The following is a 230,686-nucleotide window of genomic DNA, read 5'->3' as shown; positions in this document are numbered from 1 at the left end:
TTAGATGATAAGACGTTAATCGAAATGATTGAAAATAACGTCGGTAAAGATTTACAGTGGATCCGAGTGAACGGGGCGGTTTGCGGATTTATGATTGGATTAGTGTTAGAAGGAATTAAAGCGATTATATGAGAAAAACCTTCCGCAATTGCGGAAGGTTTTTTATTTTTCGAGAACACTCATATTCAAATTATAAGCTTTCTCAATATTTAACTTGTACGTCCCATTTCCAGTTTTAATCGAATTTTTATACCAATGTTCTTGGTTGTTTAATTCTGGATGTTCTTCTGAAGAAGTATTTTCGTTTTTCGTTAAATCTTCTACTTGTTCCCAAGGTGTACTTCCATGGGTTTCTTTTTGATTCGTTACTGCTGTTAAAGATACATCACTTTCTTTTGCAAGATGGACAGACACTCTTGAGCTTTCCTGTACAAACCAATTATTTTGTAATTGACCTGGATAAAGAGATAGTTCGTTATTTGAAGCACGGATTTCCACATTTTTATTTTGCGGAAGAACAAGCGTTGGTTTCACCTGTGGTGCTGAATTAAATAATGTATGCTGAACAGGTAAAGATTTTAAAGTGATATACATCGTTTCTCCAGTCGTTTGAACTGAAAGGAAATCATCTCGTTTTAAATTGAGTTTTTCATTTGCTTTCGTTGTCATTTCATAAGTTCCCAAAAGATGAATTTGATTTGTATTATTTCCCTCTATCGTTAGAGGCTGATGTCCTGCATCTACTACGATTTTTTTGATAGATTCAGGTATATCAAATTGTCCGTCTGGAATATTACTCGTTTGCCTCGTTGTGTTAATAGAGTGACGAACTTCTTCTAGTAATCCAGTTGATAATAAACAGTAAAAAGCAATTCCGACGCTTCCTAAAACGCCGATAAAGAAAATACTAAAAATATCATATTTAATAAATGATTGTTCCTTCTTAGAAAATAGAAGGTATAGTAAAACTTCGGCTCCAAGTATGATGAGTAAAACTGGCCACCATGCAGTTAGTGTATCTAATACTTGAATTCCTTTTACGACTGAAAATAGTAAAAAGCATCCTAACGATATAATAGAAAGCCCCATTGAGAATGTTCCAACACGCCAAGTCCTCATTCGCTTGTCCCACCTTTGTTTTCTTTATTTCCAAGTAACAATTTAAAGCCGCCGCCAATTAAAAGGAGCGCAACGATAGATGTTTGGAAATAGCGATAATATAGTTCACTAAGATGAATATTAAATATAGTTACAAAATAATCATTCAAAATAGGAAGGACTGTTTGATTTAATAAATAATAACCACCGAGTGTAATTAATCCGATACCGATCCATCTTTGATGATTTATAAAATAATCGATAATGGGTTCGTCTTGAACTCGTTCTTTTCCGTATTTTGCTGTTTGCTGTAACGCATCAAAAAAGCTATAGAACCAAATGATTGGTACTAAAAATAAAAACGCAGAAAGTCTTAATAAGTCGAGTAAATAAATAGATAGTAAGAAGGCTGCCATAAGCTGAAGACCACGGCGTTGTAAGCCTAAATACATATGACCTGCTCCAGGGAACATCGCTAAAATAGAAGCAAATGTTTTACTTTTCTTTCCCTGCTCTCGATGTTCTTCAAAATCTTCGAAAATAGTACGGTCAATTAATTGCTCGCCACGTTCTTTTTTCTGTAGTTGCTGAACAACGTCAAAGAAATTATAAATCCATAAAACAGGTAACGTAATAAGGAAGATAAGAAAACTTTCTTGCGATGTTAAAAGTGCAACGAAAATGATCATACTTCCGATTCCTGTGCAAGCTACTAAAAATGTAAGTCCGCGTTGCATAAGTCCTAATTGGAAATGGCCAAGTCCAGGGATGATGGATAAGAGAATGATATAAAATCGTTCGCTCTCTTTAGAGGAATTTATCACTTCTCCAGCTTCTTGCTTTTTCGTTTGGTTTATAATGGTGATAACTAAATCTAGTAAGTTAATTACCCATAGAACAGCTAGTAAAAATAGAGAAAGAAAAGCAATATCACGTTCTCTTACTACTATGGTACAAAATACTGCAAAGGAGAATAGAAATAGTGATCCTCCGCTATATAAAATAAACCGTCCTAGCTTTTTTAAGTATAAATGTCCAAGCCCAGGAATTAGCCCTAATACAAGTGCTAAAAAGGGATTTTTATTCATGCTTTGAACCTCCGTCCTTTTTCGATGTGTCTACCGATTTGTTTACAATTTGTTGTGAAATAGAAGACTCGTTATGTTTTGAAGATTTCTCTAAATTTGATGTCGCTGTAAAAATATACTGAAATAAACCACTTACCATAAAAATAATTGTAGCCGCAGTCGCAATTATGTAATGAATGATCGTGCGCTTTAGTGAGGTTGTTTTTATATTTTCATTAGACTGTAGTGTTTCAAAATTAATTTGCGTCATAACTTCGTTCGTAAATGAATCATCATTTATCATTGGAAGGTTTTCATGTTGTTCATCAATACTTTCCATATAAAGTGCTAAACAATGATCACATTCATAAAGATGTTCTTCCATAGATTCACGTTCATTGCTTTCTATAAAATCTAATGTATAATTGCGCCAATCTTCTTTTGAATAATGCATCATAGAAACTCTTCCTCCTTCCAATGTTTTTTAATCCATTTTCGTGCTCGATACAGTTTCATTTCGACTGTTTTTACTTCGATGTTTTCCTGTAAAGCAATTTCTTGATAGCTCTTTTCTTCTAAGTAATGTGCGAGAACGACGTCACGGTAATTTTCGGGAAGTTCTCTCAGTTTTTGAGCAATGAGTAATTTTTGCTCTTTCGTCAATAATAAAGCCTCAATATTATGAGAGGACTGTATATTTTCCTCAGCTTCTTTACATAAGGAGAGTTCTTCACTTTCTCTAGCTTTCTTTCTCTTATAATCAATAGCGTGATTGGTGGCAATACGTGCCATCCACGTTTTTAATCCGCGAAATTGATAATTTGGGAGAGAGGTGTGAATTTTTACGAATACTTCTTGTGTAACATCTTTCGAATCTTCTTCATGTCTTAAAATAGAAAAGATAACTTGAAAAATATAATGACGATATGTTTGTACAAGGATACGAAAAGCATGCTCGCTTCCTTGCTGTGCTTTTTCAATTAATTGTTTTTCCTCAATCGGTCTCTCCCTCCTTTTTGACGCATTCTATTATATAGACGTAAAGAATGATAAGTCACCCTACACATTTTGTAAAAAAAGAATAATATATTTTTTGCGGGAGAGCTAGATGAAAAAAGGTGTGAAAAAATGGTAAAGAGAAGTATATAATGAGCAAGTAGGAAATGTTACACGGAGAAAGGATGTGAATGTTAGTAGGGAAAGGTCCATACTAACAAACATGAAAATTAAAATATTAATAGCAGATGATAACTCTTTTATTAGAGAAGGCATGAAAATTATTTTAAATACATACGAAGAGTTTGAGGTAGTAGATACTGTAAATGATGGGGAAGAAGCTGTAGCGTATTGTAAAAAGCATGAAGTTGATATTGCTCTTTTAGATGTTCGTATGCCAAATATGAACGGTGTAGAGGCGACGAAGTTCATTTGTGAAGAGACGAAAACAAAACCGCTTATTTTAACGACGTTTGATGATGATGAATATATTTTGGATGCAGTAAAAAATGGAGCGAAAGGTTATTTATTAAAAAATAACGATCCGGAGCGTATTCGTGATGCGATAAAAGGGGTTTATAACGGTCAAACTGTTATGCAAGATGTTATTCTCGATAAAATTAAGTCTAATTTAATGGAAAATAAAGAGGAAGAATGTAAAATTGATAAGAGCCTTTTCACAGAAAGGGAGCTTAGTATTATTGCATTAATTGCAAAAGGTTTCTCAAATAAAGAAATTTCGAAACAGCTTTTTATATCTGAGGGAACAATTGCAAATTATATTACGTCAGTTTTAGGGAAAACTGGACTTGAACATCGCACACAAATTGCGATTTATTACTTAACAGGGAAAGTAGATTAATGATATGGAATTTTGGTTAACTGTAAGTAAATTAATTGTCTTTTTATATATTGTGTTTAGTTATATTTACGCAAATATAGCAAATTTACCGTGGGTTATATTTACTTTACTTATTTACCTCTCTGTAAACGTAATGATTTCTATATTTAAAAAAGATACGTATAAAAAAATATTAATCTGTATGTCCATTGGCGTAGTTATGTTATTTACATGGAGGGTTCATCCATTTTTTATTTTGTTTTTACCTTTGAACTTATACGAAATTACATTCTATTACATAGAAAAGAATTGGCCACGCTTTGTCGTTATGATGCTCCCAATTACGATTGCAGATGAAAGTATTCGAATGACTTATGGATTGATTGTTGCATTTTCTTTTCTCGTTTTAACAATTGCAGATCGATATATATCGCGTGTAGTAAAGCTTGAATCGCAAAATGATAAGATGCGAAAAGATATGCAACGACTTACGAAAAGCTTACATGAAAATAAAGAGTACATAAGACAATCTGAATACACATTTAAGCTAGAAGAGAGAAATCGGTTATCACAAGAAATTCATGATAAAATTGGCCACTCAATGACGGGTGCACTAATTCAAATGGAGGCAGCAAAGAGGTTAATGGAAATAGATAAAGAAAAATCTGCGGAGTTATTACAAAATGCAATTCACATTTCAAAAGATGGAATTGAAAGTATTCGCATTACATTGAAAAATATGAAGCCACCAACTGAGCAAATTGGTATTCATCGTATGAAATTATTCATAGAGGAATTTGCCGGTAAGAATGATGTGAATATTCCTTTCGTTTATAAAGGGAACTTAGATATGATTTCTCCGATACAGTGGAAAATTATTGGTGAAAATGTTATGGAGGCATTAACGAACGCGATGAAGTATGCTGATGCGACAGTCATCTCAATTGATATTCATGTACTTAACAAGATGGTGAAAGTACAAGTGAAGGATAACGGAAAAGGTGCGGTTCTCGTTAAGAAAGGTCTCGGGATTATGGGGATGGAGGAGCGAACAGCGTCAGTAAACGGAAAAATTATTGTAGATGGAACAAGTGGTTTTGCAGTAACAATGTTGTTGCCGATATGAGGATGAATCATCTCATATGAAAAAAGTGAATAATCTCATGTGAAAAGAATGAACTTCTGCACTGAGCAGGTTCATTCTTTTTGTTTATACTAAAAGCAGAGAAACCGAAATAGGGGTGAAATGATGAATACATTAGAAATTAAAAATTTAACGAAAAAATTTGGTGATTTCATCGCAGTTGATAATATGTCTTTATCTATTAAAGAAGGAGAAATATTTGGCTTTTTAGGATCGAATGGTGCTGGTAAGAGTACAACGATTAATATGATTGCTGGTTTGTTAAGAAGTAATGAAGGCGAAATTAGCATACTAGGAAAAAATATAAAGAAACATAACCGATTTGCGAAGATGAATATCGGTATCGTTCCGCAAGATATTGCGATTTATGAAGAGTTAACTGCCTATGAAAATGTGAAATTCTTTGCTGGGTTGTACGGATTAAGAGGAGTTGAGCTAAAAGCGAGAGTGGAGGAAGCACTGCAATTTGTGGGGCTTAGCGATAAACATAAAAGTTATCCGAAAAACTTTTCTGGCGGGATGAAACGAAGACTGAATATCGCTTGTGCGATCGCTCATAGACCGAAGTTAATTATTATGGATGAGCCGACAGTGGGAATTGATCCACAGTCAAGAAATTATATTCTCCAGTCTGTTCGAAAATTAAATGAAATGGGGAGTACCATTATTTACACGAGCCACTACATGGAAGAAGTAGAAGAGATTTGTACGAAAATAGCAATTGTAGATCACGGTAAAGTGATTGCAGAAGGTACGAAAGAACAGTTAAAAGCGATTATTACTGATACGAAAGATATTTGGGTTGAAGTGAAGTCAGTGGAAAATTTAGATGTAGAACAGTTAAAAGAGATAAACGGTGTGAAAGCTGTTCAAATTGAAGAGAACGTAATTAAAGTAAACTCGGATGCAGGAGTAAACAATTTAAATAAAATTATTCAGCACTTCATTAATCATGATATTGAAATCCGCTCGTTAGAGGAGCAGGCTCCGAACTTAGAAACAGTATTCCTTACGTTGACTGGACGAAACTTACGCGATAAATAAAATGAAAATGAAGAAAAGGTAAAGGGAGGTTCATCAATTGAACATCTTCAATATTGCAGTTATGCATATTAAAAGAGATTTCAGAGACGTAAGAACTTTAGTTTTTATGTTAGCATTTCCGATTGTTCTTATGCTTGTATTAGGAACAGCGTTAACGAATGCATTTAATAGTGATAGTCAATCGATTAAGGATATACAAGTGCTATATAAAGATGAAGCGAGTAGTACACTTTCTCAATCGTTTGCAGCATTTACGAAAGAAGTTGATAAATCGGGTATTCATTTTAAAAAAGCTTCCGGCAGTATAGATGGGAAAGAAGAAGTGAAGCAAAATAAATATGCTGCTTATGTAGAGTTAAATAAAGATGGTGCAAAATTTTACGGAAGTGACAAAAGTAGTATTGAGGGAAGTATTGTGGAAGGCATGCTTACAACATTTGTTGATAAGTACAATGTAGCGGTCGAAGTTGCAAAAGTTGATCCTAGTAAGGTGAGCGCAGTTATTTCAAATGGAAATCATAATGATTATATAAAAGAAACATCTTTACAAGCTGCGAAAAAACCAGGTTCTATGGATTACTATGCGGTTGTAATGACAACGATGATTGCACTGTATGCTGCGATGGGAGCGAGTTCTTTAATTCGAGGAGAACGAATACGTAAAACAGGAGATCGTCTCATTGCTGCACCTATAAGTAAAGCTGAAATATTCATTGGAAAAGTACTTGGTAGCCTAGTAGCAAATGCCCTCTGTATATTACTCGTCATGTTATTTAGTAAATTTGTTTTTCAAGCGAATTGGGGCGACCATCTTGGAATCATATTTCTTATTTTATTAACACAAGTCTTTCTAGCAATTAGCTTCGGTTTAGGAATCGGATATATCACGAAAACAGCTGAAGCGTCTAGGGCAATTATTATGGTTGTTGTGCAATTAGCTTCTATTTTTGGAGGTGCATATTTCGTAGTAGAAGAAAATTTCGTTACGAATTTATCGCCATTAACTTGGGCAAATACAGCTGTTATGAAAATTATTTATGCAAATGATGTAGGGGCAGCACTACCAGTCATTTCTTTAAACCTTGGAATTTCAGCACTCTTTTTATTAATTGCAATTATTGCATTACGTAGACGGGAGGGGCTATAGTATGAAGGATATTTTATGGCTCATACAAAAAACGTTATCTGTGCTTTTGAAAAATAAAAAAAGTTTACTCATTATAATTAGCTTGCCGATAATAGGGACGCTCATTTCCTTCTCGATATACGGAAATGCAGGGCAAGGAACGTTAAATATCGGGATTGTAAATAAAGAAAATGAGCCAATAGCAAATGATACGATAAAGTTTTTAGAAGGATTAAATCATGTGAATGTGAGTAAGGTTAAGGAGTCTGAAGTAGAAGATAAACTCACTTCCAAAAAACTTGATGGAGTTATTACATTAGATTCTGGTTTTTCAAAAAGTGTTCGAGAAGGGAAACCAGAGCATATTGAAATTTCATCGATTAAAGGTGATCAAGTAACAGGATTTATAAAAACATATTTATATAATTATATTGATAATATAGCAGCTATTAGTAAAATAGCAGGAACAGATCAAAGCACATTCGACAATATGTACGCAGGGTATCAAAAAAGTTCATTTAAAATGAAAACTGAGACGCTAGAAGATACTTCGAAAAATAAAGATATGACAAATCAAACGATGGGTTACCTTATTATGTTTATGCTGTTTTCAGCAGCGAACTTATCAGGTCATATTTTAAAAGAAAAAGAGAATAGAACGTACTTTAGACTATTATCAACGCCGATAGATGGGAAGAAGTTTATATTATCTAATGTCGGAGTAAATATGATAATACTAACAGTACAAATTTTGATTACAATCCTATTCCTAACGAATGTTTTTCATACGAATATCAATATGCCTTTCATAGTGATGATGGGCGTACTAATGCTATTTGCATTAATCGCAATTGGAATATCATTAGTCCTTGTAGCTTTTTCGAAAAACTCAGCATCGGCAAATGCGATGCAAAATATGATCATTGTACCAACATGCTTACTTGCTGGATGTTATTTCCCATATGACATTATGCCAAGTGCAGTACAAAAAGTAGCTAATTTTCTTCCGCAGCGCTGGTTGTTAGATACGATATCAAAACTACAGCAGGGAATACCATTCTCGGAGTTGTATTTAAACATTTTAATTTTATTCGCTTTCGCAATTGCATTCTTCTTAATTGCTATTTATAAGTTTGGAAGAAATAATGATGCGAGAAATTTTGTTTAATGTGAAAAGGTGTGGCTTAATGCCATACCTTTTTTGTTTGAAATTTAGAGTATCTTTTGTAGTATAGGAATGCTTTTGTAGAGCACTTCGTTATGTGAAGCATGCAAAACATATTTATTTCCCTCTAGAAGAAAAACGCTATGTAGAACAGCGTTACCGTCACCATGTTTTGTAAGTAAATCACCGACGACTTTGCCGTCTGTCCATTTCAGTTTGGAATGTGAAGGGACGACTTGTAAATATTGAGTTGTTTCCTCTCCATCTCCGGCAATGAGTGTCGTTTCAATATTTCTTTTTTGTATAATAAATCTATTTGTATTTAATATATCGAGGAAAGGGTTTTTCGTTTTCATCTTACTATAAGGAAGAAATGTAATAGAAGAGTCGGATTTTATAAATAAATAATTTCCGTAATCTTTACAAGGAATAACATCTTGTAATCCTGGAAAGTAAATGTGTATCGCCTCAACTTTATTCATTTTATGTAAGATGCTTAAGTAACAAATATATTGTTCCATATAAAAATGAACGATATTTATTTTAGAAGAGGCATGGATAGGGAGACTGCCTCCAGTCCAATAACTATAATTTGGTGGAGATCCAGCGTTTGGTGTGCAGAGTATTATAAGTTGATTCACATCATTTTTATATTCGTCACTTTGAACGTAAGAACGTCCAAGAAGGCCGCCCATACTATGACAAATTAAATTTAGTTTATCGCAACCTGTAATCTTTTTAGCATAAGCAATCGTTTGTAATAAATATTTTTGTGTAGAAAAAACAATACGCTGCCGCCAGTCATAAAAACAGATGAACAAGTTTTTATTTCGTTCGTAGCCCATACTTTCTAGCATCATGATGAATGGTTCGTAAACAAATGCAGAAAGTCCAAAACTCCAATTACCAGTGCCGGGAATAATAATATTGCTCATTGAACCGAAAAGACCTGGGATAAAAACAATAGGAGTTTTTCTTTTTCTCATATTCATATCTCCTTTAACTGTTTAGTATCAATAAAAATAAGAAATACATTTCGTATGAAAACATATTTAAATGAAACACTACGAAATAGTAAGGAATATGATTGGAAGGAAACCAAAATGATTAAAAAAATATTAAGAGTTACTTCTATTATTATTGCTATTTTCGTTTTTATTGTAATTTGTATGCATATCGATGTTACCTTAGGTAGGAAAATGGAAGCTGGAAAAAACAAGCCGACAGAGTATGCGCCTCATTATAGTGACTTTCAATTATATGTAGAAGGGAAGTCTTTTTATAAACAATTATTTACTGATATAAGAGAAGCCAAAAGCTCCATCTACACTTACTTCTTCATTTTGTCGGATGATAAAAGTAGTCATACTTTTTTAAACTTATTAAAAGAGAAAGCAAAAGAAGGAGTAAACGTCTATTTATCAGTTGATCGCATTAATGATTTATCATTTGAAAGAAAGATGATAAATGAATTGCGGGAAAGTGGTGTGCATTTTACATATAGTAGAAAACCTGCATTGCCATTCGGATTTTATTCACTTCACCATCGTAATCATCGCCGTATTACGACGATTGATGGGGATATTGGCTATACAGGCGGATTTAATATAGGAGATGAGTACTTAGGGAAAGATAAGCGATTTGGATATTGGCGTGATTATCATGTACGGCTTAAAGGAGAAGGAGCAAAAGATTTAGAACAGCAATTCGCTTTAGATTGGAAACGAGATACGAAAGAAGAGATAAAGAGGAGTACGAATAAAGCTAGTAAAGGGAATACATTACATACTATGACTAGTTACAATGGGCATTACGTTGCTGAAAAATATATAGAGCTCATAAAACAAGCTCAGCACTCCATTGTAATTGCAACGCCGTATTTTATAGCAAAAAATAAAGAGTCCATGAATGCTTTAATCGCAGCACAAAAGCGTGGTGTTACAGTAAAAATACTTTGGTCATATAAACCAGATCTACCTCTTATAAAAGAAGCGGCGTATCCATACATACGTCAAGCTGTTAATAATGGGATTACTGTATATGGGTATAAAAAAGGAATGTTCCATGGCAAATTAATGCTTATTGATAATGAATTAACCGTTATTGGTACAACAAACTTTACTTCGCGTAGCTTCAATATAAATGATGAAATGAATTTTTATATTTATGGTGGTCCTATTGTAGGACAAGTTAATAAGGCGTTAACAGAGGATTTTCATGATTCGAAAGAAATGACGAAAGAGTTTTTTGAAAAGTTATCTTTTTGGGAGCGTTGTAAGGAGAAAGTGGCGGGATTGGTTGAGTTCTATTTGTGATGATGGATTAGGAAAGGGTGCCTACAAAAGGCACCCTTTTTGGTGGGAAATCATTATTTTTCATGCACCAGCATCGTAACATCATCATTAATCAACGTCCCCACATGTTCACCTAAACATATTTTTTTCATCACTCCAGGCTCATCAAAGTTAAAGACATGTGCTGGTAAATTGTAGTCCCGGGCAAGCAGTAATGCCGCTTGATCCATGACTTGTATATTTTGTCTAACGACATCATTATAGTTTAGTTTGCTGTACATTTTTGCTGATTTGTTATGCTTTGGATCACTTGTAAAAACACCGTCGACACCTTGTTTTGCGACTAATATGGCATCACTATTCATTTCGATGGCTCTTTGTACACTTGGATAATCTGTTGTCACGAACGGTTGCCCGTTTCCGCCTCCAAAGATAACGATATAGCCGTTATCTAAATGGTGGGCTGCACGTAAGCGAATGTATGGTTCAGCTACTGCATTAAATGGAATGGACGTCATAACGCGTACTTCTCTATTTGTTTTACTTGTTAAAACACCGCGAAGCATTAAGCTGTTAATGATTGTACCTAGTGTACCGATATTATCAGCTTCTACGCGATCAATTCCCCACTCTTCAGCTAGATGCCCCCTAAAAATGTTACCGCCACCGATGACGATGGATACTTCGATACCTAAATCAACAATGGATAAAATTTCGTTTGCGATATGTTCTAATCGTTTGGAGTTAAAGCTATTTCCAGTTTGATCGGCAAGTGCACCGCCGCTTAATTTAATTAAGACACGTTTATATGGCCTCATAACAATTCCCCCTATATAGATCGCAATAAAAAAGGAACAAAGGCGAATGCCTTTGTTCCTTTTTAAGAAAATGAAAAAGAAAAGAAGAAGATAGGACGAATTGCTTTGTATAGTTTTTCATAACATCCACTCCTTTTCATTTTGATTTGTTTTAAGTATATATCTTTTTGATTATACGAAACAATCTGATTACTTATCAAGTTTATTTTATCGTTTTTTAACAAAATGGTGTCAATGAAAAAAAGAAGAAAAATATTTGAATTTTTTGTGACGAACTTGTAGGTTTTTGTATGATTTTGTAGGTTCGCTTATAAGATGTGTGAGTAGCTTTTATAAATTCAAATTGAAAGCGTTCGCATGAAGGGGATGAACATAAATGAAAAAATTCGGATTGGCAACACAAATTTTTGTCGCGCTTGTTTTAGGGATTGTAGTAGGGGCAGTCTTTTATGGCAATAAAACGGCGATTTCTTATATCACACCAATTGGGGATATATTTATTCACTTAATTAAGATGATTGTAGTACCAATTGTTATTTCAGCATTAATTGTTGCAGTAGCTGGTGTAGGAGATATGAAGAAGCTTGGGAAACTGGGTGGTAAGACAATTCTTTATTTCGAAATTATTACGACGATTGCTATTTTAATGGGATTACTTGCAGCGAATATATTCCAACCAGGTACTGGTGTTGATATGAGTAATTTACAGCAAAGTGATATTTCTTCTTATAAACAAACTGCAGATGCAACAGAGAAGAAAGGTTTTGCTGAGACAATTGTTCACATTGTACCGAAAAACGTATTTGAATCGATTGCACAAGGTGACCTATTACCGATTATATTCTTCTCAGTATTATTCGGCTTAGGAGTTGCGGCAATTGGGGAAAAAGGAAAGCCTGTCTTTAACTTTTTTGAAGGCGTACTCGAAGCCATGTTTTGGGTTACAAATCAAGTTATGAAATTTGCACCATTTGGTGTATTCGCATTAATTGCCGTTACGGTTGCAAAATTTGGTGTAGCAACACTACTTCCGCTAGGAAAACTAGTGCTAGCTGTATACGTAACTGTTATACTATTCGTTGTGATTGTATTAGGTATTAATGCACGAATGGTTGGAGTAAACATTTTTACATTAATAAAAATTTTAAAAGAAGAATTGATTCTTTCATTTACGACAGCAAGTTCAGAAGCTGTTTTACCTAATATAATGAGAAAAATGGAAGAGTTCGGTTGTCCAAAGGCAGTTGCCTCTTTCGTAATTCCGACAGGTTATACATTTAACTTGACTGGATCAGCTATTTATCAAGCGTTAGCGGCATTGTTTGTTGCACAAATGTACGGTGTGCACATGTCACTAACGGAGCAAATAACGTTATTATTCGTTCTCATGTTAACATCCAAAGGTATGGCGGGAGTTCCAGGTGCATCGTTCGTTGTTGTATTAGCAACGTTAGGTTCAATGGGGTTACCACTAGAAGGTATCGCATTAATTGCGGGAATTGACCGCATTTTAGATATGATTCGCTCATCTGTCAATGTATTAGGAAATGCATTAGCGGCCATTGTTATGTCGAAGTGGGAAGGCGAATTCGATAATGAGAAAGCAAAACAATATGTAGAAACAGTCAAAGAAACAAAAGCAGCATAAGAAATCGTTAAGGAGTGAATAATCATGGCAACATTAACTGAAGTTAAAAATGGTGTTCGAATTGAAAAAGATTTTTTAGGTGAAAAAGAAGTACCAAACTATGCATACTACGGCGTACAAACAATGCGTGCAGTTGAAAACTTCCCAATTACAGGATACAAAATCCATGAAGGTTTAATTAAAGCGTTCGCAATTGTAAAAAAAGCTGCAGCGCTTGCGAATACAGATGTAGGAAGATTGGAATTAAACAAGGGCGGTGCGATCGCAGAAGCTGCTCAAGAAATTCTTGATGGAAAATGGCATGATCATTTCATCGTAGATCCAATCCAAGGCGGAGCGGGTACTTCAATGAACATGAATGCAAATGAAGTCATTGCCAATCGTGCTCTTGAATTATTAGGAATGGAAAAGGGAGACTATCATTATATTAGTCCAAATAGTCATGTAAATATGGCCCAATCAACAAATGATGCATTCCCAACGGCGATTCATATCGCAACGTTAAATGCATTAGAAGGCTTATTACAAACGATGGGTTATATGCATGATGTATTTGAATTAAAAGCAGAACAGTTTGACCATGTTATTAAAATGGGTCGTACACATTTACAAGATGCGGTGCCAATTCGTCTTGGACAAGAGTTTAAAGCATACTCTCGTGTACTTGAACGTGATATGAAACGAATTCAACAATCGCGTCAACATTTATATGAAGTAAATATGGGGGCAACTGCAGTTGGTACAGGCTTAAATGCAGATCCAGAATATATTGAAGCAGTTGTAAAACATTTAGCTGCAATTAGTGAATTACCGCTTGTTGGTGCAGAAGATTTAGTAGATGCGACGCAAAATACGGATGCTTATACTGAAGTATCTGCAGCGCTTAAAGTATGTATGATGAATATGTCTAAAATTGCGAATGACCTTCGCTTAATGGCATCAGGTCCACGTGTTGGCTTAGCGGAAATTATGTTACCAGCTCGTCAACCAGGTTCATCTATTATGCCAGGGAAAGTAAACCCTGTTATGCCAGAAGTTATTAATCAAATTGCGTTCCAAGTAATAGGTAATGATCATACAATTTGCCTTGCTTCAGAAGCAGGACAATTAGAATTAAACGTTATGGAACCAGTACTTGTTTTCAACTTACTGCAATCGATTAGCATTATGAATAACGGTTTCCGTGCTTTTACAGATAATTGCTTAAAAGGAATTGAAGCGAATGAAGATCGCTTAAAAGAGTATGTTGAGAAAAGTGTAGGAATTATTACAGCCGTGAACCCTCATATCGGTTATGAAGCAGCAGCTCGCGTTGCGAAAGAAGCAATTGCAACAGGCCAATCCGTTCGAGAACTTTGTGTGAAAAATGGTGTATTGTCACAAGAAGACTTAGAGTTAATTCTAGATCCATTCGAAATGACACACCCAGGGATTGCAGGAGCAACTCTTTTAAAGAAAAATTAAAAGAAGAGGGGGACAATCCCCTCTTTTTTGTTTACAATATAGAAATGCTATATATGAATAGAGGTAGGGATGTTATGAGCAAGTTTACAGTAGCTTCTAATGGTGCATTAGAAACAACATTAAGAGGAGCAGAAGTATTATCAACACCACTTTTAAATAAAGGGGTAGCTTTCACACAAAATGAAAGAGAAGAGTTAGGTTTAAAAGGGTTATTACCGCCAGCGGTTTTAACGTTAGAAGAACAGGCACGCCGAGCATACGAACAATTTAGTTCTCAGCCGGATGATTTATTAAAGAATGTATACTTAACTGCGTTACATGATCGAAATGAAGTATTATTTTATCGTATATTAACAGATCATTTACGTGAAATGTTACCGATTGTATATACACCAACTGTCGGTGTAGCAATTCAAAGATATAGTCATGAATATCGTAAACCACGTGGTGTTTATTTATCAATTAACGATCCATCAGGTATTGAAGAAGCATTCACGAATATCGGTGCAACAGCTGAGAACATTGATTTAGTCGTTGTAACAGATGGAGAAGGCATATTAGGAATTGGTGACTGGGGCGTTGGTGGTATTAACATCGCAATCGGAAAATTAGCTGTTTACACTGCTGCAGTTGGAATCGATCCTAGTCGTGTATTACCGGTAATTTTAGATGTAGGTACAAACCGTGAGGAGTTATTAAACAATCCATTTTATATTGGAAATCGTCACCCTCGTATAACAGGTGAAGCTTACGATGAATTTATTGATACGTTTGTACAAGCGGTAAACAAACAATTCCCGAAAGCACTTTTACATTGGGAAGACTTTAGCTCTCGTAACGCACGAAAAATTTTAGATAAATATCGTCATGATGTTTGTACGTTTAATGATGATATTCAAGGTACAGGTGCAGTTTCACTTGCGGCAGTATTATCGGCAGTGAAAGCTTCTGGTGTACCGCTAAGTGAACACCGCGTTGTTGTATTTGGTGCTGGTACGGCTGGAATCGGTATCGCAGATCAAGTTAGAGATGCGATGGTCCGCGTAGGCGTATCTGAAGAAGAATCATATAAGCGTTTCTGGTGTATTGATCGTAACGGGTTAGTTACAGATAATATGGAAGATCTTCTTGATTTCCAAATTCCGTACGCAAGAAAAGAAGCAGAAGTAAGTGAGTGGAAAGAAAATGATGTGATCGGACTTGCTGAAGTTGTGAAACATGTAAAACCGACAATTTTAATTGGTACATCTACTGTTGCAGGTGCATTTAAAGAAGAGATTATTAAAGAAATGGCTTCTCACGTAGAAAGACCAATTATTTTACCAATGTCGAATCCGACGCCACTTGCTGAAGCAAAACCAGCAGATTTAATCGAGTGGACAGAAGGAAGAGCGTTAGTTGCAACAGGAAGTCCATTTGAACCAGTTACATATAACGGTGTAACGTATGTGATTGGACAATCAAATAATGCACTTATTTTCCCAGGTCTTGGTCTTGGAACAATTGTAGTACGAGCAAGTGTCATGACGGATGGAATGTTCGCAGCAGCTGCTGAGGCAGTTGCAAGTATGGTAGATACAAGTCAGCCAGGAGCACCTATTTTACCAGAGGTCGAAGAATTACGTAATATCTCAGAAATGGTTGCAATTGAAGTAGCTAAAGTTGCAGTTGCAGAAGGTGTTGCAAGAGTGAACTTAAGTGATAACGATATCAAGATGGCAGTGAAAGAAGCAATGTGGAAGCCAGAGTATCGCCAAATAAAAGCGGTAGAAAAGGTTAGAATATAGAAAAAAAGCCCGTTTATAACAATAAGCGGGCTTTCGCTTTTACTACTGAAAAAAAGTATAGGAAGTGTCACCTTTGAATTGGAATCAATTATGGAAGAAAGATATGTCCCTTTTAATTATATTAATGGTCGTTGTTCCGATTGCTGGGGAGCTGAACTTTCATCCCTTTAATGATACGTTTCGAGTTAGCTTCGGTACACCGCTATTCTTCTTTTTATTATTATTTTTAAGAAGAGTACCAGCAGGAGTTGCAGGTATTCTTGTTGGTATATCTGTAGTCTTATTCCGAGTATGTCTTGACTGGATCATGCAAGGTTCATTTCATATGACAGAATCATTTTATTTGCGTTATCCTGTGTTCTTCTATTATTTTATTTATGGCAGTTTTTTTTCGCTTTGCAGGGTAAATAAGTTCCATCAGAAACCAATCATTATTGGATGCCTTGGGATTTCAATTGAAATTGTTGCAAGTATGTCAGAACTTGCGTTTTATCACATGTTAGTACTAGGTACAACAATAACGATTTCTGAAGTAAATAAACTCATCATTATTGCTATTTTTCGTAGTTTCTTTGCACTTGGTTTTTTAAATATGATGAATTTATATGAAACGAAATTAAAAGAATCGCAAGTTCGAAAAGAAAATGAAAATATGTTAATGCATCTTTCTAATTTATATGTGGAATCTGTTCATTTGAAAAAGACGTTACAAAATGCGGAGTTAATTACACAAGAAGCATATCAACTATATCGAAATTTACAAGTAAGCGCTGATTCAAGTAGTAAAACAGCATTGAAAATAGCGGGGGAAGTGCATGAAATAAAAAAGGATAATCAAAGGATATTTGCAGGATTATCTAAACTGTTATTAGATAAAAATGTGGCTGAATATGTAGAAGGACATGAGTTAGCAGAAATGATTGTTAGAATAAACGAGAAGTATGCTGAAATGCTAGAAAAGGATATACGTTTTTCTAAACATATAGAAGGTGAGCATGCTGCATACCACGTGTATACAGTTCTATCAATTTTTAATAACCTCGCTGCAAATGCAGTTGAAGCAATTGAAGATAAAGGTGTCATTATTATTAAGCTATATAAAAGAGATCAACATATATTTTTTGAAGTAATTGACGATGGACCTGGTATTGCACAAAAATATAAGAAATTAGTATTTAAGCCAGGATTTACTTCTAAGTATGATCAAACGGGAACACCGTCAACTGGTATTGGGCTTTCTTACATAAATGAAATGGTAACAGAGCTAGGCGGAGAAGTGAGATTAGAAGGCCGAGAAAATAAAAGAGGATGTAAGTTTATCGTTTGTTTACCAGAGGGTAGTTTAAAGCGGGAAGGGGAATAGATTTGTTTTATTATATCGTAGACGATGATGAAGTTTTCCGTTCGATGCTTTCGCAAATTATTGAAGATGGAGATCTTGGAGAAGTAATTGGTGAGGCGGATGACGGAGCTTTTATTGAGGCGGATCAACTAAATTTTAAAAAAGTAGATATTTTATTTATTGATTTGTTGATGCCGATGAGGGACGGAATTGAAACAGTTCGTCACATTGCGTCAACTTTCACGGGGAAAATCATTATGATTTCTCAAGTGGAATCGAAGCAGCTTATAGGTGAGGCATATACACTTGGTGTAGAATATTATATTACAAAACCATTAAATAAAATCGAAGTTGTATCTGTTGTACGCAAAGTGATGGAGCGTATTAGATTGGAGCGTTCTATACACGATATTCAAAAATCATTGAATAACGTGTTTCAGTGGGAAAAACCGCAATTGCGTACTGAACCAGTGCAAGAAGGAAAAAAGATAGGGGATTTAGGGCGCTTTTTACTATCAGAACTCGGTATTGCGGGAGAGAATGGAAGTAAAGATTTACTTAGTATGCTGGAATATTTATATGGTCAAGAAAAGGCACAGACATTTGAGTTTGGCTTTCCTGCGTTAAAAGAAATTTTCCATCATATTACGATAAGAAAATTAGGGGATTTAGCTTTAGAGGCGGATATTGATAAAGAGAAAAAAGCGTCTGAACAAAGAGTACGTCGAGCTATTTATCAGTCGTTAAATCATTTGGCTTCTTTAGGATTAACAGACTTTTCAAATCCAAAATTTGAAAGCTATGCTCCAAAATTTTTCGATTTTACCGTAGTTAGAAAACGGATGACAGAAATGACGAAAGATGAACTCGCATCTTCTGGTCATACGCGAATTAATACGAAAAAGTTTATTCAAGTGTTGTATTTTGAGGCGAAGAGGTTGATGGAGATAGAGTGAAGAAGATGCTTATAAACAAGCATCTTCTTTTGTTAAATCAACATTTTATATTTTCTCGTGGAGCATGTAAAATGTTAAGTAAGAGAAAATGGTTTTATATTAAGGAAGTGTCAAAGCAATGAGTTTCACATTGAATAAATCGATTATTAAAGAAGTGTGCGGAGAGACCTCATATAAAAGAGGTGAAGCCTATTATAAATCAAATAAAGTGATAATAGATCAGTACGATGAAAATAAAGAAATTTGTGAGGCGACAGTAAAAGGGAACGAGGATTTCCATGTTACAGTAGCAAAAGCCAAAAAGGGTGATGTTGTTGCAAAATGTAGTTGTCCTTCATTAGCGTCTTTTCAAACGTACTGTCAACATGTTGCAGCAGTATTAATACAAATAAACTATAATCAACAAACAGGTAGAATGAGCTCCACTAGTAGCAGAAATGATCAATTGACAAGTGGTATGTTTCAGCTGTTTGCAGACAAACCACTGAGGCCAAAAAGTAAACAACACCGTTTTGATACACGTGAAATATTAGATATTGAGTTTATATGTACACCAGTAGCTACGAGAAGTGGTGGGGCTCTTCTTGGAATTCAATTGAAACTTGCCAAAGTGTATTTCATAAATCATATTAGAGAATTTCTTTCTAAGGTGGAGAAAAGGGAATCTTTTCATTGTTCAAATGAATTTACATATACACCAGATGTACATAGTTTTAAACAAGAAACGGATGCGATTATTCAGCAGCTCATTAAAATGTATCATAACGAAAAAATGTATGAAGATACGCTAGAAGTACATGCGAAACAAGATGAAAGTATGATATTTATACCACCAGCTTCATGGAAAGATATGCTCTCTTCACTTTCTAAAGTTGAATATGTACAGCTGAAACAAAATGAACAACTGTTTCAGGGATTACAAGTTTCAAAAGGGTTGTTGCCGTTACACTTTGAATTTACGAAGGGAAATAATGGCGGATTTACACTTCATATAGATGGTTTAAATCGTGTACAAGTTATGGATATGTATAACAATGCACTTTACGATGGGAAATTATATCACTTACACATTGAAGATTGTATGCGACTTATTGAATTACAAAAGATGATGAGTCGCTCAAATAGTAATCAGTTTTATATTCCAGAAAGTAAGATGGAACATTTCGTCGCGAAAGTTGTACCAGGATTAATGAAGCTCGGAACTGTACACATTGATGAAGTAATATCGGATCGTGTTGAAACACCTTCGCTAAAAGCGAAATTGTATTTAGACCGCGTGAAAAGTCGCTTATTAGCAGGGCTTGAATTTCACTATGGGAACGTCATGATTAATCCGCTAGAAGAGGATGGACAGCCGTCTGTTTTTAATCGTGATGAGAAAAAGGAAAAAGAGATTTTAGACATTATGAGTGAAAGTGCCTTTGCAAAAACAGAAGGCGGTTACTTTATGCATAATGAAGAAGCTGAGTATAACTTTTTATATCACGTCGTGCCAACATTAAAAGGTTTAGTTGATATTTATGCGACGACAGCAATCAAATTGCGAATTAGTAAAGGGGATGCAGTTCCTCTTATTACAGTGAGAAGAAAAGAAAGAATTGATTGGTTGTCATTTCGTTTTGATATAAAAGGAATACCAGAAGCAGAAATTAAAGGTGTATTAGCGGCCCTTGAAGAGAAACGTAAATATTATCGATTGGCGAACGGTTCGTTTTTATCGCTAGAGAGTAAAGAGTTTAATGAAATTAATCAGTTTATAAAAGAATCAGGTATTCGGAAAGAATTTTTACATGGAGAAGAGGTAAATGTTCCACTTATTCGGAGTGTAAAATGGATGAACGGACTTCATGAAGGCAATGTTTTAAGTTTAGATGATTCTGTTCAAGAGTTAGTAGAAAACATTCAAAACCCGAAAAAATTAAAGTTTGCTGTGCCAAATACTTTAAATGCAGAAATGAGAAAGTATCAAGTATATGGGTTCGAATGGATGAAAACACTTGCTCATTACCGTTTTGGCGGTATTTTAGCAGATGATATGGGACTTGGAAAAACGTTGCAAAGCATTGCTTTTATAGATTCTGTTTTGCCTGAGATTCGAGAAAAGAAACTACCTATATTAGTCGTTTCACCATCATCTCTTGTTTATAATTGGTTTAGTGAATTGAAAAAATTCGCCCCGCATATTAGAGCAGTTATTGCAGATGGAAACCAAGCAGAGCGCCGGAAAATTTTGAAAGATATAACGGAATTTGATGTCGTAATTACGTCATATCCATTACTGAGAAGAGATATAAGATTATATGCAAGACCATTTCATACACTATTCCTTGATGAAGCGCAGGCGTTTAAAAACCCTACAACGCAAACGGCAAGAGCTGTGAAAACAATTCAAGCTGAATACCGTTTTGGGCTAACGGGTACACCTGTAGAAAATTCATTAGAAGAGCTATGGTCTATCTTCCATGTCGTCTTCCCAGAATTATTACCAGGAAGAAAAGAGTTCGGTGATTTAAGGCGTGAAGATATAGCGAAGCGAGTGAAACCATTCGTATTAAGACGATTAAAAGGGGACGTATTAAATGAGTTGCCAGAGAAAATAGAGCACTTACAATCATCGGAGTTATTACCCGATCAAAAGAGTCTCTATGCTGCTTATTTAGCGAAGCTAAGGGAAGAAACGTTAAAGCATTTAGACAAAGATACGTTACGTAAAAATAAAATTAGAATTTTAGCTGGTTTAACGAGATTGCGACAAATTTGTTGTCATCCTGCTTTATTTGTTGATGATTACAAAGGAAGTTCAGCTAAATTTGAACAACTGTTAGAGATTTTAGAGGAATGTAGAAGTACAGGGAAGAGAATATTAATTTTTTCTCAATTTACGAAGATGCTTTCCATTATTGGTCGTGAGTTAAATCGACAAGCAATTCCATACTTTTATTTAGACGGGAGTACACCAGTGCAGGAACGTGTAGAGCTGTGCGATCGGTTTAACGAAGGAGAAGGAGATCTATTTCTCATTTCTTTAAAAGCTGGTGGTACCGGACTTAATTTAACTGGTGCAGATACAGTAATATTATACGATTTATGGTGGAATCCAGCTGTTGAACAACAAGCGGCCGATAGAGCGTATCGAATGGGACAAAAAAATACAGTGCAAGTTATAAAGCTAGTAGCTCAGGGAACAATTGAGGAGAAAATGCATGAACTGCAAGAAAGTAAGAAAAATTTAATTGCTGAAGTGATTGAGCCGGGAGAAGAAAAATTAGCATCCATCACGGAGGAAGAAATACGAGATATTTTAATGATTTAATATGAAAAAGCTATGCTTTCACATGTGAAAGCATAGCTTTTTGTTGTAATAATTATATTTTGTTTTGTACAAAGTAAAGAAATCAAATGTTATTTAAATTACTTCTTTGTACCTTTACTTTTGTATGGCTTTGCAGCTGCCTTTTTCTTTGCACTTGATTGCCAACGGTTCCATCCTTTACTTCCTGTACCTTGTCCTACACCTTTTTTCGGTTTTGCCTTCGTTTTACTCATATGATCACTCCGTTATTTAAAAATCTTATTTGATAATAGTCAATGATTTAGAAAATACTCTTTATAAATGACTATGATTGCTTTAAGTAAAAATAAACTGCTTGAATGCTATAGTATATCATGAAATTGCAAGTAAACTGAAAGGAATTATAAAGAAAATGAAAATAATAAGAAATACTGCGGATTCTATATTCCGAACGATCACATTAATTATTGTGTATACGTTAGTTTCGGTCAGTGAAACATTTTTTGGATTGACGAGGCAGAAAAAGTAAAGATGTTAAATTAACAACAATCAATAAAGCCGTAAAATAAAGAATTGAAAAATATTTTAAAACTTTTTGTTGACTTTCTTTATTTTTTGTATAGAATAATCATTAATAAAATGTTTCAGAGATGTGACAACAAAACGACTATGAAAGGACGAGTAGTAGTAGGACGTAGTTTAAGCGAGTCAGGGGTGGTGTGAGCCTGATACGAAGCCTATTATGAAGAACCTCCTGGAGTTGCTAACCGAAATCCTTTATAGGAAAGTAGACTTAGCCGGGAACTTCGCCGTTACAAGAAGAACAGTATCGAGATATTTCATCTCCGTATTGTATAAGTGAGCAACCTCTGTTGCTAATTTGGGTGGTACCGCGGAACCAAAGCCTTTCGTCCCAGTTTTTTGGGAAAGAAGGGCTTTTTTTGTTGGCTTCTTTTCACAACATCCAAACATTTTAGGAGGAAACCACCATGTATCAATCATTAATGACAGTAAGAGAGACTCAAATTGCAATTAAGGAAGTTAAAACATTTTTCGAGGACCAATTAGCAAAACGCCTTGAACTATTCCGCGTATCTGCACCATTATTCGTAACGAAAAAATCAGGATTAAACGATCACCTAAACGGTGTAGAACGTCCAATTGAATTTGATATGTTACATTCAGGAGAAGAATTAGAAATTGTTCATTCACTAGCGAAATGGAAACGATTTGCATTACATGAATATGGATATGAAGCTGGTGAAGGTTTATATACAAACATGAACGCGATTCGTCGTGATGAAGAACTTGATGCAACGCATTCCATTTACGTTGACCAATGGGATTGGGAAAAAATCGTTCAAAAAGAATGGCGTACTGTCGATTACTTACAAAAAACAGTACAAACAATTTATGGAATATTCAAAGATTTAGAAGATCACTTATTTGAAAAATATCCGTTCCTTGGAAAGTATTTACCGGAAGAAATTGTTTTCGTTACTTCTCAAGAATTAGAAGATAAATATCCAGAATTAACACCGAAAGATCGTGAACATGCAATTGCGAAAGAACATGGTGCAGTCTTCATTATCGGAATTGGTGATGCACTTCGTTCAGGTGAAAAGCACGACGGACGCGCAGCTGATTATGACGATTGGAAATTAAACGGTGACATTTTATTCTGGCACCCAGTACTACAATCTTCATTTGAATTATCATCAATGGGAATTCGTGTTGATAGTAAATCACTTGATGAGCAGTTAACGAAAACTGGTGAAGACTTCAAACGTGAGTATGATTTCCATAAAGGTATACTAGAAGACGTACTACCATTAACAATCGGCGGTGGTATTGGACAATCAAGAATGTGCATGTACTTCTTACGTAAAGCTCATATCGGTGAAGTTCAATCTTCTGTATGGCCTGACGATTTACGTGCAGCTTGTAAAAAAGAAAACATTCATCTGTTTTAATAGAAGTGAGGGAATAGCTTAAATATAGAGCTATTCCCTCTTTTTTATAAAACATTACTTATTTATTACCGAGTTCTTCCGCTAAACCGATTAAAATTCCTTCGACTCCACGAATGTAGCAGAGACGATACGAGTTCTCATACTGAACTACTTCACCAACGAGCTCTGCACCATGCTTAGTGAGTCTCGATACCATTTCGTCAATGTCTTCAACGGTGAACATGACGCGTAGATAACCGAGGGCGTTTACAGGAGCATTTCGGTGATCTGATATAGTAGGTGGGGTGAGAAATCGCGAAAGTTCAATTCGGCTGTGGCCATCTGGAGTGACCATCATAGCGATCTCTACGCACTGAGAACCGAGTCCAGTTACGCGACCAGCCCATTCACCTTCGACATTGGCTCGACCTTCGAGATTCAAGCCAATCTCCTCAAAGAAAGAGATTGCGTTATCAAGGGATTCTACAACGATGCTGACATTGTCCATTCGTAGTAATTTGTTTTTTGCCATAGTCTTATCTCCTTATGTATAAAAGTCTATTATTTAATTATCCTCATAATTATACTACTAAGTAGTTACAAATTCCTTTCAGTCAAAAACACCTTGTCACAGTATAGGAAAATGTGACAAGGTGTTTTTTAATATGTCATATAGCATCGTGTTAACGAACAGCTTTTTATTTAATAGGAAGGTAATACATTAATCTGATTTTTTTAGCATTACTAAATATATCAGATTAGCTCATTTGCACGAAAGGCTCAATTTTCGCCATAAATGATTGATGCAGCGCCTCAACGCCTGTTACTAAATGAAGGCGGTCAATAACGACAGACACTTTAATTTCTGATGTACTTACCATTTTAATATGAATATCTTCTTCTTTTAAAGTAGTGAACATATTTGCAGCGACACCTGGGTTAGATACCATGCCAGATCCTACGATTGATACTTTTGCTAAGTGATTTTCATGTTCTACAGATTCATAGTGAAGAGTTTCTTGATTTTGTTCCAAAACTTCTAAAGTTTCTCTTAAATCATTCGAATGAATGGAGAAGGAGAGGTGTACAGTTCCTTCATTTGTAATACTTTGAATGATGATATCTACATTAATGTGTGCTGCTGCTAATGTAGAGAAAACTGTTGAAAGCGAGCCTTGTTCTAATCCTTTAATTGTGACACGTGTAATGTTATCCTCAAATGCAATACCTTTAACGATTGATTGTTGTTCCATGTTACATTCTCCTTTTACAATTGTTCCGTTTTTTTGTTCCATACTTGAGCGAACTTCTAAAACTACATTATGATTTTTAGCAAACTCAACAGCGCGCGGGTGTAATACGCCAGCACCGAGATTAGCAAGCTCTAACATTTCGTCATAAGAAATTTCGTCTAATTTGTAAGCATCTTTTACAACTCGTGGGTCCGTCGTATATACACCTGTCACATCCGTATAAATATCACATTTTTTTGCTTTAAGTGCAGCAGCTAATGCGACAGCAGTCGTATCAGAGCCACCACGGCCAAGCGTTGTAATTTCATTTTCTACACTTATACCTTGGAAACCAGCTACGATAACAATCGTACCTTCAGCAAGATAAGATTGAATACGATCTGTATGAATGTCAGTAATCCGTGCACTACTATGTACAGATTCTGTCGTAATACCTGCTTGCCACCCTGTTAATGAAATTGCATGATAGCCTTTTGCTTGCAGTGCCATTGTTAATAATGAAATAGTTACTTGTTCTCCTGTAGATAGAAGCATATCCATTTCACGTTTACTTGGATTTTCTGTGATAGCGTTAGCGAGTGCGACAAGTTCATCTGTGCTTTTTCCCATTGCTGAAACGACAGAGACAATGCTATGACCTCGTTCATATTCTTCAATAATTAAATTTGCTACATGTTGAATGCGTTCGACGCTTCCGACAGAAGTGCCACCAAATTTTTGAACAATTGTTTCCATTACAAATTCCTTCTTTCGTCTATTTTTAAGAATAGATTAGGAAATATATAAATCCCAATACTCCTGTAGTTACCAGAAAGACAAACAAAAAACACCATCTCAAATAAGTGAGGATGGTGCTGTTACAGGAAAAGGGAAACAGAAAACGGAGCTAATAAAAAAAACCGCCAAAAAAGGAATATCATAAAAAAATGATATCTCTTTTTTGTAGATAGCTCTTCATACGTACACGTCTGTACATATGACAGTTCTGTTTCTATTCGAAAACAGCCCCAATTGATAAATGCAGAGAAATTTATCAATTTCGGCAATACTTCCTTTCATCTAAGTTCATAGACATCTCTGTGTCTCCATTAGAATACTCATAAGTATCGCAACCTCTATCTCACGTTTTAGGCGAGAGTGTTTGATTTATGAAGTTGTTGGTAACATTTGTTTTATAATAATTTAAATTTTTCGTGGAATCAAGTGTTTTATATATATTTTAAAAATTCTTTCTTTTTTCTGAGGAAGTTTGTGAAAAATGTAGCAAAATAAATTCATTGCATGTACATTAAAGTTATAGTGCATAGGAGGTGGGGAGAATGAAAAGGAAACAGCCTATTTATGTTGCGACAAAAATGAACACGACGATGGAAAAATTATGGGAATATACGCAAGAACCAGATATACATACAGAGTGGGATGCTCGCTTTACTGAAATTTCGTATTTAGAGAAAAAAGAAGGGGAACCACAGAAGTTTTTGTATAAAACAAAGATTGGATTTGGGCTTGAAATAGTTGGAGAAGGGGAATCAATAGGTGAAATAAGAAAAGAAACTGGTGAAAGAATTTCTTCTTTAAAATTTTGGACGGATAATACATTATCTCTTATTCAAATAGGACGTGGTTATTGGAAGTATACGCCCAATAAAGAATACATCCATTTTGAGACACAATATGATTATGATACAAGATTTGGTCGTATAGGAAATGTGATAGATTCCTATATTTTTCGTCCGTTATTAGGTTGGGCGACTGCTTGGAGTTTTGATGCCTTAAAATTATGGTTAGAAAAGGGGCTTCATCCTAGGTTACTAATTAGAAGAACAATGACGTATTGGCTCGTATGTTCTTTATTTGCTTTTGTATGGATATATCAAGGGATAGTGCCAAAACTACTGTTTACTCATTCAGAAGAAGTAAAGATGCTTTCTTTATTAATCGGTTCAAATGAAAGTAGTGTATGTATACTTAAAATAATTGGGGGGTTAGAAATAATTTTCGGTGTCGTATGGCTGTTGCCACTAACAAAACGAAAATTATTTATACTGCATATTATTGTATTACTAGTTTTAACGTTAGCGGCAGGATTTACGAATATCGCAAGCTTTACAGGACCGTTTAATCCGATTACATTAAATGTTCTTTTAATGGGGTTATCAATTGTCGGTTATATAAATAGTTTCGATTTACCAAGCGCGAAAAATTGCAAGAGGGCGAGAAAGGGATAAGTATATGGCTAATATGTATGAACGATTATTAGGGGATACCTATAAAAATCTTCATCCTGAATTGCAGAAGCGTTATGCGATTACAGAAGAGAATAGTTTTACAGGGGAAGGAAAGATGGATGAAATTTACGGTGGCTCTTTTTTCGTGAAATTTATATTGAAAATTGCATCGAAGTTTCGAATGTTTTTCTCGGAACGAGGAGAGGAAATTCCATTTACGATACAAAACATAGCTGAGCGAGATGAATATGGACAAGAATTAGTAAGGTGGAACCGTACTTTTTATTTTCATAATAAGAAAAGATATTTTAATGCAGTTATGCAGTTTGATGAAAACGAAAATGAAATTGTAGATTATTTTGGTGAACCACATTTACTCGTTTCTACACTGCATTTTCATATCGATGAGTTAGGGGCAATGCATATTTCTTCAAAGAAACAATGGTTTTATATGTTTGGAAGAAAAATGCCGTTACCAAAATTTTTGTATGGTGAGGCAAAAATTGTTGAAAGTTATGATGAAACACTACAATGTTTTCGAATTCATGTACAAGTACGAAACCCGTTAATTGGTTCGCTTTTTTCATATAAGGGAACATTTGTGGAAAGGGAATAGACGATATGAAAAATATAATATTTGGGCTTGCTTGTTATGTTGTTTTTCTAATATGTGAGTGGTCGAATATAAATCCTGTTGAAGCAATTATATTATTATCTGTTTTATTATTTATACCAATGTCATTTTGTATTATTGATAAAAGAAAAAGAGATGGATCGCAATTATTATTTTATAAATCCGTATCATTTTTATATCCAATCGCAGCAATTTGTGCAATGCTAGCTTTCGTCACAAATCACTATTTATTTGCGCTAGTTTGGTTTGTATATACAGGAATTGTTGCGTTATTTGGTGTAAGTAGATTGCTAGAAAGAGGATGGAAGCCGTTAGAAGAGATCGCCATAGATAGTGCGTTTATTTATTTGTTTTTAGGTGGTTTTTGGTTTTCTGCTTCAGTAGCAAAACTTTCAATTATGCATTTTAGCTCTGACATTGTTTTACTCACAGCTGCACATTTTCATTATTCGGCGTTTCTATTGCCATTATCAGCTGGTTTAATAGGGAGAAAAAGAGAAAAGAGAAGTAAAGTGTATGATGCTATTATGTTTATCATCATGATTTCACCTATGACAGTTGCAATAGGAATTACATACTCAAGAATATTTGAATTTTTTGCAGTGTTCCTATATTTATGTGCAATTTATGGGTATGGATTTTACGTTTGGAGAGCAAAATTTAATGCTATCAGTGCAAAGATTCTTCTAATCGTTTCGTCTAGTACACTCATGGTTACAATTATGTTCTCACTTATATATTCATATGGAAATTTGAAGCATGTAATGACGATTACAATTGCTCAAATGGTTTGGATTCATGGTGTTGTCAACGGAATTGGAGTAGCTTTACCGGCATTTATCGGCTGGGTGATTGAAAAGAGTGTTCCGAATTATAAATACTATGGGAAACCAATGAGTAAGTTAAGAGGAAATGTGGCAATTGGTGAGGCTTATTTATATAGCAGCAATTTAGTAGACAGTAAGGAATACAACGGTTTAGTCGATAAAGTAAATGACTTTCATAGTGAGGCATTTGATTTGACGAAGGTTCCTTTAAGTATGATTCATTTTTATGAAAATACAGCAGAGTATGAATTGCAATCGAATATTAAATGGGCTCGTTGGTTCCGTCCGTTCGCACTTTGCTATGAGAAAATGAGTAAGCGTGTAGAACAAATACATTTAGGAATGGGCGGCAATTGGGAAACGATGCATGGCTCTATCATTAGTGTCATAGATGAGAAAGATGGAAGAGAGAATGTAAGGGCTTGGCTAAGAAAAAATGAAGCAGGTAAATCTATTTTTGTAGCTCTTTATTCAAAGCATACAAATAAGAATGAGACATATATGAATATCGCCTTACCTTTACCTTATTCGAATATGACTGGTATTTTGAAACTATATAATGATAGTCATGATTTAATTATTACTAGTAAGTTAAGAGAAAATGGTCAGGGAGATGAGGGGATTTATTTACATACTCGGTTCTTGACAATCCGTTTACCGTTAGCAGAGACTTTTATTATAAAAGAGCGCACGAATCACATACTAGAAGCTAATCATAGAATGTGGATATTTGGAGTTAAGTTTTTAGAAATTGATTATAAGATTAAGAAAGTACAGGAGAAGTAAGAAAAGCTTGGAGAGATTCCAAGCTTTTTTACGTATGTGTAATTGTTATAGCAACTTGTTTATCTAGCTCATTATCCCAAACACGTTGAATTTCAAAGGTGCCTTTTTCAAAAAATAATGGGAATCTTTCTTTAAACCAATCTTGCATAGGAAGCTTTAGTGCTGTATCGATTGGTATCCATAATAATTTGCCCTCAGGTGGGTTTAAAAGAAGTTCACCTTCAAATGAGTCTGTCCAGTAGTTAAATACCATGTACCGAACATTCCCTTTCGGATTTACATATTCATCTAATCCCTTAAAATTTAAATCCGAAACAAGTAATCCGGTTTCTTCTTTTACTTCCCTTATAGCGGCTTGAACGATACTTTCGGGAAAATCTACTTTGCCGCCAGGAGCTATGTAGCCAGGGAAACCTCGATGATTGGGTCGTTTTACGAGTAAAACTTCATTGTTGCGCTGGATCATACACATTGTATAGATTTGGTGTTCGATGTTATGTGAATTTGGAGGCATAATGATGCATTCTCCTTTATATTTTTTTGATAATTTTACCATAACATAATGGTTTCTTATATAATTGGGAATATAATATTATGAATTTTCAGTCGTATATTATGTATTCTATAGTCATTTGAAAAGAGGAGAGAGACATGCAAGGGGAAATACAAAAGGAGAAAAGTTTAAGTTATATTGGAAAATTATTATTACCAGTTAAAGTATCAACGCACTTTAAGTTTTTATGGATTGGACAATTACTCTCGGCCTTAGGTAGTTCGATAACTATGGTCATACTTCCAGTTGTTGTGTATTCATTAACTGGCTCAACAGTTGTAATGGGGATGACGATGGCAATGTACATGCTACCTAATATTCTTGCTTTACCGTTTGCAGGTTTAGTTGTAGACCGAATTGATCGGGTTAAATTAATGTTATTTACGGATATAATCCGCTGTATATTAATGCTATTACTTGCATCGCTTATATTTATGGATTTATTAACAATTACGATTTTATATATTCTCGTAGCCATATACGGACTTATGGAAGGGATATTCCAACCAGCATATTCTGCTGTAAGGGCGAAAGTATTCGTTCCTGAAATTCGTAATGCAGCTAACGCACTCACTCAAATGAGTAATCAAGGTATACGATTGATTGGGCCAGCACTTGGTGGATTAATCGTATCGGTTGCATCTGCAGGGATAGGTTTCGGACTAGATGCAGCAACGTACTTATTATCATTTTTATGTTTATTATTTTTAAAAGAAATTAAGTTTAAAAAAGTAAAACCCATTGAAAAGAGTAAGCTTACTTACAAACAAGAGTTTATGGAAGGTGTTTTAGTTTTAAAAAGTCATCCGTGGCTGTGGATTACAATTTTAGTTTTTTCTTTTATAAATATTTGTTATGCCGGCATTATCGTCGTATTAATTCCATGGTTATTTAATGTTCATCATCATTTTGAAGCTTACGTGTATGGGCTTGGCATGGCCTTTTCTGGTGGTGGGGCTATAATTGCCGCAGTAATATTTGGTGGGAAAGAGCGGTGGCATAAGAGAGGATTATTGGCTTATGGAGGTGTTTTAATGAGTGGCATTGCTTTATTAATTATGCCATTCATTTCTTGGGCACCCGCTTTAATATTCTTAATGGCAATTGAAGGATTTGGCATGATGATATTTGGACTCATTTGGGAAACGAGTTTACAGGAGCTTGTACCAGAAGAAGCATTCGGAAGAGTGGCAAGCCTTGATATGTTGGGTTCTTTTGCTTTATTGCCATTAGGGTATGTAGTTGTAGGCTGGTTAGCTACTGTCATAGGTGGCGAAATAACTATTATAACACTAGCTAGTTTAGTAATTTTAACAATTGGAATAGCATTGTCTGTACCGAGTATTCGTCGATTTAATTGATTATATGGGAAAAGAGGGCTAGACCTATATAGAAAATAACTTAGCATATAATCAACTAGTATTAATAAAACACCTTTGTAATGAAAAACTGTCCGTACATATTTGGCACAACAAAATTAGAAATCACAAAAGAAGTGACGGAAGCGATACAAGCAGGTTTCAAAAAAGAAGACTAAGCCCTAAAGAAATTAGGACTTAGTCTTCATTAAATACAAATGTTTGTTTCATTTTTTTACCTTCATTTACCGGATGGCCATTGTAAGAGAAATTCTTTTCTTCCCAAGTGATTACAACTTTAAAATTATGACTATTAAAGTCTAATGGGAATACCATGTAGTCAAAGCTTGTATGACTTTTAGAAATATTTTCATTAGGTGTAGTAGGTTTAAAGGTAGCTTTAGAGGTAGGGTTGTTATCAAGTATTTCCACAGATACGTTTGATACATCATGACCGATGTTTTTTACGAGTAAACTATACGTATCAAATACACCTTGCTTTGGCTGGATTGCTTGCTTGTTTGAGTTATGAGATTTATCAATTTCGACATACCATTGTTTAGACTTTGACGCAATCGGTAGTGACTGAAATGTGTAAGCACTAGCTTGTATTGGTAGTGCTAAGCATAAAAGTGTAAAGAGAGTTAATATTTTTCGTTTCATTTTTTTAGAGCTCCCATTCTTTAATGGATTTACTTGTTATTATCTTCTTTTTACGAGTAAATATACCATATAATGTAAAGTGGCTATAAGAGTAGTGAATCAATATCTTATTCAATACTCTTATAGCCGGCATAATTACGTATGTAGTAAAAAAGAATAAATTTGTTTTTCTATACTTAGATTGCTGCCCTTTTTAAAAGGACTATTTTTACGTTTTAATAAAAAGAATATACTAAGAATTCAGTATAAATTATTTATTTTAATGTAGTTAAATGTGCTTATATATGTGAAATTAGAGAAGGAAGCTGTGTAGAGATGTTTCTACACAGTTTTTTTAGGATATGAAAAAATTACCAAAAATATGTTAAAATAACATTGTCATACAACAAGGGGGATTTGTTTTATGGAAAATGGACATCTTGCTAAAGTAGACTTAACGAAAAAAATTGAATCAAAATCTAAGTACAATAAGAAATTAGAAAAATATCAAAGGCGCTTATTAGCATTACAGCAAATTTTGAAAGAAGAAAAAATCGCGGTTATGCTTGTTATGGAAGGATGGGATGCGGCTGGTAAAGGTGGGGCAATTAAGCGGGTGACGGAACATCTTGACCCGCGTGGGTTCCAAGTAAATCCAATTGGAGCGCCTGCACCTCATGAGAAACGTTACCATTATTTGCAACGTTTCTGGCGCAAAATTCCACAGTACGGGCAAATCACCATTTTTGATCGCTCATGGTACGGTCGTGTGTTAGTTGAGCGTGTTGAAGGATTTGCTACAAAGGAAGAGTGGATGAGAGCATATGATGAGATTAATGATTTTGAAAAACTACTAACAGATGACCATTACATAATAGGGAAGTTCTTCTACCATATAAGTAAAGAGGAACAGTTAAAGAGATTTAAAGATAGAGAGAAAAATCCTTTGAAAAGATGGAAAATTACAGACGAAGATTGGCGTAATCGTGAAAAATGGGATGAGTATGTTGAAGCAATGGAAGACATGTTTGAAAAAACAAGTAAGCCAAATGCAAAGTGGCATATTATTGAAAGTAACGATAAATTGTATGCTCGTGTGAAAACGTTAAAAATTATTATTTCATTCATTGAGGATTATTTCTTAGAACATGGTATAGAATTGCCTTCTTATTATTATGAAATGAAAGAGGATATTGAAGTTTTGCAAGGTGTAGGTGTTAAAGAGTAAATAAGAAAATGGCCCTGTGAATTGGTGAAACCAAATTATGGGGCTTTTTTAGTTAGAAACATTTTACAATTAACAGAATAAGGTATATAATCAATAATCATATTAACAATGTTAATATGATTATTGATTATATACTATGTGGGGGTTTTACTTTGAAGGGAAGAGATGTTGTTTTAGGTTTATTAATGGAAAAGGAATTGTCTGGTTACGATATTAAAATTGTGTTTGAAGACGTATTTACTCATTTTTTTGATGGAAGTTTTGGAATGATTTATCCAACATTACGGCAATTGGAGAATGAAGGGAAAATAAAAAAAGAGGTTGTCATGCAAGAGGGAAAACCGAATAAGAAAATGTACTTTATTACAGATGAGGGGCGTGAAGAATTTTATCAATACATGCAGACGCCTATAGAGAAGGATGTTTTACGTTCGGATTTTTTAATGAGAATGTATTTTGGCAACTATAGTGATGATGTAACAATAAAAAAATGGATTAAAGATGAAATTGAAAGAAAAGAAGCGTACATTGCAGATCTTCGATTGAAATATGAAAAGTGGAGAATAGGTATTACTTTCGTCGAAGAAATTTCACTAGATGTAGGTATTGCATCGTATAGTGCACAAGTGGAGACTTTGAAGAAAAAATTAGAAGAGTTAGAGGCGAAAGAAAACAATAAAACAGAAGAATGAAAAACGCATTCACAATAAATAAAGGGGTATATAAAGATGGAGCAATCAAAGGGTATTAAGATTGTCTTTTTAATGTGTCTAGGTATCTTTCTTTGTATGATTGATACGACAATTATGAATATAGCTTTACCGGCAATACAATCGAGTGTAAATACTTCATTAGAAAAGATGTCTTGGGTATTAAATGTTTATACAATGACGATTGCAGTACTTGCCATTCCGTTAGGGCGGATAGCTGATATCTTTGGAAAAGCAAAGATGTATATTCTTGGTCTGGTGATTTTTGGGGGTGGATCGGTACTTTGCGCTTTTGCTAATACAGGTGATTTTCTTATTTTTTCTCGTTTTATACAAAGTATTGGGGCAGCAATTTTATTTCCAACAAGTATGGTAATTGGTGTATCAGCTATGCCGTTAGCTAAAAGGCATGTTGCACTTGCAATTTTAGGAGTAACACAAGGATTGTCAGCTGCTATGGGGCCAGTAATAGGTGGAATTATTACGCAAAATTTAGGATGGAGATGGGTGTTCTTCGTTAATGTTCCGGTTTGTATAATAGGAATCGTGTTATGTTGCATCATGCTACAAATAAAAAATGAAGAACGTATTATCTCAAAAATAGATTGGATAGGACTACTATTAAGTAGCACAGCAATTTTTTCATTTACTCTCATATTAGTAAAAGGTAATACATGGGGATGGCAAAGTAATATTGCTTTGTCTTGTTATGCAATTAGCACTATTTCTCTTATTCTATTTATTTTAGTAGAACGAAAGATTCATAACCCAATGGTGAATTTAAAGTTATTTCAAGATCGAATGTTTGTCGGAGCGTCAAGCGTTGTTATATTGAGTAATTTATTTTTAATTGGAGTTACTGTATTGCTTCCAACGTTCTTGACGAAACTACAAGGTCGAACGGAAATTGAAGCGGCTTTTTTAGTGACACCTATTTCAGCGATGATATTTTTTATCTCACCAGTTGCAGCAACTTTAATTAAAAAACTCGGAAAAGTAACTATTATTTTGTCAGGATTTCTTGTTATGGGGCTTTCCTACTATTGGTTGCAAATGATTGATGTTCATTCAACAAATATAGAAATTATTATTCCATGTATGATATTAGGTGTCGGATATGGCTTAGTAGTGGGGCCAATTACAGTTTTAAGTGCGTCTTCGTTTGAAGGAGAATTATTAACTGCTTCTCAAAGTGTTGTATCAATGTTACGACAGGTTGGAATTGTATTGGCGGTCGCAATATTTGTCTCTAACTTAACTCATAATTTAACTATAAATAAAGAAAAAGTATATCATTATGCAGAAGAAAAGGTGCGGAATATTCATGTGAATAGTACTGAGCAAACTGAAATTTTACAAATGACTAAAGAAAAAATAGAGAATCAAAGTTTAGAGTCGAATATAAATAAGAAACAAAATGCAATGACAATGGGATTAAGTAAAGAGAAAAAGGAAGAATTGATTCGCGACAAGACGGATGAAATATTAAGAAAAGTTCCAGTAGAATATAGGGATGTAAAAAGAGAAGAAGTTATGAGGCAAGTGACAAAAGAAGTTGAAAAACAAGAGGAAAGTATAAAGAAAGAGGTACTCACATTCTCGAATGATGTGAATCATTATGCCAAGAATCAGATGGCTATGAGTTTTACAGATTTATATAAAGCAAGTGTGCCAATTATTTTAATTTGTGCTTTCGTAAGTTTGTTGTTTTGGGAAGGAAAAGCTTTAAGTAAAAAGAGAAGGGGAAGATTAGTAGAAGATGCGTAAAGAAAAACAGGCTGCTATTAGCCTGTTTTTTTCATTGTTTTCTCCTTGCATATTGTGAATAGTAGTATTTTTAATATAGCATGGGATAAGTCGAGTATGATTAGAAAGTTTTTTAGAATGAAAGGGATGAATGGAAAATGCCATTGAATATGTAACGTTATACATAGTACATTAACAAGAGGGATTAATTTTAAAAGGAGGATGGGGAATTGCTAGATAAGGCAGGGGCTTTAATAGATAATCATGTGTACACAGAAGAAGAGCAACAAAAACTATACAAACGAACGTTAATAATCGTCAGCATTTCACAAATGTTTGGCGGTGCAGGACTAGCTGCTGGTATTACAGTGGGAGCACTTCTTGCGCAGCAAATGCTTGGAACAGATGCATTTGCAGGATTACCAACTGCTATGTTTACATTGGGATCAGCATTAGCAGCTTTCATAGTAGGGAAGCTTTCGCAACGATATGGACGCCGGATAGGTCTTGCAACAGGGTTTATAGTAGGTGGATTTGGAGCAATTGGTGTTGTAATGGCAGCTTTAACGAATAGCATTATTCTTTTACTTATTTCTTTACTCATATATGGTGCCGGTACAGCCACGAATCTACAAGCTCGTTATGCAGGTACAGATTTAGCAGATAAGAAGCAGAGAGCAACGGCTGTTAGTATTACGATGGTAATGACGACTTTCGGTGCAGTTGCAGGACCAAATTTAGTAGGAGTAATGGGTAGTTTTGCGCATTCAATTGGAGTTCCTAAACTTGCAGGTCCGTTCATACTATCGGCAGCAGCATTTATACTGGCGGGTCTAGTTCTTTTTGTTATGCTTCGTCCAGATCCGTTAATTATTGCTAATATAATAGAAAGATATAAACAGGAACATACATATAAAGGACAACCAATAACAGACGAAGCGAAAGAAAATAAACAAGGTATTACAGTTGGAGCAATCGTAATGATACTTACGCAAATCGTGATGGTTGCGATTATGACGATGACGCCAGTTCATATGGGACACCACGGTCACGGTTTAAGTGCAGTAGGACTTGTGATAGGTTTTCATGTAGGTGCAATGTATCTTCCATCTCTCGTTACAGGAATGTTAATTGATAAAATTGGCCGAACTACAATGAGCATAGCTGGTGGAGTGATTTTACTTGCAGCGGGTGTCATAGCTGCGATAGCGCCAAGTGATTCTTTATTACTATTAATCGTTGCTTTGTCTTTACTTGGGCTAGGATGGAACCTCGGATTGATTAGTGGTACAGCACAAATCGTTGATTCCACAACACCGTCTACACGTGCTAAAACACAAGGGAAAATAGATGTTTTTATTGCGCTAGCTGGAGCTTCTGGTGGAGCGATGTCAGGTATGGTAGTAGTGAATTCAAGTTATGCGGCATTGTCATTGGCTGGAGGCGTGTTAGCGTTATTACTTATTCCTGTTGTGATATGGTCTCGAAAAGGGGCAAGAAATTAAATGAAAAAGAGGTTCTAGTTACTGACTAGAGCCTCTTTTTATACACTTAAATTAAATTCCACTCTACAATAAGCCCTAAATGTGTAAGACCACCACCGAATCCGTATAGTAAAAGTGTGTCTCCATTATTTAACTTTCCTTCTTTTATAGCTAAATCTAGAGCGAGTGGAATGGTGACTGAAGAGGTATTCCCCATATATTCCACGCTCGTTAATGTTTTTTGTATTGGAATTTGAGATTTTTCGCAAATAGATTCAATCATTCGTAAGTTAGCGCTGTGGGGTATGAACCAGTCTATATCATCCCCTTGCATATTTGCGTTATGTAATAAATTTTTTATGCCTTTTGGCACTGTTCGTGTTGCCCATTTATATACTTCTCTTCCATTTTGAACGATTTTTTCATTTGTTTGCAGTGGTGTGCCATTCATAGTAGTAGATAAGTTTGTTCTATATAGATGAATGCCGCCATCACCGTTTGTTCCCATGTGAGCAGCGATAAAGCTTGGGGTGTCTTCATCTCTTTCTAATAAAATAGCTCCAGCACCATCACCGAATAAAATACAGGTCGTTCTATCGGTATAATCAGTAACTTTAGATAATGTCTCTGTCGCTACGACAAGTATTTTTTCATGTGATCCAGAAGTGATTAAGCTATTACCGACGTGTAGTCCATATGTAAAACCAGCACAAGTTGCATTTAAATCAAAAGCTAGTGTATGAGGTATGTTGAAGTATTGTTGTATTTGGCAAGCAACACTAGGGAAAACGTAATCAGCAGTAGTAGTAGCGACAATGATACAGTCGACATCTTCTAAGTTTTTCTTATATGTTGTACATAAATTTTTAATTGCTTTAATGGCTAAGTTTGAGGAATATTCTTCTTCGCTAGCGATTCTTCTTTCCTTCATTCCTGTTCTTTGTACAATCCATTCATCATTCGTATGGACCATCTTTTCTAAATCGTTATTAGACAATATTTGATCTGGAACATAAGTACCAATTGCAGTAATACGAGATTTAGAATGCATAGGAACATCTCCTAATTTTTATTTTTATAACCTGATACTAATATTAGGTTATAAAAATGTCAATATAGATTTTTGTTGTATTAAAACGATAATACTTAACTTACTATGAAGGAATTTGGCGAGTGCTGTAAAAATAATATACGAGAAGTTTCTAAAATTGATAATTGCTTTTGTTATTTTTATTGTGAGAAAAACTCGCAAAAAATGATGATTAAAGTAAAAAAATAACGATTTTCTTTAGTGTGATATAGGTTGTTAAACCTTGTGAAAGCGAATTACTTATGCTACACTTTATGTAACTTAAAATGAACGGAGGGGCTTCCTTTGATCTTAATCAGATTACGTCTCAATACTTTGTGCCAATAATTGAATAGCGCTCAAAGGCTCTGTCTGTGTACAGAGTGAACGGGATTGGTCTGCCTATTTTAAAGGAACCCTTTATTAAGCTTATATGTGAAAAAGAGGGAGGGACGAATACGCCCTCTTTTTGTTTTGCCTTTATAAATAGAATGGGATTGTATAGGTGAACGCTTATTGTGTATACGTATACGATCTTGGGACTTTTTGACTATAAAATAGGATGAAAGCATAGCTTTCTTCTATTTCTTTGGTGAACCCTTATCCGTTTACGAAAACACAGGCAGCGACCTGTGTTTTTTATTTTACGTAATCGAAATGGAGGAATAAATATATGGAAGAAGTATTACAAAGAGCAGTTTTAGTTGGAGTAAATGTAGGTAATGAAGATGATTTTGCATATTCGATGGAAGAGTTAACAAATCTTGCGGAAGCCTGTGATGTAGAGGTAATTGGGCAAGTAACGCAAAATTTACAACGAGTAAATCCATCGCATTATATCGGAAAAGGAAAGATTGAAGAAGTAGCAGCGTATGTACAAGAAATAGATGCGAATATGGTCATCTTTAATGATGAATTATCTCCTTCACAAATTCGAAATTTAGAAGAGGATTTAGATTGTAAGGTAATTGATCGTACCATTTTAATTTTAGATATTTTTGCGCAACGTGCGAAAACGAAAGAAGCACAGCTACAAGTAGAAGTAGCACACCTTCAGTACATGATGCCTCGTTTAATCGGTCTTCGTGAATCGTTAGGGAGACAGAGTGGCGGCGTTGGTACGAAAAATAAAGGTGTCGGTGAGAAGAAGTTAGAGTTAGACCGTCGTAAAATTGAAGAACAAATTTCAGTTTTGAATAAAGATTTAGAAGCGCTCGTTGCCCAGCGTCAAACGCAGCGAAAGCAACGTAAGAAAAATGAAATACCTGTTGTAGCATTAGTAGGTTATACGAATGCAGGAAAGTCAACGACGATGAATGCAATGCTTGAAATTTATAATGGTACAGAAGAAAAACAAGTATTTGAAAAAGATATGTTATTTGCGACGTTAGAAACATCTGTACGAAATATTGATTTGCCAGATAATAAATCATTTTTATTAACAGATACAGTTGGATTTGTAAGTAAATTACCACATCATCTTGTGAAGGCGTTCCGTTCAACGTTAGAAGAAGTAGCGGAAGCAGATTTACTTATTCACGTCGTAGATTACGCAAATCCAAATTATGAACAATTAATTGATATTACAAATGAAACGTTAAAGAAAATTGGAGTAGAAAATATTCCAACGATCTATGCTTATAACAAATCAGATATGGTGGATGTTGAAATTCCGAAAGTACAAGAAGACCGCGTGTATTTATCTGCGAAGAAACATGTTGGAATTGAAGAGCTTGTAGAAATGATTCGTTCCCATATTTATAAAGAATATACGAAATGTGAAATGTTAATTCCGTATGATCACGGACAGGTAGTTTCGTATTTCAATAATCATGCGCACGTTTTATCAACGAGTTATGAAAATGAAGGTACGAAACTAGAAGTGGAATGTAAGACGAGCGATTATGAGAAGTATAAGCGTTTTGCAATTTAATGTAAGAGGCAACCCAGTTTGTGATTGGGTTGCCTTTTTCTATAATGTTTTACTGCTGAAAGTTACAAGGATGCAAGTCAATGATGGGAGTTAAGTTATATTTCTGGAAAAAGAAATGAAAGCAGTATAGAATAGAAATGTTTCAAAAGTCAGAATTTATTACACCTACTGTAATAAATATATATTTTGTACAGAAAGGAGCGATTCACATATGCAGGCAGTTTCACAAAAAAACACAGTAGAAACACCGACAATATATCGAATATTATTTGCGATTAGTTTCGGACATTTTTTAAATGATTCGATGCAAGCAGTTGTGCCGGCGTTGTTTCCTATTTTGGAAAAAACGATGAATTTATCCTATATGCAAGTAGGGTGGATTGCGTTTGCGTTAAATATGACGTCATCGATTATGCAACCGGTGTTTGGTATGTATTCAGATAAGAAGCCGTCACCATTTTTATTACCACTCGGTATGTTTTCAAGTATGCTTGGAATGATTGGACTCGCGTTTGCACCAAACTTTATTATTGTTATTATTTCTGTTTTATTTATTGGCTTAGGTTCCGCAGTCTTTCATCCAGAAGGCGCTCGTGTTGCGTATATGGCGGCAGGTGCAAAACGAGGGTTAGCGCAAGCGATTTATCAAGTTGGGGGAAACACGGGGAATTCTTTAGCTCCTATTTTTACAGCGCTAATTTTCGTTCCACTCGGTCAAATTGGTTCATTAGGTTTTACAGCATTTGCAGCAGTAGGAATTGCATTATTAATTTTCGTATCGAATTGGTACAAAAATGAATTAGCAACCGGCGCTGTAAGAAGGAAGAAGAGAGCTGCGCTTGAGGCGGAAAATGCAATTGTAAGTACACACATTAAATTTGTTATTATACTTCTTGTTTTTCTTACTTTTGTGCGCTCTTGGTACGGTGCCGGTATCGGGAATTTCTATCAATTTTACTTAATTGAGCATTATGGTTTATCTATAAAAAATGCCCAGTATTTCGTATTCGCATTTATGATTGCTGGTGTGTTAGGCACTTTCTTCGGGGGACCGTTAGCAGATCGATTTGGTAAGAAAAACATCATCGTATTTTCAATGTTAGGTTCAGCGCCACTTGCGCTGTTATTACCACATGTCTCACTTGTGTGGGTCGTACCTTTATTTTTATGTATCGGTTTTATTAGTTCAAGTAGTTTTAGTGTAATTGTTGTATACGCGCAAGAGCTTGTTCCGGGAAAAGTAGGGATGGTATCAGGTCTAATTGTAGGTCTTGCGTTCGGCCTTGGTGCTCTAGGTGCTGTAGTACTAGGAAAGTTAGCTGATATATATAGCCTTCAGTTCATTATGATATTATGTAGTTGTTTACCGTTAATTGGACTTACTTCATGGTTATTACCAAGTGATAAGAAAACGATAGAATAGGGGATGCACTATGAAATTATGTGAAAACGTAACAGAATTAATAGGAGATACACCTGTCGTCCGATTATCTAAATTTATTCCGGAAGACGCAGCGGACGTGTATGTGAAACTAGAAATGTTTAATCCATCACGTAGTGTGAAAGACCGTGCTGCTTATAATTTACTTCACGTTGCAGAAGAAAATGGTCTCATTAAACCAGGGGATACAATTATTGAACCGACAAGCGGGAATACAGGAATTGGTTTAGCGATGAACGCAGCAGCTAAAGGGTATAAAGCGATTTTAATTATGCCAGACAATATGTCAAAAGAGCGTATTAATTTATTGAAAGCATACGGGGCAGAAGTAGTTTTAACACCAGCAGAACAAAGAATGCCAGGAGCAATTGCGAAGGCGTTAGAACTGCAAAAACAAATACAGAATAGTTTTATCCCGCAACAATTTGAAAATCCAGCTAATCCGAATATTCACCGTTATACGACTGCACTTGAAATTTACGAACAAATGGAGGGAGAGCTTGATGCTTTTGTTGCAACGGCAGGAACAGGCGGAACGATTACAGGGACTGGTGAAACGTTAAAAGAGAAATTGCCAAACTTATATATTGCAGTAGTGGAACCGAAAGGATCTCCCGTTTTATCCGGTGGTGTACCAGGTCCTCATAAACTAGTAGGAACAAGCCCAGGATTTATTCCGAAAAACTTAAATACAGAAGTGTATAACGAAATTATTCAAATTGCAGACGAAGAGGCTTTAACGACAATGAGAAACTTAGCTAGACAAGAAGGATTATTAGTTGGGCCATCTTCTGGAGCATCTGTTTACGCTGCAATCATGATAGCGAAACGTCTAGGCGTTGGTAAAAAAGTTTTATGTATTGCGCCTGATACAGGTGAACGTTATTTGAGCATGGGGTTATTTGAATAAAAAGGATAGAAACACCTTAATAGTGAATAGCTGCTATTAAGGTGTTTGTTTTATGGAATGAAGAGGGGGAGAAGAACAATGAAACTATTAAAACCAATCCATGAATATAGTGAGCGTATTACGGCGTATAGACAAGCGTTTTTACACTCAGGGGAACAACCACATGGAAGTAGTTCTTTACAAAACTTTGATTCTCTTGATGAATGGTTTGAAAAAGTGAGTAAACAAGAACTAGGAGAAAATTTACTAGCTAATCGAGTGCCATCTAGTCAGTTTTTAAGTTTTGAAAAAGGGGAACTTATAGGTTTTGTGAATATTAGACATAGATTAAATCCAGAATTATTACGGGAAAGCGGTCATATTGGATATAGTGTCCATCCGAATAAACGTCGCCACGGTTACGCTACGAAACAACTACAACTTGCATTAGCTGAAGCGCAAAAATTAGGATTGCAGAAAGTATTAATAACTTGCGATAAATCCAATATCGGTTCTGCTAAAACGATTCAAAAGGTTGGAGGTGTGTTAGAAAATGAAGTAGTTTCTTCTCGTACTGGTGAAGTTATTCAGCGCTATTGGATAGAAATATGATTAAGTAGGAATTTGAAAAGGTAATGCAAGCTGTAATATCGAAATAGATAAATGAAATATAGGGGATTACTGCAATTTTAGGGGGAAATGAAATGGGATTAAAAGAGAGAGCGATAGAGATGTCAGAGATTTATAGGCAAAATCCGAAAGTAGAAGCTATTATTTTAGCGGGTTCAGTAGCTAGAAAGCTTGAAGATGAACATTCAGATATAGAATTACATATTTTATGGTCAACACCGCCGGAAGATGAGGATCGTAGGGCCCCTATTTATCATATTGATGGGAAAATATTATCGTATCATCCGTATGAGGAAGAAGAATGGTCGGAAACGTATTTAACGAAAGAGGGAATTAAATTAGAGATTAGTAACTTTTTAACAGAGACAGTAGAGACAGTAATTTCGGATGTGGTGGATCAATATGATATAAATTATGAAAAACAATGTATTGTATCATCCATTCATGATGGTGTTAGTTTGTATGGAGAAGGGAAAGTGAATGAATTAAAAGAAAAAGTAGCGGCATATCCAGATGAACTAGCAAAACTGATGATTTCAGAAAATCTATGGTTAAGTAATCGTTGGCACAATCGAAAGGCGCTTTTAAAACGGAAAGATTGGCTTATGCTTTATGACGTTATTTGCGAAGTACAAAGGAACGTATTCGGTGTTTTATTTGGTTTGAATAAAATGTACGTACATCATCCAGCGTTTAAATGGATGCCTAATAATGTGGAACGAATGACTATTAAACCTGAAAAATTATATGAACGTATGGCGGACACATTAATAGGGAATCCAGAAAAAAGTGTGCAGGAGTTAGAGTTGCTAATAGAAGAAGTGTTGCAACAAGTTCATACATACGCGCCAGGAGTAAATGTGGATGAGCAAGAAAAATCTATTTTTTATTTTGTGAAATAGAAAATAGTAATAAGGGGGAAGTTATGGGTTTTTTTAATAGGTTTTTTAAAAAAGTTGAAAAAGTAAATGAGCAAGAAGCTACTCTTCATGAATTAAGTGAAGAATTGTATGTTGAATCACCGGTAGAGGAAGCGACTAGTTACTGGGTATCAATGGCACAAAATATAATTGTTAATGCTGTAAAAGCGGCTGACAATGATGTGGAACGTGCCTTCGTGTTATTGAATTTGAAGAAAGGTGAGGCTTCATTTGATATTTTTTATCAAATAAATGGGCAATTGTATTTCTGGGATCAGCTAGAAAATGAGACGATAAGAAATAGAATTCAGAACGAGTTGTTACCGCAAGCTCCAGAAGTTTCAAATGCAGTAAATGAGCAATTTCGTGGAGCTGATCACCCTATAATTTCGTTCGCACAATTGCAGTTTGAATGGGAAACGAAAGCCTGGTTCTCACATATAATTTGGGAAGATAGCCTTGCTGCTCAATTGCCCAAAACTCAAATTCTAAATGAATGGTTTCGTGTAATTAAAGAAGAAACAAAAAATAGACCACTGGATAGTGATGCGAAATTTTCTTGGTATCCATCAAACTCTTAAAAAATGAATACAGAGAGACAGGTTATGTTTCTAGATGATTTGTATTATTGAATAAGTATCAATAATACGTAATTCTTTTTCTATTGCCTGTTAGAATTCGTTATGTACTAAGCTACTTGTTTTCTAAACTAAAACTTATATTTCGAATTTTTAAATAGATTGTAATACATAAAAATTCGAAATATAAGTTGACACTATTTTTAATGTGTGATAAAAATGATAGTAATCAATTCGGAAAATAATATTTGGGCAATGAAAGGGTATAGTAGTGAATATCTCCCTATTTCAGAGAGCTGATGGTTGGTGTGAATCAGTATATAGATTATTCATGAAGTTCGTCCTGGAGCATCTTTCATAAATCTCATATTTTGAGGAAATGAAAGACGGTAGTTTATACCGTTATCAAATAAAGTGGTGAAGATTTTTTCACAACTAGGGTGGTACCGCGATATTTATCGTCCCTACGTATTTACGTAGGGACGTTTTTTATTTAGGTCCTAACTTTGGTGTGGCTTCATAACTAGGGTGGTACCGCGATATTTTATCGTCCCTACGTTTTTGCGTAGGGGCGTTTTTATTTAGGTGGTTTCTTAGTGTTCTTCACAACTAGGGTGGTACCGCGATATTTTTGTCGTCCCTACGTATTTACGTAGGGGCGTTTTTTTATTATTAGGGAGGAAGTGAACGTATTAGAAAAGAGTATTGATAGAACAATATAAATACCGAATTGTAACAAAGAAAAAGAGATAGAGAGGAGATTAACAAATGAATTCACAGCAATGGACATCGAAATTAGGTTTCGTATTAGCTGCAGCAGGTTCGGCAATTGGTCTTGGGGCGATTTGGAAATTCCCATATATGGCCGGCATTGGAGGAGGCGGCGCGTTCTTCCTAATTTTCATCGGTTTCACATTATTAATTGGTTTACCACTATTATTAGCTGAATTCGTTATCGGAAGAAGTACACAAAAAGAGGCCGTTGATGCATATAGAGAAATCGCACCAAAAACATTATGGCCATGGTTAGGGAAATTAGGAATTGTAACTTGTTTCATACTACTTTCTTTCTACAGTGTTGTAGGAGGCTGGATTTTATTATACTTATGGAATGCAATTACAGGTAGACTATGGGAAGGAAATGGGGCATACGAAGCTACGTTTGGTGAAATCATTTCCAATCCATATTTAGCAGTTGGGTCACAGCTATTATTCATCCTAATTACTATTTTCATCGTAAGTAAAGGTGTACAAAATGGTGTTGAAAAAGTAAATAAATATTTCATGCCAGCATTATTCGTTTTATTCTTTGTTTTAATCGTTCGTGCACTTACGTTAGATGGTGCTGGAGAAGGAGTTCGTTTCTTCTTACAACCTGACTTCTCACATGTAACATCAGAAGTTATATTATACGCAATGGGGCAATCGTTCTTCTCATTATCTGTCGGGGTAGCCGTTATGGTAACGTATAGCTCATACTTACCGAAAGAAGAAAGCTTACCACGTTCAGCATTTTCTATCGTAGCCTTAACTCTTGTTATTACATTACTTGCAGGACTTGCAATTTTCCCAGTAGTGTTCGCATTTGGAATGGAACCATCTCAAGGACCTGGGCTATTATTTATCGTACTGCCAGCTATTTTCAGTAAAATGGCATTCGGAAAATTATTCTTCATCGTTTTCTTATTACTATTCTTCTTTGCTACTATTACATCAGCAATTTCGATGTTAGAAATTAGTGTTGCATCGTTAACATCAAAAGGTAAAGGGAAACGTGAAAAAATGGCCTTAATCGTAGGGTTATTAATCTTCGTTGTTGGGGTACCATCAGCATTATCATTCGGTATATTAAGTGATCTGAAGATTTTCGGGAAGACAGTCTTTGATTTAGCGGACTATGCAGTAAGTAACGTATTAATGCCACTTGGTGTATTATTAGTTTCTATCTTTGTTCCTTTAAAAATGAAGAAAGATGTATTAATGAAAGAGCTAGGTGTAAGTAAAAATAAAGGATACAAAGTATTTGTGTTATGGTTATTCTTACTTCGCTTTATCGCACCAATTGCGATTATTATCGTATTCTTAAATGTACTTGGCATTATATAAATAGAAAGGTAGCGTATCATACAAAGATACGCTACCTTTTTATTTTGCTCTTTTTTGCAGTTCGTTTACCGTTACGAACTGATATCCCTTCTTAGATAAAGAATCTAAAATACCTTCAATCGTTTGTAAATTTTCATTAGACTCATCATACATAGAGTGCAGTAAAATGATAGAACCTGGTTTTACATTTTTATTAACGTATTTAATTTTATCAGCCGCAGATTTATAAAAAGTATCGGGCTCAAGATCCCATGTGATTGTTTCGATATTGTTTTTATTTAAATAATATGGCAGCCCTATTAACTTCTTACCGTTAGGGGGCCTAAAATCAATTTCGCCTGTAAATCCTGTTTGGCGGATTAATGAATTCGTTTTTTCTATTTCACCTTTAATAAAAGAAGGTGTTTTGAAAACCATTCTATTATGAGAATATGTATGGTTTCCAAGTTGGTGCCCAGATTGCGCGATAGCTTCTCCTAACGATAAATTTTTCTCTAATTCATTTCCAATTAAAAAGAAAGTAGCTTTAGCGTTGTATTTATCTAGTAACGGTAATATTTGTTTTACATTGTTAGTAGGGCCATCATCAAAAGTTAAAGCGATCACTTTTTCATTTGTTTCTACACATTGTGTTAAATTTCCAAATAATTGAAAGCTTCTTGCGTTCATCAATTTGTATGTTCCGAATAATGCCGTGATAATAAAAAATAGTGTAACGATCGTAATGATAATTTTTTTCTTCATAATGTAACCTCACAATGATTTTTGATTCAATTAAAAAGTATTATATCAAACTAAGTAATTTCGTGCTTTAAGAAGGGCGTGGATGCAAGGAGAAGGAATTTATCATATAATAAAATACAAAAGGTATATTAGGAGGTGTTTATATGGCGATTATAATTCAATTGCCAGACACTGCAACGTCTCATGCAAAGCCAAGTATGGAAATGGCGATACTTTGCGTGAGGTAGACAAGTAATATACAATCGCCTATATGAGCTCGTATCATTTTTTATATTTGGCTTTGCACCTTATTGAAATGAACCATAAAAAATAAGGGGCGAGCAGAAATGAAATACGTAAAAGCTAATGCTGTTTTACCGGAGAGTTTAATTACTGAAATTCAAAAGTATATACAAGGTGAAACAATTTACATTCCGAAACAAGAAACGAAACATTATAAATGGGGTACACGATCTGGCGGAAGAAAACAATTAGATGAAAGAAATAAAGCAATTAAAGAAGCGTTTAAAAGTGGGATTGCTATTCATCAACTTGCAGAAGAATATTTTCTTTCTGGGGAAACGATTAAAAAGATTGTGTATTCTAAATAAGAGGAAAAGAGTCTGATTCATATATTACTTTGAATCAGACTCTTTTTGTTTTATATGTATTGGATATATGAAGTGTGAACGGGCATGATAATAGAAAAAATGTGCCGTTTTTTTATTAAATGCTATACAGAACATTTGAAGAGTAGAAAGGTGAACATATATGAATCATATTGGACAAATAACGATAGAGCTTTTAATTGGTTTTTTTGTTCTATTAATTGCTACAAAAATATTAGGGAAAACACAAATATCTCAGCTAACGCCCTTTGATTTTATTTCTGCAATCGTCCTAGGTGAGCTCGTTGGAAATTCAATATATGATCCTAAAATTAAAGTATGGTCTATTTTATATTCAGTATTTGTTTGGGTAATTTTAATTTATACTATTGAAGTGATAACACAAAAAGTAAGAGGGACAAGAAGGTTTTTTGAAGGATATCCTTCAATTATTATTCGTAATGGAAAGATTGATCGTGAACAATTAAGCGTAAATCATTTGGATATAAACCAATTACAACAAATGCTTAGGCAACAAAAAGATATATTTTCAATCCGAGAAGTTGAATATATGATATTGGAACCTAACGGAAACATAAGCGTTTTGAAAAAAAGTAAATACGAATCTCCTACTGTAAATGATTTAAGTTTAAAACATAAGCCTGTATACTTACCAATTTCATTAATTAGTGATGGAAAAGTAGTTAAGGATAATTTGAGGGAAGCGGGATTTGATGAAGGGTGGCTTTATAAACAAATAAAGCAAAAAGGAATTACTAAATTTGAAGACGTATTATATGCGGAATGGAAAACAGATGATGGCTTCTTTTGTCAGGAAATGCAGCGGTAGAGAATAAGTGATATATGTAATGTTTGTTTCTAAGTTATCTTTTACATATCAAAAAACGTAATCATTGTATACAATAAAACTAGATCAACAATTTGTATGGAGTGATAAAGATGGAAGCGTTTATTAGAAGTGATCAATATAATTTTATAAAATCACAAGCTTATATTTTAGCAAACGGGCATGCAACGGCAAATGATAGAGGTGTAATTCAAGCGTTAAAATCGCTTGCGATTGAAAAGATAATACATGTATTTGAGAATTTAACGGATGAACAGAAAGAGTTAATTGATACGGTATTAACAGTTCAAAATAGAGAAGATGCAGAATCATTTTTAATGAAAATAAATCCGTATGTAATTCCGTTTCAAGAAGTTACAGCACAAACATTAAAAAAGTTATTTCCTAAGGCGAAAAAGTTAAAACTTCCTGATATGGAAGAAATAGATATGAAAGAAATATCTTATTTAAGCTGGATTGATAAGGGATCAAGCAGGAAATTTATTATAGCGAAAAATGATAAAAATAAATTTGTTGGTCTGCAAGGAACGTTCCAAAGTTTAAATAAAAAAAGCATTTGTTCATTATGTCATGGGCATGAAGAAGTAGGAATGTTTTTAGTTGAAATTAAAGGCGATGTACCAGGAACTTTCGTTAAAAAGGGAAACTACATTTGCAAAGATGGTGTAGCTTGCAATCAGAATATGAAATCGCTAGATAAATTGAACGATTTTATTGACCGCTTGAAGAAATAACGAGAAAACCTCTAGTATTTAAACTGGAGGTTTTTATTTTTTAAAGAAGTAAAATAAGCTTTCTTTGTAAATGTAGATTTATAATGAAATTTGATAAAAATATCTATTATGATACAGTTGCTTATATGCAAGGAGGTAAAACATGGATTACCTTTTATCGAAAGAAAAAGTGAAGCGATGGCCCAAAGATATGATAGCGGCGGGGCGTTGTCATACTGTTGGCCTTAAATCGGATGGCACGGTAGTCGCGGTAGGTAATAATGAATTTGGCCAATGCGATGTAGGTAGCTGGCGCGACATTCGGTTGCCTGGCAAATAGTCAATTTACAATAAATGATTAGTAATATTATTCTATTTTAGGAGTAATTATGGAATAGGATATGTAGAAAATAATTAAACTTAAATCTACTGAATAAGAATCTCTTTTGAAAAGGGATTCTTATTATTTTTCATAAAATGAGGGTCTAAATGGAATTTTTGAACAAACTATATTTCAAAATTACAGTAGAAGATATAAATAAAGTATAGAGGAGATAAAGAAATGCTTAAAAAGTTTTTGCTTTTTTTACCGGATGTTTTACTTATATGTATCGTTCTCTACATAACGTACACAAATTCTTTTAGTTTTGGACAGATGTTAGTAATTTCAATTGCAATCGGAATTATTGGTGGTCTTGCTATTAGAATTTGTAAGGATGTATTCGCGTATATAAGGTGGACAATTAAACAAAGAAAAACTTGAATATGTTTAATAGTTATTAGGAGGAAATGAAATGACTAAGAAAAAGAATAGAGTAAAAAACGAGATAGTACTTTGGTCACTAACAGCAATTGTTCTGTTAATTGTATGGTACTTTTATCAAAAATAAAAACGCAACGTACTAAAAAAGCACGATGCGTTTTTATTATTTTTTTTGCCAATTTTCTTTTATAAAGTCTTCACGCCCAGATTCTTTTTGTTCAGTAGCATATTTTTCTGGATTCTTTTTATAGAAATGTTGGTGGTATTCCTCTGCTTCGTAAAAAGGTGCAGCAGGACGAATTTCAGTCACGATTGGATCTTTAAACATACCGCTTTCAGCAAGAGCTTGTTTTGATTTTTCAGCAAGCCCTTTTTGTGTTTCGTTATGGTAAAAAATAGCGGTACGATAAGATGGACCACGGTCAAAAAATTGTCCGCCATCGTCAGTTGGATCGATTTGTGGCCAATATAAGTCTAGTAATTTCTGATAAGGAAAAATAGAAGGATCGAATGTAATTTGAACAACTTCTAAATGTCCAGATGTTCCAGCTTTTACTTGTTCATATGTTGGATTTTCTACATGACCTCCTGCATAGCCAGAAAGTACTTTATGAATACCAGGAAGTTCATCAAATGGTTTTACCATGCACCAAAAGCAACCGCCTGCGAAGGTTGCGAGTTCGTATGTTTTTTCGGACATTGCTGTAATCCTCCTAAATGTATATGTTTTATATAGTATTATATAAATTGTTTTATTGCGCAATAAAAAAGATTTGAAAATATATGTTTTTTATAAACAAGATCCTCCGCTCACATCAATTAATTGTCCAGTAACCCAGCGGCTGTCTGGAGAAGCAAGAAATGCAGCAGTATCGGCAATGTCTTCTACTTCACCTAAGCGATTGAAAGCGGAAATAGTAGTAGCGTACTGCTTCATCATTGGGTCGCTCAAGAGTTCTGCATTCATATCTGTTTTAATAAATCCTGGAAGTATTGCATTCACCGTTATTCCTCGTGTTCCAAGCTGTTTTGCTAGCGTAAAAGTCATTGTATTAATAGCGCCTTTCGTCATACTATATGCAACAAAATCAGGTAAAGAAATGCGGGTGGCAGCGGATGAAATATTAATAATTCGGCTATTGTCACGTAAACGTGGTAGTGCTAGTTGAATGATAAAGAATGGAGCTTTTGCATTTACTGAAACCATTCTATCAAAAAACTGTTCAGTCGTTTCTTCAATAAAAGCACCAGGACCAATGCCAGCATTGTTTATTAAAATATCAAATTGTGTTTCACCAGTGCGCTTTTGTAATTCAGTATCTAAAGCTTTATAAAGGTTTTCTACACCGTGTAAGGATTCTAAATTTGCGCCGATAGAAAAAGCTTGGCCACCATCTGATCGAATTTCCTGAACAGTTTCTTCAGCGTCATCTTTTCGATTACCGTAATGAACAGCAACCAATGCACCGTCATTTGCTAAACGTTTAGCGATCGCTCGTCCAATTCCTCGGCTTGCTCCTGTAACTAACGCTACTTTCCCTTTTAACATAGTTTCCTCATCTCCTCATAAACTTTATAAGTTTTTCTTTATGTAGTAATGCAAACATACTTAAGTAATATATGAGTGTATGTAAGTAATGCATTCCAATTTTGATTTGAGAAAAAATAAATAGAATGAATTTTGATTTTTTTGAGAAAACATGTTGACAACGAAAAGAACAACGTCCTATAATACGTGTAACAAATAAAAGTTAATTAAGAATTTTCTAACTTTATATGTTGTATATGCAAAGAAGAGGAAAGTAGATGATTATGATCGTTTCAGAGAGCTACTCCAAGGCTGTGAGGGTAGTAACAATCGAATCATTGAAGATCACCTCGGAGCATCGCTTGCGAAAGGGAAACTGAGTAGAGGGCGGCGGCATCGTCTCCGGTAAAAGGACGGAGGTCTGATTGGACCTACAAAGCTTATATTTCGTGAGAAGTATAAGGAAGCTGAGTGGTAACGCGAAACTCTCGCCTCAGCAATCAAAGCTACTAAATTGTAGTAGTTGATTGCTGAGGCGAGAGTTTTTATTTTTAAAAATAGAAGAAGAGAATGCGTAGAAGAGGAGAGTAAATGATAAAGATTGTTTCAGAGAGCTGCCCCGAGGCTGTGAGGGTGGTAACAATTCACTCATTGAAAATCACCTTGGAGCACTACTTTTGAAAACTAGTAAAAAGTAGCGGGGTTGTTCCCGATAGAAAAACAAAAGTCTAATTGGACTTGCAGAGCTTATGTTTCGTGAGAAGTATAAGGAAGCTGAGTGGTACCACGATTCCCTCGTCTCAGCAATGGATTGCTACAAGTATGTAAGTAATCGATTGTTGAGACGAGTATATTTTTAAGGTTTATATACTGAATATTCTGTTAAAATTACTCATCTCAGCAATCGATGTAGAAATAGATTGCAAAAATAGAGAAAAAAGAGGAGCGATGTGAGATGGGAAACCAGTACATTTACATGAATGGGGAATTTGTAGAAAAAGAAAAGGCAGTTGTTTCAGTGTATGATCACGGTTTTTTATACGGAGACGGTGTATTTGAAGGGATTCGTAGTTACGGAGGAAATGTATTTTGTTTAAAAGAACATGTGAAACGATTGTATGAATCAGCGAAATCTATTTTACTAACAATTCCAATGACGGTAGAAGAAATGGAAGAAGCAGTTTTACATACACTCCAAAAAAATGAATACGCTGATGCTTATATTCGCTTAATTGTCTCAAGAGGAAAAGGTGACTTAGGACTCGATCCGAGAAGTTGTGTGAAGCCGAGCGTAATTATCATTGCAGAACAATTAAAGTTATTCCCACAAGAATTTTATGATAATGGGCTAAGCGTTGTATCTGTTGCATCAAGACGTAATACGCCAGACGCGTTAGATCCACGTATTAAGTCAATGAATTATTTAAATAACGTACTTGTAAAAATTGAGGCGGCACAAGCAGGAGTGTTAGAGGCTCTTATGTTAAATCAACAAGGATATGTTTGTGAAGGTTCTGGCGATAATGTTTTCGTTGTGAAAGATGGAAAAGTATTAACCCCGCCATCCTATTTAGGGGCATTAGAAGGTATTACGAGAAATAGTGTTATCGAGCTATGTGAACGACTGAGTATTCCGTGTGAGGAAAGACCATTCACTCGCCATGACGTATATGTAGCGGATGAAGTATTTTTAACAGGAACAGCAGCGGAGTTAATTCCAGTTGTAAAAGTTGATTCGAGAGAAATTGGAGATGGGAAACCAGGAAGTGTAACGAAACAATTGACCGAAGAATTTAAAAAATTAACGAGAGAAAGAGGAGTACGTGTTCCCGGGCTGACGGAAAGCTTAGCATAAATAAGGAGAGGAGTTAATTGAAATGAAGCAGCAGTATACAGCGTATGAGAAGTTACAGTGTGAAGAAATGACAGGCGCTGGGCACGTGATTCAAGGTTTGAAGAAATTGGGTGTAACGACCGTTTTCGGCTATCCAGGCGGAGCGATTTTACCAGTATACGATGCGTTATACGAAAGTGGTTTGAAACATGTTTTAACTCGTCATGAACAAGCTGCCATTCATGCGGCTGAAGGATATGCGAGAGCTTCTGGGAAGGTCGGGGTAGTCTTTGCTACCTCTGGCCCAGGGGCGACAAATTTAGTTACGGGCTTAGCAGACGCTTATATGGATTCGATTCCTTTAGTTGTCATTACCGGCCAAGTTGCAACGCCTTTAATTGGTAAAGATGGATTTCAAGAAGCGGATGTTGTCGGAATTACAGTACCTGTTACGAAGCATAATTACCAAGTTCGTGATGTAAATCATGTATCACGAATTGTGCAAGAAGCTTTTTACATCGCCAAAAGCGGACGACCGGGACCAGTATTAATCGATATTCCAAAAGATGTTCAAAATGCAAAAGTCACCAGTTTCTTTAATGAAGAAGTTGATATTCCGGGGTACAAACCAGAACTTGTACCAGACAGCATGAAACTTAGAGAGGTGGCTAAAGCAATTTCAAAATCAAAGCGTCCACTTCTTTATATTGGAGGAGGTGTCATTCATTCAGGTGGATCCGATGAACTCTTCGAATTCGCAAGGGAGAACCGTATTCCAGTCGTTTCAACTTTAATGGGACTTGGTGCATATCCACCGGGAGATCCATTGTTTCTAGGGATGCTTGGTATGCATGGGACATACGCTGCTAATATGGCGGTAACAGAATGTGATTTACTACTTGCATTAGGTGTTCGCTTCGATGATCGTGTAACAGGGAAATTAGAACTTTTTTCTCCGCACTCGAAAAAAGTACATATTGATATTGATCCTTCTGAGTTTCATAAAAATGTAACTGTAGAGCATCCGATTGTTGGTGATGTGAAAAAAGCGTTACACATGTTGTTACATATGTCTATTTATACACAAACAGATGAATGGCTTCAGAAAGTAAAGGCATGGAAAGAAGAATATCCACTTTCTTATAAGCAAAAAGAATCTGAGTTAAAACCACAGCATGTGATCAACTTAGTAAGTGAATTAACGAATGGTGAAGCGATTGTCACAACAGAAGTAGGACAGCATCAAATGTGGGCTGCTCACTTCTATAAAGCAAGAAAACCTCGGACGTTCCTTACCTCTGGAGGATTAGGAACAATGGGGTTTGGGTTCCCAGCGGCAATTGGTGCTCAGCTTGCAAAAGAAGAAGAACTCGTCGTTTGTATTGCAGGTGATGCTTCTTTTCAAATGAACATTCAAGAACTACAAACAATTGCTGAAAATAACATCCCTGTAAAAGTATTTATTATAAATAACAAATTTTTAGGGATGGTAAGGCAATGGCAAGAAATGTTTTATGAAAATCGTTTATCAGAGTCAAAAATTGGCTCACCAGATTTTGTGAAAGTGGCAGAAGCTTATGGAGTGAAGGGATTAAGGGCGACAAATTCAACAGAGGCGAAACAAGTGGTGTTAGAAGCATTTGCTCACGAAGGTCCTGTCGTAGTTGATTTTTGTGTAGAAGAAGGTGAAAACGTATTTCCGATGGTTCCGCCAAACAAAGGGAATAACGAAATGATTATGAAGAGGTGGGAAGAATGAGTCATACTTTTTCACTCGTTATTCATAACGAGCCAAGTGTCTTATTACGTATAAGTGGAATTTTTGCTCGGCGTGGCTATTATATTTCTTCTTTACATTTAAACGAAAGAGATACGAGTGGCGTTTCTGAAATGAAACTCACAGCAGTTTGTACTGAAAATGAAGCGACATTACTTGTTAGTCAGTTGAAAAAATTAATTGATGTACTGCAAGTAAATAAATTATAAGGGGTGTATGGAGTATGAAAACGTATTATGAGAAAGATGCAAATGTAGAGTTATTACAAGGGAAAACAGTTGCGGTAATTGGTTATGGATCTCAAGGGCATGCGCAGGCACAAAATTTACGTGATTCAGGTGTGGAAGTTGTAGTTGGTGTTAGACCTGGTAAATCGTATGAAGTAGCAAAAGCAGATGGATTTGAAGTAATGTCTGTTTCAGAAGCGGTTCGAACCGCACAAGTTGTACAAATGTTATTGCCAGATGAACAGCAAGCACATGTATATAAATCAGAAGTAGAAGAGAATCTCCGTGAAGGACAAATGTTACTTTTCTCACATGGATTTAACATTCACTTCGGCCAAATTAATCCGCCAAGTTACGTAGATGTAGCAATGGTTGCGCCAAAAAGTCCAGGTCATCTCGTTCGCCGTGTATATCAAGAAGGAAATGGTGTTCCGGCATTAGTCGCAGTGCATCAAGATGCGACGGGAACAGCGCTACATGTAGCATTAGCGTATGCAAAAGGTGTAGGTTGTACACGTGCGGGTGTAATTGAAACGACATTCCAAGAAGAAACCGAAACGGATTTATTCGGTGAGCAAGCTGTACTTTGCGGCGGGGTAACTGCACTTGTGAAGGCCGGGTTCGAAACGTTAACGGAAGGTGGATATCGTCCTGAAATTGCATACTTTGAATGTTTGCATGAATTAAAGCTAATTGTTGACTTAATGTACGAAGGTGGATTAACGAATATGCGCCATTCTATTTCAGATACGGCAGAATTTGGAGATTATGTAACAGGATCGAGAATTGTTACAGATGAAACGAAGAAGGAAATGAAGCGTGTTCTGACAGAAATTCAGCAAGGTGAATTTGCGAAGAAATGGATTTTAGAAAATCAAGCAGGGCGTCCGACGTATAACGCAATGAAAAAAGCAGAACAAAATCATCAATTAGAAAAAGTGGGGGCAGAGCTTCGTGAAATGATGAGTTGGATTCATGCACCGAAAGAATTAGTAAAGAAATAGAGTGAGAGAGTATAAATGAAAAATATGTAAGAGGGGATTTGACAAGATGAGAAGTGACATGATTAAAAAAGGTTTTGATAAAGCGCCGCACCGTAGTTTATTAAAAGCAACTGGTTTGAAAGATGAAGATTTTGATAAACCTTTCATAGCGATTTGTAATTCTTTTATTGAAATTATTCCAGGGCATAAACACTTGAACGAGTTTGGGAAACTTGTAAAAGAGGCAGTTCGTGCGGCGGGTATGGTACCATTTGAATTCAATACAATTGGAGTTGACGATGGTATTGCGATGGGACATATCGGTATGCGTTATTCTCTTCCGAGTCGTGAAATAATTGCAGATTCAGTAGAAACGGTTGTAAATGCACACTGGTTTGACGGCATGATTTGTATTCCAAACTGTGACAAAATTACACCAGGTATGATGATGGCTGCACTACGTATTAATATTCCGACTGTGTTTGTTTCAGGCGGCCCAATGGCAGCAGGAAAAACATCTAAAGGAGAAGTTGTTGATCTGAGTTCCGTTTTTGAAGGAGTAGGAGCTTATCAATCTGGGAAAATTTCAGAAGAAGAATTAAAAGATATTGAAGATCATGGCTGTCCATCTTGTGGCTCTTGTTCGGGTATGTTTACCGCGAACTCTATGAATTGTTTATGTGAAGTGTTAGGTTTAGCTCTTCCTGGTAACGGGAGTATTTTAGCAATTGATCCAAGACGTGAAGGGTTAATTAAACAAGCAGCAGAGAAATTGAAAATTTTAATTGAAAGAGATATTAAACCAAGAGACATTGTAACGGAAGAAGCAATTGATGATGCGTTTGCGCTTGATATGGCGATGGGCGGTTCAACAAATACAGTGTTGCATACATTGGCGCTCGCGCAAGAGGCTGGATTAGATTACGATATGAACCGTATTGATGCCGTTTCAAGACGTGTACCACATTTATGTAAAGTAAGCCCTGCTTCCAATTGGCATATGGAAGATATTGATCGTGCGGGCGGGATTAGTGCAATTTTGAAAGAGATGAGCCGGAAAGAAGGAGTACTTCATCTTGATCGAATAACTGCTACGGGGCAAACATTAAGAGAAAATATTGCTGAGGCAGAGATTAAAGATAAGGAAGTTATTCACTCTCTTGAAAACCCTCATAGTGAGGAAGGAGGATTGCGTATATTAAAAGGCAACCTTGCGAAAGATGGAGCGGTTATTAAAAGCGGTGCAACAGAGGTAAAGCGTTTTGAAGGACCTTGCGTTATTTTTAATTCACAAGATGAGGCACTTGCTGGCATTATGCTTGGGAAAGTGAAAAAAGGAGATGTAGTTGTCATTCGTTATGAAGGACCAAGAGGTGGCCCTGGTATGCCAGAAATGTTAGCACCAACATCAGCAATTGCTGGAATGGGATTAGGTGCTGAGGTTGCATTATTAACGGATGGACGTTTCTCTGGAGCTTCACGTGGAATTTCAGTAGGACATATTTCACCAGAAGCAGCAGCTGGTGGAACGATCGCACTTCTTGAACAAGGGGATATTGTATGTATTGATGTTGAAGAACGCTTGCTAGAAGTAAGAGTGAGTGATGAGGAATTAGATAAGCGTAAAAAAGAATGGAAACGACCAGAACCGAAAGTGAAAACTGGCTGGCTTGGACGTTATGCACAAATGGTAACATCGGCGAATACAGGGGCTGTTCTGAAAATCCCACATTTTGATTGAGCCAATTTAAAAAAGATAAGGATGATATATAATGGTGCAAAAGGTAAAGGAGAGAGTGAAAATTGAAGATATCTTAATGGCTCATAATTGCATGAAAGATATCGTTATTAAAACACCGTTACAACGTGATACAGTTTTATCTGAGAAATATGATTGTGACGTTTATGTAAAACGAGAAGATTTACAATTAATTCGCTCTTTCAAAATTCGTGGTGCATACAATTTGATTCAAAGTTTACCGAAAGAAAAGTTACAAAACGGTGTTGTTTGTGCAAGTGCTGGTAATCATGCGCAAGGAGTTGCTTATACATGTAATTTATTGAAGATTCCGTCGAAAATATTTATGCCCACAACAACACCGAAACAAAAAGTATCACAAGTACAATTTTTCGGTGGTGATTTCGCAGAGATTGTATTAGTTGGTGATACATTCGATAGCTCTTTCCAAGAAGCACAGTGTTATTGTGAAGAAAATAGAATGACATTTGTTCATCCGTTTGATGATCCGTATGTAGTTGCTGGTCAAGGGACAGTGGCAGTTGAAATTATGCATGATATGGAGAAACCGGTTGATTATATCTTTACGGCAATCGGCGGTGGTGGATTAGCATCAGGTGTTGGTACATATGTAAAAGGTGTTAGTCCTACTACAAAGGTTATTGGTGTAGAACCGATGGGAGCTGCCTCTATGAAAGAGGCTTTTCTTCAAAATGATAATGTCGCATTAGAGAAAATAGATAGTTTTGTTGATGGGGCAGCGGTTAAAAAGGTAGGAAAGTTAACTTTTGAAACTTGTAAAGATGTAATTGATGACATCGTTTTAGTACCAGAGGGGAAAGTTTGTACGACGATTTTAGAACTGTATAAGAAAAATGCGATTGTAGCTGAACCGGCTGGTGCACTCTCTATTGCAGCACTTGATTTATACAGTGATGAAATAAAAGGTAAAACAGTTGTATGTACGCTAAGTGGTGGAAATAATGACATTGATAGAATGCAAGAAATGAAAGAACGATCTCTCATTTATGAAGGGTTAAAGCATTATTTCATCATTGAATTCCCACAGCGTTCAGGCGCGTTAAGAGAATTTCTTGATAAAGGATTAGGGCCAGAAGATGATATTACTCGTTTTGAGTATATTAAGAAACATAATAAGGAAAATGGTCCAGCATTAGTCGGAGTAGAGTTAAAACATAAAGAAGATTATGAGCAATTAATTACTCGCTTTAAAGAAAATAATATTCAATTTATGGAGCTTAATAAAAACCCTGTTTTGTTTGATTTGCTTATTTAATAGAAGGGAAGAATAAGCATCTAAATAAAAAAGATAGATACAAGCGAGGAAATATAGTGCTTGTTCTATCTTTTTTATAGTTAAACTAGATACTCATTAAATTCAAGAAGAATAAAGCTAGTTAACCAAAAAAATATCGCAATGCGAATAATTACATACATAGTAAATTCAAAGGTAGTAAGTTTTCGTTCGCGTTTTATTTTTTTTAGAAATCTAACAGAAAAAACTGAACATAAAAGTAGAACGGCTATAGACATTTTATAAATATTTTCTAACAAACTTACATTTTCTAATAAGTTTTTCAGCATGTTTATCACCTATTCTGTAAAGTAGATTACAGAGAAATAGATCTTGAGCTGTCTAGTTTCGTTTATTTTTTATTTTCCCTGTATCATCAATTTCTACATCAGTTGAAATTGTTTGTAAATATTGAAGAGCTTTTTTCTTTTCTTCCTCATTTACAGGGGAAACTTGGTTGTTGCGAATGATATAAGGATTGAATGACATTTGGACATCCTTTCCTTTAAAAGTTAAAGTTAATACGCCAGTTTCGGCGCTTTTTCCATTCACATAACTTGGGAATAAAAAGTTACCTAATGAGTAAGCGATAGGAACTTTATTATAATACTCAAACCCTTGTAACCAATGTGGATGGCTTCCGACAATCGCGTTAGCTCCTGCTTCAACCATTTTAGGTACATATTGCTTTTGGTATTCTACCGGACGGTTTGATTTTTCAACGCCCCAATGCATATAGACGATTAAATAGTCTGCATCTTGTTTTTGTTCTTTAATTGTTTTTGTTACAAGATTTAAATCATAGCCATTCGCAACGCCAGGTTTATTCTCACGAGCTACCCAATTAGAATCAGGCATAAATCGAACGAAGGAAAGAAATTTAAACTTTTTCCCTTTTACGGTCATTTCTCGTGCTGTATATGCATCTTTTGCATTTTTTCCGGCTCCAATGTAAGGGAACTTTAATTTTTCTACGTGAGAAATCGTATCTAATAATCCATCTTGCCCATAATCAAGTGTGTGGTTATTCCCAATATTTACGATGTCATATCCAGTGTTTTTAATAGCTTGTAGTGTAGATGGATCACTTTTAATCCAAAACAATTGCCCAGGTGCTTTCTTTTCTTTCGTTGTAAATGCCGATTCTAAATTCACAAAAGAAATATCAGCTTTTTTTATTTCTTCTTTTACATGTTGGAATGGATAATCAGCCCCATTCTTTTCAATTATAGGACGTAATTGCCAATCAAACATTGTATCACCAGAGAAGGTGAGTGTGATTTCTTTGTCTTCTATTTTCTTTTCGCTTTTTGAAGCGGTTTTACTAGATTTGTTTTGTAAATCGTGTTTGTCTTTTGCTTTTGAAATAAAAGAGTAATTGATTAATAAAACAATCGGTGTAATGAAAAAGGCTATTAACAAAAATCGTTTTAGTAAAGTTTTCATATATACCTTCCCTTTTAATATTATCCCGCAATTAAATTAACACTGAATCTATTAAAGGTAATTAAAGTTACAAAAAAACAGCGGGTTATGTAGCGGAAAACATTTGTTAATATTCTCAATATTAAGTTAACATATAGATAACCTGTAAATCAATGTACAAACCAAAATATAGAAATAAAGAATTCGAAGGGTGAAGAATGAGAAATGGTTATATTAGGAGCAGTTGTAAATGGGATTTGTATTATATTTGGTACTTTACTTGGTAAATTATTTAGTAGGATTCCAGAAAGTATGAAAGGGACGATAATGCACGCAATCGGTTTAGCGGTTACTGTGCTTGGGCTTCAAATGGCATTAAAAAGTGAAAACTTTCTTGTTGTCATACTGAGTTTAGTGATTGGTACGGTAATTGGAGAATGGTTACAATTAGAAGAAAAGTTAAAACATTTAGGGGATTGGCTAGAAAATAAAGTTGGATCGAAGGGGAAAGGAAGCATATCAGAAGGTTTTGTAACAGCTACTTTAATTTTTGCAATTGGTGCGATGGGGATACTTGGTGCACTTGACAGTGGGATTCGCGGAAATCATAATATTTTATTTACCAAGGCAATTATCGATGGATTTATTTCTATTATATTAACGACAACTCTAGGAATTGGCGTAGTATTTTCGGCGATTCCAGTTGTTTTATATGAAGGTGGTATTGCAGTTTTTGCAACACAAATTAATAGTTTTGTCCCAAAAGAATTAATGAACCAATTTATAGTGGAGATGACGGCTACGGGCGGCATTATGATATCTGCTATCGGATTAAACTTACTCGGATTTATTAAAATTAAAGTGGCAAATTTACTTCCAGGTATATTAGTAGTGGGTGTAATTGTTTCAATTATTTATGGTTACGGTTTGTTAGTAAATTAGTAGAGGGTGGAAACACATATGGAGGAATTTCAATTTACAAAACGTGTGCATAAAATATTGGAGATTGCAGCAGAAGAGAGTGAGTATAACATAATTCACCCGGTCCATCTGTTTATAGGTATGTGTAAAGAAGGTACAGAAGTTTGCGCTGAGTTATATATGTATTTGTTTCATAAAGTCGGTCCAGATTTTTCAGAAAAACTTTCGTTACGAAAACGATTCGATTTACATAATCAAGAGTATAAAAAAATAGGGCAATATAAACTATCTTATAAGGCGATAGAAATTTTACAAATAGCGAAGAAACGTATGGAACGCTTTCAGCAAGTAGTAATCAATGAAGGACATATTATGTATGCGTTATTTCGTGTAGATACAGATATTGGCGAATTTATACATACACAAATGCAAGAAGATATATTACGTATTACAGCTGCACCGAGAGACTTAGCGGTTGATTTAAATAGTTTTAAACCTACTTATAACACATTATTTTGTCATGTAAGAAGAGCTAGTCCTTCTGATTTTGATAAGTTATCACGATTTGTGGCGGCTGAATTTTGTAAACGGTGGTTACAGTCGGTTGATTACGGATTTCGGACATATAATGAAAAGTTACCTATCTATATTGCACAGCAGGAGGAAGTAATAGTTGGTTTCGCCTGTTACGATGTAGTGAGAGGAAAGAAAGGATTGTTTGGTCCAATGGGCATAGCGAAACAAAATCGTGTGAAAGGTGTAGGAAAAGAATTATTGTATCATTGTTTATATAATATGAAGCAAGATGGATATGAATATGCGATTATTGGACAAGCAGGTCCCATTGAGTTTTACGAGAGAAATTGTAATGCTCGTTTAATACCGATAGATAATAAGTAACCAACTTCATATAGAGGAGTTGGTTTTATTATGAAAATGATGTAGAGATGTAGTGGTTTTTACTAGAAAATAGCGGGTTTTGTAGTAAATCTTGCATAAAAAGCAAATTACTAAACTTTTTACAAGAAAGGGTGTAGAATGGGTATCTAAAGAAAGAAGGTGTGAAAATGGCCAGCTGGAAACGAAATTTAATGATTTGTTGGCTAGGTTGTTTTACCACTGCAGCCGGTATGAGTTTAGTAATTCCTTTCTTATCTTTTTATATTGAGGAATTAGGAGTAACTGGCACTTCAAGTATTGCACAGTGGTCGGGACTTGCATTTGGTGTAACATTTTTAATGGGTGCGATCGTATCGCCAATATGGGGAAAGCTTGGTGATATACATGGACGGAAACTGATGCTTATTCGTGCTAGCCTCGGTATGGCAATTATTATGACGCTTATGGGGTTTGTAACGGATGTATATCAATTAGTCGCACTAAGATTTTTAATGGGAGCAGTATCTGGTTTCCTTTCAACCGCAATGACATTTATTGCAGCAGAAACTCCGAAAGAACATTCAGGTTGGGCAATTTCTACAATTTCAACTGGTGGCGTGAGCGGTTCTTTACTTGGTCCATTACTTGGTGGATATTTGTCTGAGTTAATTGGAATGCGTCATGTCTTTCTTGTTACAGGAGCTTTTTTATTCCTTTCCTTTCTCATCGTTTTTTTCTTCTTGCATGAAGAAAATCACTCTGCTCAAGCAAAAAAAACACAGCCGAAAAAAGTATGGACGATGGTCCCAGCGAAGCATTTAATTATTAGTTTATTTGTAACAACATTTATTATTCAACTTGCTAATATGTCAGTTCAACCAATTGTTACATTGTACGTGAAAAATTTAGTAGGTCCTCATACTGCACATATTGAAACAATTGCGGGAGCAGTTATGTCAGCAACAGGATTAGCCGTTATTTTGGCAGCACCAAGACTAGGAAGATTATCAGATCATATCGGTCCTCAAAAAACGTTAGTTGTAGCGTTATTTGCTGCAGGAATTATTTTTATCCCGCAAGCATTTGTAACCTCAGCTTGGCAACTATTAATTCTTCGATTTTTATTAGGTATCGCACAAGCAGGATTATTACCTTCCGTACAAACTCTACTAAAACAACATACACCAACCCATGTTACGGGACGGATATTTGGATATAATCAATCATTTCAGTTTTTAGGAAATATGATTGGTCCAGTGCTCGGGGGACAAATTGCAGCGCATGCAGGCTTCCAATATGTTTTCCTCTCTACATCATCACTATTATTTATTGCGTGTATCTGGGTTTATTTTCATAATAAGAACGAAGAGGTATCAGAGAAACGACATTTGGAAGTTAGTTAACTAAGTGAATGAAAAAGAAAAAGGATGAAGCAGCATGTGCTTCATCCTTTTCTTTAAAATCGAAGACAAAGATAACTTAATGTACCAAGCTCGTAACTACGGTGAATGACTTCACCGCTATTTTCACCACTTCCCATAGCGATAAATAAAGGAACAAAATGTTCTGCTCTTGGTACTGCTAATTGTGCATGAGGAGCATTTTTCTCCCAATTAAACAATGCATCTTTATCGTTATGCTGCATATGTTTAATAATCCAATCATCAAATTCAATTGCCCATTTTTCAGGTGTAGTTTGATTCCATTTCAAAGCTCGTAAGTTATGGACGGTAACACCACTCCCGATTACTAAAATATCTTCTTGTCCGAGTCCTTTAAGTGCTTCTCCAATTTTAAATTGTTCTTTTGCAGAAAGGAATGGATTGACTGATATTTGCACGACAGGAATATTTGCTTCTGGATATATGCGGTGCAGGAGTGTCCATGAACCATGATCTAAACCTCTCGTCATATTATGATGGACTGAAATACCTTTGTTCTTAAATTTTGTTTCTAACATAGATGCAATGCTAGAAGAGCCTTTCGCACGATATTTGATTTCGTATAACTCAGGGGGAAAACCTCCAAAATCATAAATTGTTTCATACTCGTTATCTGATGAGGAAATCGTTAATACTTCACTTTCCCAGTGAGCAGTGAAAATAACAATTGCTTTCGGTTTATATGTTTTTCCAAGTGTTTTTAAAAATCGTGTATAGTCTGTATCTTGAATAGCGAGCATAGGCGAACCATGTGCTAAAAATAATGATGGCATCATAATAGTAGAAACCTCCTAAAAATTATATAGTTACTTTATGTAAGTAACTATATAATTTTATTTTAGGTTCGTCAAGAGATCAGTTTGAAAGCAAGTCTGAAAAATACATCATTTGTCATAATGAAAGCAATTACATATAATATAAAATAAGAAAAGTGAATGGATATTCATTTCTCTTAAAGGTATACATAATAGAGTTGGGAGCTGACGAAATGAATGTACAGGAAAGTTTCGTTACGGCATTGGATGGATCGGAAATTTATTTGCGTAAGTGGTTACCAGAAGGAGATCCGAGAGGAATTATTCAAATTGCACATGGCATGACAGAGCATGCAGGGGTGTATACAGAATTTGTGGATGCTTTATTGGAAGCAGGGTATGGTGTTTATGCGCATGATCATAAAGGACATGGGAAAACAGTAAAAAAAGAAGAAGATTATGGTCATTTTGAACCAAATATAGGGTGGAATCAAGTTGTATCGGATGTTATCTTTGTTTCAGAAAGGATAAAAGAAGAGCAGTCAAGTCCTTTGTTTTTACTTGGACATAGTATGGGTTCTTTTTTATCAAGACGTGCTGTACAACTTAGAGGCGAATTATATGATGGATTTCTGATTTCAGGAACAGGTGGAAATCCAGGGCTTTTAGGAGTTATTGGTCATAAAGTAGCAACAATCGAAATGAAGTTGCGCGGGGCAAAAACGAAAAGTCCAATGTTAAACTTTTTATCTTTCGGAAACTTCAATTCGAACTTTAAGCCAAATCGTACAAAATTTGATTGGTTATCTTCAGATAATAATCAAGTTGATAAATATATTGCGGATCCGTTATGTGGTTTCATTTGTACGACGAGTTTTTACCGAGAATTATTTTCTGGTGTATTAGAAGTAAATAAACTAGAAGAATACAAGAAGACGCCAAAGAATCTTCCAATACATATATTCTCTGGTGATCGTGATCCTGTTGGCGATATGGGGAAAGGTGTAAAAGAAGTATATGAAAACTATAAAAAATGTGGTGTGAAAGACGTGACACTACGTTTATATGAAAATGGTAGACATGAAATGTTTCATGAAGTAAATAAGGATGAAGTATTTAAAGATTTAATTTCGTGGTTAGATGCGCATAATAAATGAGAAAGATAATCCCAAACTGTTTGTAGTTTGAGATTATTTATTTTACAGAAATACGGGCAATAAATTCTTAAATTTACTTTACTTAATAAAAAATAAATCTTATTCTAGAGTCGTTAAAAAAATAAAGAAATATTGTATGAGAGGAAACCTCACTTTTCTGAAGTGAGGTTTTTTGTAGTAACGAAGTAATAGTGAATAAAACTAATTTTAAAAATAATTTAAAATCAAACTATTTATAAAGAAACAGATGCCTGTTCATAATAGTAGTATAATAGTGAATGAGGTGTTAATAGAATGGAAGATAGAACATTAGGTTTATTACTAGATGTTGTTGGTGAATTATTTTCAGATGAAATTTCAATTGCTGTTTCGAATACGAAAGAATATATTTACTATCGGCCAAGTAAACGAATTGATTTAAAGATTAGCGCTGGGGATCCTATAAAGGAAGGAACGATTGCTCATAAAGCGATGGTGATGAATCAAAAAACATCTGAGTTTATGAATCGGGATGTTTTTGGTATTCCTTATCATGGAATGGCTGTACCATTTTCAAACAATGGAAAGCTTGAAGGGTGCGTAACGGCAATTTATCCAGCTTTAACGGATGGAAAGTCAGTCGTTACTTTAAAAACAACAGATGGCTGGATTCCAGTTCCTTTTTCAAAGGTTATGTATTTAGAGGCTAAAGATAAAAAGACGTATGTGAATTCAGAAGAGTTATCAGGAACACATAAATACTCTCTGCAAGAATTCGAATACTTGCTTCCTAAAGATTCATTTATTAGATGTCACCGTTCGTTTATTGTAAATGTTAATCATATTAAAGCGATTTATCCTGATACCCATTCTACTTTTGTACTTTCGATGGATAATGGTGAGAGAGTACCAGTTAGTCAATCATACGCTAGTTATTTCCGTAAGCTTCTAGGATTCTAAATTTTTCTGCTTTAGAACCTAAATTTGCTGTTCTGTCTGAATTTTCGTTATTGTATACTAAAATCCCTATTTTGATAGTGTAAATGTGTAAAATAATTATGAATATTCAATGAGAGAGGGATTACATATGGAGAATAATTTAGATAGAATCAGAGATCAACGTCTAAAAGATCGGGTAGTTACACCTGAAGAAGCAGCTTCCTGGATTCAAAGTGGAATGACTTTAGGCTTAAGTGGGTTTACACGTGCAGGTGATGTAAAAGCAGTCCCATTTGCGCTTGTAAACCGAGTTAAGAATGATGAATCTTTTAAAGTAAATGTTTATACTGGGGCTTCTTTAGGCTCGGATGTAGACAAATTATTTGCTGAGGCAGGAATTTTAGGGAAAAGATTACCTTTCCAAGCTGACGCGACGATGCGAAAAGGAATTAATAACGGAGACTTTTTATTTGTGGATCAACACTTATCTCATACAGCAGAGTTACTCCGCGCTGACGTTCTGGATATAGATTTCGCTATTTTGGAAGCGGTTGCGATTACAGAGGACGGAATGATTATTCCAACCACTTCAATTGGAAATTCCTTAGCGTTTTCCTTAAATGCTAAGTCTATTATTATTGAAATGAATATGGCTCAATCCACGCAATTAGAGGGACTACATGATCTATATGAACCAGGTAAACAAGGGGAGAGGCTTCCAATTCCGCTTGTGAAAACAGATGACCGAATTGGAACAATCGGTATTCCAATTGATCCTGAAAAAGTAAAGGGAATTGTGTTTACGAATCAATTGGATTCGCCATCGACAATTGTTCCTCCGGATGAAGAAACGGTCATTATGGCACAGCATTTAATAGAATTCCTTCGAGAAGAAGTTAAAATAGGGCGATTAACAAATCGTTTAGCGCCGTTACAATCAGGAATTGGTTCAGTTGCTAACGCAGTATTGCATGGAATGTTAGATTCAGAATTTGAAGATTTAGAAGTGTATTCTGAAGTTTTACAAGATGCAGTTTTTGATCTTATGGATGCTGGAAAAGTCAATTTTGCTTCTTGTTGTTCTATCACGCTTTCTGAAGAGAAAATGCAACAAGTATTTTCTAACTTTGAAAAATATCGTGACAAATTAATGATGCGTCCGCAAGAGATTTCCAATCATCCTGAAATCATTCGTCGCCTTGGATTAATCTCAATTAATACTGCATTAGAATTAGATATATACGGAAATGTTAACTCTACTCACGTTTTAGGTACAAAAATGATGAATGGAATTGGTGGGTCTGGTGATTTTGCAAGAAATGCACGCCTAGCTATCTTTGTTACTAAATCGATTGCGAAAGGTGGTAACATTTCAAGTATTGTTCCTTTCGTTTCTCATGTAGACCATACTGAACATGATGTAGATGTTATTGTTACTGAACAGGGGTATGCCGACTTAAGGGGACTTGCGCCAAGAGAAAGAGTGGAACTTATTATTGAGAATTGCGCACATCCAATGTATCGTGATCAACTACGTGCTTATTACGAAGAAGCAAAAACAAGAGGTGGACAAACTCCTCATATTTTAGAAAAAGCTTTTTCTTGGCATACGAATTATGCTAAAAATGGAACAATGCTTGAAGCGGTAGTAGAAACTGTATAGGTTTGTATCGTACGAAATAGTAAAACGAATGAGTGAGTTTGAAGATTAAATTTTAGAAAAAGAGAACACCAACTTTTAGGGATGGTGTTCTTTTTCTTTAAAAAAATTGTACTGGTTATAATAAAGATTTATAAAAATAACCTCTAATTTATGAAAAAAAGGTTTTTTGAAGTGCTTTCCGAATCAATTTAGTAGTTTACATATCGAAGGTGAGGAGAAAGAATCATGAAGATAAGAGAAGCGTTATTAAGTGAAGCAAATGAATTAAGTGAATTCGCACTACAATCAAAAGCAACGTGGGATTATAGTGAAGAATTCATACTTGCTTGTAAGGAAGATTTAACAATTACAGAAGAATACATAAAAAATAATTTTGTATATGTTTTAGAAAACGATAATGCGAAGATTGGTTTTTTCTCATTTTTACGTAATGATAAAGCTCTCGATTTCTTGTACATTCATCCTGATTACAAAGGAAAAGGTTACGGGAAAATACTTTGGGAGTACGTAATAGAAAAAGCCAATGAACTAGGATTAAAAAGTTTTACGATTGATAGTGATCCGAATGCAAAAGGATATTACTTGAAAATGGGGGCACAGTTAATAGGAGAGACACCATCAACTGTCTTTAAGGGTCGTGTACTGCCTCTTTTGAAATATGATGTGTAAAACTATTAATAGTAGGGGAAGATTAGAATGGATGATGTAAAGGAAAAAAGAATATATGAAGCACTAATAAAATCGTGGTCGATTGAAACGAGTTCAAAGTGGACAATTGAAAATCCAGCAAAGGGACAGTGTGGTGTAACGGCTCTAGTCGTTCAAGATATATGTGGAGGGAAAATTATAAAGACAAAAATAGGGGGCGTGTGGCATTTTTATAACTTTATAGATGGGCAGAGGTTTGATTTTACAGAGTCTCAATTCAATGAAAACCTGAATTACTTGGGTGTGGAATCAAATCGGGAAGAAGCATTTGCAGATACAAATAAAAAGCAATATAGCATTTTGAAGGGAAAAATAACGAAAGAATTAAAATTATCTTTTGACTCTTAATCTTTAATAAGTTACTATAATGGTGGTAACTTATTAAAGGGAACTTCATAGAGTTGAAAGGGGAAATACTTTTGAAAACAACTTATGTAAACGCTACAATTGTAACGATGAATGAACAAAACGAAGTGATAGAAAATGGATATATCATTGTAGAAAATGATCAAATTATAGATGTAAAGAGCGGAGAATTCGCTAATGATTTTGAAGTAGATGAAGTAATTGATATGAAAGGAAAGTGGGTTTTACCAGGGCTTGTAAATACACATACACACGTTGTAATGAGTCTCCTAAGAGGTATTGGCGATGATATGTTATTACAGCCGTGGCTTGAGACGAGAATTTGGCCACTGGAAAGTCAATTTACTCCCCAAATTGCGGTCGCTAGTACGGAATTAGGATTACTTGAGATGGTGAAAAGTGGTACAACATCATTCTCTGACATGTTTAATCCAATTGGAGTAGATCAAGACGCAATTATGGAAACGGTATCAAGGAGCGGGATGCGAGCTGCTGTTTCAAGGACTTTATTTAGCTTCGGAACGAAAGACGATGAAAAGAAAGCGATTGAAGAAGCTGAGAAATATGTGAAGCGTTACTATAACGAAAGTGGCATGTTAACTACGATGGTTGCACCACATAGTCCATATACATGTAGTACAGAATTGTTAGAAGAGTGCGCACGGATTGCAGTAGAGAATCAAACGATGGTTCATATCCATCTTTCTGAAACAGAGCGTGAAGTACGTGATATTGAAGCACAATATGGAAAACGTCCAGTAGAATATGCAGCGAGCTGCGGATTGTTTAAACGCCCAACAGTTATTGCACACGGTGTAGTATTAAATGAAGATGAGCGTGCATTTTTAGCAGAAAATGACGTTCGAGTAGCTCATAATCCGAATAGTAATTTAAAACTAGGTTCTGGTATAGCGAATGTAAAAGCGATGCTAGAAGCAGGAATAAAAGTAGGAATTGCAACAGATAGTGTTGCATCTAACAATAATTTAGATATGTTTGAAGAAATGCGCATAGCGACTTTACTACAAAAAGGTATTCACCAAGATGCAACAGCTTTACCAGTTGAAACAGCTCTTACACTTGCGACAAAAGGAGCTGCTGAAGTAATCGGGATGAAACAAACAGGATCACTTGAGATTGGAAAATGTGCTGATTTCATTACGATTGATCCGTCTAATAAGCCTCATTTACAACCAGCGGATGAAGTGTTATCACACCTTGTATATGCTGCTAGTGGAAAAGATATAAGCGATGTAATTATTAACGGAAAACGTGTCGTTTGGAATGGCGAATGTAAAACGTTAGATGAAGAGCGTATTATATTTGAAGCAAGTCGTTATAAACGAGGTTTGCAAAGATAACTAATTATGTGGCAGTTGAAAAAGCTATCCTTTTAAAAGGATAGCTTTTTTCTTGAACGAATAAATATTCAAAAGAATGTCGCATCTTTCTGTTCATATTTCTGCTATAATATATTACGCTTTATAATATTTTATACTTAAGGAGAACAACTCATGAAGCGAAAAAAGAGCCATTTAATGGTAATGGCACTTGTTACATCTTTATTATTAACAGCTTGTAATAATAAAGCGAATAAAAGTGATACAGAGGTTAAAAAACAAGTGTTAAATGTAACAGTATCAGAAGAAATTCCTTCTCTGGACACTGCGAAAACGATGGATGGTACATCAGCACACGTTATGCAAAACATATTTGAAGGGTTATATGTATTAAATGATCAAGATCAGCCTACTCCAGCAGTAGCAAAATCGTTTAAAAGAAGTGAAGATGGTAAGAAATATACATTTAACTTGCGTAAAGATGCAAAATGGTCAAATGGAGATAATGTAACAGCAAATGATTTTATATTTGCATGGAAACGTGCAATTAACCCTGAAACGGCATCTCAATATGCATACATGCTCTTTTATGTGAAAAATGCGAAAGAGATTAATAAGGGAACAATGCCTCTTGATGCACTTGGGGTTAAAGCAATAAATAATTATACGTTAGAAGTTGAACTGGAACAGCCAGTTCCGTATTTTTTACAGTTGTTAGCACTACCTATATACTTACCACAGCATGAATCATTTTTGAAAGAACAAGGAAACAATTATGCATTGGAACCTAGTAATCTCATATATAACGGGCCATTTGTATTAGAAAAATGGAAGCATGAACAAGAGTTTCAATTAAAGAAGAATGCTGCATATTGGGATCGAAAGAAAGTGAAATTAGACGAAATAAACTTTCATATCGTAAAGGATACAATGACAGCTGTAAATTTATATGAAGCCGGAGATTTGGATCGAGTACCTATTAATTCGCAAATTGTAGACAAGTATAGAGGGAATAAGGAATTACATATGTCGAGTGATCCTGGAATTGCCATGCTTCGTTTTAATGAAAAAAATACCGCGTTAGCAAATAAAAAGGTGCGTCAATCTATTTCATTAGCGTTAAATAAAGATGATTTTGTTGCTCACTTTATTAATAACGGAGCAAAACCTGCAAGCGGGCTTGTACCAGTTGGTCATGTAAATGAAGTGACCGGTAAAGATTTTAGAAAAGAAAACGGAGATCTTTCTTCATATGATTTGCAAAATGCGCAAAAGATTTGGAAAGAAGCGAAAAAAGAGCTTGAAGTAGAGCAAGTAAACCTCGAGTTTTTAACGTTTGAACAAGATAATGCAAAACGGATGGCAGAATATATAAAAGGTGATTTAGAAAAGAATTTGCAAGGAATCGCGATACAAATTAAACAACAGCCATTTAAGCAAAAATTACAGTTAGAACAAACAGGTGATTACGATATAACTATGGCAAATTGGGGACCTGACTATAAAGACCCAATTAGTTATTTAGAGTTATTTACGACAGGGAATCCGAATAATAAAATGAATTATTCTAATGTTCATTACGATGAATTAATAAAGAAAGCGAAAACGGATTTTGTACTAGATACGGAAAACCGATGGGAAGCGTTGCGAGAAGCCGAGCAGGTATTATTAGAAGATGCTGCGGTAGCGCCGCTTTATCATATTGGCTCAGCATATGTACAAAAGGATTATGTAAAAGGAATTGAAAAGCATCAATTTGGTGGTATTTATACTTATAAGAATGCTTATATTGCTAATGAATAAATACAAAAAACCTTACTTTTTAAAAGTAAGGTTTTTTACACATGAATTCTATTAAACCGATTTCAATAAAGCGTAAAAATTCGTATCATATGGGACATCATCTTGATACATATAATTTTTTAGAACGCCTTCTTTTTCAAAGCCTAATTTTAATAGTACTTTATTGGAAGCTTCATTTTCAAGAAATACAATTGCTCCAATCCGCTTTAAATGAATCGTATGGAAACCGTATGATATAACCTCAGAAACAGCTTCAGTCGCATATCCTTTTCCCCAGTGTTCAGGCAAAAAGGCATAACTTATATTGGCCCGTTTATGCTCAGAAGACCAATCGTGAAAACCAATGGTACCAATGAGTTCTTTCGTGTCTTTTAATTCGATTCCCCATTTTATACCGCTTCTTGCATTGTAACTCAACTTAAAATTATGAATGATTTGCTTCACTTGATCAATATCTTGTAACGGTTTTTGGCCATAATAGCGCAGTACATTAGTATTAGAAAAGCATTGTAGTATACGCGGTGCATCTTCTTCGGTAAGTTCTCTTAAAATGAGTCGGTCTGTTTTCAATATAGGAAACATGCTTTCACTCCATTTCTTTTGAAACTAGAATGTGTTGTTATTATATAATCTAGTCTGAAAATAAAGATTATTCAAGAGGGGAGTATGGTTTTAATTTATGATAAAATTGATTGTGGAATATATTTCAAAAAGAGGTTTGTATATGGAGAAAAATTCAATTTTAATTGTAGATGATGATCAAGATATTGTTCAATTTATAAAAGTGAATCTAATGCAAGAAGGTTTTAAAGTTTTTAGTGCTCATAACGGAGAAGAGGCTTTAGAAATAATAAATAATAACAGTATTCAACTTGCTATTTTGGATATTATGATGCCACAAATGGATGGGATAGAATTGTGTAGAAGGATTAGAGAGAAACATAGTTTACCAATTACGTTTTTAAGCGCGAAATCATCGGATGTCGATAAGGTAATTGGATTTAGTACTGGGGCAGATGATTATATTGTGAAGCCGTTCAGTACAATTGAATTTATCGCAAGAGTGAAAGCTCAATTAAGAAGGTATACATATTTCAACCAAAATGCTGTCCAAGTAATGGAAAAGAAAATAAATATTAGAGGTTTAGAAATAGATGAAGCGTCGAGAACTGTAATGTTATATGGAGAAACAATGAATCTTACGAAAACTGAATATGATATTTTACACTTAATGGCAGCCGCAAGGAATCGTGTGTTTACAATTGAAGAAATATATGAGAGCGTTTGGAACGAAAGAGCCTATGAAAGTAATAATACAGTAATGGTTCATATTGCAAGATTGAGAAATAAAATTGAAGAGAATCCAAAAGAACCGAAGTTTATACAAAATGTTTGGGGAGTCGGATATAAAATTGAAGATTAGATCTTTACAGGGTATTAGGGCGAAATTTTTTTTAGCTTTCATATGTAGCATCTTGTTAGCGACTGTAAGTATAATAGTGCTTCAAATTTTAGTTGGAAATATATATAGTCATGTTAATGCGTTAGAGGAAAAATATTCATTTTTATACTTTATAGTTTTTTTGATTTTTACTACGACATACTTTGCATGTATGACAAAAACAATGATGAAAAGATTGTCTGAAATTAATAAGAACGTGAAGGAAATAAGTAATGGTAATTTTGAAGTACATATACCTATTTCAAAAAATGACGAGATTGGTGAATTAGCGACGAATGTAAATAGAATGGCCAAAAGTTTAAAAGAGTCTATCGAGAATGAAAAAAAATCACAGGAAATGAAAAATGAAATGATTAGTAATATTTCTCATGATTTACGAACGCCAGTAACATCTTTAATCGGTTATGCGGACCTGTTAGGAAATAAACTCCATTCGAATGGAGAAGAATGTGAACAGTATGTAAGTATATTAAAGCGAAAAAGTTATGAATTAAAACATCAAGTAGATGATTTATTAGAATACTGTCAAATAAATTATAGAGAGATTGAATTACATAAAGATGAAGTAGATATGAAAGCATTAATTGAACAAATCATGATTGGCTTTGTACCACAATTAGATGATGCTAATATGAGCTTTTATATTAAAAGTGATGAAGTGCTGTATGTAGAAGTTGATGTGGCACTTATAGTGAGACTATTTGAAAATATAATAGGTAATAGTATTATGTATGGAAAAGATGGAAAGGAAATTGCAATTGGAATTTCCAATAAAACAATGAATGTTGAAGTAGAAATTAAAAATTTTGGACAATGTATTCCGGAAGAGGACCTTCCTTACGTTTTTGAGAAATTTTATCGTAGTGAAAAATCACGTAGTTCTTATACTGGTGGGAAAGGAATGGGGCTTGCAATTTCAAAAAGTATAGCCGAGCTCCATCAAGGGGATCTAACTGTACGTAGTAACGATAAAGAAACAGTTTTCACTGTGAAATTACCGCAGTATAAAAAAGTAAGAAAGTCGTAAGTATTTCTTTTATATGTCGTAATTTTTACTTTGTATCATTGAGAAAAAGGATATGAGAGTAGGGATGCGACATGTGGAAGAAATTTTTATTAGTGATTATAGTTTCTTTTTTAATTATAAGTTGGATCTTAGTTTATGTAGCTAATGGTGTTACATCAGTTTTTGTTTGGTGGAGTATTCAGGCTTTTAGTTTTATTTCAGTTTTCCTCTTGGTAGGATCAGTAATAATATTTTTTTGGAAAGGCATTTTTAGAAAGCGGATAGATAGAACGCTATTTTTAATCATTCTGTTTTCTATCATTGGAGCTTGGCCTGTCGGTTGGTTTGCTAATATAGGTAGAATTGCTTACCCAGCAGATATACAATCTATGAGTCCTAAAGCAGTAGTTCGTGTTCCTTTGAATGAACGAGCATTAATAGGCTGGGGCGGTGATCAGTTAGAAACGAACTATCATGTTATAAAGCCAAATGAAAGGTGGGCATATGATATCCTCATTCCACCTGCTGAAGTGAAAAGTAGTAAGTTAGAGGATTACGGAATATATGGAGCGAAAGTAATGGCACCAGCTTCTGGGACGGTTGTATCAATCAATAATGATGAAAAAGATTTAATTCCCGGATTGGATGATTTTCAGTCAATGGCAGGGAATTACATATATTTACGGATAGATGAAACAGAGACATTTTTGATTCTTGCCCACTTAAAGAAAGGGTCCATTAAAGTTAGAGAAGGACAACGTGTAAATGAAGGAGAATTTCTTGCTCAAGTCGGTAACTCAGGAAGTTCAAGTGAGCCACATTTACATATCCATCATCAAAGGCAAAATCCGTCCAAGGTAAGTATGTTTTTTGCGGAAGGATTGCCACTTTACTTTCGAACTGAAAATGGTGTCATGATGCCGGAAAGAGGGACATACATAAGTGGTAACTAGAAGAAAATCATTTCATCCAAAAAGGGTATTCCAAATTAAAATTGGAATACCCTTTTTCATTATCCTACAAATGTTTGATACAGTAAGAAGATATTTAAAATGATAACGAGTGCTGCAATTATCCAAGCGATAAATGTTGTTATACGGTGGTTAACGAGTGCACCCATAATCTTTTTGTTACTTGTAAACATAATAAGTGGTACTAGCGCAAATGCAATACCGAATGATAAGACGACTTGGCTCATGACTAGAGCGTAAGTTGGATTTACACCTAAAGCGATAATAACTAATGGTGGAATCATTGTAATAAATCGGCGTAAGTATAACGGAATATGCATGCGAATGAAACCTTGCATAATAATATCACCCGACATTGTACCGACAGAAGAGCTAGATAGTCCTGCTGATAAAAGTCCAATCCCAAATAATGCAGCCGATACAGGACCTACTAAATTGGTAAATTGAGTGTAAGCAACATCTAAATCTTCAACGTGCAAGCCGTTTTTAAAGAATAGTGCAGCAGCAACAATTAACATACTTGCATTAATTGCTCCAGCAATAACCATTGCAATAATAATATCGATAAATTCGAAACGAAAAATCTTTTTCTTTTGTTCGTCAGTTGTTCCGACCACGCGGCGTTGTGTTAATGCAGAATGCAAGTATATTGCATGTGGCATAACTGTTGCACCTAAAATCCCTGCTGCAAGTAATATACTGTCTACACCTTGGAATTTTGGAATAAATAGTCCTGAAAGAAGGGGACTTAATTCTGGTTTTGCATAAAAAACTTGAATCCCAAAAGCGATTACTACAATGAAAATCATTCCTGTAATAATAGCTTCTAGTGGACGAAATCCTCTACGTTGAAACTCAAGAATAATAAATGATCCGGCTGCAGTAATTAAAGCGGCAGGTAGCATCGGGATTCCAAATAGTAAGTAAAGCCCCAAAGCAGCTCCAATAAATTCCGCTAAATCTGTAGCCATAATAACTAGTTCACCTTGTATCCATAAGCCGATAGACACAGGCTTTGGAAAGTTTTCACGAGCTATTTCGGGTAAATTGTTTCCTGTAGCAATTCCTAATTTAGCTGATAAAGTTTGGATTAATACAGCCATTAAGTTAGAAGCGAGTATAACCCATAATAGTAAATATCCATATTGTGAACCAGCTGCGATATTTGTAGCAAAGTTGCCAGGATCAATATAAGCAACGGACGCGATAAAAGCGGGTCCTAAAAATGGTAACAGTCTTTTCCAGCCTTTTGTTTCTCCACTTAAAGCTAAGTGAGCTGATTGTACAGTTGTACTTTCAGAAGGGAGATGTTCATCTTTTGTTATATCTTTATTCATAGTAGTTTTCCCCTTTAAAATGTTAACTTGATGAAATTATTGTATTTATTCTTACTCATTATTTCAATACATTTTAATATATTATATGGTAATTTCATTTGAACACGAAAGTTTCCTTAATGCAAATTATATGCCTTTATGCAATGGATGGTGTGATAACGTAAAATGAATTGGGAGTTTATGGTGTGATGACGTGGGGAAACATAGTGAATTAAAGGGCTGTTTTTGAAATTTATGTGAACATAAAGCCGATAATACAGCATATTAATTGATGGAATTGCATTTGTATGATATATAATATATTGGGATTACAACATAACCATAGTGTTTTGGTGTGTAATCTTGTTTTTTATTTTTGTTAACTGATAGAAAATAGTATAAAGAAAAGAAAATGGGATTCATTTTCTTATTATATATGTTTTGATATGAACGTTAACTTATACATGATTTAAAAAATTAGATAGGTGGTAGAAATACATTGGCAACTACAAAACCATACAGAGTATTACTATATTACATGTACACAACAATTGAAAACCCAGAAGAATTCGCGGCAGAGCATTTAGCATTTTGTAATTCACTTGAATTAAAAGGAAGAATTCTTGTAGCAAAAGAAGGTATTAACGGAACTTGTTCTGGAACTGTAGAACAAACAGAGAAATACATGGAAGCAATGAACAATGATCCACGTTTCGATGGCATCGTATTTAAAATAGATGAAGCTGATGGTCATGCATTCAAGAAAATGCACGTGCGTCCTCGTCCAGAGTTAGTTACACTTCGTCTAGAAGATGACATTAACCCGCACGAAATAACTGGGAAGTATTTAGAGCCAAAAGATTTTTATGAAGCAATGAAACAAGAAGATACAGTTATCATTGATGCACGAAATGATTATGAATTTGATTTAGGTCACTTCAAAGGTGCGATTAAACCTGATATCGAATCCTTCCGTGAATTACCAGATTGGATTCGTGAAAACAAAGAAGTACTTGAAGGTAAAAAGATTTTAACTTATTGTACAGGCGGAATTCGTTGTGAGAAGTTTTCTGGTTGGTTAGTTCGTGAAGGCTATGAAGATGTAAGTCAGCTTCACGGCGGAATTGTAACGTACGGAAAAGACCCAGAAGTACAAGGTGAGCTTTGGGATGGACAATGTTACGTGTTCGATGAGCGTATCGCTGTACCAGTAAACCAAAAAGAACATGTTATCGTTGGTAAAGACCACTTTACAGGTGAACCTTGTGAGCGCTATGTAAACTGTTCAAATCCAGAATGTAATAAGAAAATTTTATGTTCTGAAGAAAACGAAGCGAAATATTTACGTGCATGTTCTAATGAATGTCGTGTAAGTCCACGTAACCGCTACGTAATACAACATGAATTAACGGAAGAGCAAGTAGCTGCTGCATTAGAGCAAATCGAAGCAGGGAAGTAAACTGAATTCTTATAGTAAAAGGGGTACTCCAAGTTTAATTTTGGAGCACCCTTTTTTTATTATACGGTTCTGTCATTTGTCGGTTTTTGTCGGTAAGTCGATATATCTTAAAAATCGCTGATATATTTCGAGTTGCGCCGATATAATCGGAAAATCGCTGATAAAAATTTCACTTACTGCAGCGCACCAAGAATTTGAAAATAACTTTCTTTAATTTTTATCTTCTTTCTCTTTAACGGCAGAAAGTACAGTTTGTTTTACCCAAGCTTTTCTTCGTTTATGCTGTAAACCCCATTGGTATAAACTTTGGGCTCCTAAAATAAGTGAAATGACAATGCCGCTAATCGCAATTAATAGAGCGAAAAATTCAAGAGGTGACGATATTTTGTTTGAATCGGTGTTTCTTAAAAGGTCAATCATAGTAAACCCTAACATTTGGCCCACTACAGAGTAGAGCGTTAAAATTAATAATAAGAGGCTATCTTTTTTAGAGGCGACATTTTCTTGATATTTAAACAAACTATCAAGATTTTGTTTCGCGTTCGAGTATAGAACCTCAATATTAAAAAGTTTTCTTAAGCGGAAGAAAATATCTTCACTTTGTGATTGGGATACTAATTCTAAAGAAAAATAATTAGCAGTGAACGAATTGATCGAATAAATTAATTTCTCTATTTCATTAGTATCTTGTTCAATGTTTAGCTCAGCATAGGCGTTTGCCATTTTTAATAAAACAATTTTATGGAATAGGTTTAATAATAAAGCGTAATAAAATTCCCCGTACATTTGACTAGCAAGTTTAGCGATTTCGCGTTCTCCTTCATTTGTTACACATGTAAAAATATGTTCTTCCATTATGAAATAACGATTTGGAGCCCATCTCTGGTAAGCGTGTTTTTTTAAATAGTCATGAATGTAAGGAAGGTTATTTGCACTCACATATGGCTTACCATCACTTGTTAATCCGGAAAGACTAGAAGTACGATAAACATCCACTTCATTAAGTTCCATACCTTCTTTTAGTGACAATAAAGTTTGGACGTACATTCTTTGGTCTTCGAAGAAAGGGAAGGTTTGAAAGTATGAACTTCTTAATCTCTTCTTTTCAAAGAAATCAGTTACGCCATGAAATAAATAACCAAAAATGAATTTTTCAACTTGGGAATACTTTTTTCCGTTACATTCAATACAAATAGTCTCATTTGTATCATTTTTAGTTTCAAGTACACGGAAGCGAGCAGCGAATTCGATTGCTTCAGATAAAGTCATGTTTGGAGCAGTGTTTACTTCTGTTCGAATTGTTAAGAAGCCAAGTTCATAAGGACAAAGTGTTACATCAATAGAGTGTATCTTGAATGGGATTGAAATAAGGTTTGTTGTTAAATATCCAGTTAAGTTAAGGTCCTTTGAATAACGTTGCAAGCCCTTTTGATGCTCTGAGTGAGGAAAGAGAATTTTATTTGTAAATGAAAGATAGTATGCTTCCATATTTTGATGTGAAACTTTAAACTCCCCATAATATGTATTTTCATCATAGAGATGATCAAGCCGAAAAGGACGGAAATCGTTTTTTTGTAAGAAAGGGAACATATTTTGTTCATATCCAGCTTTAAAAGAAAACGGGAATATAAATTGAAATATAGCTGTTGCTACATCTTTTTCCTCAATTGCTTGTATTGCCTCCATCTACATTGTTTCCTTTCCATATATGCTATAGAAACAACATGCCCAAATTTATTTGAAAATAACCACTGTTTTATACTCGATTGAGAGTGAAAATTCAGCTTATTTAGCAGAGGACATGTATAATGTTATGTATACTAAAAGTTATAAAATTGTATTTTGAAAAGGGGGATGCTGTATGCGGATTTTAGTATTAGGCGCTGGTGGAGTCGGAGGATTTTTTGGTGGCAGATTAGTCGAAAAGGGAGAAGATGTTACATTTCTTGTTCGTAGTAAACGGAAAAAACAATTAGAGGAAAGAGGACTTGTAATCCGAAGTGTTAACGGGGATTTTTCCTTTCAACCGAAATTAATAACGAAGGAAGAGAGAACTTCTCCATTTGATGTCATTTTATTTTCAACAAAAGCGTATCACTTAAACGAGGCAATTCAAGATTTGAAGCCGTTTGTTGGCGAAGGTACTGTAATCATTCCATTGTTAAATGGTATCGCTCATTTATCACTATTACAAAAAGAATTCGGCGAAGAAAAAGTACTTGGCGGTTTATGCTTTATCGAGACGACGTTAAACGATCAAGGAGAAATTGTACAAACTAGCGCTGCCAACAGACTTGTGTTTGGAGAAATTAAGTCTCAAAATTCAGAGAGAGTAAAGCATATTTCTAAAGCATTTGCAGGTACGAAATCTAGTTTTGTTTTAAGTGAAAATATTACGCAAGATATGTGGCATAAATATTTATTTATTACTGTAATGTCCGGTGTGACAACGTTAATGCGTGCACCAATTGGACCAATTCGTGAAAGTGAAGGCGGCCGTGATTTTATCCGTAATGTATTTGAGGAATCTGTACAAATTATGAAAGTATTAGGAGCTCCAATAAAGGTTAATATTGCCCAGGAACATATGAAAACAATTGATAAAATTTCGTATGATATGAAGTCATCGATGCAACGTGATATGGAGAAGGGTTCGTTTATTGAAGGGAAGCACTTGCAAGGATATTTACTGGATGTAGCAGAGCAATTTTCTATAGCGGCACCATTATTAGGCACTATATATCAAAATTTAAAGGTGTATGAAGAGATGACCTTTAACAGATCTGTAATAGAATTAGATGTATGAAAAAATAAAAAAGATAGCAATATATAAGTGTATTGCTATCTTTTTTATTTTTTTGTATGACAAATTATTTATTTCTTTTCGTTCTATCTGTCAAATTTATTTCCTGTTCACGTTTACCATATAACTGATTAATTTCATTTGCTACTGCATCTAAATATGAATCGGAAAAAATAGGCTTCTTTTCTTTAGACATAGGGGTCTCCTTTGCGGATTTTTTAGTATTCATTATGTATATTTCTCAGTGGATTATGCACAATCATTTTAATTTTTTTCTTATTAAAAATTTTTGTTTACTTTTTGAAAATAAAGGAGTATTATAATCCACAGTTTCAATTTTCTAAATCGCTGAAACCGCATGGTACGGGGGACCCGTTTTTACGGATTAGTACATAATCCGATGGGGTGAATCCTTAAAAAAGGTAGGGCTACTCATAGGCCCGAATCCGACAGCTAACCTCGTAAGCGTTATATTGAGAAGGAAGGTGGAGCTTGTGCGACAAAAAAAATAATGTCTACAAGTCTATTTCGCTATGGCTTGTAGACATTTTTTGTTTTCTGAGTAAATAGTTTACTGGCTGCAACAAGCAGAAAAGTTCGTACAAAATTATTGGAGAGTGGACAGCATTGGTTTCATCTATTAAAAGATTTTTAATTGGAAGACCGTTAAAATCAACGGAGCTTGGAGAACAAAAGCTTAATAAAACGAAAGCTTTAGCTATTTTATCTTCTGACGCATTGTCATCAGTTGCTTACGGTCCAGAGCAAATTTTAATTGCTTTAGCAGGTGTTGGAGCGATCGCTTATTGGTATTCCATTCCGATCGCTGTTGGGGTATTAGTATTATTGACAGCCCTTATTTTATCTTATCGTCAAATTATTTTTGCTTATCCGCATGGCGGGGGAGCGTATGTTGTATCAAAAGAAAATTTAGGGATGAATCCAGGCTTAATTGCTGGAGGATCTTTATTAGTTGACTATATTTTAACTGTTGCGGTAAGTGTGTCCGCTGGTACAGATGCAATTACGTCTGCGTTTCCTAGCTTACATGCACACAACGTAATTATTGCGGTTATATTTGTTATATTAATTACGATATTAAATTTAAGGGGAGTAACGGAATCAGCTTCCGTTTTAGCATATCCTGTTTATTTATTCGTTTTAGCACTATTTATATTAATTGGTGTGGGCATATATAATATTTTAACTGGTCATGTTTCACCCACTTTACATGCGCCAATTGGTACACCAGTTGCAGGGATTAGTTTATTTTTATTACTAAGAGCATTTGCATCAGGTAGTTCTGCTTTAACAGGTGTTGAAGCAATTTCAAATGCAATTCCGAACTTTAAAGATCCTGCGCCAAACAATGCTGCAAAAACATTGCTTGCAATGGGTGCATTACTTGCTGTGTTATTTTCAGGAATTGTATTTTTAGCTTATTATTACGGAGTGACTCCGAGTAAAGAAGTAACAGTTGTTTCTCAAATTGCTGAACAAACATTTGGACGTAATTTCATGTACTATTTCATACAAGGTACAACAGCTTTAATATTAATTCTTGCTGCTAATACAGGTTATTCTGCATTTCCTTTATTAGCGGTTAACCTTGCAAAAGATAAATTCATACCGAGAATGTTTACGATTAGAGGAGACCGCCTAGGTTACTCAAACGGTATTATTATACTTGGAGTTGCTTCGATTATTTTAATTGTAGCTTTCCAAGGACAAACAGAACATTTAATTCCACTATATGCAGTAGGTGTATTTATTCCATTTACACTTTCTCAAACAGGGATGGTATTAAAATGGCTTCGCGAAAAGCCTGAAGGATGGGCTTTAAGATTAACGGTTAATTTAATTGGTGCAGTTATTAGTTTTATCGTAATGAGCATGTTCTTTTTAACTAAATTTGCACAAGTTTGGTCGATTCTTATTTTCTTACCAGTTATTATCTTCTTATTCCATAGAATTAAGAAGCATTATGATGCAGTGGGTGATCAATTAAGTTTAAAAACTTGCGAGCCTCTTATTCCAATTGAGGGGAATGTAATTGTCGTTCCTGTAGCAGGTATGACGCATGTAGTAGAAAATTCATTGAACTATGCGAAATCGCTTTCGGCAGATCAAGTTATCGCAGTATATGTTGCTTTTGACAGAGAAGAGGAAAAGAAATTTGAGGAGAAATGGAAGAAGTGGCAACCTGAAGTAAGGCTTGTTACATTACATTCTCATTATAGAAGTATTATTCAGCCGCTAACGAAGTTTATCGATACAGTGCAATATAAGGCAAGTGAATCGAATTACCGTGTTACGGTCGTTATACCACAGTTCATTCCGAAAAAAGGTTGGCATAACATTCTTCATAATCAATCCAGTTTACTTATACGTGCGTATTTACTTTATAAAAGAAATGTTGTTATTACGACAGTTCCATATCATTTGAAAAAATAAGAAAATTTTTTAAGGATAGCTTCGCGAAAATGAAGCTATCCTTTTTGTGTATATGCTATGCATAATTGCATATGGGGTTAAAAATTATACTAATATAACTTCATTGGTTATTTGAAAGTAGTGTTTTCTGTTGTGATATGTAGATATTTCAATCGATAAAGTGAATCGGATTATATTTTGAAATAAGGACATGAAAGCTTGAAAATAAAGGGAATGAAAATACTTCTTTACGATATATAAACAGCTGTGTTTAAATGACCTTACAGTACAAAACTTATATGAAAACAAAATGAAATTTCATATTTACGTATGTTGTTTAGTTTGAAATGAATAATATTTTTATGTAATATATTCACTGTGTGAATGTGGGAATTTCGATGAAATAGAAAATTTATACAATATTATTCATACTAAACACATATGAAAAATAATGAAATGTTTTGTGACGATAAGTAAGTACTGTAGCAATACGAGAGAGGTGGTTCATACATAGATCACGTTGAGAACGTTCTCTATTTTAACCATCTCAAATTATGGGCAAGAAAATAGAATAATAAAATGCGATAGTAATAGTTGCTAATACATAGGAGGAGTTAAAGTGAAAAAGACTTTAATTACAGGGTTATTGGTTACAGCGGTATCTACGAGTTGCTTCATTCCTGTAAGCGCTTACGCTAAGGAGGGGCAAACGGAAGTGAAAACAGTATATGCGCAAAATGTAATTGCTCCAAATACATTATCCAATTCAATTAGAATGTTAGGATCACAATCACCGCTTATTCAAGCATACGGATTAATTATTTTGCAACAGCCAGACATTAAGGTAAATGCGATGAGTAGCTTAACGAATCATCAAAAGTTTGCAAAGGCGAATGTACGAGAGTGGATTGATGAATATAATCCGAAGCTAATTGACTTAAATCAAGAGATGATGAGATACAGCACTAGATTCAATAGTTATTATAGTAAGCTCTATGAACTAGCAGGAAATGTAAATGAAGATCAGCAAGCAAAAACAGATTTTATGAGTGCATATGGAAAATTACAATTGCAAGTACAGAGCATCCAAGAGAGTATGGAGCAAGATTTATTAGAGTTAAATCGATTTAAAACAGTATTAGACAAAGATAGTAACAACTTATCAATTAAAGCCGATGAAGCAATAAAAACACTGCAAGGATCAAGTGGAGATATTGTGAAATTAAGAGAAGATATTAAAAGAATTCAAGGGGAAATTCAAGCTGAACTAACTACTATTTTGAATAGACCTCAAGAAATCATTAAAGGTTCTATTAATATCGGTAAACAAGTATTTACAATCACAAATCAAACTGCACAAACGAAAACAATCGATTTTGTTTCTATCGGTACTTTAAGTAATGAAATTGTAAATGCTGCAGATAGTCAAACGAGAGAAGCAGCTCTTCGCATTCAGCAAAAGCAAAAAGAGTTATTGCCACTTATTCAAAAGTTATCACAAACTGAAGCAGAGGCGACTCAAATTACATTCGTTGAAGATCAAGTAAATAGCTTTACAGAATTAATTGATCGTCAAATTACAACTTTAGAAACGTTATTAACGGATTGGAAAGTTTTAAATAATAATATGATTCAAATTCAAACAAATGTTGAAGAAGGCACGTATACAGACAGTAGTTTACTTCAAAAACATTTTAATCAAATTAAAAAAGTAAGTGATGAAATGAATAAGCAAACAAATCAATTTGAAGATTACGTTACAAACGTTGAAGTACATTAAATAGAAAAATAATTAGCGATATAGGGAGAGAAGAAAAATGACAAAAAAACCATATAAAGTAATGGCTCTATCAGCACTTATGGCAGTATTTGCAGCAGGAAATATTATGCCGGCTCATACGTATGCAGCTGAAAGTACAGTGAAACAAGCTCCAGTTCATGCGGTAGCAAAAGCTTATAATGACTATGAAGAATATTCATTAGGACCAGAAGGCTTGAAAGATGCAATGGAAAGAACAGGTTCAAATGCTTTAGTAATGGATCTGTATGCTTTAACAATTATTAAACAAGGTAATGTTAACTTTGGAAATGTATCGACTGTTGATGCAGCTTTAAAAGGAAAAGTGATTCAGCACCAAGATACAGCTAGAGGAAATGCGAAGCAATGGTTAGATGTATTAAAGCCACAGCTTATTTCAACGAATCAAAACATCATTAACTACAATACAAAATTCCAAAACTATTATGATACTTTAGTTGCTGCGGTAGATGCAAAAGATAAAGCGACTCTTACGAAAGGCCTAACTAGATTATCAAGTAGTATTAATGAAAATAAAGCGCAAGTGGATCAGTTAGTAGAAGACTTGAAAAAATTCCGAAATAAAATGACGTCGGATACGCAAAACTTCAAGGGTGATGCAAATCAAATTACATCTATATTAGCTAGTCAAGATGCAGGAATTCCGCTTCTACAAAATCAAATTACAACGTACAATGAGGCAATTAGTAAATATAATGCAATTATTATCGGTTCATCTGTTGCGACAGCTCTAGGACCAATTGCAATTATTGGTGGTGCAGTAGTTATTGCTACGGGCGCAGGAACACCGCTAGGAGTCGCATTAATTGCAGGTGGTGCAGCAGCTGTAGGCGGTGGTACAGCTGGTATCGTATTAGCGAAGAAAGAACTTGACAATGCACAAGCTGAAATTCAAAAAATAACTGGACAAATTACAACTGCTCAATTAGAAGTAGCTGGGTTAACGAACATTAAAACACAAACTGAGTATTTAACAAATACGATTGATACTGCAATTACAGCGTTGCAAAACATTTCAAATCAATGGTATACAATGGGATCGAAATACAATTCTTTACTTCAAAATGTGGATTCAATTAGTCCAAACGATCTTGTTTTCATTAAAGAAGATTTAAACATTGCGAAAGATAGCTGGAAAAACATTAAAGACTATGCAGAAAAGATTTATGCTGAAGATATTAAAGTAGTAGACACGAAAAAAGCATAATTGAATACGAATCGTTAGAGCGTTAAGTGTTGATGAATGATTTGAAGCTCCTGTTCAGTTGTGAGCAGGAGCTTTTGATATCCTTATAAAGAGAATAGGTGAAAAATATGCAGAAACGATTTTATAAAAAATGTCTTTTAGCGGTAATGATTGCTGGGGTGGCAACGAGTAACGCATTTCCTTTACATCCTTTTGCAGCAGAACAAAATGTAAAGGTGCTACAAGAAAATGTGAAAAACTATTCTCTTGGACCAGCAGGATTCCAAGATGTAATGGCACAAACGACATCAAGTATATTTGCAATGGATTCATATGCAAAATTAATTCAAAATCAACAAGAGACGGATTTAAGTAAAATAAGTTCGATTAATAGTGAATTTAAAGGGAATATGATTCAGCATCAAAGAGATGCAAAAATTAATGCAGCATATTGGTTAAATAATATGAAGCCTCAAATTATGAAAACAGATCAAAATATTATAAATTACAATAATACTTTTCAATCGTATTATAATGACATGTTAATAGCGATTGATCAAAAGGATAGTGGAAAATTAAAAGCGGATTTAGAAAAGTTGTATGCGGATATTGTAAAGAATCAAAATGAGGTAGATGGATTATTAGGAAATTTGAAAGCTTTTCGCGATAGAATGGCGAAAGATACAAATAGTTTCAAAGAGGATACAAATCAGTTAACAGCGATATTGGCAAGTACGAATGCTGGTATTCCAGCTCTAGAGCAACAAATAAATACATATAACGATTCGATTAAAAAGAGTAATGATATGGTCATTGCTGGTGGCGTACTTTGCGTAGCTCTAATAACATGTCTTGCTGGCGGGCCGATGATTGCGGTTGCGAAAAAAGATATCGCAAATGCAGAAAGAGAAATCGCCAATTTAAAAGATAGAATTTCAGGAGCACAAGCAGAAGTCGTAATTTTGACTGATGTAAAAAATAAAACAACAAACATGACAGAAACAATTGATGCAGCAATTACAGCACTACAAAACATATCAAATCAATGGTATACAGTAGGTGCAAAGTATAATAATTTATTACAAAACGTAAAAGGAATTAGTCCGGAAGAGTTTACGTTTATAAAAGAAGATTTACATACAGCGAAAGATAGCTGGAAAGATGTAAAGGATTATACAGAAAAATTACATGAAGGTGTGGCAAAGTAAACAGTGGACTAGTTCTGCTGTTTATTTTTCATCCTGTTTTTTGTGAGAGTTGAGCTTGCAATTATATATAAGTTTGTCATGTGTTTTATCAATGTGGCTATTGGGTAATAGTTAATCAAATTGATACGAATAACCTAAATAAATTTCTGATCAAGTCTTTTATATGTAATGTTTTAATGAAAAAAGCTATACTGTAAGCAAAATTAAAAATTGGAGAGGAAATACTACAACATGGAAAATTATCTATTATTTATCCTTACAGCAATGTTAATCATAATCATGCCTGGTCCTGGTTTTGCACTAGTTACAAAAAATACTATCTCGCATGGTAAAAATGGCGGGATAAAGACTGTTTTAGGAACGATATCTGGAATGATGATTCATACAATAATGGCTACGTTAGGACTTTCTGCTATCTTAATGAAATTTGCTATGTTATTTACATTTATAAAATATGCTGGGGCTGTTTATTTAATTTATTTAGCTGTAAAGTCAATTAAAAGTGCCTTACATAAAAAAGAAGATATGTCAGGTTTAGCAGAAATGGACTCTAAGGATATTGGGGCAATTAAAAGCTTTAGACAAGGATTTACTACGGCAATTTTAAATCCAAAAACCGCTGTATTTTTCCTTAGTTTTTTACCCCAATTTATTGTGAGTAATCAAAATCATTTCCTCCAATTTCTTTTATTAGGAGTCACATTTACGACTTTGACAGCAATATGGTATTTACTTTACATCTCACTCATACGTCAATTAAGAACTTTTTTAAGAAAAGAAAGAGTGAACCGTACAATAGAGGGTATTACAGGCGCCGTATTATTAGTATTTGGAGTTAGATTGTTTTTCCAAAAATAAATATGTAGATAAAACGAGAAATAAAAAAGTTGATTATTTCTCGTTTTATTCTTTAAAATCTGCAACAGAATCAGGATTTCCCCTCAAAGTATAAATTCCAAGAGGAACCGTTTTTTTATTTACTTATATACGTACAGCTGTACCACTGACAGCAACCATTAACATTCCATCACGAACAACTTCGTAATCTACGTCAATACCAACGATAGCGTTCGCACCTTTTTCTTTTGCAAGTTCTTTCATTTCGCCCATTGCAATATCACGAGCGTCTTTTAGTTTACTTTCGTAAGCACCAACACGGCCACCGACAACATCACGAACGGAAGCGAATACATCGCGGACAATATTTGCACCCATAATAGCTTCACCATTTACAATATCAATATACTCAATAATCTCTTTACCTTGAATTCCAGAAGTTGTTGTTACAATCATGACTGACACTCTCCTAATATTTTATAATTTTTGATTAGCTTTCTTATGTCATAGAAAAAGTAGTTCTGGTGCCAAAAATGCTTGATAGAAACATAGAATATTTTTGGCATCAGAAACAAGTCTAGTTTCTTACAGAATGAAAGCAAGGCAATTGTTTAACATATGTATCGCTATAACATATGCAATGGATCTTTTAGAAATAAGATAAGCCGCAGTAAGTATCAACGATCCAGGTAAATAAATAGCAATATCTGAAAGTTGGTTCGTATGAAGAAGTGTAAAAATCATAATCGAAATGATAGATGCAATAGCAGTACCAATATGGTAAGAAAAACGATTTATTAATATGTGGCGAAACACAATTTCTTCAAGTATTGGACCCAGAATACCAAATACAAGCAATGTAAATACAAGCGGTACCTCTGCACCCGTTTCAAGGAGCTGCTCTTGGTTCTCTGGTTGACCAGTTGCTAGAAAATACATAACACACTGTTCCACAATTAACGTAAATAAAACTACCATAGGAATACTTACTATTTTCAAAATTGTCTTCTCTTTAAAATAAGTAAAACTTTCAATAATTTCTTTCCTAAAGCAAATGATTCCTACAATAGCAGGTACAGTAAAACCGATGGCACTAAGAACAAATTCTGATTCAACTAAATTGACATTAGCTAAAAGTGATATGCCAAATAGTATGTACAAGCCAATTTGAAATGGTACAAACAGTGTAAAGATTATTAGCATAATGATTTCTTTTTTATTCATTTTTATAAAGTTCACTGTATTGCCCCCATAATTAAATTACCTATAATTTTTGATTTTTCTTTCTGCATAACGCTCTCCTTCTAAATATATTTATATAAGATTATAAACCGGACGGTTCGGTCTGAATCGAAATCTAATGATACTACAAGTTTCTAGTTTTTTAAACCCTTTTTATAAAGTATTAACAAAATCAAAATGGAAAAAAGCAAATATATTTATATTTCAGTTGCTTTGTTACAATTTAATTCCAGTAATCATTAATGGTTAATCTTTTATAGAATGAAGTGAAAGTGGGAGTAGTTCAAACACTTTAGCTAAACATATTAATAAAAATTATATATAATAATCATATGTCTATACATTAAAATTAACTATATATTTTTACACCTCTACGATTTTAGATAAAATTAGTTGTATAATATGACTGAACTAAACAATTGGTCATGTCGTTTTGACAGAAGATTCACTTAATTTATGTAGGTAATACAATTTGATTAACTTCTTTTCAAACCGTATTCTTTGAGGTTTCCATAAGATAGGGATTGATAAGATATTTCTGTTCCAAACTTATTTATACTTACAAAAAAATTAAGAAAATAGAGGGTAAACATTACCTAGAATATTAGGATCGTTTTCATTAGGAGGATTACAAAGCATGACTAAAGTTGATAAGGTTAAAGAAAAAATTATTGAAACATCTTTATATTTATTTAATACTAATGGGATAACTCGCACATCCATCCAGGATATAATGACAGCTACTGAACTACCTAAAGGATCTATTTATCGTAGATTCAAAAGTAAAGAAGAAATTGTCCTTGCTGCCTACGACAAAAGTGGTGAGATTATGTGGAGTCATTTTCATAAAGCAATGGAAAATAAAAAGACAGCAATTGATAAAATCCTTGCAATTTTCCTTGTATATCAAGATGCAGCTAATAATCCTCCTATTGCTGGAGGCTGTCCATTACTTAATAGTGCCATTGAAAGTACTGGAGTATTTCCAGAATTACAAAAAGCAGCAGCAAAAGGTTATGATGATACAGTAATGTTAATGGCTTCTCTCATAAAAGAAGGAATAGAGAAACAAGAATTTAAAGAAGATATAGAGGTTATATCACTCGCTTCCTTTCTTGCCTCTTCAATGGAGGGGGCTATTATGGCAAGTCGAGTATCTAACGATAATATACACCATCATTATTTTATTGAACAAATAAAACATCATCTTTTCACTTATTCTAAATAAGTGAGAACTTGCATTGTTTCCATCCAATTTTTATAAAATTAAATTGAGTAAATACCCCTTATAAATAGTAACTTCTGTTTATAAGGGGTATTTGAATAGACTTTAGCAAAGGGAGCTTTTTACACGTTGTTTGGATTATTTCACTAATACGAACTTTAGTTGAAGAGCAAGCCATAATGAAAAAGCTGTTTTAATATACTAATTATGTATCATATGTTAAAAAACTTATGTTATTTTGTTTTTCTAAGTTTATAGCTAAGAAGAATATAAGAATTAGAGGAGGGGGAAAATTGAAATTTTTTACGATATTTGCATCAAGGAATGATACAAGTGATATAGAAGGTTTCATTACTCAAGTTTTTCAAAATGGGTTTAAGGTTGAACGCAATAAAAATGAATATACGATTCAATCGAAAAGACTATTTGGCAAAAATAAAATTATTATTCGAGTGGATTCTGAAGAATCATCTCCTGATTATTTTTTCAATAATATTCCTGGAATGATGCACATGTACGATCAAATCGAATTTCAAGAAGAACATCTTAAGAAGATGGTTTTGGCACAGATTTCTGTAATTAATACCATAATCGCTATAGAGACGAAGAAGGATTATAGTGATGAATACGTGGAGCTGTTTCTTAAATTACTTAATGAGGTGAACGGTATTGGTTTTATTCCTGATCGAACTCTCATCGGGAAGGATGGAAAAGTAATTGTATTTCCGGATGGATCCTCTGGTCCTTCAGAATTTACTCCTCAAGCATGTACGAACAAAATAAGGGGACAGAATAGTACTTCTACCGATGGGGAGAAAAGAAAACAGAAATCGATAAGCTATCTGCAAGATAAAGGGATTCCATATATAGAAGGATTGCCTCAATTGCCTCCTTTGACAAGTATTCAATTAAGAAGCCGAGAAGAGATTACGAAGAGAGCAGTAGCTTTGTTGATTGTCATACAATATGCTTGTGATGTTGCCCAAGAAGGAGATTTGAAAACTTCCAAAGAGTTCGTCATGGAGCTGCTGAATCAATTTGATGTGGTTGAATCATTAACGATGCAGGAAAGGAATTTTCTAAATTCAGAGGAACCTGATGAGAAAGAAGCGATACAGATTGCATGGCAGTATGAAGCCCAATGGGTTTTGCTTTGGTCAATAGGCCTCGTGAATACACTGAAATTCCCAAGAGAAATCTGTGACTGTCATTATGCAATTAAACTTGTTTCTGATTGTAGTTCTTTTAATGAATTTTATCAAAAAACAAAATTGCGAAATGCAGAAGAAATTTTGGACGAGGCCGACCTTATTTATCGGCTTCATTGGGCTTGTGTACATGATAGAATTAATGCGAGAGAAGCAACTGCAGGTATGCATGAAAGTATTGTTATTGAAAGACGAAGAGGCTTGTTTTGGCTAATCAATTATAAAAATGAAGATTGGGATTGTATCTCCATGGATACATAATCCATATTCTTTGTCTGTAGAGCATTTGTATTCTAGATAATCGAATTATTGCTTCATCAGTTTAATCCCTTATAGAAAAACGGGCGAAAATGCCATAGATAGGAGAAAAAATAGTCTTTGATATCCTAAGCCTCATATACAACTTGAACGGCTTTGTTATCGTTACTACAGAAAAATGTGAATTAAATGTTAATCGATTTACATGTTTCAAGCGTATCTATATTGAGTTTGTAAATCTACACAATAAGTTTTCATTATATATTAAGTGTAGTAGAAGTTCAGATAGATAAAATTCGGTAGTCGAATTTTTTTGCATAAAGCTGTATAATGCTTGTAACGAAAGGGAAATACAGGAAGGGATTTGTAATGAGTTACTATGGAAAAAGATAAACAACAATTAAGCGTTGAAGTTGCAAGATTATATTATCAATCAGATTATAGTCAGCAAGAAATTGCTAACAAATTAAATATTTCAAGACCAACAATTTCTAGATTGTTAAAGTATGCGAAAGAAAAAGGGTTTGTTCAAATTAGCATCGCTGATCCATTTGCGGATTTAGATAACGTTGGGAATTTACTGAAAGAAAAATACAACTTGTTAGAGGCACATGTTGTATTTTCTCCAGTACCGGAATATGCAACGATTACAGAGTATATAAGTAAATATGCTGCTGAGTATATGGAAAAGACAGTTAAAAACGGTGATATTGTTGGTGTAAGCTGGGGAATGACTATGTATGAAATCGCTAGAAAAATCGTACCGCAACATGTAAAAGGGGTAGAGGTTGTCCAGCTAAAAGGTGGTATTAGTCATTCAAGTGTAAATACATATGCGAATGAAACGATAGCTTTATTTGCAGATGCTTTTCAAACGACGCCAAGAAATCTACCTCTTCCAGTTATATTTGATAATGCAGTGACAAAAGAATTAGTAGAGCAGGATCGACATATTCATCATATTATCGAAATGGGGAAGCAAGCGAATATTGCAATTTTCACTGTAGGAACAGTGCGAGACGAAGCGCTATTATTCCGATTAGGTTATTTCGATAAGGGTGAAACGAGTTTACTCAAAAAACAATCGGTCGGTGACATTTGTTCACGATTCTTTGATGGGGACGGAAATATTAGTAGTGAAGAAATTAATAAGCGGACCATTGGAATTGAGTTAGAAGAACTGAAATTAAAGAAACGTTCTATTTTAGTTGCAGGTGGTAATAGAAAAATCAAAGCAATTGATGGTGCGTTACGTGGCGGGTATGCAAATGTATTAATTATCGATCAGCATACAGCAAAAGAATTGTTACATTATCAAAAAGATTAGAAATAAAAGGCGTTCTCAAGATGTTAATTTTGAGAACGCCTTTTATTTTGTTATGTATGAATGATAGGAGTTTTTTGAACACAAGTTGCCTTTTTAAAAATAATTATGGATATGGAGATACATACTACCATTGTTAACATAAAAATTTTGATTATATATCTGAAATGTTCTTTGGTAGAATGCGCTTTATTTACTACAAGAAAATTCCTTTTAAAAAAGAATGAACAAAATTTCAAAAGTGTATTTACATTTGTTCAACTAAGAGTTAGAATGAAGTTGTTAAAAGATATGAGGAGTGAAGATAATGAACATTGCAAAGTTAATTGACCATACAATTTTAAAAGCTAATACTACTAAAGAAGATGTTATGAAAGTAATTGAAGAAGCAAAGGAATATAAATTCGCTTCTGTTTGTATTAACCCAACATGGGTAAAATTAGCGGCTGATGAACTAGCTGGACATGATGTAGACGTTTGTACTGTAATCGGTTTCCCATTAGGAGCAAGCACTACTGAAACAAAAGCATTTGAAACAAAAGATGCTATCGCAAAAGGTGCAACTGAAGTTGATATGGTAATCAACGTAGGCGCTTTAAAAGATGGCGACAACGAACTTGTTGAAAAAGATATTTATGAAGTAGTACAAGCAGCAAAAGGAAAAGCTCTTGTAAAAGTAATCATTGAAACTTGCCTATTAACAGATGAAGAGAAAGTACGCGCTTGTGAATTATCAGTAAAAGCTGGTGCTGACTTCGTAAAAACTTCAACTGGATTCTCAACTGGCGGAGCAACTGCTGAAGATATCGCATTAATGCGTAAAACAGTAGGACCAAACGTTGGTGTAAAAGCATCTGGTGGCGTTCGTACACGTGAAGATGCAGACAAAATGGTAGCTGCTGGAGCTTCTCGCGTTGGAGCAAGTGCTAGTGTTGCAATCGTATTAAATGATGCAAAAGGTGCTACAGATAACTACTAATCATTAATGAAGTCAAAAGCAATAGATACACAAAGTAAAGTGTATCTATTGCTTTAATAATTGAAAAAAATGTAAGCGGATACGAATGGGAGGAGACGGCTTATGAAATACTTAATCGGTGTTTTAGGCCTCGTATTGATTTTAGGTATCGCTTGGCTTGCTAGTAATGATAGAAAAAAAGTCAAATATCGCCCAATCATAACGATGGTTATATTACAATTCATTTTGGGATTTTTATTATTAAATACAAGTGTAGGGAATATATTAATTAGTGGAATAGCAGATGGTTTTGGAGAGTTATTAAAATATGCTGCTGACGGTGTGAATTTTGTATTTGGTGGATTAGTAAATCAAAAAGAGTTTTCGTTCTTTTTAAGTGTATTAATGCCAATCGTATTTATCTCGGCACTAATAGGTATATTACAACACATTAAAGTATTACCTATTATTGTGAAATCTATCGGTTTAGCATTAAGTAAAGTAAATGGAATGGGGAAACTAGAATCATATAATGCAGTTGCTTCTGCGATTTTAGGACAATCTGAAGTGTTTATTTCAGTTAAGAAACAACTAGGGTTATTGCCAGAGAAAAGAATGTATACATTATGTGCATCTGCAATGTCTACAGTTTCTATGTCTATCGTTGGATCATATATGGTGTTATTAAAACCACAATATGTTGTAACCGCTTTAGTGCTTAACTTATTCGGTGGCTTCATCATTGCTTCTATTATTAACCCGTATGAAGTTACTGAGGAAGAAGATATGTTAGAAGTGCAAGAAGAAGAGAAAAAGACTTTCTTTGAAGTATTAGGTGAATACATTATAGACGGATTTAAAGTTGCCATTACAGTAGCAGCTATGCTAGTCGGTTTCGTTGCTCTTATCGCATTCATCAATGCAGTATTTAAAGGTGTAATTGGTATCTCATTCCAAGAAATCCTTGGTTATGTATTTGCACCATTTGCATTTATTATGGGTGTGCCTTGGCATGAAGCAGTTAATGCAGGAAATATTATGGCAACAAAATTAGTATCAAATGAATTTGTCGCTATGACAGATTTAGCACAAGGAAACTTTAATTTCTCAGATAGAACGACAGCGATTATATCTGTATTCTTAGTTTCATTTGCAAACTTCTCTTCAATTGGAATTATTGCAGGGGCAGTTAAAAGCTTAAATGAAAAGCAGGGGAATGTAGTGGCAAGATTTGGTTTGAAATTACTATTCGGTGCAACGTTAGTAAGTTTCTTATCAGCAACAATCGTTGGCTTATTATTTTAATAGATTCGTATAATATAAAAAGGAATGGTGATTGTAATGAGAATGGTAGATATTATTGCAAAAAAACGTGACGGCAAAGAATTAACGACTGAAGAAATCAAATTCTTTATTAATGGATATACAGACGGAAGTATTCCTGATTATCAAGTGAGTGCACTTGCAATGGCAATCTTCTTTAAAGATATGACAGATCGCGAACGTGCAGATTTAACGATGGCGATGGTTGAGTCTGGTGAAACGATCGACTTATCAGCAATTGAAGGAATTAAAGTAGATAAACATTCAACTGGCGGTGTTGGTGATACTACAACATTAGTATTAGGACCATTAGTTGCTGCTTTAGATGTACCAGTAGCAAAAATGTCTGGTCGTGGTTTAGGACATACAGGCGGAACAATTGATAAATTAGAAGCGGTAGAAGGATTCCACGTTGAAATTACGAAAGAGCAGTTCATTGATATTGTAAACCGTGACAAAGTAGCTGTTATTGGACAAACAGGAAACTTAACACCTGCAGATAAAAAGATTTATGCATTACGCGATGTAACAGGAACGGTTAACTCAATTCCTCTCATTGCAAGTTCAATTATGAGTAAAAAAATTGCAGCAGGTGCTGACGCAATCGTACTTGATGTAAAAACAGGTGCTGGTGCATTTATGAAAACAGAAGAAGATGCAAAAGAATTAGCACATGCAATGGTACGTATCGGAAATAATGTAGGACGTCAAACTATGGCTGTTATTTCAGACATGTCACAACCGCTTGGTTTTGCGATTGGTAACGCTCTAGAAGTAAAAGAAGCGATTGATACGTTAAAAGGTGAAGGTCCAGAAGATTTAACAGAATTAGTACTTGTATTAGGTAGCCAAATGGTCGTACTTGCGAAAAAAGCAAATACGTTAGAAGAAGCTCGTGAAATGCTAATTGAAGTGATGAAAAACGGAAAAGCAACTGAGAAGTTTAAAGAGTTCTTAAGCAATCAAGGCGGAGATAGCTCAATTGTAGACAATCCAGAAAAAATGCCACAGGCGAAGTATGTAATTGATGTACCTGCAAAAACTTCAGGTGTTATTTCTAACATTGTTGCAGATGAGATTGGTATTGCAGCTATGTTACTTGGTGCAGGTCGTGCAACGAAGGAAGATGAAATCGATTTAGCAGTAGGATTAATGTTACGTAAAAAAGTTGGCGATGCAGTAAAAGAAGGCGAGCCATTCGTAACAATCTACGCAAATCGTGAAAATGTAGAAGATGTAAAAGCAAAAATTTATGAGAACATCTCTATCGCTGAAACAGCAGTGGCTCCTAAATTAGTTCATACAGTTATTACTGACTAATCATCATTTCGTTTACTTTGAGGGGGAAATAATATGGGTAAGAAAAAATATATTGAAGAAGCAAACAAGATGTTATCGAAAGCGTATATTCCGTATTCTAAATTTCCTGTTGGCGCAGCGTTAGTTACGAAAGAAGGGAAAATCTATACTGGTTGTAATATAGAAAATGCTTCTTACGGTTTATGTAACTGTGCAGAAAGAACAGCAATATTTAAAGCGGTATCAGAAGGGGAGCGCGATTTTAGTTACTTAGTTATTACAGGAGAAACTGATGGACCGATTTCACCATGTGGTGCGTGTAGACAAGTAATTGCTGAATTCTGTGATCCGAAAATGCCTGTATTATTAACGAATGTAAAAGGTGATGAAAAAGAAGTGACTGTTGAGCAATTACTGCCAGGTGCTTTCTCAATAGAAGATTTAAAATAAATTGAAAAGCCATTCTACAATTATTATTTGTGGAATGGCTTTTTTATTTTCAAAAATTGAATGTAATATTTTGTTCATACTCCGTTCATAAACTTCGCTTAAAATAATTGCAGCGAATATAGAAAGTTTACAACAGGAGGAATAGAATGAAGAAATTATATAATGCGGCATTTATTTACTTAATTATTGGTTTATTATCAGGTGTATTTGCAAGAGAGTATTCGAAAGCACAAGGAATTAAAGGATCCACAATGTTGCAATTAGTGCATACACATGTATTAGTGCTCGGTTTTGTATTCTTTTTAATTGCTTTAGCCTTATGTAAAGTGTTTCATGTACAAGAAACAAAGAGCTTTTGTGCATGGTTTGTTGTTTATAATGTAGGAGTAATCTTTACTATTGCTACAATGCTATGGAGAGGTCTTCTACAAGTAAATGGAACTGACTTTTACGGTTTAAGCCATATGGCTGGATTAGGTCATGTTATTATAAGTGTCGGGCTCGTTTGGTTTATGATTTTGCTCAAAAAGTCTTTTAAATAGATAGGAGTGGGAAGAGTATGATAGCACTTTTATCAAGTATTTTAGCGGTTTGTATGGCTGTTGGTGTCATGTTTCTGCGCTTTAAAGCAGCGAAAAAGCCGGTAACGAAAAAGAAAATTATATTGCCGCCAATTTTTATGAGTACAGGCGCAACGATGTACTTTTTACCAGAGTTTCGATTAACATCGTTAGAAATAGTTGAGGCAATTAGTATAGGGCTTATCTTTTCTATTTTTCTTATTAAAACAACTAAGTTCGAAATAAAAGGCGAACATATATTTATGAAACCGTCAAAAGCATTCATATTTATTTTAGTAGGCTTATTAGCTGTACGCGTGGCATTAAAGTCATATTTAAGCCAATCAATTGATTTGGCAGAGTTAAGCGGCATGTTTTTCTTACTTGCATTTGCGATGATTGTGTCGTGGAGAATTGCAATGTATCGCTCGTTTACTAAATTAAAAAAGACAATAAAAAGAGCTGGAATTTCTATATAGGAAATCCAGCTCTTTTTATGTTTTATTAGAATTCTTTAGCTCGGAACTCATTTGCTTAATTTTAAACGTATTTGAGCATCTTGTAATGCAGCAGGTGTAACGTTAAGACCATTTTGATCAACAATTTTTGTGTTTAATAAAATGGAATCTAAGCTTCCACGAAATGTTTGTGTATAGTTTTGGCGCAACATTTGTTGTTCTTGTTTTTCATCAACTGTTAATCCATTCGCTTTTTCTTTTTTTGACAATTCGTTAATACGGAATAAAATGTTTTGCATTTTGTTCACCTCTTATTTGAATTTAAATTAGTAACTTACTAATTTATAGTTATTGTAACTTGTTTAGTTGCCTGTGTCAATACTATCTAAAATTTAGTTAAAAATTGACGAAAAATTATAACAATAATAGAATGAAGTGTATTGAATAATTAGTTTCATAATTATACATAAAACGCTAGGGGGATTATCATGAAATCAACATTTTTTGCTCAAAATAGAGAACGATTAGCAAACACATTACCAGAGGGGTCTATTACGATTTTATTTGCGGGACAAGCACCGCATATGTCAGCTGATGCACATTATAAATTTGTACCGAATCGTAATTTTTACTACTTAACGGGAATCAATGAACCAAATGTTATTTTTATGCTGAAAAAGGTTGGAAGTAGTGTTGAAGAAACACTTTTCATTGAAAAGTCAGATCCAGTAATGGAAAAATGGGTCGGTAAAACAGTTTCTAACGAAGAAGCAGAGAAAATTTCAGGTATAAAGAAAGTTGTATATTTAGATAGCTTTGAAAAGACAATGTCAAATATACTTTTTACAGAAAATGCGAAGCATCTATATTTAGATATAGAACGTCGTGATTGGAATGGTACGGAGACAAAAACATTAGCATTTGCTAAACATGTAAGAGAAAAATACCCACACGTAACAATTGGTAATGTATATCCGAACATTTGTGAATTACGAGTATTTAAAACAGAGGAAGAAATTGAAATTATTAAAGAAGCGATTGCTATAACGAAAGACGGTATTTACAACGTACTTAAGCATGCAAAAGCAGGCATGATGGAGTATGAATTAGAAGCACAATTTGATTTTACACTGAAGTCATCTGGCATTAAGTACCATGCGTTCAATACAATTTTGGCGAGTGGGAAAAATGCTACAGTTCTTCATTATGAAGATAATGATGCACAAATTCAAAATGGTGACTTAGTATTACTAGATTTAGGTGCTCAAAAAGACTACTATAACGCTGATATTAGTTATACATTCCCGGCAAATGGAACATTCTCTAGTCGCCAAAAACAAATTTATAATATTGTATTAAAAGCATTAAAAGAAACAACAGAGATTATTAAGCCAGGATTAAAGTTCGCTGCATTAAATGAGCATACAAAAAAGGTACTGGCAGAAGAGTGTAAAGCAATTGGTTTAATTCAAGAAGATGAAGAGTTATCAAAATACTATTATCATGGTGTCAGCCATTTCCTTGGTTTAGATACACATGATGTAGGAACATATAAAGATAGAGTGTTAGAAGAAGGTATGGTTATAACAATTGAACCTGGTCTTTATATTGAAGGAGAATCAATTGGAATTCGTATTGAAGATGACATTCTTGTAACGAAAGACGGGTATGAAAACTTGTCAAAAGATATCATTAGGGAAGTTGAAGAAATTGAAGAATTTATGAGTGTAAATAATGAACATGTAAAAGGAAACCAAGCTGTAGTTAAATAATAAAAGAGTCATCACTAATTTATTTGAACTTTATCTCGAATCGTGGACAATTAAAAAATCCATGATTCGGGATAGGGTTCTTTTCTTCGAAATACTAATCTTTAATTATTAATCCTAATAAAGTAGCAAACTGAACAGCTTGATATGTCGATACTTTACATCCTCTTAAATCGTTCACTGAAACTGTAAGTGTATCAAAGGTAGAAGAACTAATATCTATCCCCTTCAGTGATGTCTGATCAAAATTAGCTTCATCAAGACTACATAATTGGAATTCAACTTTTTTAAGTTTACAGTCAAAAAAATCTGCATTATTTAATGAAGTTTCATTGAAGATGATTTTTTCTAGTTTAGAATTTCCAAATGCCGCTAAATTCAAAATTGAATTCTCAAATTTAACATTTCCTAAGCTAGATCCTGTGAAATTTACTCCGATTAATTTACTGTTTTTAAATTCGACTCTGTGAACAGAAGAATTGCTTAAATTAACATTTGATAAATCACAGTTTTCAAAACAAACATCTGTAATATCAATATTGCTAAAGTCTGTATTAGTAAACTTACAGTTTTTTATCACCGCATCATATAACCGCACTCTATCTACAGATTCATTTTCGAAAGTGGAGTCTATAATTTCACACACTTCCAATGTTGGATCTTCTTCATAAAAAATATCTTGAAAATTCTTTGAAGATAACTCTGGTGAAATTTTTGGTCTATCAATTTTCATCGTATATCAATCCTCTTCTATTTGATATATTTGTGTAATTTGAGTCCATTGTCTGTGAGGAACATTAGTTCTTATTATACAGAAATCTAAGTTCTTTTGTGAAGAGCATTTTAGCTACATTTTTCTTATTTAATAATAGCAGTGTTATTGTTTCTTAAGAAATAACGTCAAAACAAATACGAGAACGGCTAATATAGTCGCTACAAGGAAAGCATTTTGTATTACTAAAATATTCGTCTCTTGTAATGTCTCCGCTTTTAGTAATTTTCCAATTAGCTTACGTAAGATCTAATTACATCTCCTTATTTTCTTGAAAATCAACTTCTATAATGATTTTGAAAAAGAATAAGGAGGGATTGTCCATGAAGCGAGTTGTATTAGCAGCCGTTACAGTCTCTGTAATATTTTTAATTGCTGCCTGTTCTGTGACGACAAATACAACAAATGATCATAAAAATATGAAAGATAAAAAAACAATACAGACTAAAACAGCTACAAAACCATTGAAGGTTGAAAAAGGGCCAGAAGTTACTTTAATAGCGAAAGAAGAAAAGCAAAAATTAAGTAACGGTGTTATTGTTCCAGTCTGGACATTTAATGGCTCATCTCCTGGTCCAGAAATTCGGGTGAAAAAAGGTGAAAAGGTGAAAGTGACATTAAAAAATGAATTATCTGCACCAGTATCTATTCATTGGCATGGATATCCTGTCCCAAATAACATGGATGGAATTCCGGGCGTGACACAAGATGCAGTTGAACCAGGAAAAAGTTTCACTTACGAATTTGAAGCGAACGTACCAGGAACGTACTGGTATCACTCGCATCAAGATTCTGTAAATCAATTAGATAGAGGTTTGTATGGAGCGCTCATTGTAGAGGATACAAAGGAAAAATATGATAAAGATTACACATTACTGTTAGATGAATGGGTTACAGATAAAGAAGAAATTAAAAAGCAGTTAAAAGAAATGACAAAAGGGGAAATAGGTAATAAATCTAAAGGTGATGAAAATACGAAAAAGAATGATGATAAGAACGGCATGGATCATTCTGGTATGGACATGGGCAGTGATCAAAAAGACTCTGGCAATATGGCAGGAATGGACCATGGAAATATGAAGATGGAAGGTCATGATATGAGTATGTATGATTTATTCACAATCAATGGAAAAAGCGGTGATTTAGTAGTGCCATTGAAAGTGAATAAGGGAGATAAAGTTCGTTTTCGACTCGTTAATGCTGGTTATCTATCACATGATATACATGTTCACGGTCATGATATAAAAGTAATTGCGACAGATGGTCAACCAATAAACAATCCAAAAGTTATAAAGGATAAAGTAATTTCAATCGCACCGGGCGAACGTTATGATATTGAATTTACTGCTAATAAAACTGGGAAATGGTATGTTGAAGACCATTCGAAAAATAAAGGTGCAAAAGGAATGAAAGCTGTTATTGAATATGATGGCAGCAAAGAGATGAAAGATAAAGCAGACGAAAAAGAAAAATTACCGAAATTAGATATAATGAAATATGGTACTAAAAAATTAGGTAGTTTCACGTTAAATCAAGAGTATACTGCCACATATAATATGGACTTAAATACGCAAATGAATGGAAATGAAATGGTATATACAATTAACGGAAAGGTATTTCCGGATATTGACCCAATTCAAGTAAAAAAGGGTGATTTAGTAAAAGTGAAGTTGGTAAATCGTTCTAAAATGGATGATCACCCAATGCATTTACATGGGCACTTCTTTCAGGTGTTGAGTAAAGATGGAAAACCGATAGAAGGTTCTCCAATTGTAAAAGATACATTGAACTTAAAACCAGGAGAAGAATATGAAGTAGCCTTTGTAGCAGACAAGCCCGGTGAGTGGATGTTCCACTGTCACGACCTACATCATGCTTCAGCCGGGATGGTAACGGAAGTGAACTATACAGATTATAAATCTGACTATGTTCCAAACCAAAACATTCCTAATAAGCCAGAATAATAGGAAGCAGTTATCCTATGGATAGCTGCTTATTCATTTTTGTTGCAAGTACTAATGTATATGTTGATTATGCCCAGGTGAAGGTGCAGGAGTATGATCTGGGAATGTCGCGAATACGGCAACGATAATTACTACACTAATTGAAAGGAATAACAAAAAACGACGTTGGATAAAAGTAGAAAAGTTCTCCGATAACAATTGAATCACACAGGACATAGTAATCGTTATAGTAAGTAAAAGGCTAATGAACAATATACTATGAGCTTGTTGAGCGTTTAACATTTCTGTAATCATTGCTCCCATCATACTTGCCATTAATCCAGAGAACATTCCTTCTAAAGCAGTATATAGGTGAAAACGTAGACCCACTAAAAAACCGATAAAACCACTAATTAAAATAGCAAGTAAAGTAGAATATAGTAATTCCCCCTTAAAGAGAATGCCTAAATAAAAACCAATACTTAAACCGATACTCATACTAAAAGACATAATAAATACCATATACTCCATTAGGGTACCCTTACGTTTAGAAATATTGGATACAATAAGAATTGAGGTACAGCAAAGTGTTAAGGTAGTTAACGTATAAGCAAACATTATGATACCTCCTTGTCCTATCGTTCATTTCATCATATGTGTACTTATGATAATTTATATCTGCATATTATCTGCACAATTTCATAGATGTAAGCAAAGGAACGCTTGATTTTTTAGGGCGTCTTTTTTAATTGTAAGCATGTGAAAGAAATTGTTATATTATGAGTTTCTATTGTGAAGCCATAAAGAATAAGCGTATAATATTATAGGTCTCCCATTTGCGAGACAAACCGCGAATGATAAATAAGATTGTTGTTTTATCATCGCTTCTAAACATATAGACAATGAAAGTAACACTGGAATACAGATAGGGAGTTATAAAATGAAATTAATTATTGCCGAGAAACCAGATCAAGGGTTGGCTCTTGTTTCACAGTTTAAATATCGCCGGAAAGATGGATATTTAGAGGTAGAAGCGAATGAGTTATTTCCAAATGGAGCGTACTGTACATGGGCAATTGGTCATTTGACGCAGTTATGTAATCCAGAGCATTATCACGCAGAGTGGAAAAAATGGTCACTTAATACATTACCGATGATTCCAGAGCGTTTTCAATTTGAAGTAACAAAGTCAAAGTATAAGCAATTTAACGTTGTGAAACAGCTGTTACATAATCCACAGGTAACAGAAATTATTCACGCAGGCGATGCTGGGCGTGAAGGGGAACTAATCGTACGAAATATTATTAATCTTTGTAACGTGCAAAAGCCTATGAAGCGTCTATGGATTTCGTCTTTAACGAAGCAAGCTATTTATCAAGGGTTTAAAAATTTACTTGATGAATCAGATACAATTAATACGTATTACGAAGCATACACGAGATCTTGTGCTGACTGGGTTGTTGGCATGAATGCATCACGTGTGTTTAGTATTTTGTTAAAGAAAAAAGGAATGAATGATGTATTTTCTGCTGGTCGTGTCCAAACACCAACGTTAGCATTGATTGTAAAGCGTGAAAAAGAAATTGAAAACTTTAAGTCAGAGCCTTTCTGGGAAGTGTTTGCAACCTTTAATATAGAAGGAAAGAAATATGACGGGAAATGGGAGAAGGATAATGAATCCCGCTTAAAAGACCCTGATATGGCGAATAAAATTGCGGCATTTTGCCAAGGGAAACCGGCTGTTGTGAAGGAAATGAAAACGGAGCGTAAAGAGTTTCAGCCGCCGCTTTTATTCAACTTATCATCACTGCAAGCAACGGCAAATAAAGCCTTTAAGTTTTCACCGAAAAAGACGCTTGATATAACGCAAGCACTCTATCAAAAAGGGATTGTTTCTTATCCACGTTCAGATTCTAACTATGTTACTCAAGGAGAAGCAGCGACTTTCCCTGATATTTTACAGAAGTTAAGTCAGTTTGATGAATATAAAGGCTTATTACCGGCACCAATTGAATCCATTATGAACAATAAGCGTTATGTGAATGAAAAGAAAGTAACAGATCACTACGCAATTATTCCGACAGAGCAAGTTACAAACCCAAGCAGATTATCAGGTGATGAAAAGAAAATATACGATATGATCGTAAGAAGGCTTATTGCAGCTCATTATGAAGTTGCAATCTTTGACTATACAACGATTGTAACGCTTGTAGATGAACGTGCTGAATTCATTTCAAAAGGAAAACAGCAAATTCAAGAAGGTTGGCGTAAAGTTATTTTCCAAGACGATAAAGATGACGAAACCATTCTTCCAATTGTAGCTGAAGGTGAAGAAGGAAAAGTTGTAAAGGTGAAAGTGAAAGAAGGAAAAACACAGCCACCGAAGCGTTATACAGAAGGACAACTTATTACGTTAATGAAAACAGCCGGTAAGTATTTAGAGAATGAAGAGCTAGAGAAGGTATTGAAGAAAACAGAAGGTTTAGGTACGGAAGCGACCCGCGCGGGTATTATTACGATGCTGAAAGACCGTAAATATATAGATGTAAAGAAAAACCAAGTGTATGCGACTGATAAAGGAAAAGTATTAATTACCGCAATTGGTGACAAAATACTAGCTTCACCGGAAATGACTGCGAAATGGGAACAGCGTCTTGCGGAAATTGGTGAAGGTACAGCTTCACCAGCAACTTTTATGGAACAGACGAAAAAGCTATCAGCTAAAATTATTGAAGACGCAGTGGAAATGTCTGAGAAGTGGGATTTCACGGGACTACATGTTGAATCGATTGAACGAAAAGGATCGAAATTTACAACGGGTAAAAAGGTTGGTAGCTGTAAAAAATGTGATGGCGATGTAATTGATAAATCAACGTTTTACGGTTGTTCTAACTATAATACAACGCAATGTGATTTCACCATTTCAAAGAAGATATTAAGTAAAACAATTTCGCAAAAGAATATGACAAAGCTCTTAAAAGGTGAAAAGACTGATTTAATTAAAGGCTTTAAAAAGGGCGAGAAAACGTTTGATGCGAAATTAGAGTGGAAAGATAATAAGATTAATTTTGTATTTGAGAATTAATTTGTTAAAAGAGCATGACATAAAACTGTCATGCTCTTTTGTTTTTTCTTTTATATAAAATTTAACAATAAAAAAAATCCTTTAAATAATAATTTTTTATTGTAAAACGATAAATTTTGTATTAAAATCATAATAAATGAGTGAGGTGCTTTTGTTAAAAGGTAACAACCTTATTTTTAAAATTAGAGGAGGTATAACTATGAATATTAACAATTTGATTGTTAAACATATGGATAACCCCCATGAGTTGGAGAAGATGTATAGAAAAGATCCGAAAGCTTTTAAAAAAGCATTCTCACAAGCATGGGACCAAAACCCTGATTCCCAGGTTCTAGGTGCTTGGTATGAAAGGTTGCATTTCAAGGAGAAAGTAAATAAAGAAAAAACATCTTTGTTTCAAAAAGGTTTCTTATTCATGGGCCTTTTAGCTATTTTGGCCGGCATAAGCACCAGGATCATTTTCCACTTTGTTGAGCAGGAAGCAATTGCTCCAATAAACTTGGCTTTTGGTGTAATTCCCTTTATTGCTGCTTATTTTGTTTACAATAATAAGCCGAAAAAAAGTATTATTTATTCCCTTATAGCGTTATTCCTAGTTTCCGGGGTGTATCTTAATACATTGCCAATAAATTATAAAGACAGTACGATACTTGCTTATTTACATCTTCCTATATTTTTATGGGTCTTAGTAGGGCTTGCATTTACAGGAAATGAATATTCAAAAGGCAGTACAAGATTAGCCTATATTAAATTTAATTTAGAATATTGTCTTCTCTACGGGAGCATGGCAGTGAGCGGAATGATACTAGCAATATTCACCATGCGTTTATTTAGCTTTGTTGACTTAGATATAGGAGAATTCTATTTTAGTAATGTTGTTTTATTTGGAGCAGCGGCTCTCGCTATTGTGGCTGCATACTTAGTATCAATGAATCTTAAGCTTGCTAAAAATATTACACCATACATATCTAAAATTTTTAGTCCTCTCGTCCTGATCACGTTGCTTATCTATCTTATAACGGTAATTTGGGTGGGGAAAAATCCGTTCTTGGATCGCAATTTCCTAATGGCTTTCAACGGAATACTCCTTGGTGTATTGGCTGTTACCATATTTTCTATCGTTGAAAGTGACTCGGACGAGAAAAAGAACATTTCAGATTATATAAATTTTTCCTTAATTGTTCTGGCACTTATTATTGACACTGTCGCATTGTCAGCCATAGTATTCAGACTTTCTTCTTACGGGATTACGCCTAATAGACTTGCTGTTTTAGGAGTAAATGTACTGATTTGGGCAAATCTCATTTGGATTATGTTTTCCTATATGCGTTTCTTGCAAAACAAATCAGGACCAAAAGCTATCCAAGATGCCGTTACGAAGTATTTGCCAATATACGGACTTTGGGCAGCTTTCGTTATATTTACGTTTCCTATCATTTTTAATTAGAAAGGATCTGTTAATGCGGGAGTGGTGAGGGCTAATAATCATTGGGGGATGAACAAAACCCCCAATGATTAAAGTTTCACTTTATTATAATTGGTATTATTATGTTTGTAGTTTCGGTAATTTCATTTGTAATGATAAATAAGAAATAAGTGTTGTATGTAATCTTTCCATAATAAAAAACGTCCCAAAATGGGACGTTTTTTATTATGCGTATTGCCGTTTTTTCTTAATAAGCAACAAAACTTGTGACACACAAGCTAGTACCGGTAACTCAATCAATGGTCCAATAACGAGTGCAAGTGCGATAAGAGGTTCGTCTGGAAAAGCGGTTACAGCGATAGCGAGTGCAACAGGTGAGTTTCTTGCTAACGTTGTTAAGCTTAGACTTACTGTATCTTTGTAAGATAAATGCATCATGCGCCCGATAAATTGTCCTAGTAAAAAATTAATGATGAAGAACAATAGAACAGGAACGAGTAATAATAAAACAACATTCATATTTTGTAGTAAATATTTACCTTGTGATGCAAACATCGCTACTATTGCTAAACTTAAAAATACAATTTGAGCAGAGCTGAAAAACGGAATGAGTTTATTCTCGAGAGTTTCAGCTTTTTTCATTTTATTCATAATGAACTTTGTAGCGTGTGCAAGTATAAATGGTAAGACGATTACGATAACAATACTTTCTACTAAAACAGAAATCGCTACAGTTTTCATGACACCAGCAAATAAAAATAAATAAATGGGAAGGAGCAGTACTTGCAAAATTAAATTTACAGGTAAAATTGTAGTAGAAAGTGCTACATTACCTTTCGCTATTTCAGTAAAGATTAAGTACCAATCTGTACATGGAGTAACCATTAACATTATAAATCCAACCCAAAGTGCTGGATGATCGGAAAGAAATAGTGCTCCTAACCCCCAAGCGAGTAAAGGTGTCCATAAGAAGTTAATAGTAAGACTTGTTCCAGCAAATTTTAAATTGCGAAATCCGTTTTTTATTTCTTTTAATGGAATGCTGAGGAATAATCCATATAGCATGAAAAATAAGAAGGGGACAATAAATTTGTCTGAATACGTATGTATCATATTAAATTGTCCGAGTACGATGCCGCATGTAACAGCAAAAAGAATAATAAAAGTTTGAATCTTTTCTATAGTGCTCATGAATAAATCCTTTCTATATATGAATTTTCCTCTCTAAGTTTATTATACAAGTAATAAAGATGTATTTGGTGTTCAATTGTATCTCGCTTAATATTTTTAAGTCGAGATTTTATTTTTTATTAAAAGTTACTTGACTAAAGTAAGTGGCTATATTACAATCACTTACATAAGGTAATTAAATAACAAAAAGTTACAATGGCGTAACTTAAGGTATCTATTGGAACTTTTTCTTAGAATAAGAATTTTTATGATGATGAATAATGAATATGAAAAGAAAGATTAGGTGAAGAAAATGGGACTATTTAGCTCATTATTTGGTAAAAAAGAAGAAAATAAGAATGTAGAGGGGAATAAAAAAATGTCAAAAGTATTATTTGTAAAAGCAAACGATCGTCCAGCGGAGCAAGCAGTTAGTTCAAAAATGTATGAAACATTTGTAAGTACTTATAAAGAAGCAAATCCAAATACAGAAATTACGGAATTAGATTTATTTGCATTAGATCTTCCTTATTACGGAAATATCGCGATTTCAGGTGGATATAAACGTAGCCAAGGTATGGAGTTAACAGCTGAAGAGGAGAAGGCAGTTGCTACAGTAGATCAATATTTAAATCAGTTTTTAGAAGCTGATAAGGTTGTATTTGCATTCCCATTATGGAACTTTACAGTACCAGCACCATTAATCACATATATTTCATACTTATCTCAAGCTGGAAAAACGTTTAAATATACAGCAAATGGCCCAGAAGGTTTAGTTGGTGGTAAGAAAGTAGTTGTGTTAGGTGCTCGTGGTTCAGATTACTCTTCAGAACAAATGGCTCCTATGGAAATGGCAGTTAATTACGTAACAACTGTACTTGGATTCTGGGGAATTACAAATCCAGAGACAGTTGTAATTGAAGGACACAATCAATATCCAGATCGTTCACAACAAATTGTTGAAGAAGGTCTAGAAAACGTTAAAAAAGTAGCAGCGAAATTTTAATTTATGATAGTAAATGGAAAAACCAACATGGATGACCGTGTTGGTTTTTTAGTCTATTTTTCATGTTAAAAAATGTATATTTATAAAATAAAAGAAAAGTTCGAAAATAGTATTGCAAAATATTATATAGCAAACTATAATGAGTTCAAGAATAGTTGATACCTAAATTAAATATTCAGAAAATTCAATTAGTTAAAATTGGAAAATGAGATAAGGAAATTTGAATGGGGGTTATATTATGGCGAATAAAGTACCGTTTTCGTTCATAGTAGTTATTGGATTAATGTTATTTGCACTATTTTTTGGAGCAGGAAATTTAATTTTCCCAGCGATGCTTGGTCAATCAGCAGGAGAGAATGTATGGATTGCTAACGCTGGATTTTTAGTAACTGGTGTTGGATTACCATTACTAGGTGTACTAGCATTTGGTTTTTCAGGTAAAGATGATTTACAGTCATTAGCAAGTCGTGCTCACCCAGTGTTCGGGATTGTATTTACAACAGTTTTATACTTAGCGATCGGTCCATTATTTGCAATACCGAGAACAGGAAATGTATCTTATGAAATTGGTCTTAAGCCGTTTATGCCAGAGGGAGTAGGTTCTACACCTTTAATTCTTTTCACAATTATATTCTTTAGCATCACTTGTTTTTTTTCGCTAAATCCCGCGAAAATTGTCGATATTGTTGGAAAAATTTTAACGCCAATTAAGTTGACTTTCATCGGTATTTTAGTAATCGTTGCTTTTATACATCCGATTGGAGATATGCAAGCACCAGTGGAAGCTTATACATCACATGCATTCTTTAAAGGATTCCAAGAAGGATACTTAACGATGGATACGCTTGCATCATTCGTATTCGGGATTATCATCATCAATGCTATTAAAGAAAAAGGTGCGAAAACGAAAACACAAATTATGGTCGTTTGTGCAAAAGCGACAATAATTGCAGCATCTATTTTAGCAATTATCTATACAGCTCTTTCTTATATGGGTGCTTCAAGTGTTGCAAAGCTTGGACATTTAGAAAACGGCGGAGAAGTATTAGCGAAAGTTTCTAACTACTATTTCGGATCATATGGCGGAGTATTATTAGGATTAATGATTACAGTAGCTTGTTTAACAACTAGTGTGGGACTTGTATCAGCATGTTCTTCATTCTTCCATAAGTTATTCCCAAATGTTCCTTACAAAGCAATTGCAATCACGCTATGTGTATTTAGTGCAATTGTTGCAAACGTAGGATTAACACAGTTAATCGCAGTTTCTGTTCCAGTATTAACAGCAATTTATCCACTAGCAATCGTATTGATTTTCTTAACATTCTTCCATTCATTATTCAAAGGAAGAGCTGAAGTTTATCAAGTGAGCTTAATCGTAACATTTATCATCAGCTTATTCGATGGATTAAGTGCAGCTGGAGTTAACATTGAAGTAGTAAGCCAAGTGTTCACTAAATTCCTTCCGATGCAGGAAGTAGGATTAGGCTGGATCTTCCCAGCGATTATCGGTGGATTTATCGGATATGGCATTAGCGTTGTAAAAGCAAAAAATCAAGTTCAACCAGCAACTAGAGCGGATAAGAAAATAGGTTAAATAAAAAAGTTATAGAACTTGTTTCTATAACTTTTTTTGTTACTATTAATAATGAGAAAAAATAAAGTAGTAGGGGAAATAAAATGAAAAAAACAATTGATCATATCGGAATCGCAGTTCGTGATATAGATAGTACCATACGTTTTTATGAACAGGTTCTATCAGGAGAATTAATAGATCGTTACGTAAGTGAGGCACCAGGTGTAGAAAGCGAAGTAGCCATTCTTGAAGTGGATGGAGATAGAATTGAATTACTTGCGCCGACAAATAACACCACTTCACCAATTGCCCGATTTATAAAACAAAAAGGTAAAGGTGTACATCATGTTGCGTATCGTGTCGATGATTTAGATGTGGCTCTAGAAGAGTTAAAAGAACAAGGTATTCGGACATTAGAGCATACACTACGCATTAATAAGCACGGTAGAAGGTTAATTTATCTTAACCCAGCGGATACTGAAGGAACGATTATCGAGTATTGTGATTATCCGGAAGAGAAATAGAAGAGGGATATTTTTTTAAAGGTGTTACGTAATAACGTAATACCTTTTTATTTATGTATTTCACATTTTCTTCACAAATGATTCACGATAACTTTTCTTCTTTGATAACTTACATAAATATATTTTATGATATAATAACAATCGGCTTTAAAAATGTAAGTTGTATCTATCGTGATAGTTACTATTATATTAGAAGTTTATATTTAATCAGGTTAATATTTCGCCCGAGAATCAAACTTCGGAAGTTAAAGTAATGAAAATAGAGCAATGAGGAAGAAAGAAGTGAAATGAGTGTGAAAGTAATGAGAAGATTAGGGACATGGCTATTACTTGTGTGTGTGCTTATCATATTGATACCGCAAAGTGCATCTGCTCATGCGTACGTTGTGAAATCAAACCCTACTGAAAATGAAACATTGAAGAAAGCACCATCTGTTGTAAAAATCGAATTCGATGAGGACATACAAGTTTCAAGTTTTAATACATTGTACGTGAGAGATACATCAGGTAAAAGGGTCGATTTAAAAGATGCTCATATTGATAAAAAAAATAAAAAGCTATTAGAAGCTGGATTAAAAGACAATCTCAAAAATGGTCTTTACTCTATTCAGTGGAAAGTGATTTCAGCTGATGGACATCCAATTCAAGGAGTTATCCCGTTCCGGGTTGGATTAGCAGAAGCGGAAACAGACGATATACAAGTGGAAGAGATGGGCTACGTCCCACAAATCGATATGATTATGGAACGTGGAATTTTATATACAAGTTTCTCACTATTTATAGGAGTGCTATTCTTTAATCTTATTATGTATAAAGGCAATGCAACCTCGGTTCGATCAAGGAGTAAGAACATAATATGGATCTCTTTATTTGGGATATTGATTAGCTTGTTATTCAATCTACCACTGCAAGCGAAAATAAATGCTGATGTTTCATGGCTAGAAGCATTCAATCCTTTACTATTAAAAGAAACATTACAGCTTTCTGTTTTTGGTTATGTATGGATTACTCAAATGGTTCTCATTAGTACGCTTATAATTGTTACGTATTTTGCGGTGAAGCATGAGAAGTTTTCGTCGTTTAAAGTATGGAGTATTCCAATACTATTGTTTATAGGGCTACTTGTTATGAAGGCCTTTAATAGTCACGCATACGGTTTAAAGTTTAAAGACATTGCTGTCGTTATGGATTTTCTACATTTATTAGCAGCTTCATTATGGGTTGGTGGTTTATCATCTATTATTCTTCTTTTATGTAAAGAGGATAATAAGTGGCATATGTATTGGGATATGATTAAGCGTTTTTCACCGTGGGCAACAGGTGCTGTCATTGTGATTTTAATAACAGGCCTTTTTAATAGTACATTTTTTATTCCAACAATCCACTCGTTATTTGATACGAAGTATGGATTGGCTTTATTAGCAAAGATACTATTATTTATTTTCATGGGGATATTGGGAATTATTCATTATGTGAAAGGGAGAATAAGAGCGCAGCAAGGATTAGGAGCTACGGTGAAAGTAGAGTTTGTCATTGGAATTATCATTTTCGTAATCGTAGCTTTTATGACAAACGTACAAACACCACCGATGCCTCCTACTGGACCATTTACAGAGAGTAAGCAATTAGATAATGGATATGAACTTACGCTAAATGTAAGTCCGAATAAGGTAGGACAAAATAAATTCCATATTACACTAAAGGACGAAAAGGGACAGCCTGTTACTGATATGGAACAAATGATATTGACGACTCAATCATTAGATATGAACATGGGAAAAGGTTCATTTAAAGTTTCAGTAGTTTCACCAGGAGAATATGAAGCAGAAGGTATGTATATTAATATGACAGGAAACTGGAATATACATGTTCATGGATTAACAAAATCTCTTGATAGTTTCGATACAGATTTTAAATTTATTGTAGGTGGCAGATAAAATTTTACCAATCATGCTGCTAGCGAGTAGCAGGATAAACAGATGTTATAGATGAAAAGGAGTAAATAGAAAATGAAACGTATAAAAAAATTAGGAACAACAATGATCGCAACAATTATTGCAATGGGAATGTTTTCGTTACCTGTTAGTGCGCACGTCACTGTAAAACCAGCAACTTCTGACGTTGGTTCTTGGGAGACTTATACGATAAAAGTACCAGTTGAAAAAAATGTAGCAACGACAAAAGTTACACTGAAAATACCGTCTGGAGTGGAGTTCCAACAGTATGAACCAGTGCCAGGATGGAAAGTTGAGGAGCAAAAAGATAATGCCGGAAAAGTTAAAACTGTAGTATGGGAAGCGACAGGAGAAGGAATTTTAACAGGTCAGTTCCAGCGATTTACTTTCGTCGCTAAAAATCCGGATAAAGAGCAAAAAATAGCTTGGGACGCATATCAACAATATAAAGATGGAGAAATTGTTGAATGGACAGGTGATGAAAAAGCTGAAAAACCGCATTCACTTACTACAATTGCAAAAGGTACGTCATTAACAGGAGAACATGGTGAAGTGTCTAGTGTAGAAAAAAATGAAGGTACTAGTAATATGCAATTGATAGCAATTGTCTTATCTATTTTTGCCATAGTATCGTCGGTAAGTGCGTGTGTTTTTGTAGTACGTCGTAAAAAGTAAGACGTAAGAAAGAGCCTACAAACAGTAGGCTCTTTCTTACGTTTATTTCAATTCAACTTGCTGCCTTACAGCAAGTGTTTTCGGTTTTATATTTACAAAACAAATACTCACAACAATAAATAATAGTCCGATGAATAAGCTAATGGTAATAGCCTCATGTAAGAAAATTGAACTTACAATAATAGCTATTAGTGGAATGAGGAATGTATAAGCCCCAACTTTACTTGCTTCACCAGCTCCAACAAGTGTGAAGTATGCAAGCCACCCCATTGCAATAACAAAGAATGAAATAAAGAGAAGTACGCTAACAAATGGCATACTCCAAGCGATACTAGACCAGCTTTCAAACTCTGAACCAAATCCAATTAAGCAAAGGCCACCAATAATAAGCTGAAGTGTTACCATCCAAATGGCATTAACACGGTGACCAGTCTTCTTAATAAATACTGTGCCAAGTGCCCAGCCGATAGCGCATCCTAACGCGAGAAGGATTCCAATGATAGAAATATGTCCTGTTAAACTGCTAGAGCTAATAACACCTACACCAATAAATCCGAGAACAAGCCCGAAAATTTTCAAGCCGTACATTGATTCTTCAAGCCATATCCACGAGAAAATACCGAGTAAAACTGGTTGTAGAAATACAATGGCGGAAAATAACCCAGCAGGCATATATTGAAGGCCGACAGTTTGTAATCCGTAAAATATAATGATGTTAAGTAAAGAAGAAATAACGTATAAATGCCACGTTTCTTTTAAATGTAACTCTTTGTATTTCGGTAATGCGAACAGGAGTAAAATGAATCCTCCAATTAAAGTTCGAACGCCTGCAAATAAAACAGGTGGTGTATAATGCAGGGCAAACTTTGATAAAGGCCAATTGATTCCCCACATGAAAACGAGAAAGGTAAGGATGATGGCCGTCTTAGTTCGAGAAAGCTGTGTCACTGAAAGACCTCCTTGTTGTTATTCATTTCACTATGATATGATATCGACTGTAATAAATAAAATGAATCTTTTTTATGAGGAGTATAAGTGATTAGTTATGACCATTACACAACTGCAAGTATTAATAAAAACTGTTGAGTTAGGTAGTTTTACGAAAGCTGCCAGGGTATTAAATATGACGCAGCCAGCTGTTAGTCATGCGATTTCAAGTATTGAGTCAGAGTTAGGAGTTACTATTCTTATACGTGATAAACGAAAAGGGCTCCTCGTTACGGATGTAGGAAACAGGATTCTTGTACATATTAGAGAGATTTTGAACGGTGTAGAGAAGATTGAACAAGAAGTTGCGATGGAGAAAGGACACGAAGTTGGGACGATTCGAATTGGTAGTTTTCCGAGTGCTTCTGCACATTTCTTACCCAAAATGATAAACCTTTTTAAGGAGAAGTATCCGAAATTAGAAGTGGTTCTTTGTGAAGGAACGATTAAAGAAGTTGAAGATTGGTTAGTATCGAGGGTTATTGATATAGGAATTGTTATTTTGCCTAATAAAGATATGGAGATTGTTCCATTAACGAAGGGGAAAATGGTTGCTATCTTAAGAGAGGATCATCCTCTCTGTAAGAAGGACTCTATTACAATTAGTGATTTAGAGAATGAACCAATCATATTATGTAAGGGCGGATACGAACCACCTATTATTGATATGTTTAAACAAGCAAACGTACCACTTCGGGCTGAGTATGTAATTTCGACAGTTACTACAGCTTTAAATATGATTCAAGAAGGATTAGGCATTGCAATATTAGCTGAATTATCTTTAACGAATTTACCAAAAAATGTGCAAACGAGAGAATTGGAACCACAAGTATGGAGAGAAATTGCTTTAGCTGTTCCTTCATTAAAGGATTCTTCAATCGCTGTGCAGCTATTTATTGAAGAATTTCAATCGCTATTTGCAGAATAAAAAGAGGTGTCTCATATATCATAATGGGACACTTTTTAATTTACTTATAAAAAATCTATGAAAAGGATTGACTTATTTTTCAGTTGTAACTATAATGATTACATCGAGGTGGTGATTACGATGAAAATTAGTAGCCGCTTTTCCATAGCTGTTCATATTTTATCTATTTTGAAAAACAATCCATCTTCACTTTGTACTTCAGACTATATGGCTGAGAGTGTCAATACAAATCCAGTAGTCATTCGTAAAATCATGTCGTACTTGAAACAAGCTGGCTTTGTTTACGTAAATCGTGGACCGGGTGGCGCGGGATTACTAAAGGATTTACATGAAATCACATTGTTAGATGTGTATCATGCAGTGAACGTAGTCGAAGAAGACAAGCTATTTCATATTCACGAGCAACCAAATCCAGATTGTCCAATTGGGGCGAATATTCAAGCGGTGTTAGAAATTATTTTAATTCAAGCACAATCCGCGATGGAAGAAGTTTTGAGAAATATTACGATGGGGCAGTTGTTTGAAACTTTGCAAGAAAAAATGAATGCTTAAATAATATTTATATTTTTTTATCATCAATGTAACTGATTTGATTACAATGATAAGGTAAGGTGTAAAAGTTATGACTGTAAAAATGAAAGTATACTCAGATTTTATATGTCCGTTTTGTTTTTTAGCAAAAGGTCCATTAGATGAGGTAGCGAAAGAGAAAGATGTAGAGATTGAATGGATGCCATTTGAATTACGTCCAAGTCCATATTCAAAAATAGATCCATGGAATGAACCAGAAAAATTAGGTTCATGGGATGCTTTCATTCTTCCGACAGCGAAGAAATTAGGAATCGATATGCGCTTGCCACGTGTTTCACCGCACCCATATACACATTTAGCTTTCGAAGGATGTCAATTTGCAAAAGAACGTGGACTAGGTAATGAGTATCACCACCGCGTATTCACAGCATTTTTCCAAGAAGAGCAAAACATTGAAGATATTGATGTGTTAACAAAATTAGCGGTAGAAGTAGGACTTCCTGAAGCAGAATTTAAAGATGTTTTAGTAACTCGTAAATATAAGGAAAAACATCAAGAAGCAATTCAGCACGCATATGATGAAGCGAATATTATGGCTGTTCCAACTGTCATGATTGGAGATGAAGTCATTCAAGGGCTTGCTAGTAAAGAAACACTAGAAAGGGTCATTGATAAAGAAATTGAAAAGGATAAAACAAATTCATTTGAAGGTATGCAATGTAATACCGATGGATATTGCTAATTAGCTTGTTATGAAATAACAAAATAAATTATAAAACAAACATTTGGAGGAATTAAAATGTCAGCAACTACAACAAACTTAAAAGAAGCAATTGTGAACCGCCGTTCAATTCGTAAAGTAGCAAAAAACGATGCAATTACGAAAGACAGAATTGAAGAAGTGTTAAAAACAGCTTTACACGCACCAACATCTTTCAATATGCAAAGTGGTCGTATGGTTGTATTAATGGATGGAGAGCATGAAAAGTTTTGGGATATCGTTAAAGAAACACTAAGAGCCCGCGTACCAGCAGAAAACTTTGAAGCGACTGTAGAAAGACTAAAAGGCTTCCATGCAGGTGTAGGAACAGTTCTATTCTTTGAAGATCAAGCAACTGTAGAAAAAATGCAAGAAAATGCGCCATTATATAAAGATCAGTTCCCATTCTGGTCTCATCAAGGAAATGCGATGTTACAACATACTGTGTGGATGCTATTATCTGCTGAAGGAATTGGAGCGTCATTACAACATTACAACCCAATCGTAGATGCTGAAGTGAAAGAAACTTGGAACATTCCGGCAGAGTGGAGCTTAGTAGGTCAAATGCCATTTGGTGAACCAAACGAACAACCAGCAGAAAGAACGTTCTTACCTACTGAAGATGTAGTGAAATTTTATTAAGAAATACAATATGTAACGAGAAGGAAGCTGTGCTTAAAAACAGCTTCCTTTTTTGTAGTGGTGTTAATTTATGCGTATTTAGGGAAGAAATATAAGAAATAATACGGTGAGAAGGGAATTAGAAAAATGAATGATGAGAAAAAATATACAGTGGTAGGTACTGATGTTGAGGAAGTAAAGCGTTTAAATAAAAATTCAGGGTTAACGTATAATCAAGTGAAAGAAATGTTAGCAAAGCAAATGCAAAAAAAGAAGTAATTAGATTGAAATCTTTCATTTTTTCATTTAGCATTTTGATTGGAGAGAGTTAAGTAAAAGGTAACTCTCTTTTTTGTATAGCTAAGCATCTTATAGAGTGGAGGAAGCAACATGAAGAAATGGGTAAAGGTAACGCTGTCTATCACTGGAGGCATTGTCTTATTAGCGTGTGCTGGTGGATATTACGTGTATAAAAATTATTTTCCAAAGGAATCTGAGCGTATTGTATATGATAAAGAAAGAGTGCTACAACCGATACATAATCAGCTTAAAGGAATCAATATAGAAAATGTAAAGATAAAAGAAAAAGAAGTCGTAAATGCGACTGTAGATGAGCTTCAAAAAATGATTGATGATGGAAAGTTGTCATATGAAGAATTAACGAGTATTTATCTCTTTAGAATACAAGAACATGATCAAAATGGAATAACATTAAATTCTGTTACAGAGATAAATCCTAATGCGATGGAAGAAGCAAGAAAGTTAGATCAAGAGCGGGGTAGAAACAAAAATTCGAATTTATATGGTATTCCTGTCGTTGTAAAAGATAATGTACAGACGGAAAAAGTGATGCCGACTAGTGCAGGAACTTATGTATTAAAAGATTGGATTGCAGATCAAGACGCAACAATTGTGAAGCAGTTGAAAGAAGAAGGAGCATTTGTTTTAGGAAAAGCGAATATGTCTGAGTGGGCGAACTATTTATCTTTTACAATGCCAAGTGGGTATAGCGGGAAGAAAGGACAAAATTTAAACCCGTACGGTCCGATTACATTCGATACTTCAGGATCAAGTTCAGGATCTGCTACAGTAGTTGCAGCAGATTTTGCACCGCTTGCAATTGGAACAGAAACGACGGGATCGATTGTTGCACCAGCGGCGCAGCAATCAGTAGTTGGGTTACGTCCATCTTTAGGTATGGTAAGTAGAATAGGAATTATTCCGTTAGTTGAAACTCTTGATACAGCAGGACCTATGGCAAGAACGGTAAAAGATGCAGCAACGTTATTTAATGCAATGATAGGTTATGACGAAAAAGATGTTATGACAGAAAAAATGAAAGATAAAGAAAGAATTGATTATACAAAGGATTTATCAATAGATGGATTAAAAGGGAAAAAGATAGGGCTTCTTTTTTCTGTAGACCAACAAGATGAAAATAGAAAAGCAGTAGCAGAAAAAATTAGAAAAGACCTTCAAGATGCAGGTGCGATATTAACTGATAATATCCAGTTAAGTGCTGAGGGTGTAGATAATTTGCAAACATTAGAATATGAGTTCAAGCATAATGTAAACGACTATCTTTCACAGCAAAAGAATGTACCGGTAAAATCGTTAGAAGAGATTATAGCGTTTAATAAAAAGGATAGTAAAAGACGAATAAAATACGGACAAACATTAATTGAAGGGTCTGAAAAATCTGTTATAACGAAAGAAGAGTTTGAAAACGTAGTGCAAACGAGTCAAGAAAATGCAAGAAAAGAGCTAGATAGGTATTTAGTAGAAAAAGGTTTGGATGCTCTAGTTATGATTAATAACGATGAAGTTCTTCTATCAGCTGTAGCTGGTTATCCGGAATTAGCGGTTCCTGCTGGATATGATAAAAATGGAGAACCAATCGGTGTAGTGTTTGTAGGGAAACAGTTTGGTGAAAAAGAGCTTTTCAATATTGGATATGCGTATGAACAGCAGTCTAAAAATAGAAAATTACCTAGTTTATAAAAGATTATATGAAAAATAACTGGAATCCACCGAAATATGTTGGTGGATTCCAGTTAAACGAATCTAACAATATGAAAAGAAAAAAAGGATTCTTCTCAATTAGTAAGAAAGATTGTCTATAGGAGTTCATAAAATGTAATATATTCAATTTCCATCCATTGAAGGGGGAGGTTAATTCTTAATGAATGAAGTAAAGAGTTTTTTTCGAAGTAGAGGGTTTCAACGGTTTCTCGTTTTAATAATAGTAGCGCTTGTATTATACGCATTAAAAAGTATGATTAATTTAATATTAATTACGTTTATACTGACGTTTTTAATGGATCGATTTCAACGTTTTATTTCAAGAAAATTGAAAGTAAACCGGAAAATTGTTATTGCATGTTTATATATAATACTAGTTTCCTTTATAGGCACAACGTTATATAAATATTTACCTGTGCTGACGATACAAATTTCACAATTAATTTATCAGTTTAAACTATTTTTTCAAAATCCACCTGATAATGAAATCGTTAAATATGCACTTTCGACAATTAATGGGATGGAAGTATCAAAATATATAGAACAAGGTGTAGATGTCATATATCAATCAATAGCAAATATAGGGAAGGTAAGTTTACAAATATTATTATCTCTAATTTTAAGCTTATTTTTCTTATTAGAAAAAGAGCGTATTATTACATTTACATCTAAGTTTAAAGATAGTAAGTTAAAAATCTTTTATGAGGAAATTGCATATTTTGGTGAAAGATTTGCAAGATCGTTCGGAAAAGTAATTGAAGCTCAGTTTTTAATTGCCGTGGTAAATTGTATTCTTACTGTTATTGCATTAATCGTTTTAGGATTTCCACAGCTACTTGTATTAGCTGTTATGATTTTCTTACTAGGCTTGATTCCTGTTGCAGGTGTGATTATTTCTTTGTTTCCACTTTGTATCATTGCTTACAACGTAGGCGGAGTTATGTACGTAGTATACATACTCGTATTTATAACAGTAATCCATGCTCTTGAAAGTTATTTTTTAAATCCGAAGTTTATGTCTGCAAAAACAAATTTACCAATATTCTACACATTTATGATTCTTATCTTCTCAGAGCATTTCCTCGGAATATGGGGGCTTATTATCGGGATACCAATCTTTATCTTTTTATTAGATGTACTTGATATAAATAATGAGGATGCGACTAAAAAATAAGAAATGATAGAAAATCACAAAAAGTCATAGGAGATAATGAAAATAAAAAGCAATCCAAAATAAATTGGATTGCTTTTTATTTTCATTAAAGAACCGGAGCCATTGTTTCTTTCAATACTTGAACAGAGTGATCGAATTTTAATTCTTCATCTTCACTTAATTCAACTTCTAAAATTTCACGAACACCGCCGCGATTTAAAACAGCAGGTACCCCTATATAAACATCTTTTTGACCATATTGCCCTTCTAAGTAAGCTGATACAGTTAATACACTATTTTCGTCGTTTAAAATTGCTTTTGTAACACGTAGAAGTGACATGCCGATACCATAATAAGTTGCGCCTTTACGCTCAATAATATGGTAAGCTGCATCACGGACGTTTATGAAAATTTTGTCTAAATCTTCTTGATTATACGTGTTGTCTTTTTCAAGCAGTGTTTGTAGTTTTTGGATACCAACGGAAACATGGCTCCAAACTGGAAGTTCAGTATCGCCGTGTTCTCCGATAATATAAGCGTGAATGTTGTGTGGACCAATATCGAAGTACTCACCTAACATATAGCGGAAACGAGCAGAATCAAGCGTTGTACCAGAACCGATTACACGTTCTTTCGGTAAACCAGATTCTTTCCAAGTTACATAAGTTAAAATATCTACAGGGTTTGTTGCGATTAAGAAGATGCCATCAAATCCGCTATCCATAATACTGCGAACGATTTGTTTAAAGATTTTGGCGTTTTTCTCAACTAAATCTAAACGTGTTTCGCCTGGCTTTTGTGGTAATCCAGCTGTAATAACTACAAGGTCAGCATCTTTACAATCTTCGTAGCTGCCTTTCCATACTCTAGTTGGAGCTGGTGCGAATGGAACAGCATGACTTAAATCCATTGCTTCTCCTTCAGCTTTTGCCTCATTTACATCGACTAAAACAAATTCTTCAGCTACGGCTTGGTTAATCATGCAGTAAGCATAACTACATCCAACTGCTCCTGTTCCTACTAATACAACACGGTTAATACCTTTTTTCATTTCAAAATTCCTCGCAATTTCATTGGTTTTGTTATGTAAGATAATACGTCTTACTTCTATAGAGTCATATCTAGTTTATTACATTTTATAAAAGATATTCAAGTATTTGAAAATGTATCCGTGCAAATCCGCGAACAAAACATAGGAATTCAGTGAACCGAATATAATTCAGTAAAATCCTTTGTAAAAGGGGAAATGGCATGGGGAACCCATTAGCAATGGAAGAAATGCTTCATATTATTCATGCAGGGCTTTTTAAAAAGAATAACCCAAAACGGATTACGATTGCAGGTGCAGGGATTTCTGGATTAGTTGCAGGTTCTTTATTAAAAGAGGCTGGGCACGAAGTAACGATTATAGAAGCAAATAACAGAATAGGTGGCAGGGTGTATACGATTCGGGAACCATTTAGTGTGGGTTTATATTTTAATGCGGGACCGATGAGAATCCCTGACACCCATAAGTTAACCTTAGCGTATATTCATAAATTTAAACTACCTTTAAACCTTTTTATAAATAAAACTTTTGCAGATATCATTTATACGAATAACATTCAAACGAGATTGAATGTGTTTGAAAATGATCCAAGTGTACTTGAATATCCGGTTTTGGATAAAGAAAAAGGAAAAACGGCAGAAGAGCTAATGATTGAAGTATTAGAACCAATACTAAATTATATTAAGAAGGATCCTGATAAAAACTGGCTTATCGTTGAAAAAAAGTATAAAACGTATTCGCTTGGTTCATTTTTAATGGAGTATTATTCAGATGGTGCAATAGATATGATTGGGGTACTTCTTGATATGGAAGCTTATATGGGAATGTCCTTAATTGAAGTATTACGTGAAATGATTTTCTTTACTTCAACAACGAAATATTATGAAATAACTGGTGGAATGGATAAGTTATCGAATGCATTCTTACCACAATTAAGGGAACATATTTTAATGCAGTATAAGGTTGATAAAATTATACAAGAAGATAATAAAGTAATGTTACAAGGAAATCATGAACAAACGCTAGAGCAATTTACAATAACAAGTGATTTTGCTATTATTACAATTCCATTTTCAGCGTTAAGATTTGTAGAAGTTCAGCCATACTATTTATTCTCTTATTTTAAAAAAAGAGCAATTCGTGAATTAAATTATATTGCTGCAACTAAAATTGCAATAGAGTTTAAAAGTAGATTTTGGGAGAAAGCGGGACAGTGTGGAGGTAAATCTATTACTGATTTACCGATACGGTTTACATACTATCCGAGTTATGGCATTCATACTCCAGGACCAGCTATCGTTATAGCAAGTTATACGTGGGCAGATGAGGCGTTAACATGGGATAGTCTCCCGCAAAGAGATCGTATTCGTTACGCATTAAAAAATTTAGCGGAAATATACGGTGACATCGTCTATAGTGAGTTTGTCACTGGAACATCTTTTAGCTGGAGTAAAAATCCGTATTCTTGCGGTGCATTTACAGCTTTCGAACCAGGCCAAGAGCTCGAGTTATTTCCGTATATTACACCACCATCTGGAAAAGTACACTTTGCAGGAGAGCATACGACATTAACACATGGGTGGATGCAAGGGGCAATTGAGTCTGGAGTTAGAGTTGCATATGAAGTAAATGAACAGTGAATCTCTTATATTTACAAATGGTCATTCTTTTAATAAAATAATAAGTATAAATCGTAATTATTACGCTTTGAATACATTTGAAGTAAAGAAATGGATGGTCGGTTGAATGAATAAAGTGGAGATTCATATATTAGGTGGTTTTTTAGGTAGTGGAAAATCAACATTATTACAAAATTTATTGTTAGCAGAGAAAAAGAAGAATAGAAAAGTTGCAGTATTAATGAATGAAATTGGTGAATACTCAGTAGATACAGATATTATTGGAAAAGAGAATGTTTTAAGAGAACTTCTTAAAGGATGTATTTGTTGTACATTAAAAGAAGAGCTTGAAATACAATTACATTCGTTATACCAACAAGAAAGACCAGATGTAATTTATATAGAAACGACAGGTGTTGCGCATCCAATTGAAGTGTTAGACGCGTGTGTCTCGCCAATTTTAGCTCCTTTTCTGGAAGTGAAATCAATTGTAGTCGTTTTAGATGCAGTAAGGTGGTTAAATCGAAGTATATTAAGTGCAAATGTACAACAGCTATTGCATGAGCAACTTAAATTTGGTAGTCACATTCTTGTTAATAAAGCAGATTTACTAACAGATGAAGATAAGAACACAGTATTTGAAGAAGTAAAGGCAATAAATGATCATGCGAAAATGTATGAGACAAAGTATTGTAATATATCTTTAAAAGATATAGAAGAAGCAGAATTTCCAAATGATGAGGAACATGAGACACTACATGTCAAACAGCATTTACATATACAAACGATGACATATCAATTTACGAAACCGATTGATCAAGACAAATTATATGAATGGCTTTCGAATTTACCAGATAGTATTTATCGAGTGAAAGGTTTTGTGAAATTCCATGGAGATAAATACCCTCACCTATTCCAATATTCGTTCGGAGTACCAACTTTATTAGAACAAGACTTCGGTTTCCCGACAAACTTAGTAGTAATAGGAGAAGGACTAGATAAGAAACAATTGGCTGAAGGGTTAGAGAAAGTAGAACTTAACTCTAATTAAGGGGAAAAGACTAACTTAAAAATAAGTTAGTCTTTTTGTATGGTCATTACTGAAATGAAACAGTATTTTCAATTGGATTGCAGAATATATATTGATTGTATGTCCGTTTCCATTACATAGGAAGGTGATTATATATTTGTGCCGAATGTAGAGGGTACTACAAGAGTTTTCCATTATCTATCGAATTAGTTAGTCATGATTACGGACAGGGGATTTTGGCGTGTTTGATTCTATCAGAAAGTAAAGTATGGGGAGGATCACAATGTCGATGAAAAAACGTAAGTGGCTAAAGACAATGTTTACTGGTTGTGTTTTAGGTTCGTTATTAATAACGGCAGCTTGTTCAGGAAAGAAAACAAGTACAGAGGATGAAAAAACGATTAAGGTAGGAGTTCTTGCTTCTTTAACAGGACCGCTAGAATCGTATGGAAAACAAACAGTGAACGGATTTGAATTAGGGTTAGACTATGCAACTGGTGGAACTGGGAAAGTAGATGGGAAAAAGATTAAGTTTGTTGTAGAAGATACAGAAACGAAAGCGGATGTAGCAGTTAAAAAAGCTACGAAGTTATTAGAAGAAGAGAAAGTTGATTTTTTAGTTGGATCGTCTAGTTCAAGTGATACGTTAGCGGTTTTACCACTGGCCGGGGAATATGAAAAGATTATGGTTGTAGAACCGGCAGTTGCGGATAGTATTACCGGGAAGAACTGGAATAAATATATTTTTAGAACTGGAAGAAGTTCCTCACAAGATGCGATTGCAGGAGCAGCAGCAATTGCGAAAAAAGATGTAAAGATTGCGACATTTGCCCCAGATAACGCTTTTGGTCGTGAAGGGATTGCTGCATTTAAAGCGGGTGCGAAAAAATTAGGTGCGAACATTGTGAATGAGCAATACGCGGATACAAATTCAACAGATTTTACAGCGAATATTCAAAATATCATTAGTTCAAAACCAGATTATTTATTTATCGTTTGGGCAGGGGCAAATTCACCTTGGAAACAGTTGAAAGATATGAATGTGGAAGCGCAAGGTATTAAAATTTCTACAGGTGCGCCAGATATACCAGCATTAAAAACAATGGATGCATTAGTAGGTATGCAAGGTTTTTCTGTATATTATCACACACTTCCAAAAAATAAAGTGAATGATTGGCTAGTTGAAGAGCATAAAAAACGTTTTAATGGTGCAGTGCCAGATTTGTTTACAGCGGGAGGAATGTCGGCAGCAATTTCTATTGTAGAAGCCTTAAAGAAAACAAAAGGTGATACAGATGTAGATACATTGATTAAGAAAATGGAAGGAATGGAATTTGATACACCGAAAGGAAAGATGAAGTTTAGAGAGAAGGACCACCAAGCGATGCAGACGTTGTATTCTATCACATTGAAAAAGCAAGATGGTGTTGATTATCCGGTGCCAGTGTTAGAGCGAGAATTAACGATGAAAGAAACAGAACCACCAGTTCAAAATAAATAGACTGAATTTTCTGTTGTTTTTGTATAAAGAGGGGGGGACCCTCTTTATACATATTTCTTTCATACTCACGGCTTTAAAGGGAGGGATTTCGTGACACATTTGCTAGAGACGAAAAATCTTAGCGTATCTTTTGGTGAACATCATGTTATTAAAGATGTAAATTTAACTGTCCAAAAAGGAAAGCTCATTTCTATTATCGGGCCAAATGGTGCGGGGAAGACAACATTATTTAATTTACTAAGTGGACAGATTTTACCTACAACAGGTGAAGTGTATTTTAAAGGGCAAGATATTACAAAACTATCGATTTCAGATCGAACACGCTTAGGAATCGGTCGCTCTTTTCAGCTTACAAACATATTCCCAGAATTAACGGTACTTGAAAATGTCCGTTTAAGTGTTCAATCATTCGTACAAGATTACTATAGTTTTTTCCCGAGTTCAGCAAAATTAAAGCAACAAGTTGGAGAGGCGAGACGTTTCTTAAAAACAGTATTACTTCACGAGAAAGAGAACGTATTAGCGAAAGATTTGGCACATGGAGAGAAAAGAAAGCTAGAACTTGCGATGTTATTAGCTTTAAAAACGGATGTGTTATTGCTTGATGAGCCGACGGCAGGTATTTCGGTTGAGGAAGTCCCTGCTATATTACAAGTGATTGAAAATATTAAGAAACATCCAGAGAGCACAATTGTACTTATCGAACACAAAATGGATATGATATTAGGTTTGTCAGATCATCTTATCGTTTTATTTCATGGAGAGTTATTGGCTGAAGGATTGCCAGAAGAAATTATGAAAGATGAGCGTGTACAAAGTGCTTATTTAGGGGGATTATATAGTGGCACTATTACAAGTGAATAATATAGAAACGTATTTAGATCAGTTTCATATTTTGCAAGGAGTATCTCTTACTGTTGAGAAAGGGACGATTACTGTACTGTTTGGTAGAAACGGGGCAGGGAAAACAACGACATTACGTTCAGTTATGGGGTTTCACCGGATTGCAGATGGTGAAATTTATTATGATAGTGCAAAAGTAAGTGGATTACCTACACATTTAATTTCAAGGAAAGGAATAGGGTATGTACCAGAAAATCAAGGTATTTTTCATGATTTGACAGTAGAAGAAACATTCGCTCTTGCTAGGGGGAAAGGTGAAGAAGTAGAAGGGAAAATAGAGTGGATGCTGGAACTATTTCCGGATTTAAAGCAGTTTTGGAATAAGAAAAGTGGGCTCTTGAGCGGAGGGCAAAAGCAAATGTTGGCTATTTCAAGAGCGTTTATTAATAGTGATGGATTATTACTTATTGATGAACCGAGCAAAGGGCTATCCCCGATAATGGTGGAGAAATTAATGGTAGCTATTTTGAAGATGAAAGAGAAAACAACAGTTTTACTTGTTGAGCAAAATTTTATGATGGCTAGTCAAATTGGTGATTATTTTTACATTATGGATAACGGACGAATTGTTCATAACGGTTTTATGAATGAATTAAAAAAGGATAAGGAAATGTGTCATAAATATTTAGGAATCTCTTAACATGAATCCGAGGTGAAAAGGATGGATGTGTTAATCAATTTATTTGTAAATGGGATTTCAACAGGGATGCTCATTTTTTTGTTAGCATCAGGTCTTTCACTTATTTTCGGTCTAATGAGCGTTTTAAACTTTGCACACGGTGGTTTATTTGCATGGGGAGCATTTACAGGTGTTTGGTTATTTAATATGACAGGAAGTTATATATTAGCTTTAGTTGGAGCAGTAGCCATGGGAATGTTCCTAGGATTTATTTTAGAAAGGTTTCTTATTAGACCGGTATATGGAAATCATGTTCGACAGCTGCTCGTTACGCTTGGAGGAATGCTCGTTCTTAGTGAGTGTATTAAAATATTTTGGGGGCCAAACCCTATTAGTGCAAAATTACCGTTATGGTTACAAGGAAGTTTTACATTCGGAGGTATTATATTAATTAAATATCGTCTATTTGTTATTTTGATTGGGATAATTATTTACATCGCACTACTACTATTACTCAAAAAGACGAAGATAGGTCTTATGATCCGTGCAGGTGTAATGGATAAAGAAATGGTTCAAGCGCTTGGTATTAATGTAAAAGCGATATTTTCTTTCGTCTTTTTATTAGGAGCAGGGATGGCAGCTTTGGGAGGATTCTTATTAGCGCCGTATTCGGGCGTTATTTTCGCCGAGATGGGCATGCAGTATGCAATTTTAGCTTTTATAGTAGTAATTATCGGTGGATTAGGAAGCGTCCAAGGTTCAGCTATTGCTTCTTTAATTGTCGGATTAGCTGGTGCTTTTACAGCGTATTTTATACCAGATTTATCACTTGCAATTAATATGTTAATGTTACTATTTTTCTTAATAGTGAAGCCAACTGGACTTGTTGGTGAAAAGGGGTGAAATGGTGAACAACACATCGGACCGAATTAAAGTATACTTTGGAGTATGTATGCTCATTTGTTTAAGTGTATTTCCGTTCGTAAATGATTCAAGGAGCCTGTTAATTTTGTTCACTCAAATCTTCATCTTTGCTATTTTTGCAATGAGTTTTGATGTATTGCTTGGGTATACAGGAATTGTATCGTTCGGTCATTGTATGTTCTTTGGGATAGGAGCATATGGGGTAGCGCTTTTATTTGATCGACAAGGCGTATCAATAACGAACTTTTTAATTGGAATAGTAGCTGCAATTATCATTTCAGCAATCGTTAGTTATATAATTGGTTTACTTTCTTTACGGCTGAAAAGTCATTTTTATGCAATGTTAACACTTGCTATTTCACAGTTGTTTTTCGTCCTTGCTGAAAAATGGCGTGGGCTCACTCACGGAGGAGATGGTTTTACATTTGGGGTACCAGACGTATTCCGTGATCGTTTTACGTTTTATTATGTAACACTTATATGTTTACTTATCATTTTTGTTCTCTTACGTCTTTTCACCAAATCTTCTATTGGAAAAGTATTAAAAGCAATTTCACAAAATGAGCAACGTGTTGAAGCACTAGGATATAAAGTGCTTCATTATAAAATTATTGCTAGCATTGTTGCAGGAGTAGTAGCTGCGATTAGCGGTGGTTTATTTGTGATCACATTGCGTTTTGTTAATACGACTGTATTTTCAATTGAAATGACATTAAATGCATTATTGATGACGATGATTGGTGGGGTTGGAACGTTAATTGGAGCAATTGCAGGAGCTGGAATTATTGAATCCCTAAAATATTATTTATCAGAACTAGCTACAGAGTATCCGATCTTTGAACGATGGACGATTATTCTTGGTTTATTGTACATTATCGTATTGCTAGTTTTCCCGAAAGGATTAGTTGGTACAGTTAAGGGACTGAAGAATATGAAACGGAATAAGAAGGAGAAAAGTGCAGAAGTGGAGCAAAATGTGTGAAAAATCAATTGTATAGAATATGAAAATCCCTCTTTTAGATTCATAAAGGAGGGATTTTTTATTAACCAAATAGTTCATCAGGGATTTGTTTGAAAGAGTTTTGATTTGTAAAAAAATGAACAGCTAATTTCTCAACTGGAACATCTTCAATTGGTACCAATTTATCATTTTTAATTGGCAAAAAGGCTATCCCTTTTCCGTCCTGAATAAACTCTTCCATAAGCGAATAAGAATCTAATTGTTGAAGTTGACGCTGAGATAAATTATTTTCTTTTAGAAATTGTATCGTCTTATTTCTAAAAGGACACTTTTTGTCATTACTAACGAAGAAGAGTTCCTTTGAATAGTCAATGATACATTTTTCTTGATCTTTTAGTAAGCCTATAGAAATTGAAGTAGTAAATACTTTTTTAAAACCTGCACCAGAATCATCCTCATAAGTGATGACCATATCAACTTTTTGTTGCTGCAGTAATTTTGGCAAATGACTACTATTTTCTACATATATTTGATAATTCATGAAATTTTCTTTAATACGCTTACTTAAATAATTAGTCAAAATCGATTGTGACGTCGCGATTATATAAGAAGACCCACTTGTTTTAATTTTATCTTTCGCTTCTTCTAATAGAGTTAATATTTGATTCGTGTAGTCTAATAAAATGTCACCAGAAGGTAATAAGGAAACGCCTTTGTTATCTCTATGTAGTAAAGGCGTTTCTAATTCTTGTTCTAATTTTTTGATTCGCTCAGTTACGTTCGGTTGAACATAACCTAACTCTTTAGCAGCTTTACTAATAGAACCCTCACTGGCTACAGTTTTGAATATAATAAGATCATTTATTTCCATATATCTCAGCCCCTTATGCACTATCATTATAAATGATACCAAACATAATTTATACCTATTTTACGTTAGCTACTTATCGATTTATCATAATGTATATAAGATTGAAAGCGAGTGATAAACATGATTGGAATGCAATATAAGGTCATTTTGCCAAAGGATTATGACATGGAAATTATTAAGAAAAGGGTAAAGGATAATGGTTATAAAACTGATGGTTTCCAAGCACTAAATTTTAAAGCTTATTTAATTACGGAAACGGAGAAAGACGGGAATTTTTATAACTGCTATGCACCTTTATATATTTGGAATGGTCATGAAGGGATGAATAAATTTATCTTTGAAGGGTATTACGATAACATTTTACAATCTTTTGGATGGCAACAAATAAATATAGGTGTTCCATTAGTGGTTAATCTAAGTGATGGATTTAAGAAAAGTAGATATGTTGTTGAATATGCAGGAAGTATTTCTCAAAGTAAAACACTGATTGGGACTCAATTAAAAACGATGAATGAAAATGTACAAAACAACGAAAAGTGTTTAGGGAATGTAATCGTTTATAATCCGGATAAATGGGGGTATAGTAGGTTTAATTTTTATGAAGAGAAGCCTGAAATTGCAGTGAATAAAGGTGTTACAGTATATGAGATTTTACACATTTCACGATGAAATTTTGTTGCATATAAAAAAATAAGAAAAGGAATGAAAATCTATGCCTTTTGTGAAGATTTATTATCCTGAAAACATATTAAATGAAGAAGAGTTGGAAAAAATGGGTGAATGTATCCATCTTTCATTAATTGAACATTTTAACATCCCTGAAAATGATTATTTTCAAATGTTCTTACCCTACCAACAAAACAAATTTTTATATAATCCATATTATTTGTTGGAAAGAGGAGAAAAGAGAACAGAGAATATGATTTATGTTTCTATTACATGTGGACCGGGAAGAACGGTGCAACAGAAAAAAGATTTGTATCAATCGGTATCCTTAAAAATTACGGAATATTCCGGCGTTAAAACCTCGGATATTTTTATTACACTAAATGAGACAGCTGCTGAAAACTGGTCATTTGGTCAAGGAATAGCACAAATGGTGAAAATAAAGGGAGAAAAAAATGAAAAATGAACTTATTGAAGTACATATTAAAAAGAAAATGAGAGAAATGGCACCTGCATTTGCTCATTATAGTGAAAAGATATTATTTGAGGAAGTGTGGCGAGATGCCACTTTAACATTAAGAGAAAGAAGTTTGTGTACTGTGTCAGCACTAATCAGTCTCGGTAATACAGAACAATTACAATTTCATCTGAAGCTAGCTAAACAAAATGGGGTTATGGAGAATGAATTGGTTGCATTAATAACACATATGGCTTTTTACGTTGGTTGGCCAAAAGCTATGGCAGCTTTAAATATAGTAATGAATGAAAGGAAAAGTTAAGAATAATGATAAGTAAGAATTCATGTTTATATGAATTCTTACTTATCATTATTTATGCAATACTCTATCGATATATTTATTACATTTTTTCTTGCTTTTTTATCACTTGCGTAGTAAAGTGATAGTAAGATGAACGCTAGGAAGTGACAAAACATGCGTGATAATACGATAGGATCATTAATATGGTTACGCTTAATACGATTTACGAACCAAAGTAATCAAATGTCAAATGAGTTTTTAAAACGTTTTGATTTAACGACAGCTCAATTTGATGTGCTTTTGCAAATACGTACGTATCAACCACTAACACAAATGGAGTTAGCTGAAAAGGTAACTGTTACACAAGGTGGCATTTCTCGAATGTTAACTCGTCTTGAAAAAGAAGGATATATTGTACGAAAACAAGATTGGAAAACGAAAACAATTAGTCTTACAGAGCAAGGAGAAGCAGCTTTAGAGAGAGCATTGCCAGAGCAACTTGCATTTCAATCTTCGTTTTTTGATGATGTATTAAATGAAGAAGAGCAGAAAATATTATATGAGCTGATGACGAAAGTTCATAAGCATAGTGAGAAAAAAGAATTACCGCAAGAGTAATTTTTTTTACATTATCAATTGACTAATCAAGTGAAGGTGTAGGTAATACGTAGATATACCTGACTTACCAACGTTTTTAGAAAAAAACTAATACTACTTTATTAAAGGGGAGAGTAACTATGGAAAAATACCGTATAGATATAAGAAAAGGAATTGAGTTTGGATTATATTCAATTGGTGATCATGTTTTAAATCCACATAATGGGGAGAAAATTACGCCAGAGAAAAGAATTCACGAACTAATTGATACAGCTAAGTTAGCAGATGAGGCAGGACTTGATGTGTTTGCTGTCGGCGAAAGTCATCAAACACATTTTACAACGCAAGCTCATACAGTTATTTTAGGTGCGGTCGCGCAAGCTACGAAAAATATAAAAATTGCAAGTTCAGCAACGATATTAAGTACATCTGACCCAGTTCGAGTATATGAGGATTTCGCTACAATTGACTTGATTTCTAATGGACGTGCAGAAATTGTGGCTGGTCGTGGATCTCGTATTGGGGGATATAGTTTACTTGGTTATGACGTGAATGATTATGAAGAATTATTCGAAGAGAAGATGGATCTTTTATTAAAAATTAATAACGAGGAACATGTCACATGGAATGGACAGTTCAGAGCACCGCTCGCACATGCATCGGTTATTCCGAGAGCGAAAAATAATAACTTACCAATTTGGCGTGCGGTTGGAGGTCCACCAGCTAGTGCAATTAAAGCAGGACGCGCGGGTGTGCCAATGATGATAACAACACTTGGTGGTCCAGCAATTAACTTTAAAGTGTCAGTAGATGCTTACCGCGAGGCTGCTCAGCAAAGCGGATTTGATTCAGCTAGTTTACCAGTTGCGACAACGAGTTTATTTTATACGGCAAAAAATTCACAAGATGCACTTAGTGAATATTACCCTCACATTAATGCTGGTATGCTTACACTGCGCGGTGGTGGGTATCCGAAACAGCAATTTACAAATGCAATAGATTACCGTGATGCTTTAATGGTTGGTAGCCCACAACAAATCATTGAGAAAATGCTTTACCAATATGAATTATTTGGCCAACAACGTTTTATGGCACAAATTGATTTTGGGGGTGTACCATTTGATAAAATTGAGAAAAACATTGAATTAATTGCTACTGAAATTTTACCAGCCGTTAGAAAACATACAGCAAAATAAATAAAAAACTGAGAGTCTAATCGACTTTCAGTTTTTTTTATTTATTCTGGAAAAATGACAAAAAAATGAACTTTTAGTCGAGGAAGAGGGAAGTTATTTTCTATTTTTGAATAACATTATTTCGAGTTTGAATTTTGAAAATACATTTTTCTCTTGACAAAAAACAAGCGTTTATCGAGGGTAGTTTCGAGGACATTTTTTCGGGTGAAAGTCAAGTGTATGAAGAGAAAAACGATTGTTTTATAGATATAAAAGTAAGAAGTATATTGAAAAAACACATTTTTCTAATGGGAAAAATCTGATTCAAAAAAATGACAAAAGACATATTTCAGACAAAATGATGTCAATAATACGTCAAAAATAACCTGAATTTACTATGCAGGTATATTATACAATTCGATTAACGAATAAAACACTACAGAAATAGTGAAAAGGTAAAAAATAGCATTACAATAGTTTGAAAAACTGAAACTTCATATTTTTCGACAATACATACAAAATGTTTTTGTCTTTTCGTATTTCTTAATAATTGAGTTTGATAAGATTGCTCAATTAACTTTTATTATAAAAACTATGAAGGAAGTGATTTTAGTATGGAAACGCTCGAATTGGCACGAATACAGTTCGCATCAACAACGATTTTCCATTACTTTTTTGTTCCGCTGTCAATTGGTTTAGCTTTTATTATTGCGATCATGCAAACGTTGTATGTGGTAAAAGGGCAAGAAGTATATAAGAAGATGGCAAAGTTTTGGACGCAATTATTCCTTATTAACTTTGCAGTAGGTGTAGTAACAGGTATTTTACAAGAATTCCAGTTTGGTATGAACTGGTCAACGTATTCACGTTTTGTAGGTGATGTATTTGGTCCATCACTTGCGATTGAAGGATTACTGGCATTTTTCATTGAGTCTACATTCCTGGGTTTATGGGTATTCGGTGAGGATAAATTACCGAAGCGAATTCACTTAATGTGTATTTGGCTCCTTTCAATTGGAACGATGTTATCAGCATTCTGGATTTTAACTGCAAGTGCATTTATGCAGTCACCTGTCGGGTATGAAATGGCAGCTGATGGTCGTGCACAAATGAATGATTTCTTAGCCATTATTCAAAACCCACAACTATGGGTACAATTCCCGCATACAATTACAGCAGCAATTGCAACAGGTGCATTCTTTATTGCTGGTGTAAGTGCATGGAAAATTACAAAAGGACAAGAAACTGTAGTATTTAAAAAATCTTTCCGAATTTCTATCATTGTTGGAACAATTACAACGGCGCTTGTATTATTCTTCGGTCATGCACAAGCGCAACAATTAATTAAGACACATCCAATGAAGATGGCGGCAGCTGAAGCGCTATGGAATACAAGTGAGGATCCAGCACCATTTACAGTATTTTCGAAAATTGATACAGAGAAGAAAGAAAATTCGTTTGAAATTCAAATCCCTTATATGCTAAGTCTATTATCGTATGATAAGTTTAGCGGTCAAGTTGAAGGGATGAATCAAATTCAAAAACAATATGAGGAAAAATATGGACCTGGAGATTATATTCCTCCAGTGCATACAATGTTTTGGAGTTTTAGAGCGATGGTAATGAGTGGAACATTCATGCTTCTTCTAGGAGCTTACGGATGGTTCTTATCAAGAAAAGATCGTTTAGCGGAAAAAACGTGGTATTTAAAATTAATGGTGTATGCAATTTCTCTTCCATTCATCGGTAATACAGTAGGGTGGATTATGACTGAAATGGGTCGTCAACCTTGGGTTGTATTTGGTGTAATGAAAACAGAAGATGCTGTATCACCAAATGTAACATTCGGTGAAGTATTATTCTCACTTATTTCATTCACATCAATGTATTTAATTATGGGTGGAATTTGTGTGTACTTATTTGTTCGTACCATTAAGGGCCACAAGAATAAGAAAACGAAAAAGGATTATCAAAGCCATGATCCATTTGATAAGGAGGAAGAGTATGTTATCTCTTAATGAGTTATGGTTTTTAGTTATTGCAATCTTGTTTGTTGGATTCTTCGTACTGGAAGGTTTCGACTTTGGGGTAGGAATGGTTTCGAGGTTTTTAGGAAAGAATGATTTTGAAAAACGAGTTTACTTAAATACAATAGGACCGTTCTGGCACGCGAATGAAGTATGGCTTGTTTGTGCTGGTGGAGCCATGTTTGCGGCATTTCCGCACTGGTATGCAACTTTATTTAGTGGTTTTTATATTCCATTTGTATTTATGCTTCTTGCTTTAATTTTAAGAGGTGTTTCCTTTAAATTTCGTGCGAAAATAGATAATCATAAATGGAAGAGTGCATGGGATTGGGGGATGTTTATTGGAAGTATGTTACCTCCTATCCTTTGGGGAGTTGCGATTGCAAACTTTATGGTAGGTGTACCTATTGATGAGAGTAAAAATGTTGTAGGTGGATTCTTGCAATTACTTCATCCATTTGCGTTACTTGGAGGAGTAATGTTTCTCCTACTATGTATTGTTCACGGATTACAATTTCTTACGATACGTACAACTGGTAAATTGAGAGAACGTGCACGAATTGCTGCAATAAAAATTGCACCATTTTCATTAATTACACTTCTTGTTTTTGCTGGTGTGGGGTTATGGAAAACCGACATTTTCACTGCTCATGGAACAGAATGGATTATGGTACCAATCGGAGCTTTTGTAGCACTATTAGTGTCCACTTTATTAAATAAAAGAAGAAGAGATGGTTGGGCTTTCTTTATGACGAGTTTAACAATCATTTTACTAAGTGCGAGTGTATTTATCGGTATGTTCCCACGTGTTATGATTAGCTCTTTAGGAGCAATGAATGATTTGACAATTTACAACGCAGCATCAGGAGCTTATGCATTAAAACTTATGACTTACTTTGCGATTGCTATTTTGCCTTTCGTTATCGGAAGTCAAATATGGAGTTATTATGTATTTAGACAACCTGTTAAGTCAGACAACGATTTGGAGTACTAATGAAAAGAAAAAGAGGACTTCCGTCTTATCCCGGTAGCCGTATTTTATATGTAGCGTTAACGATTATTAGTATTTTAGAAGCTTTTAGTATTATTGCGCAAACAATCTTTTTAGCACGAGCTATTACGTTTTTATTTCATGGAGAGACAGTACAAACAATATTAAGTGAAATTGTTTATTTTGGTATCGCGTTTGCAGCGCGTCATATAGTAGTTCGAACATCACAAATATTAGTGGAACGTTTTGCTGAAAAAACAGGGTCGTTACTAAGAAAACAACTAGTAGAGGCATATTTCACATTAGGTCCAAGGTATGTTCAAACTGTTGGGACTGGTCATCTGGTTACCTTATCAATTGAAGGGATTGAGAAATTTAAAACATATATTGAATTAACGATTCCTAAAATGATTAGAAGTAGCATCGTTCCAGGTCTAATTGTACTATACGTTTTTACGCTAGATATTGAGTCTGGAATCATTTTAGTTGTAACGATTCCTATCGTGATCATATTTATGATTCTTCTCGGATTAGCAGCGCAAAAAATGGCAGATAGTCAGTACGAGATATATCGTGTACTTTCGAACCATTTTGTAGATACGTTAAAAGGTTTAGAAACATTAAAGTATTTAGGGAAAAGTGAACAGCACGAAGGAAAGATTGAAAAAGTAAGTAAAAGGTATAGAAAAGCAACGATGCGTACTTTGCGAGTTGCTTTTCTTTCTTCTTTTGCATTAGATTTCTTTACGAGTTTATCAATTGCGTTTGTGGCAGTTGGATTAGGGATACGTTTAATAGATGGAACGATTATACTATTACCAGCCCTTACAATTTTGATTTTAGCTCCGGAATATTTTCTGCCGATTAAACAAGTGGGAGCAAATTATCATGCGACATTAGATGGACAAATTGCGATGGAGCAAATAGAAGAGATTTTGCAACAACAAAAAGGAATACAAAAGAAAGATTTAAATGAAGATATAGTATGGAATGCCTCTAGTAGCTTGAAATTACAAGACATCAAAGTTAATAATACTGAATCTGAAAAGGCTATATTAGAAGGAATTAATTTTACTTGGGAAGGTAACGGTGCTATTGGTGTTATTGGTGAAAGTGGTGCAGGCAAATCGACGTTAATCGACGTATTAGCAGGATTTTTAACTCCTTCAGCTGGAAAGATGATTGTAAATGGTGTGGAAATTGACGGGTCTACTCGTGAAGATTGGCAAAAAAATATCGCTTATATTCCGCAGCAACCTTATATTTTTCCGCTTTCATTAAAGGATAACATTCGTTTTTATGAAACAAATGCAACAGATGAAGAAGTTGAAAGAGTTATTAATGAAGTCGGCCTTCGTTCACTCGTTACATCACTTCCAAATGGGATGCACGAAAGAATTGGAGAAGGTGGACGTATGCTAAGTGGCGGACAAGAACAGCGTGTTGCTATGGCGCGTGCGCTTTTAAGTAAAAAACCAATCATTTTATTAGATGAGCCTACGGCACATCTTGATATTGAAACCGAATTTGAAATAAAGCAAGCGATGTTACGTCTATTTAATGGAAAGTTAGTATTTTTAGCAACCCACCGTCTACATTGGATGAAACAAATGGACCATATTCTTATTTTAAATAAAGGGGAAATGAAAGAAAGTGGGACGTATGAAGAACTTTTAGAGAATGAGACATTACATTTTCATAGGGAAGAGAGGGGAGAGAAATGAGTAACTGGGTTAAACCTTATATAAAACAAAATAAAGGTAGAATGACTTTAACTATTTTCCTTGGTCTTCTTGGAGTTAGTTCAGGAGCGATGTTACTTTTTATTTCAGGTTATTTGATCTCAAAATCTGCCCTTAGACCAGAAAATGTAATGGCTGTATATGTTCCTATTGTTGCAACAAGAGCGTTTAGTATAGGGCAAGCTGGATTTCATTATATAGAGCGCTTAGTCGGACATGATGTCGTACTACGTATATTAGAAAAAATGAGAACGAGGCTATATAGAATAGTAGAACCACAGGCGTTATTTTTCCGTTCTCGATTTCAAACGGGTGATATGTTAGGAGTGTTATCCGAAGATATAGAGCATTTGCAAAACCTATATTTACGTACAATATTTCCTAGCATATTAGCGCTAGTTGTTTATAGTATCTTCGTACTTGTTATCGGTGCATTTGATTTTGTTTTTGCACTTATTGTAGGTTGTATGTTAGCTATTATCGTTTTTCTTCTTCCGTTTGTATCATTACTTTTGATGAAGAAACATCATGTTACTTTAAAGCAAGGAAGAAACCGTTTGTATCAACAACTGACAGATGCTGTTTTTGGATTATCTGATTGGCAAGCAAGTGGTCGTAAAGATGAATTTATTAATGAGTATGTAAAACAAAATGATCAGTTGTTAAAAATCGAAAAGAGAGTGAAACGCTGGTATCATATTCGGGACAGTATCATTCAATTAGTAGTAGGTATTGTAGTTATTTCGATGATCATATGGACTGGGAATGAAGCGGCAAGTGAACAAATTGCTCCTACAGTTATCGCAGCTTTCGTATTAATGACTTTATCTGTAACGAACGCGCTTATTCCTATTGCAGATGCCATTGATCGAATACCGTCGTATGTAGAATCTACCCATCGTCTTAATGGCGTAGAAAGTGATAGTGTTTTACATGATGAAACGGATTTGCATGGAGAGAAAGATTATATTGAACCAAAACATGTAGATATTGAACTGAATCACGTATCGTATAGTTATCCAGATAGTAATGAGATTGTATTAAAAGATGTATCATTACAAATAAAAGCAGGGAAGAAAATTGCTATTTTAGGGAGAAGTGGGACAGGGAAATCTACTTTACTAAAATTGTTAACAGGGGCGTTAAGCCCAGTAAATGGCCAAGTTGTACTAAATGGTGAACGAGCTCATACGAATCTTTTATCTAAATATATTTCTGTATTAAATCAAAAGCCGCATTTGTTTGATACGACAATTGGAAATAATGTACGAATTGGCAAACCAGAGGCGACGGATGAAGAGATATGGAAAGCTTTAGAGAAAGCACAATTAGCTTCACATGTTACTTCTCTTCCAGACGGATTACAAACAAAAATGCATGAAATGGGAAAGCGGTTTTCTGGTGGGGAAAGACAAAGGGTTGCTTTTGCTAGAACTCTTATGCAAGAAACACCAATTATTGTACTTGATGAACCGACTATCGGTTTAGATCCAAAAACAGAATTGTCTTTAATTGAAACAATGTTTTCTGCAACGGAAGAAAAGACTGTTATTTGGATTACGCACCATCTTGTAGGAATAGAACATGTAGACGAAGTTATATTCCTTGATCGTGGCCAAATTGTCATGCAAGGTAGTCATAAACAACTTCTGAAAGAAAATGAAAAGTATCGTAAACTTTATGAGTTAGATAAAGGAATATAATTTGAATAAGCAATAATTGTAAAAATAGCTACGCCTAATGGTGGAGCTATTTTTTTTGTTAGATTGCAGGTGTATATGATTGTTACGAATTAAAAATGAATTTCATATTATACATATAATGGAGGGGATGTACATGAAGGAACAATATAAAATCATTGTTTTAAGTGATGAATTATCAGGGGATAGGATTCGAAATACGTTAGACAAAAATAAATGTAAAACAATAGTTCATGTTGTGGACGTTTCAGATGTTGTTCGTCTAGAAAGTTCTTTTCAATATATAGTCATTTGGAGAGGGGACGCAGAAAAACTTACAAATGACTTGATAAATAGGGGCGTGCAAAGTTCAAAAATTATTAATTTAACAAAATACATGTATGAATGGAAGGATAAATTAATTTCTATCTATCAAATAAATCCGGATCTTATGTCTTTATACATTTCTATGAAAAAAGCAAAGAGTGATCCGACGTATGAATTGTTTGCTACCGGTTTGTCTTATCCGCATTGTGGCATAAGTACGGAGCTTCTCTCAAAAAAGTCAATAAAATTAACACTTCCATCGCAAGATCTATACTATGATTATTTAATAGCGTCACAACTTTTATCAAACAATCATTCATTTCAATATTGTTTAATAGGAATAGCCTATTTCTCGTTTTACTTTGATATGTCGTTATCCTCCGAATCATATAGAATTCACAAAGTATATTATCCATTGTTTCAAGATGGTCATCATACTGTAGTTCACTCTCCTCTACCCACTGATGGATTCTCCCATCTAAATACTCCGAAACCACTTCTTTCTATTTTTAATTTGCATTTTGAATATATTTTATTAGATGAACTAAAAGATGAATCATTGATACTGCCTTGGATAAATGCTGAGTGGAATACCACTCCTCTTCACATTCCTTTTGAAGAACACGGGAAAATAAGAGCAGCTTCACATGCTAAATTGGCGTATCCTCAAACTTTAGTTGAAAATAAAATAATTTTTAAAAAATATTTAGAATTACTGTTAAAAAATGATATAAAACCATTGATTGTTGTATTCCCAGTTACTTCACATTATTTCAATTGTAGTAGTAAGAAATTAAAAGAAGATTTTTATAAAGTTATAAATGATTTTCAAACTCAATATTCTTTTCAAATTATAGATCTATTTGATTCGCCATTATTTTGTGACGATGATTTTTATGATAGTGATCATATGAATAAAAAAGGTGCAAATAAAATGTCCGCATTATTAAATATGTTTATTCAGGAACGAAAAGTATGATAATTTGTTTCATGTTTGCATAAAAGTATATAGGCTCCATACAGTTAAAGTAATGTGATTTTTGTGTCGCGTATATAAATAATATGCGAAGAGGTGAGAGAGTTAAAATGAGAACTCGTATTGAAAGAACTGAAGAGGTGGTAGAGCAACTTCCGTTGGTAAGTGTATTAATTCCTACGTATAATCGTCCTCGTTACTTTGAAAAGGCGCTATGTAGTGTGTTAGAACAAACGTACCCTAATATAGAAATTATAGTTGGAGATGACAGCACGAATGATGAAACAGAAAAAGTGTTACAAAAATACTTATGTGATCATTCAAATATTATTTATATAAAAAATAGATCAACTCTCGGACAATTTGAAAATGCGCTAATGTTATTTAATGAAGCGAACGGTGAATATATAAATTTTTTAATGGATGATGATGTATTTCATGTGAATAAAATTGAAAAAATGATGAAGTATTTTTTCGATGATTTAGATAATGAAATTAAGCTTGTAACATCTCATCGTCAAGTCATTGATGATAAAGGAAAAGAGCTACGACATATTTATTCGACTGTCCGTTTATTTGAAGAGGATACCATTATAGCGGGAACAGAATTAGGAAATAAGGTAATTGTGGATCAAAAAAATTATATTGGAGAACCGACAACAGTTTTATTTCGTAAAAATGATTTACAAGAACCGTTTGGGATTTTTGATAAGAGGCGGTATTTATGTAACGTAGATATAGCTTCATGGTTATCTTTATTAAGTAAAGGAAAAGCTGTATATATAGCAGAGACACTTAGTTACTTTCGATTACATCCAGATCAACAGTTAAATGAATCTAATAAAATGATGGATGGGTTAGAAGATTTTTCACACAGTATTATAGCAGGAGAACAATATGGTTTCTTATCCACTGAAAAAGAGTTAGACAAAGCGATAACTAATTTTCTAGATTATGCAAGAAGGATAGTTCCATCATCAATATTATATACATTAGACTATTACCAAAAAATTAGAGCGAAGAAAATAAACATAGAAAAGAAAAAACAACATATAAATAATAATTCTTCTTTACCGAAAGTAAGTATACTTATTCCTGCATACAATAGACCTTATTACTTGGAATTAGCACTCAACAGCGCTTTGAATCAAACATATGAAAATATTGAAATTATTATTTCTGACGACAGTACAAATGATGAAGTCAATGCTATGATTCAACCGTACTTACGTGAATATGAGTGTATTACATATGTTAAAAATGAAACGCCGTTAGTTGCCGAAAACTTTAATAAGTGTGTAGAACTTGCGAATGGGGACTATATAAACTTTTTATTAGATGATGATTTATTTCATCATGAAAAGATCGAGAGAATGATGAAATACTTTTTGACGTTAGAAAATATTTCATTTGTGACGTCATATCGTGAACTGATTGATGAGAATGGAGAGATATTACCACCTTCAACATTAAATATGAAAATCGCGAAAGAAACTACACTTTTTGAAGGAAAAGAATTAGGGAATTATATGTTAAAAAACTTGAAAAATGTAGTTGGTGAGCCGACAACTGTTTTGTTTAATCGGAATTTGTTTGACGGGAAGTTTGGATATTTTAAAGGAAAGGCTTATTCCGCTATTAATGACATTGCAACTTGGCTAGATATGATGAGGAAAGGAAAAGTAGTTTATATACATGAACCTCTTAGTTATTTTAGACAGCATAGTGGACAAAATCAAAAACAAATGCATTTTATTTTAATGACAATTGAAGAGTGGATTGAATTAATTATAGATGCATATAATAGTGGGTTTTTAAGCTCCGAAAGTGAGTATAAAGAGAGTTTATCTTATTGTTTAGAAAATGCGGGATTTATAGTTAAGGATGCAGTAAGAAATGGCGAACTAGATCAAATTTATAATGAAAAGATAAAAAAAGGCTTAAACAAGTTAGTTGCTCATATGTTCGAGAAAGAATGTTGTTATTGTCAATATTGCAATCAACAATTTGAAAAATTTTCACCTTGGCCAGCACATTATGATTTTCCGAAATATAAATTTGAAATGTGGAATAAAGATACAGGGATATGTCCAGTTTGTAATTCGATGGATCGTGAAAGATTGTACCGTGCGTACATTGAAACGGAAACGGACTTGTTAAATAGAAAATATACTATGCTTCATATTGCACCTGAAGCAAAGTTAAGAGATTGGTTTAACGAGTATAAAAATATTACGTATGTATGTGGTGACTTAGAACCAAAGGATCCATTAATGAAGGAAATTGATGTTACAAGGATTACATATGATAGTAATACTTTTGATGTAATAGTATGTAGCCATGTGTTAGAACACGTTCCTGATGATGACAAAGCAATGCGAGAGTTATATAGAGTGTTAAAGCCAAATGGATGGGGAATTATTCAAGTACCGATCGTAATGAATGTAGATTTTATTATAGAGAATGAATTAATTGTAACACCACAATTGAGGAAATTAGCTTTTGGTCAAGAAGATCATGTGAGAATTTACAATCAATCGGGATTTATTCAACGATTAATGAATGCAGGATTTAAGGTAGAATTATATAACATAGCGGAAAAACAAGGAATGAAAAGTGCTAGGAAATTTGGATTATCTGAAACAGATATGCTCTATATTGTCCGAAAATGATAGGAAGGAATAGATAGATATGGAGAGTATTCCTTTTTTACGTGCTTCAACTGTACCTGTAAGTGAGTATTTGGATGAATTGAAGGAAATTGATACATCTCACATATATACGAATTATGGACCTATAAATCAACGTTTTGAGGAAACAATTATGTCGTCATTTTTTCAAAACAGGGGAGCTGTTACAACAGTAGCAAACGCAACGTTAGGGTTAATGGCGGCTATTCAACTAAAGAAAAGAAGAAAGGGAAAGTATGCTCTCATGCCTAGCTTTACATTCCCTGCGACTGCCTTAGCCGCTATTTGGTGTGGATTGGAACCTTACTTTATTGATATTTCAATAGATGATTGGTATATGGATAAAACCGTACTTTTGCATAAGATAGAAGAATTAAAAGAAGAGGTTGCGATTGTTGTCCCGTACGCCACTTTTGGATCATGGATGAACTTAGAAGAATATGAAGAATTAGAGAAGAAGGGGATTCCGGTTGTCGTAGATGCGGCGCCGGGATTTGGTTTAATGAATGGAGGAATGCATTACGGTCAAGATTTTAGTGGAATGATCGTATATAGCTTTCATGCAACAAAGCCTTTCGGAATTGGTGAAGGAGGGCTCATATATAGTAAAAACGAAGAAGATATACAACGTATTAAAAGAATGGGGAATTTCGGATTTGATAGAAATCGTGAATGCACGATGATGGGGTTTAATTGTAAAATGTCTGAATACGCAGCAGCTATTGGGATTGCGACTATAAAAAAGTGGGATCAAAAATTAAAAGAACGCACTCGTATTTCTGAATGGTATAAACAGTTGTTACAAAATACTGGGTTAATGAAAAAAGGGTGGAAAGTCCAAAAGACAGAAGCAGTTATTCACCAATTTATGCCTATCATTTGTCCAGAAGAAGTTCGCAACATACAAGTAATAGAAGAACTGAAAAAACAGAAAATAGAAGCTAGATTATACTTTTCACCATCTTGCCACCAACAAGTTCTTTTTAAAAACTATAAGTCTACAGATTTAACAAAGACGAATAAAATAGCAAAACGAATCGTAAGTTTACCTTTATGGGAAGGAATGACGAAAGAACTAGTAGAGCAAATTGTAATCTGTTTAGAGCAGAAGGTGGTGTCGGTAGATGAATAGTTTTTATAGTCAAGAAGAACTAAAGGAAATTGGATTTTTATCTGTTGGGAAAAATGTATTGGTTAGTAAAAAAGCAAGTATATATAATCCGAGTGCTATATCAGTTGGCAATCATGTAAGAATTGATGATTTTTGCATTTTAAGTGGTAAAATCACAATTGGAAGTTATTCGCACATATCAGCGTATACAGCGTTATATGGAGGGGAAGTTGGGATTGAAATGCATGATTTTGCAAACATCTCAGCTAAAACAATCGTATATGCAGTACTTGATGATTTCAGTGGAAATACATTAATGGGGCCAACCGTCCCGAATCAATATAGGAATGTGAAAGCAGAAAAAGTTATTTTAAAAAAACATGTGATTATTGGTGCTAATTCTATTATTTTTCCAAATGTAATTGTAGGAGAAGGTACGGCAGTCGGCGCGATGAGTATGGTAAAAGAGAGTTTAGATGATTGGTATATTTACGCTGGAGTTCCCGTAAGGAAAGTAAAACCTCGTCAAAAAAAGATGCTAGAGTTAGAAATTGATTTTTTAAAAAGCATTTATTCTTAACAAAAAAGAATGAATGCTTTTTATTTTTATCCCGCTATTTGCCGATAAAGAGTCGACTGGTGAGGGCTAATTAAAGTTTCACTTTATGATAGAGCAGAGTGTATCTTAACTTATTATGTTTTAAATTTTGCTGACCAAGGCAATACTGAGCCATAGTGAATGTAAAGTTGGAGGGCGAGCGTATATGTTTGATGAGGATGGGATTGTTTTAATTATGGAACCAGCTGATGAAAGAAACTTGAGGAGATTTATTTTTTCAGTGCCAAAGTCAGTGTATGAAAAGAAGGGGCTTACATTACACTATGGAACAGCTATAGGACAAGGGTATATGGATATAATTGAAGATATTATAAGCGTACATATAGAAATAGATGTTGTAACGATAATAGGGCATGTAAGAGGGTAAATAGCTATTTGAAAAAGGTTATAAACAATTTAGCTAGAAGTTATGTATAGAGAAAATTACAGACAATTATAAGAACGAAGGGGGTCTAAAATGAAAATAAAATCAATTGTATTAGTATTCATAGTTTCAATTGGTTTAATGGGATGTTCAATAGTGGAAGAAGGAAAGAACTCCATAGATTATGCTCAAAAGGCGACAGACTATGTAAATGAAATAAGTGCATTTGCAAATGATGCACCAGCATTAGCAGAAAAGGCCGTTAATGATAGCGAGGCTCGAAAAGAATTAGAAACGAAGCTTAGTGAAATTAAACAAGATATACCCGCATTCAATGAATTAACGCCACCTGATGTAGCAAAGGATCTTCATCAACAAATCGTCGGATATAACGAAAAGTTAAATACGTTAATTGATACGGCGAAGACAAAGATAGAAGAAGGCAAAGTGGATGTAGAGCAATTTAAAAGCTCTGAGCTTATGCAGACGGTAGATCAAGTTCGAGATTTGAAAGATAAAGTGCAAAATTTAGGTCAATAGTAAAAAGCTCCGTTTGTGATAAACGGAGCTTTTTACTATTGGATACAATAAACGATTACACCAACGATAATAATCATGTTGCCGATGAGTTTACGTTTCGTTATTTTTTCTCCTAGGAAATACCAACCAAAAATTAATATGATGATATAACTTAAGGATTCTAATGCTGATGCTTGTTTTAATGCCATGCCCTTCATGGCGATAACATTTAATCCGGCGTTAATTACAAATAAAGAGTAGCCGATAATAACATAAGGATTCACATATTCTTTTATTCTAGAATCGTATTGTTGCAAAGTAGCTTTTTTTAATAATATTTGTGAGTAATTAGCTAAAATTATCCCGAAAATAAATAATAACATATAACTATTCATCTTTTGTCACCACCACAATTCCGACGATAATAATAGCCGCACCAAGTAAATGATTCCACTGAATCGTATCTCCAAATAGAAATACTGACCAAAGCATTGACCATAGTATAATAATTCCGCGATGTGAATATGCTTTTGAAATTTCGAAATGTTTAATTACTTGTTGCCATAAAATTGCATATCCGAATAAAAGTATAACTAGTCCGAAATAAGCAACAAAAAATGAGATGGAAGCAATGGGGAATTTAGCTGCCCATTTCATGTAAACCATAATGATAGAATATATCAAAAAAGCTACATGTAAAAATACGTAATTTTTAATAGTTGGTTTCATTTATTCACTCTCTTTTGCATATAAATATATATTTATACCTAATTTTTCTAATGATATATATTGGAACGTATTTTGTTTAACCTTTCACATTCCAAATTACATAGTATCATGGCTTTTATTGTAAAACAATAGAAGCTATGCATTCATTTTTTCCAAGGTTCTACAATATGTATCGATTTATTTGTTGCATCCAACTCTACTTGAACACCGATAGGTATGGTAATCATTGGATGTGTATGACAACAATCGAAGTCAGCTAGAAAAGGAATTCTTTGATTTTGAAGTACTTCTAATAGTATTTCAAAAGGTTTTCGATTGGTACCACAATCATCAAATTGCTCGTGTTTTCCAAGAATAATACCTGAAATTTTATCGAATACACCGTTAATTTTAAGTAATGAAAAGCTTCTTTCAATAGTAGCTGCATCTTTTGAACTGTCCTCAATAAAGAGAATGTCGCCTTTTTGAATATGTGGCATATAGGGACTACCAAAAATTCCTTGTATCGTATTTAAATTCCCGCCAATAATACGCCCAGTAGCTTTTCCATCAATTACTGAAATCCAATCGTTTGGTCGAAGTTCTTTCTCCTTCGTCTTTTCTTCCCAATTAATAAATTCATCTGACCAAAATAATGGTTGTTTTATATGATAAGGAAGAGAATGATCATGTAGTAAAGTTTCAGCAAAATATTTGTATGTACAATCAACAAAAGGTTCAAATTCGCCAAAGGAAGGGACGAGAGCTGGTCCATAAAATGTAGGGATTCCTGTTTTGGCGTAAATTCCTAGTAATAAAGCAGTTGCATCTGAATACCCAATCATTATTTTAGGGTTCTTTAGAAAAGCATCATAATCAATATAAGGTAATATTGAATTTGAATTCATCCCACCAATTGTTGACATAATACAAGAAATATTAGGATTTCTTATTAAGACATTTAGCTCCTCAGCACGCTCTTGTATACTACCAGAACGATAAAAATCATATCGACCTGTTAATGAACCTTCTAATATATGAAACCCTTTCTGTTGTAAGTAAGATTTTGCTCGTTCAAATCTTTTTGGAGAAGTGTAGGTTACTGGTGAAGAAGGGGAGTAGATCCCAATTGTGTCTCCGTATTTTAATGATTTTGGAAGTAGCATTTGTATGAATCCCTTCTATTAAATAGTTTATCTCGCTATTTGACGGGTAGCCCGATTGGGGGGCTGATTAAAGTTTCGCTTTATTTACGAGATTTTATTATTGAATATTCTTACGTTTCAATATTGTAAGTTTAACATAAATAAATTAAAATAATCATTGCTGTATATGAATAAATATACCTTTTACCTTGACTATATAAAGGAATTGTTGTTAAGGTTAAATATGAGTGTATAAAAGGTTTGCTAAAGGAGTTTTGAAATGAATCGGTTAAAATGGGGAAGGATGACAGTCCTATTAGTTATTATTTTAGGGATATGTTGGTTCTTATTCCAAGGAAATCAAAAGAGCATAGCGAATGTAGAGGGACAACCTTTGCAAGTGGCAGAACTACCTAAAGCAGGATTTACTGAAAAAGTAGTCCCGCCAAAGTACATCCCACCAGAAATTAACGCAAAAGCAGCTATGATTATCGATGCGAGTGATGGAGATATTATTTATCAATATAATGAAAATGAAGCTTTTGCACCGGCTAGTATGTCTAAGATGATGACAGCGTATCTCTTACTAGAGAGTATACATAACGGGAAAGTTCGCTGGGAAGATCCAGTAAAAATGAGTGCGAAGGCGGCACAAACAGAAGGAGCGAGAATCCCAGTACAAGTTAATGACACATTAACTGTTAAAGATTTATATCATGCATTAATGATTGAGTCAGCTAATAATTCGGCTGTGGCCTTAGCAGAACATATGGCAAAATCGGAGAAAGATTTCGTTCAGCTTATGGATGCAAAAGCGAAACAGTTAAAAATGTCGGAACATGCTAAATTTGCAAATGCTTCTGGATTACAAGAGCCAGATGGAAGTGAAACAAAAATGACGGCTGCTGATGTAGCGCAATTGGCGTATCATCTTATAAAAGATTATCCGGAAATATTAGAAGTGACTCACTTACGTCAAAGTCAGCTAGCATTTAATAATATTAATGTTATAAGCACAAACGACATGTTAAACAAAAATAATAAAAGTTTATATATAGAAGGAATGGACGGACTAAAGACTGGATTTACAGATAGCGCAGGATACTGTTTTACTGGGACTGCAAAGCAAGGTGATAATCGAATTATTACAGTGGTCATGGGGACATCAAGTAAAACAAAACGTTTTACAGAGACAAATAAGTTAATGTCGTATGCATTTGGATTAGTTAATTAAGTAAGTAAAATACGAATCTAGATCGCTACATAAGTAAGACTGTTTGTTGTTACTAATTTTAGATAACAACAAACAGTCTTTTTATTTTTATTTTAAAAAGGAAAAAGCTTCTAAATATAAGTGTTATTATTTGAGTTTGTTTGTTGCTGTGATATTATAAAGTTATAAGCTTATTAATAATAAGTTTGAGGGGCGTAATATGATATATACATATGAAATAGCCTCAATTGAAAATTGGAGGGAATTATGATGGCAAAAGATTTTTACTCAGCAATTGAAGACAGAAGATCTATTTATGCAATTAGTAAAGAGCAAGTAGTTTCTGATGAGAAAATTCAAGAAGTGATTTATCATGCTGTAAAACATACACCTTCAGCTTTTAATTCTCAAAGTGCTCGCGTTGTTGTTTTATTAGGAGAACAACATGATAAATTATGGGATATTACGAAAGAAACGTTACGAAAAATTGTACCTGAAAATAACTTTGCACCTACTGAAGAAAAAATGAATGCATTTAAAAGTGGTTATGGAACGGTTTTATATTTTGAAGACAGTGAAGTAGTGGAAAGCCTTCAAGCTAACTTTGCATTATATAAAGATAATTTCCCAACTTGGTCTCAGCAATCATCAGGAATGTTACAATTTGCAATTTGGACAGCTTTAGAAATTGAAGGGTTTGGTGCTACGTTACAGCATTACAATCCGCTAATTGATGAGGAAGTGAGAAAAGAGTGGGATGTTCCAGAGAATTGGAAACTTATTGCACAAATGCCATTTGGTAAACCGGTAGTACATGCTGGTGAAAAAGAATTCCAACCGCTAGAGGACCGTGTGAAAATTTATAAATAATTTAAAAAGGTGAACAGGAATATAACCTGTTCACCTTTTTTATACGTAATAAGGGTTTTTTTGTCCTGCATTTTTCATCTGATTTTTTAATTCGTTTTTACGTGTTTCAATAGCTGATACTTTTTGTAATGTTATCATTGAAACGAATTGAATAAAAGCATAGTATAGCTCTATATTTTTTTGTATTGGATCATCTATTATATTTCTCACAAATATGCCTCCTCTTTTTATTCCAATAAAACTCCGTATTAATGGGCAGCCCGAGTGGTGAGGGTTAATAATTAGCGGAGGATGTATAAAACCCTTACTGATTAAAGTTTCATTTTATAAGGGAATGAAACTTTAATCAATTCGCTAAAATTCTTTTTTATTAAGATATGTATATAATACTATAAATATCCTATAAATTCCATTATGGGAAAAAGAGAACAGTTGATATAGTGTGTGTTTTCTTTAAAGGAGAAATGGCTTTTTTGAAATAAATCTTACAATTCGTCAAATTATTTCAAAATTGTAGATAGTATAGAAATTTAGTTTTCTAAAAATATTATACTATTGATAAATAGAGTGATTTTTGTCATGATGAAAGTATACTTCATGTAAGGAGCTTTATAAGGAAATACATAATGTGGTTTGTATTAGGTTAATAGAATTTTTTATAGAAGATAGAAAAGGGATGTTTTATATTAAGATATTAAATGGAATGTCGAATTTTCATGCGATATATGAGAAATTTGAAAAAATCATTGCAAAAATACTATAATTAATGATAAAGTTCACATGAAGTTCACACAGATTTCACTTCGTTCATTTAAAATGAACTCTGTGTGAAAAATAAAACTCTTGCTAAAAAATGGAACTGGATGAATATTTTACTTTGATAATATTGTAAAGTATTAAAGTTTTAGTTTTTTTTAAGAGGATAGTAGGGAAAGGAAGTAAAGACAACTTATGAAAAAAGTAATTGCAGGTTTAGCAGCAGCTTCTGTAGCTGGCGTTGCAGTTCCAGGAATGGATTCTGCTCATGCACAAGTTTCAAATGAAGCGCTAAAAGAAATTAATGGACAAACTCAAACTCAAACTCAAACGACTGTAACTGAAACAAAAACTGTAGAAACAACTTCTGAATTAAAATACACAGTAACTGCTGATGTATTAAATGTTCGTTCAGGTGCTGGTACAGGACATAACGTTATTTCTAAAGTAAAGTCAGGCCAAGTGCTACAAGTAGTTGGACAAGAAAATGGTTGGTTCAAAGTAAACGTAAATGGTCAAACAGGTTATGTAAGTGGTGACTTCGTAACGACTGGTGGCAAAACAGGAACGACTGTTCAACAAGGAACAGGTACTTACACAGTAAACGTTTCTTCACTTAACGTACGTACAGGCCCAAGTACATCTCATACAGTATTAGGTTCTGTAAACAAAGGTAAAACAGTACAAGTTGTAGGTGAAGTACAAGATTGGTTTAAAATCAACTTCAATGGTGGAACTGGATACGTAAGCAAAGACTTCGTAACAAAAGGTGGTTCTGCTGTATCTAACGAAACACAACAACCAACTACAAACAACAATACTACAACAGTTCAAACTGGTGGTTCTTATGTTGTTAACACTGGTGCTTTAAAAGTACGTACAGGCCCAGCTACATACAACGCTGTAATCGGTGGAGTAACAAATGGTAAAGTATTAAACGTTACTGGTGCTGAAAATGGTTGGTACAAAATTAACCATAACGGCCGCACAGGTTACGTAAGTGCAGACTTCGTTAAGTTTGTAAAAGGCGGAGTAAACAACGTTACAAATAACAATAATGTTACAAATAACGTTCAACAACCAGGTAAAGACGTACAAAAACCAACAACAGGTGGAGATACATCTTCAATCGCTGGATTCGCTAGATCTTTAAATGGTTCACCATACAGAACTGCTGGTACAACACCTGCTGGTTTTGACTGCAGTGGATTCATTCACTACGTATTAAATCAAACTGGTCATAAAGGCGCTCGTCAAACAGTTGCTGGATACTGGAGCTCTAAAACAAAAACTAGCAATCCACAACCAGGTGATTTAGTATACTTCCAAAATACTTATAAATCAGGTCCTTCTCACATGGGTGTTTACTTAGGAAACGGTCAGTTCATTAGTGCAGAAACAGATGCAACTGGTGTACGTATTAGTTCTGTAAGTAACTCTTACTGGAGCAAGCACCTATTAGGTTACACAAAAGCATACTAAGAAAAAGTAGTTTTATATACTTTTCGTATAGAGAAAAGGCTTTCCAAGGAAACTTGGGAAGCCTTTTTATAGTTGAATAAATTGGAAGTTTAATAGTTTTTATTTTAACTTTCCATTTAAAAATCGATCATATAAGTCATGGAAATAGTTAGGACGAAATAAGTTCGCTGCATGTCCCGCTAACGGTATTTCCTTATATAGAACGTTAGGCAAAATAGATTTCAAATCAAATAGACAAGATTTATAGAGATGATCATGTTCTCCCATTACCCATAGTATAGGGTGAGGAAGTGATTTTAATTTAGATTTTAAATCGAATTCTAACCGATGTCGTAATGACTGGGCAATTATGGATGAATGTAATTGTAATCCGAAACGGTAGTAAATATTTCTTGAAATGACTGCGAACGGATTTGCTTTTAATATACCGCTTGGAAAAATAGTATTTGCGTATTGAGAGAGCCATTTAGAGTATTCATCTCCTCGCTTCTCCCAAAAATTTTGAAATACATTATATAAACGAGAAGGGTTATTGTAATGTCCTCCAATATGACAAATACTTAATACTTTTTCTGGATGCATTTGTGCAAAAATTGTAGAGATGTAACAGCCGTAACTTAGCGCACAAATATGTGCTTTTTTAATACCTTCTTGTTCATATAAGTTTAATAATTGATCTACGAGGCGCTGTAATGAAAAGTCGATTGCTTCTCCTTTATCATCACCGTGACCTAATAAGTCATAAGTTATAATGTTGTAGGAGGCAGAAAATCGTTTTTGCTCTTTTTTGAAGGCGCGACGATTGCCAACTAATCCATGAATAAAAATAATTGTTTCCTTTTCAGAATGTATATTTGTTTGCAAAAAGGATACTCCTTTCACTAACTGGAGATTTATATCGTGTTTTAAATTATTTATCTATAATTTACATAGAATAATATTAAGTACCAGGTAATAATATCAGATGTTTATATCTGTTGTAAAGATGAGTTTTTATGTATATTTTGTAAAAATAGAAAAAGTGTGTTTACATTCAGTTTACATTTGTATCGTATTCTAATTTTAGAAAGAACAGTTTTGTTTAACATGAGGAGATGAACAGGAATGGAAGTTAGAAATGAAATAAAGAAAAAAGGGAGTTGGAGGCAGTTTTTACGCCTTATTCAAGATACAAATCCTCCGAAAGGAATTTTAGTTTTTGCGCTGTTAATGAGTTTGCTTTCTACGGGAGCGAGTTTATTTATTCCTATGCTGACAAAAGGATTAGTAGATAATTTTTCGCTTTCTTCAATTAGTGCAGGACAAATTGTTGGGTTAGTTGCTTTCTTTGTAATGCAAACTATTGCGGCAGGGTTGTCTATATATTTACTAAATTATATTGGGCAGAAGATTGTAGCGGGACTAAGAGAACGTTTGTGGAAAAAGGTACTTATCTTGCCGGTATCTTATTACGATCAAAATAGAACAGGTGATACTATTAGCCGTATGACGAATGATACAGGTGTTGTGAAAACGTTAATTTCTGAGCATTTGTCAAACTTATTAACAGGTGGTATTTCAATTGTTGGATCGTTAATTGTATTATTTGTTTTAGATTGGAAAATGACTGCGTTACTTTTAACGGTTATTCCGTTGTCTGTGTTAATTTTAGTTCCACTTGGACGAAAAATGTATAAGATTTCAAAAGCGCTTCAAGATGAAACTGCATCTTTTACAAGTGTGTTAACGCAAGTGTTATCAGAAATTCGTTTAGTGAAATCTTCAAATACAGAAAAGAGAGAATATGAAACGGGTAATACAGGTATACAAAAGTTATTACAATTTGGTTTGAAAGAAGGAAAAGTGCAAGCATTAATTTCGCCAGTTATGTCGTTTGTTTTAATGGCACTACTTGTTATTATCGTAGGGTATGGCGGGATGCGAGTTTCTAGCGGTGCATTAACAACCGGTGAACTTGTAGCGTTTATTTTGTATTTAGTTCAAATTGTAATGCCAATGAGTCAATTATCTATGTTCTTTACACAATTCCAAAAGGCAATTGGTGCAACGGAAAGAATTAGTACGATTTTAGAATATGAAGTAGAAGATCATGAAACTGGTGTGAAAGTGACAAATGCTAAGCAACCGATCGTTCTTGAAAATGTACATTTTGAGTATAACGAAGAAGAGCAAGTTTTGAAAAATATTGATTTCACAATTGAATCTGGAAAAGTGACAGCGATTGTAGGACCAAGTGGTAGTGGGAAAACAACGTTATTCTCATTACTGGAACGTTTTTATGAGCCAACTAGTGGTGCCATTAAATTAGGGGAAGAATCAATTACGAGTTATTCATTAGAGTCATGGCGACGTCAAATCGGTTACGTATCACAAGATAGTCCGTTAATTGATGGAACGATTCGTGATAATATTTGTTATGGTGTCGAGGGCGAAGTAACGGATGAAGAAATTGAAAAAGTAGCTGCAATGGCATATGTTGATGCATTTATTCATGACTTACCAAACGGTTATGCAACAGAAGTTGGAGAACGCGGTGTGAAACTTTCTGGAGGACAAAGACAGCGAATTGCCATTGCCCGAGCGTTACTTCGAAATCCGCAAATTCTTATGTTAGATGAGGCGACTTCAAGCTTAGATAGTAAATCTGAGTCTGTCGTTCAAAAAGCGTTAAATAACTTAATGAAAGGCAGAACAACGTTAGTGATTGCGCATAGACTTTCTACTGTTGTAGATGCAGATAAAATTGTCTTTATTGAGAAAGGGAATCTTACAGGTAGTGGTACGCATGATGAATTATTACAGACGCATGATATGTATCGTGAGTTTGCAACGCAGCAATTGAAAATTAAAGAGGGGGCATTATAAAATGAATCATCAGTGGGATTTTACTCAACTGATGATTCATTTTTAAACAATATATTAGATGCTAAGTAGAAAGGAAATGGTTCCTTTGATACCTAAAATTTTAATAGTAGATGACGATCCACACATTAGAGAACTCGTTTCGGTATTTTTAGAACGAGAAGGTTTTCAAACATATGAGGCGATTGATGGAGTAGATGCACTTCAGAAAATGGATGACGTAAAAGTCGATATGGTTATTCTTGATATCATGATGCCAAATATGGATGGATTTGATGTATGTTTTGAATTAAGAAAATACTATGATATCCCGGTTCTGATGCTAACTGCCAAAGGGGAAACATCACAAAAAGTAAAAGGATTTCACCTTGGGACAGATGATTATCTTGTAAAACCATTTGACCCTATAGAATTAGTAGTGAGAGTAAAGGCATTATTGAAACGTTACCAAATTACAGTTTCCCAATCGATTCAAGTTGGAAATGTATTATTAAATCGTAAAACATTCGAAGTTACATCTGGAGAACAAACGGTTACATTACCGTTAAAAGAATTTGAGCTGCTCTTTACTTTAGGGTCTAAATCGGGAAGAACTTGTTCGAGAGAGCAATTAATTGAAGAAATATGGGGATATGATTTTGAAGGGAATGAGCGTACACTAGACGTTCATATTAATCGGTTACGTGAGAAGTTTCAAGAAGAGCAGTCGAAATTTAGTATTAAAACAATAAGAGGATTAGGGTATCGCTTAGAGGTAAGTAAATGAGAAAAAGAAAACGAATGAGTAAGTTGAAGATGCTGAAAGTATTTGGAGCGGTATTAGCGCTCTTTTCTTTTCTTACTATCATTTGGTCTATCGCATTTTATGTAGCAACTAGTATATTGAATGCTTTTGACGTAAACGTATCGCCGTTTGTTGCCTTTCTAATTAGTGATATGGTCGGTTTTGTATTTATTATTCTTATTTGGACATTGATTGGAATATTAATGAGACCAAAACGAGAGGCGATGATTTGGACTATTATTGAACCGATACAAAAAATTGCAAAAGGAGACTTCTCCGTAAAAATACGAAATGAAGAAAAGTATGATGGCGAAATTGGCGTGCTCGTAAAAAGTATAAATGATATGACAGATGAACTGAATGCGATGGAGAAAATGAGACAAGAGTTTGTATCAAATGTTTCTCATGAAATACAGTCACCATTAACTTCTATAAAAGGATTTGCTAGAGCACTACAAGACGATAATCTTTCTGAGGAAAAAAGAAAGCATTATCTTACCATTATTGAAACTGAAACAACGAGATTATCTAAACTAAGTCAAAATTTACTAAAGCTAACTCTTTTAGAATCAGAAGAATATATACCAGAAAGAGTGAGCTATCGATTAGATCAACAATTAAAGCAAATTGTGTTAAATAGTGAACCACTCTGGGCTGAAAAAGAAATTGAGTTAGAACTAGATTTAGAAAAAGTACATGTTATTGCTGACCAAGAAAGTATGAGTCAAGTGTGGATTAATTTAATTCATAATAGTATTAAATTTACTCCAAGCGGTGGTACGATTACTATTCAGTTAAAGGAACATGAGACAGTAGTGGAAGTGCGTATCCGTGATTCAGGAATTGGCATATCAGAAGAACAGAAACAACATATTTTTGAGCGTTTTTATAAAGCGGATTCTTCACGAAATCGTGCCTATGGAGGAAGTGGCTTAGGTTTAGCTATTGTAAAGAAAGTACTCGACCTTCATCATGGGGAAATAAAAGTTGAGAGTGAGGAAGGAAAAGGTACTGAATTTATTGTGCGTATGCCAAATCATGAAGAGAAATAGTGTTAGAAGGAGAACCTTCTAACACTATTTCTCTTTAAAAATGCATTTACCGTTACTGCAATTATATTGATAAGCTTTTCCTTCGCTTTCATACTCATACACTCCCCTATGCTGGATTTGTTTTTATTTTACATGAATAATGGTAAAAAAATGAAACTTATAAATAAAAACTTTCTATAGTTACCTACAAGTAACCTACGCACATGAAAGTGCATCATTGCCTTTTTACATAAAGATAGATACAATTTTAATATAATACATAACTGAAATGATTAAGGAGTGTTATACTTGGCAGAATTATTACAAGGTAAAAATGCTTTAATTACAGGAGCAGGTAGAGGGATTGGTCGCGCTGTAGCGATTGCATTAGCGAAAGAAGGCGTAAATGTAGGACTTTTAGCTCGCTCAGAAGAAAACTTAAAAGCTGTAGCGAAAGAAGTAGAAGCAGAAGGCGTAAAAGCTGTTATTGCAACTGCAGATGTTTCTTCATACGAAGAAGTAACAACTGCGATTGAAACGTTAAAAAATGGTTTAGGATCTATTGATATTTTAATTAATAACGCTGGTATTTCTAAATTCGGTAAGTTTTTAGAACTAGACGTTGCTGATTGGGAAAAAATCATTCAGGTAAACTTAATGGGTGTATACTATGCAACTCGTGCAGCTTTACCGAGCATGATTGAACAACAATCTGGTGATATCATTAACATTTCATCTACAGCAGGACAAAAAGGTGCACCTGTAACAAGTGCATATAGTGCTTCTAAATTTGGTGTCCTTGGTTTAACAGAATCGTTAGCGATGGAAGTTCGCAAACATAACATTCGTGTAACAGCTTTAACTCCAAGTACAGTAGCAACTGATATGGCTGTAGATTTAGGATTAACTGATGGAAACCCTGATAAAGTAATGCAAGCGGAAGATATTGCAGAATTTATCGTAGCGCAGCTGAAATTAAATAAACGTACATTTATTAAATCTGCTGGGCTTTGGTCTACTAATCCATAGGAATTAAATTTAACTTTAAAAGAAGGGATATCTATTCTGTAAGGGGTAGATGTCCCTTCTTTATTTTTTGTATTCGAGACAGAATTTTCGGTATAATTAAAGGTGAATGGTAGAAAGCATTGGTAAATTGAAAGGAATGGCAGTTGTAAAAGAGTGATGTAAGGAGGGAAAAGGATGAGAAAGAAGTTTCAAAAATTATAACATGTATCGTGTATAACGAGATTAGCTCGTGGACCTCCAGTATACATAGCATTATTGTATATTAAAAAATTGGAGGCTATAAGTAGATGAGAACTGAAAAAGAAATGTTAGATTTAATTATAAATACAGCAATAGAGGATGAAAGAATTCGAGCTGTCATCATGAATGGATCGCGTGTAAATCCAAATGTGAAAAGAGATTGTTTTCAAGACTATGATATTATGTATGTTGTAAATGATATACAATCTTTTACGTCTAATCATAATTGGATTCATAGATTTGGAGAAATAATGATTGTACAAATGCCAGAAGAAATGTCGTTAGTTCCACCAGATGAAGATGGGAAGTTTCCATATTTAATGCAGTTCATGGATGGGAATCGGATTGATTTAACGCTAGTTCCAGTTGAGTTAATAAAAAAGTTCGTTGGACAAGATAGTTTAAGTAAACTGCTTCTTGATAAAGATAATTGTCTGGAAGAATTCCCGCCAGCAAGCGATAAAGATTACTTAGTAAAAAAGCCTACAGAAAAAGAGTTTTTAGATTGCTGTAATGAATTTTGGTGGTGTAGTACGAATATCGCAAAAGGGTTATGGAGAGAGGAGCTTTCTTATGCAAAAGGAATGCTTGAAGGACCAGTGCAAGATATGTTCATCGTAATGCTAGAATGGTATATTGGTATGAAAACAGACTTTACAGTTAATACAGGGAAGTTTGGAAAGCATTTTGAGCAATATATTGAAGAAGATATGTGGGAGCAATTTAAAAGAACATTTTCTAATGCAGAATATGAAAACATATGGGATTCATTCTTTGTCATGGGTGATTTATTTAGGGAAGTGGCGAACGAAATTGCTAACACGTATGAATATCAATATCCGCAAGATGATGATGATAAAGTGACGAACTATTTAAAACATGTGAAAGCTTTGCCGAAAGATAGTACATCGATTTATTAATAATATAAAGCAGCAAGACTGTCCTAATTAAGGACAGTCTTATTTTTTGTTTATGAATAACAATTTCTCTAACAAAGTGCAGATGAATCACATATGAAACTTTAGGGAGGTTTTTATTATGTATTATTTTTATTCGCCACAAATGTTTGCCCCATATCATTGGGGACTAGAACGAGATGTTTCATACGCCTATATGCCATATGACTCATTTTATTATGGAGACTATATAAGTTCATTGCCATACGTATATACCCCTCAAAACTATGAAGTACAAATGAAAGCAGATGATCGTGGATCGTGGACACCATTTTCATGGGTCGAAAAATATGCGTACGCATTTTCCGGACCGTACAATAAAGCGGAAGTAGCTCTTACATTTGATGATGGACCAGATTTAGAATTTACGCCAAAAATTTTAGATAAGTTAAAACAACATAATGTAAAAGCGACTTTCTTCTTACTTGGTGAAAACGCAGAAAAATTTCCGAACGTAGTAAAGCGTATTGCGAATGAAGGGCATGTAATTGGTAATCATACGTATAGTCATCCGAACTTAGCGAAAGTAAATGAGGATGAGTACCGTAATCAGATTATAAAAACGGAAGAAATATTAAATCGTTTAGCTGGTTATGCACCGAAGTTTATACGTCCGCCATACGGTGAAATACTTGAAAATCAATTAAAATGGGCCACAGAGCAAAATTTTATGATTGTACAGTGGAGTGTTGATACGGTTGATTGGAAAGGTGTGAGTGCTGATACGATTACAAATAATGTGTTAGGGAATTCATTTCCTGGAAGTGTCATCCTCCAACATTCAACACCAGGTGGGCATTTACAAGGATCTGTAGATGCACTAGACAAAATCATTCCGCAGTTAAAAACGAAAGGGGCACGTTTTGTAACACTTCCAAGTATGTTCCAGACATCAAAAGAAAGAAAGTGAATGTGTTATGAATTGGGAAAATAAGGTTTATGTCGTATAATGAAAGTGTAAGTTAGGGGGGATATAATTGATTTATGCACTAGTAAACATAGGAATAAGCATATTGATTAGTATTATTTTTATATTTGCGGCAATTATTCTTCAAAAGAATCCACCGACCGATATTAATGCGGCATATGGTTATCGTACGAAACGATCTATGAAAAATAAGGAATTATGGGGTGCGGGTAACAGGTATAGTGCAGAAGTGATGAAGCAAAATGGATTCATCATGATGTTAATTGGAAGTGTTATTAGTATACTGTTTAGATACTCCCATACAACGTTAGCTATAATGATCTTTATGCTAGTACTAATCATTCGCTTATTCATACGAGTAGAGAAAAGATTGAAGGCACTTGAGCAATAATGAAAAATAGGACTCCACGCAATATAATGCTAGGAGTCCTATTTTATTTATAAACTATTATTTTCTAGTAAGTCTTTTCCTTGTTCAACAACAAATTCATAGTATGCAAGATCATATGGATAAATATCATCAAAAGTTATCGTTATCGGTTTATTGCTCAAAACAGAAGTAGCTGTAAAAGATGAAATTTCACCATTTAATAGTTGTAGAAAAGAAGTTGCATGTACTTTCATCAAATCGTCTACTTCTTCACCTGGTGCGAATGGAAGTGGATTGATGACATTGTGAAAATACATATGACAAAATTCACGATCAGTAAGATTTGAAATTTCATAATCTATTTTAAAGATTCCTTTGTATACTAAATCAGTAGTTTGAAAGGAAAGCCCCAATTCTTCTTCGATTTCACGAAGACCACCAATTTGTACATCTTCATCATGCATAATATGTCCAGCTGAAGTAATATCCCATATAAGTGGAGCTTCTTTTTTATTTTTAGAGCGTAATTGGAAATATAAGAATATATCTTTAGCATCTTTTTCTACAAACCAACAATGAAATGTTTCGTGCCAATCACCGTCACGATGCACTTCATCCCGTAATTTCTTCCCAAGTGTATTTCTTTCAGAATCAAATATTGTTAACCACTCTGTCATTTTAATTCCCCTTTCTGCAAATTTTATTATACAATATTCGTATTGAATTTTGGGAAAATAAAGAAAAAGGGGCGATTATAAGTGGAGATAGAGCGTATGGAAATAAAATCGATTATTTCAACAGAGGAAGAGTTACGGAAAATATTGGGGAAACCAAGTGAGCGAGCATTGAAAAAAGTTATTTCATCATTAGACCACCATTGTGTAGATTTCCTTTCTAAATCTCCTTTTCTAGTATTATCTACTGCAAATAAGTTGGGGGAGTGTGACGCCTCGCCGAGAGGAGACGCACCTGGATTTGTATACGTACTCAATAATAATAAAATTATCATTCCAGAAAGGCCAGGAAATCGTCGTATAGACTCCATTTTGAATATTATTTCAAATCCACGTGTAGGACTAATCTTTTTTATTCCAGGTCTTGGGGAGACACTTAGAATAAATGGCCGAGCGTATATTACAAACGATGAAGAAATTTTGAAAGAAATGCAGGCGAATGGACGTAATCCGTTGCTTGGAATTGTTGTTGAAATAGAAGAGTGTTACATTCATTGTGCAAAAGCGTTTATTCGTTCGAAGATGTGGGATCCAGAATCTTGGTTACATAAAAAAGAGTTACCTTCAGCAGCAAAAATGTTGTTAGAGCATGCGAAAGTGAATGCTTCAGAAGAAGATGTTGCACGTTCTTTAGAAGAAAGTTATACAAAAAGATTGTATTAAAAATTTTATTGATATAATTTTGCAAGGTGAGTATGTACGGGTTTTAGAATGGGGATTTATCCCGCATTAACGGGCAGTAACACCCCTACCTCAAAATTCAGCGAAAGCAAAGAAGTTAGGTGGGGATCAACTGCCCGTAAAAGCCCGATTGGTGAAGGCTAATAATCAGTGGGGATGAACAAAATCCCCACTGATTAAAGTTTCACTTTATATATGAACCGTTGATTTATAAACTGGAGAAATGACAAAATAGGTAAATTGAGTGGCAGTTGCATAATGCTATTGTGAAATATAATAAAAAATTATTTTGAAAATAGTTAGTAAAAATAGGCTTGCTTTTTAAAAATTTGATAACTATAATAAGTTAACAAATAGACATGAACGAAAAAGTAATGATAAGGACACGAAATCATTTTTACGGTTTACAGAGAGGGAAGCCAAGGGTGTGAGCTTCCTAACACGAGAAATGATTTTACCACCTTTGAACTTCAATAGTGAACGAGTAATCTAGTAATTATTGGCGGTATCAGCCGTTATCTGAACTTGAGCAATCTAGAAGGAGATACGTCTAGATTGGAACAAGGGTGGAACCACGAAAACACATTCGTCCCTTTCCTAGGGATGAGTGTGTTTTTTATGGTATAAGAGATTGAAAATTTAAAATAATTAAAAAATAGTATTGATTTTGTTTTTTATGCGAGTATAATGAGTTAACAAATAAACATGAACGAAAAAGTAACGATAAGGACACGAAATCATTTTTACGGTTTACAGAGAGGGAAGCCAAGGGTGTGAGCTTCCTAACACGAGAAATGATTTTACCACCTTTGAACTTCAATAGTGAACGAGTAATCTAGTAATTATTGGCGGTATCAGCCGTTATCTGAACTTGAGCAATCTAGGAGGAAATACGTCTAGATTGGAACAAGGGTGGAACCACGAAAACACATTCGTCCCTTTCCTAGGGATGGGTGTGTTTTTTTACTTTGAAAGGAGGTGCGGTAATATGAAACGATTTATAAGTACGGAAATAACCACCACCTGCATGACAAAAAAGCAGAGTAAGGTGATTTATAGATGTAATAATTAAACTTTTAGGAGGAGATTAGAAGATGAATAACGTTATAAATGTTGGGGTATTAGGTTTAGGTACGGTCGGAAGTGGTGTTGTTCATATTTTGAAAGAACATTATAAAAAAATCGCACTTGATACAGGATACGAAGTGAAAGTGAAAACAGTCGTTGTACGTGATTTGGAAAAAGAACGCGATGTTTGTATTGACGGGATTGCAGTAACAAGTCATGCAGATGAAGTTCTAAATGATTCAAATATTGATATTGTAGTAGAGGTAATGGGCGGAATTGAAGAAGCAAAACAGCATATTGTTAAGGCTTTACGAAATAAAAAACATGTCGTAACAGCAAATAAAGATTTAATGGCTGTATATGGTGCAGAGCTTCTTCAACTGGCGAACGATAATGATTGTGATTTATGTTACGAAGCGAGTGTAGCGGGCGGTATTCCAGTGTTAAGAGGACTAACTGATGGGCTAGCATCAGATCAAATTGAAAAAATAATGGGAATTGTAAATGGTACAACAAATTATATGTTAACAAAAATGAGTCAAAATGGATGGTCTTATGAAGAGGCTTTACAGGAAGCACAAAAATTAGGCTTTGCAGAATCGGATCCGACAGCAGATGTAGATGGACTAGATGCGGCGAGAAAGGTAGCAATTCTTGCAAACTTAGGTTTTTCGATGAATGTTTCATTAGATGATGTGCAAGTAAGAGGGATTCGAAAGGTCGAAAAAGAAGATTTACAAATGGCTGAAAAGTTAGGATTTACTATGAAGTTAATTGGTAAGGCTGAAAAACAAGGACCAGCCATTCATTTAAGTGTAGAACCGACGCTTTTACCGAGCCAGCATCCATTATCAAATGTGAATAATGAATTTAATGCGGTGTATGTCCATGGCCAAGCGGTAGGAGAAGTGATGTTTTATGGACCCGGAGCTGGGAAGTTACCGACTGGTTCTGCTGTAGTAAGTGATATTATTTCAATCGTTAAAAATATGAATCAAGTTCCGAAAAATAAAAGTGCGTTAAAAGAACCAGTTCCTTATGAATTACAAGGTGATGAAGAAGTAGTTTCGAAATATTTCTTACGCATTTCATTACAAGATGAGCCTGGGATGTTACAAAAAATAACAGAATGTTTCGTTAATTATTCTGTAAGTTTAAAAGAGGTTATTCAATTACCTTTAAACCGTGAACTGGCAGAAGTCGTTGTTGTGACACATCGAACTTCCAAGTATCAATTTGAACGAGTTTTAGAAGCGATAGAAGCTGTCGCAAGTGAAATAAACAGTTACTACATTATTGAGGAGGAAAAACAATATGTATAAAGGACTATTAAAACAATATGCGTCTTATTTACCGGTGAATGAAAATACACCTGATGTCAGCTTAATGGAAGGAAACACACCACTTATTCCATTATTAAATATATCAAAACAATTAGGGATTCAGCTATATGGTAAGTACGAAGGAGCGAATCCGACAGGTTCTTTTAAAGATCGTGGTATGGTCATGGCAGTTGCTAAGGCGAAAGAAGAAGGTTCAGAGGCAATCATTTGTGCATCAACAGGTAATACATCAGCATCAGCTGCAGCATATGCGGCACGTCTTGGGATGAAATGCATTATCGTAATACCGGAAGGAAAGATTGCACATGGAAAATTAGCGCAAGCGGTCGCTTATGGAGCTGAAATTATTTCAATAGAAGGAAATTTCGATGATGCGCTTAAGGCTGTAAGAAATATTGCTGCAGAAGAGCCGATTACGTTAGTAAACTCAGTAAATCCTTATCGAATTGAAGGGCAAAAAACAGCAGCGTTTGAAATTTGTGACCAATTGCAAAATGCACCAGATGTTCTAGCTATCCCTGTTGGGAATGCAGGGAATATTACAGCGTATTGGAAAGGCTTCTGTGAATATGAGAAAGAAAAAGGTTATAAAAAGCCAAGAATTCATGGCTTTGAAGCGGAAGGAGCAGCTGCAATTGTAAAAGGGCATGTAATTGAAGAGCCTGAAACAATTGCAACAGCGATTCGCATCGGTAACCCAGCAAGTTGGGCGTATGCAGTAGAGGCTGCCGAGCAGTCTCGTGGTGAAATAGATATGGTATCAGATGAAGAAATTTTACATGCGTATAGGTTATTAGCAAAAACTGAAGGAGTTTTCGCTGAACCAGGATCAAATGCTTCATTAGCCGGCGTAATTAAACATGTTCAATCTGGGAAAATCAAAAAGGGAGAAACAGTTGTTGCGGTATTAACTGGAAATGGTTTGAAGGATCCTGATATCGCTATTTCTTCAAATCAACTAGACATCGCAAGTGTGTCAAATGATATAGAACAAATTAAAGATCATATTAAAGGGGTGATTATGTCGTGATACCATTTAGCGTTCGTGTCCCTGCTAGTACGGCGAATGTTGGTCCTGGATTTGATTCAGTTGGAATAGCTTTGTCATTGTATTTAGGTGTGGTGGTTAAAGAAAAAGCTGATAAATGGCAAGTAATCCATTCCTTTGAAGAATCAATTCCGACAGACGATAAAAATTTAATCGTTAGCACGGCATGTAAAGTATGTCCTTCTATATCACCCCATATAATAGAAGTTACTAGTAATATCCCATTAACGAGAGGGCTAGGAAGTAGTGCATCAGCGATTGTAGCTGGGATAGAGCTTGCGAATCAACTAGGCAATTTGAACTTAACTGCTGATCAAAAAGTTCAAATTGCTACAAATTTTGAAGGACATCCTGATAATGTTGCTGCTTCTATATTAGGTGGAACTGTAATTGGAGCACTTGATGGAAAGGATGTTTCCGTCGTAAGAATTGAGAGCAAGGAATTGGGTGTAATTTCTCTCATTCCGAATGCAGAATTAAATACAGATGAAAGTCGATCTGTATTACCAAAGATGTTTCCGTTTCATGAGGCAGTTAAAGCTAGTGCGATAAGTAACGTATTAGTAGCTGCATTATGTCAAAAGCGGTGGGAAGTTGTAGGTGAAATGATGGAGAGAGACCATTTTCACGAACCATATCGTTTAGAACTCGTACCATTATTACCATCTATTCGTAAATGCGCAAAAGAATTTGGTGCGTACGGCACAGCACTTAGTGGTGCGGGGCCATCTATTTTTATATTAACGCCATATGAGAAGCGTCAAGAAATCGCTGAGCAATTAGCGAGAGTATTTACAGATATGAAAGTATGTGAGCTTGAAATCGACCATAAAGGTATTATTGTAAATAAGGAAGAGCATATTGGATCGTAAAGAAAGCTGGCATGGCTAGCTTTCTTTACGTTGCAAACCTATTTTAAATTAGGTTTTTTCGGAAAAATATAAAACAAATGTTGATTTTGAATAATGTAAGTAAAGAGTGCATTCATTTTGGAGGTGATTAAATGAATAAAGAGTCACCAGAAGAAAAAAGAGAGCGTATGAGACAAAGTGAATTAAAAAGTAATCCTACGGGTTCTTTACGTGACGGACTCAATAGAGCGGAAACGGGTAGTCCAGTTGATATAGCAGGCGGTATGAATTGGAAAGGTACAGGAATAATCATTTTAGTACTACTTTTAGGATACATTGTATACACTTATTTTTTCAGTTGAAGAATGCTTGTTAAAATTTTGATTTGTTTAGTTTCATAATTGTTGAGAAAAAATGTAGTTACTGTATTACATATCTTCTAAGCGAATTATAGTTGTTCATATCAACTTTTAATACTCCAAACAGAGCTAGCAAAATGCTAGCTCTATTCTTTTTTGCCACATTCCTGTAACAAAGCATCTGTATATTCATTGGTGGAGGTGCAGAGGATGAAAAAAACGATAGCGATATGTCTTCTTACAACTATGTCGTTTTCGACTTTAGTCGGTTGTGACGTAAAAGGTAGTAATGCTGTACAAGAGTCTAAAATAAAGAAAGCGACGTATAAAGATTTTACTTATGATGTAAATCCAGAAACATTCACATTAACTGTAGAACATGAGGGGGCAAAGGAACAGGCATCACAACCCCTACCGAAAATGAAGGTATCGAATGTAAAAAAAGAAAAGGATCGTACATCGTGGGAATATCCAGATCAAAAAGTAAAAATAAAATTAGAAAAGAAAAAAGACCACTTAAACATTGAAGTGGAATCGACTGGTGCAGAAAGCTTTACATGGCCGAAAGTAGAAGCTGAAAATTATACACTTCCGTTATGGGAGGGTAAGCAAATTCCGAGCAATGATGAGAATTGGAAGAAGTTTTTAAAGGATGATGCATATTCATTTGCTGAATCATTTTCTATGAAGTTTTTCGCATTAAATGGTTCGAAATATTCAATTGTATATATTGCAACAAATATGTTTAATAATGAATTGAAATTTCATTCGGATCCGAAAATAGGATTTGATTTTACACATGAATTTCCGAGCATAAATAAAAATAAAACATATGGATTTCAATTATATGTGACAAATAATGATGCGGTAAGCATTGCTAAACTGTATAAGGATGATATTGTTCGAAAAGGTGAATTTAAAACATTACAAGAAAAGGCTAGAAAAAATAAAGAAATCGAAAAGTTATATGGAGCGGCGCATTTTTATTTTTGGAATCAAAATGGTTTATTAGAAAATAATATAAATTGGCCAAAACTAAGGGAGCAAATAAATAGCCCGCTGTTTAGTCATATAAAAGAACTTATTCAAAAGAATAGTTCCGAGCCTGGGGAACTGAATGTATTGGATCAAGTAAGTAAACAAGATTTCATTGATAAGTATCAAAAAAATGTTATTTTACGTTATATAAACGAAGTATTATCGATGAAGGAATTTTATAAAGAGGATATTTTTCAAAACGTTAATCAGGAAGCTAGTGTGCTATTAAAGAAAGGTGTAGGTCACTTAACGAATACAGAATTGTATAGCTTAAATAAGCATTTATTAAAGTCGCTACTTGGTGATGCGGTTGAAGAGGTAAGTAAATGGGGTAATGCAGATGGAACGGATATATTAAAGGAAATGAAAGAGGCAGGAATAGAAAAAGCGTGGATTGGTCTGCCGAACTGGGAACAAGGATTTATGCAACCTAATTTCGTAACAAAAGCTAAGGAAATGGGGTATTTAGTTGGTCCGTATGATTCGTATCATTCCATTCACGAAAAAAGTGATAAAAATTGGAACACAGCATCCTTTAATGACCCGTCATTATACGAAGAGGCTACTGTAACGAAGAAAAACGGAGAAAAGGTGCAAGGCTTTTTAGGAAGAGGTCGCAAGTTAAACCCGACTTTATCGCTGCCTAGTGTAAAGGAACGCATGAATGATATATTACAAAATGGTCCTAAATATAATTCATGGTTTATTGATTGTGATGCGACAGGTGAAATTTACGATGACTATTCAGCGAAACATATAACGACGCAAGAGCAAGATTTAAAAGCACGTTTAAAACGAATGGACTACATTGCGCAAGAAAAGGGTATGGTCGTTGGTTCTGAAGGCGGAAATGATTTTGCTAGTAGTACGATTGCATTTGCACATGGAATTGAAACACCTGTTATTAAATGGGACGATGAAGATATGCGGAAAAATAAAACAAGTCCGTATTATGTCGGTGGATATTGGTCACCAAATCAAAATGTGCCTGAAAAATATGCAAAACAAGTACCATTGAAAGAAGAATATAAACAAGTATATTTAAACCCAGTATATTCGGTACCATTATATAAATTAGTATACAATGATTCCGTTATTACAACACATCATTGGGAATGGGGAAGTTTAAAGGCAAAAGATGAAGTTGGAAATCGAATGCTGTCTGAATTATTGTATAATGTTCCTCCGTTGTACCATTTAGATGAAGTAGAGTGGAATAAGCATAAAAAAGAAATTACAGAGCATCTAAAAGTTTGGAATGAAGTTCATGAAAAAGCAGTAAAAGAAGAGATGACGAATTTTGCGTATTTGTCAGAAGATAAGCTAGTACAATCTGTTTCTTATGGAAAAGATATTAAAATCATTGTGAACTTCTCAAATGAAGACATGGAAGTAGAAAAAACAAAAATAAAAGCAAAGTCGGCTTACATTGATAATCAGGGGAAGAAAAGCGTGTATACGCCGTTTGAGAAATAATAACGTCAAATATACTGTATTCATAGAGATTTTATAATTAGCTGGATTCTTTATTCATATCGTTTGTTAAGAAAAAGACATCCTAATTTAAAATGAAAGAGTTAATAAATTTGTAAATTCATATGTTGCGAAGTGCTAAATTTTTGAAATTGGTAAATAGTGACTTGCCAAAAATAAGTACGAGAGTATAATGTGAAATGGAATACGTATTGGGTTTAAGTAGTAACCTTACAAAATTGTAAGGTTAGTGAAAGGAAATTCAATATGAAGATAAATAGACTTACATTATACTTGGTAAAGAGAAAGAGAGGCGAATGGGTATGAGCTCTGAATTAGAACAAAATACGAGAAGTAATAAAAAGCGTTCTAAAAGAAAGTCAATAAAATGGTTCATATTAATTCCATTTTTCCTACTTATTTTTGGAGGAGTAGGATATGGTTCGTTTATATATAATAAAGCAAAAGCTGTTGTAAATGATGCGTATGCAAAAATTGATAAGTCATCAAAGCGTGATAAAGAAGTCGAACCTTTAAAGGATAATATTTCAATATTAATCATGGGTGTAGATGGAAGTGAAATGAGAAAAAGCCAATATGGCGAAGCAGTTCGAACAGATGCACTTTTATTAGCAACAATTAATAAAGATGATAAGTCTGTTAAGCTAGTAAGTATTCCACGTGATTCACGTGTTTACATTCCAACTAGAAAAAAATTAGATAAAATTACTCATGCTCACGTATTTGGTGGCGTAGAAAGCACACGCGATACGGTGGAAAGATTTTTGAATGTACCTGTTGATTATTATGTGAAGTTTAACTTTGAATCATTCGTACAAATTGTCGATTCAATTGGTGGTATTGATATTGATGTACCAGTTACTTTCACTGAACAAGATAGTAAAGACCAAGCTGGTATGATCCATTTAGAAAAAGGTTACCAACATTTAAATGGAGAACAAGCTCTTGCACTTGCAAGAACGCGTAAAATTGATAGTGACGCAATGCGTGGACAGAGACAGCAACTTGTAATAGAAGCAATTGCTAAAAAAGCGATGTCTGTTCAATCAATTAGCAAAATGGGCTCTTTACTAGATGCGGTTGATAAAAACATGAAAACGAACTTAACATTTGACGATATGCTTGCTATTACAAAAAATATGGCAGGATCTAATTTGGAAATGGAAAAAATGCAAATAGAAGGTACAGATAAACGTATCGGTGGTATTTATTATTACATTCCAAATGAAAAAAATGTAAAAGATATTTCCAAAAAATTAAATGATCATTTAGGTGTAACGCCAAAATCAGTCCGAAACGAATAATAAAAAAAGATTGGCTTTTGCCAATCTTTTTTTTTGGAATGTATTTGTAACTTTTCTGTAACGATTTTTTAGTTTAGAAAAATTATACTCATATGTATGAGTATAATGGATAGGTAAAAAAGTAAAAGGACATATTCAAAATTTGTGGTAAGGAAAGATATCATATGCAGAAATGGTTAAGCATGATGGGAATTATCTTTATATTGACTGGATGTAAAATGTCTGAAGCTCCAACAAGTCTAATGGAAGCTCCTACAAATGAAAAATGGATTAATGAATTAAAGGAACAAATTGATAAAGATTTACCTGTTAATTATCGCTTACTTACTCCAATGTCTAACAAAGATAAACAGATGATTTGGTCAATGAATTTTAAACAAGATAATAAGAAAGAAGCCATCTTATTTTATAAATTGCCGAATGAAGATCATAGCGTATATTTAGCCGTATATGAAGAAATCGGAAATGGCTGGAGAATAAAGTCCACACATAAATTTGATGGAGGAGATGTAGATATCGTTGAAGTCGGTGATTTTACAGGGAACGGGAAGAGAGAGTTGTTAATCGGAATCTCTGTAAATCGTGAATCGTTAGAACATGTTATGTATGTTTTTTCGGAAGAAAATGAAGAGATGAAGGAAATATATAATCGAAGTTATACGAAGTTATTCATAGAGGATCTAAATGAAAATGGACTGAAAGATATAAGCCTTGTTACATTTGAAAAAGATGAGAAGCTGACAGTTGAGTTCATGGAACAATTTAAGACTTTATCTGAAGTGTCATACGATCCATTTATAAATAGTATTCAAAGAATACAAATGGGTCGTATATCTAAATCACTAAAGGCGGTAGTAATTGATGCAGGAGTTGGCGCTCATTCAGGTATAACTTATGTAGCAAAATTTGATCAGGATCATTATGAAGTATTACCTATAGATGGGAAAGAAGATTTATTTAATGAATATGTTGTAGAAAGTAAAGATGTTAATGAAGACGGCATTATTGAATTTGTTCGTACTGTACGTCCAAAAGGTTGGGAGGATAAATCACATGGCGATAGTCCGCTTTTTGAACGTTACATACAGTGGAGTGAATCTGGAATTAAACCAATTGAAGAACGATATATAGATATAGAAAAAGGGTATTATGTGAAAATTCCTAAAGAGTTAATAGGGAAAATTACAATACCAGATCAGCAAAAAGAATCAAATTCTCAAAAGTTTTTGGATACAAGAACAAATAAAATATGGCTTGAAGTTCATATTTTTAAGCGGAAAGAATGGTTCAATATAAAAGGCTACAGCGCAGCAATTAAAACGGCTTCTCACGTATATGCAGTACCGAAGCAATCGGAATTTGAAAAAGTGAAAGCATATATAAAACCGCTAGCGGATTATCAACAAGAGTAGGAGGTGGGAATTATGTCAAAAATTTTAGTTTTAGAAGATGAATTAACGATCCGTAGCTTTATTGTTTTAAATTTAAAACGTGCTGGATTTTATGTAATAGAAGCTACTACTGGAGAAGAAGCGTTACAGATTTTGAGTGAACAAACTGTTGATATAGCACTGCTGGATGTAATGTTACCGGGGATTGATGGTTTAGAAGTTTGTAAGGCTATCAGGAAAGAAAATAAAAAAATGGGTATTATTATGTTAACCGCACGTGTACAAGATGAAGATAAGGTGCAAGGACTAGGAATAGGTGCAGATGATTATATTGCAAAACCGTTTAGTCCAGTAGTATTAACTGCACGTATACAGTCTTTATTAAGAAGAATAGAAGTACATGAAGAAAAAACGAATATTGTTACGTCAGGTCCATTTTCGTTAAATATTATAGAAGAAAGATTGTATAAAGATGGACAATTAGTCGATTTAACACCTACAGAGTATATGATATTACAGTATTTAATGAATCAGGCTTCAAAGCCAGTTTCGCGTGATGAAATTTTAAATATGATTTGGGGAACCAATTACGTAGGTGAGACGAAAGTAGTAGATGTAAATATGAGACGGTTACGTCAAAAGATAGAATGTAATCCATCAGAACCTGAATTTATTCTTACGGTGTGGGGAAAAGGATATGTGTGGAAGGAAAGTATGAGATGAAACGGAAAGTGACTTTATATTTTATGACGGTCATTACACTTATGCTTGTATTATTTGAAGTTGTATTTTCAGTCTCAATTTATCGATACTATTATAATGGTATTGTGCAATATATAGAGTCTCATGCGAAAACGAGTACACGTTTTTTTTCAGAATACAATTCACTATACTTTATTCGATTACAAGAATATAGTGGTGACATAATTAGTAGCTTTCAATTAGAAGGAACAGAATTACAGTTAATTGATCGTCACGGCTCGGTTATACAATCTTCAAGTGGTGAAAAGGTAGAAGGTAAAGTGAATATTCCACAATCATTATTAGAAGGTGAAATGTATAATCAAGTTACTACGAAAGGTAATAAAAAACAACTAGAGGTGCTAAGCCCACTTATACATCAAGGACAAACTATTGGTGTTTTAAAATATACGACTGTTTTAACAAATGTAAATAAAAAGATTATTGAAATTATTACGTTTACTATTTCTGTAGGTATTGTTATTTCGGGAGTCGCCTTCTTAATTAGTAGACGTTTGGCAAATTCATTTGTTGAGCCAATTGAATCCATTATTCAAGCCTCTTCACAAATTGCAGAAGGCACATTAAAGCAAAAAATTAAAGAAGATTATCCTGGAGAATTAGGTGAATTGGCACATAGTTTAAATTATATGGCCTATAAAATAGATAAGGCTGAGCAGATGAAAAATGAATTCATTGCTTCTATTTCGCACGAAATACGAACGCCTTTAACAGGAATTAAAGGTTGGAGTGAGACGTTAAAAACAGTAGATTATTTAACAGAAGAAGAAATAAAGCAAGGTATGGGCATTATTTCAGGTGAGACAGATAGATTGATTCATTTAGTAGAAGAATTGTTAGATTTTTCAAGATTACAATCAAATCATTTTAATTTATATAAACAAAAGGTGCAGTTGTACGATATACTAGAGGAGACGATTTGGCAATTAACTCCTAAATCGGAAGAGAAGGAAATTCAATTTATTACTACTATAGACCGAATTGAATTGATGGGAGATCGAAATAGGTTAAAGCAAGTTTTCTTGAATATTGTTCAAAATGCAATTAAGTATTCACATAAAAAAAGTACAATACACATTGAAGCGACTAAAATAGAAGGACAAGCAGTGATTAAGGTAAGAGACGAAGGGATTGGAATTGCTAAAGAACATTTACCATATATTGAGCAATCATTTTACCAAATTAATAATCATGCTGCAGGTGCAGGTATTGGTTTAGCTATCGTTAAAAAAATGGTAGAGCTTCATGGTGGTGTGCTTAGTGTTACAAGCAAAGAAGGAATAGGAACAACAATTTTGATAAAACTCCCATTATAATACAAATAAAATCTATTTATATGGTGAAATAAAAATAAATAGATGTATAATTATATTGGGCGATTTATATATAAGATTAATAGGGAGAGGAATTCGATAGAATGGAAAAAGCTTTAAAAATTAAACAAATAGTAGTCGTTTTAATAGCGATTGCCGCAGTAGCTATTGGGTATTACATGTTCCAATCAATTACTTCACCAGCAAAAGCTGTTGCGAAACAAGAAAATGTAGTGCAGCTTGCAAGTGAACAGCCGAAAGTTGAAATGAATAAAACGGCACCAAGTCGTTTTAATGGAAAAGAAAGAAAAGTTGCTTATCTTACATTTGACGATGGGCCAGGGAAATATACGGCTGAATTATTAAATACGCTAAAACAACATGATGCGAAGGCGACGTTCTTTTTAATTGGAGCGAATGTAAAAGAATTTCCTGATTTAGTGAAACGTGAAAATGCTGAGGGTCATTATGTAGGCATGCATAGTATGACACATAATTTCGCAAAGTTATATAAAAATGGCGAGTATGTAAATGAGATGAAAGAAGATCAAGGTTTAATCGCTAATATTATTGGGAAATCACCTAAATTAACACGTCCTCCATATGGTTCGATGCCTGGATTGAATGAAGGTCTTCGAAATAAAGTGGTAGAAGGCGGATTTAAAGTATGGGATTGGACAATTGATTCATTAGATTGGAGATACAATAAAATGCCAGTTGATGCAGCTGCAGCACAAATTGCTCAAAACGTATTAACAAACGCAACAAAACCACAAGAAGTAATTTTAATGCATGATATTCACCCGCAATCAGTTGCTGCTGTGCCAGCAATTTTAAAGGGGCTAAAAGAAAAAGGTTATGAGTTTGAAGCTTATCATGAAGAGAGTCACTTCCCAGTGAACTTCTGGCATGATAACCGTATGTAATGGAGGAATTGACGTTGAAGTATGGAAAAGTAGCAGTAGTTGGAGCGTTATCAGTAGGGTTGTTAACAGGTTGTTTCGGTGAAAAGCCAGAAGAAAATTTATATACAGCTTTTGAAACAGCAGCAACACAAGAAAAATCTTTAGTGGATGAAGCAAAAAAATTAGAGCAGTTAGAGAAACAAGGCCAAGAATTATATTCTCAAATTTTGCAAGAAGGCAAAGATCATAATGAAGCAGTTGTGAAGAAACTAGAGCAAGCTACTGCAAATGTAGATGATCGTGAAAAAGTATTGAAAAATGAAAAAGAAATGCTAGAAAAAGCTCAGAAAGAAACAAAATCTGTACAAGGAAATATAGAGAAGCTTGAAGATAAAAAGTTACAAAAACAAGCAAAAGCAGTAGAAGAGTCGTATAAGAATCGTTATGATGCATTCCAAAAGATGAATGAAAATTACACGAAAGTGTTAGCGACTGAAAAAGAACTGTATGAAAAATTAAAAGTAAAAGAAACGAAATTAAAAGAAATCGGTGAAAAAGTTAAAACTGTTAATGAATTAAATGTGGAAGCACAAAAGTCGAAAGAGCAGTTTAACAAATTTACAAAAGAGTATAATGACAGTAAATTAGCATTCTACAAAGATGCAGAAATTAAGATTAAAGATCAGAAATAAAGAAGAATCTAAAGTGTAATAAAAAGCCGGAGAAACATCGTTATAAATGTTTTTTCGGTTTTTTACGTTAAATGAATAGAAAAGACTGGAATTGATATCATAAAAGAGTTATAGTGAGTTATTCTAAGGGAAACATTGTAAAGTAAGGAGAATGGGAATATGTCATATGAATTTTTACTCAAATTAGGTTTAGCACTCTTTTTAGGATTATTCATCGGGATAGATAGGCAGCTAAAGAATAAACCACTTGGTGTGAAAACAAGTATGGTTATTTCTGTAGCAAGTTGTTTAATTACGATGGTTTCAATTGAATCTGTGCATGTATATTCTGTTCCAGGACATACAAATATGGATCCGATGCGACTGGCCGCTCAAATTGTTAGTGGAATTGGTTTTCTTGGCGCAGGTGTCATTTTACGAAGAAGTAATGACGTTATTTCTGGATTAACAACAGCTTCTATGGTGTGGGCTGCTTCAGCTTTAGGAATCGCAATTGGTGCAGGATTTTATTTACAAGCGACAGTTGCTATGGTTTTAATTATTTTAGCGATTAATGTACTTCCGCAACTTGTGAAAATTGCAGGACCGTATTCATTAAGACAAAAGGATTTATCTATAAAAATTACTGTTAAAGAGCATCATGAATTAGATGGTATATTTAAGCAAATTAAAAATTTAGGCATGCATGTGAAACGCGTGAAAATTAAAGATATAGATAGTGGAGCATTTCAGCAACTGGAGATGGTTATTTTAGCTCCAGAAGATTTATATACAACAGAGTTATATAGTTCCCTGAAAGAGATTGATCGAGTAGTTTCAGTTGAAGTGGAAAGTAGATAATTGTGATAAAAAAGAGTGAAGTTCAAATTCACTCTTTTTTATTTGGATTTTTAAGGAATGAAATTGATATAATGATGAGTAATAAGGGGGGAGAAATGATGGGAATACATATTAGAAGAGCAATAAAGGATGATATACCAGGTATAGCAAAGGTGCATGTTGATAGTTGGAAGACAGCGTATAAAGGGATATTTGCTGACGAAATTCTAGATAATATAGCATATGAGAAACGAGAAAAACAATGGGAAGATATTTTTCAAAAAGAAGGTAATCATCAATTTAGATTTGTAGCAGAGAATTTAAATGGAGAAATAGTTGGATTCATCGATGGGGGAGTAGAAAGAACTGGTACATATAATTGTGATGGAGAATTATATGCAATCTACCTTTTACAACAGTATCAAGGAATGAAAATAGGACAAAAGTTATTTCAAGCGTTACTATCAGAATGTGTAAAGAATGATATGCAATCACTTTTAGTTTGGGTTGTTACGAATAATCCTTCTAAAAAGTTTTATGAAAAATTTAACCCAGAAAAAATTGATACAAAATTTTTAGAGCGATTACAGGTAGAAGAGACAGCATATTGCTGGAGAGATATAAATAATATTATTATGTAAACTTTATGTTTGAAAGAGGTATACCAATTAAGGTATACCTCTTTTGTTTAACCATTTTGGATAGATTACTAATGAAAAATAGTAAGTATGTAGTTTGAAGCTGAGTATTTTTTTTGTGTATTTTTAACTAGATTAAAGAAAAGGGGGAAAACAAGGAAAATTAAAACAGATAAAAAAATTCTGAAATATACTCTTGAATTGAATATTATTATCAATTAGAATCATAATTGATAACGACATTCAATTATCGTTTATTATATAAAATTTCGATAGCTTTAATATAAAGAGGAGGACCAACATGCAGCTTGCGAAACAAATCGCAGAACATGCAACATTACAAAGCTTTTTAAACTGTTATTTAAGAGAAACAGGGAGTGGAGAATGGATTACAGAGGATGAAAGAATGAAAAGTATCTTCAGTAATACGTTGAATAGAGATACAGTCCCCACATATTTATGTTGTCGGCTATCGGCACAGAACGTTACTTTGTATGGAGAAGTTATATATAAATCACCAACAGATCGCCATTTGTTTGGAGAACAATTTTATTATCAAATTGGAGATAGTAATTCTGTTATTACAGCAGATTACGTTACAGTTATTACGTTTTTAATAAAAGAGATGTCGATCAACTACGGAGAAGGAACGAATCCTGCGGAACTTATGCTTCGAGTTATCTGTAGTTGTCAAAATATTGAGGAATTTACAAAAGAGAGAATAGAAGATACATCCGCATTATACGGTTTCCATACAACTTTTATAGAAGCGGAGCAGTCTTTATTATTTGGGCATTTAACTCATCCTACACCAAAGAGTAGACAGGGGATATTGGATTGGAAAAGTGCAATGTATTCTCCAGAATTAAAAGGGGAATGTCAGCTTCATTATTTTCGGGCACATAAAAGTATAGTAAATGAAAAATCATTATTATCAGATTCTACAACAACGATTATAAAAGAAGAATTAAGTAATGATGAGATGGTTAGTAAGGAATTTATAGCGAAGTACTGTAAGGAAGATCAATATGCATTAATTCCAATTCATCCGCTTCAGGCAGAATGGCTCTTGCATCAAGCTTACGTACAAGATTGGATAATTCAAGAATTGCTTGAGTATATTGGTCCTGTAGGTAAGTATTATATGGCAACATCATCACTAAGGACGCTATATCATCCCAATTCGAAGTATATGCTTAAGTTTTCATTTCCGGTGAAAGTAACGAATTCAATGCGTATTAATAAACTGAAAGAACTTGAGAGTGGTCTTGAAGGGAAGGAAATGTTAAATACGGCTATTGGTGAAGTACGAGAAAGATTTCCAGGATTTGATTTTATTTGTGATCCAGCCTTTATTACATTAAATTATGGAACACAAGAATCTGGATTTGAAGTGATTATTCGTGAGAATCCTTTTTATAGCGAACATGCAAACGACGCAACATTAATTGCTGGGCTAGTTCAAGACGCTATACCTGGGGAGCGTACGCGGTTATCGAATATTATTCATCGCCTAGCAGATTTAGAAAGTAAAAGCTGTGAAGAAGTAAGCTTAGAGTGGTTTAGACGATATATGAATATTTCTTTAAAGCCAATGGTATGGATGTATTTACAGTATGGTGTTGCATTAGAAGCTCATCAGCAAAATAGCGTTGTTCAGCTAAAAGATGGTTATCCGGTCAAATATTATTTCCGTGATAATCAAGGATTTTATTTCTGTAATTCAATGAAAGAGATGCTTAATAATGAATTAGCTGGTATTGGAGAACGTACTGGAAATTTATATGACGACTATATTGTGGATGAGAGATTTCGTTACTACTTAATTTTCAATCATATGTTTGGCCTCATTAATGGTTTTGGCACAGCAGGATTAATTAAGGAGGAAATTCTTCTCTCGGAATTAAGGTCTGTACTTGAATCATTTCTTCCATATAACCGGGAACCTTCTACATTTTTAAGAGAATTATTGGACGAAGATAAGTTAGCGTGTAAAGCAAATTTACTAACGAGATTTTTCGATGTCGATGAGTTAAGTAATCCATTGGAGCAAGCTATTTATGTGCAAGTACATAATCCACTCGTTAGAGAAGTGGCTGTTCGTTCATAAATAACGTTAAAATTTCACGTAATACAAATAATGGTATTTTGTCATAAAGTGGAGGGTTTTATGAGAGTGGACATGTATCATACGAAAGTATTGAAGGCGCTCGAATCAGAAGATTACATTTCAGTACGAAGAAGAGTGCTACGTCAATTAGTAGAATCGTTAATTTATGAGGAGATTATTACACCGGTTCGCATAGAAAAAGAAGAACAACTTCTTTTTCTAATACAAGGACTTGATGAAGAAGGCAAAAGTGTCACGTACAAATGCTATGGCAGGGAACGGATGACATTTGGACGTATTTCGTTAGACTCATTAATAGTAAGAGTTCAAGATGAACAGCAAGAAATACAATCTGTCTCGCAATTTCTAGAAGAAGTTTTTCGGGTTACTAGTGTAGAACAAGCTAAATTAGATTCTTTTATACACGAATTAGAACAAACAATATTTAAAGACACGATTGCACAATATGAAAGAAATAATAAGAGAGAATATACTCAAAAATCTTACGATGAGTTTGAAAGCCATTTAATAGACGGCCATCCATATCATCCTAGTTATAAAGCACGTGTTGGATTTCAATATCGTGACAATTTTCAATATGGTTATGAATTTATGCAGCCAATAAAACTCATATGGATTGCAGCGCATAAGAATTATGCGACTGTAGGTTATGAGAATGAAGTGATGTATAACAACCTTTTAAAAGAGGAGATTGGCGATCGTAAATTAGAAGAATTTATGGAACGAATTCGTAATAAGGGATGTAATCCAAAACAGTACGTGTTTATACCTGTTCACCCATGGCAGTGGGTGAATTTCATCATTTCAAATTATGCGGATCATATACAGGGGAAATTTATTATTTATTTAGGAACATCAGAGGACGATTATTGCGCGCAACAGTCAATGAGAACATTAAGAAATATTACGAGTCCAAAGAAACCGTACGTTAAATTATCGATGAATTTACTCAACACTTCAACACTTCGTACGCTGAAACCATACTCTGTTGTGAGTGCACCAGCAATATCAAATTGGTTAAATGATGTTGTAAGTAATGACGCCTATTTAATGGATGAAGCACGTTTAATCTTGTTAAATGAGTTTTCCAGTGTAACGTATGACACGAATAAAAAAGCTATATATGGTTCATTAGGATGTATTTGGCGCGAAAGCATTCATAAGTATTTAGATGCACAAGAAGATGCAATTCCTTTTAATGGTTTATACGCTAAAGAGAAAGATGGTACACCAATTATTGATGCGTGGTTGAATAAATATGGAATGAAGGATTGGCTACAATTACTTATTCAAAAAGCGATAATACCAGTTATACATCTTGTTGTAGAGCATGGCATCGCACTGGAATCACATGGACAAAATATGATTCTAGTTCATAAAGAAGGGGTGCCTGTTCGTATTGCGTTAAAGGATTTTCATGAAGGGCTTGAGTTTTATCGTCCATATTTGAAAACGGTTGACAAATGTCCCGACTTTACTAAAATGCATAAAACATATGCGAATGGAAAAATGAATGATTTCTTTGAAATGGATCGCATTGAATGTTTGCAAGAGATGGTGTTAGATGCACTATTCCTGTTTAATTTAGGAGAATTAGCATTCGTACTTGCGGATGAATATGGATTGAAAGAAGAACATTTTTGGATGATGGTTGTTGAAGAAATTGAAAATCATTTAAGAATATATCCACATTTGAAAGGTAGATTTGAAAATATTCAATTATATGCACCTACATTCTATGCTGAACAATTAACGAAACGTCGATTATATATGGATGTGGAATCGCTTGTTCATGAAGTTCCAAATCCATTGTATAGAGTAAGACAACTTATGAAACAAAAATCAGCTGTTACAGGGGGAAATTATGCTAATCGTTAATAAACAAGAGTATAGCAAAAGTGATTTTGAATTGAGATTACAAGTTTATGAGGAAATGGAACAATTTAAAGAAGCAGAAGGAAATAGATTTGCACTTTGTCTGAAAGATCCATTCGATATTATTACGATTGTGTTTTTCTTAAAAGAAAAGAAATCATCAGTATTACTTATACATGAAGATACACCAAAAGAAACAGCTATTGAAATGGCAAAGCGTGCAAATTGTGTAGGAATTTTATATGGAGAATATGGCGATTGTACAAAATTAGAAGTAGGGAACTTTTTACTAGAAGAGCCTTCTTTACTGCAATATAGTTCTGGAACTACAGGGGAACCGAAACTAATTCGTAGAGCATGGACGGAAGTTGATACGGAAATTACCGCTTATAATGAAGCTTTAAACTGTGAAGTAGATGAAGTGCCAATCGTTATGGCTCCTGTTTCACATTCATACGGACTAATATGTGGTACTTTATCAGCAATTACGAGGGGGAGCCAGCCTGTAATCATTACGAATAAAAATCCTAAATTCGCATTAAATATAGTTCGCAATACAGAAAAACATATTATATATGCAGTACCACTTATGTTACACATTATGGGGAGTTTTCCATTAGGAACGTTCCAGTTTCATAAAATTATGACATCAGGATCGCCTTTGCCAGAAGCACTATTTTATAAACTAAAAGAAATGACAACATATATGATGCAGCAATATGGTTGTTCTGAAGCAGGTTGTATTAGTATATGTCATGATATGAAGAGCCATTTAGATTTAGGAAACCCTCTACCTCATGCGAGTATAAGCATAGGTTCAGATGAAAATGCACCGGAAGAAATCGTCGTGAAAATGAATGATAAGGAAATCTTCACGAAAGATTTAGGGTATAAATCTGAGCGTGGCATTCATTTTATGGGGCGTATGGACGATGTAATTAATGTTTCGGGATTAAAAGTCTTTCCTATAGAGGTAGAAGAAACGATGCTTCGATTGGAAGGTGTTCAAGAGGCAATTGTATATCGAGGGAAACATCCTGTCATGGGCGAAATAGTTAAAGCGAAAGTGATCTCTCATGTTGATCCAGTACAAATAAGAGAATGGTGTATTCAGCACTTACCTTCTTATAAAGTTCCCCATGAAATTGACAGTGTAAATGAAATTCCTAAAAATAAAACTGGAAAAGTAAGTAGAAAGTTACTAGAGATGGGAGAGGTTACAACATGAGACGGGAAGCGTTAAAGAATGCCGTGTTAAAAATTATGATTGAAAAAATGGAACTGAAAAATGTAACGCATTTAGAAGAAACGATGCGCTTAAATCAAGATTTATATATAGATTCGGTAATGATGTTACAGCTTATTGTATACATAGAAATGGATGTAAAGCTATGCGTTCCAGAGGATGAGGTAGATCCAAAGGCATTTCTTACTGTAGGATCTTTGCTTGATTTTATGGAGGAGTTACAGGAAATAAATGTGAATAACTAACCTTTAGGAAAGTGGATGAGAGTATGACTTCAATTAAAGTGCACTGTTTAGTGAGTTGTTTTTGTGAAATTATAAAAAGGCGTAGCGACATTGATTTTCGTCCATTTTATTTTGGACTATGGGATGGAGATTTTGATATAACAGAAGGCGGAATTATTTCATATCACTCTGAAAACATTAACCATGATCATTATTTACTTTGGTTTGAAAAATTGTACGGTATTAAAGTAAACGAATGGTATGATCATGCAAAAGATAAAGATAGCAATGTAGAAACGTTTTTAGAATTAGTAGAAAACAAGCCGGAAAATCGTTATGTCATTGTAATGGTTGATATGTCTCTATTACCAGAGAGGGAAAATAAATTTCATCAAAAACCGTTTCCACATTATTTAATGATATCAAAAACAGAGAAAGAAGAAGAGTGGTTCATGCTAGATCCTGATTTTCGTTGGGAAGGAAATATGGAAAGAGAAAAAGTACTTCACTCTATTCAAGATAACCCATTTGGTGGAGGGTATTTCATTGATATAGAAGGAATTGGGGAGCCAACGCAAGAAACAGTAGCTAGTTATTTCACAGAAACATTCAAAAAGAACGACAATGAACTGACTATGGAGCTGAAAAATTTAATTGTAAAAATGGCAAATGAGGAAGAAGGATATGCGCTTTCTGGACTTGTAGCAGCAGTAAAACAAATACCAGTACTTGCAATTCGTAAATATAGTTATGAGCATGCCTTTGCATACTTCCGTGAAACGTTGCAATATTCGGAGCAAGAATTTGATTATTGGTGTGATCGGGTAGAGGATATTGTACAAGGATTTACAAATGTACAGTATCGTGCAATTAAAATGGCAATGACGAATAATAAAGGTATGCTAGTATCGATTATTGAAAAACTGGATGAAATGAATGCAATTGAACTGCAAATTAAGAAGGAATTAGAGAGACAGTTTCTATCATGGAAAGGTATGAAAACAAATCAGTCTGTCGCAACTTTTTAATAAGCTAACTGAATTTAAGATAGGGGAGTTTAATGCTATGAAATATTCGCTATGTACCATTTCATTTCGTCATCAATTAATTTCATTTACTGATATTGTTCAATTTGCATATGAAAACGGTTTTGAAGGAATTGAATTGTGGGGGGCTCATGCACAAAATTTGTATATACAAGAACGCGAAACGACAGAACGAGAATTGACTTTTCTAAAGGATAAAAACTTAGAAATTACGATGATAAGTGATTACTTAGATATATCATTATCAGCAGATTTTGAAAAAACGATAGAGAAAAGTGAACAACTTGTAGTACTAGCTAATTGGTTTAATACGAATAAAATTCGCACGTTTGCTGGGCAAAAAGGGAGCAAGGACTTCTCGGAACAAGAGAGAAAAGAGTATGTGAAGCGAATACGTAAGATTTGTGATGTGTTTGCTCAGCACAATATGTATGTGCTGTTAGAAACACATCCCAATACACTAACAGACACATTGCCTTCTACTATAGAACTATTAGAAGAAGTAAATCATCCGAATTTAAAAATAAATCTTGATTTTCTTCATATATGGGAGTCTGGCGCAGATCCAATAGACAGTTTCCATCGATTAAAGCCGTGGACACTACATTACCATTTTAAGAATATATCTTCAGCGGATTATTTGCATGTGTTTGAACCTAATAATGTATATGCTGCAGCAGGAAGTCGTATTGGTATGGTTCCGTTATTTGAAGGTATTGTAAATTATGATGAGATTATTCAGGAAGTGAGAGGTACGGATCTTTTTGCTTCCTTAGAATGGTTTGGACATAATGCAAAAGAGATGTTAAAAGAAGAAATGAAAGTATTAATAAATAGAAAATTAGAAGTAGTAACTTCGTAATGTGAAATGATGTGAGAGTCTCGTTTTAGAGGCTCTTTTTTTATGGTAAAAAATAACCAAAAATTTCCATGTATTTTAATTTGAATTTAACACAATTTATATATAAATAAGGAGGTGATTGGTAATGGCTAGAAATCGTAATTCTAATCAATTAGCATCACATGGAGCACAAGCAGCTTTAGATCAAATGAAATATGAAATTGCACAAGAGTTTGGTGTACAACTTGGCGCTGATACTTCTTCACGTGCAAACGGTTCTGTAGGCGGTGAAATTACAAAACGCCTTGTAGCGATGGCAGAACAACAACTTGGTGGCGGATATACTCGCTAATTGTAGAAGGTTATAGGAGAAAGGAAGGATTCTTCCTTTCTTTTTTTTTCAATTAATTGGTATGGATATATTGTGAACTGGATTCAAAGAATAGGAATAATACTATAATTTCCCCAATTTCTTTTGTTGTGAATGGGAAGTAGTAAAGATGTAATAGCCCTGGTGGAATGAAAAGTTACGTTCCAGCGGGGCTATTATATGGTAAGAAATATATGATGAAAGGTTTCGAAGCCAACATGTTAAAAAAAGAAAACTGTTGTTTAATTGCGCTTGCATCAGTTCCACTTGTTATGACATTAGGGAATTCAATGCTCATCCCAATTCTGCCGACTATTGAAAAGAAATTACATATTTCATCGTTTCAAGTATCCATGATTATTACAATTTACTCTATCGTAGCCATTCTACTTATACCGATTGCTGGTTATTTATCAGATAGATGGGGACGAAAGATGGTAATGGTTCCGAGTTTGCTGATTGCAGCTATAGGAGGAGCGATAACTGGTTGGGTATCTTGGAAAGTTGATAATCCCTACAATTGGATATTGATTGGTAGAGCGATTCAAGGTATTGGTGCTGCTGGTGCAATGCCAGTTGTTATACCGTGTGTTGGTGATTTATACAAAGACGAAAAACAAGTTAGTACAGGTTTAGGAATCATAGAAACATCCAATACATTTGGGAAAGTGCTGAGCCCTATTTTAGGGTCTGCTCTTGCTGCCGTTGTATGGTTCTTACCATTTTGGGCGATTCCAATTTTATGCGTAGTATCAATTGTTTTATTACTTGTTCTAGTAAAGGCAAAGAAACAAGAAGGAGAAGTACCACCACTTAAAGAGTTTATAAAATCTATTCTGTCTACGTTTCGAGAAAAAGGAAGATGGTTAATTGCCATTTTTGCATTAGGTGCAATTATTATGCTTATTTTATTCGGAATTCTCTTTTATTTGTCGACTATACTGGAATCAAAGTATGACATTCATGGTATATGGAAAGGGTGTGTGCTTGCTATCCCGTTACTTGTACTGTCACTTAGTTCATATATGGCCGGTAAAAAAATTGGAGATAATCAAAATGTTATGAAGAAGTGTATCTATATTGGTTTTTTAATGGCAGCTGCATCAGTCATCATTCCTTTATTTATAAAAGGGATTTATTTACTACTTCTTTGTCTCGTTATTATGGGGATAGGGATTGGTATGGCACTCCCATGTTTAGATGCCCTCATTACACAAGGAATTGAAAAGGAGCAAAGGGGAACAGTTACGTCATTTTACAGTTCAATGCGATTTATCGGTGTAGCAGCTGGACCACCTTTATATTCTTTTTTCATGAAAGGGGCGGACCATGAAGTGTTTTATTTGACTAGTATTTTCGCTGCCATTGGTGCTGTCATAGCAATCATTTGGATTAAACCAGCAAAGGATGCAAAGGCGGTAAAACAGAAACCGGAACCTACTTCATAATTTGTAAGAGAATTGCATGATGTTTTGAGTAACATGCAATTCTCTTTCGTTCATTAAGAATAAATAACTTGTTTTAACATATAAAGTGCGACACCCCATATGATGAGACCAGAAAATTTATTTAATAATAAAATTGTCTTTCCGGTTGAGTCTAGTCTTTTTAGAAATTTCCCCGCTAAAGCTAAGCTTATAAACCAAATCCAAGAAACGATAATAGTTGCAAGTATGAAAGCCCATTTTTCACTTCCTATGTATTGAATAGAATTTGTTCCAATTACACCGATTGTGTCTAAAATAGCATGTGGATTTAATAACGAAACTGATGCTGCGAAAAGGATTTGCTTTTTTAAGGGCATACTTTTTTCTTGTGTTACATCGTTGGAAGGGCTACTTCTCCAAATAACAAAGCCCATGTATAGGAGAAAGAAAAATCCAATTATATATAATGAGTTAGTTAGCCAAGAAAAAGTAAGGAGTACAAGGGAGACACCTTGCACTGCAATCAATATGAGTAACGTATCACATATAGAGGCAGTTAATACTACAGGGGCTGCCCTCCAAATGTTTGGTTGGCTCGCACCTTGGTTAAAGACAAAAACATTTTGTACACCTAATGGAATGATAAGTCCAAATGCAAGAATGATACCATGAATAATTGCTTCACTCATCATATTACCTCCTATTTTAATTCATTATGATAGTGTATATTGTATAGAAGAAATGAAAATTTGTATCCATCCATATGGTTGGGGAGGTTACCAACCAAAAAGAATATAAGGTGATATGATGGAAAGATTCGTTTGGAAACCGGATATGTCTCTAGCGACGCCGCTGTATAAACAAATAGAAACGTATATAAAAGAAAGGATCGTTAATGGAGAATGGACCGTTGGAACGAAATTACCTTCACAAAGAGATTTGGCCCATACATTTGGTGTGAATCGAAGCACAATTGTAATGGCTTTCGATGAACTAGTTGCGAAGGGATATATTGAAGGGAATGGCAGGAAAGGAACAATTGTTGTAAATAATAATGAGAATGTTTCAACTTACGCACCCCCGCCTAATTGGCAGTCTTATGTAGAAACAGGACTTCATTATCCGAATCTCCCAGCTATTCAAGAGATTAATCAAGCTGAATTTTACCCACATGTAATTCGGTTAGGAACAGGTGAGCTCGCGCCGAGTCTCTTACCTGAGAAAAAGATGAAAGAAATTATGAATAACCTTTTAAAGTCAAATGTGACGCTTGGGTATGAAGAGCCGAAAGGAAATCTTTATTTAAGGGAAAAGATTTCCGAATACTTAAAGGAGCATGGCGTATATGTATCTCCTGACTCTATATTAATTGTTTCAGGAGCAATTCAAGCGCTGCAACTTATTTCTATGGGGCTTCTTTCGAAAGGGGCATCAATCTTATTAGAGAAACCATCCTATTTATATTCGCTTAATGTTTTTCAATCAGCAGGAGTACGTTTAATTGGAATCCCAATGGATGAAAGCGGGTTACATACATCATATATTAAGAAATATAAGAAGCAATTTAATGCCTCTATTTTATATACAATCCCGTCTTTTCATAATCCAACGAACTTTAGTATGAATGCGAAGAAACGAATAGAAGTGATGGAAATATGTAATGAAATTGGATTACCTATTATAGAGGACGCAGTGTATCAAGACTTATGGTTTGATGCACCTAGTTCGAAACCTTTAAAAGCCTATGATAAAAATGGAATCGTACTACATATTGGAAGCATGTCCAAAGTAATTAGTCCAGGTTTAAGAATTGGATGGATTGTTGGACCCGAGCCAGTAATTCAAAGATTGTCAGACATAAAGATGCAAACAGATTATGGTTCAAGCACTATATCCCAGCAAATTGCAGCAGAGTGGTTTACAAATGGTCTATATGATGAGCATTTGCGATTTGTAAGAAGTGAATTGAAAAAACGAAGAGATTTTATGTTACTAATGTTAGATAAATATCTTCGTGAAATAGCAACTTGGCATGAACCAACAGGCGGGTTTTATATATGGGTACATATAAAAGTACCCATTTCATATCGCAGTTTATTTGATAAAGCTCTGCAAGAAAAGGTTTTATTAAACCCAGGTACTTTATATGATAGAAGTGCAAATCAATTTTTGCGCCTATCGTATTCATACGCAACGTTAGAAGAAATTGAAATAGGTATAAAAAAACTTGCACAACTAATGAAAAAGTAAGAGGAGAAAGTAATGAAACAATATGTAATTTGCCAAATGATCAATGGAGAAAAATATTTAGCTGCTTATGCGGAGACGAAGCAAGAGGCGATTGAAAAAGCAGAACTGTTAGGATTAAGAACGGGAAATCGTTACATAGTTATAACTGCAGAAGAAGCCGAAGGCTTAACGTATCCTTAAACAATGTATGAGATTATATAGGAAGTAAATAAGTCTAGTAATATAAGAATTTACTAGGCTTATTTACTATTAAGTTGTTAAACGTTCTCGTATTTATACGCAAAGTAATAATATTATGAGTCAAGTTGACGAAAAAATCGATTTGTCTTTCGGTCTTGATTTCCTTTTCTATACTCATCAATATATTGCCTAAAGTTCCAAGCTTGTAAAAATTTATTAGCAGAGTTATAACCAGAATTGTAAAGCCAGTCTTTTTCTTCCTTCGTCAGTTCAAAATTAGTACTTGTAATCGTTCCTGTTGGAATTGTAATCGTTCTTGCTTTTGATTCCTTATCTAAATGACGTAAATCATGAGCTTGCATCATTGTTTTAAATAGTCCTTTGAACATAGAAATAGGCTCGTTATAGTGAGCAGGGTCAGCTTGAATCTCATCTTTTACAAAATGAAATCCGAAAGTCGGCCAGCGAGGAGCGGTAGGTGAATCGAAGATCCAAATTGGATAATTACTTAGAATTCCTCCGTCAACCATATAACAAGGCTGCTTCCATTTTGGAGTTCTCCATTTTACGGGTTCAAAGAAGAAGGGGATTGTACTACTCATTCTTACCGCTTTAGCGATAGAGAAGCGATAATTTAAAAATCCATAGTTTGGTAAGTCGTCAGGAAAGACAACCATTTTACCATTACTAATATCAGAAGCGATGATTTTGAGTTTGTTTAGATCCGGTAAATCAGTAAATAAATGAACACCTTTTTTTCGAAGTAATTCTTCAATCCATTCTTCTATAAATACATTAGAGTATATACCTAGAGTAGTCCATGCACTTAGTCCTTTTCCGATAAAGGGGATTTTGTCAATAAAGGTTTTCTTCGTAAATTTGTTATAATCGATATCAGTTATAATGGTTTTTAGCTCTGAACAAGAATATCCTGCAGCTAAAAGTGCCGCGATAATTGCACCAGCTGATGTTCCAGCTACACGTTCCCATTCATAACCTTTTTCGGCTAACGCGCAAATTGCCCCAACATGCGCAATACCGCGCACACCGCCTCCTTCAAAAACACCATCAATCTTCATTAAACATACTTCCTTTCAAATGAAAGATTTGGAAATGGCAAAAAAGCACGTATTGTACGTGCTTTTTTACAATGGTTTTTAAGTTTACTAGCAGCCTACAAAGCCGCCCCAACAGCTAGCTCCGATGATGATTAGAAGGATGAATAAAACGATTAATAAAGCGAAACCTCCGTAACCACAACCACCACAGCTACCGCCGTAACCGTAACCGCCGCAACTATATCCGTAACCCATGTGGAATTCCTCCTTATATTAAAAATAAAAATGAACGAGGGGAAAATGTACTGGAAGAACTAAAGAACTATCGTGTTTGTAGGAACAATGTATAGTATGCTTTTTTAAACTTGTTCGCGTACGAAGGATAAGCCCGTTTTTTGGAGGCTTGTTGATTTTGTAAAGAATGAAGTATAATCTTTGTACTATGATATAAATAAGTATGTAAATGTAAGGAGAATTTATGAATAAAAAAATTGAAGTATTAATTGATAAATATGAACTAACACACTTGAAAGAGGAACTTATTAATACTGTATTTCCTTGTATAAAAGTTGTGCCAAAGCAGCAGGAAACTGTTGCGATAGGTAGTTCGAAAATGGGAGGAGTTCCTGATTTACCAGCTTTATTTGAATATCCAAAGCATAAAGGAAATCCACTACAATTTATCGCGCAATTTAACTTAAGTGATTTACAAAACGTTGGTATGGATCACAATCTTCCTAAGACGGGGATGCTGTATTTCTTTTGCATTGAAAATTATTTTGAAGAAAATGTGAAGCTAACAGAGGCTGGGCGTGTACTTTATTATGATGTTCCTGTAGAGCAATTACGAAGAGGAAATGAAGTACAAGCGAAATATAACCAGTGTGCAATTACTTTTGAACTGACATACAAATTACCAGAACTTTTCATTGAAGATGAGGCTGATTCAGATCGTTTCTTGCAATTACTTGAAGAGCTAATTCCGGATAACTACGATAACCATCAAATGTTTGGCGAGCCATTCTCTGTACAAGAAGAAGTGTTATATGAGACGGGAGAATATATGGGAGTAGACCCGCAGCAAATGACTCTTTTATTCCAAATTGATTCAGATCATAAAAATTGTAATATGGTTTGGGGAGAACTAGGGATGCTATATTTCTGTATTAGTAATGAAGATTTGAAAAATCAACGTTTTGAAAATACATGCTGCGTATTACAAACATGCTAATGAAAAAAGGTTGTTCTTTTAAAAAGAACAACCTTTTTATGTGAATTAGTTAATATGCATAATCTCATATGACCTATACGAAAAAGTATTGTATACTCTGAAACTATACGATACTTTTTCGTATAGTTATAGAATATAAGGAGTGACAAGATGGGAAAGACAAGTAAGTATGTGACAGCTGCCGCACTTTGTTCAACTATAGTAATGGGAGGCTTACAAGCGTCATCTGTATCTTATGCAGCTACAAATCCGACTACAGTGACAGCACAATCAGATGTAAAGTTATTAGATGATTTCAGAAAAGAATTAAAAAAACAGATTGATAATCGAGAAGAAAATATTACAATCACATATAAAACAAAAGATAGAAATGCTAGAAATATTATGGATCAATTGTATGGTGAGTTTAATAAAATTGTAGATGCTGATGAGTATGTAAAATATAATGTAGCGTCTACTAGATATTCCATTAAAGGAATGCCAGGGGACTATACGTTTACACTGCAAGTAAAATACCGTGAATCAAAAGAACAAACTCAATATGTAAAAGCTCAGGCGAAATCAATTGTTGGATCAATTGTAAAACTAGGGATGGATGAGCATGAGAAAGTAAAAGCTATTCACGATTACGTTGTTAAGCATGTGTCTTATGATACGTCTTATCAAGCGTATACAGCATATGAAGCATTAGCGAATCGTTCTGCCGTTTGCCAAGGATATACATTATTGACGTATGAGTTGTTAAAAGAGGCAGGTATTCAAAATCATATTGTAACAGGCACAGGAAACGGACAAGCTCACGCGTGGAATTTAGTGAACATTGAAAACAAATGGTATCACCTAGATACTACATTTGATGATCCAGTACCAGATAAAGCAGGGCGTGCAACTTACTCATATTTTAATATGTCTGACGAACAGTTAAGTAAAGATCATGAATGGGATCGTAGCAAATATCCAGCGGCAACTACAAGTTATTTTGGTGAATTAACAAATAAAATAAAAGCTGGTAGCTCAAAAACTGTCGTATATGAGCAGATGTTAAAAGAAACAAATTTACAATACTTATCTGCAGAATACGGAGCAGAAAATTATAATGAATTTAAGCAAAAGTTGCAGCAAAAGTTTGCAGCCAAGCCAGAAAAAGTAGAAGTGCGATATAAGCAGTCCATGGATGGAACGATGCAAGATATAAAGAAAGTATTAAATGAAATAAATTGGCCAAAAGGTGCAAAGCGTGTGTCTTATCAAGTAGCGCCTTACAGTGCATTGGCGGGTTATTCATTAGCGACAATTACATTTACGTATTAAGCAATGGGAAAAAGCATCTGTAAAAGGTGCTTTTTTTATTAATTGATTGCTTTTGAATATTAAGAATTGTGTGATAGAATAAATGAATAAGGATGTGAATGCTGAATGAACTTGTTCGAAAGTAATATTTTTACATTGATATATACTTGTTTAGTAATCGGACTTATCGTTTTGTTTTTCATATCATTTACTTTGTTTATTAGAAGAGTATTACAAAGCAGTGCTGCAAAGAAACACCACGTGATTGATATGAACCAGAAGCTAGATCGAATCATTGAATTGCTTGAAAAAGATAAGAAATAGCGATAGAAGAGGTATGAAAAGGGGAAAGAGAATGGCCAATTATATAAAAGAATTACGTGAAAAAGTAGGACATGATTATGTTTTCTTAAACTTTGCCGGTGGTTGTGTATTTAATAAAGAAGGAGAAGTATTACTGCAAAAAAGAGGAGACTTTAACGCTTGGGGATTTCCAGGTGGTGCAATGGAGATAGGAGAATCAGCTGCGGAAACTGCAATCCGAGAAATAAAAGAAGAAACCGGGTATGATGTAGAAATAAATGAGCTTATTGGAGTGTATACAAAATATTTTCAATCATATCCAAATGGAGACAAGGCCCAGTCAATTGTGATGTTCTTTTCATTCTCAATAGTTGGAGGTGACAAAAAAGTAGATGGTGATGAAACGTTGGATTTGAAGTTTTTCCCGTTAGACGACATGCCACCGTTATTTTGTAAACAACATGAAGATTGCCTGCAAGATTTATTGGAGAAAAGAGTAGGGGTATATCGTTAACATATAAAAAAGAAGCTAAATGAAGATTAGCTTCTTTTTTATGTTTAATTTATTTCCACCAATCATCAAACATTGACGCTGGTACTTGTCTTTTATGCTCACTCACTGTGTAACGTTTTTCAATTTTCTCTGCAACGTCAGCTGGAACTGCTTTACCTTCTAAATAATCATCTAATTGATCATAAGTAATACCTAACTCTGTTTCATCAGCTTGACCTGGTTTTTCATCTAATAAATCAGCTGTTGGCATTTTTAAGTACAGTCGCTCGTCTGCGCCTAACTCTTGTAATAATGCACGTCCTTGGCGCTTCGTTAATCCCGTTAATGGTAATAAATCTGCACCACCATCTCCGAATTTTGTAAAGAACCCTGTTACAGCTTCTGCAGCGTGATCTGTTCCGATAACAAGTAGCCCTTTTTGTCCACCAATTGCATATTGAGTAACCATACGGATACGTGCTTTCACGTTACCTTTATTGAAATCTGTTAATGATTCACCCAATAAGTTTTCATATTGATTTGAAAAAGCATCAACAGTTGAAGCAATATCAAATGCAACAGATTGATCTGCTTGAATGAATTGTAATGCTAATTGTGCATCATCTTCATCTTTTTGTACTTTATAAGGAAGACGCACGGCGATAAACGTTGCATTACCACCTTCGTTACGAATTTCTTCAACTGCAAGTTGTGCTAAGCGTCCTGCTAATGTAGAGTCTTGTCCGCCGCTAATACCAAGTACAAATCCTTTTGCACCTGTTTTTTTTACATAATCCTTTAAGAAATCAACTCGTTTACGAATTTCAACTTTTGGATCAATTACAGGCTGAACATGTAATGCTTTCATAATCTGTTCTTGTAATGTCATTATGTTTCCTCCTATTCATATTAAAGCGGTAATTAAGTTTATATGTATAATGGTACATACTTCTATCCTTTATTATTTCGCAAAATTAACGAATATACAATAGGATGTGTGTATGAATATGAATGTAGTCATTATAAATAAAGTACTACGTATAAGCAATTTTTTTAAACCTTTCAAAAATGTAAGGTTTTTGTCATTTGAATCGATGGAAGGTATTTCCGCACTTTACTAATATAAAAACATAGATAGTAGAAGGGCGGAGAAGTAATATGAACATTAGAGAACTAGCATATCGGAATGTAACCCGAAATAGACGGACATACTCAGCCTATTTTTTGAGTAGTGCATTTGCAATTATGGCCTTTTTTGTGTATTCATTTTTTGCGTTTCATCCGGCATTAAGTGCAGGAGAATTAGGTCAGTACGTATTCGTAAGTATGTCTTTTGCACAGTCTATTATTTACTTATTTACATTCTTCTTTATTTTATATTCGATGGGAATGTTTTTAAAAACGAGAAAGCGTGAACTAGGAATTTTAATGATGTTAGGTATGACGAAATATCAATTAAAGCGTCTAATCTTTTTTGAAAATATTATGATTGGAATAGGGGCAATTATTTTTGGTATTCTTTCAGGTATGTTATTTTCAGGGGTATTACTATTTGTCGCTCCGATGATATTGAAACTAGATATCTCCTTATCCTATTACATACCGATGAAAGCAATTGTTGTAACGAGTATTATGTTTTTTATTTTATTTATGATCATATCATTGTTTAGTGCAGGAATGATTCGTAAAAATAAGATTATGAAGTTGTTTAGAGGATCGGCAGAGGCGAAACCTGAACCGAAAGCATCAATCATTTCTTCCATATTAGCAGTAGTATTGCTTAGTGCTGGCTATGTAGGAGCTCTTCTATCACATGGAGCAATGGTATTTATTATGATGATTCCTGTTACAACGGTAGTTATTATTGGGACGTATTTGTTGTACAAGCAGCTGAGTGTCTTTATTATTCGATTATGTAAAAAAAGTAAACGTTTCTATTGGACACAGACTAATATTATTACGTTATCAGATTTAGCGTATCGCATGAGAGATAACGCAAGAATGTTCTTTATTGTAACCATTATTTCTACTGTAGCATTTTCCGCAATAGGGACATTAGTTGGCTTCGCATCCATGACGAAAGGGATAATGGAGAGACCGATTTCGTTTCATTACCATTCTAAGCAAGGGAATAGTAACGAATCACAGCATATACAAATGATTGACAAAGGATTAAAGAAACATAGTATAGCAGCTTCAAAAACTAATATTTCGACAAAGAAAACGGAGGAACAGTCGTTAAGAAGCGCCATTTTTATAAAAGAATCAGACTATAAGAAATATGCAAAGTTAACAGGAGAACCATTTAATACTGTAGCAAATAAAGAAGTTGTATTTTTGTCAGCTAATATACCAGGGCCAACGATGAAAGAAAGAAAAGAAATTACTTTACCTAATATGAATGAAAATTTAAAAGTGAAAAAAGTTACTTCATCTTCATTGGGGAAAATATTAAGAGGAAATGTTTATGTAATCTCTAATAATCAATATGATTCATTACAAGATGGGTTTATAGAGACAAAAGATTATATGTATAAAACTGAAAGAACGAAAGATGAGATTGAAATTGGTAAAGAGCTTACGCATCAAATTAAACCGTATCAAGAATATTCAACGTTTAGTGCGGAAGAGTACGAGCAAAACCAAAGTTTACAAATTGCAGGACCGATTTTATTTGTAGGTTTCTTTATTGGTATAGTATTTTTCGTTTGCGCAGGAAGTTTCCTTTACTTCCGTTTATTCTCCGATTTGGAGGATGATGTTCGTTTGTTCGAAATGATTCGTAAAGTTGGATTGACAAGTAGGGAATTATCGAAGGTAGTTACAATTCGATTGGCGCTTTTATTCTTCGTTCCAATTGGTGTTGCAACATTACATGGAGCAGTAGCTTTAACGGCGTTAGGGCAAATGTTTGAGTACTCATTGTTTAAAGAAAATACAGTTGTATTAAGTATTTTCATAGGTATTCAAGTTGTATACTTCTTACTTATAAGATCCCGTTATGTAAAACAATTGAAAGAGAGATTACGTATGCATTAAATGTGTTTTTTTAACTCGAGTACAAAATTTTCTAAAAAGAGGCAAGTATTGTCAAAAAGTGATAAAATGGAAAAAGCGAGGTGAAAAAATTAATAGAGAGTAAGGGGGGAGAAATATGAAAGCAACAGGAGTTATTCGAAAAGTAGACGAATTAGGACGAATTGTTATCCCTAAAGAATTACGCGATGTATTGGGAATACAAATCAAATCACCGCTTGAAATTTTTGTAGAAGCAGATAAAATCATTTTACAAAAATATCAACCTTACAATGCTTGCCAAATCACAGGTGATGTTTCAGGGCAGAATATTACATTAGCAAATGGAAATATTACAGTTGGCATAGAGGGAGCGGAATATTTAGTAAAAGAAATAGAAAAGTTTTTAAACAAGAGTGAGGTTTAGTCTTAATTTATATTATTTTTCAAATTACATATCATTCTTTTAAAAAGACTGTGAGAGGACCATTAATTGGTCCTCTTATTTTGGTTAGTAGTTGAACGACTCGGGTTGTTACTTCCTACAAATCATAGGGAAAATAAAGAAGTATTATAGAGGTAGTAAATGATGTTGAGAAATATTTGAAAAGAAGGAAAACAAAAAGAATAAAACGAATGTTACATTTACACGTATTCAAAAGTGGTCTGAAATGAAAATAATACATTTTCAGGAGGGATTACGATGAGTAGTACAGTGAATAAACAAAAAGGTATACAATTGATTCCGTTTACCGTAAATAAGGTGGTAGAACAAGTAAATGAAATTCCACCAGGTGTACAACTGATTCACGCTCCGCAAGTATGGGAAAAGAGTGTGAAGGGGCAAGATGTAGTCGTTGCCGTATTAGATACAGGGTGTGATACTAATCATATAGATTTAAAAGATCGTATTATCGGCGGAAGAAATTTCACAAAAGATTATGAAGCTGATCCAAATGTGTATCTTGATAATAACGGACATGGTACTCATGTTGCGGGAACGATTGCCGCGACTGAAAATGGTGTCGGTGTATTAGGAGTTGCACCACTTGCTAAAATGTTAGTATTAAAAGTTTTAGCGGGAGATGGTTCTGGAAGTTATGAGCAAATTATTGAGGCGATTCATTATGCTGTAAATTGGAGAGGGCCGAATCAAGAGAAAGTGAGAATTATTTCAATGTCACTTGGTGGTCCGCAAGATGTTCCAGAATTACATGAAGCAATTCAAAATGCGGTAAAGCAGGATGTTCTCGTTGTATGTGCTGCTGGAAATAATGGAGATTGCGATGATGAAACAGAGGAACTAGACTTTCCGGGTGCGTACTCCGAGGTAATTGAAGTTGGTGCCGTTAATTTAGAGAGGAAGATTGCATGTTTTAGTAATTCAAATCAAGAAATTGATCTAGTAGCGCCAGGTGATGAAATATTATCTACGTATCCAGAAGGAAAATATGCTGTGCTAAGTGGAACTTCCATGGCGACGCCGCATGTTGCTGGAGCGCTCGCCTTGCTCATTAAACAGTGTGAGAAAGAATACGGTCGAAAGTTATCGGAGCCGGAAATATATGCACAACTCATTAAAAGAACTGTACCTTTAGGGTACGAACGTACATCTGAAGGGAATGGATTAATAGATTTATTAAAAGAATAGCCATAAAAAAAAACATCTCATATGAATATGAGATGTTTTTTTTTTATGGCTCTGTCGCATGTAATACTTCCCTATTTAAAGAGTCTTATTGTTGTTGAATACTTTTTCTTTGTTTTATTTTTTGTGACAGGAATTTTGTTTGTATTAATGATGAGGCACTTACAAAACATGTCTAGTGTAGCAAGAGGAACAGGAGCCGTGCTTGCAAATGCTTCTATGTACATTGGTCAAATGATTGATGCGGCAATAGCTGGAATGTTATTTGCAACATCTCACAATTTTATACTTATAGGTAGTTTTACTGCGTTACTATATATAGGAGCTTTATTTTTGTTTAGAAAAAGTGAAAAACTTACTGAAAATAGTGAAACAGGAATTGCATCATAAAGCTTGTATAAATATTTCATAAATCAGAATTAATAAGAGTGTGAATACATGAATGTGCTTTTAATTAAAGTGGTTACTAAAAGTATAGAGATAGTAGAAGAAATGTATTGTAACAAAGTTATGAGGAATCAAAAAATAAAAATCCCTATAAAGATAGGGATTTGTATATCGGCATATAGTTCCTTGGAAAAGGATATACTTAGTTTAGCATATCGGACTACTTATATTTGTGAAATAGATGTGAAAGTAATGTGAAAAGTATTGTAATAAAAAGCACTGTTTTAGCTAATGTAGCTAAAACAGTGCTTTTCTCTTTGATTGAACAGTTGCAGCATTTTCATCATGTATACCTGCATCTTTTATAATTCGTTGTTTTGCTTTATTTAATAGATGGTTTACTGCTTCGCCAAAATAGTTAGCTTCGCTTTTTGTGCGGGCTTCTCGTAAACATTTATAGTTTTCTAGCAGTTCCTCTTTTTCGGAGTTTGTTAAGAAATCTTCTATTTTCTTTTTTGTCATACGAAACACCCTTTCTCCTGACAAACGACGCAATAGAAAATATTTATTTCTCATTATAACAATAATTTTAAAAGAAAGTATACACTAACGTCGCAATAATTTGTCAATTTCTTGAATCTTCTCATCAGCTTTCCCAATTTGCGTATTTTTAGCCTGTTCGCCACCAAGAGCTTGATGTAGTAAAAAAGTTTGACCGGAAATAGCAGTTACAATGGATACTTTTATAATTTCTTTTATTGCGGTGACATCGAATAAAACGAGCCCAAGAAGTGCGGCTAGGCTACCAGTAAAAATATCAGTTAAAAATCCAAAATGAAAAAATGTTTTCAAACGGCGTGGAAGCAATAACTTACCTTGGTTATTGATTAGATGGGAAACGAAGCCGGTAATGCCACCAACGAGAACAGCGGTTAGCCATTGATACATTTCCATCGAATCCACTCCTTTTAGTGAATAAGATTCGATTATTTTATATTGATTCCTTTTAATATTTCATATAAGCATATTGAGAAAGTTTGTTTGGGTATATTTTGTATTCAAATTAATTATAACAGAAAATTTAGATAGATTTCAGTCTATTATATGAATCATTTTTACAATAATATGAATGCAGAAAGGGGTGCGTGATATGAATATAGATTATCGAATAAGAAGTGTAGATGGTTATACAAAAAAATAGGGGAATTAGTAAGCCTGCTTGAGCATACGAGAGCTGTAACATTAGGCGAAGTGAAAAATTTATCAGTTGAGCAATTAGATTTAATTATGCAAAGCAGCGGAAATTCAATTGGCGCCTTATTAAAGCATATAGCAGCTATTGAAAAAGTTCATCAGCTTATTTCATTTCAAGATCGTGACTTTACAAAAGAAGAATTAGAAATATAGGAAGATGCACTGTATTTAGGGGAAGCGGGTAGAGCAATCCGTGGTCATGAAATAAAGTATTATGTACAACTTCTACAAAGTGTTCGAGAAGAATCTCTGAAGTATTTAAGTGAACAAGGTGATGAGTGGCTCATGTCAGAAAGAAAGTGGCCTAACGGTGTAGCATATAACCAGCACTATCTATGGTTTCATGTGCTAGAAGATGAAATTAGTCATCGAGGACAAATTAGAATGCTCAAAAACAAGTTATTTGAAAATTACGTAAAATATTGTAGCTTTTTATAGGAGAATTCCATATAATGAGAATAATCAAAATAAGAACGGGGTGATGTATTATGGCGAAAATAACTTATATGAATAATCAACCAAATACAAAGGTGGATGGAAAGGGCGATATTATATAAGGTAATTCGCAATCCTTCCACTTAGTACAAACTAGGGAGGATATTTATTTGAATCAAAATATTTTAGAATCTTTCGGCTGGGATTCATTTTTTGAAGAACAAGTTACAGAGAAAAATTATGAAGTAGGTCGTATTTTACTTGAGCATAAGCATATATATCGCATTATTTGTAATGATGGTGAATATATGGCAGAACTGTCTGGGAAGTTTCGGCATGAAGCGATTACGAAAGGCGATTATCCAGCAGTTGGTGATTGGGTGTATATAAAGAAAATAGAAGATGAAAAGAAAGCGATTATTCATCGTATTTTCCAGCGAAGAAGCTCTTTCTCAAGACAAGAGGCTGGAACAAGAACAGAAGAACAGATTATAGCAGCAAATGTAGATTATTTATTTTTAGTGAATGCACTTAATCATGATTTTAATGTTAGAAGGATGGAACGTTATTTATTATTAGCGTATGAAAGCGGCGCTATGCCAGTTATTGTTTTAACAAAGAGTAGTATATGTAATGATGTGGAAGAGAAAATTGTAGAAACGGAAGCTATAGCAATTGGTGTTCCTATTTTCGTTGTTGATAGTTTAGAGCATACAGGTATAGATTCGTTGAAACAATTCGTTTCTTCAGGGAAAACAATTGCTTTAGTTGGATCATCAGGGGTAGGAAAGTCAACTTTGTTAAATGCTCTAATAGGAATTGATGTAGCAAAAACGGGAGATATACGTGAAGAGGATAGTAGGGGGAGGCATACGACAACGCATCGAGAATTATTCCAATTGCCTAGTGGCGCTCTCGTGATTGATACGCCTGGCATGAGGGAATTGCAACTTTGGGAAGGCAGCGAAGCGATTCAAACAGCATTCTCTGATATTGAAGAACTTGCGACAACATGTCGTTTCCGTGATTGTAAGCATGAGAATGAACCAGGATGCGCGGTGTATAGTGCAATTGAAAACGGACTTATTACGATAGATCGTTTGAAAAGCTATAAAAAATTACAAAGAGAACTGGCGTATTTTATGAGGAAACAAGATGCAATCCTTGCCAGAGCAGAGCGTGATAAATGGAAGAAAATTTCTAAACAACATAAAAAAATGTAAAAACCAAAGGGGCCCCTTTGGTTTTTTCTATTTGTAAATTTTATAATAATGTTATTCATATATATAGACAAAGAGAAATTAATTGTTTAAACTTTACAAAGTATTCACCATAATAGGTTATGAAAATAATAATTAAGGAATGGGAAATATTCATAATTAACTCAATTTAACTTTTAAATTTGAAAATTAGGAGGTTCATAATGGGTAAACTATTAAATTTGTTTCGTGATATGAAAGTAGCAAAAAAGCTATTAATTTCATTCTTTGTAATTTTAATTGCAGCCGTTTCTATAATCGGGGGCATGTCTTATCAAACTGCTAAAAAGAATTTTGAATCACAAATTACGAGTAGTGCTAACGATAATATAAAAATATTAGATAATTTAATCAATCAAATGATTGAAGCAAAATTTAACGATGTGAATAACTTTGCACGAGTAATTCAAGGGAATATGTATCAAGGGGATAATCAGGATGAGCTAAGAAAGACATTATCTCAGTATATCAATTTGAATATAGATGTTGAACAAGTGTATGTTGCCGGTAATGATAAGAAATTTGTACAGGAACCAAATATACAAATGGCAGCAGATTATGATCCAACAACACGACCTTGGTATAAAGATGCAGTGGCAAAACAAGGTGGTATTGTTGTTAGCGAGCCATATAAGGCAAAAGGAAATGGACATATTGTCGTAACGATTGCAAAACAAACAGAAGATAAAAATGGGGTTGTTGCGCTAGATTTAAGTTTAGACAATTTATTAAAAACAACAAAGTTAATCAATATTGGTAAAAAAGGATATGCCTTCATTTTAGATGGAAAGCAAAAAATCATTGCTCATCCACAAGAAAAATCAGGGGATAAAGCAGCTGATTCTTGGGCAAAGAAAATTTATGAAGATAATCATGGTGCTTTTACATATTCTTATGGTGGTAGTGAAAAGAATATGGTATTTGCTACAAACGTAAAAACAGGTTGGAAAATTGGTGGGACGATGTACGCAACTGAAGTAATTGAAGCTGCTCAACCTGTATTTTATAATATGTTAATTGTTATGCTTATTTCGTTAGTAGTAGGTGGAGTACTTATTTATTTTGTGACACTTTCAATTACGAAGCCTTTAAAGAGATTAGTTATCACTTCTAAAGAAATAAGTGAAGGAGATTTAACGCAAACAATTGAAATTCATTCTAATGATGAAATTGGTCAACTTGCGAAAGGTTTTAACGAGATGACAAATTCATTACGGACGTTAATTGGAAGGATTAACACTTCGGCAGGACATGTTGCAGCAGCATCAGAAGAACTAACTGCAAGTGTAAGACAAGCGAGTGAAGCAACTGAGCAAATTACAACAGCAATGGATGAAATATCAAGTGGGGCAACGACGCAAACAACAAGTGTAGAAAATGGTGCTATGTTACTGTTTGATGTAACGGAAGGAATTCAGCATGTAGCAAATAGTTCATCATCTATTAATATCGCTTCTGCTCATACTCGTGAAAAAGCAGAAGATGGTGGGAAACTAGTAGGAAGAACAGTAAACCAGATGCAGTCTATTGCAGAATCGGTTTCACAATCAGATGCTGTTATACAGTTATTAAATAATAAATCAAAACAAATTGGTGATATATTGGAAGTAATTCAAAACATTGCAGATCAAACAAATCTTCTAGCTTTAAATGCGGCAATTGAAGCGGCAAGAGCTGGTGAACATGGAAGAGGTTTTGCAATTGTTGCAGATGAAGTACGTAAATTGGCAGAGCAGTCTAGCATATCTTCCAGTGAAATTAGTAAATTAATAGGCGAAATACAAGACGATATGGGTAAGACAGTCAAATCAATGAATCATGTAAATGAAGAAGTTCAATCTGGACTTGTTATTGCAAATGAAACGAAGCAAAATTTTGCTGAAATTTTACAATCTACAAATGAAATAGCTAATCAAATTAAGACGATGGTTGAAACGGCTAATGGAATGTCAAAAGGGGCAAATGAAGTATCTATTTCAGTAGGACAAATTGCAATGACAGCACAAAATAATGCGACAAGCACACAAAATGTTGCGGCTTCAGCTGAAGAACAGCTAGCTTCGATGGAGGAAATTGGATCAGCGGCGGGTACGCTATCTCAAATGGCTGAAGAATTGCAAGTATTAATTGAGAGATTTAAAGTTTAATAGAGAACAGACTCCCCCTAGTAGCATTATGACACTAGAGGGTAGTCTGTTTTATTATGTAAAATCAAATGAAGATGTAAACTTCCTTTATGACGTTTAAAATGGTATTTTGCATAATATTTGTCGAAAAATAGAGGTGTTTGTTAGCTTTGTGTATAATTATTAACCTATAGAATACAAATAAAAGGAGAGTATTATGGGAGTGTATTGGGGGACAAAAAGACATTCTTGGCTTAGTTACGTCTCATTTTGGCTAAGTATTTCATTTTTTATTGTTTTTCTAATTGAAGTGTTTATATTAAAAACACTTTCGAATAGCTCGGTGCAAATTGTTAAATATTTTTATTTTATACTTGTACCAGTAAATATTTTTCTTAGTTTAAAGTTACTATTTAAGAAGAATGAAAAGAAAGCGTTACCTATTTTTAGTTTCATTGTCTCATTATTATTTGCAATTTTAATAATCGTATTAGTTTTAGCAGCTATAGGGAAGTTCTTTTAAGGGGAGTGGTATAAGTCACTCTCCTTTTTTATTTGTGATAGTCTTACTATATGTAAAAGTGTGAATGCTGTGAGCTAATAAAAGCGGAGAGTAGACAATATTTGCATGGATTAAAGTCTGTCGTTATTTGAACTTGTAAGAGTGTATGGAGTAATGAGGTAATATACATAATAATGGAGATAGAATTAGTTATTTTATAAGTGTGTATGAAGCAAATGAATACGGTAAGAACGGTGATATATGGTACAATAGCTATGGATAGTGATAGAGATAAAGGGTATATAAAATACTCATCGTTTTTTAGTAAGAGAGGGGTTATCTTATGCTATACGAGGATTTGGAGACATTATTTCAAACAGCTCCGAAAGAAGATAGAGGCGGATGGAAATATATAATCCAAGAACAAAATGATACATTTAAAATTGGTGATGAAATACTGAAAAATCAAATGAGTGTCGAATTGTATTTTAATGAATACGATGAGGTGAAAATCACTTTATATAAAGATGGAATTCCCATTACGACTATGCAAAAAATTACGATTTCAAAAGTTGAATTAGACGAAGATGAAGAAGGTATTCAATTTGTTTTAGAACGCATGCCTAGTCGAATGATTCGGTTGCAGTTAAAGCCGTATTTAGCATTAGAAATGGGACCGTACTGGGAAGTATGTGATGATTGTGAATGAACATAAAAAAGCATCCAATAACATGGATGCTTTTTTATGTTTTTTGAAGTTGTTTAAACGCAATGATTGGAAGTATAACAATACTTACCCATCCGATGATAGGATATAGAATGTGAAGTAAGTCACTGTAACCGATGTAACTAAAGCAATAACTAATTAGTAAAATGAAGAAAATAATATTGTGATTTTTCCACCCAGTAATAGATTGCATCTGTTTTGTCATTCCGAACACATTACCAACTAAAGTTGTGAAAACTTCACCGAAAATAATGAGAACGAAGAAGAAGTGAAAAGTTGCATTAAATCTTCTTATGACTTCAGCCATTGGGATATTATATTGATAAAATTGATCGACTGATAAGATTGCTAAATGGCTGCATAATAAAATTAAAGAAAGTCCAGCACCACCTAAAATCCCACCCCAAAAAATGGCTTTTCGATCCTTTACTTCACTGGCTAATGGGACGAGAACACTTTGGGCGAGAGAAAGGTTTAAGGCGACATATGTAATAGGGCTAGTAATCCATTTCATATTCCAGCTCTCTGCAGGAATAGTGTTATTAATAGGAGGTGTACCGTGAAAAAAGGTTGTAATAGCAAGTCCGATAATAAAAATCATCATAATAGGTACGACAAGTGTATTTACTTCAAAAACACCTTGTAACCCGCGGCTACTTATAATGAGACAAGCGATAACTGTAATGAGAATACCGAGTTGTCTTGGTAAGCGAAGTTGCTCTTCAAATACTGCACCGGCCCCTGATAACATAACGCTCGTTACGCCGAATAAAACGAGTAATAATAATGTGTTTACAACATTCCCAAATACATCCCCAAATAAATATTTGTTAAATTCTTGCGCTGAAAATGCCCCGATTTGTGATGAAAGTAACATCATCTTTGTGCCAAGCCAAATAAAAAAAAATCCACTTACACATATGCCAATTGTCCCGTATAATCCATTCACTGTGAAAAATTCAACAATTTCTCGTCCAGTAGCAAATCCAGCTCCAACGACAGTTCCGATATAAGTAGCAGCTACTTTCTTTGCTACTTGCCATTGTTGATTGTCCATGTTATCCCTCTTTCTACTATGATGAGCTTGATGTACTATTATGCATATGTATGAGCTTGGACAATTAGACGTATGAAGTGGTTGAAAAAATACATGAATTAAATGATATTAGGGAAGCATTAAAGGTGTTAAAACTTTGTTACATATAAGCCAATTGTTCGAAAGGAAAGGGAATGTATGGTAAAATGTAATTAAGTTATTAAAAGATAAACATTACAAAATGATAAGAGGAGTGATTGTATGAGTACGAAAACAAATGTTGTTGAAGTATTAAACAAGCAGGTAGCAAACTGGAATGTGTTATATGTTAAATTACATAATTATCACTGGTATGTGACAGGGCCACACTTCTTTACATTACATGAGAAATTTGAAGAGTTTTATAATGAGGCTGGAACGTATATTGATGAGTTAGCAGAACGTATTTTAGCTTTAGAAGGTAAACCATTAGCGACAATGAAAGAATATCTCGCAACATCTAGTGTCAGCGAAGGGACAAGCAAAGAATCTGCAGAAGAAATGGTGCAAACATTAGTGAATGATTATTCTGCACTTATTCAAGAATTAAAAGAAGGTATGGAAGTTGCGGGTGAAGCTGGCGATGAAACATCAGCTGACATGCTGTTAGCAATTCATACAACATTAGAACAGCATGTATGGATGCTAAGTGCATTCTTAAAATAACGATAAATATATAGAAACCCATTGAAAAATTATTTCAATGGGTTTTTTTATGATTTTTCAGTTTTCTTTTATGCTATAATATAGTAAAAAGGAGGCGATGCGATGTTTCGCTTTTTCAGAACTGGAAAAGAAGAGCGGGAAATTACGAAAGATGAATTAGAACAAGCGATGGCTCAGTTTTTAGAAACGAATGCTAATATCGTTTATACAGTATTAGTAAATGATGATTATACAGTAAATTATGATTTGTTAAAACCATATTTACCTGCATTTCCAACAAATGTTTTTCTCATAACGAAGGAAACGCTTGAGGTATTTGAACATACAGCAGAAAATTTAAACCTAGTGAAAGAAATTGATGTCGTACAAAAAGCAGTAGATCAATACGTAACAGAAAAAGAAATGTTCCCAATTGTTGAAGGTAGCGAAGATCGCCTCATATGTGGAATGAAATTAGGACCTTACTTAACTCGTAGCTTAAAAAGAGACTTATATATTTCAGAAAAACATTATTTAGTTTCAAGTAAACCAGATAGAAAAAAACAAAAGAGTGGGTAGACGTAATGAAAACAACAATACATATATTGTTGTCTTTTTTTGTTTGTTAAAATATTGATTTTTCAGTCTATTATTATTTATACTAAATGTATTGGGCAGGGAAGAGCAACTATTAAGCATCATTCTGAGAATAAGGTATTGTTAGCGTGGGTTATACAAAGTGGTATAAAGATTCGCAAACAAATATTATAAAAGGTTTCGGGGGAATTGGTACATGAAAAATAGTATGACTTACATTCAATTATTAAATGAAACGTTACGTTGTTATGCAAATAAAGGAAGTTTTGAAGCGTACAATTATATAATGGAAAACGCTACAGGTGTAATAGGGAATGAGGCGCAAATATATAATTTTAAGTATGCACTCGCAAGTGCATCGGGACTTGAAAAAGAAGCATTACATTTAATGAGAGAGGCCATTATAGAAAAGGGATTCTGGTATGGAAATGAGTATTTAATTTCCGACGAAGATTTAAAATCACTACATAAATTTGAAGAATTTCATACAATGGTGCAATTATGTAAAGAAAGAGAAGAATTAGCACATAAAAAGGAAAGACCAGATGTGAAATATATATACAGTAAGAAAGAGGGAAATCTACTACTTACATTGCATGGTAACCAAGAAAATATACAAATAGTAGAACCATATTGGAAATCTGTTTTGATACAAGATTATATGTTAGCTTTACCACAGTCTTCACAAATTGAGTTTTCAGATGGATTTGTTTGGGAGGATATAGAGAGAGGGAAAGAGGAATTAAAAGAGCATTACAATAAGTTTATAGAAAATCATACAGTAGAAAGTGTAATCATTGGTGGTTTTTCTGCAGGGGCGAGAGTAGCTTTATATACGATTTTACAACAAGATATAAATGTAGATGGTTTTGTTTTTATGGCACCATGGATTCCCGAGATTGAAGAGTGGGATGAGTTGCTAAGAGTGCTGAAGGATAAACATATAAAAGGATATATAGTATGCGGGGATCAAGATGAAGATTGTTTCGAATCCACGCAGCAATTTGTACAACTATTAAGAGAGAAAAATATAGAACATAAGTATAAAGTTGTGCCTGACTTAGATCATGATTATCCTATTAACTTTGAAGAGCTATTAAAAGAAGCTATTGAATATATAGGAAATGAAAACAATAAGTAGTAAGAAAAAGAGATGCATCACATGTGATGCATCTCTTTTTAGAATTATAAATTAAAAGCATTTGCTAGTAAGCGATAAGAATTTAATTTATGTTCAAATTGATGAGTAATCGTGACAATCATAAATTCGTCAGTATTGTATGCTTTGCTTAAGTTTATTATTTTTTCTTTTACAGAAGACGGATCACCAACAATCATACGTTGACGATTTTCTTTTATACGGAATAAATCATAAGCGCTGTATGAATAATTTTGAGCAGTTTCAATAGAAGGAGTACCAGTAGTTCGTTTTCCTTGCTCTAATAATAAGATTGATAAATCTAAACTAGAAGCAATTTTTTCCGCTTCTTCATTTGTTTCTCCGCATATAACAAAGATGGCAACGATTGAATTAGGCTTATCTCCTAAAAATGAAGGCTCATATTGTTCTTGGTAAGCCCTCATAACTTCAGGGCCTCCGAAGCCGTTAATAAATTGTGCAAATGCGAAAGAAGCTCCGTTGTTTGCAGCAATTTTAGCACTCTCTCCGCTAGAACCGAGCATCCACATTTCAGGAGACGTTGGGATAACTGGAGTGGCTTTTAAGTTTGCATAGTGATGGTTTTCTGGTACTTGATCATGTAAGTACATTGCAACGTCTGCAATTTGTTCTGGGTATTGATCAAGTGAGACCATTTTCCCTTCTTGAAGTGCGCGAGTTGCTATTGGCATACCACCAGGCGCTCTACCAACACCGAGATCGATGCGGTTCGGATACAATGCTTCTAGAACACGAAAATTCTCAGCAACTTTATATGGGCTATAATGCGGTAACATAACACCACCTGAACCGACTCTAATACGGTCCGTTTTTGCGGCAATATGAGAAATAAGTATTTCTGGACTTGAACCAGCTAAGCTTACGGAATTATGATGTTCGGATACCCAAAAACGTGTGAATCCGAGTTTTTCAACTTCTTGTGCAAGCGTAACTGTATGTGAAAAAGCTTGGGCTGCTGTGCTACCATCTGAAATAGGTGATTGGTCTAATACACTTAACTTGATCATAGAATATACCTCTCAATCTTAATGTACATCCTATTATATATTTACTTATGAAAAATGCGTAGTGAAATGCTCAAAATGAAAAGCGGATAATCTTATTTCCGCTTTTAACGAGAAAATCCGCGTTCATAATGATTCATTTCGACTAGATTTAAAATATATTCATAGTTGTCAATTTCACGCTTTAGTTGTTCACGTTCTTTTTCAGATAGTGTCATATTGCTAAGTTTTTTACATAAGTTTTGTTTCTTTAATTCTAAATGTTTTTTTGTAGCATCGTAGTCATAAGTATGTTTCATTTTTAACCACTCCTTCTTTGTAGTTGCTATATTATACGAAGTATAAAGAAAAGTGAGATCTGTCTCTTATGTACTTTTAGTGAATATTCAAATTGCAATGGTGTTATGTTTATGGGGATTTATGAATAAAATGCACTAAACCACTAACGTCCATTTGATGAAGTAAGGGGTGGAATTGTGCAGAAAGATATAATGTATAATACTGAAATGGATGAAGCGTTAAAAGTTATAGATAAAGGATTGAAGAAGACGATAAGCCCAAAACAAATTATTGTAGTGGGAGCTGGTATGGCTGGGTTAGTTTCAGCTTCTTTATTAAAGGGTGCAGGACATGATGTGAAAATTTTTGAAGCAAATAACCGGGTAGGTGGTCGTATAGAAACAGTTAGAATGGAAGATACCGGATTATATTTAGATGTTGGAGCAATGAGGATTCCTTATTCACATACATTAACGATGGCATATATAAGAAAATTTAGGCTACAGGTGAGACCTTTTATTAATAGGAATGAGACGGATATTATATACGTAAATAGACGGAAAACGACGTTAAAACAATATGAAAAAGATCCAAGTATTCTAAGATATCCTGTGGAAATGAATGAAGTTGGAAAAACGTCAGAGGAATTATTATTGTTAGCGGTACAGCCCATTATAAATTTTATAAAAAAGAACCCAGAAAAAAATTGGGATATTGTTGTAAAGGATTTTGGGAGATACTCTACTGGACAATTTTTAAAGTATCATCCTTATCAATATAATACTTACTTTTCGCCAGTAACAATTGAGATGATTGGTGTTCTATTAGATTTAGAAGGTTTTTTGGAACGGTCGTTTGTAGAGACTTTACGCTTTCTATACATTATGCAAGAGGAGAGCGGATTTTGTGAAATTGTGGGCGGGAATGATAGATTGCCAAAGTCATTTTTACCGCAATTAGAAGAGAATATTATATATAATCAAAAATTAATGAAGTTACATCAACACGATAATGGTGTGACAGCTTTCTATCGGAACGAGGAAACTTTTGAATATAGTAGTATTACAGGAGATTTAGTTATTGTTACCATTCCGTTTTCGACAATGCGTTTTGTAGAAGTAGATCCGTTTGATTCTATATCTCATGAAAAATGGAAAGCAATTCGTGAATTACATTATATGCCTGCGACGAAAATAGGAATTCAATTTAAAAGCCGATTTTGGGAAGAACAAGGACAATTAGGTGGCAGAATTATAACAGATTTGCCAATTCGTTATGCCTATTATCCAAGTTATGGAATTGGGGAGAAAGGACCGGCTATGATGTTAGGTAGCTATACATGGTCTTATGACGCGTTGTTATGGGATGGTTTATCAAAAGGGGATCGTATTTATTACGCATTACACAACTTAGCAACAATATTAGGTGGTCAAGTGTATAATGAGTTCATATCTGGAATTTCAAAAAGCTGGACATTGGATCCGTATGCGCTTGGAGGATTTGCACTTTTTCAAGCAGGTCAAGAAACTGAGCTGCAACCAGCGATTGTCAAACCAGAGGGGAGAATATTCTTCGCTGGAGATCATACAACGCTATATCACGGATGGATTCAAGGTGCGATTGAATCTGGAATTCGTGTAGCGGTGGAAGTGAATGAGTAAAAGGTTTTCAATTCAGAAAATTCTTTACTATATAACTTCAGATGGATATTATTATATATAAAAGAAATATAGGGAGTGTTTACAGTGAATCCGTTATTATTCGATTTTCCTTCTGAATTTTATACTGACAGGCTTTTTATTCGAATGCCGAAACCAGGAGATGGTAAAGTTGTATATGATGCAATTCAGGCTTCAATACAAGAACTAAAACCTTGGATGGTGTTTGCACAGAAAGAGCAAACAGAGGAAGAAGTAGAAGTGAGCATTAGAAAATCGCATATTCAATTTTTGCAACGTGAGGATTTAAGATTACTAGTATTTTCGAAAGAAACAGGTGAGTTTATTGCATCAGCTGGATTACATCGTATTAATTGGGATATACCTCAATTTGAAATTGGATATTGGATTGATACAAGGTTTAGCGGAAAAGGCTATATGGTAGAGGCTGCGAAAGGTATAACGGATTACGCTTTTTCTGAATTAAAAGCAAATCGTGTAGAAATTCGTTGTGATTCTTTAAATAAGAAGAGTAGAGCGATACCTGAGAAATTAGGTTTTAAGTTAGAAGGTACGTTAGAAAGTGCGAGTGTTGCGGTAGATGGAAACGGATTAAGGGATATGTGTGTATTTGCTATGACTAGAAATACATATGAAAAAGAAGAGCTGTAAGAAAACAGCTCTTCTTTTTATGCATTATGGTACAGGATGTCCATTAGAGCTTTCGAAAATTGTAAACCATTGTTGACGGTCTAAGTTAACTTTTGTAGCAAGAGCGGCAGTTTTTACGCGATCTAATTTACCAGAGCCAACGATTGGCATCATATTAGCTGGATGAGCAAGTAACCAAGCATACATAACCGTATCTATACTAGAAACACCTAGCTCAGTAGCAACTTTTTGCACAGTTTCACGTACGCGTACAGCACGTTCTGATTGACCAGTAAAAATCTCCCCACCAGCAAGAGGTGACCAAATCATTGGATTGATTCGTTTTTCTTGGCATAAGTCAATTGTTCCTTTTTCAAAATGCTCAAGCTGCAATGCAGAAACTTCAATTTGGTTCGTAATAAGCGGGAAATCTAAGTACGAACTTAACATATTAAATTGTGAAGGTAAGAAGTTAGATACACCGAAGTGACGAACTTTTCCTTCTTGTTTTAATTGTGAAAAGGCTTTTGCCACTTCATTTGGATCCATAAAAGGATCGGGACGATGAATAAGTAATACGTCAATATAATCTGTATGTAAATTTTTAAGTGATGCTTCTACACTTTGCATAATATGCTCTGTACTAGTATTGTAGTGAGCAACATATCGCTCTGGAAATTTCGGTGATGGGGGAGCGATTCCACACTTTGTAATAATTTGCATGTTTTCTCGTAAGGAAGGCTTTAATTGTAAAGCTTCGCCAAATAACCCTTCACACGTATATGCGCCGTAAATATCAGCGTGATCAAAAGTAGTAATTCCCATATCCATACAATCTTCAATGAAAGAAAGTAATTCTTGTTTCGTCATATTCCATTCTGCTAAACGCCAAAATCCTTGAATAATACGAGAAAATTCTAGCGTCTCAGCCATTTGAACTCGCTCCATTATAAGTACCTCCTAGAAGAATAATAATGTTTTGAAAAGGCTTTCTTACTACATGTTATTATATAGTTAATTAGGTGTACAGACAATAAATATGTTTTGCTACAAAAACGATTTTCTCTATATGCTATAATATAGAAACATATAGCTATAAGGAGATGTACGAAATGATTCCAGTAACAATATTAACTGGTTTTCTTGGATCGGGGAAAACGACATTATTAAATCGTATTTTATCAGAAAATCACGGTAAGAAATTAGCGGTGATTGTAAATGAAATAGGGCAAATTGGCATTGATAATCAGTTGATTATGAATGTGGAAGAAGAAATTATGGAAATGACAAATGGCTGTTTATGCTGTACTGTACGTGAAGACTTACTTGTTGCTTTGAAACAGTTATTGGACGTAAAAGCAGAAGGGAAAATGGATTTTGATGGTTTAGTAATTGAAACGACTGGCCTTGCAAATCCAGGCCCGATTATTCAAACATTCTTTTTAGATCCAGTCATTCAATCTGCTTACCAAATTAACGGTGTTGTAACGGTAGTAGATAGTTATCATATACATAAACATTTTGTAAAAGGATTAGAAGCAAAAGAGCAAATTGCGTTTGCTGATGTCGTTTTAGTAAATAAATTAGATTTAATTGAAGAGAATGAGAAAGAACATCTCTTGCATGAAATTCAAGGAATTAACCCGACTGCAAAGTTAATTGAGGCGACTAACTGTGAGGTAGATATACCATCTTTATTACAAATCCAAACGTTTAAAATGAAAGATACGTTGCAAATTTACCCTCATAAAGAACATAACCACTTAGAAGGTGTGAAATCATTTGTATTACGTGAAGAACGTCCGCTGGATTTACAAAAGCTTAATGAGTGGATGTCAGCTGTCGTTCAAGAGCTAGGGGAATATTTATATCGTTACAAAGGAATTTTATCAATAGATGGAGTAGATAAACGTATCGTTTTCCAAGGTGTACATACGTTATTTGCTGCTTCGTACGATAGAGAGTGGCAAGAGGGCGAAGAGCGAGTAAGTGAAGTAGTTTTTATCGGAAGAGATATTAATAAAGAGTGGTTCCAAGAACATTTCGAGGAGTGTGTGAAATAAGTCTGCGTAAATTGCAGGCTTATTTTTTATGAGCATTCTATTAGATTGCAAAACAGAATTAAATAAGGGGGAGAAACTAAAAATTGATAAATGTATAATAAAAAGCCTGTTTTCACAGGCTTGTATTTTCGTCTATTAGTAACTCCATTACAACACCTACAACTGGACCTTCATCATCAATATCCCCATTTAAGCGGAAACCAAATGATTCATACAGTCCCATTGCAAGTTTGTTGTCTGGATGTAAACTTAAGTAAATTATTTTGCATTCAAATTTTTCTTGTAAGAATTGAATGAGTAAGCGAAGGAAACGTTTTGCGTATCCTTTTCCTTGATATTGTTGGTCAATCATAAAGCGATCGAGCCATACACTTTTATGTTTTACTGAATACCATCCATACATTGCGTATCCTACAAGTGTTTCTCCATCATATAAACCTACTGACGTTCCGTTTCCTTCATATAATGATTCTGCTAAAGAAAACGCGTTACTTTCAATAAATTGTTGCTGATCTTTTGCGACGTCTAAAGCAACTACTGAACGCCAATTTTTTGCTGTTACTTCACAAATGTGAAGATTCATAATTCCAACTCACCTTCTAAATTAATATAGCTTTAAAGCTAATATGGATAATTTTACTTGTTATTTTGGTCAAGTCAAGGATAAATACATAAAAAGGCAGCTGAATAACAAATTCAGCTGCCTAGAAAGTATAATGGATTAGTTTGTTGCTTCTTTCAATGTGTTTACGTTTTCTTCCATTAAAGTAAAGTAATCTTTATTATTTTTTGCATCATCTTCAGAAATAGTAGCTAAGTGATTTAAGCGTAAAACTTTTGTACCAGTTTCTTTTTGAATTACGGATGCTACTTTTGGAGTAGAGAATGTTTCGAATAAAATATATTTTAGGTTATGTTCTTTTACTGTTTTTGTAATGTCAGCAAGCTGCTTTTGAGATGGTTCATCAGAAGCTGAAATTCCAGCGATAGGAATTTGTTTTAGGCCGTATCGTTGTTCCCAGTAACCATAGGCAGCATGAGAAACTAAAATTTCTTTCGTTTTTGCGTTCGCTACAGCTGCCTTAAATCCATCGTCTAAATCAGTAAATTTAGTTTGAAGTGCTGCAAAGTTTTTTTCGAATTCTTGTTTATGTTCAGGTTGTAACTCTACAAGTGCATTTTTAATTTTTTCTGCCTGTTTCATTGCTAGAGTAGGGTCTAACCAAACATGCGGGTCTTTATCGTGATGATGTTCATCTTCTTTATGGCCATCTCCATGATCATGATGCTCTTCTTCAGTAGAAGCACGAAGCTCAATACCTTTAGATGCATTTACAATTTTAACATTTTCTTTTTGTAATGTTTTTTCCATTTTTTCAGCAAATGGTTCTAATTCAGCGCCGTTATAAACAAATAAATCGGCTTTTGCAACTTGTACTGTTTGTTTTTGACTTGGTTCAAATGTATGTGAATCTGCACCAGGTGGGTAAATCGCTTCAACATTTACATAGTCGCCACCGATTTTCTTTGCGAAATCAGCAAGTGGAAAAATCGTTGTATAAACTGTTAGCTTTCCATCTTTCTTGGCATTACTTTCTTTTTTATTTGAGCAGCCAGCGAAAATTAAGGTAAAAATAAGTAAGAATGAAAATATAGTCAATCTTTTAGGCATGAAGTTCTCCTCTTTTCTTTTTTACGGATATATTTTCCCCAATTATAGAAGAAAAATATCATTTTAATACAAAACGGAATAATTACGTTTTAGTTTGCGAACTTAGTATAATACATCTTTAATAAAGTTGCAATAAATAATAATCATTCCGATTTGTTTTTGTTATAAAGTTGTCAAATATAGGTGTATTATTTTTGCAAATGCATGCATATGTGACAACGCTGTTTTCATATATTGAAAAGGAGGTAAAGAGGGGGATGAGCGCTTGGGTTACTTAATGGAAACTATTTTATTAATATTAGCGGTAGTATTGCCATTATCTTTCGTATTAATTTTTTTAAGAAGATTAATAAGTAATTTAGGGGACGCTACAACAATAACGAAATTACAAGAGAGAGATGAGAAAAAAGAGTGAGTAAAGCACTATGCGTACGCATAGTGTTTTACTTGTGGTAAAATAAGAGCAGGAAACTCCTAAAGGTTGTATTTTACTAAAGGAGAGAAAAGTAAAATAAGAGGTATATGCATATATGAATAAGCGAACAGCGTTAATACTTGGTGCAAGTGGTTTAGTTGGACAAGAGATAACGCGTCTATTACTTGAATCAGATTACTACGATTCGGTTACTATTTTTGTAAGAGAGCCAATGCAATTGCAACATGAGAAGTTACAGCAGAAACAAGTTGATTTTTCGGTATTAGAGGAATATAAAGAGTTCTTTGCTGTGGATGATGTTTTTAGTTGCTTAGGAACAACAATAAAAAAAGCAAAAACAAAAGCAAATTTTAAAAAAGTAGATTATGAATATACGTTACGGGCTGCGTGTTTAGCTGAAAAACAAGGGGTACAAAATTTCCTTGTCGTGTCTTCTATGGGAGCGAATCCTAAATCATTCTTCTTTTATTCACAAGTGAAAGGAAAAATGGAAGAAGAATTGCAAAAGTTAGTGATTGGTGGTATTCACATTTTTAGACCATCATTATTAGTAGGAAATCGACAAGAATTTCGTTTCGGCGAACGAATGGCTGAAAAGTTATCTCGTATTATTCCGTTTATCTTTAAAGGAGCTTTCAAAAAATATAAACCAATTTCAGCTAAAGATGTGGCGAAAGGGATGTATATAACCGCGCTGCGAGAAGAATCGGGTATCCATACTTATAATTCAAATGAAATTACAACGATAGAATAAATAAAACCGAGAAGAATGACTTCTCGGTTTTATTTATTCGTATGAATTTTTCCTGGTGCTCGCTTATATTGGTGAGGTTCTTGCAATTCAAAGCCAAGTTCATTGGCCGCTATTCTCGGAAAATACGGATTGCGAAGTAATTCACGTCCGATGAAAATTAAATCTGCTTCGTTATTATTTAAAATTTGCTCTGCTTGTACTCCGGTCGTAATCAATCCAACTGCACCAGTTGCAATGTTAGCATGCTCTTTAATATGTTTGGCATATTGTACTTGATAACCGGGATACACATCAATATGTGCTGGTACAACTGCGCCAGAACTACAATCGATTAAATCTATTCCCTGTTCTTTCATCCACTTTGTATACTGAACATAATCTTGAACTGTTAACCCGTCAGGATGATAATCATTTGCTGAAATACGGACAAATAACGGCCCGTCCCAAACTTCATTTATCGAGTCAATGATTTCGCGTAAGAAACGATAGCGGTTTTCAGGTGAACCACCATATTCATCAGTCCGCTTATTGGAAAGCGGAGAAAGAAATTCATTAATAAGATAACCGTGAGCACCGTGTATTTCAATAACATCAAATCCAGCTTGTTTTGATCGTACTGCAGCTTGCTGAAAAGCTAATACGGTATCTTTAATTTGGTGTTTGCTCATTTCTATTGGCATTTTCATTGTTTCATTAAATGGAATGGCTGAAGGAGCTAACGCATCTGTTTCTAGTTCTGCTTTTCTTCCGGCGTGAGCGAGTTGAATGGCAGCTTTTGCACCATTATCATGTATAAAAGTAGTCGTTTTATGTAAGCCTTCAATTAAACTGTTATCCCAAATGCCTAAGTCTTTATTTGAAATTCGACCTTCAGGTAACACGGCTGTTGCTTCAATCATAACTAAACCAACTTGACCGGCAGCTCTTGTTCCATAATGAATGAGATGGAAATTCGTTACTTGGCCATCCCCGTTTTCCGATGAATACATGCACATAGGTGACATAACAATCCGGTTTTTTAATGTAACGTCCTTAATTGTATAAGGTGAAAAAAGTTCGGAATTCATCCAATAGCCTCCTAGATTGAATTTTCTTACATTGTATCATTCTCTTTTTTGTTTCTCTAATAAAACGCTTATACGAAAAATTTTGTATATTCGTGTTACAATGACTAATATGAACTGAATTGGAGGATGGCATATGTACCAGGCTTATTATGAAAGCGAAGTAGGTTTGCTTGAAATTACAGCGAATCAAGAAGGAATTACGTCTGTTATATTTGTTGATGAACGACAAGAAGAAAATAAAAATGAAATGATAGAACAATGTATAAATGAGTTAGATGAATATTTTAAAGGGAAAAGAAAAGAGTTTACGGTCCCGCTGTCTGCGGAGGGAACAGCATTTCAAAAAAATGTATGGGATGCACTTTATACTATTCCATACGGCGTAAGTGCTTCATATTTAGATGTTGCAGAGAAAGTTGGAAATACAAAAGCTGTACGGGCAATAGGAGGGGCAAATAGTCGGAATCCAATTTCAATAATTGTTCCATGTCACCGTGTAATAGGAAAGAGTGGAAAGCTTGTTGGATATGCTGGTGGTTTATGGAGGAAAGAGTGGTTATTAAAACACGAAGGTATTTTGAAATGACGTATGGATGGGAAGAGGGATTGTTTTGAAATGTATAAATTGTGGGCAACCTTGCGAGGAGGAACAGTTAAATTGTGCAAGTTGTCAGCGAAACTTGGATAATGAACAAGATGAAGGTAGCTCGTTAATAGATAAAGAACTAGAAGTATATGTAGGGAGACAATATCCGTATTACAAAAGGAAATGGGAACTTGAGAATAAGCGGATTGCTAGGTGGAGTTGGAATGGTTGGGCTGCTATTTTCAATATAGGCTGGCTAGGATATCGTAAGTATTATGTACCAGCTGCTTTATTTATGTTGTTATTAGTAGCGTGTGATGCATTTTCGTATTATATGGGATTTAATGTAGCGTTGCCAATCATTAATATGGTGCCTCTTACGTTTTTATTACTCATTTTTATTCTGTTTGGAATGGGGATTTTTGCAAATGGATTGTACTATCAATTTGCGGAAAGACGTATATACCGAATAAAAGCAAGAGAAATAAAAGATAAATCAGTTGAAAACTATCTAATCAATGATAGCGGCGGAACGAGCAAAATGGGAGCGACAATTGTTACTATTTTAGCAGTTGCCAGCATATTTTTTAGTCATTTCTTTTTTCCGACTGATCGAGACGTTATTCAAAAGGTTCGTACAAGCTCGCTTTATGAATATCCTTTCTTTTCAATAGGTGAATCTTTCGAAAATTATTTTCAAAATTCAGGTTGGATATATTATCGTGGAACGGAAGGGTTAGAATTAGTAGAATTCCAAGGATATAACACCGGAACGCCAAGACAAAAGGTGAAGATTCAATTTGTTGTCGATTATAAATTAGGTGAAGTGGAACCATACTCATTTATGGTTAATGGTGAATCTAAAACTGAAGAAGAGTTTTTGAAGCTGATGGAAGAAATATTTAAAGTTCAAAATCCATTTGATATAGAGGATGGATTACAAGTAAATGCTATTCAAGAAAGCGGCTGGAAAGAAATTTCCGATCGCTTTTTTCTATGTTTGTTAAAATAAATATTTAAAATAATCAGAATCTTTTGTATAATGAAATATATTATATAGGATTTAACTTATACATATAGATTGGGGGAAGGAAGAATGAAGAGAAAGACAACAACAATTGCTGCACTTGCGTTAACGACGAGTGTATTGGTTGCAGGATGTGGGAATGGTGAGAAGGCTTCGACAACGAAGAAAGAATCGAATAAGGGAATGGCAGATAAACAAGTTTTAAATTTGCTAGAAACAGCTGAAATTCCTTCAATGGATACATCTAAATCAACGGATTCTGTATCTTTCCGTGTATTTGTAAATGCAATGGAAGGTTTATATCGTCTAGATAAAGATAATAAACCAACACCAGGTATGGCAAAAGATGTGAAGATTAGTGAAGATAAAAAGACATATACATTTGAATTACGTGATGCGAAATGGTCAAATGGTGATCCAGTTCGAGCACAAGATTTTGTATATGCATGGCAACGTACATTAGACAAAGCAATAGCGGCAGAATATGCATTCATTTTATTTGATGTGAAAAATGCACAGAAAGTAAATAAAGGTGAATTACCATTAGATCAATTGGGTGTTAAAGCGAAGGATGATAAAACGTTGGTAGTAGAATTAGAGCAACCAGCACCTTATTTTCTTGAGCTTACGTCGTTCCCTACATTTTTCCCATTAAATGAAAAATATGTGAAAGAGCAAGGAGATAAATACGGATTAGAAGCAGATAAATTAGTATATAATGGACCATTTACAATGAGTCAATGGAAACATGAACAAAATTATCAGTTAAAGAAAAATCCTAATTATTGGGATAAAGATACTGTAAAGTTAGACGAAATTAATGTAAGTATTGTGAAGGAAACAAGCACGGGAGTAAATTTATATGATAGTGATCAAGCAGATCGAGTTATTTTAACTTCTGAATTTGTTGATAAATATAAAAAGAATAAACCAGATGAATTTAAAACGAAGTTAGACCCGCGTATGTATTTCTTACGCTTTAATCAAAAAAATGCAACATTTAAAAACCAAAAAGTACGTGAAGCGATTGATTTAGCATACGATAAAAAAGGAATTGCTGATGTCATTTTAAATGACGGTTCATTGCCAGCATATTTCTTAGTACCTGAAAAATTCACGACAGGTCCGGATGGAAAAGATTTCCGCTCTGTAAATAAAAACTTCCGTGATAGTAAAGATAACGCAGAGAAAGCAAAAAAATTATGGGAAGAAGCGAAGAAAGAGCTTGGTCAAGATACAATTACGGTTGAATTACTAAACGATGATAACGGTAGCCGTAAAAAAGTAGGCGACTTTATTAAGGAAGAACTAGAGAAAAACTTGCCTGGTATTAAAGTGAATTTGAAACAGCAACCATACAAGCAGAAGCTAGATTTAGAAAAGAAATTCCAATATGAATTCTCATTATCTGCATGGAGCCCTGATTATCCGGATCCAATGACTTATATTGATATGTTTGTTACTGGAAGCTCATTTAATGAAATGGATTATTCTAATCCGAAGTATGATGATTTAGTAGCGAAATCAAAAGGAGAGCTATTAAAAGATGATAAAGCACGCTGGAATGCACTTGCGGAAGCTGAAAAAATCTTAATTGGTCAAGACGCAGCAATTTCTCCTACGTACCAACAAAGTACAGCTTATTTAGAGAAGCCATTTGTAAAAGGCATTGCTAACCATACGTTTGGCGGGGACTTCAGTTATAAATGGGCATATATTACAAAAAAATAGTATAATAAAAGATGAGTGAATTTTCGCTCATCTTTTATTTGTATAAGGAGGAATTATAGTTGTTAAGAGGAATCAATCATATTTGTTTTTCGGTATCTAATTTAGAAAACTCTATTATGTTTTATGAAAAAGTATTAGAAGGAGAATTATTAGTTAAAGGAAGAAAATTAGCTTATTTTAACATATGTGGAGTATGGATAGCGCTTAATGAAGAGACGCATATTCCGAGAAATGAGATTCATCAATCTTATACGCACATTGCATTTTCTGTTGAACAAGAAGACTTTAAATGTCTAATACAGCGATTAGAAGAAAATGATGTTCATATTTTACAAGGAAGAGAACGTGATGTAAGGGATTGCGAATCTATATACTTTGTTGATCCTGACGGTCATAAATTTGAGTTTCACTCAGGGACACTGCAAGACCGTTTAAATTATTATAGAGATGAGAAACCTCATATGAAATTTTATTAGGAGGGATAGCATTTGCATGCACTTGTAATTGGTGGAACAGGAATGCTAAAGAAAGTTTCTATGTGGCTTTGTGAGAAACGATTTTATGTTTCTATTATCGGGCGAGATGAAGTGAAATTAGAAAATGTTAAGCGAATGAGTTCTGCACCAGAAAATATTACATGCCTTTCGTTAGATTATTATAATGATGAAGATGTAAAGCTGGCTATTAAAAGTACAATTAAGAAAAATGGCCCGATCACATTAGTTGTTGCATGGGTACACACAAGTGCAAAGCATGCACTATCAAATATTTGTAAAGAACTAGATTTGTCGTCTAAAACATATAGTTTATTTCATATTTTAGGTAATAAAGCATCACGTATGCCTGCACAAAAAATAGGGAGTACGCGATGTATTTATCATAGAATTATTTTAGGGTTTATTTTAGAAGATACATATGGAAGATGGCTTACTCATGAAGAGATAGCTGATGGAGTTATAAAAGGGATTGAAAGTAAACGAGCGGAGTGGATTGTAGGGAGAGTTGAACCGTGGGAATTACGACCAATATGGTGAGGGGGAGTATGAAATGAAAACAACTATATATGTAACAAGGCATGGTGAAACAGAGTGGAATGTAGCGAAGCGAATGCAGGGACGGAAAAATTCTGCTTTAACTGAAAATGGTATAGTTCAGGCGAAACAATTAGGGAATCGAATGAAAGATTTACCAATCCATGCGATTTATAGTAGTCCGAGCGAAAGAACACTTCATACGGCAGAGTTAATAAAGGGGGAACGTGATATACCCATTATAGCGGATGAGCATTTCTATGAAATCAACATGGGTATATGGGAAGGACAAACAATCGCAGATATAGAAAAGCAATTTCCAGAAGAAGTACATCTGTTTTGGAATGAGCCACATCTTTTTCAGGCAACATCAGGCGAAAATTTTGAGGCCGTTTATGAAAGAGTAATTGAAGGTATGCAGCTTCTTTTAGAGAAGCATAAAGGACAAAACATATTGATTGTTTCTCATGCGGCAGCAGCAAAATTACTTGTAGGGCATTTCGCGGGAATTGAAATAGAAAATGTGTGGGATGATCCATTTATGCATAGTGCCAGTTTGAGCATAATAGAATTTGAAGAGGGTATTGGTAAAGTGAAACAATTTGCAGATATAAGTCACTTTCAATAAATGTAAAAAAGGCCGCAAAACGGCCTTTTTTTGGGTGGTATAAAAACTAGCAGTTACGTTTTTTATACCAGAAGTGATCGAATTTCTTATTTTTGCAAGATGGGAATTTATGTCCGCCTTTGCAATCATTCCATTTGTGTCCGCTATCGTGACAGTCTTTACCATGATCACATGAATCATCGCAAGAGTGACCGTGTCTGTTAGGGAAGAATTCGCATTTTTTACAGAAACTTCGTTTTGTCCAGAAAAATTTCTTTTCAAAGCGTATGCATTTTGTAATGAATGTACAATGTTTTCTGCGAGTACGTTTTGTAACTAATACGCATTCTTTTCTACGCGTTACTTTCGTAACGAACGTCCATTTTTGAACACGTACACGTGTACATTTCGTAACAAATGTCCATTTTTTTACATGCGTACATTTTGTAACGAACGTACAATGTTTCACGCGAGTACATCTTGTTCTAGGACATTTACCCCCAGTTGTACATTTACATCCAGTTGTACAATGATGATGAGTGAATTTATCATCATCGCACTCAAATGTACTTGGATCTTGGTGTAAGAAATCCTCCATCCCAGCACTTTTGATTTCTTCGACAGCTTTTCTAATATCACGTTTCATAGAAATCCTCCTTATCATGTATTAAAGTGAAAAGGTATTCTTTTTCCTTAACATGATATGTATGTAGGCATCTTTCTGAACAGGACAAGAGTGTAATTTTATATAAATAGATGATTGCGGATGTATGGACAAGACAAGGCGCATACATTGAATGAAGAGAACTGAGAAGGGATGAGAAAACATGCTGCCTTCATATGATTTTTTTGTTCATCCAATGTACTTAGTGGAATTGAAAAAGGACATTTGGTCAGATAGTCCAGTACCAGCAAAATTGACTTATGGAAAAAAGAAGTATGATATTGATATCGTATACAGAGGAGCTCATATTCGCGAATTTGAGAAAAAGTCTTATCATGTTATGTTTTATAAGCCTAAAAAATTTCAAGGTGCGAAAGAGTTTCATTTGAATTCGGAGTTTATGGATCCGTCTCTCATACGAAATAAATTATCTTTAGATTTTTTTCATGATATTGGTGTACTTTCGCCAAAATCACAACATGTATTTATAAAAATTAATGGTCAAATTCAAGGTGTGTATTTACAGTTAGAATCGGTTGATGAAAATTTTTTGAAAAATAGAGGATTACCGAGTGGTTCTATTTATTATGCGATAGATGATGATGCGAATTTTTCATTAATGAGTGAACGAGATAAAGATGTTAAGACAGAGCTCTTTGCGGGTTATGAATTTAAATATTCGAATAAAAATAGTGAAGAACAGCTGAGTGAATTTGTATTTCAAGCGAATACTTTGACGAGGGAAGCCTATGAAAAAGAGATTGGGAAGTTTCTACATGTAGATAAATATTTACGATGGTTAGCAGGAGTTATTTTTACGCAAAACTTTGATGGTTTTGTTCATAACTATGCACTATATCATAACGATGAAACAAATTTATTTGAAGTTATACCGTGGGATTATGATGCGACTTGGGGGCGAGATGTACAAGGGAGACCGCTTAATCATGAATATATTCGTATTCAAGGTTATAATACGTTGAGTGCAAGATTGCTAGACATACCTGTATTTAGAAAGCAGTATCGAAGTATTTTAGAAGAAATATTAGAAGATCAATTTACAGTTTCGTTTATGAGGCCGAAAGTAGAAGGGTTGTGTGAATTGATTCGTCCATATTTACTACAAGATCCATACATGAAAGAAAAATTAGAAACATTTGATCAAGAGGCTGATATGATTTATGAATATATAAATAAGAGAAGAAAGTATATACAAGACCACTTACATGAATTGGATTAATTTTGAAAGAGATTGAAACGTTATCAATCTCTTTTTTTTTGTATAATAAAGATGTATCAATAAAAATGAAGTAATATATTTGATAGAGAATGGGGATGCGGATATATGACGATTAAATGGATTGATTGGGTAAAACAAATACAATCTATAGCTCAAGCAGGTTTAACGTATTCTAAGGATGTGTATGATATTGAACGTTTCCAGCAATTACGAGATATTTCTATTTCAATGATGTCACATTACACGAAAACAGATTGGGAAATCGTAGAGAAGTTATTTGCAAGTGAGACAGGCTATCAAACACCTAAAGTTGATATAAGAGCGGTTGTTTTTCAAAATGAAAAGTTATTATTTGTGAAAGAAAAAAGCGATGGGAAATGGGCATTGCCAGGTGGATGGGCTGATGTCGGTTATACGCCAACCGAAGTTGCAGCAAAAGAAGTTTTCGAAGAGACTGGTTATGAGGTAGATCATTTTAAGTTACTAGCTATATTTGATAAAGAAAAACATCAACCATCTCCATCGGCGACGCATGTATATAAGATTTTCATTGGATGCGAGATTATTGGTGGAGAAAAGAAAACTAGCATTGAAACAGAAGAGGTGGAGTTTTTTGGTGAAAATGAATTGCCTAATTTATCAATTGCTAGAAATACAGAAGACCAAATTAAAGAGATGTTTGCCTACATGAAAGACCCGCAGAAAGAGAAATTAATAGATTAATCCTGCTTGAATTGTACATATTGTTAAAATGAAGATATTGGCAGATTGCAGCCTTTATGTAATAATGGGATGGTATGTGAAGAAAAAAGGAGATAAAAAAGAACATGTTAGCAAACATAATAGATCAGTTATTGCAATTTTTTGCAAGCTTAGGTTACTTTGGAGTAGCTCTTGCTTTAATGATTGAAGTAATCCCGAGTGAAATTGTACTTTCGTATGCTGGCTTTTTAGTAGCAAATGGTAAAATTAGTTTTGTGGGTGCAGTTATCGCCGGAACGATTGGTGGTACTTTAGCGCAAATCTTTTTATACTGGCTTGGATACTACGGAGGGCGTCCGGTTGTAGAGAAATATGGGAAATATCTACTTATTAATAAACATCATTTAGACATAGCGGAAGGTTGGTTTAAGCGTTATGGAGCAGGCGTAATATTTTCTGCGCGCTTTATCCCAGTAGTGCGTCATGCGATCTCTATTCCAGCAGGACTAGCTAAGATGCCATTAAAACTATTTACACTTTATACGGTTGTAGCGATCATTCCATGGTCAATTCTATTTATATACTTAGGTGAAAAACTTGGTGGGAATTGGCGACAAATTAAAGAGTATGCATCTGATTACACACATTACATAATTATAGGAGCTGTTCTTTTTATTGCTCTATACTTTGGTTTAAAGTATTTCAAAAAGAAAAAAGCAGCGCGTTAAAGTCAATGATAATTCATTGGCTTTTTTTGTTTGTTTCGGTTCTAAAGAAAAGGAGTTGTCCATAATGTGTAATAATAAAGCGTAGCGGAGGAATGTGATGAAAGGGTCACCGTTTATACGTGGAACGATATTTTTAACGATGGCAACGATGATATCAAAAATGTTAGGGTTTATATATGTTATACCATTTACAGCGATGGTCGGTACGAGTGGTTACGTTCTATACACATACGCATATCGTCCTTATACCATCATGCTCAGCATAGCAACAATGGGATTACCGCTAGCTGTTTCAAAGATGGTATCAAAATATGATCAACTGAATGATTATCATACGGTTAAGAGAGTGTTGAAAAGTGGAATCGTGTTTATGTTTATAATGGGAGTCATTTCGTGTTTTACGTTATATATGCTAGCTCCGCATTTAGCTAAACTTGTCATCGATGGGAATGATCAAACGGGGAATAGTGTAGGAGCGGTTACTACTAATATTCGAATTGTAAGTTTTGCGTTAATACTTGTGCCAGTAATGAGTTTATTAAGGGGCTTCTTTCAAGGATTCCAATCGATGGGGCCTTCTGCATTAAGTGTAGTTGTGGAGCAATTTTTTCGGGTTTTAACCATTTTAATAGGAAGCTTTGTTGTTTTATATGTTTTAAAAGCTTCTGTTTCGCTAGCAGTTGGTATTTCAACGTTCGGTGCCTTTATGGGAGCTGTAGGTGGATTAACTGTTTTAAGTGCGTATTATATGAGAAGGAGAAGGCACTTAAAGAAAAAAGAAATGGCAAGTATACCACAAACAACGAAATCTTTTTTCTCGCTTTATAAGGAGCTCTTTACATATTCTATTCCATTTGTTGTAGTAGGCTTAGCAATTCCGTTGTATCAGACGATTGATACATTTACAATTAATAAACTACTTATACAGATAGGGTATATGCAAGGCGAAGCGGAAAAAATTAATGCAATAATTGGCCTTGTTCAAATGGTTGTGCTTATCCCGGTATCCGTTGCGACAGCTTTTAGTATGTCTCTCGTACCAGAGATGACGAAAGCTTATACAGCAGGAAATACGAAGCTATTGTACAAACATTTTACGAGAACAAATGTATTAGTAGTAGCGATTACGGTACCGGCGGCAATTGGAATGATGGTGTTAGCCAAGCCTGTATATACCCTTTTATTTGGTGCTGGAAATGATCCAGAGATGGGGAGAATCATTTTACAGTATTATGCTCCTGCTTGCATACTATTTTCTCTTTTTACAGTAACGGCTGCTATGCTACAAGGAATCAATCAACAGCAGAAGACGGTGCTAGGACTAGTGATTGGAATTATTGTGAAGATAGTTTTAAATATTGTATTGCTTCCGTATTTCGATTATGTAAGTTTTATCATTTCAACATACGCGGGCTATACGATTTCAGTTGGGTTTAACTTGTGGATGCTTTCTAAATATGTTATAAAGGCAACATAAGCTTTTAAGGCAGAGAGCACTCTGTCTTTTTCTATGTTTATCCCGCTCTAACGGGCAGTAAGATCCTCATCTCAAAATTCAGCGAAAGAAAAGAAGTTTGGTTGGGGGCGGGCAGCCCGTAAAAGCCCGATTGGTGAGGGCTGAAAATCAGTGGGGGATGAAGTCCCCACTGATTAAAGTTTCACTTTATAATATTTTTCTTATAAAAACGTTTTCAAAATAATTTTTCTATTGAAATTTAAACGTATGTTTCATATGCTGAGAATGGCGGTTTAAAAACTGTGATTTAAGAGAGGTAGATTCCTACATGTAAAAAGAATCGGGGTGATAGTATGTTAAATATATATTTAACAGACCGAAACGGAAAACTACAAGAGATTGAGGAAATGCAAAAGGGGTGCTGGATTAATGTACTTCATCCAACAGAAGAAGAAATTCAATATCTAGTACAAACTTTAAATGTAGACTTAGATTTCATTAAAGACCCTTTGGATGATGAAGAACGCTCTCGTATTGAAAAGGAAGACAATAATACTTTAATTATCGTCGATATTCCGACAGTTAGACATGACGAAGAAGGAAATTCGATTTATGACACGATTCCAATAGGTATGATTGTGATGCCGGATTGTTTTGTTACAATCTGCTTAGAAGAGAATCCAATTTTTGAACGTTTTATTAATCAACGTATTAAAGAATTTTATACGTTTAAGAAGACGCGCTTTGCACTTCAGCTCTTATATACGATTTCT

General features: G+C 34.3%; 222 protein-coding genes, 4 pseudogenes, 2 riboswitches and 5 other annotated features (2 of these 233 cut by a window edge). Of the genes and pseudogenes, 174 read left to right on the top strand and 52 right to left on the bottom strand.

Going from position 1 to position 230,686, the window contains the following annotated elements:
- A protein-coding gene (locus ACTFR8_RS05525; RefSeq protein ID WP_000058319.1) for a DUF445 domain-containing protein crosses the window boundary here: on the top strand, positions 1–132 show its 3' portion. 1,116 nt of this gene lie to the left of the window's left edge; the window shows 132 of its 1,248 coding nt (coding positions 1,117–1,248); its start codon lies off the left edge, out of view; it ends in the stop codon at positions 130–132.
- A 30-nt stretch (positions 133–162) separates the two neighbouring features.
- Here the strand turns inward: ACTFR8_RS05525 and exsE are convergent, their stop codons facing one another.
- Genes exsE through ACTFR8_RS05505 form a run of 4 tightly spaced genes read right to left on the bottom strand, consistent with a single transcriptional unit; the run spans position 163 to position 3,107 of the window.
- On the bottom strand, positions 163–1,119 hold the full coding sequence (gene exsE, locus ACTFR8_RS05520) for an exosporium protein ExsE (protein ID WP_001261431.1): 957 nt from the start codon (positions 1,117–1,119) through the stop codon (positions 163–165).
- Positions 1,116–2,186, bottom strand: a complete 1,071-nt coding sequence (locus tag ACTFR8_RS05515; RefSeq protein ID WP_001039124.1) for a hypothetical protein — start codon at positions 2,184–2,186, stop codon at positions 1,116–1,118. The genes exsE and ACTFR8_RS05515 overlap by 4 nt, the downstream gene beginning before the upstream one ends.
- Complete coding sequence (locus tag ACTFR8_RS05510; RefSeq protein WP_000972351.1) at positions 2,179–2,622, bottom strand: hypothetical protein; 444 nt, start codon at positions 2,620–2,622, stop codon at positions 2,179–2,181. The genes ACTFR8_RS05515 and ACTFR8_RS05510 overlap by 8 nt, the downstream gene beginning before the upstream one ends.
- Complete coding sequence (locus tag ACTFR8_RS05505; protein WP_071686419.1) at positions 2,619–3,107, bottom strand: RNA polymerase sigma factor; 489 nt, start codon at positions 3,105–3,107, stop codon at positions 2,619–2,621. The genes ACTFR8_RS05510 and ACTFR8_RS05505 overlap by 4 nt, the downstream gene beginning before the upstream one ends.
- A 277-nt stretch (positions 3,108–3,384) precedes the next feature.
- Between ACTFR8_RS05505 and ACTFR8_RS05500 the strand changes: the two genes are divergently transcribed.
- The 5 genes from ACTFR8_RS05500 (at position 3,385) to ACTFR8_RS05480 (ending at position 8,484) form a co-directional block, all read left to right on the top strand.
- On the top strand, positions 3,385–4,023 hold the full coding sequence (locus ACTFR8_RS05500; protein ID WP_002004836.1) for a response regulator transcription factor: 639 nt from the start codon (positions 3,385–3,387) through the stop codon (positions 4,021–4,023).
- 4 nt (positions 4,024–4,027) lie between these two features.
- Complete coding sequence (locus tag ACTFR8_RS05495; RefSeq protein WP_000397677.1) at positions 4,028–5,128, top strand: sensor histidine kinase; 1,101 nt, start codon at positions 4,028–4,030, stop codon at positions 5,126–5,128.
- 123 nt (positions 5,129–5,251) lie between these two features.
- Positions 5,252–6,190, top strand: a complete 939-nt coding sequence (locus ACTFR8_RS05490; protein ID WP_001093831.1) for an ABC transporter ATP-binding protein — start codon at positions 5,252–5,254, stop codon at positions 6,188–6,190.
- A gap of 37 nt (positions 6,191–6,227) precedes the next feature.
- On the top strand, positions 6,228–7,337 hold the full coding sequence (locus tag ACTFR8_RS05485; protein WP_001020188.1) for an ABC transporter permease: 1,110 nt from the start codon (positions 6,228–6,230) through the stop codon (positions 7,335–7,337).
- Between the two features lies 1 nt (position 7,338).
- Positions 7,339–8,484, top strand: a complete 1,146-nt coding sequence (locus ACTFR8_RS05480; protein ID WP_000651882.1) for an ABC transporter permease — start codon at positions 7,339–7,341, stop codon at positions 8,482–8,484.
- 44 nt (positions 8,485–8,528) lie between these two features.
- Here the strand turns inward: ACTFR8_RS05480 and ACTFR8_RS05475 are convergent, their stop codons facing one another.
- Entirely contained in the window at positions 8,529–9,467 is a 939-nt protein-coding gene (locus ACTFR8_RS05475; RefSeq protein WP_053514155.1) for an esterase/lipase family protein, read from the bottom strand.
- Positions 9,468–9,584: 117 nt separating this feature from the next.
- Between ACTFR8_RS05475 and cls the strand changes: the two genes are divergently transcribed.
- Positions 9,585–10,796, top strand: a complete 1,212-nt coding sequence (gene cls, locus ACTFR8_RS05470) for a cardiolipin synthase (protein WP_000591929.1) — start codon at positions 9,585–9,587, stop codon at positions 10,794–10,796.
- 53 nt (positions 10,797–10,849) lie between these two features.
- Here the strand turns inward: cls and pyrH are convergent, their stop codons facing one another.
- Entirely contained in the window at positions 10,850–11,593 is a 744-nt protein-coding gene (gene pyrH / locus ACTFR8_RS05465) for a UMP kinase (RefSeq protein ID WP_001248058.1), read from the bottom strand.
- Between the two features lie 376 nt (positions 11,594–11,969).
- Here pyrH and ACTFR8_RS05460 point away from each other — a divergent pair, with 376 nt between their 5' ends.
- The 6 genes from ACTFR8_RS05460 to ACTFR8_RS05435 all read left to right on the top strand — a co-directional run bounded on the left by ACTFR8_RS05460 (position 11,970) and on the right by ACTFR8_RS05435 (position 22,103).
- Entirely contained in the window at positions 11,970–13,241 is a 1,272-nt protein-coding gene (locus tag ACTFR8_RS05460; protein ID WP_000713291.1) for a cation:dicarboxylate symporter family transporter, read from the top strand.
- A 24-nt stretch (positions 13,242–13,265) separates the two neighbouring features.
- The gene (gene aspA, locus ACTFR8_RS05455; RefSeq protein WP_000224178.1) at positions 13,266–14,705 is read left to right on the top strand and encodes an aspartate ammonia-lyase; all 1,440 of its coding nucleotides are present in this window, start codon (positions 13,266–13,268) and stop codon (positions 14,703–14,705) included.
- A gap of 74 nt (positions 14,706–14,779) precedes the next feature.
- Positions 14,780–16,492 (top strand): oxaloacetate-decarboxylating malate dehydrogenase, encoded by a 1,713-nt coding sequence (gene malS / locus ACTFR8_RS05450; protein ID WP_016109742.1) that lies wholly within the window; start codon positions 14,780–14,782, stop codon positions 16,490–16,492.
- 64 nt (positions 16,493–16,556) lie between these two features.
- Complete coding sequence (locus tag ACTFR8_RS05445; RefSeq protein ID WP_002004878.1) at positions 16,557–17,855, top strand: sensor histidine kinase; 1,299 nt, start codon at positions 16,557–16,559, stop codon at positions 17,853–17,855.
- A 2-nt stretch (positions 17,856–17,857) separates the two neighbouring features.
- Complete coding sequence (locus tag ACTFR8_RS05440) at positions 17,858–18,790, top strand: response regulator (RefSeq protein WP_000500302.1); 933 nt, start codon at positions 17,858–17,860, stop codon at positions 18,788–18,790.
- A 118-nt stretch (positions 18,791–18,908) separates the two neighbouring features.
- Positions 18,909–22,103, top strand: a complete 3,195-nt coding sequence (locus ACTFR8_RS05435) for a DEAD/DEAH box helicase (protein ID WP_000011053.1) — start codon at positions 18,909–18,911, stop codon at positions 22,101–22,103.
- A gap of 98 nt (positions 22,104–22,201) precedes the next feature.
- On the opposite strand, the gene ACTFR8_RS05430 is transcribed toward ACTFR8_RS05435, so the two are convergent.
- On the bottom strand, positions 22,202–22,336 hold the full coding sequence (locus ACTFR8_RS05430; protein ID WP_000047588.1) for a DUF3934 domain-containing protein: 135 nt from the start codon (positions 22,334–22,336) through the stop codon (positions 22,202–22,204).
- A gap of 406 nt (positions 22,337–22,742) precedes the next feature.
- Positions 22,743–23,001 (top strand) — a binding site (T-box leader).
- Positions 23,002–23,071: 70 nt separating this feature from the next.
- On the opposite strand from ACTFR8_RS05430, the gene asnA reads away from it, so the two are divergent.
- Positions 23,072–24,055, top strand: coding sequence for an aspartate--ammonia ligase (gene asnA / locus ACTFR8_RS05425; RefSeq protein ID WP_000284914.1), 984 nt, complete (start codon positions 23,072–23,074; stop codon positions 24,053–24,055).
- A 58-nt stretch (positions 24,056–24,113) separates the two neighbouring features.
- Here asnA and ACTFR8_RS05420 read toward each other — a convergent pair whose 3' ends face one another.
- On the bottom strand, positions 24,114–24,566 hold the full coding sequence (locus ACTFR8_RS05420) for a VOC family protein (protein WP_001107260.1): 453 nt from the start codon (positions 24,564–24,566) through the stop codon (positions 24,114–24,116).
- 226 nt (positions 24,567–24,792) lie between these two features.
- Complete coding sequence (locus ACTFR8_RS05415) at positions 24,793–26,022, bottom strand: aspartate kinase (RefSeq protein WP_000448035.1); 1,230 nt, start codon at positions 26,020–26,022, stop codon at positions 24,793–24,795.
- 204 nt (positions 26,023–26,226) lie between these two features.
- A riboswitch (Lysine riboswitch) is annotated at positions 26,227–26,413 on the bottom strand.
- Between the two features lie 193 nt (positions 26,414–26,606).
- Between ACTFR8_RS05415 and ACTFR8_RS05410 the strand changes: the two genes are divergently transcribed.
- The 3 genes from ACTFR8_RS05410 to ACTFR8_RS05400 are packed head-to-tail and all read left to right on the top strand — an operon-like array spanning position 26,607 to position 29,762.
- Positions 26,607–27,515: a DoxX-like family protein gene (locus ACTFR8_RS05410; protein WP_000823948.1), complete on the top strand. Its 909-nt coding sequence runs from the start codon at positions 26,607–26,609 to the stop codon at positions 27,513–27,515.
- Positions 27,516–27,519: 4 nt separating this feature from the next.
- A complete protein-coding gene (locus ACTFR8_RS05405) occupies positions 27,520–28,131 on the top strand; it encodes a DUF4166 domain-containing protein (RefSeq protein WP_000002647.1) in 612 nt (203 codons plus the stop codon).
- A 5-nt stretch (positions 28,132–28,136) separates the two neighbouring features.
- The gene (locus ACTFR8_RS05400) at positions 28,137–29,762 is read left to right on the top strand and encodes a YndJ family protein (protein WP_000789375.1); all 1,626 of its coding nucleotides are present in this window, start codon (positions 28,137–28,139) and stop codon (positions 29,760–29,762) included.
- 28 nt (positions 29,763–29,790) lie between these two features.
- On the opposite strand, the gene ACTFR8_RS05395 is transcribed toward ACTFR8_RS05400, so the two are convergent.
- Entirely contained in the window at positions 29,791–30,276 is a 486-nt protein-coding gene (locus tag ACTFR8_RS05395; RefSeq protein ID WP_001134949.1) for an 8-oxo-dGTP diphosphatase, read from the bottom strand.
- Positions 30,277–30,413: 137 nt separating this feature from the next.
- Between ACTFR8_RS05395 and ACTFR8_RS05390 the strand changes: the two genes are divergently transcribed.
- Complete coding sequence (locus ACTFR8_RS05390; protein WP_001161173.1) at positions 30,414–31,676, top strand: MFS transporter; 1,263 nt, start codon at positions 30,414–30,416, stop codon at positions 31,674–31,676.
- A gap of 195 nt (positions 31,677–31,871) precedes the next feature.
- Here the strand turns inward: ACTFR8_RS05390 and ACTFR8_RS05385 are convergent, their stop codons facing one another.
- Entirely contained in the window at positions 31,872–32,336 is a 465-nt protein-coding gene (locus tag ACTFR8_RS05385) for a hypothetical protein (protein WP_000823343.1), read from the bottom strand.
- A gap of 403 nt (positions 32,337–32,739) precedes the next feature.
- Between ACTFR8_RS05385 and ACTFR8_RS05380 the strand changes: the two genes are divergently transcribed.
- From ACTFR8_RS05380 to ACTFR8_RS05365, 4 genes are all read left to right on the top strand, one after another.
- Complete coding sequence (locus ACTFR8_RS05380; RefSeq protein WP_000427320.1) at positions 32,740–33,543, top strand: polyphosphate kinase 2 family protein; 804 nt, start codon at positions 32,740–32,742, stop codon at positions 33,541–33,543.
- A 152-nt stretch (positions 33,544–33,695) separates the two neighbouring features.
- Complete coding sequence (locus tag ACTFR8_RS05375; protein ID WP_000678329.1) at positions 33,696–34,235, top strand: PadR family transcriptional regulator; 540 nt, start codon at positions 33,696–33,698, stop codon at positions 34,233–34,235.
- Between the two features lie 36 nt (positions 34,236–34,271).
- Positions 34,272–36,020: an MDR family MFS transporter gene (locus ACTFR8_RS05370; protein WP_000438115.1), complete on the top strand. Its 1,749-nt coding sequence runs from the start codon at positions 34,272–34,274 to the stop codon at positions 36,018–36,020.
- Between the two features lie 209 nt (positions 36,021–36,229).
- On the top strand, positions 36,230–37,504 hold the full coding sequence (locus ACTFR8_RS05365; protein ID WP_000884509.1) for an MFS transporter: 1,275 nt from the start codon (positions 36,230–36,232) through the stop codon (positions 37,502–37,504).
- Between the two features lie 46 nt (positions 37,505–37,550).
- Here ACTFR8_RS05365 and ACTFR8_RS05360 read toward each other — a convergent pair whose 3' ends face one another.
- Positions 37,551–38,534, bottom strand: a complete 984-nt coding sequence (locus ACTFR8_RS05360) for a ketoacyl-ACP synthase III (RefSeq protein WP_000555756.1) — start codon at positions 38,532–38,534, stop codon at positions 37,551–37,553.
- A gap of 691 nt (positions 38,535–39,225) precedes the next feature.
- On the opposite strand from ACTFR8_RS05360, the gene hflX reads away from it, so the two are divergent.
- The 7 genes from hflX to ACTFR8_RS05325 all read left to right on the top strand — a co-directional run bounded on the left by hflX (position 39,226) and on the right by ACTFR8_RS05325 (position 47,049).
- Complete coding sequence (hflX, locus tag ACTFR8_RS05355; protein WP_000393280.1) at positions 39,226–40,485, top strand: GTPase HflX; 1,260 nt, start codon at positions 39,226–39,228, stop codon at positions 40,483–40,485.
- Between the two features lie 211 nt (positions 40,486–40,696).
- On the top strand, positions 40,697–41,908 hold the full coding sequence (locus ACTFR8_RS05350) for an MFS transporter (protein ID WP_001149411.1): 1,212 nt from the start codon (positions 40,697–40,699) through the stop codon (positions 41,906–41,908).
- A gap of 10 nt (positions 41,909–41,918) precedes the next feature.
- The gene (cysK, locus tag ACTFR8_RS05345) at positions 41,919–42,836 is read left to right on the top strand and encodes a cysteine synthase A (protein WP_000762282.1); all 918 of its coding nucleotides are present in this window, start codon (positions 41,919–41,921) and stop codon (positions 42,834–42,836) included.
- 78 nt (positions 42,837–42,914) lie between these two features.
- A complete protein-coding gene (locus tag ACTFR8_RS05340; protein ID WP_000771279.1) occupies positions 42,915–43,427 on the top strand; it encodes a GNAT family N-acetyltransferase in 513 nt (170 codons plus the stop codon).
- Between the two features lie 92 nt (positions 43,428–43,519).
- On the top strand, positions 43,520–44,347 hold the full coding sequence (locus ACTFR8_RS05335) for a DUF4037 domain-containing protein (RefSeq protein WP_000523214.1): 828 nt from the start codon (positions 43,520–43,522) through the stop codon (positions 44,345–44,347).
- 23 nt (positions 44,348–44,370) lie between these two features.
- Positions 44,371–44,946, top strand: a complete 576-nt coding sequence (locus ACTFR8_RS05330) for a hypothetical protein (protein ID WP_000505545.1) — start codon at positions 44,371–44,373, stop codon at positions 44,944–44,946.
- A gap of 243 nt (positions 44,947–45,189) precedes the next feature.
- Positions 45,190–45,412 (top strand) — a binding site (T-box leader).
- Between the two features lie 299 nt (positions 45,413–45,711).
- Positions 45,712–47,049: a sodium-dependent transporter gene (locus tag ACTFR8_RS05325; protein WP_001088188.1), complete on the top strand. Its 1,338-nt coding sequence runs from the start codon at positions 45,712–45,714 to the stop codon at positions 47,047–47,049.
- Positions 47,050–47,088: 39 nt separating this feature from the next.
- Here ACTFR8_RS05325 and ACTFR8_RS05320 read toward each other — a convergent pair whose 3' ends face one another.
- The gene (locus ACTFR8_RS05320) at positions 47,089–47,793 is read right to left on the bottom strand and encodes a polysaccharide deacetylase family protein (RefSeq protein WP_000726864.1); all 705 of its coding nucleotides are present in this window, start codon (positions 47,791–47,793) and stop codon (positions 47,089–47,091) included.
- A gap of 326 nt (positions 47,794–48,119) precedes the next feature.
- On the opposite strand from ACTFR8_RS05320, the gene ACTFR8_RS05315 reads away from it, so the two are divergent.
- The 5 genes and pseudogenes from ACTFR8_RS05315 to ACTFR8_RS05295 all read left to right on the top strand — a co-directional run bounded on the left by ACTFR8_RS05315 (position 48,120) and on the right by ACTFR8_RS05295 (position 50,724).
- Entirely contained in the window at positions 48,120–48,383 is a 264-nt protein-coding gene (locus ACTFR8_RS05315; protein WP_000878325.1) for a CD3324 family protein, read from the top strand.
- 160 nt (positions 48,384–48,543) lie between these two features.
- Complete coding sequence (locus tag ACTFR8_RS05310) at positions 48,544–49,230, top strand: DUF421 domain-containing protein (protein WP_001015535.1); 687 nt, start codon at positions 48,544–48,546, stop codon at positions 49,228–49,230.
- Positions 49,231–49,340: 110 nt separating this feature from the next.
- Positions 49,341–49,982: a FusB/FusC family EF-G-binding protein gene (locus ACTFR8_RS05305; protein ID WP_000387064.1), complete on the top strand. Its 642-nt coding sequence runs from the start codon at positions 49,341–49,343 to the stop codon at positions 49,980–49,982.
- 142 nt (positions 49,983–50,124) lie between these two features.
- Positions 50,125–50,283 (top strand): annotated as a pseudogene (locus tag ACTFR8_RS05300) (RCC1-like domain-containing protein); the annotation flags it as partial.
- Between the two features lie 240 nt (positions 50,284–50,523).
- Positions 50,524–50,724 carry a hypothetical protein gene (locus tag ACTFR8_RS05295; protein ID WP_000913385.1) on the top strand — a complete coding sequence of 67 codons (201 nt, stop codon included), beginning with the start codon at positions 50,524–50,526 and terminating at the stop codon, positions 50,722–50,724.
- Between the two features lie 163 nt (positions 50,725–50,887).
- Here ACTFR8_RS05295 and msrA read toward each other — a convergent pair whose 3' ends face one another.
- Together msrA and ACTFR8_RS05285 are read right to left on the bottom strand one after the other, a co-directional pair.
- On the bottom strand, positions 50,888–51,424 hold the full coding sequence (msrA, locus tag ACTFR8_RS05290; RefSeq protein WP_001291883.1) for a peptide-methionine (S)-S-oxide reductase MsrA: 537 nt from the start codon (positions 51,422–51,424) through the stop codon (positions 50,888–50,890).
- Between the two features lie 90 nt (positions 51,425–51,514).
- Positions 51,515–52,273 carry an SDR family oxidoreductase gene (locus ACTFR8_RS05285; RefSeq protein WP_000911816.1) on the bottom strand — a complete coding sequence of 253 codons (759 nt, stop codon included), beginning with the start codon at positions 52,271–52,273 and terminating at the stop codon, positions 51,515–51,517.
- 545 nt (positions 52,274–52,818) lie between these two features.
- Positions 52,819–53,058: a binding site (T-box leader), on the top strand.
- A 149-nt stretch (positions 53,059–53,207) separates the two neighbouring features.
- Here ACTFR8_RS05285 and ilvE point away from each other — a divergent pair.
- The 6 genes from ilvE to ilvA are packed head-to-tail and all read left to right on the top strand — an operon-like array spanning position 53,208 to position 60,108.
- Positions 53,208–54,107 carry a branched-chain-amino-acid transaminase gene (ilvE, locus tag ACTFR8_RS05280; protein ID WP_000528156.1) on the top strand — a complete coding sequence of 300 codons (900 nt, stop codon included), beginning with the start codon at positions 53,208–53,210 and terminating at the stop codon, positions 54,105–54,107.
- Between the two features lie 22 nt (positions 54,108–54,129).
- Positions 54,130–55,845, top strand: coding sequence for an acetolactate synthase large subunit (gene ilvB / locus ACTFR8_RS05275; RefSeq protein ID WP_000813473.1), 1,716 nt, complete (start codon positions 54,130–54,132; stop codon positions 55,843–55,845).
- Positions 55,842–56,072 (top strand): ACT domain-containing protein, encoded by a 231-nt coding sequence (locus tag ACTFR8_RS05270; RefSeq protein WP_000019916.1) that lies wholly within the window; start codon positions 55,842–55,844, stop codon positions 56,070–56,072. The genes ilvB and ACTFR8_RS05270 overlap by 4 nt, the downstream gene beginning before the upstream one ends.
- A 14-nt stretch (positions 56,073–56,086) precedes the next feature.
- Positions 56,087–57,094 (top strand): ketol-acid reductoisomerase, encoded by a 1,008-nt coding sequence (ilvC, locus tag ACTFR8_RS05265; protein ID WP_000861136.1) that lies wholly within the window; start codon positions 56,087–56,089, stop codon positions 57,092–57,094.
- Positions 57,095–57,140: 46 nt separating this feature from the next.
- Positions 57,141–58,814: a dihydroxy-acid dehydratase gene (gene ilvD / locus ACTFR8_RS05260; protein ID WP_001255830.1), complete on the top strand. Its 1,674-nt coding sequence runs from the start codon at positions 57,141–57,143 to the stop codon at positions 58,812–58,814.
- Positions 58,815–58,845: 31 nt separating this feature from the next.
- Positions 58,846–60,108 (top strand): threonine ammonia-lyase IlvA, encoded by a 1,263-nt coding sequence (gene ilvA / locus ACTFR8_RS05255; RefSeq protein ID WP_000250325.1) that lies wholly within the window; start codon positions 58,846–58,848, stop codon positions 60,106–60,108.
- 80 nt (positions 60,109–60,188) lie between these two features.
- On the opposite strand, the gene ACTFR8_RS05250 is transcribed toward ilvA, so the two are convergent.
- Entirely contained in the window at positions 60,189–60,416 is a 228-nt protein-coding gene (locus tag ACTFR8_RS05250) for a hypothetical protein (RefSeq protein WP_000916802.1), read from the bottom strand.
- 52 nt (positions 60,417–60,468) lie between these two features.
- Positions 60,469–61,572 carry a CapA family protein gene (locus ACTFR8_RS05245; protein WP_000854527.1) on the bottom strand — a complete coding sequence of 368 codons (1,104 nt, stop codon included), beginning with the start codon at positions 61,570–61,572 and terminating at the stop codon, positions 60,469–60,471.
- 204 nt (positions 61,573–61,776) lie between these two features.
- Here ACTFR8_RS05245 and ACTFR8_RS05240 point away from each other — a divergent pair, with 204 nt between their 5' ends.
- The 3 genes from ACTFR8_RS05240 (at position 61,777) to ACTFR8_RS05230 (ending at position 64,754) form a co-directional block, all read left to right on the top strand.
- On the top strand, positions 61,777–62,493 hold the full coding sequence (locus ACTFR8_RS05240) for a DUF554 domain-containing protein (protein ID WP_000236035.1): 717 nt from the start codon (positions 61,777–61,779) through the stop codon (positions 62,491–62,493).
- 18 nt (positions 62,494–62,511) lie between these two features.
- Complete coding sequence (locus ACTFR8_RS05235) at positions 62,512–63,372, top strand: GNAT family N-acetyltransferase (RefSeq protein WP_000390846.1); 861 nt, start codon at positions 62,512–62,514, stop codon at positions 63,370–63,372.
- Positions 63,373–63,539: 167 nt separating this feature from the next.
- Complete coding sequence (locus tag ACTFR8_RS05230) at positions 63,540–64,754, top strand: multidrug efflux MFS transporter (protein ID WP_000179303.1); 1,215 nt, start codon at positions 63,540–63,542, stop codon at positions 64,752–64,754.
- A gap of 53 nt (positions 64,755–64,807) precedes the next feature.
- On the opposite strand, the gene ACTFR8_RS05225 is transcribed toward ACTFR8_RS05230, so the two are convergent.
- Positions 64,808–65,569, bottom strand: coding sequence for a DODA-type extradiol aromatic ring-opening family dioxygenase (locus tag ACTFR8_RS05225; RefSeq protein ID WP_000982922.1), 762 nt, complete (start codon positions 65,567–65,569; stop codon positions 64,808–64,810).
- A 212-nt stretch (positions 65,570–65,781) separates the two neighbouring features.
- On the opposite strand from ACTFR8_RS05225, the gene ACTFR8_RS05220 reads away from it, so the two are divergent.
- The 7 genes from ACTFR8_RS05220 (at position 65,782) to ACTFR8_RS05190 (ending at position 73,503) form a co-directional block, all read left to right on the top strand.
- Complete coding sequence (locus ACTFR8_RS05220) at positions 65,782–66,705, top strand: alpha/beta hydrolase (protein ID WP_001102587.1); 924 nt, start codon at positions 65,782–65,784, stop codon at positions 66,703–66,705.
- Positions 66,706–66,999: 294 nt separating this feature from the next.
- Entirely contained in the window at positions 67,000–67,644 is a 645-nt protein-coding gene (locus tag ACTFR8_RS05215) for a LytTR family DNA-binding domain-containing protein (protein ID WP_000390207.1), read from the top strand.
- 127 nt (positions 67,645–67,771) lie between these two features.
- The gene (locus tag ACTFR8_RS05210) at positions 67,772–69,286 is read left to right on the top strand and encodes an acetyl-CoA hydrolase/transferase family protein (RefSeq protein WP_000429821.1); all 1,515 of its coding nucleotides are present in this window, start codon (positions 67,772–67,774) and stop codon (positions 69,284–69,286) included.
- 225 nt (positions 69,287–69,511) lie between these two features.
- Positions 69,512–69,955 carry a GNAT family N-acetyltransferase gene (locus tag ACTFR8_RS05205; protein ID WP_000701894.1) on the top strand — a complete coding sequence of 148 codons (444 nt, stop codon included), beginning with the start codon at positions 69,512–69,514 and terminating at the stop codon, positions 69,953–69,955.
- A 27-nt stretch (positions 69,956–69,982) separates the two neighbouring features.
- Entirely contained in the window at positions 69,983–70,342 is a 360-nt protein-coding gene (locus ACTFR8_RS05200) for a YunG family protein (protein WP_000342904.1), read from the top strand.
- Between the two features lie 53 nt (positions 70,343–70,395).
- A complete protein-coding gene (locus ACTFR8_RS05195) occupies positions 70,396–71,721 on the top strand; it encodes a bifunctional S-methyl-5'-thioadenosine deaminase/S-adenosylhomocysteine deaminase (protein ID WP_002004854.1) in 1,326 nt (441 codons plus the stop codon).
- Between the two features lie 153 nt (positions 71,722–71,874).
- The gene (locus tag ACTFR8_RS05190; RefSeq protein ID WP_000823519.1) at positions 71,875–73,503 is read left to right on the top strand and encodes a peptide ABC transporter substrate-binding protein; all 1,629 of its coding nucleotides are present in this window, start codon (positions 71,875–71,877) and stop codon (positions 73,501–73,503) included.
- Positions 73,504–73,554: 51 nt separating this feature from the next.
- Here ACTFR8_RS05190 and ACTFR8_RS05185 read toward each other — a convergent pair whose 3' ends face one another.
- Complete coding sequence (locus ACTFR8_RS05185) at positions 73,555–74,085, bottom strand: GNAT family N-acetyltransferase (RefSeq protein WP_000483972.1); 531 nt, start codon at positions 74,083–74,085, stop codon at positions 73,555–73,557.
- A gap of 142 nt (positions 74,086–74,227) precedes the next feature.
- Here ACTFR8_RS05185 and ACTFR8_RS05180 point away from each other — a divergent pair, with 142 nt between their 5' ends.
- The 3 genes from ACTFR8_RS05180 (at position 74,228) to ACTFR8_RS05170 (ending at position 76,924) form a co-directional block, all read left to right on the top strand.
- Positions 74,228–74,926 (top strand): response regulator transcription factor, encoded by a 699-nt coding sequence (locus ACTFR8_RS05180; RefSeq protein ID WP_000414527.1) that lies wholly within the window; start codon positions 74,228–74,230, stop codon positions 74,924–74,926.
- The gene (locus ACTFR8_RS05175) at positions 74,892–75,992 is read left to right on the top strand and encodes a HAMP domain-containing sensor histidine kinase (RefSeq protein ID WP_114160070.1); all 1,101 of its coding nucleotides are present in this window, start codon (positions 74,892–74,894) and stop codon (positions 75,990–75,992) included. The genes ACTFR8_RS05180 and ACTFR8_RS05175 overlap by 35 nt, the downstream gene beginning before the upstream one ends.
- Positions 75,993–76,063: 71 nt before the next feature.
- Entirely contained in the window at positions 76,064–76,924 is an 861-nt protein-coding gene (locus ACTFR8_RS05170; RefSeq protein ID WP_000265535.1) for a M23 family metallopeptidase, read from the top strand.
- Between the two features lie 59 nt (positions 76,925–76,983).
- On the opposite strand, the gene ACTFR8_RS05165 is transcribed toward ACTFR8_RS05170, so the two are convergent.
- Complete coding sequence (locus tag ACTFR8_RS05165) at positions 76,984–78,279, bottom strand: Nramp family divalent metal transporter (protein WP_001030677.1); 1,296 nt, start codon at positions 78,277–78,279, stop codon at positions 76,984–76,986.
- 478 nt (positions 78,280–78,757) lie between these two features.
- Between ACTFR8_RS05165 and trhO the strand changes: the two genes are divergently transcribed.
- Entirely contained in the window at positions 78,758–79,717 is a 960-nt protein-coding gene (trhO, locus tag ACTFR8_RS05160; RefSeq protein WP_000246218.1) for an oxygen-dependent tRNA uridine(34) hydroxylase TrhO, read from the top strand.
- Positions 79,718–79,927: 210 nt separating this feature from the next.
- Here trhO and ACTFR8_RS05155 read toward each other — a convergent pair whose 3' ends face one another.
- Positions 79,928–81,403 carry a hypothetical protein gene (locus ACTFR8_RS05155; RefSeq protein ID WP_000387425.1) on the bottom strand — a complete coding sequence of 492 codons (1,476 nt, stop codon included), beginning with the start codon at positions 81,401–81,403 and terminating at the stop codon, positions 79,928–79,930.
- Positions 81,404–81,578: 175 nt separating this feature from the next.
- Between ACTFR8_RS05155 and panE the strand changes: the two genes are divergently transcribed.
- Positions 81,579–82,523 carry a 2-dehydropantoate 2-reductase gene (gene panE / locus ACTFR8_RS05150; RefSeq protein ID WP_001221896.1) on the top strand — a complete coding sequence of 315 codons (945 nt, stop codon included), beginning with the start codon at positions 81,579–81,581 and terminating at the stop codon, positions 82,521–82,523.
- Positions 82,524–82,587: 64 nt separating this feature from the next.
- Here the strand turns inward: panE and ACTFR8_RS05145 are convergent, their stop codons facing one another.
- Positions 82,588–82,716: a hypothetical protein gene (locus tag ACTFR8_RS05145; protein ID WP_000031873.1), complete on the bottom strand. Its 129-nt coding sequence runs from the start codon at positions 82,714–82,716 to the stop codon at positions 82,588–82,590.
- Between the two features lie 140 nt (positions 82,717–82,856).
- Positions 82,857–83,003, top strand: a riboswitch (cyclic di-AMP (ydaO/yuaA leader).
- A gap of 144 nt (positions 83,004–83,147) precedes the next feature.
- Here ACTFR8_RS05145 and ACTFR8_RS05140 point away from each other — a divergent pair.
- The 5 genes from ACTFR8_RS05140 to ACTFR8_RS05120 all read left to right on the top strand — a co-directional run bounded on the left by ACTFR8_RS05140 (position 83,148) and on the right by ACTFR8_RS05120 (position 90,024).
- A complete protein-coding gene (locus ACTFR8_RS05140) occupies positions 83,148–84,974 on the top strand; it encodes an APC family permease (protein WP_000254887.1) in 1,827 nt (608 codons plus the stop codon).
- A 598-nt stretch (positions 84,975–85,572) separates the two neighbouring features.
- Positions 85,573–86,733 carry a non-hemolytic enterotoxin NHE subunit A gene (gene nheA, locus ACTFR8_RS05135; RefSeq protein WP_000751833.1) on the top strand — a complete coding sequence of 387 codons (1,161 nt, stop codon included), beginning with the start codon at positions 85,573–85,575 and terminating at the stop codon, positions 86,731–86,733.
- Between the two features lie 37 nt (positions 86,734–86,770).
- Entirely contained in the window at positions 86,771–87,979 is a 1,209-nt protein-coding gene (gene nheB / locus ACTFR8_RS05130) for a non-hemolytic enterotoxin NHE subunit B (RefSeq protein WP_000162975.1), read from the top strand.
- Between the two features lie 107 nt (positions 87,980–88,086).
- Positions 88,087–89,166: a non-hemolytic enterotoxin NHE subunit C gene (nheC, locus tag ACTFR8_RS05125; RefSeq protein ID WP_001171982.1), complete on the top strand. Its 1,080-nt coding sequence runs from the start codon at positions 88,087–88,089 to the stop codon at positions 89,164–89,166.
- Between the two features lie 231 nt (positions 89,167–89,397).
- Entirely contained in the window at positions 89,398–90,024 is a 627-nt protein-coding gene (locus tag ACTFR8_RS05120) for a LysE family translocator (protein ID WP_000432985.1), read from the top strand.
- 123 nt (positions 90,025–90,147) lie between these two features.
- Here the strand turns inward: ACTFR8_RS05120 and ACTFR8_RS05115 are convergent, their stop codons facing one another.
- Both ACTFR8_RS05115 and ACTFR8_RS05110 read right to left on the bottom strand, forming a co-directional pair.
- A complete protein-coding gene (locus ACTFR8_RS05115) occupies positions 90,148–90,459 on the bottom strand; it encodes a heavy metal-binding domain-containing protein (RefSeq protein ID WP_000637518.1) in 312 nt (103 codons plus the stop codon).
- 129 nt (positions 90,460–90,588) lie between these two features.
- Positions 90,589–91,242, bottom strand: coding sequence for a CPBP family intramembrane glutamic endopeptidase (locus ACTFR8_RS05110; RefSeq protein ID WP_001009300.1), 654 nt, complete (start codon positions 91,240–91,242; stop codon positions 90,589–90,591).
- Between the two features lie 640 nt (positions 91,243–91,882).
- Between ACTFR8_RS05110 and ACTFR8_RS05105 the strand changes: the two genes are divergently transcribed.
- From ACTFR8_RS05105 to ACTFR8_RS05065, 9 genes are all read left to right on the top strand, one after another.
- A complete protein-coding gene (locus tag ACTFR8_RS05105) occupies positions 91,883–92,473 on the top strand; it encodes a TetR/AcrR family transcriptional regulator (protein ID WP_000169648.1) in 591 nt (196 codons plus the stop codon).
- A 290-nt stretch (positions 92,474–92,763) separates the two neighbouring features.
- Positions 92,764–93,939, top strand: a complete 1,176-nt coding sequence (locus ACTFR8_RS05100; RefSeq protein WP_000668091.1) for a DUF4272 domain-containing protein — start codon at positions 92,764–92,766, stop codon at positions 93,937–93,939.
- 376 nt (positions 93,940–94,315) lie between these two features.
- Positions 94,316–95,263, top strand: a complete 948-nt coding sequence (locus ACTFR8_RS05095) for a sugar-binding transcriptional regulator (protein ID WP_000409785.1) — start codon at positions 94,316–94,318, stop codon at positions 95,261–95,263.
- A 304-nt stretch (positions 95,264–95,567) separates the two neighbouring features.
- A complete protein-coding gene (deoC, locus tag ACTFR8_RS05090; protein ID WP_001017441.1) occupies positions 95,568–96,239 on the top strand; it encodes a deoxyribose-phosphate aldolase in 672 nt (223 codons plus the stop codon).
- A gap of 102 nt (positions 96,240–96,341) precedes the next feature.
- A complete protein-coding gene (locus tag ACTFR8_RS05085; protein ID WP_000876192.1) occupies positions 96,342–97,523 on the top strand; it encodes a NupC/NupG family nucleoside CNT transporter in 1,182 nt (393 codons plus the stop codon).
- Between the two features lie 36 nt (positions 97,524–97,559).
- A complete protein-coding gene (locus ACTFR8_RS05080; protein WP_001983022.1) occupies positions 97,560–98,861 on the top strand; it encodes a pyrimidine-nucleoside phosphorylase in 1,302 nt (433 codons plus the stop codon).
- Positions 98,862–98,894: 33 nt separating this feature from the next.
- Positions 98,895–99,290 carry a cytidine deaminase gene (locus tag ACTFR8_RS05075; RefSeq protein WP_000516778.1) on the top strand — a complete coding sequence of 132 codons (396 nt, stop codon included), beginning with the start codon at positions 98,895–98,897 and terminating at the stop codon, positions 99,288–99,290.
- Positions 99,291–99,436: 146 nt separating this feature from the next.
- A complete protein-coding gene (locus ACTFR8_RS05070; protein ID WP_000737863.1) occupies positions 99,437–99,832 on the top strand; it encodes a DUF2871 domain-containing protein in 396 nt (131 codons plus the stop codon).
- A 17-nt stretch (positions 99,833–99,849) separates the two neighbouring features.
- The gene (locus ACTFR8_RS05065; protein WP_000561046.1) at positions 99,850–100,329 is read left to right on the top strand and encodes a CcdC family protein; all 480 of its coding nucleotides are present in this window, start codon (positions 99,850–99,852) and stop codon (positions 100,327–100,329) included.
- A 47-nt stretch (positions 100,330–100,376) separates the two neighbouring features.
- Here ACTFR8_RS05065 and ACTFR8_RS05060 read toward each other — a convergent pair whose 3' ends face one another.
- The gene (locus ACTFR8_RS05060; protein ID WP_001179612.1) at positions 100,377–100,607 is read right to left on the bottom strand and encodes a DUF896 domain-containing protein; all 231 of its coding nucleotides are present in this window, start codon (positions 100,605–100,607) and stop codon (positions 100,377–100,379) included.
- Between the two features lie 189 nt (positions 100,608–100,796).
- Between ACTFR8_RS05060 and ACTFR8_RS05055 the strand changes: the two genes are divergently transcribed.
- Entirely contained in the window at positions 100,797–102,080 is a 1,284-nt protein-coding gene (locus tag ACTFR8_RS05055) for an aminopeptidase P family protein (RefSeq protein ID WP_000842973.1), read from the top strand.
- A 94-nt stretch (positions 102,081–102,174) separates the two neighbouring features.
- Here ACTFR8_RS05055 and ACTFR8_RS05050 read toward each other — a convergent pair whose 3' ends face one another.
- Positions 102,175–102,810, bottom strand: a complete 636-nt coding sequence (locus tag ACTFR8_RS05050; protein WP_000687273.1) for a pentapeptide repeat-containing protein — start codon at positions 102,808–102,810, stop codon at positions 102,175–102,177.
- A gap of 362 nt (positions 102,811–103,172) precedes the next feature.
- On the opposite strand from ACTFR8_RS05050, the gene ACTFR8_RS05045 reads away from it, so the two are divergent.
- Entirely contained in the window at positions 103,173–104,813 is a 1,641-nt protein-coding gene (locus ACTFR8_RS05045) for a multicopper oxidase family protein (RefSeq protein ID WP_000832715.1), read from the top strand.
- A 51-nt stretch (positions 104,814–104,864) separates the two neighbouring features.
- Here the strand turns inward: ACTFR8_RS05045 and ACTFR8_RS05040 are convergent, their stop codons facing one another.
- Positions 104,865–105,410: a hypothetical protein gene (locus ACTFR8_RS05040; RefSeq protein ID WP_000458545.1), complete on the bottom strand. Its 546-nt coding sequence runs from the start codon at positions 105,408–105,410 to the stop codon at positions 104,865–104,867.
- A gap of 322 nt (positions 105,411–105,732) precedes the next feature.
- Here ACTFR8_RS05040 and topB point away from each other — a divergent pair, with 322 nt between their 5' ends.
- Both topB and ACTFR8_RS05030 read left to right on the top strand, forming a co-directional pair.
- Positions 105,733–107,877 (top strand): DNA topoisomerase III, encoded by a 2,145-nt coding sequence (topB, locus tag ACTFR8_RS05035; protein ID WP_000766766.1) that lies wholly within the window; start codon positions 105,733–105,735, stop codon positions 107,875–107,877.
- Positions 107,878–108,076: 199 nt separating this feature from the next.
- A complete protein-coding gene (locus ACTFR8_RS05030; RefSeq protein ID WP_001024714.1) occupies positions 108,077–109,324 on the top strand; it encodes a DUF4153 domain-containing protein in 1,248 nt (415 codons plus the stop codon).
- Positions 109,325–109,528: 204 nt separating this feature from the next.
- On the opposite strand, the gene ACTFR8_RS05025 is transcribed toward ACTFR8_RS05030, so the two are convergent.
- Positions 109,529–110,494, bottom strand: coding sequence for an arsenic resistance protein (locus ACTFR8_RS05025; RefSeq protein WP_000103818.1), 966 nt, complete (start codon positions 110,492–110,494; stop codon positions 109,529–109,531).
- 292 nt (positions 110,495–110,786) lie between these two features.
- Here ACTFR8_RS05025 and ACTFR8_RS05020 point away from each other — a divergent pair, with 292 nt between their 5' ends.
- From ACTFR8_RS05020 to ACTFR8_RS05000, 5 genes are all read left to right on the top strand, one after another.
- On the top strand, positions 110,787–111,479 hold the full coding sequence (locus tag ACTFR8_RS05020) for an FMN-dependent NADH-azoreductase (RefSeq protein WP_000522502.1): 693 nt from the start codon (positions 110,787–110,789) through the stop codon (positions 111,477–111,479).
- A 238-nt stretch (positions 111,480–111,717) separates the two neighbouring features.
- Entirely contained in the window at positions 111,718–113,076 is a 1,359-nt protein-coding gene (gene brnQ / locus ACTFR8_RS05015; protein ID WP_001284785.1) for a branched-chain amino acid transport system II carrier protein, read from the top strand.
- Positions 113,077–113,159: 83 nt separating this feature from the next.
- Positions 113,160–113,579 carry a VOC family protein gene (locus ACTFR8_RS05010; protein WP_000750855.1) on the top strand — a complete coding sequence of 140 codons (420 nt, stop codon included), beginning with the start codon at positions 113,160–113,162 and terminating at the stop codon, positions 113,577–113,579.
- Positions 113,580–113,866: 287 nt separating this feature from the next.
- Positions 113,867–115,516 carry a copper resistance CopC/CopD family protein gene (locus ACTFR8_RS05005; RefSeq protein ID WP_000114337.1) on the top strand — a complete coding sequence of 550 codons (1,650 nt, stop codon included), beginning with the start codon at positions 113,867–113,869 and terminating at the stop codon, positions 115,514–115,516.
- Between the two features lie 72 nt (positions 115,517–115,588).
- Complete coding sequence (locus ACTFR8_RS05000) at positions 115,589–116,209, top strand: YcnI family copper-binding membrane protein (RefSeq protein ID WP_000821399.1); 621 nt, start codon at positions 115,589–115,591, stop codon at positions 116,207–116,209.
- 42 nt (positions 116,210–116,251) lie between these two features.
- Here ACTFR8_RS05000 and ACTFR8_RS04995 read toward each other — a convergent pair whose 3' ends face one another.
- Positions 116,252–117,157, bottom strand: coding sequence for a DMT family transporter (locus tag ACTFR8_RS04995; RefSeq protein WP_000192805.1), 906 nt, complete (start codon positions 117,155–117,157; stop codon positions 116,252–116,254).
- 97 nt (positions 117,158–117,254) lie between these two features.
- On the opposite strand from ACTFR8_RS04995, the gene ACTFR8_RS04990 reads away from it, so the two are divergent.
- The 7 genes from ACTFR8_RS04990 (at position 117,255) to ACTFR8_RS04960 (ending at position 123,232) form a co-directional block, all read left to right on the top strand.
- Positions 117,255–118,124 (top strand): LysR family transcriptional regulator, encoded by an 870-nt coding sequence (locus ACTFR8_RS04990; protein WP_000156771.1) that lies wholly within the window; start codon positions 117,255–117,257, stop codon positions 118,122–118,124.
- Between the two features lie 120 nt (positions 118,125–118,244).
- Positions 118,245–118,676 carry an Rrf2 family transcriptional regulator gene (locus tag ACTFR8_RS04985; RefSeq protein ID WP_000704073.1) on the top strand — a complete coding sequence of 144 codons (432 nt, stop codon included), beginning with the start codon at positions 118,245–118,247 and terminating at the stop codon, positions 118,674–118,676.
- A gap of 70 nt (positions 118,677–118,746) precedes the next feature.
- Complete coding sequence (locus ACTFR8_RS04980) at positions 118,747–119,397, top strand: DsbA family oxidoreductase (RefSeq protein ID WP_000216681.1); 651 nt, start codon at positions 118,747–118,749, stop codon at positions 119,395–119,397.
- A 57-nt stretch (positions 119,398–119,454) separates the two neighbouring features.
- On the top strand, positions 119,455–120,057 hold the full coding sequence (locus ACTFR8_RS04975) for a nitroreductase family protein (RefSeq protein WP_001277009.1): 603 nt from the start codon (positions 119,455–119,457) through the stop codon (positions 120,055–120,057).
- Between the two features lie 126 nt (positions 120,058–120,183).
- Positions 120,184–120,315 (top strand): hypothetical protein, encoded by a 132-nt coding sequence (locus ACTFR8_RS04970; protein ID WP_000997344.1) that lies wholly within the window; start codon positions 120,184–120,186, stop codon positions 120,313–120,315.
- Positions 120,316–120,426: 111 nt separating this feature from the next.
- Positions 120,427–122,037, top strand: a complete 1,611-nt coding sequence (locus ACTFR8_RS04965) for an amidase family protein (protein ID WP_000759481.1) — start codon at positions 120,427–120,429, stop codon at positions 122,035–122,037.
- A 181-nt stretch (positions 122,038–122,218) separates the two neighbouring features.
- A complete protein-coding gene (locus tag ACTFR8_RS04960) occupies positions 122,219–123,232 on the top strand; it encodes an AI-2E family transporter (protein WP_001006597.1) in 1,014 nt (337 codons plus the stop codon).
- Positions 123,233–123,317: 85 nt separating this feature from the next.
- On the opposite strand, the gene ACTFR8_RS04955 is transcribed toward ACTFR8_RS04960, so the two are convergent.
- Positions 123,318–124,262, bottom strand: a complete 945-nt coding sequence (locus ACTFR8_RS04955) for an L-lactate dehydrogenase (protein WP_000715321.1) — start codon at positions 124,260–124,262, stop codon at positions 123,318–123,320.
- 200 nt (positions 124,263–124,462) lie between these two features.
- Here ACTFR8_RS04955 and ACTFR8_RS04950 point away from each other — a divergent pair, with 200 nt between their 5' ends.
- The 7 genes from ACTFR8_RS04950 to ACTFR8_RS04920 all read left to right on the top strand — a co-directional run bounded on the left by ACTFR8_RS04950 (position 124,463) and on the right by ACTFR8_RS04920 (position 131,837).
- Complete coding sequence (locus ACTFR8_RS04950; protein ID WP_000527994.1) at positions 124,463–125,899, top strand: flavin monoamine oxidase family protein; 1,437 nt, start codon at positions 124,463–124,465, stop codon at positions 125,897–125,899.
- Between the two features lie 106 nt (positions 125,900–126,005).
- Positions 126,006–126,929, top strand: a complete 924-nt coding sequence (locus ACTFR8_RS04945; RefSeq protein ID WP_001044939.1) for a CobW family GTP-binding protein — start codon at positions 126,006–126,008, stop codon at positions 126,927–126,929.
- A 262-nt stretch (positions 126,930–127,191) separates the two neighbouring features.
- Positions 127,192–128,409 (top strand): substrate-binding domain-containing protein, encoded by a 1,218-nt coding sequence (locus ACTFR8_RS04940; protein WP_000062000.1) that lies wholly within the window; start codon positions 127,192–127,194, stop codon positions 128,407–128,409.
- A gap of 90 nt (positions 128,410–128,499) precedes the next feature.
- Entirely contained in the window at positions 128,500–129,273 is a 774-nt protein-coding gene (locus ACTFR8_RS04935; protein ID WP_000149321.1) for an ABC transporter ATP-binding protein, read from the top strand.
- A complete protein-coding gene (locus ACTFR8_RS04930) occupies positions 129,251–129,952 on the top strand; it encodes an ABC transporter ATP-binding protein (protein WP_001196709.1) in 702 nt (233 codons plus the stop codon). Before ACTFR8_RS04935 ends, ACTFR8_RS04930 begins: the two co-directional genes overlap by 23 nt.
- A gap of 21 nt (positions 129,953–129,973) precedes the next feature.
- Positions 129,974–130,834 (top strand): branched-chain amino acid ABC transporter permease, encoded by an 861-nt coding sequence (locus tag ACTFR8_RS04925; protein ID WP_000382787.1) that lies wholly within the window; start codon positions 129,974–129,976, stop codon positions 130,832–130,834.
- Between the two features lie 49 nt (positions 130,835–130,883).
- The gene (locus ACTFR8_RS04920; protein ID WP_002004900.1) at positions 130,884–131,837 is read left to right on the top strand and encodes a branched-chain amino acid ABC transporter permease; all 954 of its coding nucleotides are present in this window, start codon (positions 130,884–130,886) and stop codon (positions 131,835–131,837) included.
- Between the two features lie 61 nt (positions 131,838–131,898).
- Here the strand turns inward: ACTFR8_RS04920 and ACTFR8_RS04915 are convergent, their stop codons facing one another.
- Positions 131,899–132,687: a LysR family transcriptional regulator gene (locus ACTFR8_RS04915; RefSeq protein WP_000405005.1), complete on the bottom strand. Its 789-nt coding sequence runs from the start codon at positions 132,685–132,687 to the stop codon at positions 131,899–131,901.
- Positions 132,688–132,807: 120 nt separating this feature from the next.
- Between ACTFR8_RS04915 and ACTFR8_RS04910 the strand changes: the two genes are divergently transcribed.
- The 15 genes from ACTFR8_RS04910 to ACTFR8_RS04840 all read left to right on the top strand — a co-directional run bounded on the left by ACTFR8_RS04910 (position 132,808) and on the right by ACTFR8_RS04840 (position 148,949).
- Entirely contained in the window at positions 132,808–133,356 is a 549-nt protein-coding gene (locus tag ACTFR8_RS04910) for a DUF4865 family protein (protein WP_000579895.1), read from the top strand.
- Between the two features lie 43 nt (positions 133,357–133,399).
- Positions 133,400–133,819 (top strand): tautomerase family protein, encoded by a 420-nt coding sequence (locus ACTFR8_RS04905; protein WP_001117234.1) that lies wholly within the window; start codon positions 133,400–133,402, stop codon positions 133,817–133,819.
- On the top strand, positions 133,809–134,132 hold the full coding sequence (locus ACTFR8_RS04900) for a carboxymuconolactone decarboxylase family protein (protein WP_000787197.1): 324 nt from the start codon (positions 133,809–133,811) through the stop codon (positions 134,130–134,132). The genes ACTFR8_RS04905 and ACTFR8_RS04900 overlap by 11 nt, the downstream gene beginning before the upstream one ends.
- A gap of 153 nt (positions 134,133–134,285) precedes the next feature.
- Positions 134,286–134,729 carry a MarR family winged helix-turn-helix transcriptional regulator gene (locus tag ACTFR8_RS04895; RefSeq protein WP_001205523.1) on the top strand — a complete coding sequence of 148 codons (444 nt, stop codon included), beginning with the start codon at positions 134,286–134,288 and terminating at the stop codon, positions 134,727–134,729.
- 119 nt (positions 134,730–134,848) lie between these two features.
- The gene (locus ACTFR8_RS04890) at positions 134,849–135,904 is read left to right on the top strand and encodes an LLM class flavin-dependent oxidoreductase (protein ID WP_000417535.1); all 1,056 of its coding nucleotides are present in this window, start codon (positions 134,849–134,851) and stop codon (positions 135,902–135,904) included.
- A 593-nt stretch (positions 135,905–136,497) separates the two neighbouring features.
- The gene (gene cydA / locus ACTFR8_RS04885) at positions 136,498–137,901 is read left to right on the top strand and encodes a cytochrome ubiquinol oxidase subunit I (protein WP_000448869.1); all 1,404 of its coding nucleotides are present in this window, start codon (positions 136,498–136,500) and stop codon (positions 137,899–137,901) included.
- Positions 137,888–138,904, top strand: coding sequence for a cytochrome d ubiquinol oxidase subunit II (gene cydB, locus ACTFR8_RS04880; RefSeq protein WP_000950083.1), 1,017 nt, complete (start codon positions 137,888–137,890; stop codon positions 138,902–138,904). Before cydA ends, cydB begins: the two co-directional genes overlap by 14 nt.
- Positions 138,904–140,625 (top strand): thiol reductant ABC exporter subunit CydD, encoded by a 1,722-nt coding sequence (gene cydD, locus ACTFR8_RS04875; RefSeq protein ID WP_000824028.1) that lies wholly within the window; start codon positions 138,904–138,906, stop codon positions 140,623–140,625. The genes cydB and cydD overlap by 1 nt, the downstream gene beginning before the upstream one ends.
- Positions 140,622–142,346 (top strand): thiol reductant ABC exporter subunit CydC, encoded by a 1,725-nt coding sequence (cydC, locus tag ACTFR8_RS04870; RefSeq protein WP_252209931.1) that lies wholly within the window; start codon positions 140,622–140,624, stop codon positions 142,344–142,346. Before cydD ends, cydC begins: the two co-directional genes overlap by 4 nt.
- 133 nt (positions 142,347–142,479) lie before the next feature.
- Positions 142,480–143,628, top strand: a complete 1,149-nt coding sequence (locus tag ACTFR8_RS04865; RefSeq protein WP_061139432.1) for a hypothetical protein — start codon at positions 142,480–142,482, stop codon at positions 143,626–143,628.
- A gap of 107 nt (positions 143,629–143,735) precedes the next feature.
- On the top strand, positions 143,736–146,297 hold the full coding sequence (locus ACTFR8_RS04860) for a glycosyltransferase (RefSeq protein WP_001260425.1): 2,562 nt from the start codon (positions 143,736–143,738) through the stop codon (positions 146,295–146,297).
- 19 nt (positions 146,298–146,316) lie between these two features.
- The gene (locus ACTFR8_RS04855) at positions 146,317–147,447 is read left to right on the top strand and encodes a DegT/DnrJ/EryC1/StrS aminotransferase family protein (protein WP_000443946.1); all 1,131 of its coding nucleotides are present in this window, start codon (positions 146,317–146,319) and stop codon (positions 147,445–147,447) included.
- Positions 147,440–148,006, top strand: coding sequence for an acyltransferase (locus ACTFR8_RS04850; RefSeq protein ID WP_001084165.1), 567 nt, complete (start codon positions 147,440–147,442; stop codon positions 148,004–148,006). Before ACTFR8_RS04855 ends, ACTFR8_RS04850 begins: the two co-directional genes overlap by 8 nt.
- A gap of 184 nt (positions 148,007–148,190) precedes the next feature.
- On the top strand, positions 148,191–148,412 hold the full coding sequence (locus ACTFR8_RS04845; RefSeq protein ID WP_000459099.1) for a hypothetical protein: 222 nt from the start codon (positions 148,191–148,193) through the stop codon (positions 148,410–148,412).
- Between the two features lie 90 nt (positions 148,413–148,502).
- Positions 148,503–148,949 (top strand): DUF6376 family protein, encoded by a 447-nt coding sequence (locus tag ACTFR8_RS04840; protein ID WP_000695230.1) that lies wholly within the window; start codon positions 148,503–148,505, stop codon positions 148,947–148,949.
- A 35-nt stretch (positions 148,950–148,984) separates the two neighbouring features.
- On the opposite strand, the gene ACTFR8_RS04835 is transcribed toward ACTFR8_RS04840, so the two are convergent.
- The 3 genes from ACTFR8_RS04835 to ACTFR8_RS04825 form a co-directional block, all read right to left on the bottom strand.
- Positions 148,985–149,323 carry an EamA family transporter gene (locus ACTFR8_RS04835; RefSeq protein WP_001089868.1) on the bottom strand — a complete coding sequence of 113 codons (339 nt, stop codon included), beginning with the start codon at positions 149,321–149,323 and terminating at the stop codon, positions 148,985–148,987.
- Positions 149,316–149,657, bottom strand: a complete 342-nt coding sequence (locus ACTFR8_RS04830) for an EamA family transporter (RefSeq protein ID WP_000805125.1) — start codon at positions 149,655–149,657, stop codon at positions 149,316–149,318. The genes ACTFR8_RS04835 and ACTFR8_RS04830 overlap by 8 nt, the downstream gene beginning before the upstream one ends.
- 143 nt (positions 149,658–149,800) lie before the next feature.
- Positions 149,801–150,802, bottom strand: a complete 1,002-nt coding sequence (locus ACTFR8_RS04825) for a S66 family peptidase (protein WP_000926321.1) — start codon at positions 150,800–150,802, stop codon at positions 149,801–149,803.
- Between the two features lie 259 nt (positions 150,803–151,061).
- On the opposite strand from ACTFR8_RS04825, the gene ACTFR8_RS04820 reads away from it, so the two are divergent.
- Together ACTFR8_RS04820 and ACTFR8_RS04815 are read left to right on the top strand one after the other, a co-directional pair.
- Positions 151,062–152,015, top strand: coding sequence for a D-alanyl-D-alanine carboxypeptidase family protein (locus ACTFR8_RS04820; protein WP_001080870.1), 954 nt, complete (start codon positions 151,062–151,064; stop codon positions 152,013–152,015).
- A gap of 246 nt (positions 152,016–152,261) precedes the next feature.
- Entirely contained in the window at positions 152,262–152,864 is a 603-nt protein-coding gene (locus tag ACTFR8_RS04815; protein ID WP_001987122.1) for a nitroreductase family protein, read from the top strand.
- Positions 152,865–152,903: 39 nt separating this feature from the next.
- Here the strand turns inward: ACTFR8_RS04815 and ACTFR8_RS04810 are convergent, their stop codons facing one another.
- Positions 152,904–153,074, bottom strand: a complete 171-nt coding sequence (locus tag ACTFR8_RS04810; RefSeq protein ID WP_001244279.1) for a hypothetical protein — start codon at positions 153,072–153,074, stop codon at positions 152,904–152,906.
- Positions 153,075–153,815: 741 nt separating this feature from the next.
- Between ACTFR8_RS04810 and entFM the strand changes: the two genes are divergently transcribed.
- Positions 153,816–155,102 (top strand): enterotoxin EntFM, encoded by a 1,287-nt coding sequence (gene entFM / locus ACTFR8_RS04805; RefSeq protein WP_000755513.1) that lies wholly within the window; start codon positions 153,816–153,818, stop codon positions 155,100–155,102.
- Between the two features lie 99 nt (positions 155,103–155,201).
- Here the strand turns inward: entFM and ACTFR8_RS04800 are convergent, their stop codons facing one another.
- Positions 155,202–155,966 carry an alpha/beta fold hydrolase gene (locus ACTFR8_RS04800; RefSeq protein WP_001194306.1) on the bottom strand — a complete coding sequence of 255 codons (765 nt, stop codon included), beginning with the start codon at positions 155,964–155,966 and terminating at the stop codon, positions 155,202–155,204.
- A gap of 240 nt (positions 155,967–156,206) precedes the next feature.
- Here ACTFR8_RS04800 and ACTFR8_RS04795 point away from each other — a divergent pair, with 240 nt between their 5' ends.
- From ACTFR8_RS04795 to hitS, 3 genes are all read left to right on the top strand, one after another.
- Positions 156,207–157,967 carry an ABC transporter ATP-binding protein gene (locus ACTFR8_RS04795; protein WP_000453865.1) on the top strand — a complete coding sequence of 587 codons (1,761 nt, stop codon included), beginning with the start codon at positions 156,207–156,209 and terminating at the stop codon, positions 157,965–157,967.
- Between the two features lie 85 nt (positions 157,968–158,052).
- Positions 158,053–158,730 carry an envelope stress response regulator transcription factor HitR gene (gene hitR / locus ACTFR8_RS04790; protein ID WP_000612414.1) on the top strand — a complete coding sequence of 226 codons (678 nt, stop codon included), beginning with the start codon at positions 158,053–158,055 and terminating at the stop codon, positions 158,728–158,730.
- On the top strand, positions 158,727–159,800 hold the full coding sequence (hitS, locus tag ACTFR8_RS04785) for an envelope stress sensor histidine kinase HitS (RefSeq protein ID WP_001231615.1): 1,074 nt from the start codon (positions 158,727–158,729) through the stop codon (positions 159,798–159,800). The genes hitR and hitS overlap by 4 nt, the downstream gene beginning before the upstream one ends.
- 24 nt (positions 159,801–159,824) lie before the next feature.
- On the opposite strand, the pseudogene ACTFR8_RS04780 reads toward hitS, so the two are convergent.
- Positions 159,825–159,899: pseudogene (locus ACTFR8_RS04780) on the bottom strand (DUF3139 domain-containing protein); the annotation flags it as partial.
- A gap of 189 nt (positions 159,900–160,088) precedes the next feature.
- Between ACTFR8_RS04780 and ACTFR8_RS04775 the strand changes: the two are divergent.
- The 4 genes from ACTFR8_RS04775 (at position 160,089) to ACTFR8_RS04760 (ending at position 163,323) form a co-directional block, all read left to right on the top strand.
- Positions 160,089–160,808, top strand: a complete 720-nt coding sequence (locus ACTFR8_RS04775; protein ID WP_000818985.1) for a 3-ketoacyl-ACP reductase — start codon at positions 160,089–160,091, stop codon at positions 160,806–160,808.
- 287 nt (positions 160,809–161,095) lie between these two features.
- On the top strand, positions 161,096–161,968 hold the full coding sequence (locus tag ACTFR8_RS04770; protein WP_001258502.1) for an aminoglycoside 6-adenylyltransferase: 873 nt from the start codon (positions 161,096–161,098) through the stop codon (positions 161,966–161,968).
- Between the two features lie 118 nt (positions 161,969–162,086).
- Positions 162,087–162,914 carry a peptidoglycan-N-acetylglucosamine deacetylase gene (locus ACTFR8_RS04765; protein WP_000291215.1) on the top strand — a complete coding sequence of 276 codons (828 nt, stop codon included), beginning with the start codon at positions 162,087–162,089 and terminating at the stop codon, positions 162,912–162,914.
- 70 nt (positions 162,915–162,984) lie between these two features.
- Complete coding sequence (locus ACTFR8_RS04760) at positions 162,985–163,323, top strand: SdpI family protein (protein ID WP_025966230.1); 339 nt, start codon at positions 162,985–162,987, stop codon at positions 163,321–163,323.
- A 47-nt stretch (positions 163,324–163,370) separates the two neighbouring features.
- Here ACTFR8_RS04760 and ACTFR8_RS04755 read toward each other — a convergent pair whose 3' ends face one another.
- On the bottom strand, positions 163,371–163,979 hold the full coding sequence (locus ACTFR8_RS04755; RefSeq protein ID WP_000141380.1) for an NUDIX hydrolase: 609 nt from the start codon (positions 163,977–163,979) through the stop codon (positions 163,371–163,373).
- 81 nt (positions 163,980–164,060) lie between these two features.
- Between ACTFR8_RS04755 and ACTFR8_RS04750 the strand changes: the two genes are divergently transcribed.
- From ACTFR8_RS04750 to ACTFR8_RS04645, 22 genes are all read left to right on the top strand, one after another.
- Positions 164,061–164,699, top strand: a complete 639-nt coding sequence (locus ACTFR8_RS04750) for a pyridoxamine 5'-phosphate oxidase family protein (RefSeq protein WP_000402131.1) — start codon at positions 164,061–164,063, stop codon at positions 164,697–164,699.
- A 383-nt stretch (positions 164,700–165,082) separates the two neighbouring features.
- Positions 165,083–165,314, top strand: a binding site (T-box leader).
- Between the two features lie 114 nt (positions 165,315–165,428).
- Positions 165,429–165,660, top strand: a binding site (T-box leader).
- Positions 165,661–165,811: 151 nt separating this feature from the next.
- Entirely contained in the window at positions 165,812–167,107 is a 1,296-nt protein-coding gene (locus ACTFR8_RS04745) for a homoserine dehydrogenase (protein WP_001066899.1), read from the top strand.
- Positions 167,100–168,158, top strand: coding sequence for a threonine synthase (gene thrC, locus ACTFR8_RS04740; protein WP_000276433.1), 1,059 nt, complete (start codon positions 167,100–167,102; stop codon positions 168,156–168,158). Before ACTFR8_RS04745 ends, thrC begins: the two co-directional genes overlap by 8 nt.
- The gene (gene thrB, locus ACTFR8_RS04735; protein ID WP_000612105.1) at positions 168,155–169,048 is read left to right on the top strand and encodes a homoserine kinase; all 894 of its coding nucleotides are present in this window, start codon (positions 168,155–168,157) and stop codon (positions 169,046–169,048) included. The genes thrC and thrB overlap by 4 nt, the downstream gene beginning before the upstream one ends.
- 131 nt (positions 169,049–169,179) lie before the next feature.
- Positions 169,180–169,389, top strand: coding sequence for a DUF6366 family protein (locus tag ACTFR8_RS04730; RefSeq protein ID WP_001031483.1), 210 nt, complete (start codon positions 169,180–169,182; stop codon positions 169,387–169,389).
- A gap of 207 nt (positions 169,390–169,596) precedes the next feature.
- On the top strand, positions 169,597–171,900 hold the full coding sequence (locus ACTFR8_RS04725; protein WP_000750825.1) for a glycoside hydrolase: 2,304 nt from the start codon (positions 169,597–169,599) through the stop codon (positions 171,898–171,900).
- Between the two features lie 320 nt (positions 171,901–172,220).
- Positions 172,221–173,222 carry an LCP family protein gene (locus ACTFR8_RS04720; protein ID WP_001987131.1) on the top strand — a complete coding sequence of 334 codons (1,002 nt, stop codon included), beginning with the start codon at positions 172,221–172,223 and terminating at the stop codon, positions 173,220–173,222.
- 164 nt (positions 173,223–173,386) lie between these two features.
- Complete coding sequence (locus ACTFR8_RS04715) at positions 173,387–174,634, top strand: hypothetical protein (RefSeq protein ID WP_001174864.1); 1,248 nt, start codon at positions 173,387–173,389, stop codon at positions 174,632–174,634.
- Between the two features lie 12 nt (positions 174,635–174,646).
- Positions 174,647–175,336 (top strand): response regulator transcription factor, encoded by a 690-nt coding sequence (locus tag ACTFR8_RS04710; protein WP_000036071.1) that lies wholly within the window; start codon positions 174,647–174,649, stop codon positions 175,334–175,336.
- The gene (locus ACTFR8_RS04705) at positions 175,333–176,691 is read left to right on the top strand and encodes a sensor histidine kinase (protein WP_000824533.1); all 1,359 of its coding nucleotides are present in this window, start codon (positions 175,333–175,335) and stop codon (positions 176,689–176,691) included. Before ACTFR8_RS04710 ends, ACTFR8_RS04705 begins: the two co-directional genes overlap by 4 nt.
- A gap of 101 nt (positions 176,692–176,792) precedes the next feature.
- Positions 176,793–177,614, top strand: a complete 822-nt coding sequence (locus ACTFR8_RS04700) for a peptidoglycan-N-acetylglucosamine deacetylase (RefSeq protein WP_000409484.1) — start codon at positions 176,793–176,795, stop codon at positions 177,612–177,614.
- Positions 177,615–177,628: 14 nt separating this feature from the next.
- Entirely contained in the window at positions 177,629–178,285 is a 657-nt protein-coding gene (locus ACTFR8_RS04695; protein ID WP_000873574.1) for a YkyA family protein, read from the top strand.
- 159 nt (positions 178,286–178,444) lie between these two features.
- Positions 178,445–179,125, top strand: coding sequence for an MgtC/SapB family protein (locus tag ACTFR8_RS04690; protein WP_000119510.1), 681 nt, complete (start codon positions 178,445–178,447; stop codon positions 179,123–179,125).
- A 95-nt stretch (positions 179,126–179,220) separates the two neighbouring features.
- On the top strand, positions 179,221–179,745 hold the full coding sequence (locus ACTFR8_RS04685) for a GNAT family N-acetyltransferase (protein WP_025966232.1): 525 nt from the start codon (positions 179,221–179,223) through the stop codon (positions 179,743–179,745).
- Between the two features lie 298 nt (positions 179,746–180,043).
- Complete coding sequence (locus ACTFR8_RS04680; protein ID WP_001175120.1) at positions 180,044–181,852, top strand: IucA/IucC family protein; 1,809 nt, start codon at positions 180,044–180,046, stop codon at positions 181,850–181,852.
- A 60-nt stretch (positions 181,853–181,912) separates the two neighbouring features.
- A complete protein-coding gene (locus ACTFR8_RS04675) occupies positions 181,913–183,751 on the top strand; it encodes an IucA/IucC family protein (RefSeq protein ID WP_252209932.1) in 1,839 nt (612 codons plus the stop codon).
- Positions 183,738–184,976, top strand: a complete 1,239-nt coding sequence (locus ACTFR8_RS04670; protein WP_000909568.1) for an AMP-binding protein — start codon at positions 183,738–183,740, stop codon at positions 184,974–184,976. Before ACTFR8_RS04675 ends, ACTFR8_RS04670 begins: the two co-directional genes overlap by 14 nt.
- Positions 184,973–185,239 (top strand): petrobactin biosynthesis protein AsbD, encoded by a 267-nt coding sequence (gene asbD / locus ACTFR8_RS04665; RefSeq protein ID WP_001250561.1) that lies wholly within the window; start codon positions 184,973–184,975, stop codon positions 185,237–185,239. The genes ACTFR8_RS04670 and asbD overlap by 4 nt, the downstream gene beginning before the upstream one ends.
- 23 nt (positions 185,240–185,262) lie before the next feature.
- Positions 185,263–186,246 (top strand): DUF6005 family protein, encoded by a 984-nt coding sequence (locus ACTFR8_RS04660; RefSeq protein WP_000200704.1) that lies wholly within the window; start codon positions 185,263–185,265, stop codon positions 186,244–186,246.
- A gap of 37 nt (positions 186,247–186,283) precedes the next feature.
- Complete coding sequence (locus ACTFR8_RS04655) at positions 186,284–187,126, top strand: sugar phosphate isomerase/epimerase family protein (RefSeq protein WP_000877667.1); 843 nt, start codon at positions 186,284–186,286, stop codon at positions 187,124–187,126.
- A 124-nt stretch (positions 187,127–187,250) separates the two neighbouring features.
- On the top strand, positions 187,251–187,457 hold the full coding sequence (locus ACTFR8_RS04650) for an alpha/beta-type small acid-soluble spore protein (RefSeq protein WP_000113545.1): 207 nt from the start codon (positions 187,251–187,253) through the stop codon (positions 187,455–187,457).
- A 236-nt stretch (positions 187,458–187,693) separates the two neighbouring features.
- Positions 187,694–188,923: an MFS transporter gene (locus tag ACTFR8_RS04645; RefSeq protein WP_033667350.1), complete on the top strand. Its 1,230-nt coding sequence runs from the start codon at positions 187,694–187,696 to the stop codon at positions 188,921–188,923.
- Positions 188,924–188,976: 53 nt separating this feature from the next.
- On the opposite strand, the gene ACTFR8_RS04640 is transcribed toward ACTFR8_RS04645, so the two are convergent.
- Positions 188,977–189,591 carry a LysE/ArgO family amino acid transporter gene (locus ACTFR8_RS04640; RefSeq protein WP_252209934.1) on the bottom strand — a complete coding sequence of 205 codons (615 nt, stop codon included), beginning with the start codon at positions 189,589–189,591 and terminating at the stop codon, positions 188,977–188,979.
- A gap of 118 nt (positions 189,592–189,709) precedes the next feature.
- Between ACTFR8_RS04640 and ACTFR8_RS04635 the strand changes: the two genes are divergently transcribed.
- Both ACTFR8_RS04635 and ACTFR8_RS04630 read left to right on the top strand, forming a co-directional pair.
- Positions 189,710–191,152 (top strand): aminotransferase-like domain-containing protein, encoded by a 1,443-nt coding sequence (locus ACTFR8_RS04635; protein WP_000439399.1) that lies wholly within the window; start codon positions 189,710–189,712, stop codon positions 191,150–191,152.
- A 12-nt stretch (positions 191,153–191,164) separates the two neighbouring features.
- Positions 191,165–191,332 carry a DUF3933 family protein gene (locus ACTFR8_RS04630; RefSeq protein ID WP_000816389.1) on the top strand — a complete coding sequence of 56 codons (168 nt, stop codon included), beginning with the start codon at positions 191,165–191,167 and terminating at the stop codon, positions 191,330–191,332.
- 113 nt (positions 191,333–191,445) lie between these two features.
- Here ACTFR8_RS04630 and ACTFR8_RS04625 read toward each other — a convergent pair whose 3' ends face one another.
- Both ACTFR8_RS04625 and ACTFR8_RS04620 read right to left on the bottom strand, forming a co-directional pair.
- Positions 191,446–192,411 (bottom strand): patatin-like phospholipase family protein, encoded by a 966-nt coding sequence (locus ACTFR8_RS04625; protein WP_000686789.1) that lies wholly within the window; start codon positions 192,409–192,411, stop codon positions 191,446–191,448.
- Positions 192,412–192,498: 87 nt separating this feature from the next.
- Positions 192,499–192,645, bottom strand: a complete 147-nt coding sequence (locus ACTFR8_RS04620) for a YjcZ family sporulation protein (RefSeq protein ID WP_000540425.1) — start codon at positions 192,643–192,645, stop codon at positions 192,499–192,501.
- Positions 192,646–192,868: 223 nt separating this feature from the next.
- On the opposite strand from ACTFR8_RS04620, the gene ACTFR8_RS04615 reads away from it, so the two are divergent.
- The 4 genes from ACTFR8_RS04615 to ACTFR8_RS04600 all read left to right on the top strand — a co-directional run bounded on the left by ACTFR8_RS04615 (position 192,869) and on the right by ACTFR8_RS04600 (position 195,728).
- On the top strand, positions 192,869–193,621 hold the full coding sequence (locus ACTFR8_RS04615) for a YwqG family protein (protein ID WP_001034836.1): 753 nt from the start codon (positions 192,869–192,871) through the stop codon (positions 193,619–193,621).
- Between the two features lie 150 nt (positions 193,622–193,771).
- Positions 193,772–194,932, top strand: a complete 1,161-nt coding sequence (locus tag ACTFR8_RS04610) for a transglutaminase domain-containing protein (RefSeq protein ID WP_000520854.1) — start codon at positions 193,772–193,774, stop codon at positions 194,930–194,932.
- A 105-nt stretch (positions 194,933–195,037) separates the two neighbouring features.
- Entirely contained in the window at positions 195,038–195,235 is a 198-nt protein-coding gene (locus tag ACTFR8_RS04605; protein WP_001048101.1) for a DUF4083 domain-containing protein, read from the top strand.
- Positions 195,236–195,266: 31 nt separating this feature from the next.
- On the top strand, positions 195,267–195,728 hold the full coding sequence (locus tag ACTFR8_RS04600; RefSeq protein WP_000024999.1) for an NUDIX hydrolase: 462 nt from the start codon (positions 195,267–195,269) through the stop codon (positions 195,726–195,728).
- A gap of 49 nt (positions 195,729–195,777) precedes the next feature.
- On the opposite strand, the gene nadE is transcribed toward ACTFR8_RS04600, so the two are convergent.
- Positions 195,778–196,596, bottom strand: coding sequence for an ammonia-dependent NAD(+) synthetase (gene nadE, locus ACTFR8_RS04595; RefSeq protein ID WP_000174901.1), 819 nt, complete (start codon positions 196,594–196,596; stop codon positions 195,778–195,780).
- Positions 196,597–196,865: 269 nt separating this feature from the next.
- On the opposite strand from nadE, the gene ACTFR8_RS04590 reads away from it, so the two are divergent.
- The 5 genes and pseudogenes from ACTFR8_RS04590 (at position 196,866) to ACTFR8_RS04570 (ending at position 201,015) form a co-directional block, all read left to right on the top strand.
- On the top strand, positions 196,866–198,746 hold the full coding sequence (locus tag ACTFR8_RS04590) for an FtsX-like permease family protein (RefSeq protein ID WP_001026001.1): 1,881 nt from the start codon (positions 196,866–196,868) through the stop codon (positions 198,744–198,746).
- 115 nt (positions 198,747–198,861) lie between these two features.
- Positions 198,862–199,149, top strand: coding sequence for an AbrB/MazE/SpoVT family DNA-binding domain-containing protein (locus ACTFR8_RS04585; RefSeq protein ID WP_000648325.1), 288 nt, complete (start codon positions 198,862–198,864; stop codon positions 199,147–199,149).
- Between the two features lie 276 nt (positions 199,150–199,425).
- Positions 199,426–200,373, top strand: a complete 948-nt coding sequence (locus ACTFR8_RS04580) for a serine protease (protein ID WP_000099756.1) — start codon at positions 199,426–199,428, stop codon at positions 200,371–200,373.
- 57 nt (positions 200,374–200,430) lie between these two features.
- A pseudogene (locus ACTFR8_RS04575) lies at positions 200,431–200,760 on the top strand (MFS transporter permease); the annotation flags it as partial.
- A gap of 48 nt (positions 200,761–200,808) precedes the next feature.
- Positions 200,809–201,015, top strand: coding sequence for a hypothetical protein (locus tag ACTFR8_RS04570; protein ID WP_001101740.1), 207 nt, complete (start codon positions 200,809–200,811; stop codon positions 201,013–201,015).
- Positions 201,016–201,054: 39 nt separating this feature from the next.
- Here the strand turns inward: ACTFR8_RS04570 and ACTFR8_RS04565 are convergent, their stop codons facing one another.
- Together ACTFR8_RS04565 and ACTFR8_RS04560 are read right to left on the bottom strand one after the other, a co-directional pair.
- Positions 201,055–201,279, bottom strand: coding sequence for a hypothetical protein (locus ACTFR8_RS04565; protein WP_000162602.1), 225 nt, complete (start codon positions 201,277–201,279; stop codon positions 201,055–201,057).
- Between the two features lie 84 nt (positions 201,280–201,363).
- A complete protein-coding gene (locus ACTFR8_RS04560) occupies positions 201,364–201,711 on the bottom strand; it encodes a DUF4257 domain-containing protein (RefSeq protein WP_000426317.1) in 348 nt (115 codons plus the stop codon).
- Positions 201,712–201,907: 196 nt separating this feature from the next.
- Between ACTFR8_RS04560 and ACTFR8_RS04555 the strand changes: the two are divergent.
- From ACTFR8_RS04555 to ACTFR8_RS04535, 5 genes and pseudogenes are all read left to right on the top strand, one after another.
- Positions 201,908–202,449, top strand: a pseudogene (locus ACTFR8_RS04555) (DinB family protein).
- 167 nt (positions 202,450–202,616) lie between these two features.
- Positions 202,617–203,669, top strand: coding sequence for a ribosome small subunit-dependent GTPase A (gene rsgA, locus ACTFR8_RS04550; protein WP_001073075.1), 1,053 nt, complete (start codon positions 202,617–202,619; stop codon positions 203,667–203,669).
- Between the two features lie 200 nt (positions 203,670–203,869).
- Positions 203,870–205,852, top strand: a complete 1,983-nt coding sequence (locus ACTFR8_RS04545) for a methyl-accepting chemotaxis protein (protein ID WP_000517294.1) — start codon at positions 203,870–203,872, stop codon at positions 205,850–205,852.
- A gap of 196 nt (positions 205,853–206,048) precedes the next feature.
- Positions 206,049–206,354, top strand: coding sequence for a hypothetical protein (locus tag ACTFR8_RS04540; RefSeq protein WP_000539571.1), 306 nt, complete (start codon positions 206,049–206,051; stop codon positions 206,352–206,354).
- A 322-nt stretch (positions 206,355–206,676) separates the two neighbouring features.
- Positions 206,677–207,042, top strand: coding sequence for a DUF3979 family protein (locus ACTFR8_RS04535; RefSeq protein WP_000965059.1), 366 nt, complete (start codon positions 206,677–206,679; stop codon positions 207,040–207,042).
- 34 nt (positions 207,043–207,076) lie between these two features.
- Here the strand turns inward: ACTFR8_RS04535 and ACTFR8_RS04530 are convergent, their stop codons facing one another.
- On the bottom strand, positions 207,077–208,117 hold the full coding sequence (locus ACTFR8_RS04530; protein WP_000370203.1) for a YkvI family membrane protein: 1,041 nt from the start codon (positions 208,115–208,117) through the stop codon (positions 207,077–207,079).
- Positions 208,118–208,357: 240 nt separating this feature from the next.
- Here ACTFR8_RS04530 and ACTFR8_RS04525 point away from each other — a divergent pair, with 240 nt between their 5' ends.
- The 3 genes from ACTFR8_RS04525 (at position 208,358) to ACTFR8_RS04515 (ending at position 210,518) form a co-directional block, all read left to right on the top strand.
- The gene (locus tag ACTFR8_RS04525; RefSeq protein ID WP_000105199.1) at positions 208,358–208,801 is read left to right on the top strand and encodes a Dps family protein; all 444 of its coding nucleotides are present in this window, start codon (positions 208,358–208,360) and stop codon (positions 208,799–208,801) included.
- 102 nt (positions 208,802–208,903) lie between these two features.
- The gene (locus ACTFR8_RS04520; protein ID WP_000488207.1) at positions 208,904–209,359 is read left to right on the top strand and encodes a DUF3939 domain-containing protein; all 456 of its coding nucleotides are present in this window, start codon (positions 208,904–208,906) and stop codon (positions 209,357–209,359) included.
- A gap of 214 nt (positions 209,360–209,573) precedes the next feature.
- Positions 209,574–210,518, top strand: a complete 945-nt coding sequence (locus ACTFR8_RS04515) for an alpha/beta hydrolase (protein ID WP_000798318.1) — start codon at positions 209,574–209,576, stop codon at positions 210,516–210,518.
- 44 nt (positions 210,519–210,562) lie between these two features.
- Here ACTFR8_RS04515 and ACTFR8_RS04510 read toward each other — a convergent pair whose 3' ends face one another.
- Positions 210,563–211,564 (bottom strand): LLM class flavin-dependent oxidoreductase, encoded by a 1,002-nt coding sequence (locus ACTFR8_RS04510; protein WP_000594042.1) that lies wholly within the window; start codon positions 211,562–211,564, stop codon positions 210,563–210,565.
- A 104-nt stretch (positions 211,565–211,668) separates the two neighbouring features.
- On the bottom strand, positions 211,669–211,860 hold the full coding sequence (locus ACTFR8_RS04505; protein WP_000683359.1) for a DUF3896 family protein: 192 nt from the start codon (positions 211,858–211,860) through the stop codon (positions 211,669–211,671).
- A 177-nt stretch (positions 211,861–212,037) separates the two neighbouring features.
- On the opposite strand from ACTFR8_RS04505, the gene ACTFR8_RS04500 reads away from it, so the two are divergent.
- Together ACTFR8_RS04500 and ACTFR8_RS04495 are read left to right on the top strand one after the other, a co-directional pair.
- The gene (locus ACTFR8_RS04500) at positions 212,038–213,501 is read left to right on the top strand and encodes a flavin monoamine oxidase family protein (protein ID WP_252209936.1); all 1,464 of its coding nucleotides are present in this window, start codon (positions 212,038–212,040) and stop codon (positions 213,499–213,501) included.
- 84 nt (positions 213,502–213,585) lie between these two features.
- Positions 213,586–214,170 (top strand): GNAT family N-acetyltransferase, encoded by a 585-nt coding sequence (locus tag ACTFR8_RS04495; RefSeq protein WP_001068743.1) that lies wholly within the window; start codon positions 213,586–213,588, stop codon positions 214,168–214,170.
- 24 nt (positions 214,171–214,194) lie between these two features.
- Here ACTFR8_RS04495 and ACTFR8_RS04490 read toward each other — a convergent pair whose 3' ends face one another.
- Positions 214,195–215,097 carry an aldo/keto reductase gene (locus ACTFR8_RS04490; RefSeq protein ID WP_000442785.1) on the bottom strand — a complete coding sequence of 301 codons (903 nt, stop codon included), beginning with the start codon at positions 215,095–215,097 and terminating at the stop codon, positions 214,195–214,197.
- Between the two features lie 164 nt (positions 215,098–215,261).
- On the opposite strand from ACTFR8_RS04490, the gene ACTFR8_RS04485 reads away from it, so the two are divergent.
- Positions 215,262–216,212, top strand: coding sequence for a CobW family GTP-binding protein (locus tag ACTFR8_RS04485; protein ID WP_000613430.1), 951 nt, complete (start codon positions 215,262–215,264; stop codon positions 216,210–216,212).
- A 112-nt stretch (positions 216,213–216,324) separates the two neighbouring features.
- Here the strand turns inward: ACTFR8_RS04485 and ACTFR8_RS04480 are convergent, their stop codons facing one another.
- Entirely contained in the window at positions 216,325–216,795 is a 471-nt protein-coding gene (locus tag ACTFR8_RS04480; protein WP_001048677.1) for a GNAT family N-acetyltransferase, read from the bottom strand.
- A 138-nt stretch (positions 216,796–216,933) separates the two neighbouring features.
- Positions 216,934–217,884: a metal ABC transporter substrate-binding protein gene (locus ACTFR8_RS04475; protein WP_001126151.1), complete on the bottom strand. Its 951-nt coding sequence runs from the start codon at positions 217,882–217,884 to the stop codon at positions 216,934–216,936.
- A 265-nt stretch (positions 217,885–218,149) separates the two neighbouring features.
- On the opposite strand from ACTFR8_RS04475, the gene ACTFR8_RS04470 reads away from it, so the two are divergent.
- A complete protein-coding gene (locus ACTFR8_RS04470) occupies positions 218,150–218,299 on the top strand; it encodes a hypothetical protein (protein WP_252209937.1) in 150 nt (49 codons plus the stop codon).
- Between the two features lie 115 nt (positions 218,300–218,414).
- The gene (locus ACTFR8_RS04465; protein ID WP_001042736.1) at positions 218,415–219,074 is read left to right on the top strand and encodes an oxidoreductase; all 660 of its coding nucleotides are present in this window, start codon (positions 218,415–218,417) and stop codon (positions 219,072–219,074) included.
- Between the two features lie 29 nt (positions 219,075–219,103).
- On the opposite strand, the gene namA is transcribed toward ACTFR8_RS04465, so the two are convergent.
- The gene (namA, locus tag ACTFR8_RS04460; protein WP_001083647.1) at positions 219,104–220,141 is read right to left on the bottom strand and encodes an NADPH dehydrogenase NamA; all 1,038 of its coding nucleotides are present in this window, start codon (positions 220,139–220,141) and stop codon (positions 219,104–219,106) included.
- 133 nt (positions 220,142–220,274) lie between these two features.
- On the opposite strand from namA, the gene ACTFR8_RS04455 reads away from it, so the two are divergent.
- The 6 genes from ACTFR8_RS04455 to ACTFR8_RS04430 all read left to right on the top strand — a co-directional run bounded on the left by ACTFR8_RS04455 (position 220,275) and on the right by ACTFR8_RS04430 (position 225,144).
- A complete protein-coding gene (locus tag ACTFR8_RS04455; protein ID WP_000283915.1) occupies positions 220,275–220,727 on the top strand; it encodes a methylated-DNA--[protein]-cysteine S-methyltransferase in 453 nt (150 codons plus the stop codon).
- Positions 220,728–220,734: 7 nt separating this feature from the next.
- Positions 220,735–221,739 (top strand): DUF2628 domain-containing protein, encoded by a 1,005-nt coding sequence (locus tag ACTFR8_RS04450; RefSeq protein WP_002196418.1) that lies wholly within the window; start codon positions 220,735–220,737, stop codon positions 221,737–221,739.
- Positions 221,740–221,823: 84 nt separating this feature from the next.
- Positions 221,824–223,485 carry a peptide ABC transporter substrate-binding protein gene (locus ACTFR8_RS04445; protein ID WP_000824274.1) on the top strand — a complete coding sequence of 554 codons (1,662 nt, stop codon included), beginning with the start codon at positions 221,824–221,826 and terminating at the stop codon, positions 223,483–223,485.
- A 59-nt stretch (positions 223,486–223,544) separates the two neighbouring features.
- Complete coding sequence (gene fosB / locus ACTFR8_RS04440; protein ID WP_000943767.1) at positions 223,545–223,961, top strand: FosBx1 family fosfomycin resistance bacillithiol transferase; 417 nt, start codon at positions 223,545–223,547, stop codon at positions 223,959–223,961.
- Between the two features lie 12 nt (positions 223,962–223,973).
- Complete coding sequence (locus tag ACTFR8_RS04435; protein WP_000543128.1) at positions 223,974–224,519, top strand: short-chain dehydrogenase; 546 nt, start codon at positions 223,974–223,976, stop codon at positions 224,517–224,519.
- A gap of 13 nt (positions 224,520–224,532) precedes the next feature.
- Positions 224,533–225,144, top strand: coding sequence for a phosphoserine phosphatase 1 (locus ACTFR8_RS04430; RefSeq protein WP_000858825.1), 612 nt, complete (start codon positions 224,533–224,535; stop codon positions 225,142–225,144).
- Between the two features lie 46 nt (positions 225,145–225,190).
- On the opposite strand, the gene exsB is transcribed toward ACTFR8_RS04430, so the two are convergent.
- A complete protein-coding gene (gene exsB / locus ACTFR8_RS04425; protein ID WP_000817498.1) occupies positions 225,191–225,769 on the bottom strand; it encodes an exosporium protein ExsB in 579 nt (192 codons plus the stop codon).
- 181 nt (positions 225,770–225,950) lie between these two features.
- Here exsB and cotH point away from each other — a divergent pair, with 181 nt between their 5' ends.
- From cotH to ACTFR8_RS04400, 5 genes are all read left to right on the top strand, one after another.
- Positions 225,951–227,027 carry a spore coat protein CotH gene (gene cotH / locus ACTFR8_RS04420; protein WP_000937999.1) on the top strand — a complete coding sequence of 359 codons (1,077 nt, stop codon included), beginning with the start codon at positions 225,951–225,953 and terminating at the stop codon, positions 227,025–227,027.
- Positions 227,028–227,132: 105 nt separating this feature from the next.
- The gene (locus ACTFR8_RS04415) at positions 227,133–227,750 is read left to right on the top strand and encodes an NUDIX hydrolase N-terminal domain-containing protein (protein ID WP_000153576.1); all 618 of its coding nucleotides are present in this window, start codon (positions 227,133–227,135) and stop codon (positions 227,748–227,750) included.
- A 104-nt stretch (positions 227,751–227,854) separates the two neighbouring features.
- Entirely contained in the window at positions 227,855–228,457 is a 603-nt protein-coding gene (locus ACTFR8_RS04410; protein ID WP_000880691.1) for a DedA family protein, read from the top strand.
- A gap of 97 nt (positions 228,458–228,554) precedes the next feature.
- Positions 228,555–229,934, top strand: coding sequence for a putative polysaccharide biosynthesis protein (locus tag ACTFR8_RS04405; RefSeq protein ID WP_000678847.1), 1,380 nt, complete (start codon positions 228,555–228,557; stop codon positions 229,932–229,934).
- A 332-nt stretch (positions 229,935–230,266) separates the two neighbouring features.
- Positions 230,267–230,686: the 5' end (the start) of a magnesium transporter CorA family protein gene (locus tag ACTFR8_RS04400; RefSeq protein WP_000932389.1), read on the top strand. Its footprint extends 522 nt past the window's final position; only the first 420 of its 942 coding nucleotides appear in the window; it begins with the start codon at positions 230,267–230,269; its stop codon lies beyond the right edge, outside the window.

It is taken from the genome of Bacillus cereus group sp. MYBK15-3 (assembly GCF_051916765.1).
In the GTDB taxonomy this organism is placed as follows: domain Bacteria; phylum Bacillota; class Bacilli; order Bacillales; family Bacillaceae_G; genus Bacillus_A; species Bacillus_A cereus.
The sequence above is the reverse complement of the archived record's forward strand: the minus strand, read 5'-3'. Positions and strand labels throughout refer to the sequence as shown.

Coding starts and splice junctions, on each gene's coding strand:
- exsE (WP_001261431.1), bottom strand. CDS start 1,119: ATGAGGACTTGGCGTGTTGGAACATTCTCAATGGGGCTTTCTATTATA.
- ACTFR8_RS05515 (WP_001039124.1), bottom strand. CDS start 2,186: ATGAATAAAAATCCCTTTTTAGCACTTGTATTAGGGCTAATTCCTGGG.
- ACTFR8_RS05510 (WP_000972351.1), bottom strand. CDS start 2,622: ATGATGCATTATTCAAAAGAAGATTGGCGCAATTATACATTAGATTTT.
- ACTFR8_RS05500 (WP_002004836.1), top strand. CDS start 3,385: ATGAAAATTAAAATATTAATAGCAGATGATAACTCTTTTATTAGAGAA.
- ACTFR8_RS05495 (WP_000397677.1), top strand. CDS start 4,028: ATGGAATTTTGGTTAACTGTAAGTAAATTAATTGTCTTTTTATATATT.
- ACTFR8_RS05490 (WP_001093831.1), top strand. CDS start 5,252: ATGAATACATTAGAAATTAAAAATTTAACGAAAAAATTTGGTGATTTC.
- ACTFR8_RS05480 (WP_000651882.1), top strand. CDS start 7,339: ATGAAGGATATTTTATGGCTCATACAAAAAACGTTATCTGTGCTTTTG.
- ACTFR8_RS05475 (WP_053514155.1), bottom strand. CDS start 9,467: ATGAGAAAAAGAAAAACTCCTATTGTTTTTATCCCAGGTCTTTTCGGT.
- cls (WP_000591929.1), top strand. CDS start 9,585: ATGATTAAAAAAATATTAAGAGTTACTTCTATTATTATTGCTATTTTC.
- pyrH (WP_001248058.1), bottom strand. CDS start 11,593: ATGAGGCCATATAAACGTGTCTTAATTAAATTAAGCGGCGGTGCACTT.
- ACTFR8_RS05460 (WP_000713291.1), top strand. CDS start 11,970: ATGAAAAAATTCGGATTGGCAACACAAATTTTTGTCGCGCTTGTTTTA.
- aspA (WP_000224178.1), top strand. CDS start 13,266: ATGGCAACATTAACTGAAGTTAAAAATGGTGTTCGAATTGAAAAAGAT.
- malS (WP_016109742.1), top strand. CDS start 14,780: ATGAGCAAGTTTACAGTAGCTTCTAATGGTGCATTAGAAACAACATTA.
- ACTFR8_RS05435 (WP_000011053.1), top strand. CDS start 18,909: ATGAGTTTCACATTGAATAAATCGATTATTAAAGAAGTGTGCGGAGAG.
- ACTFR8_RS05430 (WP_000047588.1), bottom strand. CDS start 22,336: ATGAGTAAAACGAAGGCAAAACCGAAAAAAGGTGTAGGACAAGGTACA.
- asnA (WP_000284914.1), top strand. CDS start 23,072: ATGTATCAATCATTAATGACAGTAAGAGAGACTCAAATTGCAATTAAG.
- ACTFR8_RS05420 (WP_001107260.1), bottom strand. CDS start 24,566: ATGGCAAAAAACAAATTACTACGAATGGACAATGTCAGCATCGTTGTA.
- ACTFR8_RS05415 (WP_000448035.1), bottom strand. CDS start 26,022: ATGGAAACAATTGTTCAAAAATTTGGTGGCACTTCTGTCGGAAGCGTC.
- ACTFR8_RS05410 (WP_000823948.1), top strand. CDS start 26,607: ATGAAAAGGAAACAGCCTATTTATGTTGCGACAAAAATGAACACGACG.
- ACTFR8_RS05405 (WP_000002647.1), top strand. CDS start 27,520: ATGGCTAATATGTATGAACGATTATTAGGGGATACCTATAAAAATCTT.
- ACTFR8_RS05400 (WP_000789375.1), top strand. CDS start 28,137: ATGAAAAATATAATATTTGGGCTTGCTTGTTATGTTGTTTTTCTAATA.
- ACTFR8_RS05395 (WP_001134949.1), bottom strand. CDS start 30,276: ATGCCTCCAAATTCACATAACATCGAACACCAAATCTATACAATGTGT.
- ACTFR8_RS05390 (WP_001161173.1), top strand. CDS start 30,414: ATGCAAGGGGAAATACAAAAGGAGAAAAGTTTAAGTTATATTGGAAAA.
- ACTFR8_RS05385 (WP_000823343.1), bottom strand. CDS start 32,336: ATGAAACGAAAAATATTAACTCTCTTTACACTTTTATGCTTAGCACTA.
- ACTFR8_RS05380 (WP_000427320.1), top strand. CDS start 32,740: ATGGAAAATGGACATCTTGCTAAAGTAGACTTAACGAAAAAAATTGAA.
- ACTFR8_RS05370 (WP_000438115.1), top strand. CDS start 34,272: ATGGAGCAATCAAAGGGTATTAAGATTGTCTTTTTAATGTGTCTAGGT.
- ACTFR8_RS05360 (WP_000555756.1), bottom strand. CDS start 38,534: ATGCATTCTAAATCTCGTATTACTGCAATTGGTACTTATGTTCCAGAT.
- hflX (WP_000393280.1), top strand. CDS start 39,226: ATGGAAGAAGTATTACAAAGAGCAGTTTTAGTTGGAGTAAATGTAGGT.
- ACTFR8_RS05350 (WP_001149411.1), top strand. CDS start 40,697: ATGCAGGCAGTTTCACAAAAAAACACAGTAGAAACACCGACAATATAT.
- cysK (WP_000762282.1), top strand. CDS start 41,919: ATGAAATTATGTGAAAACGTAACAGAATTAATAGGAGATACACCTGTC.
- ACTFR8_RS05340 (WP_000771279.1), top strand. CDS start 42,915: ATGAAACTATTAAAACCAATCCATGAATATAGTGAGCGTATTACGGCG.
- ACTFR8_RS05335 (WP_000523214.1), top strand. CDS start 43,520: ATGGGATTAAAAGAGAGAGCGATAGAGATGTCAGAGATTTATAGGCAA.
- ACTFR8_RS05330 (WP_000505545.1), top strand. CDS start 44,371: ATGGGTTTTTTTAATAGGTTTTTTAAAAAAGTTGAAAAAGTAAATGAG.
- ACTFR8_RS05325 (WP_001088188.1), top strand. CDS start 45,712: ATGAATTCACAGCAATGGACATCGAAATTAGGTTTCGTATTAGCTGCA.
- ACTFR8_RS05320 (WP_000726864.1), bottom strand. CDS start 47,793: ATGAAGAAAAAAATTATCATTACGATCGTTACACTATTTTTTATTATC.
- ACTFR8_RS05315 (WP_000878325.1), top strand. CDS start 48,120: ATGAAATACGTAAAAGCTAATGCTGTTTTACCGGAGAGTTTAATTACT.
- ACTFR8_RS05310 (WP_001015535.1), top strand. CDS start 48,544: ATGAATCATATTGGACAAATAACGATAGAGCTTTTAATTGGTTTTTTT.
- ACTFR8_RS05305 (WP_000387064.1), top strand. CDS start 49,341: ATGGAAGCGTTTATTAGAAGTGATCAATATAATTTTATAAAATCACAA.
- ACTFR8_RS05295 (WP_000913385.1), top strand. CDS start 50,524: ATGCTTAAAAAGTTTTTGCTTTTTTTACCGGATGTTTTACTTATATGT.
- msrA (WP_001291883.1), bottom strand. CDS start 51,424: ATGTCCGAAAAAACATACGAACTCGCAACCTTCGCAGGCGGTTGCTTT.
- ACTFR8_RS05285 (WP_000911816.1), bottom strand. CDS start 52,273: ATGTTAAAAGGGAAAGTAGCGTTAGTTACAGGAGCAAGCCGAGGAATT.
- ilvE (WP_000528156.1), top strand. CDS start 53,208: ATGGGAAACCAGTACATTTACATGAATGGGGAATTTGTAGAAAAAGAA.
- ilvB (WP_000813473.1), top strand. CDS start 54,130: ATGAAGCAGCAGTATACAGCGTATGAGAAGTTACAGTGTGAAGAAATG.
- ACTFR8_RS05270 (WP_000019916.1), top strand. CDS start 55,842: ATGAGTCATACTTTTTCACTCGTTATTCATAACGAGCCAAGTGTCTTA.
- ilvC (WP_000861136.1), top strand. CDS start 56,087: ATGAAAACGTATTATGAGAAAGATGCAAATGTAGAGTTATTACAAGGG.
- ilvD (WP_001255830.1), top strand. CDS start 57,141: ATGAGAAGTGACATGATTAAAAAAGGTTTTGATAAAGCGCCGCACCGT.
- ilvA (WP_000250325.1), top strand. CDS start 58,846: ATGGTGCAAAAGGTAAAGGAGAGAGTGAAAATTGAAGATATCTTAATG.
- ACTFR8_RS05250 (WP_000916802.1), bottom strand. CDS start 60,416: ATGCTGAAAAACTTATTAGAAAATGTAAGTTTGTTAGAAAATATTTAT.
- ACTFR8_RS05245 (WP_000854527.1), bottom strand. CDS start 61,572: ATGAAAACTTTACTAAAACGATTTTTGTTAATAGCCTTTTTCATTACA.
- ACTFR8_RS05240 (WP_000236035.1), top strand. CDS start 61,777: ATGGTTATATTAGGAGCAGTTGTAAATGGGATTTGTATTATATTTGGT.
- ACTFR8_RS05235 (WP_000390846.1), top strand. CDS start 62,512: ATGGAGGAATTTCAATTTACAAAACGTGTGCATAAAATATTGGAGATT.
- ACTFR8_RS05230 (WP_000179303.1), top strand. CDS start 63,540: ATGGCCAGCTGGAAACGAAATTTAATGATTTGTTGGCTAGGTTGTTTT.
- ACTFR8_RS05225 (WP_000982922.1), bottom strand. CDS start 65,569: ATGATGCCATCATTATTTTTAGCACATGGTTCGCCTATGCTCGCTATT.
- ACTFR8_RS05220 (WP_001102587.1), top strand. CDS start 65,782: ATGAATGTACAGGAAAGTTTCGTTACGGCATTGGATGGATCGGAAATT.
- ACTFR8_RS05215 (WP_000390207.1), top strand. CDS start 67,000: ATGGAAGATAGAACATTAGGTTTATTACTAGATGTTGTTGGTGAATTA.
- ACTFR8_RS05210 (WP_000429821.1), top strand. CDS start 67,772: ATGGAGAATAATTTAGATAGAATCAGAGATCAACGTCTAAAAGATCGG.
- ACTFR8_RS05205 (WP_000701894.1), top strand. CDS start 69,512: ATGAAGATAAGAGAAGCGTTATTAAGTGAAGCAAATGAATTAAGTGAA.
- ACTFR8_RS05200 (WP_000342904.1), top strand. CDS start 69,983: ATGGATGATGTAAAGGAAAAAAGAATATATGAAGCACTAATAAAATCG.
- ACTFR8_RS05190 (WP_000823519.1), top strand. CDS start 71,875: ATGAAGCGAAAAAAGAGCCATTTAATGGTAATGGCACTTGTTACATCT.
- ACTFR8_RS05185 (WP_000483972.1), bottom strand. CDS start 74,085: ATGTTTCCTATATTGAAAACAGACCGACTCATTTTAAGAGAACTTACC.
- ACTFR8_RS05180 (WP_000414527.1), top strand. CDS start 74,228: ATGGAGAAAAATTCAATTTTAATTGTAGATGATGATCAAGATATTGTT.
- ACTFR8_RS05175 (WP_114160070.1), top strand. CDS start 74,892: ATGTTTGGGGAGTCGGATATAAAATTGAAGATTAGATCTTTACAGGGT.
- ACTFR8_RS05170 (WP_000265535.1), top strand. CDS start 76,064: ATGTGGAAGAAATTTTTATTAGTGATTATAGTTTCTTTTTTAATTATA.
- ACTFR8_RS05165 (WP_001030677.1), bottom strand. CDS start 78,279: ATGAATAAAGATATAACAAAAGATGAACATCTCCCTTCTGAAAGTACA.
- ACTFR8_RS05155 (WP_000387425.1), bottom strand. CDS start 81,403: ATGGAGGCAATACAAGCAATTGAGGAAAAAGATGTAGCAACAGCTATA.
- panE (WP_001221896.1), top strand. CDS start 81,579: ATGCGGATTTTAGTATTAGGCGCTGGTGGAGTCGGAGGATTTTTTGGT.
- ACTFR8_RS05145 (WP_000031873.1), bottom strand. CDS start 82,716: ATGTCTAAAGAAAAGAAGCCTATTTTTTCCGATTCATATTTAGATGCA.
- nheB (WP_000162975.1), top strand. CDS start 86,771: ATGACAAAAAAACCATATAAAGTAATGGCTCTATCAGCACTTATGGCA.
- nheC (WP_001171982.1), top strand. CDS start 88,087: ATGCAGAAACGATTTTATAAAAAATGTCTTTTAGCGGTAATGATTGCT.
- ACTFR8_RS05120 (WP_000432985.1), top strand. CDS start 89,398: ATGGAAAATTATCTATTATTTATCCTTACAGCAATGTTAATCATAATC.
- ACTFR8_RS05115 (WP_000637518.1), bottom strand. CDS start 90,459: ATGATTGTAACAACAACTTCTGGAATTCAAGGTAAAGAGATTATTGAG.
- ACTFR8_RS05105 (WP_000169648.1), top strand. CDS start 91,883: ATGACTAAAGTTGATAAGGTTAAAGAAAAAATTATTGAAACATCTTTA.
- ACTFR8_RS05095 (WP_000409785.1), top strand. CDS start 94,316: ATGGAAAAAGATAAACAACAATTAAGCGTTGAAGTTGCAAGATTATAT.
- deoC (WP_001017441.1), top strand. CDS start 95,568: ATGAACATTGCAAAGTTAATTGACCATACAATTTTAAAAGCTAATACT.
- ACTFR8_RS05085 (WP_000876192.1), top strand. CDS start 96,342: ATGAAATACTTAATCGGTGTTTTAGGCCTCGTATTGATTTTAGGTATC.
- ACTFR8_RS05080 (WP_001983022.1), top strand. CDS start 97,560: ATGAGAATGGTAGATATTATTGCAAAAAAACGTGACGGCAAAGAATTA.
- ACTFR8_RS05075 (WP_000516778.1), top strand. CDS start 98,895: ATGGGTAAGAAAAAATATATTGAAGAAGCAAACAAGATGTTATCGAAA.
- ACTFR8_RS05070 (WP_000737863.1), top strand. CDS start 99,437: ATGAAGAAATTATATAATGCGGCATTTATTTACTTAATTATTGGTTTA.
- ACTFR8_RS05065 (WP_000561046.1), top strand. CDS start 99,850: ATGATAGCACTTTTATCAAGTATTTTAGCGGTTTGTATGGCTGTTGGT.
- ACTFR8_RS05060 (WP_001179612.1), bottom strand. CDS start 100,607: ATGCAAAACATTTTATTCCGTATTAACGAATTGTCAAAAAAAGAAAAA.
- ACTFR8_RS05055 (WP_000842973.1), top strand. CDS start 100,797: ATGAAATCAACATTTTTTGCTCAAAATAGAGAACGATTAGCAAACACA.
- ACTFR8_RS05050 (WP_000687273.1), bottom strand. CDS start 102,810: ATGAAAATTGATAGACCAAAAATTTCACCAGAGTTATCTTCAAAGAAT.
- ACTFR8_RS05045 (WP_000832715.1), top strand. CDS start 103,173: ATGAAGCGAGTTGTATTAGCAGCCGTTACAGTCTCTGTAATATTTTTA.
- ACTFR8_RS05040 (WP_000458545.1), bottom strand. CDS start 105,410: ATGTTTGCTTATACGTTAACTACCTTAACACTTTGCTGTACCTCAATT.
- topB (WP_000766766.1), top strand. CDS start 105,733: ATGAAATTAATTATTGCCGAGAAACCAGATCAAGGGTTGGCTCTTGTT.
- ACTFR8_RS05030 (WP_001024714.1), top strand. CDS start 108,077: ATGAATATTAACAATTTGATTGTTAAACATATGGATAACCCCCATGAG.
- ACTFR8_RS05025 (WP_000103818.1), bottom strand. CDS start 110,494: ATGAGCACTATAGAAAAGATTCAAACTTTTATTATTCTTTTTGCTGTT.
- ACTFR8_RS05020 (WP_000522502.1), top strand. CDS start 110,787: ATGGGACTATTTAGCTCATTATTTGGTAAAAAAGAAGAAAATAAGAAT.
- brnQ (WP_001284785.1), top strand. CDS start 111,718: ATGGCGAATAAAGTACCGTTTTCGTTCATAGTAGTTATTGGATTAATG.
- ACTFR8_RS05010 (WP_000750855.1), top strand. CDS start 113,160: ATGAAAAAAACAATTGATCATATCGGAATCGCAGTTCGTGATATAGAT.
- ACTFR8_RS05005 (WP_000114337.1), top strand. CDS start 113,867: ATGAGTGTGAAAGTAATGAGAAGATTAGGGACATGGCTATTACTTGTG.
- ACTFR8_RS05000 (WP_000821399.1), top strand. CDS start 115,589: ATGAAACGTATAAAAAAATTAGGAACAACAATGATCGCAACAATTATT.
- ACTFR8_RS04990 (WP_000156771.1), top strand. CDS start 117,255: ATGACCATTACACAACTGCAAGTATTAATAAAAACTGTTGAGTTAGGT.
- ACTFR8_RS04985 (WP_000704073.1), top strand. CDS start 118,245: ATGAAAATTAGTAGCCGCTTTTCCATAGCTGTTCATATTTTATCTATT.
- ACTFR8_RS04980 (WP_000216681.1), top strand. CDS start 118,747: ATGACTGTAAAAATGAAAGTATACTCAGATTTTATATGTCCGTTTTGT.
- ACTFR8_RS04975 (WP_001277009.1), top strand. CDS start 119,455: ATGTCAGCAACTACAACAAACTTAAAAGAAGCAATTGTGAACCGCCGT.
- ACTFR8_RS04970 (WP_000997344.1), top strand. CDS start 120,184: ATGAATGATGAGAAAAAATATACAGTGGTAGGTACTGATGTTGAGGAA.
- ACTFR8_RS04965 (WP_000759481.1), top strand. CDS start 120,427: ATGAAGAAATGGGTAAAGGTAACGCTGTCTATCACTGGAGGCATTGTC.
- ACTFR8_RS04960 (WP_001006597.1), top strand. CDS start 122,219: ATGAATGAAGTAAAGAGTTTTTTTCGAAGTAGAGGGTTTCAACGGTTT.
- ACTFR8_RS04955 (WP_000715321.1), bottom strand. CDS start 124,262: ATGAAAAAAGGTATTAACCGTGTTGTATTAGTAGGAACAGGAGCAGTT.
- ACTFR8_RS04950 (WP_000527994.1), top strand. CDS start 124,463: ATGGGGAACCCATTAGCAATGGAAGAAATGCTTCATATTATTCATGCA.
- ACTFR8_RS04945 (WP_001044939.1), top strand. CDS start 126,006: ATGAATAAAGTGGAGATTCATATATTAGGTGGTTTTTTAGGTAGTGGA.
- ACTFR8_RS04940 (WP_000062000.1), top strand. CDS start 127,192: ATGTCGATGAAAAAACGTAAGTGGCTAAAGACAATGTTTACTGGTTGT.
- ACTFR8_RS04925 (WP_000382787.1), top strand. CDS start 129,974: ATGGATGTGTTAATCAATTTATTTGTAAATGGGATTTCAACAGGGATG.
- ACTFR8_RS04920 (WP_002004900.1), top strand. CDS start 130,884: ATGCTCATTTGTTTAAGTGTATTTCCGTTCGTAAATGATTCAAGGAGC.
- ACTFR8_RS04915 (WP_000405005.1), bottom strand. CDS start 132,687: ATGGAAATAAATGATCTTATTATATTCAAAACTGTAGCCAGTGAGGGT.
- ACTFR8_RS04910 (WP_000579895.1), top strand. CDS start 132,808: ATGATTGGAATGCAATATAAGGTCATTTTGCCAAAGGATTATGACATG.
- ACTFR8_RS04905 (WP_001117234.1), top strand. CDS start 133,400: ATGCCTTTTGTGAAGATTTATTATCCTGAAAACATATTAAATGAAGAA.
- ACTFR8_RS04900 (WP_000787197.1), top strand. CDS start 133,809: ATGAAAAATGAACTTATTGAAGTACATATTAAAAAGAAAATGAGAGAA.
- ACTFR8_RS04895 (WP_001205523.1), top strand. CDS start 134,286: ATGCGTGATAATACGATAGGATCATTAATATGGTTACGCTTAATACGA.
- ACTFR8_RS04890 (WP_000417535.1), top strand. CDS start 134,849: ATGGAAAAATACCGTATAGATATAAGAAAAGGAATTGAGTTTGGATTA.
- cydA (WP_000448869.1), top strand. CDS start 136,498: ATGGAAACGCTCGAATTGGCACGAATACAGTTCGCATCAACAACGATT.
- cydB (WP_000950083.1), top strand. CDS start 137,888: ATGTTATCTCTTAATGAGTTATGGTTTTTAGTTATTGCAATCTTGTTT.
- cydD (WP_000824028.1), top strand. CDS start 138,904: ATGAAAAGAAAAAGAGGACTTCCGTCTTATCCCGGTAGCCGTATTTTA.
- cydC (WP_252209931.1), top strand. CDS start 140,622: ATGAGTAACTGGGTTAAACCTTATATAAAACAAAATAAAGGTAGAATG.
- ACTFR8_RS04865 (WP_061139432.1), top strand. CDS start 142,480: ATGAAGGAACAATATAAAATCATTGTTTTAAGTGATGAATTATCAGGG.
- ACTFR8_RS04860 (WP_001260425.1), top strand. CDS start 143,736: ATGAGAACTCGTATTGAAAGAACTGAAGAGGTGGTAGAGCAACTTCCG.
- ACTFR8_RS04855 (WP_000443946.1), top strand. CDS start 146,317: ATGGAGAGTATTCCTTTTTTACGTGCTTCAACTGTACCTGTAAGTGAG.
- ACTFR8_RS04850 (WP_001084165.1), top strand. CDS start 147,440: ATGAATAGTTTTTATAGTCAAGAAGAACTAAAGGAAATTGGATTTTTA.
- ACTFR8_RS04845 (WP_000459099.1), top strand. CDS start 148,191: ATGTTTGATGAGGATGGGATTGTTTTAATTATGGAACCAGCTGATGAA.
- ACTFR8_RS04840 (WP_000695230.1), top strand. CDS start 148,503: ATGAAAATAAAATCAATTGTATTAGTATTCATAGTTTCAATTGGTTTA.
- ACTFR8_RS04835 (WP_001089868.1), bottom strand. CDS start 149,323: ATGAATAGTTATATGTTATTATTTATTTTCGGGATAATTTTAGCTAAT.
- ACTFR8_RS04830 (WP_000805125.1), bottom strand. CDS start 149,657: ATGAAACCAACTATTAAAAATTACGTATTTTTACATGTAGCTTTTTTG.
- ACTFR8_RS04825 (WP_000926321.1), bottom strand. CDS start 150,802: ATGCTACTTCCAAAATCATTAAAATACGGAGACACAATTGGGATCTAC.
- ACTFR8_RS04820 (WP_001080870.1), top strand. CDS start 151,062: ATGAATCGGTTAAAATGGGGAAGGATGACAGTCCTATTAGTTATTATT.
- ACTFR8_RS04815 (WP_001987122.1), top strand. CDS start 152,262: ATGATGGCAAAAGATTTTTACTCAGCAATTGAAGACAGAAGATCTATT.
- entFM (WP_000755513.1), top strand. CDS start 153,816: ATGAAAAAAGTAATTGCAGGTTTAGCAGCAGCTTCTGTAGCTGGCGTT.
- ACTFR8_RS04795 (WP_000453865.1), top strand. CDS start 156,207: ATGGAAGTTAGAAATGAAATAAAGAAAAAAGGGAGTTGGAGGCAGTTT.
- hitS (WP_001231615.1), top strand. CDS start 158,727: ATGAGAAAAAGAAAACGAATGAGTAAGTTGAAGATGCTGAAAGTATTT.
- ACTFR8_RS04770 (WP_001258502.1), top strand. CDS start 161,096: ATGAGAACTGAAAAAGAAATGTTAGATTTAATTATAAATACAGCAATA.
- ACTFR8_RS04765 (WP_000291215.1), top strand. CDS start 162,087: ATGTATTATTTTTATTCGCCACAAATGTTTGCCCCATATCATTGGGGA.
- ACTFR8_RS04755 (WP_000141380.1), bottom strand. CDS start 163,979: ATGACAGAGTGGTTAACAATATTTGATTCTGAAAGAAATACACTTGGG.
- ACTFR8_RS04745 (WP_001066899.1), top strand. CDS start 165,812: ATGAATAACGTTATAAATGTTGGGGTATTAGGTTTAGGTACGGTCGGA.
- thrC (WP_000276433.1), top strand. CDS start 167,100: ATGTATAAAGGACTATTAAAACAATATGCGTCTTATTTACCGGTGAAT.
- ACTFR8_RS04730 (WP_001031483.1), top strand. CDS start 169,180: ATGAATAAAGAGTCACCAGAAGAAAAAAGAGAGCGTATGAGACAAAGT.
- ACTFR8_RS04725 (WP_000750825.1), top strand. CDS start 169,597: ATGAAAAAAACGATAGCGATATGTCTTCTTACAACTATGTCGTTTTCG.
- ACTFR8_RS04720 (WP_001987131.1), top strand. CDS start 172,221: ATGAGCTCTGAATTAGAACAAAATACGAGAAGTAATAAAAAGCGTTCT.
- ACTFR8_RS04715 (WP_001174864.1), top strand. CDS start 173,387: ATGCAGAAATGGTTAAGCATGATGGGAATTATCTTTATATTGACTGGA.
- ACTFR8_RS04710 (WP_000036071.1), top strand. CDS start 174,647: ATGTCAAAAATTTTAGTTTTAGAAGATGAATTAACGATCCGTAGCTTT.
- ACTFR8_RS04705 (WP_000824533.1), top strand. CDS start 175,333: ATGAAACGGAAAGTGACTTTATATTTTATGACGGTCATTACACTTATG.
- ACTFR8_RS04700 (WP_000409484.1), top strand. CDS start 176,793: ATGGAAAAAGCTTTAAAAATTAAACAAATAGTAGTCGTTTTAATAGCG.
- ACTFR8_RS04690 (WP_000119510.1), top strand. CDS start 178,445: ATGTCATATGAATTTTTACTCAAATTAGGTTTAGCACTCTTTTTAGGA.
- ACTFR8_RS04685 (WP_025966232.1), top strand. CDS start 179,221: ATGATGGGAATACATATTAGAAGAGCAATAAAGGATGATATACCAGGT.
- ACTFR8_RS04680 (WP_001175120.1), top strand. CDS start 180,044: ATGCAGCTTGCGAAACAAATCGCAGAACATGCAACATTACAAAGCTTT.
- ACTFR8_RS04675 (WP_252209932.1), top strand. CDS start 181,913: ATGAGAGTGGACATGTATCATACGAAAGTATTGAAGGCGCTCGAATCA.
- ACTFR8_RS04670 (WP_000909568.1), top strand. CDS start 183,738: ATGCTAATCGTTAATAAACAAGAGTATAGCAAAAGTGATTTTGAATTG.
- asbD (WP_001250561.1), top strand. CDS start 184,973: ATGAGACGGGAAGCGTTAAAGAATGCCGTGTTAAAAATTATGATTGAA.
- ACTFR8_RS04660 (WP_000200704.1), top strand. CDS start 185,263: ATGACTTCAATTAAAGTGCACTGTTTAGTGAGTTGTTTTTGTGAAATT.
- ACTFR8_RS04655 (WP_000877667.1), top strand. CDS start 186,284: ATGAAATATTCGCTATGTACCATTTCATTTCGTCATCAATTAATTTCA.
- ACTFR8_RS04650 (WP_000113545.1), top strand. CDS start 187,251: ATGGCTAGAAATCGTAATTCTAATCAATTAGCATCACATGGAGCACAA.
- ACTFR8_RS04645 (WP_033667350.1), top strand. CDS start 187,694: ATGTTAAAAAAAGAAAACTGTTGTTTAATTGCGCTTGCATCAGTTCCA.
- ACTFR8_RS04640 (WP_252209934.1), bottom strand. CDS start 189,591: ATGAGTGAAGCAATTATTCATGGTATCATTCTTGCATTTGGACTTATC.
- ACTFR8_RS04635 (WP_000439399.1), top strand. CDS start 189,710: ATGGAAAGATTCGTTTGGAAACCGGATATGTCTCTAGCGACGCCGCTG.
- ACTFR8_RS04630 (WP_000816389.1), top strand. CDS start 191,165: ATGAAACAATATGTAATTTGCCAAATGATCAATGGAGAAAAATATTTA.
- ACTFR8_RS04625 (WP_000686789.1), bottom strand. CDS start 192,411: ATGAAGATTGATGGTGTTTTTGAAGGAGGCGGTGTGCGCGGTATTGCG.
- ACTFR8_RS04620 (WP_000540425.1), bottom strand. CDS start 192,645: ATGGGTTACGGATATAGTTGCGGCGGTTACGGTTACGGCGGTAGCTGT.
- ACTFR8_RS04615 (WP_001034836.1), top strand. CDS start 192,869: ATGAATAAAAAAATTGAAGTATTAATTGATAAATATGAACTAACACAC.
- ACTFR8_RS04610 (WP_000520854.1), top strand. CDS start 193,772: ATGGGAAAGACAAGTAAGTATGTGACAGCTGCCGCACTTTGTTCAACT.
- ACTFR8_RS04605 (WP_001048101.1), top strand. CDS start 195,038: ATGAACTTGTTCGAAAGTAATATTTTTACATTGATATATACTTGTTTA.
- ACTFR8_RS04600 (WP_000024999.1), top strand. CDS start 195,267: ATGGCCAATTATATAAAAGAATTACGTGAAAAAGTAGGACATGATTAT.
- nadE (WP_000174901.1), bottom strand. CDS start 196,596: ATGACATTACAAGAACAGATTATGAAAGCATTACATGTTCAGCCTGTA.
- ACTFR8_RS04590 (WP_001026001.1), top strand. CDS start 196,866: ATGAACATTAGAGAACTAGCATATCGGAATGTAACCCGAAATAGACGG.
- ACTFR8_RS04585 (WP_000648325.1), top strand. CDS start 198,862: ATGAAAGCAACAGGAGTTATTCGAAAAGTAGACGAATTAGGACGAATT.
- ACTFR8_RS04580 (WP_000099756.1), top strand. CDS start 199,426: ATGAGTAGTACAGTGAATAAACAAAAAGGTATACAATTGATTCCGTTT.
- ACTFR8_RS04570 (WP_001101740.1), top strand. CDS start 200,809: ATGAATGTGCTTTTAATTAAAGTGGTTACTAAAAGTATAGAGATAGTA.
- ACTFR8_RS04565 (WP_000162602.1), bottom strand. CDS start 201,279: ATGACAAAAAAGAAAATAGAAGATTTCTTAACAAACTCCGAAAAAGAG.
- ACTFR8_RS04560 (WP_000426317.1), bottom strand. CDS start 201,711: ATGGAAATGTATCAATGGCTAACCGCTGTTCTCGTTGGTGGCATTACC.
- ACTFR8_RS04545 (WP_000517294.1), top strand. CDS start 203,870: ATGGGTAAACTATTAAATTTGTTTCGTGATATGAAAGTAGCAAAAAAG.
- ACTFR8_RS04540 (WP_000539571.1), top strand. CDS start 206,049: ATGGGAGTGTATTGGGGGACAAAAAGACATTCTTGGCTTAGTTACGTC.
- ACTFR8_RS04535 (WP_000965059.1), top strand. CDS start 206,677: ATGCTATACGAGGATTTGGAGACATTATTTCAAACAGCTCCGAAAGAA.
- ACTFR8_RS04530 (WP_000370203.1), bottom strand. CDS start 208,117: ATGGACAATCAACAATGGCAAGTAGCAAAGAAAGTAGCTGCTACTTAT.
- ACTFR8_RS04525 (WP_000105199.1), top strand. CDS start 208,358: ATGAGTACGAAAACAAATGTTGTTGAAGTATTAAACAAGCAGGTAGCA.
- ACTFR8_RS04520 (WP_000488207.1), top strand. CDS start 208,904: ATGTTTCGCTTTTTCAGAACTGGAAAAGAAGAGCGGGAAATTACGAAA.
- ACTFR8_RS04515 (WP_000798318.1), top strand. CDS start 209,574: ATGAAAAATAGTATGACTTACATTCAATTATTAAATGAAACGTTACGT.
- ACTFR8_RS04510 (WP_000594042.1), bottom strand. CDS start 211,564: ATGATCAAGTTAAGTGTATTAGACCAATCACCTATTTCAGATGGTAGC.
- ACTFR8_RS04505 (WP_000683359.1), bottom strand. CDS start 211,860: ATGAAACATACTTATGACTACGATGCTACAAAAAAACATTTAGAATTA.
- ACTFR8_RS04490 (WP_000442785.1), bottom strand. CDS start 215,097: ATGGAGCGAGTTCAAATGGCTGAGACGCTAGAATTTTCTCGTATTATT.
- ACTFR8_RS04485 (WP_000613430.1), top strand. CDS start 215,262: ATGATTCCAGTAACAATATTAACTGGTTTTCTTGGATCGGGGAAAACG.
- ACTFR8_RS04480 (WP_001048677.1), bottom strand. CDS start 216,795: ATGAATCTTCACATTTGTGAAGTAACAGCAAAAAATTGGCGTTCAGTA.
- ACTFR8_RS04475 (WP_001126151.1), bottom strand. CDS start 217,884: ATGCCTAAAAGATTGACTATATTTTCATTCTTACTTATTTTTACCTTA.
- ACTFR8_RS04465 (WP_001042736.1), top strand. CDS start 218,415: ATGAATAAGCGAACAGCGTTAATACTTGGTGCAAGTGGTTTAGTTGGA.
- namA (WP_001083647.1), bottom strand. CDS start 220,141: ATGAATTCCGAACTTTTTTCACCTTATACAATTAAGGACGTTACATTA.
- ACTFR8_RS04455 (WP_000283915.1), top strand. CDS start 220,275: ATGTACCAGGCTTATTATGAAAGCGAAGTAGGTTTGCTTGAAATTACA.
- ACTFR8_RS04450 (WP_002196418.1), top strand. CDS start 220,735: ATGGGAAGAGGGATTGTTTTGAAATGTATAAATTGTGGGCAACCTTGC.
- ACTFR8_RS04445 (WP_000824274.1), top strand. CDS start 221,824: ATGAAGAGAAAGACAACAACAATTGCTGCACTTGCGTTAACGACGAGT.
- ACTFR8_RS04430 (WP_000858825.1), top strand. CDS start 224,533: ATGAAAACAACTATATATGTAACAAGGCATGGTGAAACAGAGTGGAAT.
- exsB (WP_000817498.1), bottom strand. CDS start 225,769: ATGAAACGTGATATTAGAAAAGCTGTCGAAGAAATCAAAAGTGCTGGG.
- cotH (WP_000937999.1), top strand. CDS start 225,951: ATGCTGCCTTCATATGATTTTTTTGTTCATCCAATGTACTTAGTGGAA.
- ACTFR8_RS04415 (WP_000153576.1), top strand. CDS start 227,133: ATGACGATTAAATGGATTGATTGGGTAAAACAAATACAATCTATAGCT.
- ACTFR8_RS04410 (WP_000880691.1), top strand. CDS start 227,855: ATGTTAGCAAACATAATAGATCAGTTATTGCAATTTTTTGCAAGCTTA.
- ACTFR8_RS04405 (WP_000678847.1), top strand. CDS start 228,555: ATGAAAGGGTCACCGTTTATACGTGGAACGATATTTTTAACGATGGCA.